The following is a 175,682-nucleotide window of genomic DNA, read 5'->3' on the forward strand; positions in this document are numbered from 1 at the left end:
TTCACCTCGGGGTCGCGATAGACAGCCTCGGTGCGGAAATCACCGCCGAAGGCCGTCTCCGGGTAGAAGGTGAAGATCGGGGTGTAATAATCACCGCGATACTGCACCAGAAGCGGGCGGTCGTTGGCGATCAGTTCGGCAAAAAGCGACAGGCCGAACAGGATTGAAAAGATGACCAGCGACCACAAGGCCCGGCGATTGGCCTTGAAGTTTCTCCAGCGCCGCTGGTTGAGCGGTGAAAGCCGGATGCCGAAACGCCCCGGCGGGGGCGGCGGCGGGGCAAGCGGGCGCGCGGCGGGGGGCTGGCCTTCCTCGATCTCGGCTGGGCGGCGGTCGTCCATCGCTCAGGTCTCCCGCGTCTCGAAATCGATGCGCGGATCGATCCAGACATACATCAGGTCCGACAGCAGCCCCACGATCAGCCCCAGCAGACCGAAAGCGAAAAGCGTGCCGAAGATCACCGGATAATCGCGCGCCACCGCCGCCTCGAACCCAAGCCGCCCAAGACCATCGAGCGAGAAGATCGTCTCGATGATCAGGCTACCGCCGAAAAAGACGCTCACGAACACCGCCGGGAACCCGGCGATGATGATCAGCATGGCATTGCGGAACACATGGCCATAGAGCACGCGGCGTTCGGACTGGCCCTTGGCGCGGGCGGTGATGACATACTGCTTCTTGATCTCTTCGAGAAAACTGTTCTTGGTCAGCAGCGTCAGCGTGGCGAAGGCCGATATCGTCGAGGCCAGCACCGGCAGCGTGATGTGCCAGAAATAGTCCAGCACCTTGCCGATCAGAGACAGTTCGTGCCAGTTGTCCGATGTCAGCCCCCTGAGCGGGAATATCTGCCAGTATGACCCCCCGGCAAAGAGCACCAACAGCAAGATCGCGAACAGAAACCCGGGGATGGCATAGCCCACGATGATCAGCCCGCTTGTCCAGGTGTCGAACCGCGTGCCATCATTCACCGCCTTTCGTATCCCCAGCGGGATCGACACCAGATAGGCAATCAGCGTCGACCAGAGCCCCAGGCTGATCGAGACCGGCATCTTCTCAAGCACCAGGTCCAACACCGAAATCGAGCGGAAATAGCTTTCGCCAAAATCGAAGCGCATGTAATTCCACATCATTTCAAAGAAACGCTCAAGCGGCGGCTTGTCGAAGCCGAACTGGCGCTCAAGCTCTTCGATGAACTCGGGCGGCAGGCCCCGCCCGCCCGTATAGCCGCTTTCATCAGTGGCGCGCATTCCCGCGTCGGCGCCACCGGCAAAGCCCTCGAACACGTCGCCGCCGCCTTCCATGCGGGCGATGATCTGTTCGATCGGGCCGCCAGGAACAAACTGAACCAGCGTGAAATTGATCACCATGATCCCGATCAGTGTCGGGATGATCAGCAGCAGGCGACGCAGAATATAGGCTGTCATGCGCTTGTCTCCGCTTCAGCGGATCGCACCGGCGGCCCGCAGGGCCTCGGCCTTTGCGGCATTGTACCACCAGAAATCCAGATGCCCCAGCGCGTAGGGGGGCAATTCCTCGGGGTGTTCGAACATGTCGAAATAGGCAACGGTATGGGTATCCTTGAACCATTGCGGCACCCAGAAGCGCTCGGCCCGCAGCAAACGATCGAGCGCGCGCACCGCGTGCGTCACTTCTTCGCGGGTTTCGGCCGCCAGCACCACCTCGATCACGCGATCCACCGCCTCGCTTTGCAGGCCCATCTTGTTGAAAACCGATATATCGGAGGTTTCCGAGCCGAAATACTGCCGCAGCCCCGATCCGGGGATCTGCGACATTGGAAACTGCGCGGTGATGATGTCGAAATCATAGCTGCGCTCGCGGTTGGTCATTTGTGAGCTGTCCACCCGGGTCAGCCGCGCATCCACGCCCAGCGCGCGCAGGTTTTCGACATAGGGGTTGATCACCCGGTCGAAGGTCTGGCTGTCGTTGAGGAACTCGATGCGCAGCGCCTCGCCGGCCGCATTGCGGCGCAGCCCGTCGCTGCCCACTTCCCAGCCAGCGTCGTCCAGCAGGGCCGAGGCCTGGCGCAGGTTGCCGCGGTCAAGCTGCCGCCCGCCCGATGGCTGCCCCATCACGGCGGCTTCGTCCAGAACCCCCGGTGGCAGAATGTCGGCAAGCGGCTCAAGGATTGCCAGTTCCTCGGGGGTGGGCAGGCCTTCGGCGGCCATGTCGCTGTTTTCCCAGAAGGAATGGATGCGCTCATACAATCCGTAGAACAGAGTCTCGTTCGACCATTCGAAGTTGAACATCAGCCCGATGGCCTCGCGCACGCGAGGGTCAGAGAACTTGTCGCGCCGAAGGTTGAAGATAAAGCTCTGGCCGGTGGCCATGTTGCCGTCGGGCAGCGTTGCTTGCACGACATGGCCGCGCTCGACCGCCGGAAAGTCATAACTCGTGGCCCAGATCAGCGATGACGCCTCGTTGCGGAAGGTATAGCTGCCGCCCTTGAACCCCTCGAAGGCCGCGTTGTAATCGGCGTAATACTCGATACGGATGCGATCGAAGTTGGAGCGCCCCGCCATCAGCGGATGATCCCAGCCCCAGTAATCCGGGTTACGCTCGTAGACGAGGGTCTGCCCGGGGTCGAGCCGGCCCAGCACATAAGGCCCCGACCCCATGAGCGGCTGCATCGAGCTTTGTTCGAAATCGCGATCATTCGCCTCGTAAAAGGCGCGCGAAAAGATCGGCAGCCCCCCGACCAGCGCAGGCAGGTCGCGCTTGGGCCAGTCCTCGGCAAAATCGAAACGGATAGTGTGGGGGTCGATCACCTCGGCGCTGTCGACCTGGCGGGCCAGGTTGGCGCGGAAATCCGGCAACCCCTTGTCACGCAGGATTTCAAACGAGAACAGTACATCATCGGCGGTCAGCGGCGTGCCATCCGAGAATGTCACATCGTCGCGCATGTTGAAGATCACCCAAGCGCGATCCTCCGGATATTCAATCGTCTCGCAGATCAGGCAATAGCCGGTGCCCACCTCATCGGCGGTGCCCTCCAGCAGCGATTCGAAGAAGATCGTGGAAAGCCCCCCCGCGCGCCCCCGCGTGGTGTAGGGGTGCATGGAATCGAACCCACCAAAGCCCCAGATCGAAATCTCGCCCCCCTTGGGCGCGTCCGGGTTCACATAGTCCAGATGCGAAAAATCGGCCGGGTATTTCAGATCGCCCAGGATCGAGAACCCGTGCGCGACGATCACGGTCTCGTCCTGCGCCTGCACCGCCTGCGCTGCCCCCAGAAGCAGCGCAATCCCTGCCGCCGCCCCCGTCATAAGCCGTCTGGCTTGCAAAGCCCCTTCGGAGTCACGCGCGACAGCCCCGCTGCGAACATGACGATCCCTTGGGTGGCTCTGCATCGCGGTATCCTCCGGGTTATGTCGCCGCCCTGCTGGGCCGCCTGTTTTCCTTGAAAGGGCAGGCTAATGCGCCGGACGGCACGCGCGCAAGTTGCGATTGCGTGAATTTGTCCACGCAGCCCCCGACATGCAAAGCAAAACGAAAAAGGACCGCCCCGGCTGGAGCGGTCCTTGCCCATCAAGTACGGCCCTGATTCAGTTGCCGACAGAATCGATATAGGCGATCAGGTTGGCGCGGTCCTGAAGGTCGCGCATACCGGGATAGACCATGGTGGTGCCCGGCGCGAACTCGCGCGGGTTTTCGATCATGGCGCTGAGGTTCTCAAGCGTCCAGGTGCCCTCGGGCAGGTTGCCCGAATAGCGGAACCCTTCGACAGCGCCGATTTCGCGCCCCAGAACGCCCACCAGATGCGGGCCGACACGGTTGCTTTCGGAATCCGCCACGTGGCAGGCCTGACAGTTACGCCACAGCGCGCGGCCGGCTTCTGGGTCGGCGTCGGCATAGGCCTGTGCGATCGGCGAGGCGTTGACCTCCTCCGGCTCGACCGCCGCTTCTTCCTCCTCGACGGGGGCTTCTTCAGCAGGGGCTTCCTCGGCAGGCGCTTCTTCAGCAGGCGTTTCTTCTGCCGGCGCCTCGCCCGAGAGCACGGCTTCGGCCACATCCTCGGGTCCGACCGAGATCAGGTAGGCGATCAGATCAGCGCGGTCTTGCAGGTCGCGCATCCCCGGGTAGACCATGGACGTGCCCGGCGCGAACTCACGCGGATTCTCGATCAGGGCGCTGATATTCTCAAGCGTCCAGGTGCCCTCGGGCAGGTTGCCCGAATAGCGGAAGCCTTCGACAGCGCCGATCTCGCGCTGATAGACACCATAGAGATGCGGGCCAACGCGGTTGCTTTCTGAATCCGCCACGTGGCAGGCTTGGCAATTGCGCCACAGCGCGCGGCCTGAATCCGGATCGGCCTGCGCAAAGGCCTGCCGGATCGGCGATTCATCGGCGGCGACTGCGGGCGCTTCTTCCTCGACCGCGGCTTCGTCAACCGGGGCCTCTTCCACCGGGGCCTCTTCCTCGGCGGCGGCTTCCTCGATAACGGGTGGGATGAACTCGTAATCGGGCGACTGGTCGATCAGATAGGCGATCAGGTTGGCGCGGTCCTGAACAGCGCGCATCCCGGCATAGGCCATCGAGGTGCCGGGCGCATACTCGCGCGGGTTTTCCAGAAACGCGTTCAGGTTCTCCGGCTCCCAGGTTTCGCCAGCCGGCAGGGCACCGGAATAGTTGAAGCCCTGGGCCGTGCCGATCTCGCGACCCACGACATTGTAAAGATAGGGCCCAACCCCGTTACGCCCCTCATCCAGCGAATGGCAGGCGCGGCATTGCGCATAAAGGCCCTGCCCCGCACTGGCCTCGGCCGAGACAAGCGCCTGCTCGAAGGTCAGTTCTGCAACTTCCTCGACATCGCCGTCATCATCGGCCAGGGCGATGGAAAAGGCAGGTTCCAGATCCTGGCTGCCGGCAACGTATAGCTCGTCGGCGATCCATTTACCCACAAGAAAGATCAGCAACGCCCCGCAGAATGCGCCGATGATCTTGGTGAAAACCATTGTGTCGAACATGTTCCGTCCCATGCTGCCAGCCGCGTTCCGCGCGTATCTACCCGCTTCCCCTCGGCGATTTCAAGCGATAGTTACCGCGACCAGACGCCCCAGGCGGGCCATGCCGAGGGAAGGAAAGCCGCATGAACGGAAAAATCGCATTCCAGGGAGAGCCGGGAGCCTACTCGCACCAGGCCTGCCGCGAGGCACGGCCAGACATGGAGGCCGTGCCCTGTGGCACCTTCGAAGATGCCATCGACGCCACGATCCGCGGCGATGTCGAACTGGCCATGCTTCCGGTCGAAAACTCGACCTATGGCCGGGTGGCCGACATCCACCACCTGCTGCCGGAATCCGGGTTGCATATCGTAGGCGAGGCTTTCGTCCGGGTGCACATCAACCTGCTCGCCCTGCCCGGCACGCGGCTTGAACAGGTGAGAACCGCAAAAAGCCACACCGTGCTGCTCGGCCAGTGCCGCGGCTTTCTGCGCAGCCACGGAATCAGCCCGGTCACAGGCGCCGACACCGCCGGGTCAGCCCAACAGATCGCCGCACAGAAGGATCCTTCGGCGGCGGCGCTGGCATCGGAACTGGCCGCCGAGATCTACGGCCTGGACGTTTTGGCGCGGCATATCGAGGATCACTCGAACAACACCACCCGCTTTCTGCTGATGTCGCGCGAGCCGCAGCTGGAACGCAACGGCGAAGCGATGATGACATCGTTCGTATTCCGCGTGCGCAACATCCCCGCCGCGCTTTACAAGGCGATGGGGGGGTTCGCCACCAACGGTGTGAACATGACCAAGCTGGAAAGCTACATGGTGGACGGATCGTTCACGGCCACCCAGTTCTTCGCCGATATCGAGGGGCACCCGGATGATCCCAATGTCGCGCTCGCGCTCGACGAGTTGCGGTATTTCACCTCGTATCTGCACATCCTCGGCACCTACCCCGCCGACCCCAAGCGCCGCTGACAGCCTGAGTTCGGGGGGCGATCAGTCCTGGCGCTGCCCCTCGGCATAGGCCGTCTCGGCCCGTTCAACGGCTGCAGCCAGCCGGCGCTGCAGCCCGCGCAACATTCGCCCTTGCGAAAGGCGCAGCCCCTGCATCACCAGCCGCGCGCGCAAGGTGCGGGGCCGCAGCGCCAAGGCCACATCGACGCGGCACCGCCCGGGGCCAAGCGCCGTGAAGTCCACGCGAAACTCGCCCTCGACCGAGGGCGACTCTATGCCAAAGCGCAGCAGATCGGGCGGGCGGCGTTCCAGCAGTTCAAGCGTGAATTCGCGCTGCAAGCCCTGGAAACTGATGGCCACCTCCCAGCGCAACCCGCGTCCTGATTCCGGATCGGGTTCGCGCCGGCGCACCCGCGCCCCATTCTGTCGGGCCTGATTCGCGAAATTGCGGAAACGACGCGCCTGATCGAAAATGAACTCGGTCGGCGCGGCAGCTTCCTGGCTTGCGGTAAGTTCGATCAAGGCAGGCTCTCCTTGCGTCAGGCGGGTCAGGCCAGCCGGTCGGCCAGCCAGTGTCGGATCAGGAAATGCGCAATCGCACCGCGACGCGCGCCCTTGATCCGCGGGTGGGCGCCCGCGATCACCTCGACCAGTTCCTCGCGCGTGAGCCAGAGCGCGTCATCCAGCTCGGTCTCGTCGCGGGTGATGGTGCCGGTTTCGGCTTGTGCCACACACCCCAGCATGAGCGAGGCCGGAAACGGCCAGGGCTGCGAGGCCAGGTAATCCACCCGCCCGACTCGCACGCCGGTTTCCTCGGCCACTTCGCGGCGCACGGCGGCCTCGATAGTCTCGCCCGGTTCCACGAACCCGGCCAGCAGCGAATACATCCCCTCGGGCCAGCCCGGCGCGCGGCCCAGCAGCAACCGGTTGCCGCGCACCACCAGCATGATCACCACCGGGTCACTGCGCGGAAAGTGATGGGTGCCGCAGGCGGGGCAGGTGCGGCGCCAGCCCGCCTCGACCATCTCGCTGGCGGCCCCGCAGGCCGAACAGAAGCGGTGGCTCAGATGCCAGCCGAACAGCGCGCGGGCGGTGGCGGCAAGCTCGGCCTCTTCGGGCGGCAGCCGCGTCATGACCTGCCGCAACTCTGTAAAACGGTGATCGGACGGCAGACCGGGGTGGTGCTGTTCGGTCGGGTCGGAAAAAGCCGCCAGCGCCGCGGCGTCCAGATCGGGCGGCTGCCAGGAGGATATGTCGATTGCGAAGCAAGGCGCACCATCCGTGCAAAACCCCAGAAACACCTGCGGCGCCCCGGCCAGCCCCGCCAGCGCATGGCCCGGCGCCAGCCAGCCGATCCTGTCACGCCCCGCGCCCGCGATCAGCGGCTTGCCGCGCCACAACACCAGCAGCCGCGCCCCGGCCGCAGCCTGCAGCCGGGCCATCGCCGATGGATCGCTGCGCAGATGGCCCGCGCGGTCGCGCCCTGCCCCTGCGAAGGTTACTTTCCCGGCCTCGCGCATCTTGCTGCCCCTGCCCTGCCATGCCTGCCTGCGTAAGTGCCGCTTTGCCACGCTCCGTGCCGCCTGGCAATCGGCGGGGTGCGCCCGCGGCCGCCGCGCTGTTGTCACCACGCAACGCGCTGTTGTCATCATGCAACCTTCACACGAATTTATTTTTAAATTTCACAACCCATGGTGGCGCAAGCGCCGCCCCGTCGTGACATTACCCAAAACTCGATAAAACAGTCGCCGGCCGGGATTTGCCCCGCCAGACAGGCGAGAACCGGGAAGTGATCTTGGAAGACGCGACAGCGCAAGCTTCCGAAGGCCGGCCGAATCAGGTGCATCTGCGCCTGATGGCTACGGCCGATCTGCACATGCACCTGCTGCCATTCGATTACTGTCGGGACAGCACCGCCAATCAACCCGCCCTGGCGCATGTTCAGCACCTGATTTGCCAATTGCGCAAGGAAGCACAAAACTCGCTTCTTTTCGATGTGGGCGACTTCCTGCAAGGCACGCCGATGGCCGATTTCCTGGCCGGCAGCAGGCCCGCATGCGATACCCCGCACCCGATTATCGCAGCGATGAACGGGCTGGGGTATGACGCCGTGACCCTCGGCAATCACGAATTCAACTTCGGGCTGGATTTCCTGCTGCATACGCTGGAAGCGGCACGGTTTCCCGTGGTGGCCAGCAACCTCGGGCTTGTCCATCCGCCGCGGCAGCAAGCAACAGGTGCTAGCGCTCGGCTGGGCCGGGAGACCCTGCTGATCGAACGCGAGTTGCACATATCCGACCATCAGTGCGGCACGCTGCGTATCGGGGTCATCGGGCTGGCCCCGCCGCAAACCGTCGAATGGGATCATCCGCAGCTTGGCGGGCGCGTCGCGGCGCGCGACATGGTCGAGGCCGCCCGCGAGGCATCCGAGAAGCTGCGCGCGGCAGGTACCGACCTGGTCATCGCACTGGCGCATACCGGGATCGGCCCGGCACAACACAGCCCCGGCATGGAGAATGCCGCACTGCCGCTGGCCCGGCTGGGCGGCGCCGACCTGCTGATGCTGGGACACAGCCACATGGTCTTTCCCGGCCCGGCATTCGAGGGGTTGCCAGATGTCGATGCCGTGGCCGGCACGCTGCACGGGTGCCCGGCGGTTTCGCCGGGGCATCGAGCCTCGCACCTCGGGGTGATCGACCTGGCCCTGAAAACCGGGGAAAGCGGCCAGGGCTGGGAAATCGCCAGCGCCACGGCGCGGGCAATTCCCGTTCAAAGGCCGCCCGGTTCCACCCCGCCGGCCACACCATCGCGGCAAGGCAAGGTGCAAGTCGCGGTCGCGGCCGCCCATCTGGCGACACGCGCGCATCTCGGCCGCCAGATCGGCCGGATAGCCACCCCGATGCACAGCTATTTCGCACAAATCGCCGACAGCCCCGCGCTGCGCGCCGTCACCGAAGCCAAGCGTCACTGGCTGCGCGGGCGACTGCACGGCAGCCCATTGGCGCAGCTCCCCGTTCTGGCCGCAACACCGGCCTATCGCTGCGGCGGGCATGGCGGGCCGGAAAATTACACCGATCTGCCAGCCGGGCCGCTGCTGGAGCGGCACCTTTACGATCTTTACTATTATCCGAACACGATTGCCGTGCTCAAGCTGACCGGCCGGCAGGTGCGCGACTGGCTGGAGCGCGCGGCGGGTTGCTACGCCCAGGTGCCCCCCGGCGCGCGCGACATCCCACTGCTTGCCCCCAACGCACCCGGCTATCTGTGCGATCATATCGACGGGCTGAGCTATGAAATCGACCTGACCCTTCCGGCACGTTTTACCCCCGACGGCACCGCCATTTCCGACACGCGTGGCCGCGTGCGGGGCGTGCGGCTGCGGGGCCGGCCACTCGACCCCGGTCAGGAGGTTCTGCTTGTCACCAACAATTTCCGGGTGGGCGGCGGCGGGAACTATCCCGCGGCCCGGCGCGAAAACCTCGTGTTGGAGGACAACCCGCCGGTAAGGCGGATTCTAGGCGAATTTCTCACCGCCCTAGATTCTGCCGTGCCAGCACTGGCAACCCCCGCGCAGTGCCACGAGAGCGGCCTTTCCGACAACACGCTTCAACGCTGGCGGCTGCGCCTTCCGGCAGGCGCCAGCGCCTTGTTCGATACCGGCCCCGGTGCGCAGAATCATCTGGCGTCGGTCCCCCATCTGAACCCCGAACCGATCGGCCGCACTGCGACGGGCTTCCTGCGGTTGCGCCTCCGCGGTTGAAAAATTTAGCTTCCAGCACGCCAAGGGCGCCTATTTTTATCGCATGATCAAAAGAATCGCCTAGTATGCCGGCAATGTTCCGAGCCGGCACGCGGAACGCGCCGATGGCGTTTGTCCGCGCCATGTTCCGCGCCGTTAGGCTGGGGCACAATTTTGACAGGAGGTAACTTAATGCTCACCCGTTCCATCGCAACGCTGGCTGCCGGCATCGCGCTGGCCACGCCCGCCCTGGGGCAGACCGCGATGCCCTTCGCGCTCGACTGGCAGTTCGAAGGGCCCTCGGCCCCCTATTTCCTGGCCATCGACAACGGCCATTTCGAGGCCGAGGGCCTGAGCGTCGAGGTGACGGCCGGCCAGGGTTCGCTCGATGCGATCCCGAAGGTCGCGACCGGCGCCTTTCCGGTTGGTTTTGCCGACATGGCCAGCCTGATCAAGTTTCTCGATCAGAACCCCGGTGCGCCGGTTACCGCGGTGATGATGCTTTACGACAAGCCCGCCTTCGCCGTGGTCGGCCGCAAAAGCCAGGGTGTCGAGGTGCCTTCGGACCTGCACGGCAAGGTTCTGGGCGCCCCGCCTCCTGATGGCGCTTGGGCACAGTTTCCCGCCTTCGCCTCGGCCAATGACCTGGACATGAGCCAGATCACCATCGAGCCTGTGGGCTTCCCCACGCGCGAGCCGATGCTGGCCCAGGGCGAGGTCGATGCCGTGACGGGCTTTTCCTTCACCTCGTTTCTCAACACCGCGCGGCTGGGCGTGGACGAGGATGACATCTCGGTCATCCTGATGGCCGACTGGGGGCTTGAGCTTTACGGCAACGCGATCATCGTCAACACGGATTTCGCCGCCGAGAACGCCGATCATGTCACCGGCTTCCTGCGCGCTGTCGCCCACGGGTTGCAAGACACCGTCAATGATCCGGCCTCCGGTGTCGCGGCGATTGCCTTGCGCAACCCCGCGCTTGACGAGGGGCTGGAACTGCGGCGGCTTGAGCTGGCGCTGCGCGACAACATCATCACCGACTGGGTGCTGGAAAACGGTGTAGGCGGGATCGACGAGGCACGCTTCGCCCGCTCGATCGACCAGATCGCCGAAACCTACGAGTTCGTCAACGAACCCGACATCAGCCTCTACTTCGACGACTCCTTCCTGCCCGACGATGGCAGCCGGATGATCGAATAAGCGTCGCGTCGCCGCCGCAGACAACAAGAGAACTGCGCCGCTCTAGCCATGTGCGGCGCAGTTCCATGACCGCAAACCGGATGCCACATGCCGGGGACCGGTCGCGAGGGACAAAAAGCAGGAACGCGACGGAATCGCATGACAGATCTTATTGCCATCAAAGGCGTGACCCACGCCTATCAGACAGACGCGGGGCCGCTGCCCGTGCTCGACAATCTCAACCTTTCGGTGCCCGAGGGCCGCTTTTGCGCCGTGGTCGGTCCATCGGGCTGCGGCAAGTCGACCCTGACCCGCCTGATCGCCGGGCTGATGTTTCCCGACAAGGGCGAGGTCTGGCTGCATGGCGAACTGGTGAAAAGCCCGCGCAAGACCGTGGGCATGGCGTTTCAGAACCCGGTGCTGCTGGAATGGCGCACCATCCTGCAAAACGTCATCCTGCCACTCGAAATCGTCGCCCCCTCCATGCCGAAGGCAAAGAAGGAGGCCCGCGCGCGCGAACTACTCTCGCTGGTCGGGCTTGAAGGCTTCGAGGACAAGCGCCCCTCCGAGCTGTCGGGCGGGATGCGGCAGCGCGCTTCGCTGTGCCGGTCGATCGTGCACAAGCCCGATGTGCTGATTCTCGATGAGCCCTTCGGCGCGCTCGATGCCTTCACCCGCGAAGACCTGTGGCAGCTCATGCACCAGCTGCGCGCCGAAGAACCCTTCACGGCGCTCTTGATCACCCACGACCTGCGCGAAAGCGTCTATCTGGCCGATCAGGTGGTGGTCATGTCGGGCCGCCCCGGAACCACGCAATACGTGCTGAACATCGACCTGCCCAGTCCTCGCCCCATCGACATGCTCTATTCCGCGCAATCGGTGGAATGGCTGGCCACACTGCGCAAGCAGATCGAGGTGGCGCAGGGCCGCACCCCTGAAAAGGAGGCGCAGGCATGACCGGCATCAACTGGCAAAAGATCGTCACTCCCATATTGGCGATCGTGATCTTCCTCGCCATCTGGGAGGCCTGGGTCTGGTACAAGGGCTGGCCCACCTACGTAATGGCCGCACCATCCGATCTGTGGCCGGCCTTCTGGCGTTTTCGCTGGCTGTTTCTGGAAAACAGCTGGCAGACGCTCTGGCGCACGATGGTCGGCCTGGGGCTTTCGGTGATCGTCGGCACGCTTCTGGGCATGATCATGGGGCTCAGCCGGATGATGAACGACGCGCTGTATCCGCTGCTGGTGGGGTTCAACGCGATCCCCAAGGCCACGGTGGTGCCGATCGTGGCGCTGCTGTTCATCGGCCAGCACGATTTCAACACAGTGCTGGTGGCGTTCATGATCTCGTTCTTCCCGATCGCCGTTTCGGTAGCCATCGGGCTTTCCACGCTCGAGCCCGAATACCGCGACATCCTGCGCAGCCTCGGGGCCTCGCGCTTCACCATCTTCTGGAAGATCGCGCTGCCCAAGACCCTGCCAGAGTTCTTCGGCGCGCTGAAGGTGGCGGTGACGCTGGCCTTCATCGGCACCAACCTGGTCGAGATCGTCGCGCCCCATGGCCGGGGCCTGGGCAGCCTGTTCGATTCAGGGCGCATCGCCTCGAACTATCCGCTGATGTTCGCGGTGCTGATCGCGCTCGCGCTGCTGGGGATATTCCTCTACTACATCGTGGTCATTCTGGAGCGGATCTTCGCCGGCTGGGCCGAGCGGCGACCGACCTGAGCACATGCGGCGCCCCCGCGCCGGGGCGCTGATATCGCCGTTCCACGGCACGGAAATCCAGGTCGCATGGGGCCTGCAGAGTGGTCATGCGTGCAAGCGCAAGTGCCGCGGCAGCTTGACGCGGGGGCATTCTTCCGCGAAGCCTCCTGTCATACGCGAAACGAGCGCAGGCACACAGCCGGCCCGCAACCTGGGCGCATGCAGGATGACGCACGACCGAGCCTACCCCACCCTGGCCGAGGCCACCCGCATCTGGGCGCGCATCGGCCTGCTCAGCTTCGGCGGCCCGGCCGGGCAGATCGCCCTGATGCATCGCATCCTCGTCGAGGAACAGAAGTGGCTGGGTGAAAGGCGGTTTCTGCACGCGCTCAACTACTGCATGTTGCTGCCGGGGCCGGAGGCGATGCAACTTGCCGTCTATATCGGCTGGCTGATGCACCGCACCCTGGGCGGGATCATCGCGGGCGTGCTGTTCGTGGCGCCTGGTGTCGTTGCCATCATGGCGCTCAGCTGGGTCTACGCACTTTACGGCAATGTCGGCGCGGTCGAGGCGCTGTTTTTCGGGCTCAAGGCCGCGGTGCTGGCCATCGTGGCGCAGGCGGTGATCCGCATTGGCGCGCGCGCCCTGAGAAACGGCGCGATGATCTCCATTGCCGCGGGCGCCTTCGTGGCGATTTTCGGCTTCGGCGTGCCCTTCCCCTTGATCATTTTCACGGCAGGGCTGATCGGTTTTCTGGGCGCACGCGCGGACCTTCCTGCCTTTCGCGGCGGCGATGGACATGGGAAGGTGGGCCGGGTGCAGGTCGATGATGCCGAGACACTCCTCGGTGCAGAAACCCCCGCGCATACGCGTGTGAACCGGGCCTGGGCCTTTCGCGTTTCCGGCATTTTGCTGGCGCTCTGGCTGGTGCCGGTGGCGGCGCTGTTCGTGTTGCTCGGCCCTGCGAACGTCTTCGCGCAGATCGCGGGCTTTTTCAGCATCATGGCCGTGGTGACTTTCGGCGGCGCCTATGCGGTGCTGGCCTATGTCGCTCAGGAGGCAGTGCAGAATTTCGGCTGGCTTGCCCCGGGCGAGATGCTCGACGGGCTGGGCATGGCGGAAACCACACCCGGGCCGCTGATCATGGTCACGCAATTCGTGGGCTTCATGGGGGCCTTCCGCGATGCGGGTGCGCTGTCGCCACTTATGGCGGCTACCCTGGGCGGGTTGCTGACGACATGGGTGACCTTCACGCCATGCTTCCTGTGGATATTCCTTGGCGCGCCCTTCATAGAACGGCTGCGCGACAACAGGTTGCTGAGCGCGGCGCTGACCGCAATCACCGGCGCGGTGGTCGGCGTGATTCTGAATCTTGCAGTCTGGTTCGGCCTGCATGTCGTTTTCGGGCAGGTGCGCAATGTGACGGCTTTCGGCCTCGATCTCGACCTGCCGGTCTGGTCATCGCTCGACCTGGCCGCCGCCGCCCTGGTGGGGGCGGCGCTGGTCGCGGTGTTCCGCTTCCGCCTCGGGCCTGTCACGGTGCTCGGGGGATGCGCCGGGGCGGGGATCCTGCTGGGCCTTGCGGGTCTCACCGGGGCCTGACGGGCCTGGCCTTGCCGGCCGCGCCCGCGCCGCAAGTCACCGTTCGCGCAGATGGCTGCAGCGGCTTGCATTTGTACGGGTCAGCGCCTATATCGCGACGCGAGAGGCTGGCGCGGGCAGGTTCCTCGCCAACCCGGTCAGGTCCGGAAGGAAGCAGCCGCAACGAGTTTCACCTGGGTCGCTGTCCAGTCTCTCACCTACCCCCCCCCGACCATAGGCACAGATGGCGCGCGACCGGGTCCGCCGCCCCCCGCCGCACAGATGACGTGGCTCTGAAGGCGCGCCCCATCCCTTCACTGTGAAAAAAAATATCCGCGCCGCAGGCCCCCGCCGGCCAGGGGCGCGGCCCTGCGGCCGGACGGTGCGCAGGGGTGCATTCGCCCGGGCTGGCGCGTGCCGGTCAGTTGATCGCCAGCAGCGCGGCCTCGTCCTTTTTAAGGCTGGTGCGCGCGGCAGGGCCGAAACGGTCGGCGCCATGCTCCAGCTCGGGGAACAGCCTCAGCAGTTCCTGGCGCGCCGATTCCTCCATCACGCCCACGCCCCACTTGCCGGGGTGGAAGCTTTCAGTCGGCATGCCGTCCGAAGTGATGATCTCGTGCTGGTCGAACAGCAGGTGGTAATAGGTCACTTGCCGTTCGGAACGATCGCGCGAGATCGTGCTGTCATTGATCAGGTGCTTGGCGGGCACCAGTGCCTCGTCCAGGCCCATGGTCAGTTCCAGCATCGGGCCGCTGACCAGCAGCCGGTGTTGCGGCGACACGCGCAAATCGCGGCTGGGCAGCCCTTCGCCGAGCGCGCCGGCACGGATGCGCACGGGCGCCATCGTCTCGCTGGCGGGCACGGTGGCACTGCCGACCCAGCGGATCGGCTGCGCGCCATGGTCGCGGGTCATCACCAGGTCGCCGGCCTTGAGGCTTTCCACCGGCACCTCGCCCTCGGGCGTCAGGATCATGGTGCCCGCGACGAAGCACACGAAGATGATGTTGCCGTCATCGTCGATCTTGATCAGGCCGGGCAGCTTGCCCGTCGCATCGGGATACTCGGGAAAGAAGACGAACTGCTCGCCATCCACCTCGATCACGGTGGCGATCACCGGTTCCTCGAATTCGGGGGTGTCTGCCGCGTTGTAGATCGAAGGCGTGAAGGTCACCGGGCCGCTGGCGATGGTCTTGAACTCCACCCAGGCATCGCCGCCGTCGAGGCTGACCAGCGTGTTCGGGTCGATTTCGCCATTGGCTTCGAGCGAAAGATCGCCGCCATCGGGGGCGTCATCGTTCTTCTTGAAGATAAGGCCGGAACTTCCCAGGTCGTTGTTCGTGGTCTGGAACCCGCCGGACTTCCCGGCAAAGAAACCCCAGGCAGAGGTGAAGAAATACTCTTCGGACATCAAGGCACTCCATTACTTGGCGACAATCGGGCCGTTGCTCTCGCCCTATAATTCCAGCGCGAAAATTTTACGGCAGCAATCAGGCAGCTTCCAATCAAATCGCCCCAAATCGCCATTTTTTAATGATTCAGGACAACAAATCCATCCCGGTGAACCGGATTGTTTAGCGAAGGGAACCTTTTTGCCGAAGGCCGCACCGCCATACGCGCCGGGCGATTCGCTCGCGCCCGGTTACGGGCATGCGACCAGCCAGCAACAGGTGTTCCGCGCCACGCGCCGGATTCAACTGGATTGGGCAAGTTTAGCAGGTTCTTGCCCGCAAGTCCCGCCCCGATACCTTCGCCAACCGGATCAGGTCCGGAAGGAAGCAGCCGCAACGCGTTTCACCTGGGGCGCTGTCAGATCTCCTGCCCGGTTTGCCCGATATCGCGACAGACCTTATTGCACTGTTGACGCCCGCCGGTTTCGGTTCTCCGCCAAGACCGATATGTTTGAGGGAACATTTTGCGCCCGCCTGGGTTCTTGCTATGCCTTCCCCACGGACGAGTGGGAGGAAGACCCGGTGTCTGCCGAAGCAAGGCACGATCTGCTGAACAATTCTCGTGGAAAACTGTTCGGTTACGCCTTCGCGCTGACCGGCGACGCCGAGCAGGCCGCCGACTTGCTGCAGGATTGCCTGCTGCGCGCGATGTCCAGCCGCAATGCGCCAGGCGATGAACGCGCCGGGCGCGCCTGGCTCTTCACCATGTTGCGCAACCTCTGGATCGACAAGCTACGTGCCCAGCGCCGGCGCAACGAGGTTTATGCCGAGCTTTCGGTCACACAGAACGATACCTTCGCGCCGGCCCCTGAAGAGGTGGTGCTCAACCGTCTTGCCGTGCGGCAGGCCTTCGTCAGACTCAGCAAGGAACACCGCGACGTCCTTGCACTGGTGGATATCGGCGGTTTCAGCTATGCGGAAGCGGCAGAAATCTTGGAAGTTCCCCGGGGCACCGTCATGAGCCGGACAAGTCGTGCGAGACTCGCGCTTTCTCAAATGCTGGCGCACGAGCAAGTGGCGGTGTTTCCCCGCGAAAGGACGCGCAGGGCATGAACGGCGACGAGATACCCCATGAGAAGCTCAGCGCCTATGTCGATGGCGAACTGGCGCCGGAAGATGCCGCGCAGATCGCCCGGCGTGCCGCAAGCGACCCTGCGGTCGCGCGCCAACTGGCCATGCTGCAATCGCTGCGCGCCGAGATCGCCGTCATAGCTCCGGACGTGGTCGTGCCGGAACTCGGAAGGATCGGCCCCAGCATCGGCCGCCGTACTGAGCACGAGATGCCCCGCCTGCCGCAACTGGCTGCCGCTGCTGTGTTCTTTGCCCTGCTGATTGGCGCGGGATGGCTGGTTGGCTCGCAACCGCAGGCGAACGCTTCCGACCCCGAGCGAAATCTGGCGCATCTGATCGAAAGCCACGACACCTGGCGTGACAACCCGGTGCCTATGCACAATGTTAGCGCCCCGGTCGCACCGAGAATCACCAATCTGATGGCCGAGACCGGCCTGCAACTGGTGCACGAAGAGTTGCTCGCGCTACCCGGCAACACCACCGTACGACATTCCGGCTATCTCGGCTCCAACGGCTGCCGGCTCAGCCTGTTCGAGATCGCGGCCCCTATCCGGCAGGCAGCCGCCGCCGACACCATGCTCGCCTTTTCGCAAAACGAGGGACTTCTTCAGGCAACATGGGCCTCCGGCGCAACCCGCTACATCATGCTGGCACGCGACATGGACAGCGTCCGCTTCACCACGATCGCCAGTTCAATCCGCGAAGCTCTTGAAACCACCCCCGACAATGACGGCGACCTGATTACCGCTCTTGCTGGCGCCCGGCAGCGCTGCCTGGCCTGATTTCGGGCCACGCTCGGCGTTCCTATCAAGGGCCTGGAGGCGGAACGGCCTCCTGATTTGCTGCGGCGCAGCGAGAAAAAATTCCGGTCTTCAGGAATAAAATACATCTCCCGTTCGTCTTATCTTGTGTCGGCGCGATTACGCGCCGGTCCGGAACATGCTGCACCAGGGGCAAGGGAATCCCGATGCAACGCGCGCAAGGCCCCACCGACACTGCGTCGGAGCAAAACGGGCAGCAAACGCCGGGAGTTTCGAAACGGGAGGACACGCATCATGCGCAAGATTGAACGCGGGCTCGTAGAGCTCTATAATGAAGACCCGGAACGCGCCGATGAACTGGTTTTCGGCCGCAAGGCCGGCCCTGGACGCCGGGGCTTTCTCAAGGGCGCGGGCCTTGCCTCGATGGGCGCGGTGCTGGGCACGACAATCCCCTTCAGCTCCAACATGCCGGCCGGGCTGATCCCGGCGGCGCTGGCCGAAACTGTCGATGCCTTCCGCTTCGAGGCAAAGCACCCGGACATGATCGTCCATAACGACCGCCCGGTGAACGTCGAAGCCGCCGCGCATCTGCTCGATGACGACGTGACCCCGGCCGACAAGCATTTCATCCGCAATAACGGCACCATGCCCGACCCGATCGACAAGGCTGCCTGGCGCCTGAAGATCGACGGCGAGGTCGAGAACGAGATGGAGCTGAGCTACGACCAGCTCATGAACGATTTCGAGCATGTCACCCTGCGCCTGCAGATCGAGTGCGGCGGCAACGGGCGCGCAGGCTTCAACCCGCTGCCGCGCGGCAACCCCTGGTCGGTCGGCGCCATCGGCAACGCGGAATGGACGGGCGTGCGCCTTAGCGACCTCCTGCGCGCGGCCGGGCTGAAGCAAAGCGCTGTCTACACCGGGCACTTCAGCTATGACGAGCACCTGTCGGGCGACCCCGACCGCCCGTCGATCTCGCGCGGGGGGCCGATCGACAAGATGATGGACCCGCACACCATTGTCGCGCTGAAGATGAACGGCGAGGACATCCCGATCGAGCATGGCTTCCCGGTACGGATGATCACGCCCGGCTGGGCCGGGTCGGCCAGCCAGAAATGGCTCACCCGTGTCTGGGTGCGCGACCGCGAACATGACGGCCCCGGCATGACGGGCCTCAGCTACCGTGTACCGCGCTATCCGGTCGAGGCCGGCGCCGAAGTGCCGCACGAAGACATGATGGTGATGGGGTCGATGATCGTGAAATCGGTCATCACCTTCCCCGAAGCGGGGGCGCAGGTCGCCGCTGGCCGCGCTTTCGAGGTACGCGGACAAGCCTGGGCCGGCGACAACCATGTCACCAAGATGGAAACCTCCATCGACTTCGGGGCGACCTGGCAGCAGGCGGAACTGCACGCCGCACCGAACCGCTACAGCTGGCAGCGCTGGCGCGCGCAGATCACGCCGCCGCAGGCCGGCTACTACGAGGTATGGGCCCGTGCGACCGACGATCAGGGCCGCGGCCAGCCGGTCGTGGTGCCGGGTTGGAACCCGCGCGGCTATCTCAACAACTCCTGCCACCGCATCCACTTCACCGCGGTGTGAGAAGAGGGAAAGGAATGACAACAAACATGCCTTTGTTGAGAGTGTTTGGCGGGGCGGCTTCGGCCGCCCTGCTTCTCGGCGCAAGTTCGGTCTTTGCCCAGGAAGTGGACGAAGACTACGAGTTCTATCCCCTGCCGCCCGGCGAGGGCGTGGAGGAGGTGTATTACAACTGCATCGCCTGCCATTCGCTGCGCACCGTCACCAATGGCGCATACTCGCGCGAAGTGTGGGACGAGTTGCTCGACTGGATGGTGGAAAGCCAGGGCATGTGGGAATTGGACCCCGACACGCGCGAAACCGTGCTCACTTATCTGGCCGAACATATCGGGCCCGATACGCGCTGAAACCGGGCTTGCAAGGCGCGCCGAAACGGCGCGACAATGATACTGGAAGGGGGCGCCGCGCTGCGCCCCTTTTTTCATGCCCCGCGGACAACCGGAGAACTCCCGCGCGCTGCGGCCTCGCATGCTTGCGCCCCATCGGATGGCTGGACGCTCACCCGCTCTGCCCCTACCTTGGCGGAGAACGCGAATCCTCGGGGGAATGGCTCGCCGCATGACCGAAACCGCAACGCCCTATCAGGTGCTGGCCCGCAAGTACCGCCCCGAAACCTTCGCCGACCTGATCGGGCAGGAGGCCATGGTGCGCACCCTGCGCAATGCCTTCGCCGCCGACCGGATCGCGCATGCCTTCGTGCTGACGGGCATTCGCGGCACCGGCAAGACGACCACGGCGCGGATCGTCGCCAAGGGGCTCAACTGCATCGGCCCCGACGGCACCGGCAGCCCCACCACCGACCCCTGCGGCACGTGCGAGCATTGCCTCGCCATCGCCGAAGGCCGGCATGTCGACGTGCTGGAAATGGACGCGGCCAGCCGCACCGGCGTCGGCGATATTCGCGAGATCATCGACTCGGTCGCCTATCGGGCGGCCAGCGCGCGCTTCAAGATCTACATCATCGACGAAGTGCACATGCTCTCGACCAACGCCTTCAACGCGCTGCTCAAGACGCTGGAGGAACCCCCGGCGCATGTGAAATTCATCTTCGCCACCACCGAGATCCGCAAGGTGCCGGTCACGGTGCTGTCGCGTTGCCAGCGTTTTGATCTGCGCCGGGTCGAGCCCGAAGTGATGATTGCCCATCTGGACCGCATCGCCAAGGCCGAAGGTGCCGCCATCGCCCAGGACGCGCTGGCGCTTATCACCCGCGCCGCCGAAGGGTCGGTGCGCGATGCGCTCAGCCTGCTCGATCAGGCGATCAGCCACGGCGCGGGCGAAACCGGCGTTGACCAGGTGCGCGCGATGCTGGGGCTCGCCGACCGTGGCCGCGTGCTGGACCTTTTTGACATGGTGATGTCGGGGGATGCCGCCGGCGCGCTGGCCGAACTGTCCGCGCAATACGCCGAAGGCGCCGACCCGATGGCAGTGCTGCGCGACCTCGCCGAGATCACCCACTGGATCAGTGTCGCCAAGATCACCCCCGAAGCCGCCGAAGACCCCACCATCGGTCCCGATGAGCGTGCCCGCGGCAGCGACATGGCGGCGCGGCTGCCGATGCGGGCGCTGACACGGATGTGGCAGATGCTGCTGGCCGCGCTGGAAGAGGTCGCTCAGGCCCCCAATGCGATGATGGCGGCAGAAATGGCGATCATCCGCCTGACCCATGTGGCCGAACTGCCCAGCCCCGAGGAACTGCTGCGCAAGCTGCAAACCACCCCGCCCGTCCCCGCAGGGACGCCCGTTTCGGGCGGCGCTGCGCGTGGCCCCGGGGGTAGTGCGCAGTCAACGGCACAGACTGCGGCACAATCAACAGCAGGTGACGCGCCGGGCAGCAGCGGCGGCGCGCCCCGAGCCAGCCGCGGCGGCGGCCCGGCCACGGCGCTGGCCCAAGCGCCCGCGCAGGCGCTTGCCGGATTTCCCGATTTCAGCCATGTGGTCGAGCTGATCCGCACCCGGCGCGACGTGACGCTGCTGATCGAGGTGGAAACCTGCCTGCGGCTGGCGCGCTATACACCGGGGCGGATCGAGTTCGAACCGACAAGCGACGCGCCGCCGGACCTTGCCGCGCGGCTTGCACAGCGGCTTCAGGGCTGGACCGGCGCGCGCTGGGCGGTCTCGGTGGTGGGCAGCGGCGGTCAGCCGACCATATCCGAGGCCCACGAGGCCGAAGAGGCCCGCGCCCGCGCGGAAGCCCACAGGAACCCGCTGGTGCGCGCCGTGTTCGAGGCCTTTCCCAAGGCCGAGATTACTGCCATACGCAGCCCCGAAGCGCTCGAAGCGGAGGCCGCGACAGAGGCCCTGCCCGAAGTCGAAGATGAATGGGATCCGTTCGAAGACGGCTGAACGAAAGGATTGAAGCAATGATCAAGGGACTCGGTGGCCTTGGCGACATGGGCAAGATGATGAAGGCTGCCCAGCAGATGCAGGAAAAGATGACCACCCTGCAGGAAGAACTGAAAACAATAACCGTGGTGGGCGAAAGTGGTGCGGGGCTGGTCAAGGCCACCTGCACCGCCAAGGGCGAGCTGACCGCGCTCGACATCGACCCGACCATCTTCAACCCCGAGGAAAAGGAAGTGGTCGAGGATCTGATCCTCGCCGCGATCAAGGATGCGCAGGCCAAGGCCGAAACCCGCAGCCAGGAGGAAATGCGGCGGTTGACCGAAAGCCTCGGCCTGCCGGCCGATATGAAGCTGCCCTTCTGAGCGCGCGGAGCACGAAGCCCTCATGCGCCACGGCAACGCCCCGATCGAAGAACTGATCGAACTGATGGCCCGCCTGCCGGGGCTGGGGCCGCGCTCGGCCCGGCGGGCAGTGCTGCACCTGATCCGCAAGCGTGCGGCGGTGATGGTGCCGCTGGCGCAGATGATGGAGGCCGTGGCGCGCAACGCGTGCGAATGCACCGTTTGCGGAAATATCAGCACCAGTGAGACCTGCGCGATCTGCACCGATCCAGCCCGCGCCACCGGCGAGATCTGCGTGGTCGAGGATGTCGCCGATCTCTGGGCGATGGAGCGCGGCGGCGCCTTCACGGGGCGGTATCATGTGCTGGGCGGCACGCTTTCCGCACTCGATGCCGTTGGTCCCGACGATCTGCGCATCCCCCGGCTTGTGGCGCGGATGGGTGAGGAAGGCATTGCCGAAGTGATCCTTGCGCTGAACGCCACGGTGGACGGCCAGACCACAGCCCATTACATCGCCGAGGCGCTGGAGGGCACGGGCGTGCGCATCACCTCGCTGGCGCAGGGTGTCCCCATCGGGGGCGAGCTGGACTATCTGGACGACGGCACGATCTCGGCCGCACTGCGGGCGCGCAAGACGTTCTGAGGCGGCAGCCGGCACGGCGACCGCCCTCCGGCCGCCGGCGGCGATGCCCAAGCCGGGGGCATCAAGCCCCCTGCCCTTTTACCGGTTGTCTTCTTCGTCGTCCTCGTCATCGCCGTCATCATCGGGCAGGTTGAAGAAACTTTCGGCGTCGCTGTAATCCGCCGGATCCTTGGTTTCCTCTTCCGCGGCCCCGTCGCTGCTGCCGCTGAGCGAGAAATTCTCGAGTCCGGCAATCGCGGCGGGCATTTTCGGCTCGGGGGCCATGCCCAGCGATGTCTCAGTCGAGACCAGCTTGCGGCGCTCATCGTCCGACATCACCTCGCCCTCGGCCGCGCGCTTCTTGGCAGCCTGCTGCACGGCACGGTCAAGCTCGGACTGTTTGCACAGCCCCAACGCGACCGGGTCGATCGGCTGGATATTCGAGATGTTCCAGTGTGTGCGCTCGCGGATCGATTGGATCGTCGGCTTGGTGGTGCCCACCAGCTTGCCGATCTGGCCATCAGTCAGCTCGGGGTGGAACTTGACCAGCCAGAGGATCGCCGCCGGGCGCTCCTGCCGCTTGGACAGCGGCGTATAGCGCGGGCCGCGGCGCTTTTCCTCGCCCACGGCAGCCGGGTTGAACTTGAGCTTCATGCGATAGTCCGGATCGGCCTGCGCCTTGTCGATCTCGATGGGGTCAAGCTGGTTGTTGGCAATCGGGTCGAAACCCTTGACGCCCGCCGCGACATCACCATCGGCGATGCCTTGCACCTCAAGCTCGTGCAGACCGCAGAAATCGGCAATCTGTCGAAAGCTCAGCGTCGTGTTGTCCACCAGCCAGACGGCGGTTGCCTTGGCCATCAACGGCTTGTTCATCGGATGCCTCCTTCGCATATCTCTCCCGCGCCGGGAAAACGGCCGCGGCGCTTGGCCGCTGATCCTCGCTTTCGGGGGAGTCCGGGGCTATATACGCCGCTGTCACGCCGGTGAAAAGAGAAAATACGCAGGCCTCGCCGCGCTGTGAAAGGCCAAGCCCGCCCCTGGCTTGTCACGCGCACCCGCCGCGCACCCCCCGGGCGGCACTGGCAAGGCTTCATCAATGTTCCTGGCGGGCGTTAACCCTTCCTAAACCTGCTTGACCTAGCCGTTAACCATTCAGGCGGCGGTGGAGGGCGACGTGGTCGCACGCAGCTACACGGTGGCATTCGAAGGCGTCGAGCCGCGCCTGATCGAGGTGCAATGCGCCCTCGCGCCCGGGCTGCCCGCATTTCACATCGTCGGCCTGCCCGACAAGGCCGTGTCAGAGGCGCGTGAGCGGGTCCGCGCCGCCCTGTCCGCCATGGCGATCGCACTGCCGTCGAAGCGCATAACAATCAACATGGCGCCTGCCGACATGCCCAAGGAGGGGTCGCATTTCGATCTGCCGATTGCCCTGTCGCTGCTGGCCGCGCTCGAGGTTCTGCCGCGCGACGCCATCGAGGGAACGCTTTCGCTGGGCGAGCTTTCGCTTGACGGGCGCGTGATGCCCGTGCCCGGCGCATTGCCTGCGGCAATGGCCGCAGCCGAAAACGGGCAGACCCTGCTTTGCCCCAAGGCCTGCGGGGCCGAAGCCGCCTGGGTAGGGGCAGTGCAGGTGCTGGCCACCGGTTCGCTGGACGAAGCGCTGCGCCATTTCACCGGGCAGGCACCGCTGGCTCCGGCGGCGCCGGGCAGCATTGTCGCCCCGGGCCCGGGCCGCGACCTGCGCGACGTGAAAGGTCAGGAACGCGCCAAGCGCGCGCTGGAGATCGCGGCAGCGGGGCGGCATCACATGCTGATGGTCGGCGCGCCCGGATCGGGCAAGTCGATGCTGGCCGCGCGGCTGCCCGGCATCCTGTCGGAACTCAGCCCGGAAGAGGCGCTTGAAACCTCGATGATCCATTCGCTTGCGGGGCTTCTGGGCGAAGGCGGCATCCACCGGGCGCGGCCCTTTCGCAGCCCGCACCACACGGCCAGCGTGGCCGCCATCGTCGGCGGCGGGCGAGGCGCCAAACCCGGCGAGATCAGCCTGGCGCATAACGGGGTGCTGTTTCTCGACGAGTTGCCGGAGTTTCCGCGCACGGTGCTGGAAACCCTGCGCCAGCCGATCGAGACCGGTGAGGTCGTGGTCGCGCGCGCCAATGCGCATGTGCGCTATCCCTGCCGGTTTCTGCTGATCGCGGCAGCCAATCCCTGCCGCTGCGGGCACCTGGCCGATGCCGCGCGGGCCTGCGGGCGCGCGCCGGGCTGCGGGGCGGATTACCTGGGGCGCATCTCGGGGCCGCTGATGGACCGCTTTGACCTGCGGGTGGAGGTGCCGCCGGTGGCCTTTCGCGACCTGGACCTGCCGGCAGCGGGCGAAGGCAGCGCCGAGGTGGCCCAGCGCGTGGCGCGTGCCCGTGAAACCCAGACACGGCGTTTTGCCGGTCGGGACGGGATGCGCGTGAACGCCGACGCCGAAGGCGAAGCACTGGAAGAGATTGCCACGCTCTGCCCCGAAGGCCGGGGGCTGCTGACCCGGGTGGCCGAGCGCTTTGCACTTTCGGCGCGGGGGTATCACCGGGTGTTGCGCGTGGCGCGCACCATCGCCGATCTCGACGAGGCCGAGACAATCCGCCCGCCCCATGTGGCCGAGGCCGCCAGTTTCCGGTTGGTCGGAGGCGATGCGCCGGTTCCCGCGTAAGTGTCTCGGGGCGCCATAGGCGAAAGGGGCAACTGGATCGATTCTGTTCCGGAACTCGCCCGACCTTCGTGCGCTCATCCACCGAGAACGGCGGCGCGATACTGTCGCCGCATCACGCGCGCTCCCGAAAGGGGTTGCGCAACAGGGATGCCGTCACGCAGCGATCGCGCGTGCGCATGGCGACGCCTGTGCCTTTCGAGATCCGTGGCAGCGGTCCGCCGGGCGCTTTCGCAACTCCCGCAAGGCAGTCAGGCGCCGGCTTCCTTGCGCTCTGCCGCGTGGATCAGCCGGGCGGCCAGTTTGCGGTATGTCTCTGCGATGGCATCCTCGCCCAGGGCAATGGGTTTGCCCGCATCGCCGGACACGCGCACATCGAGCCTGAGCGGGATTTCCGCCAGAAGGGGCAGACCGAGCTTTTCAGCCTCTGCACGCACACCGCCATGGCCGAAGATATGCGCCTCATGCCCGCAGTCGGGGCAGATATAGGTGGACATGTTCTCGATCAGGCCGATCACCTCGGTGCCAAGCTTGGTAAAGGCCACGAGCGCTTTCTGCGCATCCAGAAGCGCCACATCCTGCGGGGTGGAGACGACCAGCGCGCCGGTGACATCGAAATAGGAACATAGCGTCAGCTGGATGTCGCCCGTGCCCGGCGGCATGTCCACGATCAGCACGTCAAGCTCGCCCCAGCGCACATCGTTCAGAAGCTGCTGCAATGCGCCCATCAGCATCGGCCCGCGCCAGATCACCGCCTCGCCCCTGGGCAGAAGCAGGCCGATCGACATGAATTTCACCCCGTGCGACTCCAGCGGGATGATGGCCTTGCCGTCGGGCGACATGGGCGGCTGGTCCATCCCCATCATGCGCGGCTGGCTGGGTCCGTAGATATCGGCATCGAGCAGCCCCACGCGCCAGCCCTGCCGCGCCATGGCCACCGCCAGGTTGGAGGAAACGGTGGATTTGCCCACGCCCCCCTTGCCCGAACCGATGGCGAGGATGCGCTTGACGCCGGGGATTGGCTTCAGCGCAGGCTTGCCGGTGGGGTGGCGGCCGATTTCCATTTGCGGCGGCTCGCCCTGCCCGGCGCCCCCGGTCGGCTGCTGCGGCGGCGGCGATTTCGCCTTGTGCGCGGTCAGCACGATCTGCACGTCACCCACGCCATCCATGGCCCGCAGCGCCTGCTCGGCGGCCTTTTGCACCGGAGGCAGTCTGCGTGCGGTGGCGGCATCGGGGGCCTCGATCACAAAGCGCACCTTGCCGCCATCAACCTGCAGGGCGCGCACCATGTCGGCGCCGGTCAAGGTTCTGCCATCGGGCAGGGGTACGGCGTTCAACTGCGCCAGGATCGCTTCCTTGGTAACGGGCATTCAGGCTATCCTGTCCTTATGTGTCGTCATTGCGAATGCAGGCGCCCACACCGGGCCCCTCACGCCGCGCGGGTTCGCCGCAGGGAACGCGCCCAGGCGACGATCACGGCAGGATCGGCGGGCAAATCGTGCACCATGCCAGCAGCGAAGCGGTGAAAAGCAGCGTGGTTGAGCGGGTTCACCCCCACCAGCACCGGCAGACCGCGATCCAGTGCGTCGGCAATCGCCGGCACGAAGCCGCGCCCCTCGGCCTCCTGCTTGCCGAATTTGTTGACGATCAGAAGCTCCGCAGCGTCGAGCCGGTTCAGCGTGGCCGCCACTGCCGCCTCCAGCGCGCCGGCATCAAGCCGGCAGCCGCGCGCCTGCGCGCCGCGATCCTCGCTTATGCGCAGCACCGGGCCATCGGGTAACACATGCACATCCATGTCGCACTTCGCCCGATCGGCGCGCACGGGGTTGTCTTGCACCGTGCCGGCCAGACGCAGCCCCTCGCGCCGCATCAGCGCCACTGTCTGCATCAGGCAGGCATCGGTGCGCCCCTTTCCAGCCAGGCTTACGCAGGCCAGTTTCATGCCGTCGCCGCCCGGCCCACGCCCGCACCCTCATCGGCATCACCGCGCGCGCGCCGGGCGGCAAATACGGCATCACTCCAACCCTCATTGGCCGCGACATGGTTCCAGGCCAGCCCGGCCTGTTCCAGCCGGTAGGCGATTTCTGCCAGATCCTCGGCCGAGGGCTTACCGATGCCGCGGGCCGAGCCCGGCGGCAGGCCGGCGCCGGCGGGCAATTCCTGAACTTTCGCACCCCCGCGCACCTGCTCGACCCCCAGCCACAGGATGCGGCCGAGGTGTTCATAGGCGCGATTGAGGTCATGTTCGCTGCAGGCTTTCTCCAGATCGCGCAGGAAGGGCGTGATCCAGCGCGCCGGGTAGCGGGCGATGAAGGCTTCGGCCTCGGACACGAAGGCGCGTGCCTCGATGTCCTTGCCGGCAGCCGCGTGATCGCCCGCGCGGGCATGGAGAAAGGCCAGCATTTCCAGCTGCAGCGGCACAGTGTCATGGAAATCGCGCAGGGATTCGCTTTTCTGCAGCCCATGGCGGGCGATAAAGGCGCGCAGTTCCTGCTCGATCTGGCCGGTCTTGCCGCCCTCCATGTAGAAGCCGGTGTTCAGCATGACAGGCGTCGGCGGCGCCAGGAACAGCTTGGAATAGAGCCGCAGCAGATCGACCGGTTCGCCGATGGCTGCGGCGTCGCGGCGCAGCGCGACGATGTCCTCGCCCGCCATGAGGCCGATCTCATCGCAGATCGCTTCCAGATCGTCGGCGAGGCTGGCGGTAAAGGCGTGGTGAAATTCGTCGCCTTGCGGCTGACCAAAGGCGCGCGCCAGGCACAGCCAGAAATCGCGCCGGGAATGGCTTGTCACGGCGATGTTGTCGGTCATGGGTCTGTCGCTCCTGCTTATGTGACCGGGGGAAAGCGCCCGGGATGCAACAGGGCGGCATGGCACCGCCCTGTGCGTCGGTCTGTCAGCGCACCGCTCAGGCGGTGGCTTCGCTGCCGTTGGCCGCCAGAAAATCGTCGGGCATGGCCGAGAGGTTGAGGAACCGCTCGCCCGCGGCATAGAGCGCGAACAGCATCGCCGAGCCCATGATCGTCAGCGCCCATTCGGTGAGCGAGGGCGTGTATTCGATCAACCCCCATTCCCAGGTGCCACGAAAGAGCGGCACCACCTGCCCGCCGACGACGAAGAAGTAGCGCTCGGCGAACAGCCCGGCGAAGACCGCCATCGACACCAGCACCTGAACCGCCGGGTTGCCGCGCAGCCCGGCCATGAGCATGATCGCGAAGGGCAGCACGATCCCCAGCCAGAGCGACGCCTGATAGACCGGCGAGGCGAACAGGAAGTCACGCCAGACCAGATGGATCTCGGGGTTGTTGGTATAGAGCCCGGTGATCGCGCGCACCGCGATGAACAGCACCGTGCCGCCCAGCACCGCCGCAAAGAGCTTCGGCAGCGGGCCTTCGAACATGGCGCGCATCGCTGCGGGCATGGCCGCGCGGCGAAAGCCGTAGGCGAGGTAGGTGAAGAACACCACCGCAGCCAGGCCGCTGGCCACCGCCGTGAGGTAGAAGTAGATCGGCATCAGGCCATCGAACCAGAAGGGTCGCATGCTCATCATGCCGAAGATCAGCGCCAGATTGCCGCTGGCCAACAGCACCGCGAGGAACGAGGCGATGCCGATCTGGCGGCTGGTCCTGCTGTCCCATTCGCGGCCTTCCATCTTCTGGAACTTCCACAGAAGGAACAGCAGGTCAGCCACATAGAACACGCCCATCCAGAACATCGCCGACTGGATCTGCAGGTTGAACGGAATCACCCAGAGCATGCGGAATACATGGCCGAGTTCCATCGCCAGCACCGCCATGCCCGAGATCAGGATGATGAAGGCCAGATAGATCGAGCGTTTGGCCAGCGGGTAGAACTGCTTGAAGCCGAACACCAGCGGCAGCGCGGCAATCATGCCCAGCCCCGAGGAGGCCAGCGCGAAATAGAGATAGGTCGCGATCGGCTGGCCCCAGGGCATCTGCGACGAGGTGTTGAAGCTGCGATGCCCCACCGCCATCAGGTCGAGCATCGCGTAGCCGAAGGCGGCAATGGCGGCAGCCGCCGAAACAATCAGGAGCCCAGTGCCGAGCGGCCCCTTGAGGATGTTACCGTTGTTCATCTCTCAGCCCTCCTTCAGCTGTCCGACGGGGGATCATAGGCGGGCACATCGGCACCCGAGCCCAGGTAATAGACCTGCGGGCGGTTGCCTGTATGGTCCTTCAGGCGTACGCCGCGTTTGTCCGCGATGAGGCGGTTGACCTCGGAATCCGGGTTGTCCAGGTCGCCGAAATAACGCGCCTTGGGCGGGCAGGTGCGCACGCAGGCGGGCACGTATTCCTTGGTTTCCGGGTTGTCCTCATCCAGGTCGGCCACACCCTCGGGCGCCTGGCTGACCTTGTGGTAGCAGAAGGTGCATTTCGACACGACGCCCTTTGGCTGGATGCCGATACCCCGCCTCGCGTCGCTTTCGGGGTTCTGATAGGGCGGCGCCCAGAGCTGCCCCTCGCCCGGGAACACGTCGCGCACATCGGGCTCCACCACCGGCTGCTCGTCGGCATAGAAGCGCACGCCATAGGGGCAGGCGATCATGCAGTACTTGCAGCCGATGCATTTGTTCCAGTCAACAAAGACGATGCCGCCTGCCTCATCGTCCTTGTAGGTGGCGCGTGTCGGGCAGACCGTCACGCAAGACGGGTTCTCGCACTGCATGCAGGGCCTTGGCAGCCATGTCAGCTTGGCGGTCGGATAGGTGCCTTCGTGATAGAACAGCACGTCCTGCCAGTTTTCCCCCGGCAGGGTGTTGTTTTCCATCGCGCAGGCGGTCGTGCAGGCCTGACAGCCGGTGCACTTGTCCAGGTCGATGACCATTCCCCATTTCGTCATTGTCTCAATATCCTCTCATGCGCCGGGGATCAGGCCCGTTCCAGGGTGACCTTGCCGGTGTAATAGCTGGCCAGCCCCGAGATCGGGTCGGATACGTTTGCGGTGACATCGCCGGAATGGCCCGGCAGGCGCCCCTTGGCCCAGCGGCCCTGCGCCCAGTGGCCATGCTCCATCGGCAGCACGATCGTGTCGCGCCGGTGGGCGGGCACAAGGCGGGCATAGGCCTCGATCGCGCCGATATCGGAGCGGATGCGCACGCGGTCGCCGTCGCGGATGCCGCGGGCGCGGGCGGTGGCGGGGTGGACTTCCAGATAGACGGTGTTCTTGCCGCCCACCATCGGCTGGTGAATGGCGATGCCGTGCGGGATGTTGCCCGAACGGCCCTCGGCATGCATCGGCGTCTTGGGCGAGACGAAATAGAGATCGCCGTCACCGCCTGTATGCACCGGCTCCACCCACTGGATCAGCCCAGCGCGGCCTGCGGGCACGCCCAGTTCGCGCTCGATATAGTCGGCGTGCTGCTCCAGGAAGCCCGAGCGGAACTCGAACTTGCCCGAGGGGGTGCGCAGGAGCTTCTGCTTCACCTCCTCCTCGGTCATCTCGATATTGTAGCCCTCGCCGTCCCACTCGTAGAATTTGCCGCGGCGGTGATGCCAGTGATAGGGCTTGCGGTACCAGACGCCCTTCTCGGCCCAGGACTCGAAGCTGTTCACACCATTGTCGCCGGGGTTGTCCTCGAAGCCGCGCGCGCGGTGGCGCAGGATGTTCTCGACGTTGTCGATCTCGCGGTAGTAGTCGCCCATCGGCCCGTCGATGCGTTTGCCGATCTCGATCAGCGTGTCGCCGAAATGCTTGGTGTCATGGATCGGATCAACGGCAGGCACGCGCAGCGCGGTCATCGGCCAGCCCTCGAACGGGTAGGTCGGGCTGTCCTGCCAGCGCTCCAGATAAGTGTGATCGGGCAGGACGATATCGGCATACATCGCTGTCTCGCCGGGGAAGGGCGAGGTGTCGATGATGAACACGTCCTTGAGCGCCTCTTCCCAGACCTGCGGGTTGGGGGCCGACCAGATCGGGTTGGTATAGTAGAACATCGCAGTGTCGAGCTTGTAGGGGTCGCCCGCCAGATGGTTCGGCCCGGCCTCCTGCATCATGTGCGAGGTCATCGGCCAGCGCTCGGTGCGCGCCATGTCGATGCGCGGCTGGTCCTTCCAGGCGCCATCGCGGGCCCAGTCGTCCAGGTAGTCGTCGGCATTCACGGGCAGGTCGCCATAGGGCACGCCCATCTGGTAGAACAGCCCGCCCTTCTCGGCGAACAGGCTGCCCACCAGCGCGTTGAGTGCATGAATGGCCATGCCCGCATAGGTGCCGTTGGTGTGCGAGGTGGGCCCGCGCTCCATGATCGCCATGGCCGGGCGGGTGGTGCCGAATTCGCGCGCCACGGCGCGGATGGTGGAGGCCGGCACGTCGGTGATCTCTTCGGCCCATTCCGGGGTGCGGTCCTTCAGCTCCTCGTTCCACCAGTCCACCAGCCCGTGGGTCCAAAGTTCGACAAAGCCGCGGCCCTCGGCCGGCTGCGTCGTGACTTCGCCGGTTTCCGGATCGGTCACGGCCACCCGTGCGGCGGCGCTGATGCTTTCGCCGGTCACGAAATGATTCCGCCCATCGGCGAAATCGCCGACAAATTCGCGGTCCCACAACCCTTCGGTCAGAATGACATGGGCCACGGCCAGCGCCATCGCGCCGTCAGTCGCGGGTTTGATGTAAACTGCACGGTCAGACGCCGCCATGGTGGGGCTCATCCGCACATCGATCGAGGTGATGCGCGTCTGCGGGCTTTTGGAGCGCATCTTGCCCCACATCTGCATCAGGTAGTTGTAGGGGCGGAAGGCCTCGAGGAAGCTCGCGCCGAAGTTCAGGATGTAGTTGGTGTTCGCGTAATCGTAGGCATTGTAGGAGTCGTTGCCGTCGGTCGCGCGCTTGGCGCGTTTCGACCCTTCCGCGCACATCGAGGCGTGCCCGATGGCCGAATTCGGCGTGCCATAAAGCCTGCCCCAGTCGCCATAAAGGCCCGCATCGGTCGGCCCCCAGCCGCGACCGTAGAAATGCGCGAAACGGTGGCTTTCGCCGCGCGCGCGCAGATCATTCAGGCGCTCGGCAACGATATCCAGCGCCTCGTCCCAGCTGATCGGAACGAAGCCAGGGTCCTCGTCGCGGCCCTTGTTGGGGTTGGTGCGCCGCATCGGGCCGCGAAAGCGGTCCGGGTCATACAGGAAATAGGTGCCCAGATGGCCCTTCGGGCACAGCTTGCCGTTCGCGATGGGGTTGCCGGTATCGCCGTAAATGGCATGCACCCGCCCGTCAGTGGTATAGACATCGATGCCGCAGCGCGCCGGGCACTGGGCGCAGATATTCTTGGTGATCCGGGTGTTGGGTTGGCGCGCCTGCGCCTGTGCCGGGGCGGGCTTGCCCTGCGGGCCGGTCAGGCCCACGGTTACTGCGGTGGCGGTCAGCACGCCAGTGGTTCCTGTCGTCGCCAGGAACCGTCTGCGGCTGATGCCGGTATTTGCCTTGTCCATCGTGCTCCTCCCTTCGTGAGGTGGTCGGTCAGGCGCCGCGCCGGGCGCGAAATCACGCCCCGTAGGGCACTTGCCTCCGCTGCATCAGCCCAAGGGCTGCGGCGGCGAGATCGTTGTCCTTGTGGCAGCCATCGCAGATGCGCTGGTCCGCGCGCGGTGCGAAGCGGTGCAGGCAATGGGGGCAACTGGCCATGGCCTGGCTGTAGATCGTTGCCACCCCGGAATACGTACCCCGCCCGCGCGGATGCAGGGCCAGCCCGTCTGCCGCTTCGCAAGCCCCGCAGGCCAGACAGAGCGCGGCATCGAAGACCAGCCGGTCGGAATCGGGCTCCTTGTGCAGGGTCAGCGCCTCTGTCGGACAGAGGCTGGCGGCCAGGCGCAGATCGGGCGCGTCGCCTGTCACCTCCAGCGCAGGGAAGAGTACTGCCGGCATCGACTCAGCCCCGCAAAGGGCACGCAGATGATCGCGCCGCGCTTGCAGCGCCGGCACATCGACCTTTCCGGCGAAGGGCTGCGCGGCAGTGACACGGCGGCGATCAGGCGCCGGTGGCGGCGTGGTCAGGCGCCGGAAGAGCTGGCGACGCGAATAGCCTTGCTTTCGGGGATGGCGTTGCTGCGGGGCTGGCTGCGCACGCTCCTGCGGCAGCGGAGCATGAATAACTGCGGGGCGGTCTGCGCGCCGGTTCAGCTGTGCCAGATCGTCCGAGGCCGCCTGCACGGCATCCGCCCAGGGCTGCGGGCACCCGCCAGCAGCACAATCCGCACACCAGCCGCGATCCATTAAAGTGATGGCCGCACCGGCGCCGAGTATCTCGAGAAGCTGCACCGCGCTGACCCCGCCCAGACATGGCACGGTCACCGCCCCCTCGGTCCGGTCGGTGGCAGTGACGCGGCCGCATTCGAGCGTTGTGGAAAAACGGCCATGGCCCGGCCGCATGGCGGGAAGCTCCAGCGCGCCGGTCGGGCAGGCCGCGACGCAACGTGCGCAGCCGGTGCAGGTGTCGTAGTCCAGTTCGACCACGCGCGTATCGATGCGGATGGCCTGCACGGGGCAACGCACCGCGCAGGCGTTGCAGCTTGCATCGGGACGTCGGGTTGTCAGGCAGGCATCTGCATCCACCAACAGCCTTGCCGGCAGGTCTTGAGGGTCATGTTTGCGCACGTCTCCTCCTTCGCTGGAACCCGGCGCTGCCCGCTTTTGCGGGTTCCCCCGGCCGGAATCTGGCTCTCCATGACAGGATAGGGCAGGTGACATGCCAAAGCATGCCGCCGAAACATCAGCGCGATCATCTCAAGATACTGATTAAAAGAAACTTTTTGTGGAGTTCGGATTGCCGGACAGGCTAGTCCGGGCCTTGTTCGGATTTCCGGACAACCTCGTCGGGGCGTTGCAAGCCCAGCTTCTGCATCTTTTCCCAAAGCGTGGTGCGGCCAACACCGAGAAGCCTTGCCGCGGCGCTCATGCTGCCGGCGCAGCGGTTGAGCGCGCGCTGAATCTGCAGGCGCTCGGCCGCTTCGCGCGCCTCGGCCAGGGTGGGGAAGGCGGCTGCCGCGGCAGCTTGCGCCTCGGGGAAGATATCGGCGGGCATGATCATCTCGCCCTGCGCCAGCGCCATGGCCTGCGCCAGCCGGGCACGGATTTCACGCCCGTTGCCGCGCCAGTCGTGGCGCAGGACCAACGCCTCGGCCTGCGCGGAAATTCCCTTGAGCGGTGTCGCCCTGCGACGGTTCATGCCGTCGAACATTCGCGCCATCATCCACAGCGCGTCCTCGGGCCGGTTGCGCAGCGGCGGGATGGACAGGGTCAACGGGCTCAAGTGAAAATAGAGGTCCGGCCGAAGCTTTTCGCGCGCGTCATCGCCGTCGGTGGCCACCACGCGCGGCCCATCGCCGCCCGCTTCCCAGATCGCGGCAAGCAGTTTTGCCTGCACCGCCTCGCGCGCCTCGCCGATGCGTTCGATCAGCACGATACCGTCGCCGGCCTGCTGCCAGGCCGCGCCAAGGCCAAAGAGCCGCGCCTCGTGCTCGCCGGCCTCGATTCGCGACAGGTCGAGCGTGACAAGCGGTGCGGCTGAGCGATCCGAGCGCGCATGCAGCCGCTCGGCGGCCGCCCGTTTGCCAGTGCCGCTTTCGCCCAGGATCAGCACCGGACCTTCCTGCGCGGCAAGGCGGGCGATCATCTCCTCGATCTGGCGCGCCTGCTTCGAGGGGCCAAACAGCGGCCCGTCGCTTTCGAACCCCGGCGCGATCAGCAGCGAAAGCCGCTCGAGCATCTGGCCCATGTCGAAGGGTTTTGTCAGGTAATCTGCGCCCCCCGAGCGCAGCAGCCGCACCGCCTGGTCGGCGCTGGCCTGCCCGGTCATGAACATGAAGGGCGGCGGCACCGTGGTCTCGGAGAGTTTCAGGAAAAGATCCTCGCCCGATCCGTCGCCCAGCCGGATATCACAGATCACCGCATCGAAAGGGCGATGCGGGGTGCGCAGCCCGCCCAGCGCGCGGTGAAAGCTCTTGAACCAGACCACGCGCGCCCCTTCGAGCCGCAGCCGCTGTTCCAGCGAGCCGCCCATGATCTCGTCATCTTCGACGAGCGCGATGTGACGCCCCTCAAGCATCGCGCCCCCCTTCATGTGCCAACGGCAACTGCACGCGGATTTCGTTCAACCCCTCGGGCGACGACCCGAGGCTGATTTGCCCGCCCATACCCTGCACCAGCTCGCGCACAAGCCGCAGGCCGACGCCGCCGCCGGGCTCGACCGGGGCATCCGACAGTAGCCTTGCGCGCAGGGGGCCGGGCAGACCCGGCCCGCTGTCCTGAATGCCCAGCATGATCGTATCGGCCTCATGCGCGACACGGAGACCGATCTTGCCGCCGTATCCGGCCGCCGCGCTGGCGTTAAGCAGCAGGTTGAGCGCGATCTGGCGCACCGGGCCTGCGGGCACCCCGTCCATGCCGCCCCCGGGCAGGGAAACCTGCCAGTGCAGTTCCTGCCCCCGCCGCTCGGCCTCGGGGCGGATCAGCAGGTTCAGATCCTCGAAATCCGAGCGTGAAAGCGCCCGGACCTCGGGGGCCGCGCGATGCGTATCAAGGGTTGCGCGCACCACATCGCGCATGTGCCGCAAACCGCGATCCAGAAGATCGGCCGAGCTTTTGACCACATCGGTTCGGTCCGGATAGGTGCGCAGGGTATCCACGGTGTTCAGCAGCCCGCCCAGCGGATTGTTGACCTCGTGCGCCAACGTGCCCGCCAAACGTCCGAGGCTGACGAAGCGCTCTCGATCAGCCATCCGCTTTGCCGTCAGGTTGCGTTCCTCAACGGCGTGGACCAGTCGGTTGTAGTTATCGTAAAGCCGGGCGATTTCCGGGTTGCCCCGGGGTATGGTTTCTTCCGATATGGGCTGCAGTGCGTCTGTGCCGTGACCCATCGCGTCAGTCAGGCGCGCAACCGGACGCAGGACGTGACGGATCGCGAGGAACCCGACCAGCGCGGCGATGATCGTGGCCAGCGCATTGCCGATCACCAGGAACGCAACCGTTCGCTCGCGTTCGGCGACAAAGCCTGTGGTGTCGAAGTCTATGATCAGTCTGCCAAGCGTGCGCCCCTGATGATGCAGAACTTTCGACAGCGAAACCGTGCCATCGGACAGGTCGTAATGTGGCGCCGTGACCGGGGTTGCCTCCGCGATCATCTCGACCCGCTGCGCGCCGAGCGGATGAATCTCGGGCTCTGACGAGACGATGCTCCGTCCCAGCGGATCGACCAATGTCGCGCGCACAGGGCGCAGGGAACCTTCGCGATGCGTTACACGGTCCAGGAGGTCGAACATCTCCCAGATGTCATCGCGCACAACGAAGGGGCCGATCGTCGCCTCGACTCCGGCGAATTCCAGCGCTGCCATCTCGCGCAGGTGGCGTTCCTGCGTGGCCACGAGTGTTCGCAGCACCAGTTGCGAAGCCAATGCGCCGAAGAGCACCAGCAGCCCTGCCGCCAGAAGCGGGCCCTTGACCATGACCGGCAGATGAGGGGCGCGCACCGGCTCAGCCCCGTTCCGCGACGATCTTCATGCGCGCCGCAATCCGGTCGAAACTCTGCGCCTCGGGCGGGACGAACCCGTCGAGTTGCAGCATCTCCAGCGCCCGCCGCCCGGCATCGGTTCGGAGCATGGCTTCGAGCGCGACCCAAAGCCTGCGGCTCTGCGCTGTCTCGAAGGCTTCGCGCGTCACGGCAATCGGTGGAAAGCCAAAATCCTCGGATTCCCACACGATGCGGGTCTGTTCGACAAGTTCGGGTTCGGTGCGACGCATGGCGTCCCAGACATAGCCATCGACGCTACCCGATTGCGCCAGCCCCCGCGCAACGGCCCGCACCACGTTGCGATGGCCATAGGTAAAGAAGCTTCGCGCGAAAAAATCCTCGGGGCGCTGCTGGCGCAACAGCAGCTCAGACAGGGTGACCAGATGGCCCGAATTCGAGTCGGGGTCGGAATAGGCGTGAATATCGCCGCGCAGATCGGCCAGGTCGTGCACTGTGCGCCGCGCTGCGGTGATGATCCTGGCCTGATAGTGCGGCGCGCCCTGCCAGAGTGGCAGGGCAAGTGCCGCCAGGCGATCGAGGTTTTGCAACAGGGGATAGCCGCACAGCCAGGCTGCATCGATCTTGCCCATGAGCAGGAGGGCCGTGACTTCCTGATAGGTGCGCCGTTGAACGAAAACGATTGGCTGGCGCATCTCGGCGCTCAGATGACTGCGCAGATACTCAAGGAGCTGCCAGTCATTATCGAGAAAGACCGGGGTCAGGCCGAAGCGGAACGCCGCGGGCTGAGCGCGCAAGAGCGAGGGCGCGGCCAGCACCGTTGCCGCAGCACCCGCCAGAAGCGTTCGTCTCTGCAGCTGCATCACGTCCTTTCGGGGGCTCATCCGGCAAGTCCTTCCTTTGCAACATGGGCGGGCATCACCGCATCAGGCATGGCACGACGTTGCGGCGACAGCGCCGGATCGAGCCGGTAGCGCAGCCTGCGCGCATCGCGCCGGTCGTTCACAAACCCCGCGGCCTTGCGTGCCTGCATGTGACGTGACCTTTGGCATTGCAAGGCCTCCAGCCGCACCATCAGTTCGCACAGGCAGTGCGCGCCGCCGTCCCACAGCAGGCGCGTGGCAGCAAGACGCATCGGCTCAGCCATGGCGGAAAGGATTTCGCGCAGCATCGCATGACTTCCATCGCATATGCTTTGCACCGCATATATCGGCAGCCCGCGCCTTGCACATTGACCTGCGTCAAGCCGCGCGGGCCAGCCCCTTGGCCATCTGGCTGCGCGCAGAGTTGGCGACACAGGCAAACAGGATACGCATGGGCTCAACCCTTGTCATCGCGCAGGGGCACCACGAGCACAGGGCGGCGCGCGATTTCGCAGAGATTGGCGGCGGTGGAACCGGTCGCGATACTTTGCACCCAGCCCTGCCCGTGCTTGCCCACCACGATCAGATCGGCGTGGCGCCGGGCGGCGGCGTGCGCGATTTCTGCCGATGGCTTGCCCTCGGCCAGATGCACCTCGGCCTTGCCCCCGGCAGCGGCGATCTCATGCGCGATGTTGTCGAGCGCGGCGCGCGCCATCACACGCCAGCGCGTGTAACGTTCAGCCTCGTCCGGGCTGATGACATGCACCAGATCGACGACGCCCGCATGGGGGGCCAGCCTGGCCGCTGCCATCTCCGCGGCCTGCGCCTGCGGCGAGAAATCGGTAGCCAGCAAGAGCCGCCGCAACCCGGCGTGACAGGTTCGCTCGCAGGCCGCGTCGTCGTCCTTGCCGGTGGCCTCGATCCATTCCAGCCGCACCGGCAGGCGGCTCAGCCGGATCACCTCGCGCGCGACCGATCCGAGGAAGAGCCCGCGGATCATGTTCTGCCCGCGCGAGCCGATCACGATCAGATCGGCACCATGTTCACTGGCGGCTTTCAGGATGTCTTTCGCCGCGTCGCCAGCGGCGCGGATGTCGATCTCGACATCCAGCCCAGCTTCGCGCAGCGGTGCGGCCCGGTCTGACAGCCAGCCTTCCAGTGCATCCCGATTGCCGTATTCCGCCCCCTGACCATAGCCCAGTTGGACAACATGGGTCAGGATCAGGCGGGCGACACCCATCTCGCGCAGATCGGCCAGACAGTCGAGCAGCGGCCCCTGAGCAGCGGAATGGTCAAGGGCGATGAGAGCTGTGCGAAACATCAGTTCTGTTCCTTCCTGCGGGGGGCGCGGATCGGGGTTTCCTCGGCCGGGAACCAGTGGCGCGTGCGATTGGCGAACCACACGAGGCTCAGCATCACCGGCACCTCGACCAGCACACCGACCACGGTGACCAGCGCGGCGATCGAGTTCAGCCCGAACAGACCGATGGCCACAGCCACGGCCAGTTCGAAGAAGTTCGAGGTGCCGATCATCGCGCAGGGGGCGGCAACATTATGCGGTACGCGCCAGGCTTTCGCGGCCCAATAGGCCACGGCGAACATGCCGTAGGACTGGATCAAGAGCGGAATTGCGATGAGCAGGATGATCAGCGGACGGTCTAGGATCACCTCGCCCTGAAAGCCGAACAGCAGCACGACCGTCGCCAGCAACCCGATGATGGAGAAGGGTTTGACCCGAGCGGTAAAGGCGCCGACCGCCGCCTCACCCTGGGCCACATTGCGTACGCTGCGGGTCAGATAGAGCCGCGTGATAACGCCGGCCGTCAGCGGCACCACGATATAGAGCACGACTGACAGCACCAGCGTCTCCCATGGCACGGTGATGTCGGTCACGCCCAGCAGGAAGGCCACGATCGGCGCAAAAGCGAAGATCATGATCACATCATTGAGCGAGACCTGCACCAGAGTGTAGTTGGGGTCGCCCCGGGTGAGTTGTGACCAGACAAATACCATCGCCGTGCAGGGGGCCGCCCCCAGCAGGATCATGCCGGCGATATACTGCCCCGCCGTGCCCGGCTCGATGAAGGGCGCAAAGACGAACTCAAAAAACAGAACGCCGAGCGCGGCCATGGTGAAGGGCTTGATCAGCCAATTCACCGTCAGCGTGATGATCAGCCCCTTGGGGCGCTCATGCACCCGCTTGAGCGAAGTGAAATCCACCCCCACCATCATCGGATAGACCATGAACCAGATCAGCACCGCGACCACGAAATTGATCGAGCCGTATTCAAGACTGGCAAGGAAATTCACCAGCGCGGGCGCGATCTGGCCCAATGCGAGGCCGGCGGCGATGGCCAAGGCTACCCAGATGGAAAGGTAACGTTCGAAAATGGGCATGGGGCTATTTCCTTTCAGGGGGTGCCAGGCCATGGGTGCGGGCCGATCCGATGCAAACGGCGCAGGCGCAGGAAACCGGCTCCCGGGGTCAATCCACTGCCGTCGCGGACTGGGCGCGTTGCGGAATGTAGCAAGCCTGGGGCTCGCCCCCGGACGTTCCTCGTGCCTCGATCCGCCCCAGGAGGGCATGGAGCGCCGCCAGCGCCGCCGGGTCGAGCGAATAGCAGATCCTCGGCCGCTCGATCCTGCCGACGACCAGCCCCGACGCCTTGAGAATGCGCAGATGCTCCGAAACCGTCGATTGTGCCAGCCCCACCTCGTCCACGATATCGCCGCCGATACACTCCTGCCGCGACAGCAGAAACAAGATGATCCGCACACGCGCCGGATGCGCGAGCGCCTTGGCGAGCGAGGCGATTCTCTCCGCGTCCACTGGCACCGAAGACCCGGCCATGACCTGACCTGACATGAGGCTTCCTTCCAGTCTTGTCGATCCGACGACATATATATCGCCGATCGACGATACAAGGGCGAACTGATGAACCGGGTTTCGCAGCACTCGCCAGCGCCATACCTTGGTTAGCTTGAATGATGTCGCTTGCCAAAGCTGCGCGCCGAAAAGCACGGCGGAGAGCGCGTCAAAAAATCGAAGCGCGCGCTACAGCGCCGCACCAATCCACACGCCGGCAGCCGTCAGTGCCGCGCCCAGCATCACCCAGCCCAGCGGCCGCAGCGCCCTGGCCGGCGCGGGCGCGGGCGGGGTGTCGTCAAACTGCTGTTGAAGCCGCCGCTCAAGCAGATCGGGCAGGCGCGGGCCGAAACGCGCCAGAACATGCGCCGTGCGCGACAGGTCGCGCAGCATCGCCCGCGGGCCCAGATTTTCGCGGATATAGGCCTCGACCACCGGCCCGGCGACCTGCCATATGTTGATCGACGGGTTGAGCGAGCGCGCGACCCCTTCGACCACCACCATGGTGCGTTGCAGCAGGATAAGCTCGGTCCGGGTCTCCATCCCGAAACGTTCCGTTACCTCGAAAAGGTAACTCAGCAGCCGTGCCATCGAGATGCGCGTGGCATCCATGTCGAAGATCGGCTCGCCGACCGAACGCAAGGCACGGGCAAATTCGTCGATATCGCGGTCTGCGGGCACATAGCCCGCCTCGAAATGCACCTCGGCCACGCGGCGATAATCCTTGCGGATGAAACCATAGAGGATCTCGGCATAGACGCGGCGGGTATATTCGTCGATCCGGCCCATGATGCCGAAATCGACCGCGAGGATGTCGCCATTCGCCGCGACCTTCAGGTTGCCCTGGTGCATGTCGGCGTGGAAATAACCGTCACGCAAGGCGTGACGCAGAAAAAGCTGCAAGACACGCTCGCCCAGCACACGCCGGTCATGCCCCGCGGCATCGAGCGCGGCATTGTCGCCCAGCGGCACGCCCTCGGCCCATCCCAACGTCATCACGTTGCGCCCCGAAAGAAACCAGTGCGGCGCGGGCACCTGGAACCCTTCGTCCTCGCGCGTGTTGGCGGCGAATTCGGCCGCGGCGGCGGATTCGAGGCGCATGTCCAGCTCACCCATAACCACGCTTTCGAAATGCGCGATCACATCGGTGGGGCGCAGCCGGCGCGTGGCGGGCAACAAAAATTCGATCATTCCGGCGGCGAAATAGAAGGCATCAATATCCTTGCGGAAGGCCTGCATGATCCGTGGCCTCAACACCTTGACCGCCACCTCTTCGCCGGTGTCGGCCAAGCGTGCCTTGTGAACCTGCGCGATCGAGGCCGCCGCGATGGCATCGCTGAACTCGGAAAACAGCCGGTCGACGGGGATTTCGAACTCTTCCTCGATCATGCGGCGGGCGACATCGGTCGGGAAAGGCGGCAGCTGATCCTGCAATACGCGCAGCTGAACGGCGAGTTCGTCGCCCACCACGTCGGGGCGGGTGGAAAGGATCTGTCCGAACTTGATATAAGCCGGCCCCAGTGCGGTCAGCGCGCGCGTCGCCGGCGGCAGCGCCGGGTCGCCCTTGAGGCCGAGCCACTTGAACGGCCAGCCCAGCACCCTTGCGGCCAGGCGCAGATGCGGCGGGGCGCGCATGGCCTCGAGCACGACACGCATGGCGCCGGTGCGCTCGAACGTGGCACCCGTGCGGATAAGGCGCCAGATATTATGCGGCCCGCGCACCTAGAGCTTCCAGCCCGAATGCAGCGCCGCGATTCCCATCGAGAGGTTGCGGTAGCGCACCTGTTCGAAACCTGCCTCACGGATCATGGTGGCAAAGCTTTCCTGATCGGGGAAGCGGCGGATCGATTCGACCAGGTACTGATAACTTTCCCGGTCGTTCGCCACCATCTGCCCCAACGCCGGGATCACGTTGAAGCTGTAGCGGTCATAGGCCCATTGCAGCGCCGGGTTGGGCAACTGGCTGAATTCCAGCACCATCAGCCGCCCGCCGTGGCGCAGCACACGGAAGGCCTCGCCCAATGCCTTTTCGATGCGGGTGACGTTCCTGATCCCGAACGAGATCGTGTAGACATCGAAAACCCCGTCGGGAAAGGGCAGCGCCATGGCATCGCCCACCACCCATTCCAGTCGGTCGGCCATATCCTCGGCCTCGGCCCGTTTGCGGCCCTCGACCAGCATCGACTCGGTCATGTCGAGCACCACGGCCTCGGCGCCCGGCGCGCGTTTGAGAAAGCGAAAGGCAATATCCCCCGTGCCCCCGGCGACATCCAGCAGCCGCTGCCCCGGCCGCGGCGCCAGCCAGTCCATCATCGCCTCTTTCCAGACGCGATGAACGCCGCCCGACATCAGGTCGTTCATCAGGTCATAACGCGACGCCACACGGGTGAAGACCCCGTGCACCATGCCGGCCTTTTCATCCTCGCCCACGGTCTGAAAACCGAAATGGGTGGTTCTGGCGCGATCGTCGGTCATCAGCCCTTGCCGTTTTCTTTCGCTCACCCTCCTTATAGGACGCGCGCGGGGCGACACAATGCGCCTTGCCGCAAAGAGGAACCGCAAGATGCCCGAATTGCCTGAGGTCGAAACCGTGCGTCGCGGGCTTGAGCCGGTGATGCGGGGCCGGGTGATTGAACGTGCCGATATCCGCCGCCCCGATCTGCGCTGGCCCTTCCCGCCCGACATGCGCGCGCGGCTGGAGGGGCACCGGGTCGAGGCGCTGCGAAGGCGGTCGAAATACCTGCTGCTCGACATGTCCTCGGGCGAGACGCTGCTCATCCACCTTGGCATGTCGGGGCGGATGCTGGTCAGCGGCCCGGCGGCAGCGCGCGCCATGCCCGGTGTCTTTGCCCATGACCACCCGGCTCCGGCCCGGCACGATCATGTGGTGTTCGATATGGCGGGCGGCGCCCGCGTGACTTTCAACGATGCCCGCCGCTTCGGCGCCATGGATCTGGCCGCGACCCCCACGATCGAGGCCCACTCCCTGCTGCGCAACCTCGGCCCCGAGCCGCTGGGCAACAGTTTCGACGAGGCCTGGCTGGCCGCGCGCCTCAAGGGCCGCAACACCCCGATCAAGGCCGCTCTGCTGGACCAGCGTCTGGTGGCCGGTCTGGGCAATATCTATGTCTGCGAGGTGCTGCACCGGGCGGGCATCTCGCCGCAACGCAAGGCCGGGCGCATCGCGCAGGCGCGGGTGGCGGCACTGGTGGCGATTATCCGGCAGGTGCTGGCCGAGGCGATCGAGGCCGGCGGGTCATCCTTGCGCGATCACCGCCAGACCAGCGGCGAACTGGGCTATTTCCAGCATGTTTTCCGCGCCTACGGGCGCGAAGGGCAGCCCTGCCCGACCCCCGATTGCGAAGGCGTGATCCGGCGTCTGACACAGGCCGGGCGCTCGACCTTCCACTGCCCGCAGTGTCAAAGATGACTTGATCCGTCACCTGAGGCTGCTATGGACTCCCGCCACTGCTGACCAGAGAGGTGCCTGCAAATGGCCTATGAAACGCTGATCGTCGAAGTCTCCGACCATGTCGCGCTGATCAAGTTGAACAGGCCCGATGCCCTGAACGCGTTGAACAGCCAGCTTCTGGGAGAGCTTGCCGCCGCCCTGCGCGCGGCCGATTCCAACGACAAGGTGCGCTGCATCGTTCTGACCGGCTCGGACAAGGCCTTTGCCGCCGGGGCCGATGTGAAGGAAATGTCCGAGAAGTCCTTCGTCGATGTCTTTTCAGAAGACCTCTACGCGCGCGAGGCCGAGGCCATCGACGGCGTGCGCAAGCCGATCATCGCCGCCGTATCGGGCTATGCGCTGGGCGGCGGCTGCGAATTGGCGATGATGTGCGATTTCATCATTGCCGCAGATACTGCGAAATTCGGCCAGCCCGAGATCAATCTTGGCGTGATGGCAGGGCTGGGCGGCACCCAGCGCCTGACACGCTTTGTTGGCAAGTCCAAGGCAATGGACATGCATCTGACCGGCCGCTTCATGGACGCCGAAGAGGCCGAGCGCGCGGGCCTGGTCAGCCGCGTGGTCCCTGCCAAGAAACTGATGGAAACGGCAATGGAAGCGGCGCACAAGATCGCCGAGAAATCCGCGGTGACCGTGACGGCCATCAAGGAGACGGTGAACCGCTCGTACGAAACCACGCTGCGCGAAGGGATTTTCTACGAGCGCCGAATCTTCAACGCACTGTTCGCCACCGAGGACCAGAAAGAGGGCATGGCCGCCTTCATCGAAAAGCGCGAGGCGCAGTTTCGCGACAAGTGAGCAGGGGCCTTCCCTTTTGCGTTCGGCTGGTATAAACGGCGCCACACATGCGCGTGGGCCCGCTTAAGGCATGAGATCGAATCGGCATTCCTGCCGTGCCGTGGGTCCGTTTGCGCAACAGGAACGCAACAGACCCGAAAGAGACACGACAGATGGCCAACACGCCCCAGTCCAAGAAACGCGCCCGCCAGAACGAGCGACGCTATGCCGTGAACAAGGCCCGCCGTTCGCGGATCCGCACCTACCTGCGCAAGGTTGAAGAAGCGATTTCGTCGGGCGACAAGGACGCCGCCGCCCAGGCGCTGCGCGCGGCGCAGCCCGAACTGATGCGTGGCGTGACCAAAGGCGTCGTCCACAAGAACACCGCCGCGCGCAAGATGTCGCGCCTGTCGGCCCGGGTAAAGGCGCTGGGCGCCTGATCCTGCCTGCGGTCGCCCGCACAATAGCCGGCCGCACCCCTGAAAAGACCACGCGAGAGCGGGCCCGTTGCGGCCCGCTTTTTCGTTTCCGACGCTTGCCCGCAGGATCGAGGCCGTGGCCCGAATCCGACGCCGTTCTCTAAAATCCGCCATAACCCGGCGCGCGCCCTTAAGCCCTCGTTAGAGATTGCCGGACAGTCTTTCCCGGCATCCCGGAAAACCGGGCGCGCGGCCCATGCAGACCTGCGCCGCACCCGTGCAGAACGCCGCTTCTCGCACCCCACAGGGTGAAAACCGTCAATCCCGGCGCAAAAGCGCCGCATATTGCAAGGAATCCGGCAATGGCAAGCATTCTCACGAACACGGGCGCAATGGTCGCCCTGCAAACGCTGAAAGGCGTCAACAAGAATCTCGAAACCACGCAGAACGAAATCGCGACCGGCAAAAAGGTCGCCACCGCCAAGGATAACGCGGCGGTCTGGGCGATCTCCAAGGTGATGGAATCCGATGTGAAAGGCTTCAACGGCATCAAGGAAAGCCTCTCGCTGGGCGAATCCACCGTCGCAGTGGCGCGGCAGGCCTCGGAAACGGTGACCGACCTGCTGACCGAGATGAAGGGCAAGATCGTCGCGGCGCAGGAAGAGAACGTGGATCGCGGCAAGATCCAGACCGATATCGAACAGCTGCGCGAACAGATCTCTTCGGTGGTGGCCTCGGCACAGTTCAACGGGCTGAACCTGATCGACGGCAATGCCACCGACCCGGTGAGCATCCTGGCCTCGCTCGACCGCGCGGCCGATGGCACGCTTGAAAGCAGCGCGATCGATGTCCGCACACAGGATTTCACCACGGACGCCGGACAGTTCGGCACCGGCGACACACTGGATGCCAATCTCGATGTCAACGGGCTCGACGGCGGCAACTTGGTCGGCACCACTACGACCAACGATGTCACCTTCACCACCGATCTGGGCGCGGCCGAAGGCGGCAGCTATGACGTTGCGATCAGCATTGGCGGCGGCACGGCGATCAACATCTCGGTTGCACTGGCCAACGATCAGACGGCCAACACGATCGCCGGCTCGATTGCCAATGCGATCAATGCCGCCGTCGACCCGGGCGATCCGAGCTATAACGCCGACCTTGCGGCCATCGGCCTGACTGCCACCGACACTGCCGGCGCCCTCACCTTCTCGACCTCCGGGACGTTCGACGAGGTCGAGATCGACATGTCCGCGATCAATGCGCTTGCGACCACCGTCGGTGGCGACGGCCCCGTGGCCACCCTCGACCCCACTGCCGCAACTATAACCTTCGACGGCGAGATCAGTGCAGGTGACAGCTACCGCGTGACCATCGATAACGTGGACTATGATTACATCGCAGCGGGAGGCGACACTTTCGAAGATGTGGCCAACGGGCTCGCAGCGTTAATCAACGAATCCGACCTGACTGGTGTCGCAACTCAGGTTACCGAGGACGGCGGCAACTACACGCTGTCGGTGGCGCAGTCCGGTGCGGATGTTTCGTTCAATGCCACAGGTGCCGAAGACGGCACTCCGGCTGGCGGCCTCCTGGCCCTTGCGGGAATCAATGTCTCCACCCAGGAAGGCGCCGTACAAGCGCTCAACGATATCGAGACGCTGATCCAGTTCGGGATCGACGCCTCGGCCTCGTTCGGTTCCGCCCAGGCGCGGATCGAGATTCAGAGCGAGTTTGTCAGCAAGCTGACCGATTCGCTGATTACCGGCATCGGCACACTGGTAGATGCCGACATGGAGGAAACCTCGGCGCGGCTGCAGGCGCTTCAGGTGCAGCAGCAGCTGGCAGTGCAATCGCTGACGATCGCCAACCAGGCGCCGCAGAACATCCTGTCGCTGTTCCGGTAAGCTGACCGGCCGGTGGCGGCCACCACCGCCCCGGCCCACCAGCCTGAAATCCGCGCGCCCCCATATCTTCCAGGGAAGGAAATGCCGTGACCATGACCGCCATGGCCAGCACCGCCTACGCCAGCCCCGGTGCGCCCACACGCACCCCCCGCGCCAGCGAATATGACGCAATCGCACGCATCACCGCCCGCCTGAAATCGGCGGCCGAACGCGGCGACCAGGGCTTTGCGCAACTCGCCGCCGCGCTGCATGAAAACCGCCGGCTCTGGCTGATACTGGCCAGTGATGTCGCCGGAAAGGAAAATGCCCTGCCCCCCAACCTGCGGGCGCAGATCCTCTACCTGGCCGCCTTTACCGAACAGCACAGCCGCAAGGTGCTTGCAAACCAGGCGGCGGCCGATGCGCTGATCGACGTCAACACCGCCGTGATGCGCGGTTTGCGTGGCGATGCAGGAGAAGGGGCATGAGCGGCCTGGTACTGAAGCTTTCTCCCAAGGAGCGCGTGCTCATCAACGGCGCGGTGATCGAGAATGGTGACCGCCGCTCGCGGTTGTCGATCGTCACGCCCAACGCCAACATCCTGCGGCTGCGCGACGCCATCCACCCCGAACAGGCGAATACTCCGGTGCGACGGGTCTGTTACATCGCGCAGCTTGTGCTCTCGGGCGATGTGGCCCCCGAAGAGGCGCGTCAGCAGCTCCTGCGCGGAATCGAGCAACTCAGCCAGGTGCTGACCGATCACGACAGCCGGCGCCTGCTCGCCCAAGCGACCGAGGCCGTTCTGGACGAGGCGCACTATCAGGCGCTCAAGGCCCTGCGCGTTCTGCTTCCGCGCGAAGACCGGCTCCTTGCCGCGGCAAGGCAATGAGCTTTCAGCCGGTTGTGCCGGTGTCGGGGTTCGGCGGCTGGACCTTCCTCAACCGCACCCTTGACACCCAGGTCGAAAGCTTCCGCAAGGCGCCCGCGATGCAGCGCGATACCGCCTATTTCCGCGAGAACATCGCGCGCGTGGAAAGCGCAGCCGACCTGGTCGCCGACCGCCGCCTGCTGCGGGTGGCACTGGGCGCCTTCGGGCTGGAGGATGACATCAACAGCCGCGCCTTCATCCGCCGGATTCTGGAGGATGGCACCGAAGCCCGCGACGCCCTGGCAAACCGGCTGGCCGACAAACGCTATCTGCAGTTGGCGCAAACCTTCACCTTCGGCACCTCCGATGGCCCGGCGACGCAGTCGGAAGGCTTCGCAGACCGGATCACCGCCGCTTATCAAGGCCGTCAGTTCGAGATTGCGGTTGGCAAGCGTGACGACAACCTGCGCCTGGCGCTGAACATGCGGCGCGAGCTGGCCGCAATTGCCGCCGAAGATCGGGGCGAGCGCGCCAAATGGTTCTCCATCCTCGGATCGCCACCGCTGCGGCAGGTGTTCGAAACCGCCTTCGGTCTGCCCGGCAGCTTTGCCGGGATCGACCTGGACCAGCAGCTTTCGGTCGTCCAGCGGCGCACGCAGCGGATGTTCGGCGAAAGCTCCGTCAATCAATTCGCCGAACCGGAAAAGATCGAGGAGCTTGCCCAGCGCTTCCTGCTCCGGGCGGATACGCAATCCATGCTGAACGGTCTTTCAATCTCGGGCGGGGCGGTCGCATTGCAGCTTCTGCAAGCGGGTCAGGGCGGCGCGCCCCTGCGCTAGAGTGACTACATGGAAGCGCCGCACCCACCCTGCCGGGGCCGCCACATTTTCTGTAGATAGTGCCACAGCACAGGGCCACGCGGACCCGGGCGCCCCACCGGTCGCACAGTTTGCCTGGCATTGATCCGGCGCGCAGCCCCCACGGCCCGGCGAACTCACGGGCAGGGCAGCCTTTCCCGCAAGCGGGCAATCCCGGCAGCGAAACAGGGCCGCGCACCCTGCTCAGCCGGCGTTCGCGGACATCTGTTGCCTGGTTTCCGCCTCGTCCGGCGCCACCAGGGAGGCCGCGAGGCGCGCAAAGCTTGCGGCAATATCCTCGGGCGCTTCTTCCGCCAGGAAGGCATCGAGCGCGGGCCAACAGGCAATCGCGCGATCGACCAGCGGATCGGAGCCCGGCGCATAAAGCCCTGCCTGGATCATCATTTCGCTGCGCGCGTAGGCGCCCAGCAGGCGCCGCGCCTCGGAAATGAGGGCATTTTCCCCGGCGCTGGCAGCCTCGGGCAAGCTGCGCGAGACCGACCGAAGCAGATCAATCGCCGGAAAGCGCCCCCGCTCGGCGATTTCCCGGTCAAGCACCACATGACCGTCCAGCACCCCGCGCAGGATATCGGCGACAGGCTCATCCATGTCGGCGCCGGCCACCAGCACGCTGAACAACGCCGTGATGTCGCCCTGCCCCTCGCCCCCCGGCCCGGCGCGTTCAGCCAGCGCGGTGATCATCGGTGCGACCGAGGGCGGATAGCCGCGCAGGCTGCCTGCCTCGCCGGCGGCAAGCGCGATCTCGCGATGCGCCTCGGCAAAGCGCGTCACCGAATCGGTCAGCAGGAGCACATGCGCGCCGGTATCGCGGAAATGCTCGGCCACGGCCATCGCCGTCCAGGCCGCACGGCGGCGCATCAGCGCAGGCTGGTCGGATGTGGATGCCACGACAACCGCGCGCGCCATGCCCGCAGCCCCCAGCACCGCGCGGGTGAATTCGCGCAATTCGCGCCCGCGCTCTCCGATCAGCGCGACCACCACGACATCGGCCTCCAGCCCGCGCGCCAGGTTGCCCAGCAAGGTCGATTTGCCCACGCCCGCGCCGGCAAACAGGCCGATACGCTGGCCACGCACGATGGGCAGCAGCGTGTTGAAGGCGGCAATGCCGGTTTCCAGCCGCGCGCCAAGCGGCTTTCGCCGGGCCGCGGGCGGCGCCGCGGCACGCACCGGTCGCGTGACAGGGCCGGGCGCAAGCGGGCGGTCATCGAGCGGCTGACCAAAGGCGTCGACAATCCGGCCGATCCAACCCGCATGAGGGCTGACCCCGCAGGTGCCCAGCAACTCGACCTCGTCGCCGATGGCGACACCCTCGGCCGGGTCGTCGGGCAGCACGGTCAACCCGGCGACGGACAGGTGCAGCACCTCGCCCCCCATCGCCGCGCGACCGACACCGCGAATCGCAACCCGGTCACCCAGGCGCGCCAGCCGCGACAGCCCCGTCACCATCATGACACCGCGCCCGACCTCGGCCACACGGCCCAGGTGACGGATGCGCCGAATGCCGGAAATCTGCCTTTGAAGGCTGTCGAACATCTCCATCGCGGGTTCTCCCGTTCAGCGCCTTACCTTTTCTAAAGGAATCACCCTTAACCCTCGGTGTATGCCTTCGAGGGAGAAGCCCCGATGTTCGACACACCAGACCTGCTGAAACTGGCCCACGCCAGCGCCGCCCATGCCGCGCAGCGCCAGACTGTGATCGCCGGCAACGTCGCCAATGCCGACACGCCCGGCTACAAGGCCCGCGACACCGAGGGTTTCGCCGCATTCCTGGAACGTACCCGCACGCGGGATCGCGCCACCGGGCCGCGCGACCCTGCCGCCACCCGCTCGCAACCGCCGGGGGCGGGGGCGCAGGTATTCGAGCTGGCCGCACCCGCCGCGCCAAACGGCAATACCGTCTCGCTCGAGGCGGAAATGGTGCGCGCGGTCGAAACCCGGCACCAGCACGAGATGGCGCTCAGCATCTACCGCAGCACCAGCGGCATCCTGCGCGCCGCGCTCGGGCGCTGAGAGGGGCGGCAGCGATGGGCGATCTTGTTTCAACCCTTGCGCTTTCCTCTTCGGGGATGGAGGCCCAGGCACGCCGGTTGCGCCATGTGACCGAGAACATCGCCAATGCCGACACGCCCGGCTACCGGCGCAAGACCGCCAGCTTCGAAATGGCACTACATGATGCAGGCGCCCCGGCCGGCCAGGTCACCCCGGGGCAGGTGCGGCTGGACCCGCGGGCGCTGGCGCGGGTTTACGACCCTGGCCATCCGCTGGCCGATGACACCGGCCATTACGACGGCTCCAACGTCGATCTGGTGATCGAGATCGCAGACGCCCGCGAGGCCCAGCGCAGTTATGAGGCCAATCTCAGAATGTTCGACCAGGCGCGGCAGATGTCGCAATCGCTGCTCGAACTGCTGCGCCGATAGGGAGGGTCCAGAATGGATATCCGCACCGCCATCGCGGCCCAGAGCTATGCCACCGCAAAGCCCGCCACCGCGCCCGCCGCACCCGAAGGCAGCGCCCGCAACCCCGCCGCCCAGGCGGCCGGCAGCTTTGCCGAGACCCTGTCGCGGGGCGAGGAAACCGCCCAGGCGGCCCTTGCCGGCAAGGCCGATGCCCATGCCCTGGTGCAGGCCCTGGCCGAAACCGAGCTTGCCGTCGAAACCGCCGTGACGCTGCGCGACAAGGTTGTCGAGGCGTATCAGGAAATCCTGCGGATGCCGGTGTGACCATGAACGAGGCCATCTTTTTCGACACGCTGCGCCAGGGGCTGTGGATCGCGGTCAGGATTGCAGCGCCGATGCTGACCGTGGCGCTTATTGCGGGGGTTGCCGTGGGGCTCTTTCAGGCGCTGACCTCGGTGCAGGAAATGACGCTGACCTTTGTACCCAAGCTACTGGCCATCGTCATCGTCTTCTGGGTTTCCATGAGCATGATGACCCGCACGCTGGTCGATTTCTTCACGGGCCGCATCGTGCCCCTGATCGCGGGGTTATAGCGATGGACAGCACCGGCTATATCGCCCTTTCGCGGCAATCGGGCTTGATGCGCGAAATGCAGGCCGTCGCGCACAACATCGCCAACCACGCGACCACGGGTTTCCGCCGCGAGGGGGTGATCTTCGCCGAGTTCGTGCGCGGCACCGGCGCAGGCGACTCGCTGTCGATGGCGCATCTGCACGGGCGCCTGGTATCGCCCGTGCAGGGGGCGCTGATCATGACCGGCGGGGAATTCGACTTCGCCATCGAGGGGGACGGGTATTTTCTGGTCGCAACCCCCCAGGGCGAACGGCTGACACGCTCCGGCAGCTTCATCCCCAATGAAGCGGGCGAACTGGTCTCGGCCGATGGTGCCTTGCTGCTTGATGCGGGGGCCGCGCCACTGATCGTGCCGCCGGGAGCCACCGATATCCACCTTTCCGCCGATGGAACGCTTTCGGCAGGCGGGATGCCACTGGGGCAGATCGGCTTGGTGACACCGCCAGACCCGGGCGGCCTTCACCGCGAGCGCGGCACGCTCTTTCGCGCCGATGACGGGGTGGAAGCGGTCGAGGGCGCGCGCCTCCTTCAGGGGCATCTGGAAGAGTCGAACGTGGACCCGGTGCGCGAGGTTGCCCGCATGATCGAGGTCCAGCGCGCCTATGAGCTGGGCCAACAGTTTCTCGACCGCGAGGATGAGCGCATCCGCGGGGTCATCCAGACGCTCGGCCGCTGACGATGGTGGACGGGCATCTGCACATACCCGAGAAAAGGCCACCGAAATACGCGTGCCGTGCCGCCCGACCGGGGCGCGACGCGAAATGAACACGGCAGACCACCACATATCCGAGAAAGGGGCTGAACATGCGCGCCTTGCAGATCGCCGCAACCGGGATGCTCGCACAGCAGACACGGGTCGATGTGATTTCCAACAACCTCGCCAACATGAACACCACCGGCTTCAACGCCCGCCGTGCCGAATTCGCGGATCTGCATTACCAGCAGCACACCCGTGCGGGCACGATCAACGCCGCCGATGGCACCCTGGTGCCTGTGGGGGTGCAGCTGGGCCTCGGGGTGCGGCCGGCGGCGGTATCGGTCATGCTCGCACAGGGCGCGCCGGTCCAGACGAATGGCGATCTCGACATCGCGATCGAGGGGCGCGGCTATCTCGAGGTGGCGCACCCTTCAGGAATGCCCGCCTATACACGTGACGGCGGTCTGCACCGCTCGGCTGACGGACTGGTTGTCACCGCCGACGGGTTCGAACTGGTGCCCGGCATCGTCATCCCCGACGACGCGCGCAGCCTGTCGATCAACGCCGCCGGCGAGGTTTACGCCTATTTCGGCGACCGGCCGGAGCCGGAAATCCTGGGCCAGATCACGCTGGCCGCCTTCACCAACGAAAAGGGGCTTGAGGCAATCGGCTCCAACCTTTTCGCCGAAACCGGCGCCTCCGGCCCGGCAATGATCGGCGCCCCCGGCGAAAACGGCCTGGGCACCCTGCGCCAGGGTTATCTCGAGGAAAGCTCGGTCGATGCCATCCGCGAAGTGAGCGAGTTGATCAAAGCCCAGCGCGGCTATGAGCTCAATGCCAAAGTCATCACCGCCGCCGATCAGATGCTTGGCGCGACGGCGCAGGTGCGCTGATGGCTGCGCGGCAAGCACCCCGCCTGCCCTGCGCTGCGCTCGCCGCCGTGCTGCTGGGCGCCGCGCCGGCCCTGGCCGAAACCCTCGTCGTCACCCGGACGGTTCGTGCCGGCGAGGTGCTCGCGCCGCAGGATCTCGCCATCATCCCCGAAACCACCCCCGGAAGCTTCAACAACCCCGCAGGCGTCATCGGCATGGAGGCCCGCGTCGCGCTCTATGCCGGTCGGCCGTTGCGACAGGGCGATGTCGGGCCGCCGGCGCTGGTCGAACGCAACCAGATCGTCACCCTGGTCTACCGGCAGGGCGGTCTGCGGATCACCACCGATGCCCGCGCGCTGGGGCGCGCCGGCGCGGGCGAGGCGGTTCGGGCCATGAACCTTGCGTCACGCAGCACGATCTCGGCCGTGGTCGGACAGGATGGCACGCTGCATGTCTCCGGCAGCGCCACGCCAGATCACTGAAACACATCCAATCCGGAGGCTGCTCATGCACCGTTTCGCAATACTTGTCCTGTGTCTTTTCACCCTGGGCTGCGAACGGCTGGACCGTATCGGCCAGGCGCCCGGGTTCAACCCGGTCGAGGCAACCGCCCAGCACCACGCCATGCACAGCATCCCCCTGCCTGAACGCGCCGGGGACCGGCGCCCGACCGACACGGCCTCGATCTGGTCGGCGGGGCAGAAATCACTCCTGGGCGATCGGCGCGCCAGCCGCCGCGGCGACATCCTGACCGTGGTGATCGAGATCGACGACCGCGCCGAGATGTCGAACAACTCGGCGCGCGCGCGCACCGGGTCGGAGAGCATGTCGGTCTCGTCGCTGTTCGGTCTGCCACAAAGGGTCGATCGCCACCTGCCCGACGGCGCAAGCATGGGCGATGCGGTCGCCACGAGCGGCGCGGGCAGCTTCAGCGGCGATGGCGCAATCCGGCGCAATGAGCGGCTGACGCTCAGGGTCGCAACCACCATTGTCGAACAGCTCCCCAACGGTGTTCTCCGTATCGAAGGCACGCAGGAAGTGCGCGTCAATCAAGAATTGCGCGAACTCGTCGTGACAGGCTATGTCCGCCCCGAAGACATCAGCCGACGCAACGAGATCACCTATGACAAGATCGCCGGCGCGCGGATCGCCTATGGCGGACGCGGGCTGATCTCTGATGTGCAGCGACCGCGCTGGGGGCAGGATATGGCCGATATCGTGCTGCCTTTCTGAAGGGACGCGCGAATGCACCGGATGCTTCCCATTCTTCTTGCGCTGCTCGGGCTTGCCGGGGGCATCGGTGCCGGTCTGGTGCTTTCGCCGGGCCCCGCGCCCGCGCCCGGCACGGCGGACGCCCCGCCTACGGCCCCTGCCCCGGGCACAGCCGCCGAAGGACGCGATTACGTGCGGCTGAACAACCAGTTCATCGTTCCGGTGCTCACGGATGGCAAGATCAGCGCGATGGTGATCCTCGCGGTTGGCATCGAAACCGCCGCAGGTGAAACCGCCCTTGTCCGAAATCACGAGCCCCGGCTGCGCGACATCTTTCTGCAAACACTTTTCGAACATTCCAATGCCGGGGGGTTCAGCGGGCATTTCACCGCATCGGCCCCGATGCACAGGCTGCGCAGTGCCCTGCGCGAGGCCGCGCAGAGTGTGCTCGGCCCCGCGGCGACCGATGTCCTTATCATCGACCTGATGCGCCAGGACAACTGAGCGACGCCGCTCCAGCCCCCAGGGGCAGGTCGCGCGATCACGCCGGATGCACAGCCCGGCCCGCCACCGTATCGCGACCCTCCCGCTGCAGCCTTTCGGCCTTTCGCTGAAACAGTCGAAACCCTGTGAATCCATGACCTTGCGCGACTGCGACCCGCAAAGGTCCATCAACTTTCTCTGAAGTTGCCGTAAAATACAAAACGCTTTGCCTTTGCGCCCCCTCGCGCAATCTGGCAATCTTCCTCAACGGGCCAGGACGGCCGGAACCAATTTCCAAGACGTGCATGTGCTGTGTGAAGGGCATGTGGGGGGCTGGAGGGTTTCGGGCAACCGGGCCCTCCGGCAACCTTCGCAAGCGCCACGCCATGGGCGGCTCAAGGCCGGCGGCAGTGGCGCGCAGCTTCGCCCACCAGCGGCTTGGCCCCCAGCCAATGCTGGCTTCCCGTCACGCACCCACCCCTTTCTTCTTGGGGCAAATATCCTCGCCGAAGGCAACCGGAACAGGTGCCGCAGGCACCAGCATCCGCATATGCGCGCAACACCCGCACGCAGCGCCCGTATTCAGGGCGCGCAGGCGGCCAGTTCGCAGATGATGCGCCATTCCTCTTCGCGCACCGGCTGCACGGAAAGGCGCGAGTTGCGCACCAGCACCATCTCGGCCAGGCGCGGGTCGGCCTTGATCTCCTGCAGGCTCACCTGGCGGGGCAGCGGCTGTCGCGCCCGGATATCCACGCATTCCCAGCGTGGGTCATCGCTGGTGCTGTCGGGATGCGCCAGCGCGCAGACCTCGGCGATGCCGACAATCGCGGTGTCGCTGCGGGAGTGATAGAAGAAAACCTTATCACCCAGTTTCATCTGCCGCATGTTGTTGCGCGCCTGATAGTTGCGCACACCGTCCCATTCCTCGCCCGCATCGCCCTTTGCAACCAGGTCACCCCACGAGAACACATCGGGTTCGGATTTCATGAGCCAGAAAGCCATCAGCCAAGCACCTTTTTCCACGCGGCGATACTGACCGTTTCGAAAAGCCCGGCCTGTGCGTAAGGGTCCTGGGCGGCCCAGGCCTCGGCCGCGGCGCGGCCGGCCACGTCGAGGATCACCAAAGAGCCGGTCATCCCGCCGGCCTCGTCCAGAAAAGGGCCGGCCATGTGAACCGCACCGCTGGCTTCGGCATAGGCCAGATGCGCGGCGCGGTTCTCCTGTCGCAGGTTGGCATGGCCCGGCTTGTCGTGGCAGATCAGGGCGAACAGAGGCATTGTTCCTACTCCTCCTTCAGGGGGCGGGCCAGAAGGGCCTCGACGGCCTGCGCGATGCTCAGGCGGTCTTCCAGAATCGCGGCGATCATGGCGCAGATGGGCAGTTCGACCGCGTGCCGCTCGGCCAGCCGCAGCACCGCCCGCGCCGTGGCCGCACCTTCGACGGTGGTGCCTTCGGGCAACTGCTCGCCTGCGGCCAGCGCCTTGCCGAAGCGGAAGTTGCGCGATTTTTCCGATGTGCAGGTCAGCACCAGATCGCCAATACCCGAAAGACCCGCCAAGGTCTCTGACCGCGCGCCCAGCGCCTCGGCCAGGCGCAGCATCTCGGCATAGCCGCGGGTGGTCAGCGCCGCGCGGGCACTGTCGCCCAGCCCTGCGCCGATGACGATGCCCGCGGCGATGGCAATGACATTCTTGAGCGCGCCGCCCAGTTCGGCGCCCGCCACATCGGTGCTGCGATATAGCCGCAGCGCCGGGGTCGAAAGCCGCGCCTGCAACTGCCCGGCGGTGGCTTCGTCGGCGCAGGCCAATGTCAGGGCGGTAGGTAGCCCGCGCGCGATATCAGCCGCGAAGCTGGGCCCCGTCAGGATCGCGGCGCGGCTGCCGGGCAGAACGGCGGCAATGGTGCCCACCGGCCCCAGCCCGGTTTCCAGGTCGATCCCCTTGGAGCAGGCCACCAGCGCCCCGACCCTGCCCAGCACCCTGACATGGGCGCGCAGGAACCCCGAAAGCCGCTGCATCGGCACAGCCAGCAGAACGGCCTCCGCCCCGACCATAAGCGCCGGGTCGCTTTCCAGTTCGACCACATCAGGCAGGGTCACGCCGGGCAGGCGGCGGGTGTTTTCGCGCAGGCGCCGCATCTCGGCCACATGATCGGCATCGCGCGCCCAAAGCGTCACCCGCGCGCCACCATGCGCCAGCACAACCGCCAGCGCCGTGCCGAAGGCCCCGGCCCCGGCCACCGCCACGCGCAACCCGCCCTGCGAGGTGCTGCTCATGCCTTTGCCCCTTTCCTGCCGCCGCCATAGCTGGCCGGGTTCGCCGTATCGAGCGGCCAGCGGGGCCGTGCGGCCAATGCCATGCCGTCGCGCGCGCCCAGACGAAAGCGTTCAAGACCCGCCCAGGCGATCATTGCGGCATTGTCGGTGCAAAGAGCAAGCGGCGGCGCGACAAAGGGCAAGCCTGCCTCATTCGCCACAGCCTCGAGCCGGGCGCGGATGGCGCGGTTTGCCGCGACCCCGCCGGCCACGGCAAAGCCCGTGCCCGCCAGCCCTTCGGCGCGAAAGACTGCAATCGCGCGGCGCGATTTTTCGGCCAGCACATCCACCACCGCCGCCTGGAAGCAGGCGCACAGATCGGCCCGGTCGGCCTGCGTCAGCCCCCCCTTTTCGGCTACCAGCGCATCGCGCGCGCGCAACAGCGCTGTCTTGAGCCCCGAAAAGGAGAGGTCACAGCCGGGGCGGTCCAGCAGCGGGCGCGGAAAGCGAAAGCGCGCCGGATCGCCGGCCTGCGCCTCGACCTCGACCGAGGGGCCGCCGGGCTGCGGCAGGCCCAGCAGCTTGGCGGTCTTGTCGAAGGCCTCGCCCGGAGCATCGTCGATGGTGGTGCCCAGGCGGGTGAAATCCTCGGCCCCGCGTACGATGACGAACTGGCAATGCCCGCCCGAGACCAGCAGCATGAGGTAGGGAAATTCCAGCCCGTCGGTCAGGCGTGGTGTCAGCGCGTGCCCGGCCAGGTGGTTGACCCCGACCAACGGCAACCCCGCCCCGGCGGCCAGCCCCTTGGCGCACATCACCCCCGCCAGCACGCCCCCGATCAGCCCCGGCCCGGCGGTCACGGCAATGGCATCCATGTCGCGCAGCCCCAGCCCGGCGCCTTCCAGCGCGGCCTCGACACACAGGTCGAGCTTTTCGGCATGGGCGCGGGCGGCGATCTCGGGAACCACCCCACCGAAGGCCGCGTGCAGATCGGTTTGCGCCGCGACGATATTTGACAGGATCTCGGGTGCCGCGCCCGTGCAATGGCGCACCACGGCCGCAGCGGTGTCGTCGCAGCTGCTTTCCAGTCCGAGTATGGTGAGGCACCGGCCCATGCGCGCGCAATTCGCCTTTTGTTGCGTCACAGTTGCAAGCGGGGTAGCACCCGGAACACGGCCAGACAATATGGAGCGCGCCGCGGCGCGAAAGCCCTTGCCCGAAATGTCACCCGCCCTGTTGCTGACCCGACCGCGCACGCAGGCCGGGCGTTTCGCCCGCGCATTGGCTGAAAGGATGGGCGCACAGGCGCCCGAGGCGGTGATCGCACCGCTTCTGGAAATTGTGCCGCGCCCCCTGCCCGATCCGGAAGAAGCCGCCCGCGCGGCAGGGCTGATCTTCACTTCGGAGAATGGCGTGGCGGGCTTCGCCGCCCAGGCGGCACGGCGCGATTGGCCAGTCTGGTGCGTGGGCACGCGCACGGCTGCCGCGGCACGCGCGGCGGGCTTTGCGCCGGTGCGCTCGGCGCACCGGCAGGGGGGCAACGCCGAGGCCCTGCTGCGCCTGCTGTGCGAGACCCGCCCCGAAACGCCGCTTCTTCACCTGCGCGGCGCCCATGCCCGTGGCGATCTGGCCGAAAGGCTGACTGCCGCCGGTCTGCCCTGCACGGCGCAGGTGGTCTACGACCAGCAGCCCTGCCCGCTCAGCCCCGAGGCCCGCGCCCTGCTGAGCCGACACGGCGATGTGATCGTGCCCCTTTTCTCGCCCCGGTCGGCGCGGCTGCTGGTGGCATCCTTGCCTTCTGCCACGCGCGCCCAGCTCTGGCCCGTTGCCATAAGCGCGGCGGCTGCCGAGGCCTGGCAGGCGGCACGGGCCGACCCTGTCTGCCTTGCCGCGCGGCCCGATGCAAAAGCCATGCTCGGGGCAGTGCAGCGGATTGCCGCGCGGCTGCGCCTTGAGAGAGCACAGCGCAAGGACTAAGGTCATAAGGTAGGGGCGCGCGCCATTGGCGCCAGAATGCGAATCGGAAGGAAGGTTTTCTTGGCACGATCCGGAAAGACGACCCCCAAATCCCCGACGGGGCGCAGGAGCAAAGCGAAGGCGTCCCCATCGCCAGACGAAAAGGAACAGGCCCAGCCCGAAGCGGCCGCGCCCGAAACCTCTGAAACATTGCAAGAACCCGGGGGCGCGCAGTCATCGCCCGCCCCGACCGATCCGCAGGCACCGGAAACCGGCGTGCCTGGCGTGCCGCCGGGGATCGACCCTGCCATCCGGCCCGATGCGGTGGTGCCCGCCTCCCGGCCCGACGATGCAGATGAGGCCGCTGCCACAGAACCGTCGCAAGAGCCCGCGCAAGGGTCATCGCAGGAGCCCGCGCCGGAGACGGCTGCTCCGCCAGCCCCGCCTGCGCCCCCGCGCCGCACCTTCGCGCCGCTGATCCTTGGCGGGGCGCTGGCCGCCGCGCTGGGTTTCGGCCTGGCCGTTTACATGGATCGAACGGGCCTTTGGCCTTTCGGCGCAAGCGGCGAGATGGCCGCCGTGGAGGAGGCTCTTGGCAACCAGCAGGAACGGCTTGACGCCACCGAAAGCGCGCTTGCGGCGCTGCGTGACGAACTCACCACCCGCCTGGACGAGTCCACAACCACTGCCACCGGCCATGCCGATGCAGTCGCGGCAGCCACCGCCGAGACCCTGCGCGCGGAGTTGGCACAGTTCGAGACGCGGCTGGCCACGCTGGAAGCCCGCCCGCCCGTGCCCGATGACTTGGGTGCCGACATCCCCGAAGAATTCCTGCAGCAGCTTACGACCCTGCGAGGCGAGCTTGCCGAACTGCGCGACATCGCCGAGGCGGCGCAGGATCAGGCGCGCGCCGCGCAGACCGCGATTGAGGCCCGCGCTGAGGAGGAAGCCGCCAGGCAGGCCGCCGCCGCCCTGCGCGAGGCGCTGCGCCAGATCGAAACGGCGCTGGCCGATGGCGCGCCCTATCGCACCCCGCTCAACCGGCTCGCCGAGGCAGGGTTTGCCGCACCGCAGGCGCTGGATGCGCGCGCAAACGACGGCGTGCCCACGCTGGCCGCCCTGCAAGCCGGCTTTCCGCCTGCGGCCCGCGCGGCTCTGGATGCAACGCGGCGCGACCTCGACGAAGACCTTGGCCTTGGCGCGCGGATACTGACCTTCTTGCAGGTGCAGACCGGGGCGCGCTCGCTCGCCCCGCGCGAGGGGGCGGACCCGGATGCAGTGCTTTCACGCGCCGAGGCCGCGCTGCGCGAAGGAGCGCTGCAAACCGCCCTTGACGAACTGGGCGCGCTGCCCGACAGCGCTCGCCCGTACCTGACCGACTGGGAGGAGCAGGCTCGCACAAGGGTGCGGGCAATTGAGGCATTCACCGCGCTTGCTGCGCAAATTGACACGCTCTGAGGGGGCAGCATATGCTCTGGTCGCTGCTGAAGATCATCCTTTTCATCGCTGCGGTGGCGGCGCTGGCGCTGGGGGCCGAGAGGCTGCTCGACAGCGGCGACGGGCTGCGCATCGCCGTGGCAGGGTTAGAGTTCACCCTTGGGCCCTTGCAGACACTTGTCGCGGTGTTCCTGCTGCTGCTGACGCTCTGGCTGATCCTCAAGCTCGCGGGGCTGACGGTGGCCGTGCTGCGCTTTCTCAATGGCGATGAGACGGCCATATCGCGATTTTTCGCGCGCAACCGCGAAAGACGCGGGTTTCAGGCGCTCGTCGACGGGATGATGGCGCTGGCCTCGGGCGAACCAACACAGGCCATGACCAAGGTCGCCAAGGCCGAGAAACTTCTGGGCCGACCCGAGTTGACCAATCTGATCAGCGCCCAGGCCGCCGAAATGCAGGGCGACACCCGCCGCGCCATCAGCTATTACAAGAAACTGCTCGACGACAAATCGACAAAGTTTGTCGGCGTGCGCGGGCTGTTGCGCCAGAAACTGGCCGAGGGCGATACCGACAAGGCGCTGAAACTGGCGCAGAAGGCCTTCACGCTCAAGCCCGGCCATGACGAAACTCAGCAGGTGCTGCTCGACCTTCAGGCGCAAAAGCGTGACTGGACGGGCGCACGCGAAACCCTGCTTGCGCGCAAGCACAGCGGGGCGCTGCCCAAGGATATCTACCGCCGTCGTGACGCGGTGCTGGCGCTGCAGGCCGCTGATGATTTCCGCAACGAAGGCAAACCGCGCCATGCCGGCGACGCCGCGATCGAGGCCAACCGCCTATCGCCCGACCTGGTGCCTGCTGCCATTGCCGCCGCCCGCACCTGGATCGAACGCGAGACCCCGCGCAAGGCCGCAAAGATCCTCAAGAACGCCTGGGCCGCCGCGCCCCACCCGGAGCTTGCCGCGGCCTTTGCCGAAATTGCCCCCGACGAGCCCCCTGCCGAACGCCTCAAGCGTTTCCGCCCGCTGCTGACCGCCCTGCCCGACCATCCAGAAACCCGGATGCTGCAGGCCGAACTGCTGATTGCGGCCGAGGATTTCCCCGCTGCCCGCCGCGCCATGGGCACCCTGACCGAAAGCCACCCGGTGGCGCGGGTTTTCACCATCATGGCGGCGATCGAGCGCGGCGAAGGATCAGAAGACGCGGTGGTGCGCGGCTGGCTGACGCGGGCACTGACCGCCCCGCGCGGGCCGCGCTGGGTATGCGAGAAATGCCACAGCATCCATGGCCGCTGGAGCGCGATCTGCAGCAATTGCGAGGGCTTCGATACGCTCAGCTGGCGCGAACCGCCCGAAGATACCGGCCCATCGCCCACCCAGACAGAGATGCTGCCGCTCATCGTGGGCCAGCCCGCACCCCCACCCGCAGCCGATGACACTGACGCCGCCGATACCGGCGAGACAGAAGTGGAGGAAGACGCCCCAGGCAAGGCAGAGCCGGAAACCCACGACAAGGCCGCCGCCACGCCCGACCCGGATTACGCGCGAGATGCCGAATTCATCGACGATGCGGACCGGCCCACCAAAGCCCGAAAAGCACAAGATTAGGGCTACACACCCGCAAAGGCCGGTGTTAAACAGCCGCTCGGTGCCATCAGGGCGCATCGATACCGGGCATTGCCGCAAAGCCGTTGACGCCACGGAGCGATGCGCTAAAAGCGCCCGATCCAGCCCCCGGGCAGGGTCATCATCGATAAGTATGCCGGTGTAGCTCAGCTGGTAGAGCACGTCATTCGTAATGATGGGGTCGGGGGTTCGAGTCCCTTCACCGGCACCAGAATCAGCAAGCCCCGGGGCGCGATGGCCGCTCCGGGGCTTCGCATTTTTCACGCCCTTGCAATACCCTGCCGGAAACAGTCATTTGGGCGCAGGAGATATGCTCGCCCCCTTCGCGGCTGGCGTGAATTCGTCCAGCGGCCACAGGCCAATGCGGAATAAGGCTAACCGACGGCGCTGTCGAAGGGCGAAAAGCATCCGTCCTGTTTGGCTTCTTCGCTGTATCATGGTGGGTGATGACGGATTCGAACCGCCGACATTCTCGGTGTAAACGAGACGCTCTACCAACTGAGCTAATCACCCGAACCGCGCGCTTCTTACGCCGGACAAGGCCGGGTTGGCAAGCGCTTCGCGACAGCTTTCAGCCCCCGGCAGCTTTATGTACGGCTCAGCCTTTCGGCGCGCCCCCGGCACGGCCATCGAAGCGGCGCGCGAGGTCGTCAAACGCACGCAGTTCGGCCACAAGGCGGGCCAACTCGTCGACCGGGATCATGTTCGGCCCGTCGCTCGGCGCGCGATCCGGGTCTTCGTGGGTTTCGATGAAGAGCCCCGCCACCCCGACGGCACAGGCCGCGCGCGCCAGCACCGGAGCGAATTCGCGCTGGCCGCCGCTTGCGCCGCCGAGGCCGCCGGGCTGCTGCACCGAATGGGTCGCGTCAAAGATCACCGGCCAGCCGGTGGCGGCCATTACCGGCAAGGCGCGAAAATCGCTGACCAGCGTGTTGTAGCCAAAGGATGTGCCGCGCTCGCATAGCATGATGCGCTCGTTGCCGGTGCTGGCGATCTTGTCGGCCACATTGCCCATGTCCCAGGGCGCCAGAAACTGCCCCTTCTTGACATTGATCGCACGCCCCGTCGCCCCGGCGGCAAGCAGCAGATCGGTCTGCCGGCACAGGAATGCCGGGATCTGCAATACATCCACGGCTTCGGCCACCTCGGCGCATTGGCCGGGCTCATGCACATCGGTCAGAACGGGGCAGCCGAATTCCTCGCGGATGCGCGCCAGGATCTCCAGCCCCTTGGCCATGCCCAGCCCGCGCGGCGTGCCGATAGACGAGCGGTTGGCCTTGTCATAGCTGGCCTTGAAGATGAACTGCGTGTGGCTCGGCGCGCAGGCCTCGGCAATGCGTTCGGCCATCATCCGCGCATGATCGAGCGATTCAAGCTGGCACGGGCCGGTGATCAGCGCAAAAGGCGCATCGCCGCCAAGTGTCACATCGCCGATGGTGAGGGTCTTGGGGATCATTGCGCGGCCTCCAGAACCTTTTCGATACGGGCGACATCCTCGGGGTTATTGAGTTCCCAGAACACCCGCCCGCGCGCCTCGACAGTCACACAGCGCACCGGCGCACCGTTTTCGAGAAAACGCAGCTGCTCAAGCCCCTCAAGCTGCTCCAGCCGCCCCGGCGCCCAGCCACCATAGGCCGCCAGCGCCGTCGGGCGATAGGCATAGACGCCGACATGGTGAAACACCGGCACCTCGCCGTCGCCCGCGCGCACCGAGGCATCGGTGTAAGGCAGCACCTCCTTGGAAAAATAGAGTGCGTTGCCTGCGCGGTCGAACACGGCGGTGGTGCCCCCCACCCGGCCCGCGCGGCGGTCTTCGAGAAAATGCGCATGGGTTTCGCGGTCGCAGCGCAGCACCGGGGTTGTCACCTGAACGGCGGGATCGCGCGCCATCGTGTCGATCAGCGCCTCAATGAACCAGGGCGGGGTGAGCGGCGCATCGCCCTGCAGGTTGACCACCACATCCGCCGACAGACCGGCCCGCGCCAGGGCATCGGCGCAGCGTTCGGTGCCGTTGGCACAGGCGTCCGAGGTCATGATCACCTGCGCGCCGAAATCCTGCGCGGCCCGTGCGATGCGTTCGTCGTCGGTGGCCACATGCACCCCGTCCACGCCGCGCACGGCTTGCGCGGCCTCCCAGGTCAGCTGGATCAGGGGCTTGCGGGTGCCGTTGGGCAAGCGCAACTCGGCCAGCGGCTTGCCCGGATAGCGCGTCGAGCCATAGCGCGCAGGGATCAGGATGATCGTCTTCACGGCTGCGCCCCTTTCGACCGTCACGCCACGCCCGCGCGCAGGCAATCATGGATGTGCAGAATGCCCAGCGGCGCCCCCTCGTCCGAGACCACGAACAGCGCGCCGATCTTGCGGCGGTTCATGATCGCCACCGCCTCGGCCGCCAGGGTGCCCGGCCCCACCGTCTGCGGGTTTGGCGTCGCCACATCGGTGGCGCTGCACCCCATCAGCCGCGCCATGTTGCGCCGCAAGTCGCCGTCTGAAATGGCGCCCACAAGCCGCCCGCCGCGCGTAACGCCGGCGATCCCGAAGCCCTTGGATGTCATCTCGATCAGCACATCGGGCATGGGCGTATCACCCTGCACCAGCGGCACCTGATCGCCCACATGCATCAACTGCCCGACCTTCACAAGCTGCGCCCCCAGCCGCCCGCCCGGATGATTGGTGCGGAATTGCTCGGCCTGGAAATCGCGCTGCTCCATCAGCGCCACCGCCAGCGCATCGCCCAGCGCCAGCGTCAGCGTGGTCGAGGTGGTGGGGGCCATGCCGATGGCACAGGCCTCGGGCACCTGCGGCAGCAGAAGGCGCAGATCGGCCGCCTCCATCAACGCGCTGCCGGCGCGGCTGGATATCGCGATCAGCGGGATCGAAAAACGCCGCGTATGGGCCACGATGTCGCGCAGCTCGGGCGTCTCGCCCGAATTCGAGATCAGCAGGCAGATATCGGCGGGCGTTATCATGCCCAGATCGCCATGGCTGGCCTCGGTCGCGTGGACGAAATGCGCGGGCGTGCCGGTGCTGGCCAGGGTCGCCGCGATCTTGTGCCCGACATGGCCCGATTTCCCGATGCCAGAGACGATCACACGCCCGCCGATTTCCAGGATCGCCTGCACGGCGGCGGGAAAATCGGCAGGCATCTGCTGCGCAAGCGTCATCAGCGCGGCACCTTCGGCCTCGAGCACACGGCGGCCGCTTGCGGTGATCTGGTCCGGCAGGTTCATCGCTTTCGCCTCTTTTCGCCCTCGGCGATGGGGTAGCGCAAGCGCGGGCCACAATCCAGCGCAACCTGCCGCCACCCCCGGCACAAAGCCATGGCAGCGGACCACCGGACTGGCATAAGGTCAGGCAGCAACCGCGAGACGAGGCAGGAGCGGCAGCCCATGCGCGCCGAGCAGATCACCCCCGAGCTATTGCTGCGTGCCTATGCGGCAGGCATCTTTCCCATGGCCGAACGGCGCGACGACCCGCGCGTGCACTGGATCGACCCGGAATGGCGCGGGGTCATGCCGCTCGACGGTTTTCACATCTCGCGGTCACTGGCACGGCGCCTGCGGGGCGCCGACTACCGGATCACGGTGAATGCCGATTTCGCGGGTGTGATGCGCGGCTGCGCAGAGCGGCCGGAAACCTGGATCAATGACACGATTTTCGCGCTCTGCCTGCGGCTACACGAAGCCGGATATGCCCATTCTCTCGAGGTGCACGCAGGCAGCGCGTTGGTGGGCGGGGTTTACGGCATCGCGCTTGGCGGCGCGTTCTTTGGCGAAAGCATGTTTTCACGCAGGCGCGATGCATCAAAGATTGCACTGGCCTATCTGGTTGACCGGCTGCGTACGGGAGGGTTCACGCTGTTTGATACACAGTTTCTCACCCCGCACCTGGAATCGCTGGGAGGTATCGAGATCAGCCGTGACGAGTATCGCGAAAGATTGCGCCAGGCGCTTGCGCTGCAAGCGGATTTCCACCGCCAGGGAGGCGCGCCGGGCGCTCAGGAATTGTTGCAGCGCAACAGCCAGACATCAAAACGCGCGTGATCCAGCGCACTCAGCGCCGGGCTTGACGCGATCATCCAGCCGCGGAAAGCCGGTTCCTCAAGATGCGGATCGGCGATCTGGAGATGGGCATAGGCTTCGGCGGCGGCCTCGCTTTCAGGGTAGCGGCAATCGTCAAGCGTGATGTCCAGGCGCCCGAATTGCACTGTCTCGCCCACGGCGATGGATATGTCGCGCGCCTCGCCCGCCACCTTGTCGAGGCCGCGCAACACCGCCCCCGTGGCGGAAACCACGCGCCGGTCCGCAGCACCGCCGGTGATCGATTCGATCGGCTCGAATGTCTCCGGGGCCTCCTCGGCGCTCTCGCCTGCGCGGTCTTCCTCGCGCAGCAATTCCTCAAGGTCCAGATCGAGCTGAATGCCGCCTTCTTCTGCCTGTGCGCGGGCAACATCCGGCACCGCAAGAGCCAGGGCCAGGGCCAGGGCCAGCACGCCCGCAAGGCAGGCCGCAGGTGCCGAACGGCTGTTCATGGTGCCTCCGTACCGCCTGCGGCACTGGCGTCGCTGCCAGTGACAAAACGCATCAGCAAGGTGGGCAAGCTGATCGCACTCTGGGTATTGAAGATCATCGCACCGGGTTCGAGGTCATACGGCGCGCCGCCGGGCACGATCTCGATATAGGTGCCGCCCAGCAATCCTTCGGAGGCGACCAGGGCCATGCTGTCTTCGGGCAGCCGCAACGCAGCATCGCGCAGCCCCAGTTGCAGATCGGCGCGGAAGCTTTCAGGGTTGAGCGACATGCCCGTCACCGAACCGATCTTGACCCCGGCCATGCGTACATCCGTGCCCACGCGCACCCCTTCCGCCGAACGGAACGAAGCGACGAGTTCATATCCGCCTCGCCCGGTCTGCGCGACCCCGGTCGCCTGAACGAGATAGACCAGAAACCCCGCCGCGACGGCCAGAACGACCCCGCCCAGCACTGCATCCGCACGATCAGCCGACATGTCGCGCCACCTCACCGGTCATTCCGGCTGCCATGCCTCGTAGTCGCGGCGCTCGACAGGGTTCTTGCGGCGCAGCGACCCTTCAGGCGCATAAGCCAGCGGCGTGCCGGTCAGGTTCTCGATATGGGGTTTTTCCCAGTCCTTGTGGCGCAGCGGCTTGTCGGTGGGCGCTTCGTCCCAGGTATGGTGCAGCCAGCCATGCCAGTCGGGCGAGATGCGGCTGGCTTCGGATTCGCCATTGAAGATTACCCAGCGACGCTTGCCGTCGCGGGTCTGGTAATAGGCGTTGCCCTGATCATCCTCGCCGACCCGGACGCCCTTGCGCCAGGTGAAGAACTGGGTGCCCAGTGTCTGGCCATTCCACCAGGTAAGCAGCCGAGCCAGGATTTGCGTGATCCGCGCCATGGAACCCTCCGCATAGCTTTTCCCCCCTATGCCGCATGTGCGCGCGGAGGTCCAGTCACATCCGCCGGCGGGCGGGAGCAGCGGCGGATGTGGCGGGCGAGCCCCCCCGAAGCTGTTGGAGTCGCAGGTGGCCACCGGGGGATTGGATATTTTTCTCACAGTGAAGGGCAAGGGGTGAACTGCAATGGCAATGGAGCGCACAAGATGGCGACGGACAACGGACAGGCGGAGGGCGCGCAATGGGAAAGGGCGCGGCCATGACGGCCACGCCCCTGGGAATAGCTTGCGAGACAGGCGCGGCGCGCGCCGGGGTCAGCCGGCCGAAACCGGCTCTTCGCGGCGGTCGGAGTAGATCAGGAGAGGCTTGGCCTCCGAGGTCACGGCCTCTTCGTTGACCACCACCTCCTCGACGCCATCGAGGCCAGGCAGTTCGAACATGGTGTCGAGCAGGATGTCTTCCATGATCGAGCGCAAGCCCCGCGCGCCGGTCTTGCGCGCAATGGCCCGCTTGGCGATGGCGCGCAATGCCTCGTCGGTGAAGGTGAGCTGCGCGTTCTCGATCTCGAACAGGCGTTGATACTGTTTGACCAGCGCGTTCTTGGGCTGGGTGAGGATGGTGACAAGCGCGTCCTCATCCAGATCGGTCAGCGTGGCCACCACTGGCAGCCGCCCGACGAATTCGGGGATCAGGCCGAATTTCAGCAGATCTTCGGGCTCAAGCAGCTTGAGCGTCTCGCCAATGCCTGTCTGGTTTTGCTCCTTGACGTCGGCGCCAAAGCCGATGGCCGACCCCTTGCCACGCTGGGCGATGATCCGGTCAAGGCCGGCGAAGGCGCCGCCGCAGATGAACAGGATGTTGGTGGTGTCGACCTGCAGGAACTCCTGCTGGGGATGCTTGCGCCCGCCCTGTGGCGGCACGGAGGCCACAGTGCCCTCCATCAGCTTGAGAAGTGCCTGCTGCACCCCCTCGCCCGAGACGTCGCGGGTGATCGAGGGATTGTCGGACTTGCGGGTGATCTTGTCGACCTCGTCGATATAGACGATGCCGCGCTGGGCGCGTTCGACATTGTATTCGCTCGATTGCAGCAGCTTGAGGATGATGTTTTCCACATCCTCGCCGACATAGCCGGCTTCGGTCAGCGTGGTGGCATCGGCCATGGTGAATGGCACATCCAGGATGCGCGCCAGCGTCTGTGCCAGCAGCGTCTTGCCGCAGCCGGTGGGGCCGATCAGCAGGATGTTGGATTTCGACAGCTCGATCTCATTGGCCTTGGAGGAATGATTGAGCCGCTTGTAGTGGTTGTGCACCGCAACCGAGAGCACCCGCTTGGCGTGCTCCTGCCCGATCACGTAATCATCGAGAACCTGGCAGATCTCGCGCGGGGTGGGAACGCCATCGGTGGCCTTCAGCCCGGAGGATTTGGTTTCCTCGCGGATGATGTCCATGCACAGCTCGACACATTCGTCGCAGATGAACACGGTCGGGCCCGCGATCAGCTTGCGCACCTCGTGCTGGCTCTTGCCACAGAACGAGCAATAGAGCGTATTCTTGCTGTCGCTGCCGGAATTGTTCTTCATAAGCTACCTCTGCGGCCTCGGTCGGTTTCGGCGGGTATTCTGCCGCCGGGGAAGGCTAACCCCACGGGCCAAGACTAGGCCAGCCCCCCGCTGTTCACAATGTGAAATCGTGACGGAAAGGGCAGCCTCAGGCCTTGGCCTCTTCAGCGGCGGCCCGGCTGGACACGATTTCATCGACAATGCCCCAGTCGCGCGCCATTTCTGCGGTCATGAAATTGTCGCGTTCAAGGGCCTCTTCCACAACCTTGATGTCCTGTCCGGTGTGGTGGACGTAGATCCGGTTGAGCCGGTCGCGCAACTCGAGAATCTCCTTGGCATGGATCGATATGTCGGTTGCCTGCCCCTGGAACCCGCCCGATGGCTGGTGCACCATGATCCGGCTGTTGGGCAGCGAGAAGCGCATCCCCTTCTCGCCCGCGGCCAGCAAAAGCGAACCCATCGAGGCCGCCTGCCCCACCACCAGGGTCGAGACCTTGGGCTTGATGTATTGCATGGTGTCGTAGATCGACAGGCCCGATGACACCACACCACCGGGACTGTTGATATACATCGAGATTTCCTTGGCCGGATTTTCGGCCTCGAGGTGCAGAAGCTGCGCCACGATCAGCGAAGACATCCCGTCATGCACCGGCCCCGTGAGGAAGATGATCCGTTCCTTCAGCAGGCGCGAGAAGATGTCATAGGCGCGCTCACCCCGGCTCGTCTGCTCAACGACCATGGGGACGAGTGTGTTCATGTAGGTGTCGATAGGGTCTTTCATCCGCTGCCTGTCTGTTATCTGCGCCTTATGGCACATATCCTGAGAAACCTTATGGAGTCTTAGTGCCGCGGGCAGCCCCCCGCAAGGGCCAGCCGGATATTCTATGCCGCTGCGGCAGGCGGAAAGCCGCAGCAAGAGGAGCGACCGCGCCGCTTGCCGCGCCGCAAAGCGCAAGCTACCAAGAGGCGGCATTGCGCGCGGCGGCAGGAGGCAAGCCATGAAGATAGCCACGTTCAACATCAACGGCATTCGCGCGCGGGTCGAGGCGCTGTGCGCCTGGCTGGATGCCGCGCAGCCTGATGTGGCGGTACTGCAGGAGATCAAGTGCCTCGATGCGGCCTTTCCGCGCGAGTTGTTAGAGGAACGCGGCTATAACATCGAGACCCACGGCCAGAAAAGTTTCAATGGCGTGGCGATCCTTTCAAAACTGCCCCTTGAGGATGTACGTCGCGGCTTGGCTGGCGACGATTCGGACGAGCAGGCCCGCTGGATCGAGGCCACCGTGACGGGCGACCATTCGGCGCTGCGCATCTGCGGACTCTATCTGCCCAATGGCAACCCGGCGCCGGGGCCGAAATACGATTACAAGCTTGCGTGGATGGCCCGGCTGGAGACACGCGCCAGGGAATTGCTGGCCGCCGAGGAACCTGCCGTGATGGCGGGCGATTACAACGTGATCCCCCTGCCCGAGGATGCCGCCCGCCCCGAAGCCTGGGAGCGAGACGCGCTCGCCTTGCCGGAAACCCGCGCGGCCTTCCGGCGGATCGTCAATCTTGGCTTTACCGATGCCTTTCGTGCGCGCCACGCAGGGCCAGGGCATTACACGTTCTGGGATTACCAGGGCGGCGCCTGGCGCAAGAACGACGGCATCCGCATCGATCACGCGCTACTCACACCGCAGGCCGCCGATCTGCTGACCGACTGCGGCATCGACACCGAGCCGCGCGCGGGCGACAAACCTTCCGATCACACGCCGCTCTGGATCGAGCTGGACGCCTGAAAGCCCGCTTTCCACACGAGCCCCGCGAAGCCGGCAGCCGCGCTTGCAAAAAAGCGCGGCCCGGGCCGGGGCGTTACTTCTTGAGCTTGGAAAGCTGCGCCTCAAGCGCCGCAAGCTGGGCCTTGATCTGTTCGAGATCTTCCTTTCCGGCCCCGCCGCCATCGCCCGCGGGCGGCTCCGCCCGGTCAGCCGCCTGGCCGGCATCCGCATCAGGCTGCGCCCCTCCCCATCCGGCCATCATCGATTTCATGAACGCCTGCTGCTGGCGCTGCATCGCTTCGAACCCCGGCATGTTGCGTATCGGCGGCGGCAAGGTGTTCAGGTTTTCCATCATCTTGCTCTGACCCTCGCGCAGCATGTCGAAGGACATGCTGAGAAACTGCGGCACCACGCTTTGCGCCTGGGTGGTGTAGCTGCGCACCAGATCGGTCAGGACATCGAGCGGCAGCACGTTCTCGCCACGGCTTTCGTGTTCAGCAATGATCTGCAAGAGATACTGACGCGTCAGATCATCGCCCGATTTCAGATCGACGATCTTGACCTCGCGACCCGCCCGGATGAACCCGGCGATATCCTCGAGCGTCACGTAATCACTGGTTTCGGTGTTATACAGACGTCGGCTGGCATAGCGCTTGATAAGAAGCGGCTCTTTGGCGTCGGCCATGGGCATCCTCTCCCGGGTTTGTACCGCCATGACGCGGCGCAGCACAGCCTAGGACAGCCGATTGAAAAAAGAAAGGGCAGGCACGAAGCCCGCCCTTTCCACCGCGCCGGCCGGGAGGGAGGGGGCCAGTCGCGGTGTCTGTCTCGCTCATGTATCCGCGGCATTCGCCCGGATCGCCACGCCCTTACTTGGCGGTGGCGGATGCGGTAGCCTTTTTCGCCGCCTGGGTCGCCTGCGCGGTGGCTTTCTTCATCGCGGCGCTGGCGTCTTGCGAAAAGTCCTTGCCGGTGGCCAGCATGACCTCGATGGTGTCCATCTGAACGCGCTTGGCGATCTCGCCGAAGGCGGCAATGTTCTCGGCCGCGGTTTCAGCCGAAGCCGAAGCGAAATCGGTCACAGCCTTGCTGTAATCGGTCGGCTCTTCGCGCAGTTTCGAGGCCTCGCCAAGCTGGGTCAGGGTTTCCTTGGTCCACTTGTTCGAAATCTCGGCCGATTTCTCGGCGGCTTCCAGCACCATGCGGCTCATCTTTTCGCCGAGCGCGGCCTGGGTCTTGAAGGCATCCTGCATGGACTTCGTGTCCACCGGGAAAGAAGCCATCATGTCCTGCATCATCTTGCTGTAGTCTTGCGTATTCGTCATGGTCCAAACTCCTTGCTACGGGACTTTCCCGCCTGCGACTGATACCTAGATAGATGCTGCAGTGCAGCAATGCAAGGGTTTTATGCTGCACTGCAGCAAGATTTTCCGCGGCGGCGCCTGCAGCTTGCCCGATCACTCCTCGGGCCGGGATAATACATACTGCCCCGGCGCCGGACAAAGCGGCGGGTGGTCCGGCCCGCCAGGCTCACGCGCGGGCACCATCGCACCCGACCGGCGCGCCAACCAGGCCTCCCAGCGGGGCCACCATGACCCATCGTGCCGCTCGGCCCCCGCGCGCCAGCTTTCCGGCTCTTCCAGCGGCGCATCACTGACGTAATGGCCGTATTTCTTTTTTTCGGGGGGGTTCACGATCCCGGCGATATGACCCGATTCCGAGAGGATGAAACTGCGGTCACGGCTGCCCATCTGCGCGATGCCGGCGAAACTGCCGCGCCAATGGGCAATATGGTCGGTTTCGCAAGCGATCGCACAAAGCGGCAGGCGCACGTCCTTCAGCGAGAGCTTCTGGCCGAACATCTCGATCTCGCCCGTGGCAAATCGGTTTTGCTGGCAAAGCCAGCGCAGATACTCGACCGCCATGCGCCCCGGCAGATTGGTGCTGTCGCCATTCCAGTAGAGCAGATCGAAAGCGGGTGGCGCCTCGCCCAGCATGTAGCTGCGAATCGCCGGGCCGTAGACCAGGTCGTTCGAGCGCAGAAAGGAAAACGTGCGCGACATGAAGAAAGCGTGCAAAAAGCCCTTTTCCTGCGTTTCCGCCTCGATCCCATCGACGAAATCATCTTCGAGAAAGACGCTGAATTCACCCTGATCCGCAAAATCGGTCAGGGTGGTGAAAAAGGTGGCAGAACGCACCGAGCGATCCTTGCGCTTGTGCAAGAGTGCGAGCGTCAGCGCCAACGTCGTCCCGGCAATGCAATAGCCCACGGCGTTGACCTTGTCCTCGCCAGTAATCGCCTTCACCTGCGCGATCGCTTCCAGATAGCCCTCTTCGATATAGGTATCGAGCCCGACATCGGCGTAAGAGGCATCGGGGTTCACCCAACTGACGACGAACAGGGTGTAACCCTGATCGACGATCCATTTCACCAGGCTGTTTTGCGGCTTCAAGTCCATGATGTAGAACTTGTTGATCCAGGGCGGAAAGATGATCAGCGGCGTGCGATGCACCTTTTCTGTAGTGGGTGTGTACTGGATCAGCTCGAACATGCGGTTGCGATAGACCACCTGCCCCGGCGTGGTGGCCAGGTTTTCGCCCACGCGAAAAGCGCCGCGGTCGGCCAGTGTGACCAGCAACTCGCCATCGTTGGCCTCGATGTCGCGCACCAGGTTTTCCAATCCCTTGACCAGGCTTTCGCCATCGGTTTCCACCGCACGGGCCAGGGCCTCGGGGTTGGTGCTGAGGAAATTGGCGGGCGAGAACATGTCGATGATCTGGCGGCTGAAATACTGCAGCCGCTTGCGATCGCGCGGCGACAGATGATCAAGTTCCGCGACTGCCCGCTCCATCGCCTCGGAAGTCATCAGATACTGCTGCTTGAGATAGTTGAAATAGGGGTGCGTGTTCCACAGCGGGTTGGAAAATCGCCTGTCGTGGGGCGTATTGTCGGTCGGCGGGGTCAGTGTGCCATCGCGCAAGGCCTCCTGCGCCTCGACGTAATGCTTCAGCGCGTTGCCCCAGTAGCTTACCTGCTGCTCGATGATCCTCGAGGGGTTTTTCATCATTTCCGTCATGTAAGCCGCGCCGGCCTTCATGAAGAGTTCCTGATCAGGCCCCTGGAGCGAAGGCCGCACGCCGCGCCTGCGGCCCATTGCTGCCATGAGCCGTTGCGACAGTTCCTCTATGCGCTTCAGGTTGGCGTTCAGCCGATCAAGCTTTTCTGCGGACTCTTCATGATCGGTTGTCATGGAGTACGAACCCTCCTATCTTGCCGCTGTGCAGCATAACGTCGCGGGGCCTTGGGGGGAAGCGACGATTTTAATCGACGGGGCACCCCCGGGGAAAGGACCGCAATGCGCTACATGTTCACCTACGACCTGATGGAAACGATGCGCAATACCAATGAATGGATGGGCGCATCGGCCCGGGCCATGGCCTCCTACCCTGTATGGGGGATGGTACCACACCCCGCTTTCAAGGTCATGTCGGCCTGGGGGCGCGTCACCGAGCGCACCTTCGCCCGCATGGTCATCAAGCCCGATTGGGGCATCCGCACGGTGGTCGGCGAGGACGGGCGCGACCATCTGGTCGAACGCAGCGTCGAGATTGAACGCCCCTTCGGCGATCTGGTGCGTTTCAACGTGCGCGGGCGGCCCGAAAAACCCCGGCGCATCCTGCTGGTGGCGCCGATGTCGGGCCATTACGCGACGCTCTTGCGGTCAACCCTGGCCAGCCTGCTGCCCGATTCCGAACTTTGGGTGACCGATTGGCACAATGCCCGCGACATCCCTGTGTCGGAGGGCAAGTTCGATATCGAGGATTACACCCTCTACCTGATGGAATTCATGCGCCATCTCGGCCCCGACACTCATGTGATCGCGGTCTGCCAGCCGGTGCCGCTGGCCCTGGCCGCCGCCGCCTATCTGGCCGAGCTGGAGCCCGAGGCACAGCCGCGCACCCTCACCCTGATCGGCGGGCCGGTGGACCCTGATGCCAATCCCACCGATGTCACCGATTTTGGCCGCCGCGTCACCATGGGGCAGCTTGAGCATCTGGCGTTGCAGCGGGTGGGCGCCAAATATCCCGGCGTGGGGCGGATGGTCTACCCGGGGCTTGCACAGCTTGCCTCGTTCATCTCGATGAACGCCGAGCGGCACATGAACGCATTTGCGGAAAAGATCACCGCAGCAGCGCGCGGCCAGGATGCCGAGCGTGACAAACACAACCGATTCTACGACGAATACCTGGCGGTGATGGACATGACGGCCGAATTCTACATGTCGACCGTCTATCGGATCTTCAAGGAACGCGAGATTGCGCAAAATCGTTTCGTCGTGGCCGGACACCAGGTGGATATCGGCAAGATCACCAATGTGGCGGTGATGACGGTCGAGGGCGCCAATGACGACATCTCGGCCCCGGGCCAGTGCCGCGCCGCGCTCGATCTGCTGACCAGCCTGCCCGATGAGATGAAATCCGAGCACCTGGAACCCGAAGCCGGGCATTACGGCATCTTTGCCGGACGATCGTGGCGCGACAACATTCGCCCGCTGGTTCTGAGCTTCATCGACAAACACAGCCTTGATCAGGCGCGGACGCAGCGCGAGGCCGGGCCCGGCAACCAGCACATCAAGCTTGCTTCAAGCCAGGGCTGAAGGCCGCGCGAGCCAGCGCACCAGCGCGCGGGAAAACGCCTCGGGTTGTTCCAGCGGCACGAGGTGTCCCGCTCCCTCGATCCGCTCCCACTCGGCATTGCGCATCAGTTCGGCGGCAAAGCCTTGCCGCCTTTCGGGCACCAGGCCATCATGTGCCCCGCTCAGAACCAGCGCGGGGTGTGGCATCCGGCGCAGGGTTTTCTGCTGATCGGGGCGCCGCTGCATGGCGCGGGCCTGGCGCGTGAACACCGCGGCGCCCAGCGCCGTCGCCATCTGTCGCACCAGGTGCGCCACCTGCATCCGGCCCGGCCCCGGTGCAAGCGCGGTGGCCGGCAGGTCTTCGGCTGCGGCCTCATCCAACCGCCCGGCGCGCGCGGCAAGAATGCGCAACTCGCGCGCGGCGGCGGCAGGCGGGGTTTCAGCCAGCGGGTCGGTCGAGACCAGCGCGATGCGATGGATGCGTTCAGGCGCGCGCTGCAACATCTCCAGCGCCACCGCCCCGCCCAGACCCAGCCCCACCAGCGCAAACCGCGCCGGGGCCGCAGCCAGCGCGTGTTCGGCCATCTCGGTCACGGTCTCGCCCTGTGTCAGGCTTGCCACCTGCACGGGCCGGCTTTGCGAAAAGCGCACGATCGCCGGAAGGTAAAGCCGGGCGTCGCACATCGCGCCGGGAAGCAGGAGCAAGGGCTCGTTCATCGGCCGATCGGAGACTTCGAAATGTGAAATAATGTCAAATATTTACCCTTCAGGTCAGCGCGAATCACCGGAATCATCCATTTTCGCAATGGCCGGCTTGCCGAATATCAGCCCTTGTCCGGCAGTTCCTCAACGCTTGTCGTGATCAGGTAAAGGCACTCGGGCGACGAGAACCGGTGATCCGCGCCCTTCACCAAGACAGCGCGCACATCCGCTGCATCGATATGCTCAAGCAGCCGCAGCGCCACGGAAACCGGCACATCCACATCGGCCGTCCCCTGCAACAGCCGCACCGGACAGGGCAGCGGCAACGGGCTGCGCAGCACCAGGTTGTCGCGCCCGTCCTCGATCAGGCGGCGGGTGATGACATAGGGGTCGTCGGAATAATCCGATGGCAGTTCGACCCGCCCGTCACGCACCAGCGCGGCGCGCTGTTCGGCGTCGAAATCCGCCCACATGGAGTCTTCGGTGAAATCCGGCGCGGCGGCAATGCCCACCAGCCCGGCCACGCGCTCGGGCATGGCGCGCGCCAGCAGCAACGCGATCCAGCCACCCATGCTTGAGCCCACCAGCACCTGCGGCCCCTCGGTCAGCGTGCTTACCGCGGCGCGCGCGTCGGCGGCCCAGTCACCGATACAACCATCCTCGAACGCGCCCGAGGATTGCCCATGCCCGGAATAATCGAACCGCAGGAACGCCCGGCCCCGCGCCCGTGCCCAGGCTTCGAGATGCAGCGCCTTGGTGCCCTCCATGTCCGAGCGAAAACCGCCCAGGAACACCACACCGGGCCCTGCGCCCTGTTGCCGGTGATAGGCAATCCTGCGCCCCTGCGGCGTTTCCAGATATGCGGGTTCGGTCATGTCTTGCCTCCCAATTCCTTCAACCCGTTTGCCACGATTGCCCCCCCCAGCGCCATGGTCGCGAACAGGATCAGCACCGCCTGCGGCCCCAGCAGCGAGGCCAGCGCACCAAAGATACCGCTGGCCAGCAGGATCAACCCGATGACAGTGTTCGCCACCGCCGTGTATACGGCGCGCAGATCGGCGGGCGCCATATCGACCAGATAGGTCGAGCGTCCGATCCGCACACCCTGATGCGCGACCATCAAGACAAACAGCGCCAGCGGCATGGTCCAGAACGCCCCGGCCAACCCGAGCGCAGCAAAGCCCAGCGCCAGACCCATCGCCGCCGCGCCCGAAAGCCCGGTCAGCATCAGCACCCGGCGCGCCGAGCGATCGGCCATGCGGCCCCAGACATAGCCGCTGATCAGCGCCGCCAGCGCCGAGGCCAGCACCAGCGCGCCCAGGCCCGACAGCGCCTCCTCGCCCGCCCCGGCGGCCAGCACCACCAGCCAGGGCGGTGCCAGCGCCGTGGATGTCAGTAGCCCCCGCGCCAGGATGAAGCGCGCAAGCTGGCCGTCCTCGCGCAGGTAGCGCAGGTTTGCCAACGCCGCGCTGATCCCGTTGGCGCCGCCCTCGCTGGCGCCCGGCGCTTCGGCGAGGCCCGCGAATATGGCCGCCGCCACCAGCCACAGCAGGCCCGCCAGTGCCAGCGCCCCCAGCACCAGCCCCATGCGCCCCGTTGCCTCGAACATCAGCAGGACCGCAAAAGCGATCACCACCACCGGTGCGGCCGAGGCCGCAAGCCCCGTGGCCGTGCCCCGGTTGCCCTTGTCGATGGTCTTGCCCAGCACGTCCTTGTAGGCGACCGAGCAGACCGAGCGTGCAACCGCCAGCACCGCAAGGGCCGCACAGATCGCCCAGCCGGCAGCGGCACCCTCAAGCCGCAGCGCAGCCAGCGCGATGGCCAGCGCCGCCAGCCCCTGCACCGCACTGCCCGCCGACCAGGCCCATTTACGCAGCGCCATCGCCCGGATACGTGCCGCCGTGAACAACTGCGGCAACAGCGCGCCGGCCTCTCGAATGGGCACCAGCGCGGCGATGAACACCCCCGGCGCACCCAGCGCGGCAAGCAGCCAGCTCAGCACCAGCTTCGGGTCGACCAGCCCGTCAGCAGCCTTGAACAACCCCAGCGCGCCGACATGGCGCATGAAATTTCCCGGCTGTTCATCGCAGGCGCGTTCGGGAATGTCGCGGCAGGTGCGGCCGTCATCCTCGGCGGTGAGCGCCTCGAAGGCGATCTCGACCGGGCGTCTGGCTGGGTCGGGCATGGCAGGGGATCTCGGGCTTCGGTGATATGGCGGTCGGGTGCCGATACTGGCCGCACGCCGCCCCAAGGTCAAACCGATTGCCGGGCGCAGGTTTCCCGTGCACCACGCACGCAGGTATTTGCGCGCCAGAACCTGCAGCCTGGCGCGCCCCACCCGAGGCTTGACACTGCCCGCGCCCGCGATTACCGGCAGGCATCACATACCCGCAACCGGGCGTTCCGTGGGCGCCAAACCGACGAGGAGCAAGGCCGATGGCCCAGATTTCCCTGACATTTCCCGATGGCAATGCACGCGAGTTTCCCGCCGGCGTGACAGCGGCCGATGTGGCCGCGTCGATCTCGACCTCGCTGGGCAAGAAGGCAATATCGGCCAGTGTGAACGGGCGCCATTACGATCTGCAATGGCCGATAGAGGAAGACGCCAGCATCAGCATTCACACGATGAATGACGACGCGCAGGCGCTGGAGCTGATCCGTCACGACCTGGCCCATATCATGGCCCGCGCCGTGCAGGAGCTTTGGCCCGATGTGAAGGTCACCATCGGCCCGGTCATCAAGGATGGCTGGTATTACGACTTCGACCGCAACGAGCCCTTCACCCCTGAAGACCTGGCCGTGATCGAAAAGCGCATGCGAGAGATCATCAACGCGCGCGACCCGGTGCACACCGAACTCTGGAGCCGCGAGCGGGCGCTGGCACACTACGAAACGACCGACGAGCCCTTCAAGGTCGAACTGGTCGAGGCGATCCCCGAAGACCAGCCGATCCGCATGTACTGGCACGGGCACTGGCAGGATCTGTGCCGCGGCCCGCACCTGCAGCATACCGGCCAGGTGCCCGCCGATGCCTTCAAGCTGATGAACGTGGCCGGCGCCTATTGGCGCGGCGATAGCGCCCGGCAGATGCTGCAGCGTATCTATGGCGTCGCCTTCAAGACCCGCGCGGATCTCAAGGCGCACCTGACCATGCTGGAGGAGGCCGCCAAGCGCGACCACCGCCGCCTGGGCCGCGAGATGGACCTCTTTCACATGCAGGAAGAGGCCCCCGGCCAGGTGTTCTGGCACCCCAATGGCTGGTCGATCTACACCACGCTGCAAGATTACATGCGCCGCCGTCAGACAGCAGGCGGCTATGTGGAGGTCAACACCCCGCAGGTGGTCGACCGCAAACTCTGGGAGGCCTCGGGCCACTGGGAGAAGTACCAGGAGCATATGTTCATCGTCGAGGTCGACGAGGAACACGCCCGCGAGAAGGCCGTGAACGCGCTCAAACCGATGAATTGCCCCTGCCATGTGCAGATCTACAATCACGGGCTGAAAAGCTACCGTGACCTGCCGCTGCGCATGGCCGAGTTCGGATCGTGCAACCGCTACGAGCCTTCGGGCGCGCTGCACGGGATCATGCGGGTGCGCGGCTTTACGCAAGACGACGCGCATATCTTCTGCCGCGAGGACCAGATCGAGAGCGAAACCCGCCGATTCATCGAATTCCTCAGCGCAATCTACCGCGACCTGGGGTTCGAGAAATTCGCGGTGAAGTTCTCGGACCGGCCAGAGACGCGTGCTGGCGAGGACGCCGTCTGGGACAAGGCCGAGGAGGCGCTGAAATCCGCGACCGAAGCGGCCGGCTATGCCTATGACCTGAACCCCGGCGAAGGCGCCTTCTATGGCCCCAAGCTGGAATTCGTGCTGACCGACGCGATCGGCCGCGACTGGCAGTGCGGCACGCTTCAGGTGGATTTCGTGCTGCCCGAGCGGCTGGATGCCACCTATATCGGCGCCGATGGCGCCAAACATCGCCCGGTGATGCTGCACCGCGCGGTGCTGGGCTCGTTCGAGCGTTTCATCGGCATCCTGATCGAAAGCTTTGCCGGCAAGCTGCCCTTCTGGCTGGCGCCGCGGCAGGTCGTGGTAGCCACCATCGTGTCGGATGCCGACGACTATGCCCGCGAGGTGGTGCAAACCCTGCGCGCCCACGGCATCCGCGCCGAAGCCGATCTGCGCAACGAAAAGATCAACTACAAGGTGCGCGAACACTCGGTCGGCAAGGTGCCGGTGATCCTGGCCATCGGCGCGCGCGAGGTCGGTGAACGCACGGTATCGCTGCGCCGGCTGGGTGAGCAGCGCACCTCGACCGTGGGCCTGGACGAGATTGCAGGCACATTGGCAGCCGAAGCCACCCCGCCCGACCTGCGCTGACCCCGCGCGCGCGGGGCCGCCTTTGGCCGGCGCCTGCGCGCCACCTCACCCCGGCTGCGCCCCTGGCCGGTGCCGGATGCCTTCGGCGAGGATATTGGGACCAAGAAGAAAAGCCGCGCGATCAGCCTGCCCGCGTGACATTGCTGCCATGAAGAGTGCGGGCTTCAGCCGTCATCCTGGAATTGCAAGCGGCAAAGCTGGGTATAGAGCCCGCCATTTCCGAGCAGTTCGTCATGGGTGCCGACCTCGACCACCCGGCCGCCATCCATGACAACGATTCGGTCGACCGAGCGCACGGTGGCGAGTCGGTGGGCGATCACCAGCGTGGTGCGCCCCTGCGAGAGTCTCTCAAGCGCCTCCTGCACCAGCAATTCGGATTGCGCATCGAGCGCCGAGGTCGCCTCGTCAAGCAAGAGCACGGGCGCGTCGCGCAAGAGGGCGCGCGCAATGGCGACACGCTGACGCTGCCCGCCCGACAGCCCCGAGCCGCGCGGCCCCGCCGGGGTTTCCAGCCCCCTTGGCAGGAGGCGTGCGAAAGGCATCACATGCGCGGCCTCCAGCACGTCATGCAGGCGCGCCTCGTCGATGTCGGTGCGCCCAAGCAGGACATTCTCGCGGATGGTCTCGTCGAACAGGGCGGCATCCTGCGTGACCACCGAAATCTGCTCGCGCAGCATGTCGGTTTCAATGTCGCTCACTTCGGCGCCGCCGATGGTGACACGCCCCGACTGCGGCTCGACCAGCCGGGTGAGCAGGTTGAACACGGTGCTCTTGCCCGCCCCCGAAGGCCCGACGAGCGCCGTGGTGCGCCCGGCCTCGGCGGTGAAGCTGACGCCGCGCAGCACCGGCAGATCGCCATAGGCGAGGTGGACATCCTCGAGCCGGATCTCGGGTGGCTGGTTGGCGGGCCGGATATTGCGGCGTGGGGGCTGGATGGCCGGTTCGGTGTCCAGCAGCCGGTAAATACGCTCGAGGCTGGCGGCGGCGGTTTGCCAGTAGCCGGCGATATTGCCCAGCCGGCGCAGCGGCTGGAAAGCCAGCGCCATGGCCGTGAAGAACGACATGAACTCGCCCACGGTGCGCTGACCCGAGGTTATTTCATTGGCCCCGATCAGCAACACTGCGAGAAAACCAATCCCCGAAACGATGTCGATCATGGCAGGGATGGCGCTGTTGCCCAGCGCCTTCTTGATCTGCATGGTGACGATGCGGCCGACGATATGTTCGAACCGCGAGAGCTGGTAGTCTTCCATCCGGTTCAGCTTGATCGGCATGATCCCGTGGAAGACCTCGTCCAGCCGGGTCGAGCGCAACCCGGATTCGACGCGCATCTGCAGGGTCTTGCGGCGGATATAGCGCTGCGCCAGCAGCACCGGCAGGAACAGCAGCGGCACACCGATCAGCGCCGCCGCCGTCCAGACCGGGCTGATCAGCAGCGCCACCACCAGAAGCCCCACCAGCGAGACCGCATCACGCCCGGCGCCGGTGATGATCGCCTGCCACACGCCCTGCACCGCGACCGTGTCGCCCTGCACCCGCTCCATCAGCGCGCCGGGTGGGTTTTTCTGGTAGAACGCCAGGTCGAGCATCAGCAGATGACGCAGCATATCGACCTGCATCGCTGTCGATGTGAGTTGCGCAACCCGTGTGAGCAGCGTCTTGGAGATCACCAGCGTGATCGCGCGCAGCACGAAGATGCCGAAGATCGCGCCACCGACCCACCAGATCGCCTCGCGCTCGCCCCCCACGAAAACCCGGTCGAAGAGCGGCGCCAGCATGTAGCTGAGCAGCCCCAGCGTGCTGCCTTCGACCACCATGAAGAAGGCCGCCACCGATACCGTTCCCGTATGGCGCTTGAGATAGCCATGCCAGAGCCGGACGATCAGGTTGCGTGAACTGTAAGGGTCGTCGACGGGGCGGGCGTCACGTGCGAGGGCGCGCCTCAAAAGGCTTTTCCTGCCGTTCGGGTCTTTCTTGGCGGGGTCTGTCACGGCGGTCGCTTCGGTTGGGCGCGGATCGGGGCGGGTGAATGGGCTTCCGGCGTGGGCGGGTGGCGTGGCTCTAGCGCGAAAAGCGGGCCGGTGGCAAGCCGGCCTGCCCGATCAAGGCCGCCCCATTATCGGGCGCGCGCGGCGGCAAGCGCCTCGGGCAGGGCCTCGGCCAGCGCATCAAGCTCTTCTGCACGGCCCGCGCTGATTCGGATCGTGCGATCGAGCGGCGCGACCCCGGGCATCCGAACGAAGATGTCGCGTGCCATGAGTTCGCGCAGCACCGCGCGGGCGAAATCGCCGTTTCCACCACAATCGAGCGCAATGAAATTGGCGGCCGACGGCACGGTCTCCAGCCCGTTGGCGCGGCCGATCGTGGCGATACGGTCCAGCGCGGCGCGGACCTGTGCACGCACCTCGCCCAGCCAGGCCTGATCCGACAATGCAGCCAGCGCGCCCGCCTGGGAAATCCGGGTCATGCCGAAATGGTTGCGCACCTTGTCGAAGGCCGCCACCAGTTCGGGTGCCGCGATCGCGTAGCCCACCCGCGCGCCGGCCAACCCATAGGCCTTTGAGAAGGTGCGCAGCCGTATCACGCGCGGATCGTCGGCTGCGATCATCGGCGCGGTGCCGGTCGGGGCAAGGTCCATATAGGCCTCGTCGAGCACCAGCAGCGTGCCTTCGGGCAGGGCCGCGATCATGTCGGCGATCACAGGCGCCGGGTGAACCGTGCCCATCGGGTTGTCGGGGTTGGCGATATAGACGAGCCTCGCGCCTGCTTCGGCGGCGCGCGCCACCAGCGCCTCGGAGTCTTCGTAATCGCCGCGATAGGGCACCTTGTGCAGCACCCCGCCAAAGCCTGCCACATGGTAGTTGAAGGTCGGGTAGGCCCCGTCCGAGGTCACAACCGGATCGCCCGGCGCCACGGTCAGGCGCACCAGGTTGCCCAGCAGCCCATCGACCCCTTCGCCCACAGTGATGTTCGCCATATCCACGCCGTGATGCGCGGCCAGTGCGGCGCGCAACTCATGGCTTTCCGAATCGCCATACATCCAGGCATCGGCAGCAGCGGCGCGCATCGCCTCGATGGCTTTCGGCGAGGGGCCGAAGACGTTTTCGTTGGCCCCAAGCCGCGCGCGGAATGGCCGCCCGGAGGCGCGCATATGCGCCTCTGGTCCGACAAAGGGCACCGTTGAAGGCAGGCTGGCAGCAAGCGGGGTCAAGCGGGGTGCTGTCGTCATGCGGGCGGCTTCCTCTCCTGTTGCAAGCCGCGCGGCCGGGGCTGCGGCGCCTGCCGGTCGCGCAGGGCGCGCTCAGCCCAGCGCGGCCAGCCGGTCGAGCGCGGCGCGCAGTTTGGCGGCCTCGTCTTCCTTCACGCGGGCGGCTTCACGGGTTTCCTCCACCACGTCTTCGGGGGCGCTCTCGATGAACTTGGCGTTTGAAAGCCGCCCGCGCAAGCCGCCGAGTTCCTTGTCGAGCTTGCCAAGCGCCTTTTCCAGCCGCGCGCTTTCGGCAGCCACGTCGATCACCCCGGCCAGCGGCAGCGCGAAGGTGCCACCCTCGACCGGGATCGTGACCGCGCCGCGGGGCACCTCGGGGGCCTCGCTCAGGCTCTCGATCCGGGCGAGGCGCTTGATCAGCGCCGCGTTGCGCGCCCAGGCCCCCTGCCCGGCCTCGTCCAGGTCCACCTGAAGCATTTCCAACCGCAACCCCACCGGCACGCCCATCTGCGCCCTTGCCGAGCGCACGCCCTCGATCAGCGCGATCACCCAGCGCATTTCGCGCATGGCCTCGGCATCGGCCAAATCAGCGGCGGCATAGCCGGGCCAGTCGGCATGCACCAGCAGCTTGTCGCGCCGACCGGTCAGGCCCCAGAGTTCCTCGGTCACAAAAGGCATGATCGGGTGCAGCAGGATCATGCACTGATCGAGCACCCAGGCCATGGTTTCGCGTGTCTCGGCGGCCTGGTCGCCGTCGAACAGCGGCTTGGCGAACTCGACATACCAGTCGCAGACCTTGCCCCAGACGAAGGCGTAAAGCGCGCTGGCGGCATCGTTGAAGCGATAGGCATCAAGGGCGGCGTCCACCTTTTCGCGCACGCGGGCGGTTTCGGCGATGATCCAGCGGTTGACGGTGGCCTGAGCTGCGGGCGGCGCGGCGCGGGTGGCGTGGCCCTCCCAGACGCCGTTCATCTCGGCAAAGCGGGTGGCGTTCCACAGCTTGGTGCCGAAGTTGCGGTAGCCGGCGATGCGGCTGGTATCGAGCTTGAGCACCCCGCCAAGGCTGGCCATCGCGGCATTGGCAAAGCGCAGCGCATCGGCGCCGTATTCGTCGATGATCTCCAGCGGGTCGATGACATTGCCGAGCGATTTCGACATCTTCTTGCCCTTGGCGTCGCGCACGAGGCCGTGCAGGTAGACCTCGCGGAAGGGGATGTCGTTCACCACCGCAAGCTGCATCATCATCATCCGGGCGACCCAGAAAAACAGGATATCCTGCCCGGTGACGAGGACGGAGGTGGGGAAATACTTGCGCAGCTCCTCGGTATCCTCGGGCCAGCCCAGCGTGCCGATGGGCCAGAGGCCGGAGGAGAACCAGGTGTCGAGGACGTCAGACTCTCTACCTAAGAACAATGTCCCAGAGTTGAGCTTCCAAGCAACTTTAACAGGCTTCCAGTCCGGAACGGAAATTTCAGGTTTGCCGAGCAATTCAGCCAACGACTTCCGATCCTCATATGAAAGGATCGGCGCTGCATCTGCTTCTAACTCCTGAACGTCTTTGAGATTAGGCCGAAGCGATCGGTAATGTTCGAGTGCTTGCGCTCTAGCAGCCTCAAATGTGGGAGCGCAGAACTTCTCTGATTCGCGCTCAACATACCTTCCGTTTTTATCAATCTTCGGCCCATACCAAACCGGAATCTGGTGCCCCCACCACAGCTGGCGGCTGATGCACCAGGGCTCGATATTCTCAAGCCAGTGGTAATAGGTCTTCTCGCCGCTCTCGGGCATGATCTTCACGCGGCCCGAACGCACCGCATCCAGCGCCGGGCCGACAACCTTTTCGGCATCCACGAACCACTGGTCGGTCAGGTAAGGCTCGATCGCGACCTTGGAGCGGTCGCCATGGGGCACCATGTGGCGGTCGGGGTCGATGCCGTCCAGCCAGCCTTCCTCGGTCGCCGTCTGCACGATCCAGTCGCGCGCTTCGTAGCGGTCCGCGCCGTCGAGCGCCTCGATCAGCCGCGCCACGCCTTCGGCCTCGCAGCCCTCGGCGAAATCGGGGTTGTCTTTCAGCCACATGCCCGCACGGGTGTTCATGACGTTGATCGCGAGCAGCCCCTGCCGCTGGCCCACCGCCCAGTCGTTGAAATCATGCGCGGGCGTCATCTTGACCGCGCCGGTGCCCTTCTCGGGGTCGGCGTAGTCATCGGCCACAATGCGCAGGCGACGCCCGACAAGCGGCAGGATCGCGTCCTTGCCGATCAGGTGCTTGTAGCGGGCATCGTCGGGGTGCACGGCGATGCCGGTATCGCCCAGCATGGTCTCGGGCCGGGTGGTGGCGACCACCAGGTAATCGCGCGTCTCGGTGGCGGTGACATTGCCGTCTTCGTCCCACTCCGTGGGGTGCTCGTAGGTCTCGCCATCGGCCAGCTTGTAGCGCAGCCGCCACATGTGGCCATCGACCTCGATCTGCTCGACCTCCAGGTCGGAAATCGCGGTCTCGAAATGCGGGTCCCAGTTGACCAGCCGCTTGCCGCGATAGATCAGGTCCTTGTTGTACATATCGACAAAGACCTTGATCACCGCGTCGTGGAAGTTGCCTTCCTCGCCCTCGGGGCAGTTTGGCGCGCCCGACATGGTGAAGGCATTGCGCGACCAGTCGCACGAGGCGCCCAGCCGCTTGAGCTGGTTGATGATCGTGCCGCCGGAGTGCTGCTTCCACTCCCAGACCTTGGCAAGAAACGCATCGCGGGTGAAATCGGTGCGCTGCTTGCCTTCGCGCGCCAGTTCGCGCTCTACCACCATCTGGGTGGCGATGCCGGCATGGTCCTGCCCCGGCTGCCACAGCGTGTCGAACCCGCGCATCCGGTGCCAGCGCACCAGAATATCCTGCAACGTGTTGTTGAAGGCATGCCCCATGTGCAGCGAGCCCGTGACATTCGGGGGCGGAATCATGATGCAGAAGCTCTCGTCGCGCGAGGCATTGGCGCCGGCAGCGAAGGCGTTTTCCTTCTCCCAGCGCGCGGCGATGCGAGCTTCGGCCTCTTTCGCGTCGAAGGTCTTTTCCATGGCCATTTCGGGCAGTCCTTTGCGGGCATCGGTCGCGGGGTGTTTAGCGCGGGCGCGGGCCAAGGAAAAGGGGCGCGTCCCCTGCGCCGCCGCTGCACGAGCGGGCGTTGCCGGGCGCCCGCACGCGCCGCGCCGCTTGCCCCGCCGCCCCCCTTGGGCTAATTGGGCCGCGCAACCCGGAAGGGACCAGGTGACATGGCAAAGAACAAGGGGCCCCGGCGGCCCAGGGCGGCAACGCCCAAGGGCTTTCGCGACTATTTCGGCGCAGAGGTGACCGAGCGCAAGGCGATGCTGGATGCGATTGCCGCCGTCTATCATCGCTACGGGTTCGATCCGCTGGAAACCAGCGCGGTCGAGACGGTCGAGGCGCTGGGAAAATACCTGCCTGATGTGGACCGCCCGAACGAGGGCGTCTTTGCCTGGCAGGAAGAAGACGACGGCGACTGGCTGGCACTGCGCTATGACCTGACCGCGCCGCTGGCGCGCGTGGCGGCGCAATACCGCAACGACCTGCCCAGCCCTTACCGCCGCTATGCCATGGGGCCGGTCTGGCGCAATGAGAAGCCCGGGCCGGGGCGCTACCGCCAGTTTTATCAATGCGACGCCGATACGGTGGGCGCGGCCAGCGTGGCGGCGGATGCCGAAATCTGCGCGATGCTGGCGGATGTGCTGGAAGAGGTCGGCATCCCGCGCGGCGACTACATCGTGCGGGTGAACAACCGCAAGGTGCTGAACGGGGTGATGGAGGTGGCCGGCATCCTCGACCCCGCCGACCCCGAGAAATTCGCCCATGAGCGCGGCATCGTCCTGCGCGCCATCGACAAGCTCGACCGGCTGGGCGAGGACGGCGTGCGCGCGCTGCTGGGCGAGGGGCGCAAGGACGAAAGCGGTGATTTCACCAAGGGCGCGGGGTTGGGCGCGGAGCAGGCCGAAGTGGTGATGGGCTTCATGGCCGCGCGGCGTGACAGCAGTGCCGAGACAGTGGCGCGCCTGCGTGAACTGGTGCGCGGATCGACGCTGGGCACCGAAGGCGTGGCCGAGCTTGAGGACATCGCGTCCCTGCTCGCCGCCCAGGGCTACGGCCCCGACCGCATCGTCATCGACCCTTCGGTCGTGCGCGGCCTCGGCTACTACACCGGCCCGGTCTATGAGGCCGAACTCACCTTCGAGATCTACGACGAAAAGGGCCGCCCGCGGCAGTTCGGCTCGGTCGCGGGCGGTGGGCGCTATGACGATCTGGTCAAGCGTTTCACCGGGCAGGCGGTGCCGGCCACGGGGGCTTCTGTGGGTGTTGACCGGCTGCTGGCGGCGCTGCGCGAAAAGGGCCGCATCGGCGGGGCCGAGGCCGGGCCGGTCGTGGTGACGGTGATGGACCGCGCCCGCATGGCCGAGTATCAGGCCATGGTGGGCGAGCTGCGCCAGGCAGGCATCCGCGCCGAGGTCTATCTGGGCAACCCCAAGAATTTCGGCAACCAGCTCAAATACGCCGACAAGCGCAACGCGCCGGTCGCCATCATCCAGGGCGAGGACGAGGCCGCGCGCGGTGTCGTGCAGATCAAGGATCTGGTGCTGGGCGCGAAAATCGCTGCCGAGGCCACCCATGAGGAATGGAAGGCCCAACCCGCCCAGACCGAGGTGCCGCGCGCCGAGATGGTCGCCGCCGTGCAGCGCATTCTGGCCGGGGGTTGAGGCGATGCTCGCCGCCGCGCCCGACAAGGCCACCATCCGCCTTAAGGCCGCGCGCCTGCTGGCCCATTTCCAGAGCCGCGGTGCGCAGGTGGTCGAGGCCGACATCCTGCAACCGGCGGAAACGCTGCTGGACCTATACGGCGAGGATATCCGCGCGCGCGCCTATGTCACCGCCGACCCCCTGCGCGGCGAGATGATGCTGCGCCCTGATTTCACCGTGCCCGTGGTGCAAATGCACATGGCCCACGGGGCCGAGCCCGCGCGCTATGCCTATATGGGCGAGGTGTTTCGCCGGCAGGAGCATCTGGGCCCTCGCGCCAGCGAATACATGCAGGTGGGCTACGAGTTGTTCGACCGGGGCGATGCCGCTGCTGCCGATGCCGAGGTCTTCGCCGCCATTGCCGAGGTGTTGGCACCGCTGGGCCTGCGCGCAGTGATCGGCGATATCGGGCTTTTGCGCGCGGCCGTGGCGGGGCTGAGCACCACCGCACCGCGTCGCGCGGCGCTGATGCGTCACATCTGGCGGCCCGGGCGGTTTCGTGCGCTGCTGGAGCGTTTTTCGGGCCAGAGCCCGGCCTGCGAGGCCCGCGCGGCGATGCTGCGCCGATTCGAGGCGGCCCGGCCCGAGGCGCTGATAGCCGAAGCCGGGCCGCTGATCGGCAAGCGTTCGGCAGAGGAAATCACCGCGCGCGTCGCGGCGCTCAGGGCGGATGCACAAGAGCCGCCCATCCCCGCCGATGAGGTCGCGCTGCTTGCGCGGCTGCTTGACCTGAAAGGCCCGGTTGCTGTCGTTCTGCCCGACCTGCGCGATCTGGCGGGCCAGATACCGGCGATCGCACCCGCCGTTGCGGGGCTTGAGGCGCGGCTTGACGCGCTCGCGGCGCTTGGCCACCCGGCTGAGGCGTTGGAGTTCGAAGCCTCCTACGGGCGCACGCAGATGGAATATTACGACGGGTTCGTCTTTGGGTTTCTCGCCGGGCAGGGCGATCTGCCCCCTGTCGCCACCGGCGGGCGCTATGACGCGCTGACGGCGGTGCTGGGCGCGGGCGCGGCCATTCCGGCGGTGGGCGGCGTGATCCGCCCCGGCGTGGTGGCACGGCTCAAGGCGGAAGGGGGCGCGGCATGACGATCCGGCTGGGTGTGCCTTCCAAGGGCCGATTGATGGAAAAGACCTTCGACTGGTTTACCGAGCGTGGCGTGACGCTGCGCCGCACCGGGTCCGAACGTGAATATGCCGGCGCGGTCGAGGGGATCGAGGGTGTCGCGCTCAGGCTGCTATCAGCGGGCGAAATCCCGCGTGAGCTGGGCGCGGGGCGCATCCATCTGGGGGTGACGGGCTCGGACCTTGTGCGCGAGGGGCTTGCCGACTGGGATGCGCAGGTCGAGGAACTGGCGGCCATGGGCTTTGGCCATGCCGATCTGGTGATCGCGGTGCCAGCCTGCTGGGTCGACGTTGAAACGCTCGATGACCTGGACGCAGTGGCGGCGCAGTTTCGCGCGGCCCACGGCCACAGGCTGCGCATCGCCACCAAGTATCACCGGCTGGTGCGCGAACATCTGCGTGCGCATGGCGTCGCCGATTACCAGCTTGTCGACAGCCAGGGCGCGACCGAAGGCACGGTGGCCAACCTGACCGCCGAGGCGATTGCCGATATCACCTCGACGGGCGCGACGCTGGCGGCCAACCACCTGAAGGTGTTGCAGGGTGAGCCGGTGCATCGCAGTCAGGCCACGCTGTTTCGCGCACGCAATGCCGGTTGGGGCGCGAGCGATCAAACGGCCTTTGCCGGGCTGATGGCGCGGCTGGGGCTGGCGGCGGGCGTCTGAGGCCTCGCAGCAACTGTCAGGCCAGCGCCACCTGCTGTTCCGACAGCGCAACGGTCAGCCTCAGCCCGCCTTCGTTCAGAAGCCAGCGCCGGATCGTGTAACTGCGCGCGCCGCTGCTGTGCATCGGGTCGGCCTCGGCCAGCACACGGGCGGCCTGCATGGACTCGGCACGCAACACGATCATGCCCTCGCCTGTCATCATTTCCCCGCGCTCATCCGACATCGGGCCTGCCATGAAAAGCGCGCCATCGGCCTCCAGCTGCTTTTGATAGGCCAGGTGCTCGGGCAGGACCTCGCGCAGCGCCTCGGGCGGCTGTGCAGGCACCGAACGCACGACAAAAAGTTCAAACGCCAGAGCGCCGCGCGCGCGGGACGTGGCGACATATTCCGGCCATGATGGCATAACTGTCCCCTCCTGTCGTGACAGTGGCAGGAAGATCATGTCGCACCCATCCGAACCGGGCAACAAAAAAATCGATTTTAGTTGACAGTATGGTCGTTCCATAGATTAGATCAGTGCCGATACAGGCGTATCGCGATTTGGATATCAAGCGTGGGGCCGACAGGACGGATGCAACTTCCAGGCAAGATCACCGGCGAAGACCCCGATGCGCCGATGCCGCAATCGCCACAAGGCGCCGAGCTTGCCGCCCTGCGCGCCGAGGCACAGCAGGCGGTGCGCACGGTTCGGGCACGCAAGCCGGCGCTCGACCAGGATTCGATCGATGTCATCCTGACCGGTGCGCGCACCCATTACGCCTGGAGTGACCGCCCCGTGACCGATGCGCAGTTGCGCCGCATCTACGACATCGTCGCAATGGGCCCGACCAGCATGAACAGCAGCCCGGCGCGATTCGTCTTCGTGCGCTCGCGGGAGGGCAAGGAAAAGATCGCCAAGTCACTGAAACCCGCGAACGTGCCCAAGATGATGGCCGCGCCGGTGACGGCAATCATCGCGTATGATATTGATTTCTGGCACAAACTGCCCCGCCTTTTCCCGCATGAGGACCGCCGCCACTTCTTTCGTGGCAAGGCGGCGCACAGCGAGACGACAGCCTTTCGCAACGGCACCTTGCAGGGCGGGTATCTGATGATCGCCGCGCGGGCCATCGGGCTGGATGTGGGCGCGATGTCAGGATTTGATAACAAGATCGTGGATCAGGAGTTCTTCGCAGGCACAAGCCTCAGGTCGAATTTTCTGTGCAACATCGGCTACGCGGACGAGTCAGCCCTGTTCCAGCGGTTGCCGCGCCTGCCGTTCGAAGAAGTCTGCGGCTTCGCCTGAGGAGGAGGCGAAGCCCGGATGTCGCTAAGCCCGCTTTCTGGCGGGCGCATTGGCACAGGCGCAGACCTGGCCAGCATCAGGGAGGAGAAAGCGAAATGAATATGAGATTTGCCAAGGGTTCAATGGTTGCCGCCGTATCGGCGCTTGCGCTGATGGCACCGGGGATCAACGCCCCCGCGCAGGCACAGGAAACCATCCGCATGGTGGTCCTGGATGGCTACCCCAGCCGATCGATGTGGTTGCAGGAAATGTCCAGCTTCTTCGTCCCGCGTGTGGATGAGCTGCTGGCCGAAACCGGCAACTACCAGATTCAGTGGCAGGAATCCTATGACGGCACGATCGTGCGGCCGCGCGGCGTGCTGGAGGGGATCAAGCTGGGCCTGGGCGACCTGGGCGTTGTCACGACACCCTTCAAACCGTCGGCCCTGCCCAGCCAGGGGCTTGCGGCGGTCACGCCGTTCATTACCTCGGATGCTCGCGTTGTCGCCCGTGTCATTGACGAGATCGCCGACGAGATCCCGCAGATGCGCGCCGAGTTCGAAGCCGAAAACCAGGTATATCTGGCCACCGGCGTGGTGCTTGACACTTATCAGCTGTTCACCCGCGATCCGGTGACATCGCTGGAAGACGTGGAAGGGCTGCGCATTGCCGCTTCGGGTTTCAACCTGCGTTACATCGAAGGCATCGAAGGCACTGCCGGGGTCGTCGGCGGGCTGCCAGATTTCTACAATCACGTGCAGACCAACCTCACCGAAGGCGCCATCCTGTGGCCCGAAGCCGCGATCACCTACAGCATGTACGAGGTCGCGCCCTACATGCTGAATGTCGATTTCGGGTCGGTCAGCACCAAGGCGATCACCATCAATGCCGATTACTGGAACAACCTGCCCGAAGAGGTGCAGGAGGTAATCCAGCAGGCCGCCATCGAATACCGTGACCGGCTGGCCGATGTCGCGATGGATCTTGCCGCGGAATCGATCGCGACCTTCATCGAGAACGGCGGCACCGTGACCGACCTGTCGCATGACGACCGCGTGGCCTGGGCCAACTCGATGCCCAACATCGCCATGGAATGGGCGACCGAGCTGGACGACGAAGGCGCGCCCGGATCGGAAATGCTGCGCGCCTACATCCAGAAGTTGCGCGACGCCGGTTTCGAGCCGCTGCGCGACTGGGCGGCCGAACTGCCAAGCTGATAGAGCGAAAACGGAGCCGCGATACCGATGATCGTCAGTCTGCTCTACAGGATCCGCAATCTGTTCATTGGTGTCGCGGTTGTCGCCAACGTGGCCGGGGCGTTGTTCATCCTCGCCCTGGTCTTGATGCTGAGTGTTGATGTGATCGCGCGGGGTGTGTTCAACGCACCCTTCCGCGGGATCATCGAGTTGGTGATCTTCTCGCTGGTCCTGATCGTTTTCCTGCAATTGCCCGACGTGGTGCGCAGCGGCAGGCTGACGCGCTCGGACGGGCTGATGCTGATGCTGCCGGCGCGCTACAGCGACTTTCTGTCGCGCGCGATCGACCTGCTTGCCGCGATCTTCATGGCCGTGGCGGCCTACACTGTCTGGCCTGAGGTGGTACGCGCCTTCGAAAGCTGCCGCTTCTTCACAGCACCGCTGCGCGGCAGCGGCGGCTTCTGGGCTGATCTTCAGGCTTCGTTCCGGCGCTGCGATTACTTCGGCACACCGGGCATCCTGCGCGCGCCCTGGTGGCCAGCCAAGCTTGCCATCTTCTTCGGCCTTTCGCTCAGCGCGATCCTGTTCCTTTTCCGGGTGATCTTGCCCGAACGCAAGCTCTCCGAAGAAACACTCGTGAGTTCCAAATGACCCATTACAGCGAGGGAAAGCCTGAATGACTCCGGTTGAGATCGGCGCACTTTCGGTTCTTGCGATCGTCATCCTTGTCTATATCGGGGTCTATATACCCATCGCGCTGGGAGTCGTCTCCTTCGCGTCGGTCTGGATGATCAGTGGCAACCCGATCCTGGCGCTGAACTTCCTGCGCGTCGGCGTGACCGATGGTGTGCTGAAATACGAGTTCGCCACCATCCCGCTTTTCACCATCATGGGGTTGCTGGTGTCACGCGCGGGCCTGGGGCAGGACATATACGAGGTGATGAACCACGCCTTCCGAAAGGTCAGCGGTGGCGTGGGCGTGGCCACTGTGGGGGCAAACGCCGTGTTCGCGGCCGTGACCGGATCATCGATCGCCTCGGCCTCGGTGTTTTCCAAGATCGCGGTACCCGAGATGCTGCGTTTTGGCTACAACAAGCGTTTCGCGGTGGGGGTTGTCGCGGGCTCGTCTGTGCTGGGCATGATCATCCCGCCAAGTGCGATGCTGATCATCTACGCCTTCGTGGCCGAGCAATCGATCGGGCAGATGTTCATGGCCGGGATCGTGCCGGGGCTGATCCTGACAGCGGCCTATATCGTGGCCATCATCGGCATGGCGATCTTCTGGCCCGGCTATTTCGGACGCGGCGCAGGGCCGGGAGAATCGATCATCATGCCGCGGCTGGAGATGTTACAAAAGACCCTGCCGATCTGCGGGCTGATCCTGGTGGTGCTGGGGGGCATCTATACCGGCTGGCTCACCGCGGTAGAGGCCGGCGCGGCGGGGGCGCTTCTGGCGCTGATCCTCGCAGTGCTGCGGCGGCGGATGACCTGGGCCATGCTGTGGCAGACGCTGATCGAGACCGGCTATATCACGGCCTCGATCCTGTTCCTGATCGCCATGGCCTCGTTCTACAGCCGGATGCTGGGCTTTGCCGCCCTGCCCAACGAGTTGAACGCGCTGCTGCAGCGAATGGATTTCTCGTTCGTGCAGATCATGGTGATCTATGTCGCGCTGATGATCTTTCTGGGCACGTTGCTCGATACCACCTCGATCATCCTTATCGTGGTGCCGCTGTTCATCGCGCTGGTCGAAACGATGGAGATGAGCCTGATCTGGTTCGGCATCGTCACCGTGATCGGCGCCGAAATCGGCCTTCTGACACCACCGCTGGGCATATCGTGCTTTGTCATCAAGGCCACGCTCAATGACCCGAACATCACCCTCAAGGATGTCTTCCTGGGCGCCTTCCCCTTTGCAGTGATCATGCTGCTCGTGCTGATCCTGCTGATCGCCTATCCGGGGTTGTCCACAGTCTTTATCCGTTGATTCAAGTAAAAAGAGGCCTGCCATGCGCACCGTCACCCAAGATACCATCACCGAGGCGTTTCTCGCCACATGCAGCAAGGAGGTCGACCCGCGGCTGCGTTTCATCCTGGAACAGTTGGCCAACCACCTGCACCAGTTCGCGATCAAGACCGGCCTCACGCATGAAGAATGGCGCAAGGGGATTTCGCTGCTTCGCAAGGCGGGCGAGATCTCGGATGACGAGCGTGACGAATTCGTGCTGCTGTCAGATGTGCTGGGCCTTTCGTCGCTGATCGACATGATCAACTCGGCGCCGGATGGCACATCGTCTTCGGTGCTTGGCCCGTTCCATATTCTCGGCGCGCCCGCGCTGCCGGTGGGCGGCGATCTCAAGCGCGACAATGAGGGGGCCACGGTTGTGATTGCCGGGCAGGTTCGCGATGCCGACGGAAACCCGGTGCGCGGTGCCGCGATGGAGATCTGGCAAACGGCAGACAACGGTCTTTACTCCAACCAGGACCCCACGCAGCCCGATTACAACCTGCGCGCACGCATGACCCTGGGCGATGATGGCCGCTATGCCCTTACCACCGTGCGGCCTGCGCCCTATACGGTGCCGACAGATGGCCCGGTGGGAGAGTTGCTGCACGGGATGGGGCGTCACCCCTGGCGGCCATCGCATCTGCATTTCATCATCACCGCGCCGGGCTATCGCAGCCTGGTGACCGAGCTGTTCCCCGACGATGATCCTTATCTGGACGAGGATGCAGTGTTCGGCGTGCGCGAGGATCTGATCATGGAGTATCGGGAGCAGAAGCCCGGCGACCCGCTGCCCGAGGGGCTTGAGGCCGCGGACCGGCTGACCGACCCCTACTACCGCGTCGATTTCGATTTCGTTCTGGTGCCCGAGGGTTGAGACCGGCCACAGCGCCAAGGCTCATTCACCGGCGTACAGCACGCCTTTCAGGTATGTGCTGGTGCGCTGGTAATGCGCCGTCAGCAGATCGACCGCCTTGTCGGCATCGCGTGCAAGCACGGCGTCGCAGATGGCGCTGTGCTCTTCCGTGATATCGCGTTTCGGATAGGCAGAGGGCACCGCCAGATTCCGATATCTTGTATTCTGATCGTAAAGCTGGCCGCAAAACCGCAGCAGGATCGAGGAGCCGCAGGCCGCCAGCAGCGTCATGTGAAAACGCCGGTGGCGGTGCTCCCATTCCTCGCTCGCGACGATGCCGTCGCCGGATTCGGATCGCGGCACCCGTGACAAGCGGTAGGTGGCCAGCACGACCTGCTCTTCCCATTCGGTGCCGCCATTGGCGATGGATTCCCGCAAGGCCCGCTCTTCCAGCCAGATGCGGGTGCGCAGAAGCTCTTCGAACTCGGCCGCGCTGACCCGGGCCACACGAAACCCGCGCTGGTCGATCCGCTCGACCAGGTGGTCGGATGTCAGCAGGCTCAGCGCCTCGCGGATCGGGCTTGCACCTATACCATAGCGTTGGCGCAGCTCTTCGATCTTGAGCTTTAGCCCCGGCACGAGCGCGCCGGTTATGATATCTTCGCGCATGAGCGCATGAGCCTGAGACGTGAGCGAAAGATGCCCCGGTGCATTCTCTGCAGGGCTGCTTGCCTGCCCTTCTTCACTATCGCCGGTAACAGGCTGTCCGGTCGTCGCTGCTGACAGCTTCGGGCTCGTCATTTCAGGCTCTCCTGCCGATATGTTCCTGCCTGATCCTGTGGCGGTGCGGGGCTTCTGGACCGGGCAGGAAAATATTTGGTTCTCGCCGTATATCTAAAATATCTGCAACCCACCATAGTATGCCCATCTTCGCAGGGAAGAGGCGCGCGGCCCCAGGCGCGGCCCGGCGCTGTTTGAAAAGCGCCAGGTCGAATATCGATAATGTTTCGCCAAACCACTGGACAAGCCCGAAGGCATGCCGCCCCCGCGACAGCACAACATATTGACCCCAACACCCGCCAGAGCACTATATAAACAAATTTATTATGAGCATTCTCGACTGCCATATACAGCATAGGCACGTTATCTCCGAAAACAAATATATTTTTTGCATTGCATGGTGGGATTCCAGCGGTAGGATCGCAGCCGATCCGCCAGTGGGCGGCTGAAATCTGAATGACCGGGAGGCGTGACATGGCTGCGGAATACAAGAGGGATAACCAGTGGTGGGTCAGCCCCTACAACTATGTGCCTGAAGTGCGCAGCAGCCTGGACTTGCCGGCGCAGGTGCGCATCCATGACGCGACCCTGCGCGATGGTGAACAGACGCCCGGTGTGGTGTTCACCGTCGACGACAAGGTCGAGATCGCGCAGATGCTCAACGATGTCGGCGTCGAGCGGATCGAGGCCGGAATGCCCGCCGTCTCACCCGACGATGCTGAAGCCATCCGGCGCATCTCCAAACTGGGCCTCAAGTCGCAGATCTTCACCTTCGCGCGTGCTATGAAGGCCGATATCGACATGGCGCTCGATTGCGGCGCCGATGGCGTGATCATTGAGGTGCCGATCGGCTACCCCAAGCTGACCACCCAATTCGGCTGGACGGTCGATGACGTGCTCAAGAAAAGCGTGCCGATCATAAACTACGCCCGCGAGAAGGGGCTTTATGCCGTCTTCTTTCCCTATGACACCACGCGTGCCCGGCCCGAAGACCTGCAAACCCTGTGCGAAACCGTCATGCGCGACGCGCCGCCCGATTCCATCGGCATCGTCGATACGATGGGCTGCGCCACGCCCGAGGCGATCCGCTACATGGTGCGCTGGGTCAAGGGTATGACCGGCCTGCCCATCGAAATCCACACCCACAATGATTTTGGAATGGGCGTCGCCACCGAACTGGCCGCCGTGACCGCCGGCGCCGAGGTGGTACACTCCTGCGCCAACGGGCTGGGCGAACGCACCGGCAACGCCGCGATGGAAGAGCTGATGCTCGCGCTCAATCTGCTTTATGGCTACGAGAACGATTACCGCTTCGACAAGCTCACCGACGTCGGCGCGCGTATCTCCGAGATTGCGAACATTCCTATCGCGCGCAACAAGCCGGTGCTCGGCTCGGGCAATTTCATCCGCGAATCCGGCATCGGTATCCAGTATGTCACCAATGATCCGCTGGTGATGTTCGGCACCCACCCTGCCCTGACCGGTCGCAAGGGCGAGGTCGTGCTGGGCAAGAAAAGCGGCAAGGCCTCGATCGAATACAAACTCAAGGAGCTTGGCCTGAGCGAGTTCCCCGACGATGACCTTGTTGCCATGCTGGCCCAGGTCAAACAGGCCGGCATCCGCAAACGCGACATCCTGAACGACGATGAATTCCGCGACATTGTCGCGCAGCACACGATCGGCGCCGCCGCCAAATAGCCCGGCCTGCCCGCCCCTTTGACGGGGCGGGCAGCAGGTATCAAGCGCGTTCCAGCGCGATGGCGATCCCCTGGCCCACGCCGATGCACATTGTGGACAGCGCCCGCTTGCCGCCATTGAGCGACAGCTCAAGTGCCGCAGTGCCGGTGATGCGCGCGCCCGACATGCCCAGCGGATGGCCCAGCGCGATCGCGCCGCCATTGGGGTTCACGCGCGGGTCGTCATCCGCGATACCAAGTTGCCGCAGTGTGGCCACCCCTTGCGCGGCGAAGGCCTCATTGAGTTCGATCACGTCGAAATCATCCGCCCCCAGGCCCAGCCGGTCCAGCAACTTCTGGCTGGCGGGTGCGGGGCCGATGCCCATGACGCGCGGCGGCACGCCCGCCGTCGCCCCGCCCAGCACCCGCGCAATGGGTGTGAGCCCGTGTTTCGCGGCAGCCTCGGCGGTCGCCAGGATAAGTGCCGCTGCCCCGTCATTGACGCCGCTTGCGTTGCCGGCCGTGACCGAACCTTCGGGGAAGATCGGGCGCAGTTTCGCCAGCGCCTCGGCCGAGGTACTGCGGGGGTGTTCGTCGCGCTCGACCACCAGCGGATCGCCCTTGCGCTGCGGCACGCTGACAGGGGTGATTTCACGCGCGAGCCGCCCGTTTGCCTGCGCGCTGGCGGCCTTTTGTTGCGACGCGAGCGCCATGGCGTCCTGTGCCTCGCGCGAGATGCCATAGTCATCGGCCACGTTCTGCCCCGTCTGCGGCATGGAATCGGTGCCATGGGCCTTGTCCATCGCCGGGTTGACGAAACGCCAGCCGATGGTGGTGTCGAAAATCTCGGCCCGGCGGCTAAATGCGCTGTCGGCCTTGGGCATGACGAAGGGCGCGCGGCTCATGCTTTCCACGCCGCCGGCAATCATCAGATCGGCCTCGCCGGCCTTGATGGTGCGCGCAGCTGTCAGCACCGCATCCATGCCCGAGCCACACAGCCGGTTGATCGTCGTGCCAGTCACGCCTACCGGCAGCCCGGCCAACAGCAAGGACATGCGCGCGACGTTGCGGTTATCCTCGCCCGCCTGATTAGCGCAGCCAAAGACGACATCGCCGACCGCCTCCCAGTCGACGCCGGCGTTGCGCGCCATCAGCGCACGCAGCGCCACCGCGCCCAGATCGTCGGGCCGGACCGAGGAAAGCCCGCCGCCGTAGCGGCCAATGGGCGTGCGGATATAGTCGCAAATGAAAACATCAGTCATGGCTTACAACTCCGGTGCGGTCAGGTCGCCCACAGGGCCGGGCGTGTGCAGCCTGGCCCCGGTCAGCGATTGCAGATCATCAAGCGAGATCGATGGCAGCTTCTCGCGCAGCACGAAATGGCCGTCCTCGATATCCACCACCGCAAGGCTGGTATAGACGCGGGTAACGCAGCCCACCCCGGTAAGCGGCAGGGTGCAGCTTTCAACCAGCTTGGGCTCGCCCTTCTTGGTCACATGGTCGGTGATGATGGCCACGCGCCGCGCGCCATGCACCAGATCCATCGCGCCACCCACGGCGGGCACGCCCTTGGGCCCGGTGGACCAGTTCGCCAGATCGCCGTTTTCGGCGACCTGATAAGCCCCCAGGATGGCCACATCCAGATGACCGCCGCGCACCATGGCGAAACTGTCGGCATGGTGAAAGAAGGCGGTGCCGGGCTTGAGCGTCACGGCCTTCTTGCCGGCGTTGATCAGGTCCCAGTCTTCTTGCCCCGGCTCTGGCGCCTGGCCGAAACCGAGGATCCCGTTCTCGGTGTGAAAGATCGCCTGCCGACCCGGTGGCTGGAATCTGGCGACCATTTCGGGCAGGCCGATGCCAAGGTTGACGTACGCGCCGTCGGTGATGTCTTGCGCCGCGCGCCACGCGATCTGGGTGGGGGTGAGTTTCTCGGTCATTCTGCCACCTCCGGATAGACCGCCTTGGCGCGGTTGAGTTCTTCTTCCTGGACGGGTTTGGGCACCTCGACCACGCCCTGAACGAAGATGCCCGGGGTGATCACGGCCTCGGGGTCGATCCCGCCCGGCTCCACGATCCTTGACACCTGCACGATGGCACTGGCTGCAGCCGAGCACATCAGCGGGCCGAAGTTGCGCGCCGCCATGCGATAAGTCAGATTGCCCAGCCTGTCGCCGACATGCGCCTTGACCAGTGCGTAATCGGCCTTGAGCCAACGCTCCTGCACATAGGGGCGGCCGTCGAATTCCTCGACCTTCTTGCCCTTGGCGAGGTCGGTGCCATAGCTCGATGGCGTATAGAAGGCCGGTATGCCCGCGCCGCCGGCGCGGATGCGTTCGGCCAGCGTGCCCTGGGGCACCAGCTCCAGCTCGATCTCGCCGGCCAGGTAGCGTTCGGTGAACACCACCGGATCGGCCGAGCGCGGGAACGAGCAGATCAGCTTGGTCACCATCCCCTGTTCGATCATCGCGGCCAGCCCCACATGACCGTTGCCGGCGTTGTTGTTCACCACTGTCAGGTTGCGCGGGTGGCCAGTGGCAAGGAAACGGTCGATCAGTGCATGGATCAGCTCGATCGGGTTGCCCGAGCCGCCAAACCCGCCGATCATCACGGTCATGCCATCCTCGATCCCCGCCACGGCGCTGGCAAGGTCAGGTATTGTCTTGTCCATACTGTCATCCTCCTCTCGGCAAGGTCACTGCCGGGACGGGAGTCGAATAGAAGGGCGGCGCAATTGCGTCCAGTCACTTTGTGCGATAATCTTAATTTGTTCACATAACGCACAAATCAGCAGGGTGGAATGACCAGCGAACGCGACATCATGGGCGGGCTGGCCAAGGGGCTGGCGGTGATCGAATGCTTCACCGCCGAGGCGCCTCGGCAGACAATCAGCGAGGTCGCGCAGACCACCGGGCTTGACCGCGCCACTGCGCGGCGCTGCCTGCTGACGCTGGCGCATCACGGATACGCCGCGTATGACGGCAAGTTCTTCACCCTCACGCCACGTATCCTGCGGCTGGGCACCGCTTGCCTGGCCACCATGCCGCTGCCGCAGGTCGTGCAGCCGCTGCTCGACCGGCTGTCGCAACGGATCGGCGAAAGCACCTCGGTCTCGATCCTCGACGAGGCCGAGATCGTCTATGTCGCGCGGGCGGCGCAACGGCGGGTGATGTCGATCGCACTGATGCCGGGGTCACGGCTGCCGGCGTACTGCACCTCGATGGGGCGCGTACTGCTGGCGGCGCTGCCCGAGGAGGATGTGCGCACCATTCTCGGCCCCAGCCCCCTGCCCGCGCGCACGCCGCGCACGATCACGGACCCCGAGGCGGTGATGGCAGAACTGGACCGCGTGCGCGCACAGGGCCATGCGGTGATCGACCAGGAGGTAGAGATCGGCCTGCGTTCGCTTGCGGTGCCGGTGCTGAACGCGCGCGGGCAGGTGGTTGCCGCGCTCAATGTCGGGCTTGCGGCCGGCGCAGGCCCGGCAGAAGCACTTGCAAGGCGGTTCCTGCCGGCCCTCAAGGAAATCCGGGCTGAGTTGCAGGGGCTACTCAACTGAACACCCGCCACGGTTCACAAGGGCGGGTCTCGGGGACGCGGCACCGCAATGCAGCGCCCCAAAGCCTCACTTGACCGAGACATATTTCTCCGCATCGACAGTCCAGGCCCGCACCGCGACAGGCACACCGGCGGCACCGCCGACAAGATCGCGCAACTGTTCACCAAGTTCGCTGAGCCGCTCGGGCGTGCGGGCGGGGCGCGGCAGCATGCTGATTTCCACGTTGGCACCCGGCTGATCGGGCAGCGCCAGCACCGGAACAACCGCAATCTGGCAGGCGGATGGTTCGACTTCGAGCTTGTCGCACATGGCCTCGCGAACCGCCTTGAGGGATTCGGCAATCGCCTCGCGCCGCTCGGGCATCAGCTTTTCGTCAACGTAGATTTTCAGGTTGGGCATATCTGCACCTTCGCAAAGTGGGTAAGCATGAAGCCGAAAGGCGCAGGCCGGGCGGCGCCTGTGAAGCCACGCCTTTCGAACGGATGAACGGAGGTGTTTGACACCGAAAACCTCACCGCTGTCCAGACGCGCGCGCAAGAAAACGCCAATCCGCACGAAGGCCGCGCCGCGGGTTTCCGGCAACACGGCCAACCGCAATCACATATGGACTGGCTGTGCCGGCACCTGGCACAAGCATTTTTTTCTTTCCCTGCCCCGTAATGTGGGATGCGCCGCAAGGCCGGTTCTGGCAGAATCGCGCCGGTGCCGGAACGCCACCACACCGCTTGCCCGAAGGGCACCATTCGATCCATTGTGAAAAGATGCAGCCAGAATCCCGGTTTCAACCCATGTTCGCCGCAATCGACGCCATCATCTGGGAGGCGGATGCCGACACGCTGGATTTCAGCTTTGTGGGCGGCAGCGTCGAGGAAATTCTCGGCTACACGCCTGAACAGTGGCTTGGCCAACCCGATTTCTGGGAGTCAAAGCTGCACCCGGAAGATGCCGGCTGGGTCATCGAAACCTGTGTCAGCGCCAGCCGAAAGCGCGAACCGCACCGGATGACCTATCGCATGGTGGCGGCCGACGGGCGCGCTGTCTGGCTTCAGGACAATGTGAAGCTTACGATCCGCGAGGGCCGGGCGATCCTGTCAGGCATCATGATTGATGTCACCGAACTGATCCAGCAGCGCCAACATACGGAAGCACTGAGCGAACGGAACGCGCATTTTCACAGGCTCTACGATCTTGTCCCCATCGCCATCTGGGAAGAGGACTGGTCATCCGTGACGCAGGCCCTGCGCGACCTGAAGGCGAAGGGGGTCGCAGATCTGCGTGCGCATATCGCAAGAACACCAGGCTTCATCGACTCGCTGATTGCCGGCATCGAGATACTTTCGATCAACCCGACGGCGGTGGACATCTTCAAGGCGCGCGATGCGGCCGAGTTGATCCGCCGTGCGCCCGAAGTGTTCGAGGCGAACAAGCCCGGTTCTGTCTTCCTGACCACACTGGAAGCGATCCTTGAGGGCCGCGCGGGGATCGAAGGCGTGAACCGGATGCGCAGGCTCGATGGCACACCGGTCCATATCATGTATCGTGCCCTGCTGCCCCGGCTTTATGAACGTGACGCGCGCGTTATCCTTTGCGAAATGGATATCAGCGAGGCCCATACCGCAAACGAGCGCTTCGAACTGGTAACGCGGGCGACCTCGGATGTGATCTGGGATTTCGACATCGTCAACGACAGGCTCTGGGCCAGCAAGGAGCTGAAGCAGACCTTCGGCCTGGAACCGGAGGAAATGTATACCTCGCTGGAGCATTGGACCGCACGCATCCATCTCGATGACCTGGACCGCGTCATGCGCCATTACGACAGCATCCTGCATGAAGGCGTTGACGACTGGGAGCAGGAATACCGTTTCAGAAAGGGCGACGGGGCCTATGCAATTGTCCGTGACCAGGGTTTCATCCTGCGCGACGAAAAAGGGGCCGCCACGCGCATGATCGGCAGCCTTGTCGATATCACCGAACAGCGGCAGCTCAAGGAAAGGCTCATTCAGGCGCAGCGGCTCGAATCGCTGGGCAAGTTCACCGGCGGCATCGCCCATGATTTCAACAATCTGCTGACGGTTGTCCTGGGCGGCCTCGACATGCTGGAAGACAGCCTGGGCGACGACCCCGAAAGGCAACGCCATGTCGCATCTGCCATGCGCGCGGCCGAGCGGGGCATTCAGTTGATCGACAGGCTTCTGGCCTTCGCCCGCCAGCAACCGCTTGAGCCGCAGACGCTGGACCTGCTGACACAGGCTCACGAGATCCGGCAGCTTATCGAACATGCCCTTGGCGCACGCTTCGGCATCCAGGTCGAGGTATCCGCCGACCTCTGGCTGTGCCGCGCCGACCCCGCACAACTTGAAAACGCGCTGCTCAACCTTTGCATAAACTCGCGCGATGCCATGCCCCGGGGCGGCATGCTGACAATCGGCATGAGAAACGCGCGCATCGCAGAGGGTGAGGCCCTCGCAGAACAAGGGCTAGCACCGGGCAATTATGTAGCGGTATCGGTTGCCGACACCGGCCACGGCATGGATGAGGCCACCTTGCAGAAAGCGTTTGAGCCTTTCTTCACCACCAAGGATTTCGGGTTGGGCAGCGGTCTTGGGCTGGCGATGGTGCATGGCTTCGCACAGCAGTCGCACGGGCTGGCCATGATTGAATCAGCGCCCGGCCAGGGCACCACAGTCGAGCTTTTTCTGCCCGCCATCGCGCAGGCGCAGCGCAGCTGACAAACAAGCGCTGCGCACAAGCCGTGCTCCCTTGTCTGCCGTCATCCATCATAACAGGGTGCCGTCTCCGCATCCGCTGCATGATACCCCAGATCGGCACCCCATTTTGGTGGGTATTGGGCGGGGCATCATGTTCAGCTATGGGTATAATACCTACCCGAAAACGGACGAAAAGTCCATGTTTTCGAGCATTTATGAGCATCTATGTTCGCGGGAAATGGTGCCCAGGAGAGGACTCGAACCTCCACGCCCATAAGGGCACTAGCACCTGAAGCTAGCGCGTCTACCAGTTCCGCCACCTGGGCAGGTGTCGTGAGGCGGCAATTACCTGCGGGTTTCGGGCGTGTCAACGGCCCTTGTGAAGTTTTCCGGCAGAAGTTTCCGCGCTGGCGCGCCGCGGCACGGAATTGCCCGCTCACGCCGCGATGCGGCGGATTGCGCCTTGTTTGGCTGTGGCTGCAGGGATAATACCAAGGCGATATCAGGCGAAGGGGGCCACCCATGTCGAAACTGGTGACAATCTATGGCGGCTCGGGCTTTGTCGGGCGCCATATCGCCCGGCGCATGGCACGCAATGGCTGGCGCGTGCGTGTCGCCGTGCGCCGCCCGAACGAGGCAATTTTCGTGCGCCCCTATGGGGCGGTCGGCCAGGTGGAGCCGGTGTTCTGCAATATCCGCGACGATGCCTCGGTCAGGGCCGTGATGGAAGGGGCCGATGCAGTGGTCAATTGCGTGGGCACTTTTGACGCGACCGGCAGGAACAACTTCGAGGCCGTGCAGACCGAGGGCGCCGGGCGCATCGCCCGCATCGCCGCCGAGATGGGGGTTGCGCGGATGGTGCATATCTCGGCCATCGGCGCGAGCCATGACTCACGCAGCCGCTATGCCCGTTCCAAGGCCGCGGGCGAGGACGCCGTGCGCACCGCCTTCTCCAATGCGGTGATCCTGCGCCCCTCGGTCGTGTTCGGGGTCGAGGACAAGTTCTTCAACCGCTTCGCCGGAATGACCCGGATGGGCCCGTTTCTGCCGCTGGTTGGCGCCCGGTCACGGTTTCAGCCCGTCTATGTCGATGACGTGGCACACGCGGCCGAGCTGGCCCTGCTGGGGCAAGCCGCGCCGGGCATATACGAATTGGGCGGCCCCGAGGCAAAGACCTTCCGCGAGTTGATGGAGCAGATGCTGCAGGTCATCCGGCGGCGCCGCGTGATCATCGGCCTGCCGTTCTGGTTCGGGGCGCTGATGGGCCTGGTTCTGGATTTCGCGCAACGGATCACGCTGGGGCTGTTCACCAACTCCATCCTCACGGCCGACCAGGTAATCACCTTGCGCAGCGACAATGTGGTTACTGAAGGCGCGCGCGGATTTGCCGATCTCGGCATCACACCGACGCCGCTCGAAGCCGTGCTGCCCGAATATCTCTGGCGTTACCGTCCCACCGGCGAGTTCGAGGCGATGCGCGAATCGGCCGGGCACCTTCCCCACGGCTGAATCGACCCGCCAACGCCACCCGGGCCGCGCTCAGACATAGGCCACCCACAGCAGCGCCCCGCCCAGCGCCAGGCGATAGATCACGTAAGGCGTGAAGCTGACGGTCTGCAGCAGCTTCATCATGAAGGCCAGCGCGGCCAACGCGGCGAAGAAAGCCATCACCGCCACAATTGCACCGTCGCGCGCGGCCTGGGCATCCATGCGCAGCAGCACATCGCCCCCCATCAACACCCCCGAGGCGATGATCGTCGGGATCGACATCAGCATCGAGATCCGCGCCGCATCGTGGCGGGCGTAGCCGAGAAAGCGCGCGCCTGAAATACAGATGCCCGAGCGCGACGTGCCCGGGACCAGCGCCACCGCCTGCCAGAGCCCGAGAATCCAGGCGTCGCGCAGGCTCCAGTCGGCGGTAACCTTGTGAAAGCGTCCGACCCGGTCGGTCACATAGAGCACAATGCCGAAAATGATCATCGTCCAGCCGATCAACGCGATCGAGCGCATGGCTTCCATCAACCCGGTCAGCTTGAAGATCAGCCCGGCGATCATAACCGGCACGGTCGCGATCACGAGGCACAGCGCCAGTCTCGCGCCTGGGCGTTCAAGCCGCCCGCGCAGCATGTCCGGCAGCCCTGTGAAGGCCGCCGCCACGTCCCGACGGAAATAGAGCGTCACGGCAAACAGCGTGCCGATATGCACTGCCACGTCGATCACCAGCCCCTGATCCTCGAGCGTGGTAAGCGCCGGCAGAAGAATCAGGTGCCCGGACGAAGAAATCGGCAGAAATTCGGTAATGCCCTGAATGATCGCGATCAGAACAAGGTTGAACAATGTCATGGCAGCCTCGTGCTCGATTTTTCAGCACATTAGCAGTCGGGCGGCGAATGTGAACCGTCACATTGTGTCCGGTTTGCGACCTACTTTTCGGATATCCGGCCAGAATTTCGCACGGAGAGGTCAAAAAACCTGAATATAGGGAAACCTTATTGACTTTTATTTTTCTGAAGGCAGGTTTATGACCTCTCGGCCAGACCGGAGGGAACAAACTATGGCTCAACAGCGCATGCTCAAGTTCGTCACCGTGAATCGGGAAATGCCCGACAAGCGGCCGCCCAGCCTGCGCACCGAGGATTTCGGTGAAATCTATGCCGAATATGCCGCCGAGAAGGCCGCCGAACAGGCCGGGCGCTGCAGCCAGTGTGGCGTGCCCTATTGCCAGACCCATTGCCCACTGCACAACAACATCCCCGACTGGCTGATGCTGACCGCCGAGGGCCGCCTTCAGGAAGCCTATGAGGTGAGCCAGTCCACAAACACGTTCCCCGAGATCTGCGGGCGCATCTGCCCGCAAGACCGGCTGTGCGAAGGCAACTGTGTGATCGAAAAGGCCGGGCATGGCACGGTGACGATCGGCGCTGTCGAGAAATACATAACTGACACGGCCTGGGAAGAAGGCTGGGTCAAGCCGATCACGCCGGCGACAGAGCGCCCCGAAAGCGTGGGCATCATCGGCGCAGGCCCCGGCGGGCTGGCCGCGGCCGATGTGCTGCGCCGCGCCGGGGTCCAGGTCACCGTCTATGATCGCCATGACCGTGCCGGTGGACTGATGACCTATGGCATCCCTGGCTTCAAGCTGGAAAAGCCGGTGGTCATGAAGCGGATTGCGCAGCTCGAAGAGGGTGGCGTGGAATTCGTGCAGAATTGCGATGTGGGCGAAGACATCAGTTTCGATGCGATTCGCGGCAAGCATGATGCGGTGCTGATCGCCACCGGGGTCTACAAATCGCGCGATCTGGAGGCGCCTGGCGTCGGCGCCGAGGGCGTGGTGCGCGCGATCGACTATCTTACGGCCTCCAACCGCCATGGCTTTGGCGACGAAGTGCCCGAGTTCGACTCGGGCGAGTTGAACGCCAAGGGCCGCCGGGTGGTCGTCATCGGCGGCGGCGACACCGCGATGGACTGCGTGCGCACAGCGATCCGGCAAGGCGCGAAAAGCGTCAAGTGCCTCTATCGCCGTGACCGCGCCAATATGCCCGGTAGCCAGCGCGAGGTTCAGAATGCCGAAGAGGAAGGTGTCGAATTCGTCTGGCTTACCGCCCCGCGCGGCTTTGCCGGCGACCCTGTCGAGGGCGTCATGGTGCAGAAAATGCGCCTCGGCGCACCCGATGCCACCGGCCGCCGCAGCCCCGAAGTGATCGAGGGCGCCGATTATGTCGAAGAGGCCGACCTGGTCATCAAGGCGCTGGGGTTCGAACCGGAAGAGCTGCCCTCCCTCTGGGGGGTGCCCGAACTGACGGTGACGCGCTGGGGCACCGTCCGCGCCGATTTCGCCACCCATCAGACCAGCCTGCCCGGCGTATATGCTGTGGGCGACATCGTGCGTGGCGCCAGCCTTGTTGTCTGGGCGATCCGCGACGGCCGCGAGGCGGGCGAAGCCATTTTGAACTATCTTTCGGCTCCGGCCCAGGTGGCGGCGGAATAGACACCTGCCTCACCCCGCGGTCGAAGCCATGAAACAATCGGCGCCCGGTGCGCCAGACGGATTTCGGATCAGCCGGACTGATCCCTTTGCGAAAGGACGCTGCAATGACCAAGTTTGATGCAGACTGGGCAGCCGCCGAGGAAAGTCGCCGCCAGTGGATGGCCGGGAACAGCCTTTACCGGGCCGAGGACGAGCACGCCTCCTGCGGGGTTGGGCTTGTGGTGTCGGTCGATGGCAAGCCCTCGCGGCAGGTGGTCGAGAACGGGATCGACGCGCTCAAGGCGGTCTGGCACCGCGGCGCAGTCGATGCCGATGGCAAGACCGGCGACGGCGCGGGCATCCATGTGCAGATTCCGGTGCCCTTCTTCTACGACCAGATCCGCCGCACCGGGCACGAGCCCGACATGGACAAGCTGATCGCCGTTGGTCAGGTGTTCCTCCCGCGCACCGATTTCGGCGCGCAGGAGCGCTGCCGCACCATCGTCGAAACCGAGGTGCTGCGCATGGGTCACGCGATCTATGGTTGGCGGCATGTGCCGGTGGATACCTCGGTTCTGGGCGAGAAGGCCAATGCCACCCGCCCCGAGATCGAGCAGATTCTTATCATGAACGGCAAGGGGCTGGACCAGGAAGCCTTCGAGCGCGAGCTTTACGTCATCCGCCGCCGCATCGAGAAGGCCGCCGCCGCCGCCCTGATCCCGGGGCTTTACATCGCCTCGCTGTCGTGCCGGTCGATCATCTACAAGGGCATGATGCTGGCCGAGCAGGTGGCCGAGTTCTACCCCGACCTCAAGGATGAACGGTTCGAGTCCGCCTTTGCCATCTATCACCAGCGGTATTCCACCAACACCTTCCCGCAATGGTGGCTGGCGCAGCCCTTCCGGATGCTTGCCCATAATGGCGAGATCAACACCCTCAAGGGCAACCTGAACTGGATGAAAAGCCACGAGATCCGGATGGCCAGCGCCGCCTTTGGCGAAATGGCCGAGGATATCAAGCCGATCGTGGCCGAGGGGGCGTCGGATTCCGCCGCGCTGGATGCGGTGTTCGAGGTGGTCGTGCGCGCCGGGCGCAACGCGCCGATGGCCAAGACCATGCTGGTGCCCGAAGCCTGGTCCAAGCAGGCCATCGAGATGCCGCAGGCTTGGCAGGACATGTATGCCTATTGCAACGCCGTGATGGAGCCCTGGGACGGCCCCGCCGCACTGGCCATGACCGATGGCCGCTGGGTTTGCGCCGGGCTTGACCGCAACGGCCTGCGCCCGATGCGCTATGTCGTCACCGGCGACGGGCTGCTGATAGCCGGGTCCGAGGCGGGCATGGTTCCGGTCGATGAACACAGCGTGCGCGAAAAGGGCGCGCTTGGGCCCGGGCAGATGATCGCCGTGGACATGGCCGACGGCAAGATCTATCGCGATACCGATCTCAAGAACAAGCTCTCTGCTGCCCAGCCGTTCGGCGAGTGGATCGAGAAGGTTGTGGAGCTGAGCCCCGACCTGGACAAGCTGCCCGAAACGCCGCTGCATGAGGGCACCGAGTTGCGCAAGCGCCAGGTCGCCGCCGGCTACAGCATGGAAGAGCTTGAGCAGGTGCTCGCCCCGATGGCCGAGGACGGCAAGGAGATGATCGCGTCGATGGGCGATGACACGCCGCCTGCGGTGCTGTCGTCGATGTATCGCCCGCTCAGCCATTACTTCCGGCAGAACTTCAGCCAGGTGACCAACCCCGCGATCGACAGCCTCCGCGAACACCGGGTGATGAGCCTGAAGACACGCTTCGGCAACCTCAAGAACGTTCTGGACGAGAACAGCAGCCAGACTGAAATCCTTGTGCTGGAAAGCCCTTTTGTGGCCAATGCCGAATTCGACGCGATGGTCGAACAGTTCGGCGATCAGGTCGCCTTCATCGACTGCACCTTCCCTGCAGGCGGCGCGCAGGACGCGCTGCGCAACGGTCTGGCGCGCATCCGCGCCGAGGCCGAGGACGCCGTGCGTTCCGGCGCCGGACACCTCGTGCTGACCGACCAGCACCAGAGCGCCGACAAGGTCGCCATGCCGATGATCCTGGCGACCAGCGCCGTGCATTCCTGGCTCACCCGCAAGGGGCTGCGCACCTTCTGTTCGCTGAACGTGCGGTCGGCCGAATGCATCGATCCGCATTATTTCGCGGTGCTGATCGGCTGCGGCGCAACCACCGTGAACGCCTATCTCGCGCAGGACAGCATCGCCGACCGGCTGCGCCGCGGGCTGCTCGAGGGCACGCTGGTCGAGGCCGTGCGCCGCTACCGCGCGGCCATCGACGCCGGCCTGCTCAAGATCATGTCGAAGATGGGCATCTCGGTCATCTCGTCCTATCGCGGCGGGCTCAACTTCGAGGCTGTGGGCCTGAGCCGGGCAATGGTGGCCGAATACTTCCCCGGAATGCAGAGCCGTATCTCGGGTATCGGCATCTCGGGCATCCAGAAGAAGCTTGAAGAGGTCCACACCCGTGGCTGGCGCGGCAATTCCGATGTGCTGCCCATCGGCGGTTTCTACAAGTTCCGCCGCTCGGGCGAAAAGCACGCCTGGGACGCGACGATCATGCACCTGATGCAATCGGCCTGCGATACGGCGAATTATGACCTGTGGAAGCGCTATTCGGCGGCGCTGCGCTCCAAGCCGCCGATCCATATCCGCGACCTGCTCGACATCAAGCCGCTCGGCCCCGCGCTGCCGATCGAGGAAGTCGAAAGCATCACCGCGATCCGCAAGCGGTTCGTGACACCGGGCATGAGCCTCGGTGCGCTGTCGCCCGAGGCACACAAGACCCTCAACATCGCGATGAACCGCATCGGCGCGAAATCCGACTCGGGCGAGGGTGGCGAGGATCCGGCGCATTTCACGCCGGATGCCAATGGCGACAACCCCTCGGCCAAGATCAAGCAGGTGGCCTCGGGCCGCTTCGGCGTGACTGCCGAATACCTGAACGCCTGCGAAGAGCTGGAAATCAAGGTGGCCCAGGGCGCCAAGCCCGGCGAGGGCGGCCAGTTGCCCGGCATGAAGGTCACCAAGCTGATCGCGCGGCTGCGCCATTCGACGCCGGGCGTGACGCTGATCTCGCCGCCGCCGCACCATGACATCTACTCGATCGAGGATCTGGCGCAACTGATCTACGACCTCAAGCAGATCAACCCGCGCGCCAAGGTTACGGTCAAGCTAGTGGCGCAATCGGGTGTGGGCACCATCGCCGCAGGCGTAGCCAAGGCCAAGGCCGACGTGATCCTGATCTCGGGCCATAACGGCGGCACCGGCGCCAGCCCGGCGACCAGCATCAAGTATGCCGGCCTGCCCTGGGAAATGGGCCTGACCGAGGCGCATCAGGTGCTGGCCATGAACAAGCTGCGCGAGCGCGTGACGCTGCGCACCGATGGCGGGCTGCGCACCGGGCGCGACATCGTCATGGCGGCGATGATGGGGGCCGAGGAATACGGCATCGGCACCGCCGCGCTGATCGCCATGGGCTGCATCATGGTGCGGCAATGCCAGTCCAACACCTGCCCGGTGGGCGTGTGCACCCAGAAGGAAGAGCTGCGCGCCAAGTTCACCGGCAATGCCGACAAGGTGGTCAACCTGATCACCTTCTACGCGCAGGAAGTGCGCGAGATCCTAGCTTCGATCGGGGCGCGCAGCCTCGATGACGTCATGGGCCGCGCCGATCTGCTGACGCAGGTCAGCCGGGGGGCGGCGCATCTTGATGATCTCGACCTCAACCCGTTGCTGATCACCGTGGATGGCGCCGACCAGATCAAGTATGATCGCACCCGCCCGCGCACCCCGGTGCCCGACACGCTGGATGCCGAGATCATCCGCGACGCCGCGCGCTTTTTCGAGGACGGCGAGAAGATGCAGCTCAGCTACGCCGTGCGCAACACCCACCGCACCATCGGCACGCGCGCCTCGAGCCACCTCGTCAAACGCTTCGGGATGCGCAACAACCTGCAACCCGACCACCTGACGATCAAGCTGACCGGCAGCGCGGGGCAGAGCCTGGGCGCCTTCGCCGCGCCGGGCCTCAAGATCGAGGTGCTGGGCGACGCCAACGACTATGTCGGCAAAGGGCTGTCGGGGGGCACCATCGTGGTGCGCCCACGAATGAACTCGCCGCTGGTGGCGCACGAGAACACCATCATCGGCAATACCGTGCTTTACGGTGCGACCGCGGGCTATCTGTTCGCCGCCGGCCGCGCGGGCGAGCGCTTCGCGGTGCGCAACTCCGGCGCGCGGGTGGTGATCGAGGGCTGCGGCTCGTCGGGGTGCGAATACATGACCGGCGGTGTCGCGGTGATCCTTGGCCGGATCGGGCCGAACTTCGGGGCGGGCATGACAGGCGGCATGGCCTATGTCTACGACCCGGAAGGCGAGGCAGAAAAGCTGATGAACATGGACACGCTGGTGACCTGCCCGGTCGCGGTGGAACACTGGGAAGCCGAGCTGAAAGGCCTGATCGAGCGCCACCTGAACGAAACCGGCAGCGCCCGCGCCACCGAGATCCTGCGCCGCTGGGACATCGAGCGCGCCAACTTCTTGCAAATCTGCCCGAAAGAGATGCTGCCGCATCTGTCGCACCCGCTGAGCCACGACGCGGCGGCGATGCCGGCGGAGTAAGCCGAAGAGCCGCCATTGCAGCCTGACATTGCCACCCCCGGGCACATCCCCGGGGGTGGCGCCGTTTTGCCGGCCCCGGATGCCTTCGGCGAGGATATTTTCATCACAGTGAAGGGCAGGCCGCGCACCCGAGCCCGACCCTGCGCCGGATTGGCGCGTGACGCCGGTCAAGGGCACTGGACCTTTGCCGCCGGGGCAGTGTAACCACAGGGCGCTTACATTCTTGACACGAGGGCCGCACATGTCGCGATACGATCCCGCAAGCATCGAACCCCGCTGGCAGGAAGCGTGGGACGCGCAGGCGGTTTTCCGGGCCGACCGGGCCGAGGACCGGCCCAAGTATTACGTGCTCGAAATGTTCCCCTACCCGTCGGGGCGCATCCATATGGGGCATGTGCGCAACTATGCGATGGGTGATGTCGTTGCGCGCTACAAGGCGGCACAGGGGTTCAGCGTGCTGCATCCGATGGGTTGGGATGCCTTCGGGATGCCCGCCGAGAACGCCGCCATGGATCAGGGCGGCCATCCCCGGGACTGGACCTATGGCAATATCGACGACATGCGCGCGCAGATGAAGCCGCTGGGCCTGTCGATCGACTGGAGCCGCGAGTTCGCCACCTGCGACCCGGAATACTATGGCCAGCAGCAGGCGATGTTCCTCGATTTCCTGGAGGCCGGGTTGGTCTATCGAAAGAACGCGGTGGTGAACTGGGACCCGGTCGACATGACCGTGCTGGCCAACGAACAAGTGATCGACGGCAAGGGCTGGCGCTCGGGCGTCGAGGTCGAGCGGCGCGAATTGACGCAATGGTTCTTCCGCATCTCGGACTATGCCGAGGAACTGCTCGAGGCGCTCGACGGTTTGCACGACTGGCCCGAAAAGGTGCGCCTGATGCAGCGCAACTGGATCGGCAAGTCGCGCGGGCTGCAATTTGCCTTCACCACCTCGGGCGCGCCCGAAGGGTTCGACCGGCTGGAGGTTTATTCCACTCGGCCCGACACGCTCTTGGGGGCCACTTTTGCAGCGATCAGCCCCGATCACCCGCTGGCCAGGCATCTGGAACGCCATGATCCCGCTGTGGCCGAGTTCGTGGCCGAGTGCCGCCGCACCGGCACCAGCGAGGAAGCCCTTGAAAAGGCCGAAAAGCGCGGTCTGGACACTGGCATCACCGTGCTGCACCCGTTCGACAATTCGGTCGAGCTGCCGGTTTATATCGCCAATTTCATCCTGATGGATTACGGCACCGGCGCGATCTTCGGCTGCCCCGCGCATGACCAGCGCGATTTCGAGTTCGCCACGAAATACGGGCTTCCGATCCCGCCCGTGTTCGTGGCCGAGGGCGCCGACGAAGCAGAGTTGAGCGAAGCCTATGTGCCGCCCAAGACCGAGAAAGTGCGCTATATCCGCGGCTTTGCGGGCCAGGAAGTGCAGACCGGCGAGGCCGCTGTAGATGCCGCCATCGAGTTCTGCGAAGCGCAAGGCGTCGGCCATGGCGTGACCCGCTTTCGCCTGCGCGACTGGGGGCTGAGCCGCCAGCGTTACTGGGGCTGCCCGATTCCGGTGGTGCATTGCGCGACCTGCGGCGTGGTGCCCGAGAAAAAGAAAAACCTGCCCGTCGCGCTGCCCTATGACGAGGATGGCAAGCCGATCGATTTCTCGATCCCTGGCAACCCGCTGGACCGGCACCCAAGCTGGAAGCATTGCGCCTGCCCGAAATGCGGCGGCGAGGCCAGGCGCGAGACCGACACGATGGATACCTTCGTCGACAGCTCATGGTATTACGCGCGCTTCACCGCGCCGCGCGCCACCACCCCCACCGACCGGGCCGAGGCCGAATACTGGATGAACGTGGACCAGTATATCGGCGGGGTGGAGCACGCGATCCTGCACCTGCTCTATTCGCGCTTTTTCGCGCGCGCGATGGTCAAGACCGGGCATCTCCCGGAAAAGGCGAAAGAGCCGTTCAGCGCGCTCTTCACCCAGGGGATGGTGACGCACGAGATTTACATGACCCGCGACGCCAAAGGCCGCCCGGTCTATCACCTGCCCGAAGCGGTCGGCGAGGGGCGGCTCAAGGATAGTGGCGAGGCGGTGACGGTCATCCCCTCGCAAAAGATGTCCAAATCCAAGAAGAACGTCGTCGATCCGGTCAACATCATCGGCGATTTCGGCGCCGATACCGCGCGGTGGTTCATCCTGTCCGACAGCCCGCCCGAGCGCGACGTGGAATGGACGGCCGCCGGCGCCGAGGCCGCGCACAAGCACCTTTCGCGCGTGTGGCGGCTGGCCGATGAGTTGCGCGGCACAACCGGCACCCCCGGCAACGACGACGCCGATCTGGCGCTGGAAAAGGCTGTGCACCGCGCCATCGAAGAGGTGACAAAGGGCGTCGATGGCTTTGCCTTCAACAAATCCATCGCCGCGCTTTACGCGCTGACCAACACGGTGATGAAATCCGATGCCTCGGCTCCCGCGCGGGCCCGTGCCATGCGGGTGATGGCGCAACTGATGGCCCCGATGGTGCCGCATCTTGCCGAAGAGGTCTGGTCGATGCTGGGCGGCGAGGGGCTGGTCGCGCGCGCGCCCTGGCCCAAGGCCGACCCCGCGCTGCTGGTGGATGACACCGTGACCCTACCGATCCAGATCAACGGCAAGCGGCGCTCGGAAATCGCGGTGGCGCGCGACGCGGCAAAGGAAGAGGTTGAAAAGCTGGTGCTCGCGGATGATGCTGTTCGTCGGGTACTCGACGGACGGGCACCCAGGAAACTGATCGTCGTGCCGGGGCGCATCGTGAATGTCGTCATTTGATCGCCGCAAGCTGCTGATCGCCCTGCCCGGCCTCCTGGTGCTGGGGGCGGCCGGTTGCGGCATGCGGCCTGCCTACGGCCCTGGCGGCACGGGTGGCGCCCTGCGCGGACGGGTGCGCGCCGACGATCCGCAAACGCGCGAGCAACAGCAATTCGTCGCCCGGCTGGAAGAACGCCTTGGCCCGCCGCAGCAGGCCGAGTTCCGGCTTTCCTATGAGATTACAACCGGCAGCGATGTGCGGCTGGGCAGTGGCGCGCTGCGCGATTCCCGCAGCCAGATTTTCGGCCGCGCCCGTTATACGCTGCGCCGCATGGGCGAAGACGACGCGGAGATCGAGCGCGGCGAGGTCACGCAGTTCGTAGGGTATTCCAGCACGTCCACGCCCCTGGCTAACCGCGCCGCGCGCGAGGATGCGCGGGCGCGCCTCATGGTATTGCTGGCCGACGGGGTGGTGACGCGCCTTCTGGCCGGGGCGCCGGGATGAAGCTGGCCCCGCGCGACGCGCCCGGCTATTTCCGCCGCCCCGACCCCAAGCGCACGGGCCTGCTGATCTATGGCGCAGACCCCATGCGCGTGGCGATGCGGCGCCAGGAGGTGATCGCCGCCCTGATCGGCCCCGAAGGCGAGGACGAGATGCGCCTGACGCGGATGAGCGGCGGTGAGTTGCGGCGCGACCCGGCGATGCTGCTTGATGCGGTCAAGGCGCAAGGTTTCTTTCCGGGGCCACGCGTCGCCTTCGTGGATGAGGCCAATGACGGGCTCGCCACGGCCATCGGCGCCGCGCTCGAGGAATGGCGCGAGGGCGATGCCCAGATCATCGTCACCGCCGGGGCGCTCAACGCGCGTTCTGCCCTGCGCAAGATGTTCGAGGGACACAAGAACGCTTATGCCGCCGCCATATATGACGATCCGCCGGGCCGAGACGAGATCGACGCCATGCTGAAAGAGGCCGGGCTGCATCAGATCGACACCGAAGCAATGTCGGCCCTGGGCGCGCTGGCCGCGACGCTCGATCCGGGTGATTTCCGCCAGACCATCGAGAAGATCTCGCTTTACAAGCACGGTGATACCACGCCGCTGGGCAGCGACGATGTCAGCGCCTGCGCCCCGGCCAGTGTCGAGTCGGCGCTGGACGATGTGCTGCATATTGCCGCCGAGGGCCGCGCCGGCGAGATCGGCCCGGTGATCCGCCGACTGCAGGGGCAGGGTGTTCTGCCGGTCACGCTGTGTATTGGGACTCTGCGGCATTTTCGCCAGTTGCACGCGGCCTGCTGCGATCCGGGAGGGCCGGCGGCGGGGCTGGCACGGCTGCGCCCGCCGGTTTTCGGCCCACGCCGCGACCGGATGCAGCGGCAGGCCCGCGACTGGGGCGCGCGCAAGCTGGAACAGGCGCTGGCGATGCTGATCGAGACCGATCTGACGCTGCGCTCGGCCTCGCGCGCGCCGACCATGGCGGTGATGGAGCGCACGCTGATCCGGGTGGCGATGCTCGGACGCAAACGCTGAGACACCCGCCGAGATCCGGACGCCCAGGCACTCGCGCAGTTTCATCCGCCGTCATTGTCGCATGTCGCGACAGAATTGGGTATTTTCGTCACAGACAACGGGACGGACGCGCCCGAGGCCGGCGGTCATGGAAGATGGTGGAGAATGAGAGATGGCTGCATCGCAAGACAGGCTGCAACCCCTTCGCAACGCGCTCCCCTTCTGGCTGTCGCTGGGGCTGATTCCGCTGGCGGTGGTCGGTGCGGTGGTGGGCGGCTGGACGGTGGTGCTGATGCCGCTTTACGCATGGGCGCTGGTGACGCTGCTCGATGTGCTGACGGGGCTGAACCAGGAAAACCCCGACACGGAAACCGCCGAGGAGGATCTGTTCTGGTACCGGCTGATCACCATGATCTGGTTTCCGATCCAGTTTTGCGTGATCTACGGGATGATCTGGTGGGTGACGACAACCGGCCACCTTTCCCTTCTGGAAAAGCTGGTGCTGTTTTTCGGGGTCGGGGTGATCTCGGGCACGATCGGCATCGTCTATGCGCATGAGTTGCTGCACCAGAAGAACCGGCTGGAGCGCTGGCTGGGCGATCTGCTTCTGGCGCTTGTACTCTACAGCCATTTCCGGTCGGAGCACCTGCAGGTGCATCACCGCTGGGTCGGCACCCCGCGCGATCCGGTGACGGCGCGCTATAACGAGGGGTTCCACCGCTACTATTTCCGGGTGCTGCGCGATTGCCCACCTTCGGCCTGGCGGGCGGAAAAGGCGATGCTGGCCCGGCGCGGACTGCCAGCCTGGCACTGGTCGAACCCGTTCTGGCGCTACGGGGTGCTGCAACTGGCGGCGCTGGCGCTGGCTTTCGCCATCGGCGGCTGGGCCGGGCTGGGGCTGTTTCTGGTGCAGGCGGGCTCGGCCATCTGGCAGTTGGAGTTGACCAACTACATCGAGCATTACGGGCTGACGCGGAAGCATCTGGGCGATGGCAAATACGAGCCCGTCAGGCCGCGCCATTCATGGAACGCGGCGCACAAGGCGTCGAACTGGCTGCTGATCAACCTGCAGCGCCATTCCGACCATCACTACAAGCCCGCGCGGCGCTTTCCGTTGTTGCAGACCTATTCCGAGGAAGAGGCGCCGCAACTGCCGCTCGGTTATCCGGCGATGACGGCGCTGGCGATGATCCCGCCCCTGTGGCGGCGGGTGATGAACCCGCAGGTGCGCGCCTGGCGCAAGCAGTTCTACCCGGAGATAGAGGACTGGAAGCCCTATAACCGGGGCGCGACGCCAATGCCCGCGGGGGCGAGTTGAATCACGTCAGTCCGCCTCGATCGACAGGCCGCTGCCGTTGATCTCGATCTCAAGGCCTTCGGTCTGGCTTTCCTGGTAGTACTGATAGCCCAGAAACAGGACGGCCACGGCAAGCGCCCCGACCAGAAGATACAATATATTGCGGCTCATGGATGTGGCCCCTTCCGCCAGTTGTATCTGCATCACATAGGAAGGGGCGCTGGCGGGGCAAGGGGTGCCTGCAGGCGGGGTTCTGAAGAAAGCAAGCTGTCGGCATCCCCCGCAAAAAAGGCCCCGCCACTTTCGTGACGGGGCAAGGTCGTGCGCGGGGGCTCCGAAGCCCCGCGCACCGGCGGTAACTGGGTAAGGGTTCAGGCCGCGCCCGGCCCCATCTCGGCCCGGATCTGCTGGCGCAGCAGGTCGATGGGGATCAGCTTGCCATCGCGCTTGAAGTGCCAGTAGGTCCAGCCATTGCAACTGGGCGCACCTTCGAGCGCGGCGCCCACCTGGTGGATGGAGCCGCGATGCTCGGCCGAGATCAGCGAGCCATCGGCGCGCACCTTGGCGGCCAGCCCGCGCGGGTTGGTCAGCACCTCGCCGGGGCGCAGCAGGCCCCGCTCGACCAGGGTGCCGAAGGGCACGCGCGGCTCGGCCCGTTTCGAGGTGGTGACTTCGAGCGCCGCATTGTCGTAGGGGCGCACCGCTTTCAGCCGCTTGAGCGCCAGCTCGATATACCCCCGGTCGCGCTCGATGCCGATAAAGTCGCGGCCCAGCATCCTGGCCACGGCACCGGTCGTGCCGGTGCCGAAGAACGGGTCGAGCACCACATCACCGGGCTTGGTGCAGCCCACCAGCACGCGGTGCAGCAGGCTCTCGGGCTTTTGCGTGGGGTGGGCCTTTTCGCCGGCCTCGTCCTTGAGCCGCTCATGCCCGGTGCACAGCGGAAGCGTCCAGTCCGAGCGCATCTGCGTACCCTCGTTCAGCGCCTTGAGTGCCTCGTAATTGAAGGTGTATTTTGCGCCCTCCCCGCGCGAGGCCCAGATCAGGGTTTCATGGGCGTTGGTCAGTCGCTTGCCACGAAAATTCGGCATCGGGTTCGACTTGCGCCAGATCACATCGTTGAGGATCCAGTAGCCCTGGTTCTGCAACTCGGCGCCGACGCGGAAGATGTTGTGGTAGCTGCCGATCACCCAGATCGCGCCATTGGGCTTGAGCAGCCGCCGCGCGGCCTTGAGCCAGGCACGGGTGAACTGGTCATAGACCTTGAAGCTGTCAAACTGGTCCCAGGCGTCATCGACGGCATCGACGCGGCTGTTGTCGGGGCGGTGCAGCTCGCCCCTGAGTTGCAGGTTGTAGGGAGGATCGGCAAAGATCAGATCCACCGAGCCTGCCGGCAGGCCGTTCATCACCTCAATGCAATCGCCGGCAAGGATACGATTGCGCGGCAAATCGCGCTGCGCCGCCTTGGGCGCGGTTTGTTTCACTGTCATCTCTGCCTCGTCCCGCGCGTATCGCGCTGTTGTCTTTGGCCCTAAGATGAGTCAAAGCCGATTCGGCGTCAATTTCTTTTTGAATCAGCAGCTTATTTAATTTTCTTCACACAAGATATTGCGTATCGGGGCAAAGCTTCGCCTATGGTATGGGGTGACACCAAGGCGGTGCAGCGCCTCGAGATGGACCTTGGTCGGGTAGCCTGCGTTCTTTTCCCAGCCGTAGCCGGGGAAGCGTTCGGCCAGTTCGGCCATGATCGCGTCGCGTGCAACCTTGGCGACGATGGAGGCCGCAGCAATCGACAGGCAGCGCGCGTCACCCTTGACGATGGCCTCGGCCGGGCAGGGCAATTCCGTGGGCAGCCGGTTGCCGTCGATCAGCGCGAAACCGGGGGTGGGGTGCAACCCGTCGAGCGCCCGCCTCATGGCCAGATGGCTTGCCCTCAGGATGTTCAACGTATCGATCTCGGCGATACTGGCATGCGCGATGCAGACATGGGCGCGGGTCGTGATCTGCTGCGCCAGGGCCGCGCGCTGGCGGGCGCTCAGCGCTTTCGAGTCGCCCAGCCCCTCGGGAATGTCATCAGGGTTCAGGCAGACGGCCGCCGCCGTGACCGGCCCGGCCAGCGGGCCGCGCCCCACCTCGTCAACCCCGGCGAGATGGACAAACCCGCGCGCAAGGGCAGCGGTTTCATGGGTAAAATCGGGGGGCGTGCGTGGTGCCATGACGCGGTTGAAGCGCACCGGGGCACGAGGAGCAAGCGAAAAGCGGCTCGTGCCAGGGGCCTCGGGGCCTCAAGGCTGTGTCTGGGCACCTGGCCAAGGCCAAAGGCCCCGCATGGGGGCCTTTGGGCGGTTCGCGGGTGAGCCCATTTCTGACCCCAGGGCCTTCAGCGCCTACCGCGCTCGGGCCGGAAGCCTTCGGAAATCAGGCACTGTTCGCCATAGATGCTGAGCTGGCCGCCGCCGCGCCCGACGATCCGGGCATCCAGCCGGCAGCGCTCCGGCAGGTTGCGCAGCCTGTAGCGCTCGAGGCAGTCGCTGTAGTAGCCGGTCAGCCGCTGGTTAGCGCGCGTGTAGGTCATGCTGCACGCGGCGGGCAGGGTCGCCTGCGAGTGACGGCCGGGTCTGTCCCAACCCCGGCGCGGGGAGGTGCTGCGTTCAGCGCGGTAGCCGGCTTCGATCAGGCACTGGCGGCTGAACACCCGGCGCGAGCCGCGGTCAGTGCGCACGGTTTGCTCGCAGCGGTTGGGAAGATTGCGCAGCCCGGCCTCGCGCAGACACTGTGCGTTATAGACATCGAGATCGTTGCGCCCGCGGCGCAGTGTCTCGCGGCAATGCTCGGGCAGGACGTTGCTGGTGTAGCGCGGGCTGCTGGAGCTACTGCTACTGCTACTGCTGCGGTTCCGGTCCCAGGCGTGGACAATCACGGCCACCGCGGCCGCCCCGGCCAGAAAGCGCAGCAGGTCATCGGAACTCTGCGCGCGGGCCGGCACCGCCGATGCGGCGAATCCCCCGGCGGCAACCGAAAGCGCTGTAAGCCCCACCAACAGGGGGCGACGAAGCGCGGAAAGGGAGAAGGTCATCATGGCAAGGGCCTTTCTTCGACTCTGTGAAAAGGGTTTCAGGAACGCGGCGCAGCCAGGGCGCGGTGACCCGTCTTGCGCGGCACTGACCCAAGCCTGCGCCGAGGGCTGTCTGACAAACAATAACGGCCCATGGTTATCGGATAACCGGCGGGTGGATTGGCAGCGGTTATTGCATAGCGGCAGTGGCTCGGGGCATTGTTGCTCCGACTTCAGCCTTCCAGGTGTGCCATGAACCGCATGACAATACTTTCCACTGCCGCGCTCGTGCTGGTTGGCCTCATGGCCGTTGCCAGCCCCGCTGCTGCGCAATGCTTTGCCGACTACAAGGCCAAGCGCGACAATCCCCTGCAACTGCATTACGGTGTGGCCGAGGTTTCCCCGGCAGCCTGCGGATCGGTCACGCAGGCCGCGCAGGAACTGCGCCCGCGTCTGGCTGCCGAAGGCTGGGAACTCTTGAACGTCGTATCGGTTTTCGACGAGGGCGGTCTTGCAGAGAGGCAGGAGAATGCGGGGCAGTACTACCTTCGTTTCTGATCTTGCCCGATCGGGCAACCGCACGGTCGCTATCGGGCTTGCGGTCATTGTCGGGCTGCTGGTGCTGACCGGCGTGTTCCTCTTTGCCAGCCTGCCCGATGCCGGCGCCTTCAACCAGCGGGTCGAGCGCATCTTCATGGAGAATGACGACCTGACCAGTCAGGCCGAGATCAAGCTGCTCGAGATCCTCGCGCTGTCCGGCACCGCCTTTTCAGATACGCTGCGGTCTTATCGTGTCGTGATCTTCGTGCTGCTGGTCTTTGCCACCGCGCTTCTGGTTGCGGCGCTGGCGCTGCTGGTGGCGCTGGCCACGCTCAACCGCCGCATGACCGAGATCGAGCGCGCGGGCATTCAGGTTTCTTCACTGGTGATCGCGCGGGGCGAGCGCAAGGTCTACCTCAACGACATGGAATTCGCCCTGTCCGAGGCAGTGGCCGAAACGCTTGCCGTGCTGGCCGAGGCACGGATGGATGGCGACATCCTTTCGGGCGCGCAGATCGAGGCGATGATCTCCGGCCGCAGCGCCGAGGATTGCGACGAGGCCGCCGGCGCCACCCGCATCAAGCGCCTGCGCGACAGCCTGGGCAACCAGATTGTCAGCGAGCTTCTGGTGCGCAACATCGCGCGCCAGGGCTACATGCTGGCCATCGACCGCAAGGCCATCCGCATGGTCTGAACGCAGGCTACCGCTTGCGCCGCCTGCCCGGCACGCGCGAGGCGAACCCCGGCGGCCGCCGCGCCACCCATGCGGCAAAGCGCGCAAGTCGCGGATGCGCGCGCAGCGCCTCAGGGGTGTTGTAGTCGCGCGCCAGCTCGGCCTCGCTGAGTGCCGCGTGAATTTCCTTGTGACAGATGTGGTGCAACAGCACCGTCGGGCCGCGTTTACCCCCGCGCAGCCGGGGCACCAGATGGTGCAGGCTTTGCGGTACATCCGGCGGGATGGAGCGCAGGCAGAGCGGGCAGATCGGATCGTCGTCTTCTGCGGTCATGTTCCGGGCATCCTTGCCGAATGGGCGGGGTGCTGTCAGATGATGGCACGCGAGCAGCCGCAGGCAAGGGGACGGAATGGAACAGCTTGACGCGCTGGTGATCGGCAGCGGCCCCGCCGGGTTGATGGCGGCGCAGGAACTGGCCGCCGCGGGCCGCGCCGTGGTCCTGACCGAGGCCAAGCCAAGCCTCGGGCGCAAATTCCTGATGGCCGGCAAATCCGGCCTTAACCTGACCAAAGACGAGCCGCTGCCACGCTTCACCGAAGCCTTCACCGAGGCCGCCGGATGGCTCGCGCCGATGCTGGCGGATTTCGGCCCTGACGAAGTGCAGGAATGGGCGCAAGGCCTCGGTCAGGAGGTTTTCACCGGCAGCTCGGGCCGGGTGTTTCCCCGCAGCATGAAAGCCTCGCCGCTCCTGCGGGCCTGGGCCGCACGGTTGGCCGGGCAGGGCGTGGAGTTTCGCACAAGGTGGCGCTGGGTCGGCTGGGACGCACAGGAGAAAGGCTGGCACTTCGCCACGCCTGAAGGGCCGCGCCTGCTGGCGCCCCGGGTGGTTGTGCTCGCGCTGGGCGGGGCAAGCTGGGCGCGCCTCGGGTCCGACGGTGCCTGGGCTCCCCTGCTGGAAAGCCGGGGCGTGGCGCTCGCCCCCTTTCAGCCCGCCAACATGGGCTTCTCTGTCAACTGGTCGCCACACATGACCCGCCATTTCGGCAGCCCGATCAAGGGTGTCGCGCTCAGTGCCGGGGCCGCGCGCAGCCGGGGCGAGTTCGTGATCTCGGCCCGCGGGCTGGAAGGCGGCGGCATCTACGCGATCAGCCGCGCGCTGCGCGAGGGCGCGCCCCTGATGCTTGACCTCGCTCCCGACCTGAGCGCCGAGGGCGTCGCAGCCCGCCTAGCCGCCCGCCCGGCGCGTGAAAGCCTCGCCAACCGGCTGCGCAAGGCACTCGGCCTGCCGCCGGCCCAGATCGCGCTGCTGCACGAGTTCGCCCGCCCTCTGCCGCCCGAACCCGGCGCGCTGGCGGCCCGCGTCAAGGCGCTCGAGATCCGCCATTCCGGCCCGCGCCCCCTCGACGAGGCCATCTCGACCGCCGGCGGCATCCGCCAGTCCGCATTTGATGACACCCTCATGCTGCGCGCCCTGCCAGGTGTCTTCGCCGCGGGCGAGATGCTCGACTGGGAGGCCCCGACCGGCGGCTACCTGCTGACCGCCTGCCTGGCGACAGGCCGCCACGCGGGCCGCGCCGCCGCCCGATGGCAGGGCTGAACGGCGCACTCCGAAGCGTTCCGCCCTGCCCTTCACTGTGGCAAAAATATCCTCGCCGAAGGCATCCGCCAGACGGGTCCGGCGCCACGGCAGCAATTCTCTTCGAACGGCCGATAGATGCACCGGGGGGGCACCGATTTCAGCGCCTGTTCCTGCCCACAAGCCCCTGCATCAGATCTGGCTGGACAACCTCGATCCAGTAGCCATCCGGATCCTTGATGAAAGCGATTTCCTTCATCCCGCCCTCGCCCAGACGCTTCTGGAATGTCACGCCCATCTCGTCAAACCGCGCGCAGGCCGCGGCGATGTCTGGCACCGCGATGCAGATATGGCCAAAGCCCTTGGGCGCGGAATTGCCCGAGTGCATTTCACTGCCGTCGCCCTCGCTGCCCCAGTTATGGGTCAACTCCAGCAACCCTGCGCGGCTGAAGGTCTGCGCAAGCGAGCCATCCGCCTGGTCGCCATGCCCGCGCGCCTGCAGGAAATAGAGGGTGAAGCGCGCCTCGTCGAAGTCTAGCTGCGTGACCAGCCGCATCCCCAGGACACCGCGGTAGAACGGCAGCGAACGCGCCGGGTCCTTGATGCGCAGCATCGTGTGGGTCAGCACGTAGTCTTCAGTCGGGTTGGGGGCCTCGGTCGGGTCGGGCGTGTCGGTCATTCTCGCGTCTCCTGTCTTGTTGCAATCGTCCCGGTCCCGGCAATCTCGCCGCACGCCAGATCATAGGCCTTGCGCATCACCGTGGGCAACGCGGCCGGGCGGAACTCGGCCGCGGCCAGGAAATGCCCGCGCACGGGCGCGGCGTCGGGGCCGACATCGGCCACATGCACGGCAAGGCGCAGGTGAAAATGGGTGAAGGTATGACGCACCTCTGCCGGCAGTTGCCACCAATTCGCCGCCAGCGGTGGCAAAGGGTCGGGCGCGTCCGACCAGTCTGACCCCGGCCAACCCAGCATTCCACCCAGAAGGCCATGCGCAGGGCGGCGCTCAACCAGCCAGGCTCCATCGCTGCGCCGCGCCAGATAAACATGCCCCAGGCGCACGGGCTTGGCCGATCTGGGCAGCTTTCGCGGCAATTCGGCCTGCCGCCCCTGCCCCCTTGCAACGCAATGCTGCGCCAGCGGGCAGATGCCGCAGGCCGGGTTGCGCGGGGTGCAGATGGTGGCACCAAGGTCCATGACCGCCTGGGCATGATCGCCGGGCCTGGCCCGCGGTGTGTGCCCGGCGGCCAGGCGCGTCAGTTCCGGCTTGGCCGTGGGCAGCGGGGTTTCCACCCCGTGCAGCCGCGCCATGACGCGCTCGACATTGCCGTCAACCACCGTTGCGGGCCGGTCGAACGCGATCGCCGCGATGGCTGCCGCGGTATAGGGGCCAATGCCCGGCAACGCGCGCAGTTCGGGCTCGGTATCGGGAAAGCGCCCGCCGTGATCGGCCACCACCACGCGTGCGCATTTCAGCAGGTTGCGCGCCCGTGCGTAATATCCCAGCCCCGCCCATTCACCCATCACCGCCGCATCCGGCGCGGCCGCCAGTGCCTCCACATGCGGCCAGAGCGTGGTGAACCTGTGGAAATAGCCCTTCACCGCGGCGACGGTGGTCTGCTGCAGCATCACCTCCGACAGCCAGACACGATAAGGATCGGGCATATCTCCCCGCGCGCGTTGCGCCGGGCCGACCCGCCAGGGCAGCACGCGCGCGTGGCGATCGTACCATGCCAGAAGTGGCCTCGCGAGCCGCAGTTCCTGCCCCTCGTCACACAAGTTTGAGCCTCCTGCCCGCAGGCTTTTGTATCTCGGCGCTGGTCATGGCCGCCATGACGTCTAGAATAGCCCAAGCGCCGCACATGAACAGGGGAAGCAGAGGTGAGTTCAAGGCCCGGATCGCAATTGCCCGGCAAACGCCGGACGCGCGGCTTTCAGCCCGCCGCCCGCCTTGTGCAGGAACGCATCCGCACCGCAGGAGAAGCGCGCGGCTTCGCGCTCTCACGCCTACTGACCCACTGGGATGAAATCGTCGGCAGTGAAATCGCCCGTATGGCCCGCCCGGTCAAGATGGGCTACGGGCGCGACGGGTTCGGCGCCACGCTGGTGCTGCTGACAACGGGCGCGGCCGCGCCGCTGGTGCAGATGCAGATCCCCGCGATCCGCGACAAGGTCAACGCCTGTTATGGCTATAACGCGGTCTCGCGCGTGGCCCTGACGCAGACGGCCGCCACGGGTTTTGCCGAGGCACAGGCAGCCTTTGCCCCGGCGGCAAGACCCGGCCCCGAGAACGCGGATCAGCCCGACAACACTGTGCTGGCGGCTGAGGTCGCAGAAGCCGCCGAGGGGGTGCAGGACGCCGCGCTTCGGGCAGCCCTTGAAGCGCTGGCACGAAACATCCTATCACGAGACCGCAGAAAGAAGGATTTTGCCGATGGATAGACGTGTGTTTCTGGCACTTGGCGCCGCGGGCGTTCTGGGCGCGGGCGGCTGGTGGCTGATGGCCCCGCGCGGCCCGCAGACCGTCCTGCCCGGTGTCGCCGATGCCCAGACCCCGGCCAATGGTGCCGCGCCCGATTTCGAGCGCGTGCCCGACATGGTGCGCGGCGATCCCGACGCCCCGGTCGAGGTGATCGAATACGCCTCGCTGACCTGTCCGCATTGCGCGAACTTCCACCGCAACGTCTATCCGCAGCTTGTCGAGAACTATATCGAGCCGGGGCTTGTGCGCTTTATCCACCGCGAGGTGTATTTTGACCGTTATGGCCTCTGGGCCGCGATGCTGGCGCGCTGCGGCTCCGAAAGCCGCTATTTCCCCATGCTCGACATGATCTACTCCACGCAGTCCGACTGGGCCGGATCCAGCGATCCGGCGCAGGTGGCCGAAAACCTGCGCGCCATGGGGCGCCGTTCGGGGCTGTCGAACGACCAGGTCGATGCCTGCCTTCAGGACGCTGAACAGGCGCAGGCGATGGTGGCGGTCTACCAGCACTACGCTTCGGAACACCAGATCAACTCGACGCCCTCTTTCGTGATCGACGGCGAACGTCACGGCAATATGAGCTATGACGATTTCGCCGCGCTGCTCGATGGCAAGCTTGGAGGCTGAGCGCTTGCCCGGCCCGCTGCACGGCCTTCGGGTGATCGAACTGGCGCGCATCCTGGCCGGCCCCTGGGCCGGGCAGACACTGGGCGACCTGGGCGCCGACGTGATCAAGGTCGAGGCGCCCGCCGGCGATGACACCCGCCGCTGGGGCCCGCCCTTCATCACCCACGAGGATGGCAGCCAAGAGGCTGCCTATTTCCATTCCTGCAACCGGGGCAAACGATCGGTCACCGCCGATTTCCGCACCCCGGAAGGACAGGCGCGCGTGCGCGATCTGGTGCAGGACGCCGATATCCTGATCGAGAACTTCAAGTTGGGCGGGCTGGCCAAATACGGGCTGGATTACGACAGCCTGCACGCGCTGAACCCGCGCCTGATCTACTGTTCAATCACCGGTTTCGGCCATACCGGCCCCTATGCGCATCGCGCGGGGTATGACTACATCATTCAGGGCATGTCGGGGCTGATGTCGGTCACCGGCCCAGCCGATGGCCAGCCCACCAAGGTGGGCGTCGCCGTGACCGACATCTTCACCGGCATCTACGCGGTGAACGCGATCCTGGCCGCGCTGCATCAGCGCCATGCCACCGGCCGGGGCCAGCATATCGACATGGCGCTGATGGATTCAGCCGTGGCAATCATGGCCAACCAGGCGATGAACTATCTTGCCACCGGCACCGCACCGGAGCGGCTGGGCAATTTCCACCCGAACCTTGCGCCCTATCAGGTGTTTCCCTGCGCCGACGGGCATATCATCATCGCCACCGGAAATGACGGGCAATATCAGCGGCTGTGCGCCATCTTGGGGCGCAACGACCTTGCCACTGCGCCGGAGTACCTGACCAACGCCGACCGGGTTGCCCGGCGCGAGGCGCTGTCAGATACCCTGTCGCAATGCACTTCGCGCTGGACTGCGGCAGAGTTGCTGGCCGCCTGCGAAGTCCAAGGCGTGCCCGCCGGGCCGATCAACGACATGGCGCAGGTTTTTGCCGATCCGCAGGTCAAGGCGCGCGGGCTGGAACTGGACATGGACGGGCTGAAAGGCGTGCGCTCGCCGTTCAATTTTTCCGAAGCCGGGGCCGTGGCCAGCCGCCCTGCCCCGCGCCTGGGCCAACATGATGCAGAAGTCGCCGCCGACCTGAGAGGCCGACCAGACGCACCGGCGGACGGCCCCGCAAAAGCCCATGGTTGAAGGTCAATAGCTAAACTAAAGGCCACAAACGCAAGGCGCGCGCCTTCTGCGGCAGCCCGGCGGCCAGAGGCCCCGCTCAATCTTGCGAACCCAGCCCCAGCCGCGCGAAGGCGGCATCAAGTGGCTGCCAATCCTTGATCTCCAGCCGCACCGGAAGCGTCAGCACCTTTGCGCGAAAGCGTGGCGGCAGGCGCACGGCATCCTTTTCGGTGGTGACAAGCTGTGCGCCCAGCGCCTTGGCTTCAAGCTCGAGCCGGGTCATCAGCGCCTCGGTCAGGGGCTGGTGATCTTCCAGCGCCTCGGCGCGGGCCATGATCACACCCTGCGCCTGCAAGGTCTGAAAGAATTTCTCGGGGTGGCCGATCCCGGCAAAGGCCAGCACGCGCAACCCCTCCCACGGCATACCGGTGGGCAAGGGCACCAACACCCCGCGCAGATGCGGCAGCGTGCCCAATGCCGCCCCCCAACGCTGCGCGAAACCAGCCTGCGCGGCCTCGGCACCGATCGACAGCACCATATCCGCCCGCGCCAGCCCCCTGGCCACCGGCTCGCGCAGCGGGCCTGCGGGGATCACCCGGCCATTGCCGAAGCCCCGCGCCGCATCCACCACGACAAGCGAGAGATCCTTGTGCACCGAAGGGTTCTGGAACCCGTCATCAAGAATGATGGCCCCGGCGCCCGCGGTCACTGCCGCGCGCACCCCAGCCGCGCGGTCACGGGCCACCCATGTGGGAGCGAAAGCGGCCAGCAGCAGCGGCTCATCCCCCACCTTCCCGGCCTCATCCCGGCGTGGGTCGACACGCACCGGCCCTTCGAGGCTGCCCCCATGCCCGCGGCTGACCACATGCACATCATCGCGCCCGAATTCGGCGGCGAGGTGCTGAAGCAGCGCAATCGCGGTGGGCGTCTTTCCCGCACCTCCGGCATTGAGATTTCCCACGCAGATCACCGGCACGCCGGCCCGCAACGCCCCCGCACCCCCGTGCGCCAGCCGCCGCGCAGTGCCCGCCGCGTAAAGCGCGCCCAACGGGGCCAGCAGGCGGGGCATCAAGCCCGGTGCTTCGGGCGGCGTGAACCAGAAACGGGGCGCGCGCATCAGGTTTCTCCGCCGGATGAATCGATAAGTTCGAAAATAACTTCGGCGGCACGGTCGGTCGCCTCGGTCCCGGTGGTTACGACCTCCCAGGCGGCACTGGCCAGTTGCGCCGCCCGGTCGGGGGCCAGAAGCTCGGTCACTGCCTCGGCAAGCGCGTCGGGGCCGGACACGCGGCGCGCACCCCCTGCGCGGCCCAGCCGCCCGAAGGCCAGCGCATGTGCCCCCGTAGCCGGACCGTGCAGCACCGCCGATCCCAGCGCAGCTGCCTCGCACGGGTCGCGCCCGGCAACCGCCTGCGCCGCCCCCGCATTGGATGTCAGCCCAAGCGTGCCGCCGACATAACAAAGTGGCGCAAGCCGATACCACAGGCCCAGCTCACCCTCGGTATCGGCAATGTAGACCTGATCTTCGTCGGCGGGTTCCTCATCGGCGCCCCGGCGGGCGGCGCGCAGCCCGGCCTCGCGCGCGGCCACGGTCAGGGCCGGCCCGCGCGCGGGATCGACCGGCACCAGGATCAACAGCAACCGATGCGCGATGCGCTGTGCTGCACGATGCGCCCGCAGGATTGCCACCTCTTCCGCCTGGGGCACCCCCACTGCAAGCCAGACGGGCCGCACCCCGAGTTGCCGGACCAGCACCTCGCGTTCGGCCGGGTTGCAATGCAGCACGCGGCACCCTTCGGCCAGCGGGCCGGTCACTTCCAGTGTCACGGGCCGCGCTCCGGCACGTCGAAAGGCCCTGAGCGCCGCCTCGTCCCGCAGCAGCGCGTGCCGCACCACGCGCAGCAGAGTCCGCTGCAGCCCCATCCAGGGCATCAGCCGCAAGCCGTCCAGTTGTGACGCACCCGCATTGACCAGAACCACCGGCACGCCGGCAGTGTCGGCCTCGTTGATCAGGACCGGGGGAAGCCCCCCCCCTCCAAGCACCAGCGCCGCCGGCTGCATCTGTGCGAGGACCTCGCGCAGTTGCACCGGATCGTCAGGCAGGGCTGGCCATACGGCAACCTCTGGCGGTAATGCGCCGGGGCCAGGGACGATATCACGCGGGTGGGTCAGCAGCAGGCGCAGTGGCGTTCGCCGTTGCTCGTCCAGCCGCCAGGCCAGCCCGGCCAGCACCCGAAACGCGCGTGCATCCTGCGCATGGAGCCACACCAGCGGCCCCGCCCCACCGGGCGAAGGCAACGCCAACGGCGCGCCGCCCTCGGCAGGGCGCCGCACGGCGGCCAGCAGCGAAAGCATGATCCCGAGTGGCTTAGACATGATCGCGACAGGCCCTTGAGGCAATTCCGAGAACAGGCATGCAAGCCCTTCGATCCGCAACCGCGCGCGAACGCAAGTTTACAGCTTTGCCGTATTTCAACAAAGCGCGGCAAAGCGCAGGCGGCGCGACAACCGGACAGGGCATTTCGCCAAGTCGCCGGGTAAGGGATACCAAGGGTGCAACATGGGGGCGATCTCCTGAGCGCGGGGTTTGCGGCACCCTAATCCACTGGCGATGCGGGTCAAGGCACCGGCGGGCAAGCGCGTTCCCGCCGCCCGGCGGCAGCGGGCTGGCACATCACTTGCGGCCAAGCCCCCTGAGAAAATCGGCATGAACCCCCGAAGACCCGGCCAGGAGGCCCTTGCTTGCCGGGTGCGGGCGATTGAAGACCAGCGCCTCGCCCAGCCGATCGGTCACACGCGCCCCCGCCTCGGTCGCTATAAGGGTTGCGGCGGCAATATCCCAGTCCCAGGTCTCGCGCAGGGTCGCCATGCCATCGAACCGGCCCTCTGCCACCAGGCAAAGCCGCCAGGCCAGCGAGGTGCGGAAATGCCGCTCGAAGGCAGGCAGGCCGCCGGGCCAGAGTTCGGGCGCAAGCTGCACGCGGCTGGCCAGAACCCGCGCGCCAAGCAACCCCTTGCGCGGCGGCGTGACGATCGGCCTGTCATTGAGCAGCGCACCACCCCCCTGCCGCGCCGAATAAGTCAGCCCCAGCAACGGCAGGTGCACCACCGCGGCCGTAACCTGCCCGCCGCGCACCAGGGCAAGCGCATGGGCAAAACCCTTGTCGCCTTCAAGAAACGCCCGCGTGCCGTCGATGGGATCGACGATGAAAAGCGCCTGCGCCCCGAGGCGCGCGGGGTCGTCTTCGATCTCTTCCGAAAGCCAGCCGAAGCCTGGGCGCGCCGCCAGCAGGCGGGCGCGCAGCATCCGGTCGATCTCAAGGTCGGCTTCCGATACCAGCCCCTGATTGCCGGGCTTGTGCCATTGCGCAACACCGGTGCCGAAATGCGCGGCCGCTATCGCTCCGGCCTCGTGCGCCGCCGCTTTCAGCAGCGCAAGGTCATCTTCGTCGCGCGCGCTATTCCCCGGCAATGGTCATGCCCTCGACCAACAGGCTGGGCACCTGCATCGGAATGTGCAGGCGCGCATCATTGGCCGGCACGAGGCTGCGCAACATGTCGCGCAGATTGCCCGCGATTGTGCATTCGTTGACCGGATAGGCGATCTCGCCCCGTTCCACCCAGAACCCCGAGGCCCCGCGCGAATAATCGCCTGTGGTCGGGTTCACCGTGGAACCGATGAGCGATGTCACCAGCAGCCCGCTCCCCATTTCGCGCAGCAGCCCGGCGCGGTTCGTGTCGCCCTGGGTCAGGAGCACATTGGAAATTCCCGGTGCGGGCGGCGCGCCGACGCCGCGTTGCGCATTGGCGGTGCTTTCCATCCCCAGCTTGCGCGCCGTCGCCAGATCGAGCACCCAGCCCTGCAACACCCCGCCCGATACCAGCGCGCGGCGGGCGGTGGGCAACCCCTCGGCATCAAAGGCCCTTGAGCCGGAAACACGCGGGCGGTACGGGTCTTCGATCAGGTCCATATGTGCGGGCAGCAGCGCCTCGCCCAGCGCGTCACGCGCCCAGGAGGCCCCGCGCACGATGGCACTGCCGTTGATCGCGCCGAGCAGGTGCGCAATCAGCGAACCCGCCACACGCTCGTCATAGACCACCGGATAGGCGCCGGTCTTGGGGCGGCGCGCACCGGCGCGTGCAATCGCCCGCTCACCCGCGATACGGCCGATTTCGGACGGATCGGGCAGATCGGCCTGATAGACGCGGCCCTCGGCGTGCCAGTCACGTTCCATCCCGGTGCCTTCACCGGTAATCGCCACGCAGGAGGTCATGCGCGAACTGCGCGCATACCCGCCAGAAAAACCGTTGGTCGCCGCAAGATGCAGCCGGTTGCGCCCATACCCGGCCGAGGCCGATTGAACCTGCGAGACCCCGGCAACGGCCAGTGCGGCAACCTCGGCGCGGCGGGCGTCTTCTTCCAGTGCGGCCGGGTCTGGCTCGGGCGCGGGATCATCGAGTTGCAGCGCGGCCATATCCCAGGCGCGAGCCAGTTGCGACGGGGCGGCAAGGCCGACAGTCGCATCCTCAGGGGCCTCGCCGGCCATCGCAACAGCGCGGCGGGCCATCTCGGCCAGGGTTTCGGGGCGGGTATCCGATGCCGAAACACAGGCCTGGCGCTGCCCGATCAGCACCCGCAGGCCGATTTCCAGCCCCTCGGCGCGCTCTGCCTGCTCGAGGACTCCGCCACGCACATCGATTGAAAGCGATGTTCCCTCGACCGCCAGCGCATCGGCGGCGTCCGCGCCGGCACGGCGGGCCTCTGTCAGCAGGGCCTGGGCGAGGGTTTCAAGCTGGTCGGTCATCGGCGGCTCCCGTGGGGTTGCAGGCGCATGCCACCGAGGTAGAGCGCATCGCCCCGAGGTGCAAGGAGCACCCCCTGAATACAGTGGGCCGCCCGGTCAAATGAACGGGCGGCCCGGATACAGAGGATGCGCGGCCTTACTGAAGGCGCTGTCCGTTGGCCAGCACCGCGCCATCTTCGCGCACCTCGATCGTGCTGAGCAACTCATCCGGCGCATCACCGGGGCGGGTAAATAGCGCCAGCATCATCCGCGCGCCCATCGCCTCGTCATCGGCAACGGCGCCGATGGAGACCAGCGAATCGAGCAGCGTATTGCCCCCGCGCAAGGCAAGTTCCAGCACACCTTGCGGGCGCGGCACACCCGGGATGGTATCGAAATCGTCAAAGTCAAAGGTGAACGCACCTTCGCCCGTCAGTTCCGCCCCGGCAAAACGCACGAGAAGCTGGTTCAGGGTGAGCGATTGCAATTCCCCCAGCGCTTCGGGCCCTGCCATCATGGCCATCATCGCCGCCTCTTCCGAGAAGAGGTCGTTCTCAAGCAGGGCCGCACCGACAAGATCCAGAATGATGGTCGCGGGGCCGCGGGTCAGTGCGCCGCCCGGATCGGCAAAGTCCCAGACATCATCGCTGACCGTGGCATCGACGACACGGAGCGATAGCGACACGTCCTGCGGCTCGGGCCGGGCCGAAAGCGGAAGCGCCACGCCGAAGCCGGTTTCGCGGGTGGTCAGGCTGACGGACGGAAAGGGAATCTCATCGCCCGAGGCGTTCAGTTCGCCATTGCGGCTGGAAAACGAGAACGCGATTTCATCGCTGTTGAGCACGAAACGCATTGCCCCGTCTGACGAACTGCCCGACACCTCCGAGCGGCTGCCCCATTCCTCCATATCGAAACTGTAGCGCGCGGTATCGAAGCCGAAGCTGGATTCCAGCGCAAAGCCCGCCCGCAACGCGGCGGCAGGATCATCCTCCATCTGCGCAAGTGCCTGGCCGGTCAGCGCCATCCGCGCACCCGAGACGCTGTAGAAAGCGTCCAGGTCGGTCCATTCGTCGAGCACGCGCATCACCAGGTCGGCCGCGCGCGCCTCAAGTGTCACCGATGTCTCGCCGTCAGGGTCATGCGGGATCGCGTAGGAGCCCGTGACACCGGAAAGCCGCACCGCCACATCCAGTTCTTCGGGCGCATCCTCGCCGGTGAACTCAAGCACCTCCATCTCGAATTCAGGGGCGCGAAGGTTGTATGAAATACCGTCGGCGATCTCGGATGCGATCAGACGCATTGACGGATGGCTGACTCCGATCAGCACGGTTTCATCGGTGGCACCGACCAGGCGCATCGTATAGCTGTCGCTCATGGTCACCAGAACCGTGCCGTCGGACTGCTCATCGAAGGTGATGCGGTCGATCATGAGCGACAGGCTCGCCTCTTCGATCATGCCGGAGATCGCGACATCCTCGACAACCAGCGCGCTTGCGTCACGAGTCTCGCCCGCCGCCTCCATCTGCTGCCCCGAGGTCGCAACATATTCCTGCCAGGACTGCCAGACGGCCTCCGCACTCAAATCGGCCTGGGCCGCTCCGCCCCATGCGATGACCGAGGCCGCCACGGCCGAGGGGATCATTCTTATATACGACATGCTGTGTCCTTTCCGGCAAAAACTTTCGGGTGATGATCCTTGCGGCCAATGGGCTGGTCAAGTGAATTTCTGGCACTTGACGCGCAACAGTAAAACGCCCGACCGCTTTCTTCGGCCGGCAGCCCCGCACGGATCAGGACAGGAATGGCCGATTATTGCTGGCCAGCCCGCCCTGAACATCTATATCCGGACAACGCCACACTGCAACCATACAAGGACAAGCCATATGCCGATATCCGAAGGGGCGCGCCTGCCCGATGCCACGCTACTTCAGATCGGGGCAGAGGGGCCCGAGTCAATCGAACTGGCCAGCTTGTTGAAAGGCCGAAAGGTCATCATCTTCGGCCTGCCGGGGGCCTTCACCCGCACATGCAGCTCGGCACATATGCCCAGCATCGTCGCAAGCGCCGATGCGCTCCGCGCGCGCGGCGCCGATGAGGTGATCTGCCTGGCCGTCAACGACCCGTTCGTGATGGATGCCTGGGGCGAGGCCACTGGCGCAAAGGCCGCCGGCATCACAATGCTGGCCGATCCGGCCGGAGAGCTGGCGCAGGCGCTGGGCATCACTTTCAGCGCGCCGCCCGTGGGCCTGCTCAACCGGCTTCAGCGCTTCGCCATGATTGCCGAGGATGGCGTGGTCAGTGCGCTCATGCTGGAAGAGGAGCGCGGCTCCTGCGCCATATCGGGCGGTGCGGCGGTGCTTGAACGGCTGTAAGGCGTATATCCCCGCGTGCCCGCGGATCTTCCCGGCGGGCACGGGGCGCGACAGAAATTCGGTTTTTCACTGAAATACCGAATCTCTGCTGACTGCTGTTCTGCCGCAATTCCCGAGTCGCCAGTTGATCCCACCGGACTGGAAATCGCCTTACTCCTCAAGCAGCAACACAAGCGCCCCGCCAAGCGACAGATCCCTGTCGAAGGCCCCGTTCTCGATAAAGCCGACCACATGCGCCAGCACCAGCATGTTGAGCATCATGAAGGTGTGCGAAACCGGCAACACGATGTGATCGGTCATCCCTTCCAACCTTGTGCTCTCGACCGAGACCTTGCCGTCATCCGGCCCGTCGATGAACGCCGAATAGACCGGATTCAACGAAAAATCGCCGGCAATGATTCCCAGGTCGTAGTCAGGCTGCGGCAGGACATTGGGCATGCTGTCGGGATCGGTGCCCAGTTCCATTCCTGCCGGGCCGTTGATCCATTGGAAAGGCTCGAACTCGCCAAACACATCGACCAGTTCGGACCCCTGGTTGGGCGGGGCCATCATCACCACCCGGCCCATATGTTCCGGTCGCTCGTCAATCAGCCAGGCCCGCAGCAGGACGCCGCCCATCGAATGGGTCACGAAATGCACCCTGCGACCCGGTTCGCACTGCGCCACCGCGTCGCTGACATTGCTCACAAGCTCAAGAATCGATGCATCGCGCGAAGGATAACCACGATTCACCACCTGGTAGCCACGCAGCGCCAGCAACTCCTCGATGGCGATCATCGAAACCTCACTGCGCGCCAGGCCATGCAACAGCACCACGCAACTCTCCTGCGCCGCTGCCGCAGGCGAAGCCATGGGGGCGCAAGACATCAAGGCAAAGCCCAGCGTGGCAAACGGTGCGAAGAATCCCCTCATATGCTCAAGTTAAGCCGCTTTGTCCCATGAATCGAGAGGCCCCCACGCCGCTATGGACAGGCGGCGGGCAAAAAGGCGAGTGTATCGGCATGATCCAGCCGACGAGTATCCGCCTGGCCGTGCGCGCCGTGATCCTTCATGAGGGCCGGCTGCTGATCGTCAACGCCTTTCCAGGGATGGAAAGCGATCTGTGGTGTGCCCCCGGCGGCGGGGTCGAGCGCGGCACGTCCCTGCCCGAAAACCTGGCGCGCGAGGTGCACGAGGAAACCGGCCTGCGCATCGCCGTGGGTGTTCCCTGCCTCGTGAACGAGTTTCACGACCCTGAAAGCGGCTTTCACCAGTGCGACATCTACTTCCGCGCCGAGATCACGGGTGGCACCTTGCGCGACGACTGGCGCGACCCGGCCGAGGTCGTCAACCGGCGGCGTTTCGTCGATCGCGCAACCCTGGCCGGCCTGCGCTTCAAGCCTGACAGCCTGCCGCGCGTGGCCTGGGACCACGGCACGGCGGATGCGCCGCTTTACGACCCGCTTGAACCCATCCTGCGCTAGGCGGGCGGGCTGCCCTGCTGTGCCTCTTTTCAGCGACGCAACCTCATCGCCATGGTCAGGCCGAACAGGAAGGCCTCGATCAATGGCGGTGACTCGCCCTTGGGCGGCACATGCAGGCCGGCTTCGGCCATCGCGGCGCGCAGGGTCGCATCGCGCCGCGCGGCACGCTCGGCCAGTTCTTCGGGGCCGGGCTGCGGCGGCGCGGGCGGCCTGCGCCCGGCCAGAGCCATAAAGATCAGCCCGAGGCCCATGTAGGCCAAGCCGATGACAAGCGCCGCGAACAGCGGATCACGCAGCGCGGCCAGCGCGATGAACCCCGCCGCCGTCAGAAAGGCCAATCCGACGGTCAGCAGCAACACGGCCCCAAAGCCCAGCGCGGCGCGGCGCCCGGCATCTGCTATCGCCCTTTGAAAAGGAACCACGGCCGTTACTTCCGCGACATCAGCAGGCCGACCAGAAAGCCCAAGCCTGCAGCGATACCCATCGCCATCGCGGGTTTCTCGCGCACCAGTCGGTCGGCATCCTCGGCCAGCCCCTCGGCACGGGCGTGCAAGTGCTCATATTGTGCCTCGCCCTTGCGGCGCAATTCCTCGGCACGGGCGCGCAGGTCTTCGGCCACCGCCTCGCCTTGCGACAGGCCAAGCGCCTTGAGGGTTTCGGCGATATTGCTCAGATCGGCGCGCAGCGCGTCGACCTGCTTTGCGAGATCCTCGGTGCTCGGCTCTTCCGGCCCGGACTGCTTCTGACGTGCCATTTTCCGTCTCCTTGTGCAAAAACCCCGGCAAAGCGCCGTATCCCTGACAGATCAGCTAATCATCCAGGGCGTGTCAGACAACAGATAACCGGAAACATCACACCGCCGGACAGAAAAGCGCCCTGCTCCCGGACGGGAAGCAGGGCGGCATGAGACTACGGCCCGACTGGCTGGTTCATGGCACCGTTCAGGCGGCAATCAGGCCCATGCTCTCCAGCTTGAGCAGAACCTGCTGGGCGCAGTAATCGACATCGACATTCTCGGTATCGACGCGCAGTTCCGGATCTTGCGGCTCCTCATAAGGGTCCGAAATCCCGGTGAACTCCTTGATCTTCCCCTCGCGCGCCAGCTTGTAGAGCCCCTTGCGGTCGCGGCGTTCGCATTCGTCAAGACTTGTGGCCACATGCACCTCGACGAAGGCACCAAAGCCCTCGATCATCTCGCGCACCGCACGGCGGGTGGCCGTATAGGGGGCAATCGGCGCACAGAGGGCAATGCCCCCATTCTTGGTAATCTCTGAGGCTACATAGCCGATGCGGCGGATGTTGATGTCGCGGTGTTCCTTGGAAAAGCCCAGCTCCGACGACAGATGCTTGCGCACGACGTCGCCATCGAGCAGCGTGACAGGGCGGCCGCCCATTTCCATCAGTTTGACCATGAGCGCATTTGCGATGGTCGATTTGCCCGACCCCGACAGCCCTGTGAAGAACACCGTGAACCCCTGGCGGTGGCGCGGGGGAAAGCGATAGCGCAATTCGGCCACCACCTCGGGAAACGAAAACCATTCGGGGATATCGATCCCCTCGCGCAGGCGGCGGCGAAGCTCCGTGCCCGAGATGTTGAGCACGGTCAGGCCTTCCTCGATCTCGTCCGCGGGTTCGTACTGGGCGCGTTCCTGCACATAGACCATGTGCTTGAAATCGACCATCTCGATGCCGATTTCCTCGGCGTGGTCGCGAAACAGCTCCTGCGCGTCATAGGGGCCGTAGAAATCCTCACCCGCCGAGTTCTTGCCGGGGCCTGCATGGTCGCGCCCGACGATCATGTGGGTGCAGCCATGGTTGCGCCGGATGATCCCGTGCCAGACGGCCTCGCGCGGGCCGGCCATGCGCATGGCAAGGTTGAGCAGGCTCATATGCGTGGTCGAGGCCGGATACTTGTCGAGCACTGCCTCATAGCAGCGCACGCGGGTGAAGTGATCGACATCGCCGGGCTTGGTCATGCCCACCACCGGGTGGATCAACAGGTTTGCCTGGGCCTCCTTGGCGGCGCGAAAGGTCAGTTCCTGATGCGCGCGGTGCAGCGGATTGCGGGTCTGGAACGCCACCACCCTGCGCCAGCCCATCTTGCGAAAGAAGGCGCGCAACTCATTGGGCGTGTCGCGCCGGGCGCGGAAATCGTAATGGATCGGCGGCTGGATTCCGGTGATCGGCCCGCCCAGGTAAACCGCCCCGGCCGTGTTGTGCAGATAGTTCACCGCCGGATGTGCCAGATCATCGGCACCGAACACCTTTTCGGCCTCGCGCGTCTTTTCGGGCACCCATTTGTCGGTGACCGACATGATAGCAAGGATCACCCCCTCGGCATCGCGCAGGGCGATATCCTGCCCCGGCTCAACCGTTCCGGCAAACTTCTCGGACACATCCAGCGTGACGGGCATCGGCCAGAGCGCGCCATCGGCCAGGCGCATGTCGTCGACGACGCTGTTGTAATCGGCCTCGCTCAGGTAGCCCTTGAGCGGATTGAACCCGCCGTTCATCAACAGCTCCAGGTCGCAGACCTGCCGCGGCGTCAGATCCCAGGAGGGCAGATCGCCCGCCTCGGCCTTCAGCTTCTGCGCGCTCTCGTACGAGACATAAAGTTCCGGAATCGGGATCGAATTGCTGTGGGTCATCGCGCTTACTCTCAGTCGGACATCGGCTTTCGCGGGGGGCCTGTGGCCTGTTCGGTGGCGGGGCTTAGGCCGCTTATCAGGACAATTTCAAGCAAAGGTGGAACAGTCGCGGCGATTTAAGGACAAAATCTTATCAAACCTGCGAAGATCGCGCGATCGGACCAGATTTGCCGTAATCGCGCGCTTCGTGTTCAGCTCGGGCGCACAACTGCGGCTGGCGGCTGCCTTCGGCGAGGATATTTTTGCCAAGAAGACGGACAGGCGCGGCCCCCGATACCGCGTGGCCCGGGGAATCAGCCCTCCTGCGCGGCCAGGAAACGTTCGGCGTCCAACGCGGCCATGCAGCCCATGCCCGCACTTGTCACGGCCTGGCGGTACACATGATCGGTGATGTCGCCCGCGGCAAAAACGCCGGGGGTCGAGGTTTCGGTGCTGCCGGGTTTGACCTTGACGTAGCCGCCATGGTGCAGCTCAAGCTGGTCCTTGACCAGTTCGCTGGCCGGGGCATGGCCGATGGCCACGAAAAAGCCCGCGCAGGGTATATCGGTGGTTTCCCCCGTAGTGACATGGCGTGCCCGCACCCCGGTCACGCCGAGCGGATCGTCATCGCCCAGCACTTCCTCCACAGTATGGTTCCACAGCACTTCGATCTTGGGATTGCGGAAAAGCCGGTCCTGCATGATCTTTTCGGCGCGCAGCTCGTCGCGGCGGTGGACCAGCGTCACCTTGCTGGCGAAGTTGGTCAGGAAAAGCGCTTCTTCCACGGCGGTATTGCCGCCGCCGATCACCACGATCTCCTTGCCGCGATAGAAGAACCCGTCGCAGGTGGCGCAGGCCGACACGCCAAAGCCCTTGAAACGTTCTTCCGATGGCAGGCCCAGCCATTTCGCGCGCGCCCCGGTGGCAAGGACCAATGCGTCGGCCGTATAGCGCGTGCCGCTGTCACCGGTCGCGGTGAAAGGCCGTTGCGAAAGGTCGAGCGAGACGATCAGGTCCGACGCGATCTCGGTGCCCACGGCCCGGGCATGGGCTTCCATGCGCTGCATCAGTTCGGGCCCCTGCACTTCGGTGTCGCCCGGCCAGTTTTCCACATCCGTGGTGGTGGTCAGCTGGCCGCCCGGCTCCATCCCCTGCACCAGCACGGGCTCTAGCATGGCGCGGGCGGCGTAGACGGCGGCAGTGTAGCCCGCAGGCCCCGACCCGATGATGAGAAGCCTCGTGTGGCGCGTGTCGCTCATGGAACCTGTCCTTTATCTTCTATCTTCGGTTGTTCTGTGCTTTGCTGCATCTGTTGTGCCTCATGGCAAAACGCAATAGGGCCGGAAAGGCAAGATTGTCGCGGCACCGGGGTCCGCGGCACAACCGCAAATCGGCGAAAAATATTGCGCATGCGCGAAACAATATTGCGCCAGGCAGCAACTGCGCATACATTCCCGAAAAATCATCGCCGCATGAACAAAGGATGCCGCTTGATGCCGGGTTCTAAACTCGATCCGATCGACCGCAAGATTCTTGCTGAACTGCAGGCTGACGGGCGCATGACCAATGTGGAACTGGCCCGCCGTGTCGGGATCTCGGCACCGCCCTGCCTGCGGCGGGTGCGCACATTGGAAGAAGCGGGCTATCTGCGTGGCTATCACGCCGCGGTCAACAGCCGCGCCCTGGGGTTCGAGGTGCAGGTCTTTGCCATGGTCGGGCTGCACAGCCAGGCCGAGGCGGACCTGTCGGCCTTCGAGCAGCGCTGCCGCAACTGGCCGCTTGTGCGCGAGTGCCACATGCTCAACGGCGAGATCGATTTCATCCTCAAATGCGTGGCGCCCGATCTTTCCAGCTTCCAGAGCTTCCTGACCGAGGAACTGACCGCCGCCGAGAATGTCGCCAGCGTGAAGACCAGCCTGGTGATTCGATGCGCAAAGGAAGCGCCCGGCGTTCCCTTCGAGGTGCTCGAGGCGAGGCTGGCCCAGGAGGCCTGACGCCCGCGCAGCACACAGAGCACCGCGCGGGCCGAAAACCACCATGGCAGAAAAGGAAAAGGCGGCCCCTGGCGTTGCGGACAGAGGCTCCGCACCAGTTGGCCGCCCTGACCGAGCGAAAATCCGAACTCTCCGTGAATCCTGCCCCGTCAATTCGGCTGCGCCGTCTCTTCACCGGGCAGGAACAAGAGACCTCGCGCAAATATGTTCAAACCGGCACGATGAAGTCAAAGTTTCTTCATGATTCGCGCCGCTGCAAAAACAGCGCCGGCAATGGCAGGCGCATTGTTTCCAGCACCACCCCAATCAGCAGGGAATGTTGGCGAATCGGGTGTGAAAAGGCCTCATGCACGCGCCGAGGCGGGCTGCCTTGCCTTGCGGGCGCGCCGTTTCCACGGCAGCGAAGGCGCGTTGCGGGCGCTTTCTTCGAGAACCCAGGCAAGCCAGCGGCGTTTCGGTTTCATGGCCAATTCTCCTGATCCTTGATGGCAGCGGCCCCGCTGCAATGGGGCGCCGTCTTTCATTCCGATGGTGCCGAGTGTCGCCCCGATCCCGGGCGCGGGCGAGGCGCCGATGTGGCGTTTGCAGGGAATTTCAGGTTCGGGGCCTTGCCTCTCGGCCCCGGCGAATTCACAGCCGGATCGCCGAGATCAGCCTGCCATAATCGGCCTGACCCTCGTGCAGGGAGCGACGGTAGGAATAGAAGAGCCGCGGGTCGGAATAGGTGCAGTGGCGGGTCCACTCAGCCTCGCCCACGCCGGCGGCGCGCAGCCGGTGCAACCCGAAAGAGGGCAGGTCGAACAACATCCGGTCGCCGTTTCCTTGCGCAAAGAAACGCACATTCTCAGCGTCGTCGGCCATGAAATCGTCAAAGAATTCAGGACCGACCTCATAGGCGCGCTGGCTGATGGTCGGGCCGATAACAGCGGTTATCGCCTCGCGCCGCCCGCCCTGCGCCACCATCGCCTCGACGGTTGCCTCGAGGATGCCATCCAGCGCACCGCGCCAGCCCGCGTGAACGGCGCCGATCACCCCGGCCTCGGCATCGGCCAGAAGAACCGGTTGGCAATCGGCTGTCAGCACGGTCAGTGCCAGGCCCGGCGTGGTTGTCACCATCGCATCGGCGCGCGGCGGATCTTCAAGCGGGGCATCCACGACCACCACCTCGGCCGAATGTACCTGATGCACCGCCACGAGATGCTCGGGCGGCAGGCCCATGGCCGCGGCCACGCGGTCGCGGTTGATCCGCACCGCCTGCGACTGGTCGGACGAGCCCGGCGCGCAGTTCAGCCCCGCAAACACCCCCGAAGACGCCCCGCCGCGCCGCGTGAAAAACCCGTGACGCAGGGGGGCAAGCAGATCGGACGTGAGGATTTCCAGTGTCATGATACCTCGGGCCAGGGGTCGAAACCGGGAGGTGGCGCCATGCCGCGCGGATGAATCGCCAGTGCCTTGAACAGGGTTCCCATTTCATCGGCATGGGTCAAGCGGCGAAATGCGGCCAGGTGGGATTGCCGCGCATCGCCCGTCAGGTCGCGTGCCAGCGCCTCGGCCCGCGCGGCGATTCCCAGCAGGCCCAGCAACACACCCTGCGGCACCATCGCGCCATGCGCCGCACCGGCATCGGCGGCAGCCTCGGCCAGCGCCTCGAAATCCACATGCGCGGTCAGGTCAGCTTCGCCGGGGTGGGCAAGCGGCGGGTCGGGCCGGTGGGCGCGCAACGCCTGCAACGTGTCGCCCAGGCTGCGCCAGTCTCCGTAATCAACGATCAGCGCCGCCCCCTGGCCATGGCGGGCAATACGCGCGCCCAGTTCGTGCATGATCGGCTGCGCGGCGGGGCAGAGTTCGACCAGATCGCCCTCGGCGGTGTCGGCAAGCCTGTGGTCGAGCATCTCCAGCGGCGCGACCGGGCCGAGACCGAAAACCAGATCTTCGCCCTCGACCCCCACCATGCGCTCGCGCCAACCCTGCCCGGCGCGCAAGAACTGCCGGACTGGCAGAGCATCGAAGAACTCGTTGGCCAGTAGGAATAGCGGCAAATCGGGCAGGTCGGCCAGATGATCGTGCCACTGTGGCGCATGGGCTGCCAGTGTTTCCGCCTGCCGGGCGCGCAGGGCGGGCGAGGCTTCGATCAGGTGCAGGCGCAGCGCCGCGTGAAAGCCCGGCACCTTGCGCGTGGCGCGCAGCATGTCGGCCATCAGCGTGCCGCGCCCAGGCCCCAATTCAGCCAGAACGAAAGGTGCGGGGGCGCCCTGCTCCAGCCAGCATTGCGCAAGGCAAAGGCCCAGCAACTCACCGAACATCTGGCTGATCTCCGGGGCGGTGGTGAAATCGCCCGCCGCGCCCAGCGGGTCGCGGGTGCTGTAATAGCCATGCTGCGGATGGAGCAGGCATTCGCCCATATAGTCGGCCACGGTGATGGGGCCGGTGGCGCGGATGCGCCGCAGAAGGATATCCCTGAGCGCAGTCATCGCCCGGTCAGCCCGCGCGCGGCGGCCCAGCCGGGGCCCCGCGCCGCGCCCAGAGGATCAGCCCCAGCCCCAGCAGGATCATCGGCAGCGACAGAAGCTGCCCCATGCTCAGCCCAAGATCGCCCAGCCGGATCACATGGCCCAGCGGGTTGTCGGGGGTGATGAACTGCGCATCGGCCTCGCGCCAGAACTCGACGACAAATCGCGAAAGCCCATAACCGGCAAGGAACACGCCCAGCGTCAGCCCGGGCAGCTTGAGCGCGCCGCGCCGCCAGACCAGCCAGGCCAGAACCAGGCCCAGCACCAGCCCCTCCAGCCCGGCCTCGTAAAGCTGGGTGGGATGGCGCGCACAAGGTCCTTCCCAACCCCAGGGGCAGGATTGCGCGGCCGGGCCGGGAAAGATCACCCCCCAGGGCATGGTCGTAGGCCGGCCCCAGAGCTCGGCGTTGATGAAATTGGCAATCCGGCCCAGAAACAGGCCCACCGGTACCGACACTGCCATGGCGTCGGCCAGACGCATCGGCGCGACACTGTGGCGCCGGGCAAACAGCCAGCCCGCCAGCGCCGCGCCCGCCAGCCCGCCGTGAAAGGCCATGCCGCCCTGCCAGATGAACAGGATCTCGACCGGATTTCGCAGGTAGTACCCCGGCTGATAGAACAGCACAAAGCCCAGCCGACCGCCAAGGATCACGCCGATGATCACCCAGGTGAGCAACCCCTCGACCATGCCCGGTGCCATTGGCGCCGCTTCGCGCCCCCATAGGACCGGGCGCTTCATCAGCGCGACCACGATCGCCCATGCGGCAAGAAACCCGGCAATATAGGCCAGCGCATACCAGCGCAGGGCAAATGTGAAGTTGCCGATCTCGATCGAGAATATCTCGGGCGAGATGTCGGGAAACGGGATCATGGCAAGCATCAAGGTCTCCTTCGGCCTCTCCTTCTCGCGCGGGTGGTGCGAAGTCAACCTTGTGATTCTCCGGGCGCGGGGGCATATCTGGAACAGGCATGACGGAGGATGCGATGCAGGGCCGCAACCGGTTTCTCGACGATATGGCACAATTGATGACCAATGCGATGGGCGTCGCCCAGGGCGCGCGCGAAGAGGCTGAAACCGCCCTGCGCTCGATGCTCGACCGATGGCTGGCTGATCGCGACTTCGTCACCCGCGAGGAGTTCGACGCCGTGCGCGCGATGGCCCAGAAAGCGCGCGAGGAGAATGAGGCGCTCAAAGCGCGGATCGAGGCGCTGGAAGCCTCGGCGAAACCCTCCGGCGCAGGCAGGAAATCCGGGAAAACGGACTGAGGCCTGGCGGGCCAGAGAACCGCGCCACATCACCATCGCCCGTGCGCCCGCCAGCCACCGCCGGATGCCTCCGGCGGGGATATTTTTGCCAAGAAGAAAGCAGGGCGGCCTTGCCCGGGCGGGCGGGCGGTGCGCGGGCGCGGGGCGCCCGGCATACGAAGGCATACGATGCCTCTGGCCCTTCCGGAAAGTTAGGCGTATCAATGACCTGAAGGAGCACGATACGCATGAAAATCGGCATTCCCGGATGGCGCTGGCTGGCGCATGTTGCCCTGATCTACGCAGGCGCGCTGATCTTCGGCGTGATTGCAGACTGGCTGAACCTTCCGCTGCCGTGGATGATCGGCGCGCTGGTTTTTTCCACCATCGTGCGGATGTCGGAGTTGCCGGTCGATGTGCCACGGTTTTCGCGCCCGCTCGGTCAGATGGTGATCGCATCATCGGTGGGGCTTTCTTTCACCCCCGACACCATCGCAGCGATGAGCGGGCTGGTGGTGCCGATGATCGCGGCGGCCCTCCTGACCGTGATTGGCGGCTTCCTCGTGGCCATGCTGCTCATGCGGCTTGCGCATATCGACGTGGTTTCGGCAAGCCTGGCGTCGGTTCCGGTGGGGCCAGTCGAGACAGCCATACTGGCGCAAAAGCACGGGGCCGCACCGGGGCCGGTGGTCTTTGCGCAGGTGTTGCGCATCATGATCCTGGTGCTTTTCATCCCGCCGATCATCGTTGCCGTGCAGGGTGGCGTCGAAGATACCAGTGCTGCGCTCCGCGCCATTCCCTGGAGCATTTCGGGCGCACTGAGCATGTTCGTGCTGGCCGCGCTGGGCGCAGCCGGAGCGCGGTTGCTGCGCATTGCCAATCCCTATTTCCTAGGGCCGCTCGCCGGGGCGGCGCTGGGCGCGGCGCTGAGCCTGCCGATCACCGCCTATCCCTATCCGATGCTGGCCGGGGCGCAGGTGTTTCTCGGCGTCTGGCTGGGTGCGGTGTTCGACCGCGATCTGCTGCGGCGGGCCGGAAAGTTCATTCCCGCCGCATTTCTGAGCACGGTACTGATGATCCTCTACTGCGCCGGGCTGGGGCTGGCGCTGAGCTGGATCACCGGCATCACCTGGCCGGTGATGATCCTGGCGACCGCGCCGGGCAGCATCACCGAGATGGCCCTGACCGCAAAGATCCTGCAGGAGGGCGTGGCGGTCGTCACGGCCTTTCACATCGTGCGTGTCTTCATCATCATGCCATCGGCGCCGCTGATCTTCGGGGTGACAGCGCGCGTTGCCAGGCGTTACGGCCTGGGCCCGCCGGACAACGGCACGGGCGAGGTGCCGGACAGCAAAAGGTAAGTTCGCCCGGTCAGCCCATGCCGCGCAGATCGGCGATCAGCCGGTCGATATCGCCGCGCCGCTGGTCGAGCATGGCGCCGATTTCCTCGCGCTCGACGGCAAGCATGCTCACGCCCTCGATGACCATGTTGAAAAACAGGTTGCTTCCGCTGCGGTCCGAGACATGCCAGCGCACTTCGTAAGGCGGCTGACCGACCAGCGCGGCGGTGCTGACCACCTCGATGAAATTGCCCAGGTCGCGCGCGCCCGAGATCGAGAACCGCGCGCCGATCAACTCGCGGAAGCGGCGGCCGTATTTGCGGGCCATGTAGCCGCGAAACGCCGCTGTGAAAGCCGAAATCTGCGCCGTGCTCGCGGTCCGCGCCGAAGGCCCCAGCACCGAACGCGCGATCACGTTCACATCGGCATAGCGGGTAAAGACCTGCTCGAACTCGGCCAGCATGGCGGCTTCGGACCGGCCCGAATTGATGATCCCCATGATCTCGGACAAGACCTGCTGGACCAGCGCCTGTGCCGCGGCGGGGTTTGCCGCGCGAGCGGGCCGCAAGGCCGATGCCCCGGCACCGAAGGCCGCAAAGCCCGCCAGGCGGGTCAAGAACTGGCGGCGCGGTGTGCGAGGCAGATCGTCAATCGCCATAAAGTTCCTCATACGGGTCGAAGTAGGTGGTGAAGGACTCGTCTCCAAGCTGGAAGCGACGGCTCTGCAGATAGATCAGCCGCGCCTGGGCGTAGCTGTCAGCACTTTCATATAGGGTCGAGTCTATCAGACCGGAATACTCGTAACGATCTCCGATCAGTGCCCCGAACCGGCTGCCGAAGGCAAGGCCGCGCGCATCCCGTGGCAGCAGGATCCGCACCGGATCAAGCGCGATATCGGCGACGAAACCGACTGCGTCACGCTCGGTCGAGGGGCCGATGAACGGCAGTTCCAGATAGGCGCCTTCGGGCGCACCCCATACATGCAGGGTTTCCCCGAAATCGGTCGGGCGTCCGTGCAGGCCGAATTCGGTCGCCGGATCAAAAAGCCCGGCCAGGCCGAGGGTCGAATTGATAAGGAAGCGGAAGGTGTTCTCGACCACGGCATCGGGCCGGCCCTGTAGCAGGCTGTTCACCGCCGCGCCGGGCAGCGACAGGTTGCCGGCGAAATTGCCCACCGCGCGGCGCACGGGTTCGGGCACGGTTTCGCCATAGGCATGGGCGCTGCGCCTGAGCAGGGCGGTATCAACGGCCCGATTCTCTGCGTGGCGCGCGCGGTTTTCGGCTTCATAGGGGTCCCACACCTCAACCCCCAGTGGTGCGGGCGAACAGGCTGCGACCAAACCCAGTAAAAACATGGCAAAAAAGCCCGGCACCAAGCTCCTGACATCAACGAAATGATTTCTCAACGCACCAGGTTTCATATAATCCTGTTCAGGTAACAAAGGTGATTGCCATTGCATTCAGGGCATTGCTGGGCTGGGCCGGGGTCTTTCCGGCATCGTGACAACCTAGGGCGCACATCAGGGTGGTGCAAGTTTCCCGGTGGCGGATTGTCGCGCGCCATCTGCCGAAGGGATGGGCTGGAGCATGAAGAGGGCTGAAAACACAGCAGGCCGCAGGGAACTGCGCGAGACCAGAAATCAGCATCGCGCCCTGTTTCTGGGTGTGTTGCTGTTCAGTATCTTCGTGAACCTGCTGATGCTCACCGGTCCGATCTTCATGCTGCAGGTCTATGACAGGGTGCTGAGCAGCAGGTCGGAGGCGACGCTGGCGGCGCTGATGATGCTTGTGGTGTTCCTTTATCTGGCAATGGGGTTTCTGGATTACGCCCGTGGGCGCGTCACTGCCCGGATCGGCGCCCGCTTTCAGGATCGGCTGGACCGGCGCGTGTTTTCCGCCGCACTCTCGCGCAACGCCGCGCGGCCAAACGACCCGCTCGCGCTGGCCGCGCAGCGAGATCTGGAAGCGATCCAGCGGCTGCTGTCATCGCCGACGCTGCTGGCGTTCTTCGATCTGCCATGGACGCCGATCTTCATCTTCGCGATCTTCATCTTTCATCCCTGGCTGGGCTGGCTTGCGGTGGCGGGGGGCGGGCTACTGGTGATCGCCGCCTTGCTCCATCAGCGCCTCACGCGCGAACCGATGGCGCAGGCCAATGCCGCATCCGCCCGTGCCGAGCGCCTTGCCGAACAGATCAAGGACGAGGCCGACCTGGTGCGCGGGCTGGGGATGCGGGGGCACGGATTCGCCCGTTGGCAGGCAGCACGGCGCCGCGCCCTGGGTGACACCATTGCCCTGAGCGACCGCAGCGGCGGCTTCACCGCGTTTTCCAAGGCGTTCCGGCTGTTCCTGCAATCGGCGATGCTGGGCCTCGGGGCCTATCTGGTCTTGCAAAATCAGCTTACGCCCGGCGCGATGATTGCGGGCTCCATTCTGCTGGGGCGGGCGCTGGCGCCGGTCGATCAGTCGATTTCACAATGGGGTGTCATGCAACGTGCGCAGGAAGGCTGGGCGCGGCTGGGCGAACTGCTGACGGCCGAGCCTCCGCAAAGGCACCCCACGCCGCTGCCCCGCCCGCGCGCCCTGCTCGAGGCGCAGGGGCTGACCGTGGTGCCCCCCGGCGAGCGGCAGGCATCACTACGCATGTTGTCCTTCCGGCTTGAGCCGGGGCAGGCACTGGGCGTGATCGGGTCAAGCGGTGCGGGAAAATCGACACTGGCGCGCGCCCTGATCGGCGTCTGGCCTGCGGCCAGCGGCAAGGTGCGGCTCGATGGCGCGGCCCTTGATCAATACGACCCCGATGTGCTGGGCGCATTGATCGGATACCTGCCGCAGCAGGTCACACTGTTTGATGGCACCATTGCCGAGAATATCGCCCGGCTCTCCCCACGGCCCGACCCCGAGGCAGTGGTGCGCGCCGCCAAACGCGCCGGGGCGCATGACCTGATCGTGACACTGCCTCAAGGATATGACACGCCGGTCAGCCAGCACGGAAGCAAGCTTTCGGGCGGGCAGACCCAGCGGATCGGGCTGGCCCGCGCGATGTATGGCGACCCGGTCATCCTGGTCCTCGATGAGCCTAATGCGAACCTGGACAATACCGGCTCGGCCGCGCTGAACGCAGCAATCCGCGAAACCAAGGCCGCGGGAAACTCGGTTCTGATCATGGCCCACCGGCCCGCCGCCATCCAGGAATGCGACATGTTGCTGGTGCTGGAAGGCGGGATGCGCAAGGCCTTCGGCCCGCGCGACGAGGTGCTGCGCGAAACCGTGCGCAACCACACCGACATCTTGCGCAATGCCGGCCCCGGAGGAGTGTCATGAAAGAGTATTCCAAAGGTCCGGCCCTGTCTGGCAAACTGCCCGGCGATGCTTTGCCCGGGCCTGTCCGCCTCGATCCTGCGGCGCCTGCGGATGTGATCCTGAAGCACATGGCGTTTCACCATCCGGGACGCGGCGGCCACGCCCGGCGCGCCGAAAAGGGCGGGCAGCAGCCTGCACGGCCCACCGCCCCGCCATCCATGCCACCAGCCGCACCGGCATCGCGCCCCGAACCAGGGCAGGACACGCCAAGACCCGCTTGGCCGGTGCGCAAGCCTCTGATCCTGGGCCTGGTAACCTTGCTGCTGCTGATCGGCGGCTTTGGAAGCTGGGCGGTGCTGACCGACATCTCCGGCGCCGTCATCGCGCCGGGGCAGCTTGAGGTCGAACAGAACCGCCAGGTCGTGCAGCACCCCGATGGCGGCGTGGTCGAACAGATTCTCGTCAGCGAAGGGCAAAGCGTGGCAGCCGGCGCGCCGCTGCTGCAACTTGACGGGTCGTTGCTACGATCGGAGCTTGCCATCGTCGAAAGCCAGTTTTTCGAGACCCTGGCGCGCCGCGGCCGGCTCGAGGCTGAACGCGACGGCGCAGAACACCCCACGTTTCCGGCCGAGCTCGTGGCAGCCGCCGACAACCTGGAGATCGCCGCGCTGATCGCGGGGCAGGAACGCCTCTTTGCCGCCCGCGGCGAAAGCCTCGAACAGCTGGTCGCACAGCTTGACCGGCGGCAGGAGCAGATTGAAAACCAGATACTCGGCATCGACGCGCAGACACTCGCGCTCGAGCAGCAGATGGCGCTGGTCGAAGAGGAGCTGAGCGCCCAGCGCACCCTGCTTGCCCAGGGGCTGGCCCAGGCAGCGCGGGTTCTGGCGCTGCAGCGCGAAGAAGCGCGGTTGCGCGGCGCACTGGGCGAGTTGACCGCCGATCGGGCACGCGCCGGCGGCGCAATCACCGAAATCACTGTCGAGCGGCTGCGCCTCGTCAGCACCCGCCGCGAAGAGGCTGAAACCGAATTGCGCGATCTTGGCGTGCGCGCGCTCGAACTGGCCGAACGCCGCCGTGCCCTGGCCGAGCGGATCGACAGGCTCGAGCTGCGCGCGCCGGTTTCGGGCATCGTCTATGGCCTACAGGTCACGACCCCGCGCGCCGTGCTGCGCGCCGCCGACCCGGTGCTTTACCTCGTGCCGCAGGATCGGCCGCTTGTCATCGCCGCCCGCGTCGATCCCACCGATATCGACCAGGTCGAGATCGGGCAGGAGGCACGGCTGATGTTCCCGGCCTTCAGCATGCGCACCACGCCCGAACTGCTGGGCCGCGTGACCGGGCTGTCAGCCGATGCCTTCACCGACGGCGCCAGCGGGCTGAGCTATTACCGTGCCGAAATCATGCTGGAGCCGGACGAAACCGACAAGCTGGAGGGCCGCGCCCTCATTCCCGGAATGCCCGTCGATGTGTTCTTGCAAACCGAGGCGCGCAGCCCGCTCGCCTATCTGGTGAAACCGCTGAGCGACTATTTCACCCGCGCTTTCCGCGAACGCTGACGCCATGGCCTGATGGCCGGCATGGGTCTCGACGCTGGTTCGGTGCAATCCGGCATGCTAGAGCCAAGGTCAAACGGTGATATGCGGAGGATCCGATGAACGACACAATCGATGCGCGGCTTGCCGAACGCGGCCTGTCGCTGCCCGATGCGCCCGCTCCGGCGGCCAACTACGTGCCATATGTTCACGCCGGAAACCTGTTGTTCGTCTCGGGGCAGATCAGCCAGGGGCCGAACGGGCTCATAACCGGGCGGCTGGGCGCAGATCTCGACACTGCCGCAGGGGCCGAGGCCGCAAGGCGTTGCGCGCTCAGCCTTCTGGCGCAGGTGCGCGCGGCCTGTGGCGGCGATCTGGGGCGGCTGAAGCGCGTGGTCAAGCTGACCGGCTTTGTAAATTCCACCCCTGACTTCACTGAACAGCCCAAGGTGATAAACGGTGCGTCCGACCTGCTGGTCGAGCTGCTTGGCGATGCCGGGCGGCATTCGCGTTCAGCGGTGAGCGCGGCCTCGCTGCCGCTGGGTGTGGCGGTCGAGATCGAAGGTATTTTCGAACTGGCATGATGACCGGCCCGGCCCTGCCCGCCGAATTTCTGCGAAAGCCGCTGGCGCATCGTGGCCTGCACGACGCCAAGGCAGCGGGGCGGCCGGAAAATTCGCGCGCGGCTGTCAGGGCTGCGGTGGCGCAGGGCTATGGCGTCGAGATCGACGTGCAGCTTTCGCGCGATGGCGTCGCGATGGTGTTCCACGACGACAGGCTTGCGCGCATGACCGGGCATCGCGGCAAGCTGTGCGAACATGACGCCGCCACGCTGGCGGGTCTGGCCCTGAAAGACGGCGATGGCGAGGGCATCCCGCGCTTGGGCGACCTTATGGCCGAGATCGCGGGGCGGGCGCCGGTTCTGATCGAACTCAAGGATCAGTCGGGCGGGCGCCACCTCAGCGATGGCCGGCTGGAAGCCGCCGTGGCCGACGCGGTGCATGGCTGCGGCGGGCCGGTGGCCGCGATGTCCTTTGTGCCCGCCGCCGTCATGGCGTTGGCCCACGCGGCCCCGGACCTGCCGCGCGGGCTGACAACCGGACGCTGGACCTTGCGCGACGCTCCCCGCCTGGGCGCGGTCGCACGTGCGCATCTGCGAGCCATCCGCGATTTCGACAGCACCGGGGCAAGCTTTGTCTCGCATGACTGGCGCGACCTGGCCCGCGCAGAACTGGCCACACTGAAGGCGCAGGGCGTGCCGATCCTGTGCTGGACGCTGCGCAGCCCCCGCGAAGAGGCCATCGCCCGCAAAACCGCCGATGGCATCACCTTCGAAGGCTATCTGCCCACCCTGCCCCCAAAGGCACCCGTAGGGCACGGCCCTGCTTGACGCGCCGGGCGGCGGCACCATTTGTCGCAAAGACAACATCGCGCCGAGGACCCCGAATGCCCGACACCGACGCCAGTATCGAAGTCACGGTCGTGCCCGGCATCGGTGCCATTCCTGCGGCGGAATGGGATGCCTGCGCCTGCCCAGAAACTGCTGACGGCGGCCTTCCGCACGATCCCTTCACGGCACACCGCTTCCTGCTGGCGCTGGAAGAGTCAGGGTCCGTCGGCCCAGGCACCGGCTGGTCTCCGCGCCATCTGGTGGCGCGGCAGGGGGGCGAGGCCATTGCCGTGGCGCCGGTTTACCTCAAGGGGCACAGCCAGGGCGAATACATCTTCGACCATAATTTCGCCCATGTCTGGCAGCGTGCCGGTGGGCAATACTATCCCAAGCTGCAATGTGCGGTGCCATTCACCCCTGCCACGGGGCGGCGGCTGCTGTGCCGCCCGGGATGCGAGGGAACCGGCCGCGCGGCATTGGTGCAGGGTATGGTGCAGCTTGCAGCGGAAAACCGGCTCTCGTCGGCCCATATCACCTTTTGCACTGCTGACGAAGCGGCCGCCGGAGCCGAGATAGGCCTCCTGCACCGAATCACCGAGCAGTTTCATTGGGAGAATCAGGACTATGCCGATTTTGAAGAGTTCCTGGCCGATCTGAGTTCGCGCAAGCGAAAGGCCATCCGCAAGGAGCGGCGGCAGGCTCAGGAATTCGGCGGCCATATCCGCATCCTGATCGGCGACGATCTGCACCCCGAGCACTGGCGCGCCTTCTGGGCCTTCTATCAGGACACCGGCGCGCGCAAATGGGGCACGCCTTATCTGACGCGGCGTTTCTTCGACCTGGTGCAGGAGCGACTGCGCGATCTGGTCGCGCTCGTGCTGGCCGAACGGGGCGGCAGGCCGGTGGCCGGCGCGCTCAACTTCATCGGGCGCGACACGCTTTACGGCCGCTACTGGGGCTGTATCGAGGATCACCCCTGCCTGCATTTCGAACTGTGTTACTATCAGGCGATCGACTTTGCGCTGGAACGCGGGCTGGCGCGGGTCGAGGCCGGAGCGCAAGGGGCGCACAAGCTAGCACGCGGCTATCTGCCCGCGCAGGTGCATTCGCTGCACTGGTTCATCGATGAAGGCTTCCGCGATGCCGTGGCCAACTATCTGGAAGCCGAGCGCCAGGCCGTGGAACAAGAGATGGAGACCCTGGCCGAACACGGCCCCTTTCGGCGCGGCAGTCCCCGCCCGCTACTGAAACTCGAATAAACGGAGGCAGACCCATGACCGAACGCCTGACCGCCACCGACCGTAACGCCGCGCTCAAGCCGCTGTTGGAAAGCGGCTGGGAAATGGCCGAGAATCGCGACGCCATCACCCGCAGCTTTGTCTTTGACGATTTCGTCAGCGCGTTCGGCTTCATGGCGCGCGTGGCCTTGATCGCCGAAAAGCTAGATCATCACCCGGAATGGACGAACGTCTATCGCAAGGTCGATGTGACGCTGACCACCCATGACGCGGGCGGGCTGTCGGCGCTGGATGTGCGGCTGGCCCAGGCGATGGATGCGCTGGCCGGCGAGGCGGCGGCGGGCTGAGCACTCAGTCCGGCAGCGTCCTGACCCAGAATTGCAGCCGCTTTGCGGTCTCATCAGACTGGTCGATATCCTTCCAGCCGAAGCGCGCCACCGCCCCCGCAAGCGGCGTATAACCACGCTTGCGCCAGAACGGATCCAGCGGGGCGTAATCCGCGGGCCGCAGCGGATGATCAGCAGGGCGCTGCACCGCGCAAAAGGCGACATGCCGCCGACCGAGGCCGCGGGCGTGCCCCTCGCGCAGGTCGAAGAAGCGATGCCCGGCGCCTTGCCCCCGATAGGCGGGCAGCAGGACGGATTCGGCACAGTAGAATATATCCCCGAGCGCCAGCCCCGTGCCACTAAAGGCGGCGGCGAAATCATCGGCGTGGTCTTCCATCGGGGTGCCGGTGGCCGCGCCCACCAGCCGCGCGCCGTCGAACGCCCCTACAAGAATCGCGGCGGGGCTGGTGCGATAGACCTCAAGGTAGCGCCGCTCGTAGTCCGCATCGCCGTCATAAAGGTAAGGCCAGTCGCGAAACACCGCGATGCGCAGCCGCGCCACATCATCAAGCGCAGCATCCAGGGCCGCCCCCCGCAGCGTCTCGATCCGCAGGCTCATGTCTCTTGCTGGTCTGCCATGACGGGCGGTCCGAAACGCGCGATCATGCGCTGGCGGATCTGGTCGCGGGTCTGGCGATAGGCGGCAAGCTTCGCTTCGCGGTCTTCGCCCAGGCCGGTCGGATCCATGATCGGCCAGTACTCCACATCGATATGCGCATAGCGCGTCAGTTCCAGCGCGCGGCGCTGGCTGGCGGGCGAAAGCGCCACGATCAGGTCGAAACCCGAAAGGTCATCGCCCCATTCCTCCATCTCGTCGAAGCTGCGCGAGCGGTGGCGGATCAGTTCGACACCCAATTCCTTGCTGACAGCGATGGCAAAGCCGTCGATCTCGAAATCGCTGCGCACCCCGACCGACTGCACATAGGCACGCTGGCCGTAGAATTTCTTCATCAGCCCCTCCGCGATGGGTGAGCGCACGGAATTATGGTCGCAGCAGAACAGCAACGAAGATGGAAAACGCCCCGGCACCCGATCACCCCCCGAAATGCAGCACACAGATAAGGGTGAACAACCGCCGCGCCGTGTCGATATCAAGCTCGGCCTTGCCTTTCAGTCGCTCCTGCAGGATCCGCGCGCCCTCATTGTGGATACCGCGACGGGCCATGTCGATGGCCTCGATCTGGGCGGGGGGCAGCTTCTTGACGGCGTCGAAATAGCTGCCGCAGATCTGGTAGTAATCCTTCACGACCTGGCGGAAGGGGCCAAGCGACAGATGAACGGCCGCGACCAGCGTCTCGCCCGCATCGGCAACCTCGATCACCAGCCGCCGCTCCCGGATCGCCAGCCGCAGCCGGAACGGCCCCCGCGGCGCGGCGCGCCCCTCGCGCGCGGGCAGGGTGAAGCTGTTGTCTTCCAGCAGATCGAATATGGCAACCCGCCGCTCCTGCTCGATCTCGGGCGTCGGTGTGGGCAGGCCGGTATCGTCAATGGTGATGTGGCTGATGCGGTTCATGGGTGTCCAGTATTATGATCCGGCTGAAGACCCAAACGAAAACCTTCAATCAATCGCCTCAAACGCGGCTTTGGTTTCAGCATGATCGCAAGGTGCGTAACGGGCATCGGCTCGAGAGGGGATGATCGGAACATGGGTATCGCCGCGCCCGCTCAGGCGCATTTGGAATGCCCGCAGGCGCGGCAGGTCATGCAGCCTTCGATCATCACCATTTCAAAGGCACCGCAGGCCGGGCAGGCTGCCCCGCGCGGCGGCTCCCCCACCGCCATGGCCTGCGCGCGGGGGTCGGATTTCAGGCCCATCCCCTCGCCATCGATGAAGCCGATGGCGATCAGATGATGTTCGATCACCCCGCCGATCGCCGCGAGGATCGAGGGCACATAACGCCCCTCCATCCAGGCCCCGCCGCGCGGGTCGAACACGGCCTTCAGCTCCTCGACCACGAAACTCACGTCGCCCCCACGCCGGAACACCGCCGAGATCATCCGGGTCAGCGCCACCGTCCAGGCGTAATGCTCCATGTTCTTGGAGTTGATGAACACCTCGAAGGGGCGGCGATGCCCGGCGATGATGATATCGTTGATGGTGATGTAGATCGCGTGCTCGCTGACCGGCCATTTCAGTTTGTAGGTCGCGCCCTCCAGCGCCTGCGGGCGATCCAGCGGCTCGGAGATATACACCACATCGGCGCCGCTGTCGGCCTCGGGCGTGGCCTCGCGCGTCTCCGAGACCGACAGAACCGAGCCCGTCACCGCATTGGGCCGGTAGGTCGTGCAGCCCTTGCAGCCCTGCTCGAAGGCAGCCAGATAGACATCCTTGAAGGCCTCGAACCCGATATCCTCGGGGCAGTTGATGGTTTTCGAGATCGAGCTGTCCACCCATTTCTGCGCCGCCGCCTGCATGCGCACATGCTCAAGCGGCGGTAAGGTCTGGGCGTTGACGAAATGATCGGGCAAGGGCGCGTCGCCGAATTTCTCGCGCCACATCTGCACCGCGTAATCCACGACTTCTTCCTCGCTGCGCGACCCGTCCTTTTGCAGCACCTTGCGCTTGTAGCTGTAGGCAAAGACCGGCTCGATGCCTGAACTCACATTGCCCGCATAGAGGCTGATCGTGCCGGTGGGCGCGACCGAGGTGAGCAGCGCATTGCGGATGCCATGGGCCTGCACCGCGTCGCGCACATCTTCATCCATCATCCGCATGGTGCCCGAGGCAAGGAACGCGTCCGTGTCGAACAGCGGGAAAGGCCCCTTCTCACGCGCGAGGTCGGCACTGGCCAGATAAGCGCTCCGCGCGATCGCGTGCATCCAGGCTTCGACCTGGGCGGCGGCCTCGGGCGTGCCATAGCGCAGCCCCAGCATCAGCAGCGCATCGGCCAGCCCGGTCACGCCCAGCCCGATCCGGCGCTTCGCCTGCGCCTCCTGTGCCTGTTGCTCCAGCGGAAAGCGGCTGACATCGACCACATTGTCCATCATCCGCACCGCGACGCGCACAAGATCGTCCAGCGCCGCGGGGTCAAGCCGGGCGCCCGTCTCGAAGGGGTCGCTCACCAGCCGCGCCAGGTTGACCGACCCCAGCAGACAGGCGCCATAGGGCGGCAGCGGTTGCTCGCCGCAAGGGTTGGTCGCCGCGATGGTCTCGCAATAGGCGAGGTTGTTCATCGCGTTGATCCGGTCGATGAAGATCACGCCCGGCTCGGCATAGTCATAGGTCGCGCGCATGATCCGGTTCCACAGATCTAGCGCCTCCACCGTGCGATAAACCTTGCCGCCGAACACCAGATCCCAGGAGGCTCCCGCCTTGACCGCCTCCATGAAATCATCGGTGACAAGCACACTCAGGTTGAACATGCGCAACCGCGCCGGGTCGCGCTTGGCCTCGATGAAATCCTCGATATCGGGATGATCGCAGCGCATGGTGGCCATCATCGCGCCGCGGCGCGAGCCCGCCGACATGATCGTGCGGCACATCGCATCCCACACATCCATGAAGCTCAGCGGCCCCGAGGCATCGGCCGCCACGCCCTTCACCTCCGCCCCGCGCGGGCGGATGGTGGAAAAATCATAGCCGATGCCGCCACCCTGCTGCATGGTCAGCGCGGCCTCTTTCAGCATCTCGAAAATGCCGCCCATGTTGTCGGGAATCGTGCCCATGACGAAACAGTTGAACAGCGTCACGCTGCGCTCGGTTCCGGCCCCCGCCAGAATGCGCCCGGCGGGCAGAAAGCGAAAATCGGCCAGCGCGCCGTAAAACCGCTCTTCCCAATGGGTGGGGTCGCTCTCGGGCGCCGCAAGCGCGCGGGCGACCCGGCGCCAGCTATCTTCCACCGTCTTGTCGGTGACGGTTCCGTCAGCCGCCTTGAGACGGTATTTCATGTCCCAGATCTGTTCTGCGATGGGGGCTGCGAAACGGGTCAATGCCATGAGTCCTTGAATGTGCAAAGGAGGGAGGCCAAACATAAGCCGCACGCGCGGCGGGATCAACGCCACCTTGAAAGCCCGGCCACAGGGCTATATCGCCCAGGCATGACAGGGGCGCAACACGAAGATCGGCAGCATGTCCGAACATGTCCATCTGCTTAAACTCTGCGTCGGGGCCGAACGGGTCGAGGATCTCGAAACCTGGCAGGCCACCGCACGCGCCCGCGGCGCCGATGGGCTGCCCGTGCATGTCACCCGCATGTGGCCCCGCCGCGAGGCGGAGCTGCTCGATGGCGGCTCGCTCTACTGGGTGTTCAAGGGCGTGATCCTGGCCCGTCAGCGCATGCTGCGGCTCGAGGAACGCCGCGGCAAGGATGGCATCCTGCGCTGCGCCATCGTGCTCGACCCGGCAATCATCCGCACCGAAGCCGCCCCCCGCCGCCCGTTTCAGGGCTGGCGCTACCTCGCCCCCGCCGACGCCCCGCGCGACCTCCTCACCGCGCGCCGCGATGACGATGCCCTGCCCCCTGACCTGGCCGCGGCTCTGGCCAAGCTGGGCGTGCGCTGACCGCTCCGACGCGCTCCGCCTTGCTCCTTCACTGTGGAAAAAATATCCTCGCCGAAGGCATCCGGCATCAGCCGACAGCGGCCCCGCCGATATCCATGAGCCACCATCGCAACCGCGCGCCGAAACGGCCGCGCCATGCCCTCAATAGCGGAACTGAACGCTGCGCCGGCGACCGTCGCGCAGATACTCGACCTGCCAGAAACGTTCCCGCCCCGCCAGCGCGCGCGCCACATCCTCGGTGCGCTCGATCGTCACGCCGTTGATCGCCAGCAGGATATCACCTCGCCGCAGCCCCACGCGGGCCGCAAGTTCGCTCGCGGCCACCACGACAACACCTTCCGCGGCAAGCGGCAACCCCATCTCGGCGATTAGGGCAGGGCTGACATTCTCCACCACCAGCCCGCGCAAGGCCTGGCCGGCCGGCACGGCAAATGTCCCGCGCGGCGGGGTTTCAGGTGCGACCATCAGCGCAACCCGGGTGCTTTGCATCCGCCCCTCGCGCAGGTAGTCGACTTCCACTTCCCGGCCCAGGCGGGCGACCGACAGACGGTAGAGCAATTCCGGGGGCGTGTTCACCTCGTCGCCGTCGACTTCGGTGACGATGTCACCCGGCCGCAGCCCGGCGGCGCGAAAGGGGCTTTGGCGGTGCAGTTCCGCAACCACGACACCAAGCGGGCGCTCCATGCCGAAACTCTCGGCCAGCGCGGCATCCACCGCCTGCCCTGTCATCCCCGCCCAGGGGCGCAAGAAACTGTCCTGCCCCGCCTCGGCTTGCTCGACGACGCGCGCTACAAGGTCGGACGGCACGGCGAACCCCACCCCCTGCGAGCCGCCCGAGCGAGTCAGGATCGCAGTGTTGACCCCGACCAGCCGGCCCTGCATGTCCACCAGCGCGCCACCGGAATTGCCCGGATTGATCGCCGCGTCGGTCTGGATGAAATAGCCGCGCCCGCTGCCCAGTGACAGGCCCGAGCGCGCCAGCCCGGAAACGATGCCGCCCGACACTGTCTGCCCCACGCCGAACGGATTGCCAATGGCCAGCACCAGATCGCCCACTTCCAGCGGCGGGCCGTCGCGCAATGGCAGGGCGGGCAGTTCATCGGCCCCTTCCAGGCGCAGCACCGCAAGATCGCTGGCCTCATCGGCCAGGATCACCTCGGCGCCGAACTCGCGCCGGTCGTTGAGCACTACCCGGATATCCGAGGCATCGCCCACCACATGGTAATTGGAGACAACCAGCCCGTCAGGCCTCAGGATCACGCCCGAGCCAAGCGCATTCTGCACCCGCGGCACAAGCTGCCCGTGATCGCGAAACAGCGGGCCGAAGAACGGATCGCCCGCAAAAGGGCTGCGCCGCTCCGCCACGATCCGGCGGGCATAGATATTGACAACCGCAGGCGCTGCCGCGCGCACCACCGGCGCATAGCTCAGCGTCACTTCGGATTGCGACCGCGGCACGCGGGTTTCTGGCATGGCTGGCCAGGCCAGCACCATGGCGATCAAGGCTGCAATCATCAGGCGCATCCCCGCCCCTCCCGTTATCCGTTGCAGCGCAGGATATGCAAAGCGCGCGCCTTGCTTTCAAGCCTGTTGGCCTGCCCCCGGATACGCGAAAGCCCGCCGCGATGCGGCGGGCTCTTCAAATCCTGGCGTGGCGAGTATCGCCGCGCAACATCTATCAGGCTTCGGTACTTTCGGCGGCTCCTTCGGCCTCTTCGCGGGCCAGATCGGCGGCACCCTTGGCCGACGGATCCCGCTCAACCAGCTCGATGATCGCCATCGGCGCCATGTCGCCATAACGGAAGCCAGCCTTCAGAACGCGGGTATAACCGCCCTGGCGTTCGCCATACCGGGGGCCGAGCACATCGAACAGCTTGGCCACATGGGCATCCTGCTTGAGCCGCGAAGCGGCCAGACGGCGGGCGTGCAGATCACCGCGCTTGGCCAGGGTGATCAGTTTTTCCACGATCGCGCGCAGTTCCTTGGCCTTGGGCAGGGTCGTCTTGATCTGCTCATGCTCGATCAGCGAGCCGGCCATGTTGGCGAACATCGCCTTGCGGTGTTCGTGGGTGCGGTTCAGGCGGCGGTAGCCCTTTGCGTGACGCATGTCAGTCTCCTATCGTCGTGTTTTGCTTTGTCCGGCGGCGCCTGCGTGAACGCCGCTCTCCTTGGGGCGGGTTTGCCCGGATCGTGATGGGGCGGGCGGCCGAAAGACCGCCCGGCCCCGCTTAAAACTGGTCTTCGAAACGCTTGGCCAGGTCTTCGATATTCTCCGGCGGCCAGTCCTCGACATCCATGCCCAGATGCAGCCCCATGCCCGAGAGCACTTCCTTGATCTCGTTGAGCGACTTGCGGCCGAAATTCGGGGTGCGCAGCATCTCTGCCTCGGTCTTCTGGATCAGGTCGCCGATATAGACGATGTTGTCGTTCTTCAGGCAGTTGGCCGAACGCACGCTGAGTTCCAGCTCGTCCACCTTCTTGAGCAGGAGCGGGTTGAATTCCAGCCCGTCGTCATCGTCCTGGCGGCCGGCAGCTTCCGGCTCGTCGAAGTTGACGAAGATCTGAAGCTGGTCTTGCAGGATCCGCGCGGCAAAGGCCACGGCATCCTCGGGGCTGACCGAGCCGTCAGTCTCGACGTTCAGCGTCAGCTTGTCATAGTCCAGCACCTGCCCTTCGCGCGTGGGCTGCACGTCGTACGAGACTTTCCTGACCGGCGAATAGATCGCATCGATCGGGATCAGCCCGATGGGCGCATCCTCAGGGCGGTTCTTGTCGGCCGAGACATACCCGGTGCCGGTGTTGACGGTCAGTTCGATATAGAGTTCGGCCCCCTCGTCGAGGTGGCAGATCACGTGATCCTTGTTAAGGATCTCGATGCCCGCGCTTTCCGAAATGTCGCCCGCCGTCACCACGCCCGGCCCCTTGGCCGAGATGGATAGCCGCTTGGGCCCTTCGACCTCCATGCGGATGGCCACGCCCTTGAGGTTGAGCACGATGTCGGTCACATCTTCGCGCACCCCGGCGACCGAGGAAAACTCGTGCACAACATTGTCGATCTGGAGGCTGGTGATCGCTGCCCCCTGGAGCGATGCCATGAGCACGCGGCGCAGCGCGTTGCCCAGGGTCAGGCCGAAACCCCGCTCAAGCGGCTCGGCAATGATCGTCGCCTTGCGCGACGGATCTGCACCGGGCTTGATGTCAAGCTGGGTGGGCTTGATCAATTCCTGCCAATTCTTGTGGATCATGTGAACTGCCTCCATTCCTGCCGGCCATCCATGTCCAAGATGGCAGACGCCCGAGGTCCATCAAATAGTGGAACGGCCACGGCCGCGCCTTGTTCTCAAGGCACGGGCCGCGCCCGCTCCGGTCATCTGTCTTACACCCGGCGACGCTTCGGCGGGCGGCAGCCATTGTGCGCAATCGGCGTAACATCGCGGATCGACGTGATGTTGAAACCGACCGCGGCCAGCGCGCGCAGCGCCGATTCCCGGCCAGAGCCAGGGCCCTGAACTTCGACTTCCAGGGTCCGCACACCATGCTCCTGGGCTTTCTTGCCCGCATCCTCGGCGGCAAGCTGGGCGGCATAGGGCGTCGATTTGCGCGACCCCTTGAACCCCATGGTCCCGGCCGAAGACCAGGCAATGGCGTTACCCTGCACATCCGAGATCAGGATCTTGGTGTTGTTGAAGGACGAATTCACATGCGCCACACCGGCTGCGATATTCTTGCGCTCTTTGCGCTTGAGGCGGGTCTTGTCACGAGCCATCTTTCCTGCCTTCCCTTACTTCTTCTTGCCGGCAATGGCCTTTGCGGGGCCTTTGCGCGTACGAGCATTGGTGTGAGTGCGCTGACCGCGCACAGGCAGGTTGCGACGATGGCGCAGGCCGCGATACGAACCCAAGTCCATCATCCGCTTGATGTTCATCTGGACGTCGCGCCGCAGGTCGCCCTCGACGGTGTAGTTGGCATCGATATGTTCGCGAATGGAGAGCACTTCGGCATCCGAAAGCTCGTTCACGCGGCGCGCCGTGTCGACGTTGACGGCCTCGCAGATTGCGGCGGCCGCAGCCGGACCGATGCCATGAATATAGGTCAGCGCGACGGGAACGCGCTTACCCGTGGGGATGTTTACGCCAGCAATACGTGCCACGCGGGAGTCCTCATGTTGCGGTTCCGTACTTCCGGAACCTTTTTTCACAACTCAGGCCCGAACGCGGGGTCCGGGCCAACTGATCCGCCGGCGCACCGGCGATTCGCAAATTCCGCCTCTGTCAAGACGATTCTATCGCGAGTTCGCGTCACTATGGGCTTTTGCCCGACGCGTCAAGAGCCACCCGGCCCTTCCGACAGGACGCTTGCGATTTCCGCCTCGACGGTATCCGGCGCGGCCAGTCCGTCGATCTCGGCCAGAAGGCCCTTGGCGTGGTAATACCCCAGCAGCGGTGAGGTCTTCTTGTAATATTCCATCAAGCGCTGGCGCAGGCTTTCCTCGTTATCGTCGGCGCGGCGTTTCATGTCGGTTCCGCCACAGACATCGCAGACACCGGGCTTTGCCGTCGGGCGGGTCTTGTCGTGATAGACCTCGCCGCAATCGCCGCAGGTAAAGCGGCCCGTGATCCGTTCTACCAGCGCGTCATCATCGACCTTCATCTCGATGGCGGCTCCAAGCCGCTTGCCCTTGCTGGCAAGCAATGCCTCAAGCGCATCCGCCTGGGCAAGCGTGCGGGGAAACCCGTCGAAAATGAACCCACCGGGCGCGCCGCTTTCCAGCTTTTCCTCGATCAGGCCAATGACGATCTCGTCCGTCACCAGCTCGCCACGATCCATCACCTCGGCCACTCGGCGGCCCATCGGCGAGCCGGAGGCACGTGCGTTGCGCAGCATGTCGCCGGTGGAAAGCTGAACCATGGCGCGTTTCTCGACAAGGCGCCGCGCCTGCGTGCCCTTGCCGGCCCCCGGAGGGCCAAGAAGAATGATATTCATTTGCGGGACGGCCCCTTCTTGGCGCCGCGGCGCTTGCCGCGAAGCTGAGATTTTTCAAGCAGGCCTTCGTACTGATGGGCCAGCAGATGCGACTGAACCTGATTGATCGTGTCCATCGTCACGGCAACCACAATCAGAACCGAAGTGCCCCCGAAGAAAAAGGGAATCCCCAGCTCGGCGCGGATGATCTCGGGCAACAACACCACGGCGGCAAGATAGAGCGCGCCGACAGTGAGGATCCGGTTCACCACATAATCGAGATATTCCTCGGTACGCTTGCCAGGCCTTATGCCAGGGATGAACCCGTTCTGGTTCTTGAGGTTCTCGGCCACGTCTTCCGTCTTGAACGACACATTGGCGGTGTAGAAAAAGGTGAAGAAGATCACCATCCCGCCGAGGAATGCCAGATAAAGCGGCTGACCTGGCCCGAAATAAGCCAGGATCGTCGACATCACCGGCCCGGTTTGAGCGCCCGAGAAGGTCGAAACCGTCACCGGCAAGAGCAGCAGAGAAGAGGCGAAGATCGCCGGGATCACGCCCGCCGGGTTGATCTTGACCGGCAGGTGCGAACTGCCGCCATCGTAGACTTTCATACCCACCTGGCGGCGCGGATACTGGATGTGAATCTTGCGCAGGGCGCGCTCCATGAACACCACGAAGGTGAGCACCGCGACCACCATGAGGATCACGCCAAGGATCACCACCGGCGAGATGGCGCCAGTGCGCCCCTGGGTAAAGAATTGCGCAAGCGCGGCGGGAACCTCGGCGATGATGCCGACGAAGATGATTAGCGAAATGCCGTTACCGACGCCGCGCTGGGTGATCTGTTCACCCAGCCACATCAGGAACATCGTGCCACCCACCAGGGTGATCACCGTGGAGGCGCGGAAGAACAGGCCCGGCTCGGTCACCAGATCACCGGCCTCAAGGCTGACGGCGAGGCCGTAAGCCTGGAAGGTCGCCAGGAACACCGTGCCATAGCGCGTGTACTGATTGATCTTCTTGCGGCCCTGCTCGCCCTCTTTTTTCAGCTGTTGCAGGCTGGGCACCATCGCCGTGAGAAGCTGCACGATAATGGCGGCCGAAATATAGGGCATGATGCCAAGCGCGAAGATGCCCATCCGGCTGATCGCACCGCCGGTGAACATGTTGAGCATCCCGCCGATGCCCGCGGCGGCCTCATCCATGAACTCGCGCAGCGCGATCCCGTCAATGCCCGGCACCGGGATATAGGTGCCGACGCGGTAGACAATGAGCATACCCAGAACAAACAGGATCCGCCTGCGCAGATCGGTCGCTTTGACGAGGGCACCCCAACTTGTGTTGGCTGCCATTTGCTCCGCTGCTGATGCCATGCGCTGTCTCTCTTGTCACAGCGCCGCCGAACCGGTTCCCGGTCGGCGGCGCAGGAAAACCATGAGCGCAGATGTAAGCGGCTTGAACGCCGCCGACAACCGCTTATTCGGCGGATGCGCTCTCGGATGCCGCCGGATTGACCGCCAGCTTGCCGCCAGCGGCCTCGACCGCCGAAACAGCCGAACGAGACGCGCCGGAAACCGAGATTTCCACCTTGGCCTTGAACTCACCCTTGGCCAACACGCGCACACCGTCACGCTTGCGGCGCAGCAGGCCGGATTCGACCAGCACGTCCTCGGTGATCGGCGCCTTGGTGTCGATCTTTCCGGCGTCGATGAACTTCTGGATCAGGCCCAGGTTGACCACGGCCCAGGCCTTGCGGTTGGGCTTGGTGAAGCCCCGCTTCGGCAGGCGCTGGTAAAGCGGCATCTGGCCGCCCTCATAGGCGTTGATCGCAACACCCGAGCGCGATTTCTGGCCCTTGATGCCGCGGCCTGCGGTCTTACCCTTGCCCGAACCGGGGCCACGGCCGACACGCATACGCTTCTTGGTGGCGCCGGCGTTATCGCGCAGATCGTTGAGTCTCATGTCGCTTGCTCCTTCTCCGGATGGACCCCGGAAAGCGACGTCCGGGGTCAACGCGGTTTCAAATGTCCATGGCGCGCAAATCGCGCGCCATGTGTTTGCTGGTCGGTCTGATACGGCGTGCGGCGCCGTCAGCCGCGCTCTTCGACGATCTGCACCAGATGCCGGATCTTGGCGACCATGCCGCGGACCGCGGGCGTGTCTTCCAGCTCGCGGGTGCGGTGCATCTTGTTCAGGCCCAGCCCGATCAGGGTGCGGCGCTGCACGTCAGGCCGCCGGATCGGCGAACCGATCTGTTTGACGACGATGGTTTTTGCCATGTCTTCAGCTCCTTACGCTTCAGCCGCTTCGGTTTCCGGCTTGCGCAGGATCTCGGCCACCTTCTTGCCGCGACGCTGCGCGACCATCCGGGGGCTGTATTCCTTTTTCAGGCCGTCCATCGTGGCGCGGATCATGTTATAGGGGTTCTGGCTGCCGAGCGACTTGGCAACCACGTCCTGCAGGCCCAGCATCTCGAACACAGCGCGCATCGGACCACCGGCAATGATCCCGGTCCCCGGCACCGCCGAGCGCATCACCACCTTGCCGGCACCGTGACGGCCCTCGATGTCGTGATGCAGCGTGCGACCATCGCGCAGCGGCACACGGATCATCTGGCGCTTGGCCTGCTCGGTCGCCTTGCGGATGGCCTCGGGCACTTCCTTGGCCTTGCCCTTGCCGAAACCAACGCGCCCGCGCTGATCGCCAACCACCACGAGCGCGGCAAAGCCGAAGCGTTTGCCGCCCTTCACGGTTTTCGACACGCGGTTGATCGCCACGAGACGATCGGCGAACTCCGGGGTTTCCTCGCGATCGCGACGGTCCCTGCGGTTGTCTTCTCTTGCCATTATCGTCTCCTCAGAACTTCAGGCCGTTTTCACGGGCGGCATCGGCAAGCGCCTTGACCTTTCCGTGAAACAGGAAGCCGCCACGATCGAAATAGCATTCCTCGACCCCGGCCGCCTTGGCACGCTCGGCGATGGCCGAGCCGACCTTGGCCGCGGCTTCGGCGTTGTTCTTGCCGACGACCCCAAGGCCCGCTTCGAGGCTGGAGGCGGCGGCAAGGGTCACACCCTGCACATCGTCTATCAGCTGCACGCTGATGTTGCGGTTCGAGCGGTGCACCGAAAGACGCGGGCGCCCGTTCGCCGTTTTCTTCAACTTGTTCCGAACGCGCAGGCGGCGTTTCTGGAACAGATTTCGCTTCGTGTTCGCCATCTTTCGCGCCCTTACTTCTTCTTGCCTTCCTTGCGGAAGATATACTCATCCTTGTAGCGGATGCCCTTGCCCTTGTAGGGTTCGGGCGCGCGCCACTCGCGGATATTCGCCGCAACCTGGCCGACAAGCTGCTGGTCTGACCCTTCGATGAGCACTTCGGTCTGCTTCGGGGTCGTGACGGTCACGCCCTGCGGCACCTCGAAGCTGACCTCGTGGCTGTAGCCCAGCGACAGTTTGAGCGTGTTGCCCTGCATCGCGGCGCGATAGCCGACACCGTTGAGTTCCAGCTCACGCTTGAAGCCGTCGGTCACACCCTGCACCAGGTTGGCAACCATCGTCCGGCTCATGCCCCACTGTTCGCGCGCGCGCTTGTCATTGCCGCGCGGCTTGACGGTGATGACATTGCCATCCAGCGTGATCTGCACATCGTCGGTCGCCGTGAAGCTTCGGGTGCCTTTCGGCCCCTTCACCTCGACGGTCTGGCCGGACACCGTGGCGCTGACCCCTGAGGGCAGCTCAACCGGCTTTTTCCCAATACGAGACATTCCAGCCCTCCTCAGAATACCTGGCAGAGCACTTCGCCGCCAACATTGGCGGCTCGCGCTGCTGCGTCCGACATCACGCCCTTGGGCGTCGAGACGACCGAAACACCAAGACCGTTGCGCACTTCGGGGATTTCCTTGACCCCGGCATAGACGCGGCGGCCCGGCTTGGAAATCCGCTTGAGTTCGCGGATCACCGGCACGCCATCATGGTATTTCAGGCTGATCTCCAGCTCGGGGTGACCGCGCTCGTCCGTGGCATGCTCATAGCCACGAATGTAGCCTTCCTCGAGCAGCACATCGAGCACCCAGGCCCGAAGTTTCGAAGCCGGCGTACGGACAGTGGATTTGCCACGCATCTGCGCATTACGAATGCGCGTCAGCATATCGGCGAGAGGATCGTTCATGTGACCTGTCCTCCTTACCAGCTCGACTTGACCATGCCGGGAACCTGGCCATAGGAGGCCATATCCCGCAGCGCGATCCGCGAAATCTTGAGTTTGCGATAATACGCCTTCGGACGCCCCGAAACCTGACAGCGGTTGTGCAGGCGAGTGCGTGAAGAATTGCGCGGCAGTTGCGCAAGCTTCAGATGCGCCTTGAAGCGCTCTTCCATCGGGCGATTCTCGTCGGCGGCGATTGCCTTGAGCTCGGCACGTTTGGCGGCGTATTTCGCCACCATGCGCTGACGCTTCTTCTCGCGCTCGACCATTGCTTTCTTAGCCATGTTCAGTCTCCCTCCCGCGTCAGCCGTTGATGGGCATGTTGAAATGCTTCAACAGCGCCTTCGCTTCCGCGTCGGTGTTCGCGGTGGTGCAAATGATCACGTCCATCCCCCAGATCTCGTCGACCTGGTCATAGTTGATCTCGGGGAAAACGATGTGTTCCTTGATGCCGAGTGCGTAATTCCCGCGCCCGTCGAACGACGTGGCCTTCAGGCCGCGGAAGTCGCGCACACGCGGCAGCGCCACGGTGACCAGGCGATCAAGGAATTCGTACATCCGATCACCGCGCAGGGTGACTTTCACGCCAACGGGCATACCCTCGCGCAGGCGGAAGCCGGCGATCGAGTTGCGCGCCTTGGTGATGATCGGCTTCTGCCCGGCGATGGCAGCCAGATCGGCCTCGGCCGACTTGATCTTCTTCGAGTCCTTGACGGCCTCGCCGATGCCCATGTTCAGAACGATCTTCTCAAGCTTGGGCAGCTCCATGACGTTCTTGTAGCCGAATTCCTCGCGCATCGCGTCGCGGATGGTGTCGCGATACAGCGCGCGCAGGCGCGGGGTGTATGTTGCAGTATCAAGCATCAGATCACCTCCCCGGTCGATTTGGCGAAGCGAACCTTCTTGCCGTCTTCCTCACGGAAGCCAACGCGAGTGGCCTTGCCGTCCTTGTCCATCAGCGCAAGATTCGACAGGTCAATCGGCATGGCCTGCGGGATGCGCCCGCCCTGGCTGGTCTGGCTTTGCTTCGTGTGCCGGATCGAAACATTGATCCCGTCCACGACGGCTTTGTTTTCCTTGGGCATCACCTGAGTGATCGCGCCTTGCTTGCCCTTGTCCTTGCCGGCAAGCACGATCACCTTGTCGCCCTTTTTCAGCTTCGCAGCCATCAGAGCACCTCCGGCGCCAGCGAAATGATCTTCATGAAGTTCTTCGCACGCAGCTCACGCACAACCGGCCCGAAGATACGGGTGCCCAGAGGCTCGCCGGCGTTGTTGAGAATGACGGCTGCGTTGCGGTCGAAACGGATTGCGGTGCCGTCTTCGCGGCGCACTTCCTTGGCGGTACGCACGACGACGGCCTTGCGCACGTCGCCTTTCTTCACGCGACCGCGCGGGATGGCTTCCTTGACCGACACCACGATGATGTCACCCACCGAAGCGTAGCGTCGCTTGGACCCACCCAGGACCTTGATGCACTGAACCCGGCGAGCACCGGAGTTGTCAGCGACATCCAGATTGGTCTGCATCTGGATCATTTGGTTTCTCCCGACCTTTGGGAACGCGTCCCAGGGTTTCGATCAAACCGGAATGTGGTTGCCTTAGTTGGCGACCACCTCCCAGCGTTTGTGCTTTGAGACCGGCGCGCATTCCTGAATGCGGACAGTATCGCCGATCTTGAACTGGTTCTGTGCGTCATGAGCACGATATTTCTTCGTGCTGCGCACCGTCTTCTTCATCGCGGGGTGCGTGAAGCGGCGCTCGACCAGGACAGTGACGGTCTGGTCGTTCTTGTCGCTCGTCACCTTGCCTTGCAGTATGCGCTTGGGCATGTGCGTGCTCCTCAGTTCGCCGCCGCTTCAGCGGCTTTTTGGTTCAGGATCGTCTTGACGCGCGCAACATCGCGGCGCACCGTGCGCATCCGCGCGGTGTTTTCAAGCTGGTTCGTCGCCTTCTGGAAGCGCAGGTTGAACGCTTCCTTTTTCAGAGACAGCAGCTGATCACGCAGCTCGTCAGGCGTCTTGTTTCTCAGTTCATCGGCGTTCATCGCCATTTCCTCTCATCAGAAGTCGCCGGACCTGCACGCAGCCTGCCGACGCTTTTCCAACAAATACATCAGAGCCCCGGCACAGGCGGGGCCCTGACGAAATCCTTACCAGTCCTCGCGGACGATGACCCGTGTCTTGACGGGCAGCTTCATCGCGGCCAGACGGAGCGCTTCTCTTGCCACAGTTTCACCCACCCCGTCAATCTCGAACATGACGCGGCCGGGCTTGACCTTGGCGGCCCAGAAATCGACTGACCCCTTGCCCTTCCCCATCCGCACTTCGGTCGGCTTCGACGTGACCGGCGTGTCGGGGAAGATACGGATCCAGACACGGCCCTGACGCTTCATGTGGCGGGTCATGGCGCGGCGCGCGGCCTCAATCTGGCGGGCAGTGATGCGCTCGGGCTCCACCGCCTTGAGGCCGTATGTGCCAAAGTTCAGGTCGAACCCGCCCTTGGCTTCGCCCTTGATCCGGCCCTTGTGCAGCTTGCGGAACTTTGTCCGTTTCGGTTGCAGCATCTTTTCTCTCCTGCCGTCGGATCAGCGACGCGGGCGCTGGGCGCCGCCGCTGTCCTGGAGTTCCTGATGGCGGCGGTCACGAGCCTGCGGGTCATGCTCCATGATCTCGCCCTTGAAGATCCAGACCTTGATCCCGATGATCCCGTAAGGCGTCTTCGCCTCGGCCAGCGCGTAATCGATATCGGCGCGCAGGGTGTGCAGCGGCACGCGCCCTTCGCGATACCATTCGGTCCGCGCAATCTCGGCGCCGCCCAGACGGCCCGCCACGTTCACCCGGATGCCCAGGGCCCCCATGCGCATGGCGTTCTGCACGGAACGCTTCATCGCACGACGGAACGAAACCCGCCGCTCAAGCTGCTGCGCAATCGAGTCTGCCACAAGTGCGGCATCCAGCTCAGGCTTGCGCACCTCGACGATATTCAGGTGCAGCTCGCTGTCGGTGATGTTGGCAAGCTTCTTGCGCAGCGTCTCGATATCGGCGCCCTTCTTGCCGATGATCACGCCGGGGCGCGCGGTGTGGATCGTCACGCGGCACTTCTTGTGCGGGCGTTCGATGATCACGCGGCTGACGCCGGCCTGCTTGCATTCCTTCTGGATGAACTCACGAATCTTCAAGTCTTCCAGAAGAAGGTCGCCGAAATCCTTGGAGTCGGCGAACCAGCGGCTGTCCCAGGTGCGGTTGACCTGCAGGCGCATACCGATCGGATTGACCTTATGACCCATTACGCTTGCTCCTCGACTTGCCGCACCGTGATGGTGAGTTCCGAAAACGGCTTCATGATCTTGCCGAACCGGCCACGGGCACGCGGGCGCCCGCGCTTCATCACCATGTTCTTGCCCACCCAGGCTTCGGCGACGACCAGGTCATCAACATCGAGCCCGTGGTTGTTCTCGGCATTGGCAATTGCCGACTGAAGGCATTTCTTGACGTCGCCAGCAATGCGACGCTTTGAAAAGGTCAGGTCGCTGAGCGCCTTTTCGACCTTCTTGCCGCGGATCATGGCAGCGACGAGGTTGAGCTTCTGCGGCGAGGTGCGCAACATGCGCGTCTTCGCCATTGCCTCGTTCTCGGCCACGCGGCGCGGGTTCTTTTCCTTGCCCATGACGCTTACTTCCTCTTCGCTTTCTTGTCGGCGGCGTGGCCGTAATAGGTCCGCGTCGGCGAGTATTCACCGAACTTCTGGCCGATCATGTCCTCGGACACGTTGACCGGGATATGCTTCTTGCCGTTGTAGACGCCAAAGGTGAGGCCGACGAATTGCGGCAGGATGGTCGACCGGCGCGACCAGATCTTGATGACTTCGTTGCGCCCCGACTCGCGCGACTTCTCCGCCTTTTTCAAGACATAGGCGTCGACGAAAGGGCCTTTCCAAACTGAACGTGCCATGTCTTAGCGACCCTTCTTGCGTGCGTGGCGCGAGCGGACGATGTACTTGTCCGTCGCCTTGTTCGAGCGGGTCTTGCGGCCCTTGGTGTCCTTGCCCCAGGGCGTGACCGGCGTGCGGCCGCCCGAGGTCCGGCCCTCACCGCCACCATGGGGGTGATCGATCGGGTTCATGGCGACACCGCGCACGGCGGGACGCTTGCCCTGAAGGCGGGTGCGGCCGGCCTTGCCGAAATTCTGGTTCGAGTTGTCGGGGTTCGACACCGCGCCCACGGTCGCCATGCACTCCTGACGAACCATGCGCAACTCGCCCGAGGACAGGCGGATCTGGGCATAGCCGCCGTCGCGGCCGACGAACTGGGCATACGTGCCGGCGGCACGCGCGATCTGGCCGCCCTTGCCCGGCTTGAGTTCGATGTTGTGAACGATCGTGCCCAGCGGCATCCCCGAGAACGCCATGGCGTTGCCCGGCTTGACGTCGGTCTTGGCGCCCGAAATCACGTTATCGCCAACGGCCAGACGCTGCGGGGCCAGGATATAGGCCTGCTCACCGTCTTCGTAACGGATCAGCGCAATGAAGGCCGAACGGTTGGGATCGTATTCGATCCGCTCCACCGTGGCCGGGATGTCATGCTTGCGACGCTTGAAATCGACAATGCGATAAAGGCGCTTCGCGCCCCCGCCGATACGGCGTGCAGTGATCCGTCCGGTGTTGTTCCGGCCGCCCTTCTTGGTGAGACCCTCGGTCAGGGCCTTCACCGGACGACCTTTCCAAAGCTCCGAACGGTCGATCAGAACCAGCCCACGCTGGCCCGGCGTCGTCGGTTTGTACGACTTGAGTGCCATGCTTTCTGTCTTCCGTCAGCTTCAGACCATAAGGTCCGGTTGATATTGCGGCGGCGAAACCGCCAAAATGCCGGCGGCCCTGAATGACCAGGGCCGCCGAGTCGCGCTTGCTTATCAGAGGCCGGTGGTGACGTCGATAGCGTTGCCTTCCTCGAGCGTCACATAGGCCTTCTTGACATCCTTGCGGCGGCCGGGGCGGCCGCGGAACCGCTTGACCTTGCCCTTGGTGATGGTTGTGTTAACCGCCTTCACCTTGACCCCGAAGAGGCCCTCGACAGCCTCCTTGATCTGGGGCTTGTTGGCATCGATCGCAACCTCGAAGACAACGGCATTGCCTTCCGAGGCCATGGTCGCCTTCTCGGTGATGACCGGCTTGCGGATCACGTCGTAATGTTCGGGCTTCGCGCTCATTTCAGTCGAGCCTCCAGAGCTTCGACACCCGCGCGCGTGATCACCAGCGTGTCACGCTTGAGGATGTCATAGACATTCGCCCCGATCGACGGCAGCACATCGATACCTTCGATGTTGCGGGCGGCGCGGGCGAAGTTCTCGTTCACCTCGGCCCCGTCGATCACCAGCACCTTGCGCCAGCCGAGTTCCTTGGCGGCCTTGGCCAGCTGCGCGGTCTTCGCCTCGGCCATATCGGCCGTATCGAGCACCACCAGCTTGCCGCTGCCCGCCTTGGACGACAGCGCGTGGCGCAGGCCGAGGGCCCGCACCTTCTTGGGCAGGTCATGCGCGTGGCTGCGCGGGGTCGGCCCCTTGTAGACACCACCCTTGCGGAAGATCGGCGCGTTGCGGTCACCGTGGCGTGCGCCGCCGGTGCCCTTCTGGCGATAGATCTTCTTGGTCGAGTAGCTCGTTTCCGACCGGGTCTTCACCTTGTGCGTGCCCGCCTGGGCGCGCGCACGCTGCCAACGCACCACGCGGTGCAGGATGTCGGCGCGCGGCTCCAGCCCGAAGATGGCGTCGTCGAGCTCGATCTCGCCCGCCTTCCCGGCGTCAAGCTTGATCACTTCAGCTTTCATTCTCGCCTCCTTCAGGCGCGGATTTCGCCTCGTCGGCCTCGGCCGCCTCGATCGCGGCCTGCTCTTCGGCCAGGGCAGCCTGGCGCGCGGCCTCTTCCTCGGCGGCGGCCTCGGAGGCGGCCTCCTCGGCAGCCTTGCGCGCGGCTTCGGCGGCCGATTTCAGGGCAGCGGGCAGAATCGCATTCTCGGGGAACGGCTTCTTGACCGCGTCCTTGATGGTCACCCAGCCGCCCTTGGAGCCGGGAACAGCGCCCTTGACCATAATCAGGCCGCGCTCGCTGTCGGTCCTGACCACCTGCAGGTTCTGCGTGGTCACCCGCGCGGCCCCCATGTGACCGGCCATCTTCTTGCCCTTGAACACCTTGCCAGGGTCCTGGCACTGGCCGGTCGAGCCGTGGCTGCGGTGGCTGATCGACACACCGTGGCTGGCCCGCAGGCCGCCGAAGTTGTGCCGCTTCATCGCGCCAGCAAACCCCTTGCCGATCGAGGTGCCCGCCACATCGACGAACTGGCCCTCGAAATAGTGGTCGGCGGTGATTTCCTCACCCACGCCGATCAAGTTCTCGGGGCTGACACGGAATTCGGCGAGCTTGCGCTTGGGCGCGACATTCGCCTTGGCGAAATGCCCCCGCATACCGGCCGGCGTCCGCTTGGCCTTGGCAGAGCCCGAGCCGAGTTGAACGGCCGAATAGCCATCCCTGTCGGCGGTGCGCTGCGCGACAACCTCGCAGGTGTCTAGCTGAAGAACGGTGACAGGCACCTGCCGTCCGTCCTCCATGAACAGCCGGGTCATGCCCAGCTTCTTGGCGATAACTCCAGAGCGCATCTTGCGTGCTCCCTCAAACCTTGATCTCGACATCCACGCCGGCGGCGAGGTCGAGCTTCATCAGCGCGTCCACCGTTTGCGGGGTGGGATCGACGATATCGAGCAGCCGCTTGTGCGTGCGGATTTCCCACTGGTCGCGCGACTTCTTGTCGACATGCGGACCGCGCAGCACGGTGAACTTCTCGATCTTGTTCGGCAGCGGGATCGGCCCGCGAACCTGCGCTCCGGTCCGTTTGGCCGTGTTCACGATTTCCTGGGTGCTGGCATCCAGCACGCGGTAATCGAAGGCCTTCAGCCGGATGCGAATATTCTGGCTCTGCATTTTCTTGCCCTCGGGCTGACAGGTGGCGGGGGCCAGGCCCCCGCCATGGCCTTGGTTACGCGATGATCTTCGAGACGACGCCCGCGCCGACGGTGCGGCCGCCTTCGCGGATTGCGAAGCGGAGCTTTTCCTCCATGGCGATCGGGGCGATCAGC

General features: G+C 65.3%; 180 protein-coding genes, 3 tRNA genes, 1 other RNA gene and 1 pseudogene. 75 read left to right on the plus strand and 110 right to left on the minus strand.

What is annotated here, in order from left to right:
* From DQ229_RS02585 to DQ229_RS16950, 4 genes and pseudogenes are all read right to left on the minus strand, one after another.
* Nucleotides 1-248, minus strand: a pseudogene (locus DQ229_RS02585) (ABC transporter permease); the annotation flags it as partial.
* A gap of 96 nt (nt 249-344) precedes the next feature.
* The gene (locus DQ229_RS02590) at nt 345-1,424 is read right to left on the minus strand and encodes a microcin C ABC transporter permease YejB (protein WP_114964718.1); all 1,080 of its coding nucleotides are present in this window, start codon (nt 1,422-1,424) and stop codon (nt 345-347) included.
* Between the two features lie 15 nt (nt 1,425-1,439).
* A complete protein-coding gene (locus DQ229_RS02595) occupies nt 1,440-3,284 on the minus strand; it encodes an extracellular solute-binding protein (protein WP_114964719.1) in 1,845 nt (614 codons plus the stop codon).
* A gap of 279 nt (nt 3,285-3,563) precedes the next feature.
* Complete coding sequence (locus tag DQ229_RS16950; protein ID WP_114964720.1) at nt 3,564-4,985, minus strand: c-type cytochrome; 1,422 nt, start codon at nt 4,983-4,985, stop codon at nt 3,564-3,566.
* 122 nt (nt 4,986-5,107) lie between these two features.
* On the opposite strand from DQ229_RS16950, the gene DQ229_RS02605 reads away from it, so the two are divergent.
* Entirely contained in the window at nt 5,108-5,938 is an 831-nt protein-coding gene (locus DQ229_RS02605) for a prephenate dehydratase (RefSeq protein ID WP_114964721.1), read from the plus strand.
* A 21-nt stretch (nt 5,939-5,959) separates the two neighbouring features.
* Here the strand turns inward: DQ229_RS02605 and DQ229_RS02610 are convergent, their stop codons facing one another.
* Nucleotides 5,960-6,439: an SRPBCC family protein gene (locus DQ229_RS02610; RefSeq protein ID WP_162300729.1), complete on the minus strand. Its 480-nt coding sequence runs from the start codon at nt 6,437-6,439 to the stop codon at nt 5,960-5,962.
* Nucleotides 6,440-6,465: 26 nt separating this feature from the next.
* A complete protein-coding gene (gene nudC / locus DQ229_RS02615) occupies nt 6,466-7,437 on the minus strand; it encodes an NAD(+) diphosphatase (RefSeq protein WP_114964723.1) in 972 nt (323 codons plus the stop codon).
* Between the two features lie 275 nt (nt 7,438-7,712).
* Between nudC and DQ229_RS02620 the strand changes: the two genes are divergently transcribed.
* The 6 genes from DQ229_RS02620 (at nt 7,713) to ffs (ending at nt 14,340) form a co-directional block, all read left to right on the plus strand.
* Nucleotides 7,713-9,677, plus strand: coding sequence for a bifunctional 2',3'-cyclic-nucleotide 2'-phosphodiesterase/3'-nucleotidase (locus DQ229_RS02620; protein ID WP_155326425.1), 1,965 nt, complete (start codon nt 7,713-7,715; stop codon nt 9,675-9,677).
* A gap of 171 nt (nt 9,678-9,848) precedes the next feature.
* A complete protein-coding gene (locus tag DQ229_RS02625; protein ID WP_114964725.1) occupies nt 9,849-10,856 on the plus strand; it encodes an ABC transporter substrate-binding protein in 1,008 nt (335 codons plus the stop codon).
* Nucleotides 10,857-10,994: 138 nt separating this feature from the next.
* Nucleotides 10,995-11,792, plus strand: a complete 798-nt coding sequence (locus DQ229_RS02630) for an ABC transporter ATP-binding protein (RefSeq protein ID WP_114964726.1) — start codon at nt 10,995-10,997, stop codon at nt 11,790-11,792.
* Entirely contained in the window at nt 11,789-12,559 is a 771-nt protein-coding gene (locus DQ229_RS02635) for an ABC transporter permease (protein ID WP_114964727.1), read from the plus strand. The genes DQ229_RS02630 and DQ229_RS02635 overlap by 4 nt, the downstream gene beginning before the upstream one ends.
* 205 nt (nt 12,560-12,764) lie before the next feature.
* Complete coding sequence (gene chrA / locus DQ229_RS02640) at nt 12,765-14,141, plus strand: chromate efflux transporter (RefSeq protein ID WP_114964728.1); 1,377 nt, start codon at nt 12,765-12,767, stop codon at nt 14,139-14,141.
* Nucleotides 14,142-14,241: 100 nt separating this feature from the next.
* Nucleotides 14,242-14,340: signal recognition particle sRNA small type (gene ffs, locus DQ229_RS02645), an RNA gene on the plus strand.
* Nucleotides 14,341-14,541: 201 nt separating this feature from the next.
* On the opposite strand, the gene DQ229_RS02650 is transcribed toward ffs, so the two are convergent.
* Nucleotides 14,542-15,528, minus strand: coding sequence for a Hint domain-containing protein (locus tag DQ229_RS02650; RefSeq protein WP_114964729.1), 987 nt, complete (start codon nt 15,526-15,528; stop codon nt 14,542-14,544).
* On the opposite strand from DQ229_RS02650, the gene DQ229_RS16580 reads away from it, so the two are divergent.
* The 7 genes from DQ229_RS16580 to recR all read left to right on the plus strand — a co-directional run bounded on the left by DQ229_RS16580 (nt 15,506) and on the right by recR (nt 22,329).
* Entirely contained in the window at nt 15,506-16,621 is a 1,116-nt protein-coding gene (locus DQ229_RS16580; protein WP_202909496.1) for an RNA polymerase sigma factor, read from the plus strand. The genes DQ229_RS02650 and DQ229_RS16580 overlap by 23 nt on opposite strands.
* Nucleotides 16,618-17,421, plus strand: coding sequence for an anti-sigma factor family protein (locus tag DQ229_RS02660; RefSeq protein WP_114964731.1), 804 nt, complete (start codon nt 16,618-16,620; stop codon nt 17,419-17,421). Before DQ229_RS16580 ends, DQ229_RS02660 begins: the two co-directional genes overlap by 4 nt.
* A 273-nt stretch (nt 17,422-17,694) precedes the next feature.
* The gene (locus DQ229_RS02665) at nt 17,695-19,002 is read left to right on the plus strand and encodes a sulfite oxidase (protein ID WP_114964732.1); all 1,308 of its coding nucleotides are present in this window, start codon (nt 17,695-17,697) and stop codon (nt 19,000-19,002) included.
* Nucleotides 19,003-19,028: 26 nt separating this feature from the next.
* The gene (locus tag DQ229_RS02670) at nt 19,029-19,346 is read left to right on the plus strand and encodes a hypothetical protein (protein WP_155326426.1); all 318 of its coding nucleotides are present in this window, start codon (nt 19,029-19,031) and stop codon (nt 19,344-19,346) included.
* Between the two features lie 211 nt (nt 19,347-19,557).
* Nucleotides 19,558-21,345 carry a DNA polymerase III subunit gamma/tau gene (locus DQ229_RS02675; RefSeq protein WP_114964734.1) on the plus strand — a complete coding sequence of 596 codons (1,788 nt, stop codon included), beginning with the start codon at nt 19,558-19,560 and terminating at the stop codon, nt 21,343-21,345.
* A gap of 17 nt (nt 21,346-21,362) precedes the next feature.
* Entirely contained in the window at nt 21,363-21,707 is a 345-nt protein-coding gene (locus tag DQ229_RS02680; protein WP_114964735.1) for a YbaB/EbfC family nucleoid-associated protein, read from the plus strand.
* A 22-nt stretch (nt 21,708-21,729) separates the two neighbouring features.
* Nucleotides 21,730-22,329: a recombination mediator RecR gene (gene recR, locus DQ229_RS02685; protein WP_114964736.1), complete on the plus strand. Its 600-nt coding sequence runs from the start codon at nt 21,730-21,732 to the stop codon at nt 22,327-22,329.
* A gap of 78 nt (nt 22,330-22,407) precedes the next feature.
* Here the strand turns inward: recR and DQ229_RS02690 are convergent, their stop codons facing one another.
* A complete protein-coding gene (locus DQ229_RS02690; protein ID WP_114964737.1) occupies nt 22,408-23,184 on the minus strand; it encodes a DUF1013 domain-containing protein in 777 nt (258 codons plus the stop codon).
* Nucleotides 23,185-23,485: 301 nt separating this feature from the next.
* Here DQ229_RS02690 and DQ229_RS02695 point away from each other — a divergent pair, with 301 nt between their 5' ends.
* Nucleotides 23,486-25,009 (plus strand): YifB family Mg chelatase-like AAA ATPase, encoded by a 1,524-nt coding sequence (locus DQ229_RS02695; RefSeq protein ID WP_114964875.1) that lies wholly within the window; start codon nt 23,486-23,488, stop codon nt 25,007-25,009.
* A gap of 248 nt (nt 25,010-25,257) precedes the next feature.
* Here DQ229_RS02695 and DQ229_RS02700 read toward each other — a convergent pair whose 3' ends face one another.
* From DQ229_RS02700 to ubiE, 16 genes are all read right to left on the minus strand, one after another.
* A complete protein-coding gene (locus DQ229_RS02700) occupies nt 25,258-26,376 on the minus strand; it encodes an Mrp/NBP35 family ATP-binding protein (RefSeq protein WP_114964738.1) in 1,119 nt (372 codons plus the stop codon).
* 59 nt (nt 26,377-26,435) lie between these two features.
* Nucleotides 26,436-26,948 (minus strand): DUF2478 domain-containing protein, encoded by a 513-nt coding sequence (locus DQ229_RS02705; protein WP_114964739.1) that lies wholly within the window; start codon nt 26,946-26,948, stop codon nt 26,436-26,438.
* Nucleotides 26,945-27,817: a TorD/DmsD family molecular chaperone gene (locus DQ229_RS02710; RefSeq protein ID WP_162300730.1), complete on the minus strand. Its 873-nt coding sequence runs from the start codon at nt 27,815-27,817 to the stop codon at nt 26,945-26,947. The genes DQ229_RS02705 and DQ229_RS02710 overlap by 4 nt, the downstream gene beginning before the upstream one ends.
* A 97-nt stretch (nt 27,818-27,914) precedes the next feature.
* Nucleotides 27,915-29,102: an NrfD/PsrC family molybdoenzyme membrane anchor subunit gene (gene nrfD / locus DQ229_RS02715; protein WP_114964741.1), complete on the minus strand. Its 1,188-nt coding sequence runs from the start codon at nt 29,100-29,102 to the stop codon at nt 27,915-27,917.
* 14 nt (nt 29,103-29,116) lie between these two features.
* Complete coding sequence (locus DQ229_RS02720; RefSeq protein ID WP_202909497.1) at nt 29,117-29,866, minus strand: 4Fe-4S dicluster domain-containing protein; 750 nt, start codon at nt 29,864-29,866, stop codon at nt 29,117-29,119.
* Between the two features lie 29 nt (nt 29,867-29,895).
* Nucleotides 29,896-32,445: a molybdopterin-dependent oxidoreductase gene (locus DQ229_RS02725; RefSeq protein ID WP_114964743.1), complete on the minus strand. Its 2,550-nt coding sequence runs from the start codon at nt 32,443-32,445 to the stop codon at nt 29,896-29,898.
* 52 nt (nt 32,446-32,497) lie between these two features.
* Complete coding sequence (locus DQ229_RS02730; protein ID WP_162300731.1) at nt 32,498-33,607, minus strand: 4Fe-4S binding protein; 1,110 nt, start codon at nt 33,605-33,607, stop codon at nt 32,498-32,500.
* A gap of 181 nt (nt 33,608-33,788) precedes the next feature.
* The gene (locus DQ229_RS02735; protein WP_114964876.1) at nt 33,789-35,057 is read right to left on the minus strand and encodes a sigma-54-dependent transcriptional regulator; all 1,269 of its coding nucleotides are present in this window, start codon (nt 35,055-35,057) and stop codon (nt 33,789-33,791) included.
* Nucleotides 35,050-36,453 carry a sensor histidine kinase gene (locus tag DQ229_RS02740; RefSeq protein WP_114964745.1) on the minus strand — a complete coding sequence of 468 codons (1,404 nt, stop codon included), beginning with the start codon at nt 36,451-36,453 and terminating at the stop codon, nt 35,050-35,052. Before DQ229_RS02740 ends, DQ229_RS02735 begins: the two co-directional genes overlap by 8 nt.
* Before the next feature lie 28 nt (nt 36,454-36,481).
* Nucleotides 36,482-37,360, minus strand: coding sequence for a PhnD/SsuA/transferrin family substrate-binding protein (locus DQ229_RS02745; RefSeq protein WP_238380936.1), 879 nt, complete (start codon nt 37,358-37,360; stop codon nt 36,482-36,484).
* Entirely contained in the window at nt 37,357-37,647 is a 291-nt protein-coding gene (locus DQ229_RS02750) for a helix-turn-helix transcriptional regulator (protein ID WP_114964747.1), read from the minus strand. Before DQ229_RS02750 ends, DQ229_RS02745 begins: the two co-directional genes overlap by 4 nt.
* Nucleotides 37,648-37,796: 149 nt before the next feature.
* Nucleotides 37,797-38,660, minus strand: coding sequence for a universal stress protein (locus DQ229_RS02755; protein ID WP_114964748.1), 864 nt, complete (start codon nt 38,658-38,660; stop codon nt 37,797-37,799).
* Nucleotides 38,660-39,736 carry an ACR3 family arsenite efflux transporter gene (gene arsB / locus DQ229_RS02760; RefSeq protein ID WP_114964877.1) on the minus strand — a complete coding sequence of 359 codons (1,077 nt, stop codon included), beginning with the start codon at nt 39,734-39,736 and terminating at the stop codon, nt 38,660-38,662. Before arsB ends, DQ229_RS02755 begins: the two co-directional genes overlap by 1 nt.
* Nucleotides 39,737-39,824: 88 nt before the next feature.
* The gene (locus tag DQ229_RS02765) at nt 39,825-40,205 is read right to left on the minus strand and encodes an ArsR/SmtB family transcription factor (RefSeq protein ID WP_238380937.1); all 381 of its coding nucleotides are present in this window, start codon (nt 40,203-40,205) and stop codon (nt 39,825-39,827) included.
* Nucleotides 40,206-40,394: 189 nt separating this feature from the next.
* Entirely contained in the window at nt 40,395-41,927 is a 1,533-nt protein-coding gene (gene ubiB / locus DQ229_RS02770; RefSeq protein ID WP_114964749.1) for a 2-polyprenylphenol 6-hydroxylase, read from the minus strand.
* Entirely contained in the window at nt 41,928-42,680 is a 753-nt protein-coding gene (ubiE, locus tag DQ229_RS02775; protein ID WP_114964750.1) for a bifunctional demethylmenaquinone methyltransferase/2-methoxy-6-polyprenyl-1,4-benzoquinol methylase UbiE, read from the minus strand.
* 88 nt (nt 42,681-42,768) lie between these two features.
* On the opposite strand from ubiE, the gene mutM reads away from it, so the two are divergent.
* The 7 genes from mutM to DQ229_RS02810 all read left to right on the plus strand — a co-directional run bounded on the left by mutM (nt 42,769) and on the right by DQ229_RS02810 (nt 48,469).
* A complete protein-coding gene (gene mutM / locus DQ229_RS02780; protein ID WP_114964751.1) occupies nt 42,769-43,635 on the plus strand; it encodes a bifunctional DNA-formamidopyrimidine glycosylase/DNA-(apurinic or apyrimidinic site) lyase in 867 nt (288 codons plus the stop codon).
* Between the two features lie 63 nt (nt 43,636-43,698).
* Entirely contained in the window at nt 43,699-44,475 is a 777-nt protein-coding gene (locus DQ229_RS02785; RefSeq protein WP_114964752.1) for an enoyl-CoA hydratase, read from the plus strand.
* 152 nt (nt 44,476-44,627) lie between these two features.
* Complete coding sequence (gene rpsT, locus DQ229_RS02790) at nt 44,628-44,894, plus strand: 30S ribosomal protein S20 (RefSeq protein WP_114964753.1); 267 nt, start codon at nt 44,628-44,630, stop codon at nt 44,892-44,894.
* Nucleotides 44,895-45,235: 341 nt separating this feature from the next.
* Nucleotides 45,236-46,783 carry a flagellin gene (locus DQ229_RS02795; protein ID WP_114964754.1) on the plus strand — a complete coding sequence of 516 codons (1,548 nt, stop codon included), beginning with the start codon at nt 45,236-45,238 and terminating at the stop codon, nt 46,781-46,783.
* Nucleotides 46,784-46,875: 92 nt separating this feature from the next.
* Nucleotides 46,876-47,250, plus strand: a complete 375-nt coding sequence (gene flaF / locus DQ229_RS02800; protein ID WP_114964755.1) for a flagellar biosynthesis regulator FlaF — start codon at nt 46,876-46,878, stop codon at nt 47,248-47,250.
* A complete protein-coding gene (gene flbT / locus DQ229_RS02805) occupies nt 47,247-47,651 on the plus strand; it encodes a flagellar biosynthesis repressor FlbT (protein WP_114964756.1) in 405 nt (134 codons plus the stop codon). The genes flaF and flbT overlap by 4 nt, the downstream gene beginning before the upstream one ends.
* Nucleotides 47,648-48,469 (plus strand): DUF1217 domain-containing protein, encoded by an 822-nt coding sequence (locus DQ229_RS02810; protein ID WP_114964757.1) that lies wholly within the window; start codon nt 47,648-47,650, stop codon nt 48,467-48,469. Before flbT ends, DQ229_RS02810 begins: the two co-directional genes overlap by 4 nt.
* A 222-nt stretch (nt 48,470-48,691) precedes the next feature.
* Here the strand turns inward: DQ229_RS02810 and DQ229_RS02815 are convergent, their stop codons facing one another.
* Nucleotides 48,692-50,047 carry a FliI/YscN family ATPase gene (locus DQ229_RS02815; protein WP_114964758.1) on the minus strand — a complete coding sequence of 452 codons (1,356 nt, stop codon included), beginning with the start codon at nt 50,045-50,047 and terminating at the stop codon, nt 48,692-48,694.
* Nucleotides 50,048-50,131: 84 nt separating this feature from the next.
* Here DQ229_RS02815 and DQ229_RS02820 point away from each other — a divergent pair, with 84 nt between their 5' ends.
* From DQ229_RS02820 to DQ229_RS02860, 9 genes are all read left to right on the plus strand, one after another.
* Nucleotides 50,132-50,518: a FlgB family protein gene (locus DQ229_RS02820; RefSeq protein ID WP_114964759.1), complete on the plus strand. Its 387-nt coding sequence runs from the start codon at nt 50,132-50,134 to the stop codon at nt 50,516-50,518.
* 14 nt (nt 50,519-50,532) lie between these two features.
* A complete protein-coding gene (flgC, locus tag DQ229_RS02825; RefSeq protein WP_114964760.1) occupies nt 50,533-50,928 on the plus strand; it encodes a flagellar basal body rod protein FlgC in 396 nt (131 codons plus the stop codon).
* A gap of 12 nt (nt 50,929-50,940) precedes the next feature.
* A complete protein-coding gene (gene fliE, locus DQ229_RS02830; protein WP_114964761.1) occupies nt 50,941-51,231 on the plus strand; it encodes a flagellar hook-basal body complex protein FliE in 291 nt (96 codons plus the stop codon).
* Between the two features lie 2 nt (nt 51,232-51,233).
* Nucleotides 51,234-51,500 (plus strand): flagellar biosynthetic protein FliQ, encoded by a 267-nt coding sequence (locus DQ229_RS02835; protein WP_114964762.1) that lies wholly within the window; start codon nt 51,234-51,236, stop codon nt 51,498-51,500.
* A gap of 2 nt (nt 51,501-51,502) precedes the next feature.
* The gene (locus DQ229_RS02840) at nt 51,503-52,216 is read left to right on the plus strand and encodes a flagellar hook-basal body complex protein (protein ID WP_114964763.1); all 714 of its coding nucleotides are present in this window, start codon (nt 51,503-51,505) and stop codon (nt 52,214-52,216) included.
* Nucleotides 52,217-52,344: 128 nt separating this feature from the next.
* Complete coding sequence (flgG, locus tag DQ229_RS02845; RefSeq protein WP_114964764.1) at nt 52,345-53,130, plus strand: flagellar basal-body rod protein FlgG; 786 nt, start codon at nt 52,345-52,347, stop codon at nt 53,128-53,130.
* Complete coding sequence (gene flgA / locus DQ229_RS02850) at nt 53,130-53,591, plus strand: flagellar basal body P-ring formation chaperone FlgA (RefSeq protein ID WP_114964765.1); 462 nt, start codon at nt 53,130-53,132, stop codon at nt 53,589-53,591. The genes flgG and flgA overlap by 1 nt, the downstream gene beginning before the upstream one ends.
* A gap of 25 nt (nt 53,592-53,616) precedes the next feature.
* Nucleotides 53,617-54,342 (plus strand): flagellar basal body L-ring protein FlgH, encoded by a 726-nt coding sequence (gene flgH, locus DQ229_RS02855; RefSeq protein WP_114964766.1) that lies wholly within the window; start codon nt 53,617-53,619, stop codon nt 54,340-54,342.
* Between the two features lie 21 nt (nt 54,343-54,363).
* Nucleotides 54,364-54,825: a flagellar basal body-associated FliL family protein gene (locus DQ229_RS02860; protein WP_238380938.1), complete on the plus strand. Its 462-nt coding sequence runs from the start codon at nt 54,364-54,366 to the stop codon at nt 54,823-54,825.
* Between the two features lie 561 nt (nt 54,826-55,386).
* Here the strand turns inward: DQ229_RS02860 and DQ229_RS02865 are convergent.
* The 4 genes from DQ229_RS02865 to tsaD are packed head-to-tail and all read right to left on the minus strand — an operon-like array spanning nt 55,387 to nt 58,173.
* Complete coding sequence (locus tag DQ229_RS02865; RefSeq protein WP_114964768.1) at nt 55,387-55,806, minus strand: EVE domain-containing protein; 420 nt, start codon at nt 55,804-55,806, stop codon at nt 55,387-55,389.
* Entirely contained in the window at nt 55,806-56,081 is a 276-nt protein-coding gene (locus tag DQ229_RS02870) for a YciI family protein (protein WP_114964769.1), read from the minus strand. The genes DQ229_RS02865 and DQ229_RS02870 overlap by 1 nt, the downstream gene beginning before the upstream one ends.
* 5 nt (nt 56,082-56,086) lie before the next feature.
* On the minus strand, nt 56,087-57,079 hold the full coding sequence (locus tag DQ229_RS02875; protein ID WP_114964770.1) for an NAD(P)H-dependent glycerol-3-phosphate dehydrogenase: 993 nt from the start codon (nt 57,077-57,079) through the stop codon (nt 56,087-56,089).
* Complete coding sequence (gene tsaD, locus DQ229_RS02880) at nt 57,076-58,173, minus strand: tRNA (adenosine(37)-N6)-threonylcarbamoyltransferase complex transferase subunit TsaD (RefSeq protein ID WP_114964771.1); 1,098 nt, start codon at nt 58,171-58,173, stop codon at nt 57,076-57,078. The genes DQ229_RS02875 and tsaD overlap by 4 nt, the downstream gene beginning before the upstream one ends.
* Nucleotides 58,174-58,279: 106 nt before the next feature.
* Between tsaD and DQ229_RS02885 the strand changes: the two genes are divergently transcribed.
* The 4 genes from DQ229_RS02885 (at nt 58,280) to DQ229_RS02900 (ending at nt 62,284) form a co-directional block, all read left to right on the plus strand.
* Nucleotides 58,280-59,035 (plus strand): uroporphyrinogen-III synthase, encoded by a 756-nt coding sequence (locus DQ229_RS02885; protein WP_238380939.1) that lies wholly within the window; start codon nt 58,280-58,282, stop codon nt 59,033-59,035.
* A 189-nt stretch (nt 59,036-59,224) separates the two neighbouring features.
* Complete coding sequence (locus DQ229_RS02890; protein ID WP_114964773.1) at nt 59,225-60,472, plus strand: COG4223 family protein; 1,248 nt, start codon at nt 59,225-59,227, stop codon at nt 60,470-60,472.
* 11 nt (nt 60,473-60,483) lie between these two features.
* On the plus strand, nt 60,484-62,055 hold the full coding sequence (locus DQ229_RS02895; RefSeq protein WP_114964774.1) for a heme biosynthesis protein HemY: 1,572 nt from the start codon (nt 60,484-60,486) through the stop codon (nt 62,053-62,055).
* Between the two features lie 153 nt (nt 62,056-62,208).
* Nucleotides 62,209-62,284: transfer RNA gene (locus DQ229_RS02900), tRNA-Thr, on the plus strand.
* A 226-nt stretch (nt 62,285-62,510) separates the two neighbouring features.
* Here the strand turns inward: DQ229_RS02900 and DQ229_RS02905 are convergent.
* The 4 genes from DQ229_RS02905 to DQ229_RS02920 form a co-directional block, all read right to left on the minus strand.
* Nucleotides 62,511-62,586, minus strand: a tRNA-Val gene (locus tag DQ229_RS02905).
* 85 nt (nt 62,587-62,671) lie between these two features.
* Nucleotides 62,672-63,529, minus strand: a complete 858-nt coding sequence (gene kdsA, locus DQ229_RS02910; RefSeq protein WP_114964775.1) for a 3-deoxy-8-phosphooctulonate synthase — start codon at nt 63,527-63,529, stop codon at nt 62,672-62,674.
* Nucleotides 63,526-64,323 (minus strand): 3-deoxy-manno-octulosonate cytidylyltransferase, encoded by a 798-nt coding sequence (locus DQ229_RS02915; protein ID WP_114964879.1) that lies wholly within the window; start codon nt 64,321-64,323, stop codon nt 63,526-63,528. Before DQ229_RS02915 ends, kdsA begins: the two co-directional genes overlap by 4 nt.
* Before the next feature lie 20 nt (nt 64,324-64,343).
* Nucleotides 64,344-65,303: a KpsF/GutQ family sugar-phosphate isomerase gene (locus tag DQ229_RS02920; protein WP_114964776.1), complete on the minus strand. Its 960-nt coding sequence runs from the start codon at nt 65,301-65,303 to the stop codon at nt 64,344-64,346.
* A 159-nt stretch (nt 65,304-65,462) separates the two neighbouring features.
* Here DQ229_RS02920 and aat point away from each other — a divergent pair, with 159 nt between their 5' ends.
* Nucleotides 65,463-66,116: a leucyl/phenylalanyl-tRNA--protein transferase gene (gene aat / locus DQ229_RS02925; RefSeq protein WP_114964777.1), complete on the plus strand. Its 654-nt coding sequence runs from the start codon at nt 65,463-65,465 to the stop codon at nt 66,114-66,116.
* On the opposite strand, the gene DQ229_RS02930 is transcribed toward aat, so the two are convergent.
* The 5 genes from DQ229_RS02930 to DQ229_RS02950 form a co-directional block, all read right to left on the minus strand.
* Nucleotides 66,071-66,604, minus strand: a complete 534-nt coding sequence (locus tag DQ229_RS02930; RefSeq protein WP_114964778.1) for a DUF2155 domain-containing protein — start codon at nt 66,602-66,604, stop codon at nt 66,071-66,073. The genes aat and DQ229_RS02930 overlap by 46 nt on opposite strands.
* Nucleotides 66,601-67,080, minus strand: coding sequence for an outer membrane lipid asymmetry maintenance protein MlaD (gene mlaD / locus DQ229_RS02935; protein ID WP_114964779.1), 480 nt, complete (start codon nt 67,078-67,080; stop codon nt 66,601-66,603). The genes DQ229_RS02930 and mlaD overlap by 4 nt, the downstream gene beginning before the upstream one ends.
* Nucleotides 67,081-67,098: 18 nt before the next feature.
* Nucleotides 67,099-67,485, minus strand: coding sequence for an NADH:ubiquinone oxidoreductase subunit NDUFA12 (locus tag DQ229_RS02940; RefSeq protein ID WP_114964780.1), 387 nt, complete (start codon nt 67,483-67,485; stop codon nt 67,099-67,101).
* A gap of 312 nt (nt 67,486-67,797) precedes the next feature.
* Entirely contained in the window at nt 67,798-69,063 is a 1,266-nt protein-coding gene (gene clpX / locus DQ229_RS02945) for an ATP-dependent Clp protease ATP-binding subunit ClpX (RefSeq protein ID WP_114964781.1), read from the minus strand.
* A 127-nt stretch (nt 69,064-69,190) separates the two neighbouring features.
* Complete coding sequence (locus DQ229_RS02950; protein WP_114964782.1) at nt 69,191-69,823, minus strand: ATP-dependent Clp protease proteolytic subunit; 633 nt, start codon at nt 69,821-69,823, stop codon at nt 69,191-69,193.
* A gap of 217 nt (nt 69,824-70,040) precedes the next feature.
* On the opposite strand from DQ229_RS02950, the gene xth reads away from it, so the two are divergent.
* Nucleotides 70,041-70,823 carry an exodeoxyribonuclease III gene (xth, locus tag DQ229_RS02955; RefSeq protein WP_114964783.1) on the plus strand — a complete coding sequence of 261 codons (783 nt, stop codon included), beginning with the start codon at nt 70,041-70,043 and terminating at the stop codon, nt 70,821-70,823.
* 73 nt (nt 70,824-70,896) lie between these two features.
* On the opposite strand, the gene phaR is transcribed toward xth, so the two are convergent.
* The 3 genes from phaR to phaC form a co-directional block, all read right to left on the minus strand.
* Complete coding sequence (gene phaR, locus DQ229_RS02960) at nt 70,897-71,487, minus strand: polyhydroxyalkanoate synthesis repressor PhaR (RefSeq protein WP_114964784.1); 591 nt, start codon at nt 71,485-71,487, stop codon at nt 70,897-70,899.
* A 184-nt stretch (nt 71,488-71,671) separates the two neighbouring features.
* Nucleotides 71,672-72,127, minus strand: a complete 456-nt coding sequence (locus tag DQ229_RS02965; protein ID WP_114964785.1) for a phasin family protein — start codon at nt 72,125-72,127, stop codon at nt 71,672-71,674.
* A 132-nt stretch (nt 72,128-72,259) separates the two neighbouring features.
* Nucleotides 72,260-74,053 (minus strand): class I poly(R)-hydroxyalkanoic acid synthase, encoded by a 1,794-nt coding sequence (gene phaC / locus DQ229_RS02970; RefSeq protein ID WP_114964786.1) that lies wholly within the window; start codon nt 74,051-74,053, stop codon nt 72,260-72,262.
* A 105-nt stretch (nt 74,054-74,158) separates the two neighbouring features.
* Here phaC and phaZ point away from each other — a divergent pair, with 105 nt between their 5' ends.
* Nucleotides 74,159-75,460 (plus strand): polyhydroxyalkanoate depolymerase, encoded by a 1,302-nt coding sequence (gene phaZ, locus DQ229_RS02975; protein ID WP_114964787.1) that lies wholly within the window; start codon nt 74,159-74,161, stop codon nt 75,458-75,460.
* Here the strand turns inward: phaZ and DQ229_RS02980 are convergent.
* The 3 genes from DQ229_RS02980 to DQ229_RS02990 all read right to left on the minus strand — a co-directional run bounded on the left by DQ229_RS02980 (nt 75,446) and on the right by DQ229_RS02990 (nt 78,326).
* The gene (locus tag DQ229_RS02980) at nt 75,446-76,156 is read right to left on the minus strand and encodes an alpha/beta fold hydrolase (protein WP_114964788.1); all 711 of its coding nucleotides are present in this window, start codon (nt 76,154-76,156) and stop codon (nt 75,446-75,448) included. The two genes, phaZ and DQ229_RS02980, sit on opposite strands and share 15 nt — an antisense overlap.
* A gap of 107 nt (nt 76,157-76,263) precedes the next feature.
* Nucleotides 76,264-77,016: an alpha/beta fold hydrolase gene (locus DQ229_RS02985; RefSeq protein ID WP_114964789.1), complete on the minus strand. Its 753-nt coding sequence runs from the start codon at nt 77,014-77,016 to the stop codon at nt 76,264-76,266.
* A complete protein-coding gene (locus DQ229_RS02990; protein WP_114964790.1) occupies nt 77,013-78,326 on the minus strand; it encodes an MFS transporter in 1,314 nt (437 codons plus the stop codon). The genes DQ229_RS02985 and DQ229_RS02990 overlap by 4 nt, the downstream gene beginning before the upstream one ends.
* Before the next feature lie 251 nt (nt 78,327-78,577).
* On the opposite strand from DQ229_RS02990, the gene thrS reads away from it, so the two are divergent.
* Entirely contained in the window at nt 78,578-80,524 is a 1,947-nt protein-coding gene (thrS, locus tag DQ229_RS02995; RefSeq protein ID WP_114964791.1) for a threonine--tRNA ligase, read from the plus strand.
* A 164-nt stretch (nt 80,525-80,688) separates the two neighbouring features.
* Here thrS and DQ229_RS03000 read toward each other — a convergent pair whose 3' ends face one another.
* The 3 genes from DQ229_RS03000 to DQ229_RS03010 form a co-directional block, all read right to left on the minus strand.
* Nucleotides 80,689-82,470, minus strand: coding sequence for an ABC transporter ATP-binding protein (locus DQ229_RS03000; protein WP_274378819.1), 1,782 nt, complete (start codon nt 82,468-82,470; stop codon nt 80,689-80,691).
* Nucleotides 82,471-82,640: 170 nt separating this feature from the next.
* Nucleotides 82,641-83,753, minus strand: coding sequence for a pyridoxal phosphate-dependent aminotransferase (locus DQ229_RS03005; protein WP_114964792.1), 1,113 nt, complete (start codon nt 83,751-83,753; stop codon nt 82,641-82,643).
* Between the two features lie 72 nt (nt 83,754-83,825).
* Complete coding sequence (locus DQ229_RS03010) at nt 83,826-86,807, minus strand: valine--tRNA ligase (RefSeq protein WP_114964793.1); 2,982 nt, start codon at nt 86,805-86,807, stop codon at nt 83,826-83,828.
* Nucleotides 86,808-86,996: 189 nt separating this feature from the next.
* On the opposite strand from DQ229_RS03010, the gene hisS reads away from it, so the two are divergent.
* From hisS to hisG, 3 genes are read left to right on the plus strand one after another with little or no spacing between them, the layout of a single operon-like run.
* Entirely contained in the window at nt 86,997-88,490 is a 1,494-nt protein-coding gene (hisS, locus tag DQ229_RS03020; protein ID WP_114964795.1) for a histidine--tRNA ligase, read from the plus strand.
* A gap of 4 nt (nt 88,491-88,494) precedes the next feature.
* Nucleotides 88,495-89,616, plus strand: a complete 1,122-nt coding sequence (locus DQ229_RS03025) for an ATP phosphoribosyltransferase regulatory subunit (protein WP_114964796.1) — start codon at nt 88,495-88,497, stop codon at nt 89,614-89,616.
* Nucleotides 89,613-90,317, plus strand: coding sequence for an ATP phosphoribosyltransferase (gene hisG / locus DQ229_RS03030; RefSeq protein ID WP_114964797.1), 705 nt, complete (start codon nt 89,613-89,615; stop codon nt 90,315-90,317). Before DQ229_RS03025 ends, hisG begins: the two co-directional genes overlap by 4 nt.
* 16 nt (nt 90,318-90,333) lie before the next feature.
* On the opposite strand, the gene DQ229_RS03035 is transcribed toward hisG, so the two are convergent.
* A complete protein-coding gene (locus DQ229_RS03035) occupies nt 90,334-90,720 on the minus strand; it encodes a YciI family protein (protein WP_114964798.1) in 387 nt (128 codons plus the stop codon).
* A 168-nt stretch (nt 90,721-90,888) separates the two neighbouring features.
* Between DQ229_RS03035 and DQ229_RS03040 the strand changes: the two genes are divergently transcribed.
* From DQ229_RS03040 to DQ229_RS03060, 5 genes are all read left to right on the plus strand, one after another.
* Complete coding sequence (locus tag DQ229_RS03040; RefSeq protein WP_238380940.1) at nt 90,889-91,602, plus strand: malonic semialdehyde reductase; 714 nt, start codon at nt 90,889-90,891, stop codon at nt 91,600-91,602.
* A gap of 95 nt (nt 91,603-91,697) precedes the next feature.
* Complete coding sequence (locus tag DQ229_RS03045; RefSeq protein WP_238380941.1) at nt 91,698-92,798, plus strand: C4-dicarboxylate TRAP transporter substrate-binding protein; 1,101 nt, start codon at nt 91,698-91,700, stop codon at nt 92,796-92,798.
* Between the two features lie 27 nt (nt 92,799-92,825).
* Nucleotides 92,826-93,428, plus strand: a complete 603-nt coding sequence (locus tag DQ229_RS03050; protein WP_114964800.1) for a TRAP transporter small permease — start codon at nt 92,826-92,828, stop codon at nt 93,426-93,428.
* A gap of 25 nt (nt 93,429-93,453) precedes the next feature.
* Nucleotides 93,454-94,764 (plus strand): TRAP transporter large permease, encoded by a 1,311-nt coding sequence (locus tag DQ229_RS03055; RefSeq protein WP_114964801.1) that lies wholly within the window; start codon nt 93,454-93,456, stop codon nt 94,762-94,764.
* A gap of 22 nt (nt 94,765-94,786) precedes the next feature.
* A complete protein-coding gene (locus DQ229_RS03060) occupies nt 94,787-95,659 on the plus strand; it encodes a dioxygenase family protein (protein WP_114964802.1) in 873 nt (290 codons plus the stop codon).
* 21 nt (nt 95,660-95,680) lie between these two features.
* Here the strand turns inward: DQ229_RS03060 and DQ229_RS03065 are convergent, their stop codons facing one another.
* Nucleotides 95,681-96,424, minus strand: coding sequence for a GntR family transcriptional regulator (locus DQ229_RS03065; protein WP_274378820.1), 744 nt, complete (start codon nt 96,422-96,424; stop codon nt 95,681-95,683).
* A 468-nt stretch (nt 96,425-96,892) separates the two neighbouring features.
* Between DQ229_RS03065 and DQ229_RS03070 the strand changes: the two genes are divergently transcribed.
* On the plus strand, nt 96,893-98,116 hold the full coding sequence (locus tag DQ229_RS03070; protein ID WP_114964804.1) for a LeuA family protein: 1,224 nt from the start codon (nt 96,893-96,895) through the stop codon (nt 98,114-98,116).
* Nucleotides 98,117-98,156: 40 nt separating this feature from the next.
* Here DQ229_RS03070 and pcaF read toward each other — a convergent pair whose 3' ends face one another.
* Genes pcaF through DQ229_RS03085 form a run of 3 tightly spaced genes read right to left on the minus strand, consistent with a single transcriptional unit; the run spans nt 98,157 to nt 100,762 of the window.
* A complete protein-coding gene (gene pcaF / locus DQ229_RS03075; protein WP_114964805.1) occupies nt 98,157-99,356 on the minus strand; it encodes a 3-oxoadipyl-CoA thiolase in 1,200 nt (399 codons plus the stop codon).
* 3 nt (nt 99,357-99,359) lie between these two features.
* Nucleotides 99,360-100,031, minus strand: coding sequence for a 3-oxoacid CoA-transferase subunit B (locus tag DQ229_RS03080; RefSeq protein WP_114964806.1), 672 nt, complete (start codon nt 100,029-100,031; stop codon nt 99,360-99,362).
* A complete protein-coding gene (locus DQ229_RS03085; protein WP_114964807.1) occupies nt 100,028-100,762 on the minus strand; it encodes a 3-oxoacid CoA-transferase subunit A in 735 nt (244 codons plus the stop codon). Before DQ229_RS03085 ends, DQ229_RS03080 begins: the two co-directional genes overlap by 4 nt.
* Before the next feature lie 129 nt (nt 100,763-100,891).
* Here DQ229_RS03085 and DQ229_RS03090 point away from each other — a divergent pair, with 129 nt between their 5' ends.
* Nucleotides 100,892-101,650 (plus strand): IclR family transcriptional regulator, encoded by a 759-nt coding sequence (locus tag DQ229_RS03090; protein WP_114964808.1) that lies wholly within the window; start codon nt 100,892-100,894, stop codon nt 101,648-101,650.
* 66 nt (nt 101,651-101,716) lie between these two features.
* On the opposite strand, the gene DQ229_RS03095 is transcribed toward DQ229_RS03090, so the two are convergent.
* On the minus strand, nt 101,717-102,049 hold the full coding sequence (locus DQ229_RS03095; RefSeq protein WP_114964809.1) for a hypothetical protein: 333 nt from the start codon (nt 102,047-102,049) through the stop codon (nt 101,717-101,719).
* A gap of 362 nt (nt 102,050-102,411) precedes the next feature.
* Between DQ229_RS03095 and DQ229_RS03100 the strand changes: the two genes are divergently transcribed.
* Nucleotides 102,412-104,379 (plus strand): PAS domain-containing protein, encoded by a 1,968-nt coding sequence (locus DQ229_RS03100; protein ID WP_162300732.1) that lies wholly within the window; start codon nt 102,412-102,414, stop codon nt 104,377-104,379.
* Nucleotides 104,380-104,597: 218 nt separating this feature from the next.
* Here the strand turns inward: DQ229_RS03100 and DQ229_RS03105 are convergent.
* A tRNA-Leu gene (locus DQ229_RS03105) sits at nt 104,598-104,684 on the minus strand.
* A gap of 196 nt (nt 104,685-104,880) precedes the next feature.
* Here DQ229_RS03105 and DQ229_RS03110 point away from each other — a divergent pair.
* Nucleotides 104,881-105,867 carry a complex I NDUFA9 subunit family protein gene (locus DQ229_RS03110; protein WP_114964811.1) on the plus strand — a complete coding sequence of 329 codons (987 nt, stop codon included), beginning with the start codon at nt 104,881-104,883 and terminating at the stop codon, nt 105,865-105,867.
* Between the two features lie 30 nt (nt 105,868-105,897).
* Here the strand turns inward: DQ229_RS03110 and DQ229_RS03115 are convergent, their stop codons facing one another.
* Nucleotides 105,898-106,701, minus strand: a complete 804-nt coding sequence (locus DQ229_RS03115) for an undecaprenyl-diphosphate phosphatase (protein ID WP_114964812.1) — start codon at nt 106,699-106,701, stop codon at nt 105,898-105,900.
* Nucleotides 106,702-106,912: 211 nt separating this feature from the next.
* On the opposite strand from DQ229_RS03115, the gene DQ229_RS03120 reads away from it, so the two are divergent.
* The 6 genes from DQ229_RS03120 (at nt 106,913) to DQ229_RS03145 (ending at nt 118,601) form a co-directional block, all read left to right on the plus strand.
* Nucleotides 106,913-108,346, plus strand: coding sequence for an NAD(P)-dependent oxidoreductase (locus DQ229_RS03120; protein ID WP_114964813.1), 1,434 nt, complete (start codon nt 106,913-106,915; stop codon nt 108,344-108,346).
* A 104-nt stretch (nt 108,347-108,450) separates the two neighbouring features.
* Nucleotides 108,451-112,989, plus strand: a complete 4,539-nt coding sequence (gene gltB / locus DQ229_RS03125; RefSeq protein WP_114964814.1) for a glutamate synthase large subunit — start codon at nt 108,451-108,453, stop codon at nt 112,987-112,989.
* A gap of 241 nt (nt 112,990-113,230) precedes the next feature.
* The gene (gene leuS / locus DQ229_RS03130) at nt 113,231-115,798 is read left to right on the plus strand and encodes a leucine--tRNA ligase (RefSeq protein ID WP_114964815.1); all 2,568 of its coding nucleotides are present in this window, start codon (nt 113,231-113,233) and stop codon (nt 115,796-115,798) included.
* Nucleotides 115,785-116,282 carry a hypothetical protein gene (locus DQ229_RS03135; RefSeq protein ID WP_114964816.1) on the plus strand — a complete coding sequence of 166 codons (498 nt, stop codon included), beginning with the start codon at nt 115,785-115,787 and terminating at the stop codon, nt 116,280-116,282. Before leuS ends, DQ229_RS03135 begins: the two co-directional genes overlap by 14 nt.
* The gene (holA, locus tag DQ229_RS03140; protein ID WP_114964817.1) at nt 116,279-117,304 is read left to right on the plus strand and encodes a DNA polymerase III subunit delta; all 1,026 of its coding nucleotides are present in this window, start codon (nt 116,279-116,281) and stop codon (nt 117,302-117,304) included. The genes DQ229_RS03135 and holA overlap by 4 nt, the downstream gene beginning before the upstream one ends.
* A 151-nt stretch (nt 117,305-117,455) precedes the next feature.
* The gene (locus DQ229_RS03145) at nt 117,456-118,601 is read left to right on the plus strand and encodes an alkane 1-monooxygenase (protein ID WP_114964818.1); all 1,146 of its coding nucleotides are present in this window, start codon (nt 117,456-117,458) and stop codon (nt 118,599-118,601) included.
* A gap of 6 nt (nt 118,602-118,607) precedes the next feature.
* Here the strand turns inward: DQ229_RS03145 and DQ229_RS16585 are convergent, their stop codons facing one another.
* The 4 genes from DQ229_RS16585 to DQ229_RS03160 form a co-directional block, all read right to left on the minus strand.
* Nucleotides 118,608-118,751, minus strand: coding sequence for a hypothetical protein (locus DQ229_RS16585; protein WP_202909498.1), 144 nt, complete (start codon nt 118,749-118,751; stop codon nt 118,608-118,610).
* A 200-nt stretch (nt 118,752-118,951) separates the two neighbouring features.
* The gene (locus DQ229_RS03150) at nt 118,952-120,070 is read right to left on the minus strand and encodes a site-specific DNA-methyltransferase (protein WP_114964819.1); all 1,119 of its coding nucleotides are present in this window, start codon (nt 120,068-120,070) and stop codon (nt 118,952-118,954) included.
* A 96-nt stretch (nt 120,071-120,166) separates the two neighbouring features.
* The gene (locus DQ229_RS03155) at nt 120,167-120,796 is read right to left on the minus strand and encodes a ribonuclease HII (RefSeq protein ID WP_114964882.1); all 630 of its coding nucleotides are present in this window, start codon (nt 120,794-120,796) and stop codon (nt 120,167-120,169) included.
* Between the two features lie 164 nt (nt 120,797-120,960).
* Complete coding sequence (locus DQ229_RS03160; protein ID WP_114964820.1) at nt 120,961-121,659, minus strand: hypothetical protein; 699 nt, start codon at nt 121,657-121,659, stop codon at nt 120,961-120,963.
* A 228-nt stretch (nt 121,660-121,887) separates the two neighbouring features.
* Here DQ229_RS03160 and DQ229_RS03165 point away from each other — a divergent pair, with 228 nt between their 5' ends.
* Nucleotides 121,888-122,193: a hypothetical protein gene (locus DQ229_RS03165; RefSeq protein WP_238380943.1), complete on the plus strand. Its 306-nt coding sequence runs from the start codon at nt 121,888-121,890 to the stop codon at nt 122,191-122,193.
* The gene (locus DQ229_RS03170; RefSeq protein WP_114964821.1) at nt 122,165-122,869 is read left to right on the plus strand and encodes a winged helix-turn-helix domain-containing protein; all 705 of its coding nucleotides are present in this window, start codon (nt 122,165-122,167) and stop codon (nt 122,867-122,869) included. The genes DQ229_RS03165 and DQ229_RS03170 overlap by 29 nt, the downstream gene beginning before the upstream one ends.
* Nucleotides 122,870-122,876: 7 nt before the next feature.
* Here DQ229_RS03170 and DQ229_RS03175 read toward each other — a convergent pair whose 3' ends face one another.
* Nucleotides 122,877-123,182 (minus strand): HNH endonuclease, encoded by a 306-nt coding sequence (locus DQ229_RS03175; RefSeq protein WP_114964822.1) that lies wholly within the window; start codon nt 123,180-123,182, stop codon nt 122,877-122,879.
* A gap of 76 nt (nt 123,183-123,258) precedes the next feature.
* Between DQ229_RS03175 and DQ229_RS03180 the strand changes: the two genes are divergently transcribed.
* Nucleotides 123,259-124,446 (plus strand): TIGR03862 family flavoprotein, encoded by a 1,188-nt coding sequence (locus tag DQ229_RS03180; RefSeq protein ID WP_114964823.1) that lies wholly within the window; start codon nt 123,259-123,261, stop codon nt 124,444-124,446.
* A 139-nt stretch (nt 124,447-124,585) separates the two neighbouring features.
* On the opposite strand, the gene gloA is transcribed toward DQ229_RS03180, so the two are convergent.
* Nucleotides 124,586-125,104, minus strand: coding sequence for a lactoylglutathione lyase (gene gloA, locus DQ229_RS03185; protein WP_114964824.1), 519 nt, complete (start codon nt 125,102-125,104; stop codon nt 124,586-124,588).
* Nucleotides 125,101-126,183 carry an A/G-specific adenine glycosylase gene (mutY, locus tag DQ229_RS03190; RefSeq protein WP_114964884.1) on the minus strand — a complete coding sequence of 361 codons (1,083 nt, stop codon included), beginning with the start codon at nt 126,181-126,183 and terminating at the stop codon, nt 125,101-125,103. Before mutY ends, gloA begins: the two co-directional genes overlap by 4 nt.
* Before the next feature lie 123 nt (nt 126,184-126,306).
* On the opposite strand from mutY, the gene DQ229_RS03195 reads away from it, so the two are divergent.
* Genes DQ229_RS03195 through DQ229_RS03205 form a run of 3 tightly spaced genes read left to right on the plus strand, consistent with a single transcriptional unit; the run spans nt 126,307 to nt 128,723 of the window.
* Nucleotides 126,307-126,867: a DUF721 domain-containing protein gene (locus DQ229_RS03195; protein ID WP_238380944.1), complete on the plus strand. Its 561-nt coding sequence runs from the start codon at nt 126,307-126,309 to the stop codon at nt 126,865-126,867.
* Nucleotides 126,860-127,534, plus strand: coding sequence for a DsbA family protein (locus tag DQ229_RS03200; RefSeq protein ID WP_114964825.1), 675 nt, complete (start codon nt 126,860-126,862; stop codon nt 127,532-127,534). Before DQ229_RS03195 ends, DQ229_RS03200 begins: the two co-directional genes overlap by 8 nt.
* 4 nt (nt 127,535-127,538) lie before the next feature.
* Nucleotides 127,539-128,723: a CaiB/BaiF CoA transferase family protein gene (locus DQ229_RS03205; RefSeq protein ID WP_114964886.1), complete on the plus strand. Its 1,185-nt coding sequence runs from the start codon at nt 127,539-127,541 to the stop codon at nt 128,721-128,723.
* A gap of 76 nt (nt 128,724-128,799) precedes the next feature.
* Here the strand turns inward: DQ229_RS03205 and lpxK are convergent, their stop codons facing one another.
* The 5 genes from lpxK to DQ229_RS03230 form a co-directional block, all read right to left on the minus strand.
* Nucleotides 128,800-129,819 carry a tetraacyldisaccharide 4'-kinase gene (lpxK, locus tag DQ229_RS03210; RefSeq protein WP_114964826.1) on the minus strand — a complete coding sequence of 340 codons (1,020 nt, stop codon included), beginning with the start codon at nt 129,817-129,819 and terminating at the stop codon, nt 128,800-128,802.
* On the minus strand, nt 129,819-131,078 hold the full coding sequence (locus DQ229_RS03215; protein ID WP_114964827.1) for a 3-deoxy-D-manno-octulosonic acid transferase: 1,260 nt from the start codon (nt 131,076-131,078) through the stop codon (nt 129,819-129,821). The genes lpxK and DQ229_RS03215 overlap by 1 nt, the downstream gene beginning before the upstream one ends.
* Nucleotides 131,079-131,376: 298 nt before the next feature.
* Nucleotides 131,377-132,174 carry a 3'(2'),5'-bisphosphate nucleotidase CysQ gene (locus DQ229_RS03220; RefSeq protein ID WP_114964828.1) on the minus strand — a complete coding sequence of 266 codons (798 nt, stop codon included), beginning with the start codon at nt 132,172-132,174 and terminating at the stop codon, nt 131,377-131,379.
* The gene (locus tag DQ229_RS03225) at nt 132,161-133,507 is read right to left on the minus strand and encodes a TldD/PmbA family protein (protein ID WP_114964829.1); all 1,347 of its coding nucleotides are present in this window, start codon (nt 133,505-133,507) and stop codon (nt 132,161-132,163) included. The genes DQ229_RS03220 and DQ229_RS03225 overlap by 14 nt, the downstream gene beginning before the upstream one ends.
* A gap of 136 nt (nt 133,508-133,643) precedes the next feature.
* Entirely contained in the window at nt 133,644-135,143 is a 1,500-nt protein-coding gene (locus tag DQ229_RS03230; RefSeq protein WP_155326429.1) for a hypothetical protein, read from the minus strand.
* A 226-nt stretch (nt 135,144-135,369) separates the two neighbouring features.
* Here DQ229_RS03230 and DQ229_RS03235 point away from each other — a divergent pair, with 226 nt between their 5' ends.
* Nucleotides 135,370-135,858 (plus strand): peroxiredoxin, encoded by a 489-nt coding sequence (locus tag DQ229_RS03235; RefSeq protein WP_114964831.1) that lies wholly within the window; start codon nt 135,370-135,372, stop codon nt 135,856-135,858.
* A gap of 150 nt (nt 135,859-136,008) precedes the next feature.
* Here DQ229_RS03235 and DQ229_RS03240 read toward each other — a convergent pair whose 3' ends face one another.
* Nucleotides 136,009-136,770: an alpha/beta hydrolase gene (locus tag DQ229_RS03240; RefSeq protein ID WP_238380945.1), complete on the minus strand. Its 762-nt coding sequence runs from the start codon at nt 136,768-136,770 to the stop codon at nt 136,009-136,011.
* Nucleotides 136,771-136,859: 89 nt separating this feature from the next.
* On the opposite strand from DQ229_RS03240, the gene DQ229_RS03245 reads away from it, so the two are divergent.
* Nucleotides 136,860-137,321 carry an NUDIX domain-containing protein gene (locus tag DQ229_RS03245; RefSeq protein WP_114964832.1) on the plus strand — a complete coding sequence of 154 codons (462 nt, stop codon included), beginning with the start codon at nt 136,860-136,862 and terminating at the stop codon, nt 137,319-137,321.
* A gap of 29 nt (nt 137,322-137,350) precedes the next feature.
* On the opposite strand, the gene DQ229_RS03250 is transcribed toward DQ229_RS03245, so the two are convergent.
* From DQ229_RS03250 to trxB, 4 genes are all read right to left on the minus strand, one after another.
* Entirely contained in the window at nt 137,351-137,743 is a 393-nt protein-coding gene (locus DQ229_RS03250) for a phage holin family protein (RefSeq protein WP_114964833.1), read from the minus strand.
* Nucleotides 137,744-137,748: 5 nt separating this feature from the next.
* Nucleotides 137,749-138,075 carry an ElaB/YgaM/YqjD family protein gene (locus DQ229_RS03255; RefSeq protein WP_114964834.1) on the minus strand — a complete coding sequence of 109 codons (327 nt, stop codon included), beginning with the start codon at nt 138,073-138,075 and terminating at the stop codon, nt 137,749-137,751.
* Between the two features lie 187 nt (nt 138,076-138,262).
* Nucleotides 138,263-139,969 (minus strand): bifunctional sulfate adenylyltransferase/adenylylsulfate kinase, encoded by a 1,707-nt coding sequence (locus DQ229_RS03260; RefSeq protein ID WP_114964835.1) that lies wholly within the window; start codon nt 139,967-139,969, stop codon nt 138,263-138,265.
* Between the two features lie 293 nt (nt 139,970-140,262).
* The gene (trxB, locus tag DQ229_RS03265) at nt 140,263-141,207 is read right to left on the minus strand and encodes a thioredoxin-disulfide reductase (protein WP_114964836.1); all 945 of its coding nucleotides are present in this window, start codon (nt 141,205-141,207) and stop codon (nt 140,263-140,265) included.
* Nucleotides 141,208-141,441: 234 nt separating this feature from the next.
* Here trxB and DQ229_RS03270 point away from each other — a divergent pair, with 234 nt between their 5' ends.
* Nucleotides 141,442-141,942 (plus strand): Lrp/AsnC family transcriptional regulator, encoded by a 501-nt coding sequence (locus DQ229_RS03270; protein ID WP_114964888.1) that lies wholly within the window; start codon nt 141,442-141,444, stop codon nt 141,940-141,942.
* A gap of 630 nt (nt 141,943-142,572) precedes the next feature.
* On the opposite strand, the gene pgeF is transcribed toward DQ229_RS03270, so the two are convergent.
* From pgeF to lgt, 3 genes are read right to left on the minus strand one after another with little or no spacing between them, the layout of a single operon-like run.
* Nucleotides 142,573-143,328, minus strand: a complete 756-nt coding sequence (pgeF, locus tag DQ229_RS03275) for a peptidoglycan editing factor PgeF (protein ID WP_114964837.1) — start codon at nt 143,326-143,328, stop codon at nt 142,573-142,575.
* On the minus strand, nt 143,325-144,413 hold the full coding sequence (locus tag DQ229_RS03280; RefSeq protein WP_114964838.1) for a class I SAM-dependent methyltransferase: 1,089 nt from the start codon (nt 144,411-144,413) through the stop codon (nt 143,325-143,327). The genes pgeF and DQ229_RS03280 overlap by 4 nt, the downstream gene beginning before the upstream one ends.
* Before the next feature lie 7 nt (nt 144,414-144,420).
* Nucleotides 144,421-145,332, minus strand: a complete 912-nt coding sequence (lgt, locus tag DQ229_RS03285; protein WP_114964889.1) for a prolipoprotein diacylglyceryl transferase — start codon at nt 145,330-145,332, stop codon at nt 144,421-144,423.
* A gap of 104 nt (nt 145,333-145,436) precedes the next feature.
* On the opposite strand from lgt, the gene DQ229_RS03290 reads away from it, so the two are divergent.
* Both DQ229_RS03290 and DQ229_RS03295 read left to right on the plus strand, forming a co-directional pair.
* Nucleotides 145,437-145,718, plus strand: a complete 282-nt coding sequence (locus tag DQ229_RS03290) for an accessory factor UbiK family protein (protein ID WP_114964890.1) — start codon at nt 145,437-145,439, stop codon at nt 145,716-145,718.
* A 227-nt stretch (nt 145,719-145,945) separates the two neighbouring features.
* On the plus strand, nt 145,946-147,058 hold the full coding sequence (locus DQ229_RS03295) for an AbrB family transcriptional regulator (protein WP_114964839.1): 1,113 nt from the start codon (nt 145,946-145,948) through the stop codon (nt 147,056-147,058).
* Between the two features lie 10 nt (nt 147,059-147,068).
* On the opposite strand, the gene DQ229_RS03300 is transcribed toward DQ229_RS03295, so the two are convergent.
* Both DQ229_RS03300 and DQ229_RS03305 read right to left on the minus strand, forming a co-directional pair.
* On the minus strand, nt 147,069-147,695 hold the full coding sequence (locus tag DQ229_RS03300) for an MlaC/ttg2D family ABC transporter substrate-binding protein (protein WP_114964840.1): 627 nt from the start codon (nt 147,693-147,695) through the stop codon (nt 147,069-147,071).
* Nucleotides 147,685-148,338 (minus strand): MlaA family lipoprotein, encoded by a 654-nt coding sequence (locus DQ229_RS03305; protein ID WP_238380946.1) that lies wholly within the window; start codon nt 148,336-148,338, stop codon nt 147,685-147,687. Before DQ229_RS03305 ends, DQ229_RS03300 begins: the two co-directional genes overlap by 11 nt.
* Nucleotides 148,339-148,624: 286 nt before the next feature.
* On the opposite strand from DQ229_RS03305, the gene DQ229_RS03310 reads away from it, so the two are divergent.
* From DQ229_RS03310 to DQ229_RS03335, 6 genes are all read left to right on the plus strand, one after another.
* Complete coding sequence (locus tag DQ229_RS03310) at nt 148,625-150,361, plus strand: type I secretion system permease/ATPase (RefSeq protein ID WP_114964891.1); 1,737 nt, start codon at nt 148,625-148,627, stop codon at nt 150,359-150,361.
* A gap of 197 nt (nt 150,362-150,558) precedes the next feature.
* A complete protein-coding gene (locus DQ229_RS03315) occupies nt 150,559-151,899 on the plus strand; it encodes an HlyD family type I secretion periplasmic adaptor subunit (protein WP_114964892.1) in 1,341 nt (446 codons plus the stop codon).
* A 95-nt stretch (nt 151,900-151,994) separates the two neighbouring features.
* Nucleotides 151,995-152,459: a RidA family protein gene (locus DQ229_RS03320; protein WP_114964842.1), complete on the plus strand. Its 465-nt coding sequence runs from the start codon at nt 151,995-151,997 to the stop codon at nt 152,457-152,459.
* Nucleotides 152,459-153,265, plus strand: coding sequence for a glycerophosphodiester phosphodiesterase family protein (locus DQ229_RS03325; protein ID WP_114964893.1), 807 nt, complete (start codon nt 152,459-152,461; stop codon nt 153,263-153,265). Before DQ229_RS03320 ends, DQ229_RS03325 begins: the two co-directional genes overlap by 1 nt.
* A 56-nt stretch (nt 153,266-153,321) precedes the next feature.
* Nucleotides 153,322-154,524, plus strand: coding sequence for a GNAT family N-acetyltransferase (locus DQ229_RS03330; RefSeq protein WP_114964843.1), 1,203 nt, complete (start codon nt 153,322-153,324; stop codon nt 154,522-154,524).
* A 14-nt stretch (nt 154,525-154,538) separates the two neighbouring features.
* On the plus strand, nt 154,539-154,850 hold the full coding sequence (locus DQ229_RS03335; RefSeq protein WP_114964844.1) for a 4a-hydroxytetrahydrobiopterin dehydratase: 312 nt from the start codon (nt 154,539-154,541) through the stop codon (nt 154,848-154,850).
* Between the two features lie 4 nt (nt 154,851-154,854).
* Here DQ229_RS03335 and DQ229_RS03340 read toward each other — a convergent pair whose 3' ends face one another.
* The 4 genes from DQ229_RS03340 to DQ229_RS03355 form a co-directional block, all read right to left on the minus strand.
* Nucleotides 154,855-155,448 (minus strand): GNAT family N-acetyltransferase, encoded by a 594-nt coding sequence (locus DQ229_RS03340; RefSeq protein WP_114964845.1) that lies wholly within the window; start codon nt 155,446-155,448, stop codon nt 154,855-154,857.
* Complete coding sequence (locus DQ229_RS03345; protein WP_114964846.1) at nt 155,445-155,918, minus strand: arsenate-mycothiol transferase ArsC; 474 nt, start codon at nt 155,916-155,918, stop codon at nt 155,445-155,447. Before DQ229_RS03345 ends, DQ229_RS03340 begins: the two co-directional genes overlap by 4 nt.
* A gap of 4 nt (nt 155,919-155,922) precedes the next feature.
* Entirely contained in the window at nt 155,923-156,402 is a 480-nt protein-coding gene (locus DQ229_RS03350) for a UPF0262 family protein (RefSeq protein WP_114964847.1), read from the minus strand.
* A 152-nt stretch (nt 156,403-156,554) separates the two neighbouring features.
* A complete protein-coding gene (locus DQ229_RS03355; RefSeq protein WP_114964894.1) occupies nt 156,555-158,819 on the minus strand; it encodes an adenosylcobalamin-dependent ribonucleoside-diphosphate reductase in 2,265 nt (754 codons plus the stop codon).
* A gap of 139 nt (nt 158,820-158,958) precedes the next feature.
* On the opposite strand from DQ229_RS03355, the gene DQ229_RS03360 reads away from it, so the two are divergent.
* Complete coding sequence (locus DQ229_RS03360) at nt 158,959-159,390, plus strand: DUF1489 family protein (protein ID WP_114964848.1); 432 nt, start codon at nt 158,959-158,961, stop codon at nt 159,388-159,390.
* A 141-nt stretch (nt 159,391-159,531) separates the two neighbouring features.
* Here the strand turns inward: DQ229_RS03360 and DQ229_RS03365 are convergent, their stop codons facing one another.
* The 29 genes from DQ229_RS03365 to DQ229_RS03505 form a co-directional block, all read right to left on the minus strand.
* The gene (locus tag DQ229_RS03365) at nt 159,532-160,914 is read right to left on the minus strand and encodes a trypsin-like peptidase domain-containing protein (RefSeq protein ID WP_114964849.1); all 1,383 of its coding nucleotides are present in this window, start codon (nt 160,912-160,914) and stop codon (nt 159,532-159,534) included.
* Nucleotides 160,915-161,068: 154 nt separating this feature from the next.
* On the minus strand, nt 161,069-161,497 hold the full coding sequence (gene rplQ / locus DQ229_RS03370) for a 50S ribosomal protein L17 (protein ID WP_114964850.1): 429 nt from the start codon (nt 161,495-161,497) through the stop codon (nt 161,069-161,071).
* A 121-nt stretch (nt 161,498-161,618) separates the two neighbouring features.
* A complete protein-coding gene (locus tag DQ229_RS03375) occupies nt 161,619-162,635 on the minus strand; it encodes a DNA-directed RNA polymerase subunit alpha (protein ID WP_114964895.1) in 1,017 nt (338 codons plus the stop codon).
* 131 nt (nt 162,636-162,766) lie between these two features.
* On the minus strand, nt 162,767-163,156 hold the full coding sequence (gene rpsK / locus DQ229_RS03380; protein ID WP_114964851.1) for a 30S ribosomal protein S11: 390 nt from the start codon (nt 163,154-163,156) through the stop codon (nt 162,767-162,769).
* 15 nt (nt 163,157-163,171) lie between these two features.
* A complete protein-coding gene (gene rpsM / locus DQ229_RS03385; protein ID WP_114964852.1) occupies nt 163,172-163,540 on the minus strand; it encodes a 30S ribosomal protein S13 in 369 nt (122 codons plus the stop codon).
* 173 nt (nt 163,541-163,713) lie between these two features.
* Entirely contained in the window at nt 163,714-164,373 is a 660-nt protein-coding gene (locus DQ229_RS03390) for an adenylate kinase (protein ID WP_114964853.1), read from the minus strand.
* Nucleotides 164,370-165,728 (minus strand): preprotein translocase subunit SecY, encoded by a 1,359-nt coding sequence (gene secY / locus DQ229_RS03395; protein WP_114964854.1) that lies wholly within the window; start codon nt 165,726-165,728, stop codon nt 164,370-164,372. The genes DQ229_RS03390 and secY overlap by 4 nt, the downstream gene beginning before the upstream one ends.
* 103 nt (nt 165,729-165,831) lie before the next feature.
* Entirely contained in the window at nt 165,832-166,317 is a 486-nt protein-coding gene (rplO, locus tag DQ229_RS03400; RefSeq protein WP_114964855.1) for a 50S ribosomal protein L15, read from the minus strand.
* Between the two features lie 128 nt (nt 166,318-166,445).
* Nucleotides 166,446-166,634: a 50S ribosomal protein L30 gene (gene rpmD, locus DQ229_RS03405; RefSeq protein WP_114964856.1), complete on the minus strand. Its 189-nt coding sequence runs from the start codon at nt 166,632-166,634 to the stop codon at nt 166,446-166,448.
* Nucleotides 166,635-166,646: 12 nt separating this feature from the next.
* The gene (gene rpsE, locus DQ229_RS03410) at nt 166,647-167,201 is read right to left on the minus strand and encodes a 30S ribosomal protein S5 (RefSeq protein WP_114964857.1); all 555 of its coding nucleotides are present in this window, start codon (nt 167,199-167,201) and stop codon (nt 166,647-166,649) included.
* A 10-nt stretch (nt 167,202-167,211) separates the two neighbouring features.
* Complete coding sequence (gene rplR, locus DQ229_RS03415) at nt 167,212-167,571, minus strand: 50S ribosomal protein L18 (protein WP_114964858.1); 360 nt, start codon at nt 167,569-167,571, stop codon at nt 167,212-167,214.
* Nucleotides 167,572-167,582: 11 nt separating this feature from the next.
* On the minus strand, nt 167,583-168,116 hold the full coding sequence (rplF, locus tag DQ229_RS03420) for a 50S ribosomal protein L6 (protein ID WP_114964859.1): 534 nt from the start codon (nt 168,114-168,116) through the stop codon (nt 167,583-167,585).
* 11 nt (nt 168,117-168,127) lie between these two features.
* Nucleotides 168,128-168,520: a 30S ribosomal protein S8 gene (gene rpsH, locus DQ229_RS03425; RefSeq protein ID WP_114964860.1), complete on the minus strand. Its 393-nt coding sequence runs from the start codon at nt 168,518-168,520 to the stop codon at nt 168,128-168,130.
* 14 nt (nt 168,521-168,534) lie between these two features.
* A complete protein-coding gene (gene rpsN / locus DQ229_RS03430) occupies nt 168,535-168,840 on the minus strand; it encodes a 30S ribosomal protein S14 (protein ID WP_114964861.1) in 306 nt (101 codons plus the stop codon).
* A 19-nt stretch (nt 168,841-168,859) separates the two neighbouring features.
* A complete protein-coding gene (gene rplE / locus DQ229_RS03435; protein ID WP_114964862.1) occupies nt 168,860-169,420 on the minus strand; it encodes a 50S ribosomal protein L5 in 561 nt (186 codons plus the stop codon).
* The gene (gene rplX, locus DQ229_RS03440) at nt 169,420-169,725 is read right to left on the minus strand and encodes a 50S ribosomal protein L24 (RefSeq protein WP_114964863.1); all 306 of its coding nucleotides are present in this window, start codon (nt 169,723-169,725) and stop codon (nt 169,420-169,422) included. The genes rplE and rplX overlap by 1 nt, the downstream gene beginning before the upstream one ends.
* On the minus strand, nt 169,725-170,093 hold the full coding sequence (gene rplN, locus DQ229_RS03445; RefSeq protein WP_114964864.1) for a 50S ribosomal protein L14: 369 nt from the start codon (nt 170,091-170,093) through the stop codon (nt 169,725-169,727). The genes rplX and rplN overlap by 1 nt, the downstream gene beginning before the upstream one ends.
* A 63-nt stretch (nt 170,094-170,156) precedes the next feature.
* Nucleotides 170,157-170,387: a 30S ribosomal protein S17 gene (rpsQ, locus tag DQ229_RS03450; protein WP_114964865.1), complete on the minus strand. Its 231-nt coding sequence runs from the start codon at nt 170,385-170,387 to the stop codon at nt 170,157-170,159.
* 11 nt (nt 170,388-170,398) lie between these two features.
* The gene (rpmC, locus tag DQ229_RS03455; protein ID WP_114964896.1) at nt 170,399-170,602 is read right to left on the minus strand and encodes a 50S ribosomal protein L29; all 204 of its coding nucleotides are present in this window, start codon (nt 170,600-170,602) and stop codon (nt 170,399-170,401) included.
* A 105-nt stretch (nt 170,603-170,707) separates the two neighbouring features.
* The gene (gene rplP, locus DQ229_RS03460; RefSeq protein ID WP_114964866.1) at nt 170,708-171,121 is read right to left on the minus strand and encodes a 50S ribosomal protein L16; all 414 of its coding nucleotides are present in this window, start codon (nt 171,119-171,121) and stop codon (nt 170,708-170,710) included.
* Between the two features lie 21 nt (nt 171,122-171,142).
* Complete coding sequence (rpsC, locus tag DQ229_RS03465; protein ID WP_114964867.1) at nt 171,143-171,844, minus strand: 30S ribosomal protein S3; 702 nt, start codon at nt 171,842-171,844, stop codon at nt 171,143-171,145.
* Entirely contained in the window at nt 171,844-172,224 is a 381-nt protein-coding gene (gene rplV / locus DQ229_RS03470; RefSeq protein ID WP_114964868.1) for a 50S ribosomal protein L22, read from the minus strand. Before rplV ends, rpsC begins: the two co-directional genes overlap by 1 nt.
* Nucleotides 172,225-172,229: 5 nt before the next feature.
* On the minus strand, nt 172,230-172,508 hold the full coding sequence (gene rpsS, locus DQ229_RS03475; RefSeq protein ID WP_114964869.1) for a 30S ribosomal protein S19: 279 nt from the start codon (nt 172,506-172,508) through the stop codon (nt 172,230-172,232).
* A 3-nt stretch (nt 172,509-172,511) separates the two neighbouring features.
* Nucleotides 172,512-173,351, minus strand: a complete 840-nt coding sequence (gene rplB, locus DQ229_RS03480) for a 50S ribosomal protein L2 (protein ID WP_114964870.1) — start codon at nt 173,349-173,351, stop codon at nt 172,512-172,514.
* Between the two features lie 114 nt (nt 173,352-173,465).
* On the minus strand, nt 173,466-173,762 hold the full coding sequence (locus tag DQ229_RS03485) for a 50S ribosomal protein L23 (RefSeq protein ID WP_114964871.1): 297 nt from the start codon (nt 173,760-173,762) through the stop codon (nt 173,466-173,468).
* The gene (rplD, locus tag DQ229_RS03490; protein WP_114964872.1) at nt 173,759-174,379 is read right to left on the minus strand and encodes a 50S ribosomal protein L4; all 621 of its coding nucleotides are present in this window, start codon (nt 174,377-174,379) and stop codon (nt 173,759-173,761) included. The genes DQ229_RS03485 and rplD overlap by 4 nt, the downstream gene beginning before the upstream one ends.
* Entirely contained in the window at nt 174,369-175,205 is an 837-nt protein-coding gene (rplC, locus tag DQ229_RS03495) for a 50S ribosomal protein L3 (protein ID WP_114964873.1), read from the minus strand. The genes rplD and rplC overlap by 11 nt, the downstream gene beginning before the upstream one ends.
* 13 nt (nt 175,206-175,218) lie before the next feature.
* Nucleotides 175,219-175,527, minus strand: a complete 309-nt coding sequence (rpsJ, locus tag DQ229_RS03500; protein WP_114964874.1) for a 30S ribosomal protein S10 — start codon at nt 175,525-175,527, stop codon at nt 175,219-175,221.
* A 55-nt stretch (nt 175,528-175,582) separates the two neighbouring features.
* The coding region (locus DQ229_RS03505; RefSeq protein WP_155326419.1) for an EF-Tu C-terminal domain-related protein at nt 175,583-175,682 on the minus strand (100 nt) is incomplete at its 5' end.

Origin of the sequence: Alkalilacustris brevis (assembly GCF_003350345.1) — a bacterium.
GTDB classification, from domain to species: domain Bacteria; phylum Pseudomonadota; class Alphaproteobacteria; order Rhodobacterales; family Rhodobacteraceae; genus Alkalilacustris; species Alkalilacustris brevis.

Bases quoted from the DNA above. Each gene is read 5' to 3' on its own strand.
- DQ229_RS02985 (WP_114964789.1), bottom strand. From the start codon at position 77,016: ATGACCGAACCCGCATATCTGGAAACGCCGCAGGGGCGCAGGATTGCC.
- DQ229_RS02720 (WP_202909497.1), bottom strand. From the start codon at position 29,866: ATGACGAAATGGGGAATGGTCATCGACCTGGACAAGTGCACCGGCTGT.
- DQ229_RS03050 (WP_114964800.1), top strand. From the start codon at position 92,826: ATGATCGTCAGTCTGCTCTACAGGATCCGCAATCTGTTCATTGGTGTC.
- DQ229_RS03135 (WP_114964816.1), top strand. From the start codon at position 115,785: ATGTCGTCATTTGATCGCCGCAAGCTGCTGATCGCCCTGCCCGGCCTC.
- DQ229_RS03225 (WP_114964829.1), bottom strand. From the start codon at position 133,507: ATGACCGACCAGCTTGAAACCCTCGCCCAGGCCCTGCTGACAGAGGCC.
- DQ229_RS03270 (WP_114964888.1), top strand. From the start codon at position 141,442: ATGCCGGGTTCTAAACTCGATCCGATCGACCGCAAGATTCTTGCTGAA.
- rplN (WP_114964864.1), bottom strand. From the start codon at position 170,093: ATGATCCAGATGCAGACCAATCTGGATGTCGCTGACAACTCCGGTGCT.
- DQ229_RS03245 (WP_114964832.1), top strand. From the start codon at position 136,860: ATGATCCAGCCGACGAGTATCCGCCTGGCCGTGCGCGCCGTGATCCTT.
- DQ229_RS02590 (WP_114964718.1), bottom strand. From the start codon at position 1,424: ATGACAGCCTATATTCTGCGTCGCCTGCTGCTGATCATCCCGACACTG.
- DQ229_RS03160 (WP_114964820.1), bottom strand. From the start codon at position 121,659: ATGATGACCTTCTCCCTTTCCGCGCTTCGTCGCCCCCTGTTGGTGGGG.
- DQ229_RS02690 (WP_114964737.1), bottom strand. From the start codon at position 23,184: ATGAACAAGCCGTTGATGGCCAAGGCAACCGCCGTCTGGCTGGTGGAC.
- DQ229_RS03035 (WP_114964798.1), bottom strand. From the start codon at position 90,720: ATGCCATCATGGCCGGAATATGTCGCCACGTCCCGCGCGCGCGGCGCT.
- DQ229_RS02735 (WP_114964876.1), bottom strand. From the start codon at position 35,057: ATGCTTGAGGGGCGTCACATCGCGCTCGTCGAAGATGACGAGATCATG.
- DQ229_RS02700 (WP_114964738.1), bottom strand. From the start codon at position 26,376: ATGCCCGTTACCAAGGAAGCGATCCTGGCGCAGTTGAACGCCGTACCC.
- flbT (WP_114964756.1), top strand. From the start codon at position 47,247: ATGAGCGGCCTGGTACTGAAGCTTTCTCCCAAGGAGCGCGTGCTCATC.
- DQ229_RS03150 (WP_114964819.1), bottom strand. From the start codon at position 120,070: ATGACAGTGAAACAAACCGCGCCCAAGGCGGCGCAGCGCGATTTGCCG.
- DQ229_RS03255 (WP_114964834.1), bottom strand. From the start codon at position 138,075: ATGGCACGTCAGAAGCAGTCCGGGCCGGAAGAGCCGAGCACCGAGGAT.
- rplQ (WP_114964850.1), bottom strand. From the start codon at position 161,497: ATGCGTCACGCAAAGGGCTACCGCCGCCTGAACCGCACCCACGAACAC.
- DQ229_RS02810 (WP_114964757.1), top strand. From the start codon at position 47,648: ATGAGCTTTCAGCCGGTTGTGCCGGTGTCGGGGTTCGGCGGCTGGACC.
- DQ229_RS03360 (WP_114964848.1), top strand. From the start codon at position 158,959: ATGTCCGAACATGTCCATCTGCTTAAACTCTGCGTCGGGGCCGAACGG.
- DQ229_RS02665 (WP_114964732.1), top strand. From the start codon at position 17,695: ATGCGCAAGATTGAACGCGGGCTCGTAGAGCTCTATAATGAAGACCCG.
- DQ229_RS02675 (WP_114964734.1), top strand. From the start codon at position 19,558: ATGACCGAAACCGCAACGCCCTATCAGGTGCTGGCCCGCAAGTACCGC.
- flgA (WP_114964765.1), top strand. From the start codon at position 53,130: ATGGCTGCGCGGCAAGCACCCCGCCTGCCCTGCGCTGCGCTCGCCGCC.
- rplP (WP_114964866.1), bottom strand. From the start codon at position 171,121: ATGCTGCAACCGAAACGGACAAAGTTCCGCAAGCTGCACAAGGGCCGG.
- DQ229_RS03060 (WP_114964802.1), top strand. From the start codon at position 94,787: ATGCGCACCGTCACCCAAGATACCATCACCGAGGCGTTTCTCGCCACA.
- DQ229_RS03110 (WP_114964811.1), top strand. From the start codon at position 104,881: ATGTCGAAACTGGTGACAATCTATGGCGGCTCGGGCTTTGTCGGGCGC.
- DQ229_RS03215 (WP_114964827.1), bottom strand. From the start codon at position 131,078: ATGTCTAAGCCACTCGGGATCATGCTTTCGCTGCTGGCCGCCGTGCGG.
- DQ229_RS02710 (WP_162300730.1), bottom strand. From the start codon at position 27,817: ATGACCGACAACATCGCCGTGACAAGCCATTCCCGGCGCGATTTCTGG.
- DQ229_RS03375 (WP_114964895.1), bottom strand. From the start codon at position 162,635: ATGATCCACAAGAATTGGCAGGAATTGATCAAGCCCACCCAGCTTGAC.
- nrfD (WP_114964741.1), bottom strand. From the start codon at position 29,102: ATGAACAACGGTAACATCCTCAAGGGGCCGCTCGGCACTGGGCTCCTG.
- gltB (WP_114964814.1), top strand. From the start codon at position 108,451: ATGACCAAGTTTGATGCAGACTGGGCAGCCGCCGAGGAAAGTCGCCGC.
- leuS (WP_114964815.1), top strand. From the start codon at position 113,231: ATGTCGCGATACGATCCCGCAAGCATCGAACCCCGCTGGCAGGAAGCG.
- DQ229_RS02835 (WP_114964762.1), top strand. From the start codon at position 51,234: ATGAACGAGGCCATCTTTTTCGACACGCTGCGCCAGGGGCTGTGGATC.
- DQ229_RS03100 (WP_162300732.1), top strand. From the start codon at position 102,412: ATGCAGCCAGAATCCCGGTTTCAACCCATGTTCGCCGCAATCGACGCC.
- DQ229_RS02635 (WP_114964727.1), top strand. From the start codon at position 11,789: ATGACCGGCATCAACTGGCAAAAGATCGTCACTCCCATATTGGCGATC.
- arsB (WP_114964877.1), bottom strand. From the start codon at position 39,736: ATGCCCATTTTCGAACGTTACCTTTCCATCTGGGTAGCCTTGGCCATC.
- DQ229_RS03350 (WP_114964847.1), bottom strand. From the start codon at position 156,402: ATGAACCGCATCAGCCACATCACCATTGACGATACCGGCCTGCCCACA.
- DQ229_RS02795 (WP_114964754.1), top strand. From the start codon at position 45,236: ATGGCAAGCATTCTCACGAACACGGGCGCAATGGTCGCCCTGCAAACG.
- DQ229_RS03010 (WP_114964793.1), bottom strand. From the start codon at position 86,807: ATGGCCATGGAAAAGACCTTCGACGCGAAAGAGGCCGAAGCTCGCATC.
- DQ229_RS03240 (WP_238380945.1), bottom strand. From the start codon at position 136,770: ATGAGGGGATTCTTCGCACCGTTTGCCACGCTGGGCTTTGCCTTGATG.
- rplB (WP_114964870.1), bottom strand. From the start codon at position 173,351: ATGGCACTCAAGTCGTACAAACCGACGACGCCGGGCCAGCGTGGGCTG.
- DQ229_RS02840 (WP_114964763.1), top strand. From the start codon at position 51,503: ATGGACAGCACCGGCTATATCGCCCTTTCGCGGCAATCGGGCTTGATG.
- tsaD (WP_114964771.1), bottom strand. From the start codon at position 58,173: ATGGGCCGGTGCCTCACCATACTCGGACTGGAAAGCAGCTGCGACGAC.
- rplC (WP_114964873.1), bottom strand. From the start codon at position 175,205: ATGCGCTCTGGAGTTATCGCCAAGAAGCTGGGCATGACCCGGCTGTTC.
- DQ229_RS03230 (WP_155326429.1), bottom strand. From the start codon at position 135,143: ATGTCGTATATAAGAATGATCCCCTCGGCCGTGGCGGCCTCGGTCATC.
- DQ229_RS03340 (WP_114964845.1), bottom strand. From the start codon at position 155,448: ATGAGCCTGCGGATCGAGACGCTGCGGGGGGCGGCCCTGGATGCTGCG.
- DQ229_RS02740 (WP_114964745.1), bottom strand. From the start codon at position 36,453: ATGGTCAAGGGCCCGCTTCTGGCGGCAGGGCTGCTGGTGCTCTTCGGC.
- kdsA (WP_114964775.1), bottom strand. From the start codon at position 63,529: ATGATCCCCAAGACCCTCACCATCGGCGATGTGACACTTGGCGGCGAT.
- hisG (WP_114964797.1), top strand. From the start codon at position 89,613: ATGACGATCCGGCTGGGTGTGCCTTCCAAGGGCCGATTGATGGAAAAG.
- rplO (WP_114964855.1), bottom strand. From the start codon at position 166,317: ATGAGACTCAACGATCTGCGCGATAACGCCGGCGCCACCAAGAAGCGT.
- phaZ (WP_114964787.1), top strand. From the start codon at position 74,159: ATGCGCTACATGTTCACCTACGACCTGATGGAAACGATGCGCAATACC.
- rplR (WP_114964858.1), bottom strand. From the start codon at position 167,571: ATGGCGAACACGAAGCGAAATCTGTTCCAGAAACGCCGCCTGCGCGTT.
- DQ229_RS03070 (WP_114964804.1), top strand. From the start codon at position 96,893: ATGGCTGCGGAATACAAGAGGGATAACCAGTGGTGGGTCAGCCCCTAC.
- DQ229_RS03390 (WP_114964853.1), bottom strand. From the start codon at position 164,373: ATGAATATCATTCTTCTTGGCCCTCCGGGGGCCGGCAAGGGCACGCAG.
- DQ229_RS03320 (WP_114964842.1), top strand. From the start codon at position 151,995: ATGAACGACACAATCGATGCGCGGCTTGCCGAACGCGGCCTGTCGCTG.
- DQ229_RS02815 (WP_114964758.1), bottom strand. From the start codon at position 50,047: ATGGAGATGTTCGACAGCCTTCAAAGGCAGATTTCCGGCATTCGGCGC.
- DQ229_RS03280 (WP_114964838.1), bottom strand. From the start codon at position 144,413: ATGACTGCGCTCAGGGATATCCTTCTGCGGCGCATCCGCGCCACCGGC.
- flgC (WP_114964760.1), top strand. From the start codon at position 50,533: ATGGGCGATCTTGTTTCAACCCTTGCGCTTTCCTCTTCGGGGATGGAG.
- pgeF (WP_114964837.1), bottom strand. From the start codon at position 143,328: ATGACACTGGAAATCCTCACGTCCGATCTGCTTGCCCCCCTGCGTCAC.
- DQ229_RS02865 (WP_114964768.1), bottom strand. From the start codon at position 55,806: ATGGCTTTCTGGCTCATGAAATCCGAACCCGATGTGTTCTCGTGGGGT.
- DQ229_RS03155 (WP_114964882.1), bottom strand. From the start codon at position 120,796: ATGGCACCACGCACGCCCCCCGATTTTACCCATGAAACCGCTGCCCTT.
- rplX (WP_114964863.1), bottom strand. From the start codon at position 169,725: ATGGCTGCGAAGCTGAAAAAGGGCGACAAGGTGATCGTGCTTGCCGGC.
- DQ229_RS02785 (WP_114964752.1), top strand. From the start codon at position 43,699: ATGGCCTATGAAACGCTGATCGTCGAAGTCTCCGACCATGTCGCGCTG.
- lgt (WP_114964889.1), bottom strand. From the start codon at position 145,332: ATGCTTGCCATGATCCCGTTTCCCGACATCTCGCCCGAGATATTCTCG.
- rpsE (WP_114964857.1), bottom strand. From the start codon at position 167,201: ATGGCAAGAGAAGACAACCGCAGGGACCGTCGCGATCGCGAGGAAACC.
- DQ229_RS16950 (WP_114964720.1), bottom strand. From the start codon at position 4,985: ATGTTCGACACAATGGTTTTCACCAAGATCATCGGCGCATTCTGCGGG.
- flgH (WP_114964766.1), top strand. From the start codon at position 53,617: ATGCACCGTTTCGCAATACTTGTCCTGTGTCTTTTCACCCTGGGCTGC.
- DQ229_RS03120 (WP_114964813.1), top strand. From the start codon at position 106,913: ATGGCTCAACAGCGCATGCTCAAGTTCGTCACCGTGAATCGGGAAATG.
- rpsK (WP_114964851.1), bottom strand. From the start codon at position 163,156: ATGGCTCGTGACAAGACCCGCCTCAAGCGCAAAGAGCGCAAGAATATC.
- DQ229_RS02930 (WP_114964778.1), bottom strand. From the start codon at position 66,604: ATGAACAGCCGTTCGGCACCTGCGGCCTGCCTTGCGGGCGTGCTGGCC.
- DQ229_RS03085 (WP_114964807.1), bottom strand. From the start codon at position 100,762: ATGGACAAGACAATACCTGACCTTGCCAGCGCCGTGGCGGGGATCGAG.
- pcaF (WP_114964805.1), bottom strand. From the start codon at position 99,356: ATGACTGATGTTTTCATTTGCGACTATATCCGCACGCCCATTGGCCGC.
- rpmC (WP_114964896.1), bottom strand. From the start codon at position 170,602: ATGAACGCCGATGAACTGAGAAACAAGACGCCTGACGAGCTGCGTGAT.
- xth (WP_114964783.1), top strand. From the start codon at position 70,041: ATGAAGATAGCCACGTTCAACATCAACGGCATTCGCGCGCGGGTCGAG.
- DQ229_RS02885 (WP_238380939.1), top strand. From the start codon at position 58,280: ATGTCACCCGCCCTGTTGCTGACCCGACCGCGCACGCAGGCCGGGCGT.
- phaR (WP_114964784.1), bottom strand. From the start codon at position 71,487: ATGGCCGACGCCAAAGAGCCGCTTCTTATCAAGCGCTATGCCAGCCGA.
- DQ229_RS03325 (WP_114964893.1), top strand. From the start codon at position 152,459: ATGACCGGCCCGGCCCTGCCCGCCGAATTTCTGCGAAAGCCGCTGGCG.
- DQ229_RS02980 (WP_114964788.1), bottom strand. From the start codon at position 76,156: ATGAACGAGCCCTTGCTCCTGCTTCCCGGCGCGATGTGCGACGCCCGG.
- rpsS (WP_114964869.1), bottom strand. From the start codon at position 172,508: ATGGCACGTTCAGTTTGGAAAGGCCCTTTCGTCGACGCCTATGTCTTG.
- DQ229_RS03025 (WP_114964796.1), top strand. From the start codon at position 88,495: ATGCTCGCCGCCGCGCCCGACAAGGCCACCATCCGCCTTAAGGCCGCG.
- DQ229_RS03180 (WP_114964823.1), top strand. From the start codon at position 123,259: ATGGAACAGCTTGACGCGCTGGTGATCGGCAGCGGCCCCGCCGGGTTG.
- DQ229_RS02940 (WP_114964780.1), bottom strand. From the start codon at position 67,485: ATGGCGCGGATCACGCAAATCCTGGCTCGGCTGCTTACCTGGTGGAAT.
- fliE (WP_114964761.1), top strand. From the start codon at position 50,941: ATGGATATCCGCACCGCCATCGCGGCCCAGAGCTATGCCACCGCAAAG.
- DQ229_RS02990 (WP_114964790.1), bottom strand. From the start codon at position 78,326: ATGCCCGACCCAGCCAGACGCCCGGTCGAGATCGCCTTCGAGGCGCTC.
- gloA (WP_114964824.1), bottom strand. From the start codon at position 125,104: ATGACCGACACGCCCGACCCGACCGAGGCCCCCAACCCGACTGAAGAC.
- trxB (WP_114964836.1), bottom strand. From the start codon at position 141,207: ATGAGCGACACGCGCCACACGAGGCTTCTCATCATCGGGTCGGGGCCT.
- DQ229_RS03080 (WP_114964806.1), bottom strand. From the start codon at position 100,031: ATGACCGAGAAACTCACCCCCACCCAGATCGCGTGGCGCGCGGCGCAA.
- DQ229_RS16585 (WP_202909498.1), bottom strand. From the start codon at position 118,751: ATGAGCCGCAATATATTGTATCTTCTGGTCGGGGCGCTTGCCGTGGCC.
- DQ229_RS02650 (WP_114964729.1), bottom strand. From the start codon at position 15,528: ATGTCCGAAGAGTATTTCTTCACCTCTGCCTGGGGTTTCTTTGCCGGG.
- rplE (WP_114964862.1), bottom strand. From the start codon at position 169,420: ATGCTTGATACTGCAACATACACCCCGCGCCTGCGCGCGCTGTATCGC.
- DQ229_RS02950 (WP_114964782.1), bottom strand. From the start codon at position 69,823: ATGAAAGACCCTATCGACACCTACATGAACACACTCGTCCCCATGGTC.
- DQ229_RS02630 (WP_114964726.1), top strand. From the start codon at position 10,995: ATGACAGATCTTATTGCCATCAAAGGCGTGACCCACGCCTATCAGACA.
- chrA (WP_114964728.1), top strand. From the start codon at position 12,765: ATGACGCACGACCGAGCCTACCCCACCCTGGCCGAGGCCACCCGCATC.
- recR (WP_114964736.1), top strand. From the start codon at position 21,730: ATGCGCCACGGCAACGCCCCGATCGAAGAACTGATCGAACTGATGGCC.
- DQ229_RS03045 (WP_238380941.1), top strand. From the start codon at position 91,698: ATGAATATGAGATTTGCCAAGGGTTCAATGGTTGCCGCCGTATCGGCG.
- DQ229_RS03300 (WP_114964840.1), bottom strand. From the start codon at position 147,695: ATGGCGATTGACGATCTGCCTCGCACACCGCGCCGCCAGTTCTTGACC.
- DQ229_RS03090 (WP_114964808.1), top strand. From the start codon at position 100,892: ATGACCAGCGAACGCGACATCATGGGCGGGCTGGCCAAGGGGCTGGCG.
- DQ229_RS03200 (WP_114964825.1), top strand. From the start codon at position 126,860: ATGGATAGACGTGTGTTTCTGGCACTTGGCGCCGCGGGCGTTCTGGGC.
- aat (WP_114964777.1), top strand. From the start codon at position 65,463: ATGCGCGCCGAGCAGATCACCCCCGAGCTATTGCTGCGTGCCTATGCG.
- hisS (WP_114964795.1), top strand. From the start codon at position 86,997: ATGGCAAAGAACAAGGGGCCCCGGCGGCCCAGGGCGGCAACGCCCAAG.
- DQ229_RS03115 (WP_114964812.1), bottom strand. From the start codon at position 106,701: ATGACATTGTTCAACCTTGTTCTGATCGCGATCATTCAGGGCATTACC.
- ubiE (WP_114964750.1), bottom strand. From the start codon at position 42,680: ATGACCGACGATCGCGCCAGAACCACCCATTTCGGTTTTCAGACCGTG.
- DQ229_RS03175 (WP_114964822.1), bottom strand. From the start codon at position 123,182: ATGACCGCAGAAGACGACGATCCGATCTGCCCGCTCTGCCTGCGCTCC.
- DQ229_RS02680 (WP_114964735.1), top strand. From the start codon at position 21,363: ATGATCAAGGGACTCGGTGGCCTTGGCGACATGGGCAAGATGATGAAG.
- DQ229_RS03310 (WP_114964891.1), top strand. From the start codon at position 148,625: ATGAAGAGGGCTGAAAACACAGCAGGCCGCAGGGAACTGCGCGAGACC.
- DQ229_RS02920 (WP_114964776.1), bottom strand. From the start codon at position 65,303: ATGAACCTGCCGGACCAGATCACCGCAAGCGGCCGCCGTGTGCTCGAG.
- DQ229_RS02605 (WP_114964721.1), top strand. From the start codon at position 5,108: ATGAACGGAAAAATCGCATTCCAGGGAGAGCCGGGAGCCTACTCGCAC.
- DQ229_RS03145 (WP_114964818.1), top strand. From the start codon at position 117,456: ATGGCTGCATCGCAAGACAGGCTGCAACCCCTTCGCAACGCGCTCCCC.
- DQ229_RS02765 (WP_238380937.1), bottom strand. From the start codon at position 40,205: ATGTCAGGTCAGGTCATGGCCGGGTCTTCGGTGCCAGTGGACGCGGAG.
- rplV (WP_114964868.1), bottom strand. From the start codon at position 172,224: ATGGGCAAGGAAAAGAACCCGCGCCGCGTGGCCGAGAACGAGGCAATG.
- DQ229_RS03235 (WP_114964831.1), top strand. From the start codon at position 135,370: ATGCCGATATCCGAAGGGGCGCGCCTGCCCGATGCCACGCTACTTCAG.
- rplD (WP_114964872.1), bottom strand. From the start codon at position 174,379: ATGAAAGCTGAAGTGATCAAGCTTGACGCCGGGAAGGCGGGCGAGATC.
- DQ229_RS02875 (WP_114964770.1), bottom strand. From the start codon at position 57,079: ATGAGCAGCACCTCGCAGGGCGGGTTGCGCGTGGCGGTGGCCGGGGCC.
- clpX (WP_114964781.1), bottom strand. From the start codon at position 69,063: ATGAAGAACAATTCCGGCAGCGACAGCAAGAATACGCTCTATTGCTCG.
- DQ229_RS02705 (WP_114964739.1), bottom strand. From the start codon at position 26,948: ATGAAACTGGCCTGCGTAAGCCTGGCTGGAAAGGGGCGCACCGATGCC.
- DQ229_RS03335 (WP_114964844.1), top strand. From the start codon at position 154,539: ATGACCGAACGCCTGACCGCCACCGACCGTAACGCCGCGCTCAAGCCG.
- mutM (WP_114964751.1), top strand. From the start codon at position 42,769: ATGCCCGAATTGCCTGAGGTCGAAACCGTGCGTCGCGGGCTTGAGCCG.
- mlaD (WP_114964779.1), bottom strand. From the start codon at position 67,080: ATGTCGGCTGATCGTGCGGATGCAGTGCTGGGCGGGGTCGTTCTGGCC.
- rpsH (WP_114964860.1), bottom strand. From the start codon at position 168,520: ATGAACGATCCTCTCGCCGATATGCTGACGCGCATTCGTAATGCGCAG.
- lpxK (WP_114964826.1), bottom strand. From the start codon at position 129,819: ATGCGCGCGCCCCGTTTCTGGTTCACGCCGCCCGAAGCACCGGGCTTG.
- DQ229_RS02725 (WP_114964743.1), bottom strand. From the start codon at position 32,445: ATGGACAAGGCAAATACCGGCATCAGCCGCAGACGGTTCCTGGCGACG.
- DQ229_RS03165 (WP_238380943.1), top strand. From the start codon at position 121,888: ATGAACCGCATGACAATACTTTCCACTGCCGCGCTCGTGCTGGTTGGC.
- DQ229_RS03485 (WP_114964871.1), bottom strand. From the start codon at position 173,762: ATGAGCGCGAAGCCCGAACATTACGACGTGATCCGCAAGCCGGTCATC.
- DQ229_RS02860 (WP_238380938.1), top strand. From the start codon at position 54,364: ATGCTTCCCATTCTTCTTGCGCTGCTCGGGCTTGCCGGGGGCATCGGT.
- DQ229_RS02745 (WP_238380936.1), bottom strand. From the start codon at position 37,360: ATGAGCCCCCGAAAGGACGTGATGCAGCTGCAGAGACGAACGCTTCTG.
- rpsT (WP_114964753.1), top strand. From the start codon at position 44,628: ATGGCCAACACGCCCCAGTCCAAGAAACGCGCCCGCCAGAACGAGCGA.
- holA (WP_114964817.1), top strand. From the start codon at position 116,279: ATGAAGCTGGCCCCGCGCGACGCGCCCGGCTATTTCCGCCGCCCCGAC.
- DQ229_RS03260 (WP_114964835.1), bottom strand. From the start codon at position 139,969: ATGACCCACAGCAATTCGATCCCGATTCCGGAACTTTATGTCTCGTAC.
- secY (WP_114964854.1), bottom strand. From the start codon at position 165,728: ATGGCATCAGCAGCGGAGCAAATGGCAGCCAACACAAGTTGGGGTGCC.
- DQ229_RS03295 (WP_114964839.1), top strand. From the start codon at position 145,946: ATGAAAATCGGCATTCCCGGATGGCGCTGGCTGGCGCATGTTGCCCTG.
- DQ229_RS03315 (WP_114964892.1), top strand. From the start codon at position 150,559: ATGCCACCAGCCGCACCGGCATCGCGCCCCGAACCAGGGCAGGACACG.
- rplF (WP_114964859.1), bottom strand. From the start codon at position 168,116: ATGTCTCGTATTGGGAAAAAGCCGGTTGAGCTGCCCTCAGGGGTCAGC.
- flaF (WP_114964755.1), top strand. From the start codon at position 46,876: ATGACCGCCATGGCCAGCACCGCCTACGCCAGCCCCGGTGCGCCCACA.
- DQ229_RS03330 (WP_114964843.1), top strand. From the start codon at position 153,322: ATGCCCGACACCGACGCCAGTATCGAAGTCACGGTCGTGCCCGGCATC.
- rpmD (WP_114964856.1), bottom strand. From the start codon at position 166,634: ATGGCAAAAACCATCGTCGTCAAACAGATCGGTTCGCCGATCCGGCGG.
- rpsC (WP_114964867.1), bottom strand. From the start codon at position 171,844: ATGGGTCATAAGGTCAATCCGATCGGTATGCGCCTGCAGGTCAACCGC.
- phaC (WP_114964786.1), bottom strand. From the start codon at position 74,053: ATGACAACCGATCATGAAGAGTCCGCAGAAAAGCTTGATCGGCTGAAC.
- DQ229_RS03170 (WP_114964821.1), top strand. From the start codon at position 122,165: ATGCGGGGCAGTACTACCTTCGTTTCTGATCTTGCCCGATCGGGCAAC.
- nudC (WP_114964723.1), bottom strand. From the start codon at position 7,437: ATGCGCGAGGCCGGGAAAGTAACCTTCGCAGGGGCAGGGCGCGACCGC.
- DQ229_RS02820 (WP_114964759.1), top strand. From the start codon at position 50,132: ATGTTCGACACACCAGACCTGCTGAAACTGGCCCACGCCAGCGCCGCC.
- DQ229_RS02660 (WP_114964731.1), top strand. From the start codon at position 16,618: ATGAACGGCGACGAGATACCCCATGAGAAGCTCAGCGCCTATGTCGAT.
- DQ229_RS03040 (WP_238380940.1), top strand. From the start codon at position 90,889: ATGCAACTTCCAGGCAAGATCACCGGCGAAGACCCCGATGCGCCGATG.
- DQ229_RS03290 (WP_114964890.1), top strand. From the start codon at position 145,437: ATGCAGGGCCGCAACCGGTTTCTCGACGATATGGCACAATTGATGACC.
- DQ229_RS02595 (WP_114964719.1), bottom strand. From the start codon at position 3,284: ATGACGGGGGCGGCGGCAGGGATTGCGCTGCTTCTGGGGGCAGCGCAG.
- DQ229_RS02755 (WP_114964748.1), bottom strand. From the start codon at position 38,660: ATGTTTCGCACAGCTCTCATCGCCCTTGACCATTCCGCTGCTCAGGGG.
- thrS (WP_114964791.1), top strand. From the start codon at position 78,578: ATGGCCCAGATTTCCCTGACATTTCCCGATGGCAATGCACGCGAGTTT.
- DQ229_RS02670 (WP_155326426.1), top strand. From the start codon at position 19,029: ATGCCTTTGTTGAGAGTGTTTGGCGGGGCGGCTTCGGCCGCCCTGCTT.
- flgG (WP_114964764.1), top strand. From the start codon at position 52,345: ATGCGCGCCTTGCAGATCGCCGCAACCGGGATGCTCGCACAGCAGACA.
- DQ229_RS03095 (WP_114964809.1), bottom strand. From the start codon at position 102,049: ATGCCCAACCTGAAAATCTACGTTGACGAAAAGCTGATGCCCGAGCGG.
- DQ229_RS03365 (WP_114964849.1), bottom strand. From the start codon at position 160,914: ATGCGCCTGATGATTGCAGCCTTGATCGCCATGGTGCTGGCCTGGCCA.
- DQ229_RS03055 (WP_114964801.1), top strand. From the start codon at position 93,454: ATGACTCCGGTTGAGATCGGCGCACTTTCGGTTCTTGCGATCGTCATC.
- DQ229_RS02750 (WP_114964747.1), bottom strand. From the start codon at position 37,647: ATGCTGCGCGAAATCCTTTCCGCCATGGCTGAGCCGATGCGTCTTGCT.
- DQ229_RS02965 (WP_114964785.1), bottom strand. From the start codon at position 72,127: ATGACGAATACGCAAGACTACAGCAAGATGATGCAGGACATGATGGCT.
- DQ229_RS03005 (WP_114964792.1), bottom strand. From the start codon at position 83,753: ATGACGACAGCACCCCGCTTGACCCCGCTTGCTGCCAGCCTGCCTTCA.
- DQ229_RS02870 (WP_114964769.1), bottom strand. From the start codon at position 56,081: ATGCCTCTGTTCGCCCTGATCTGCCACGACAAGCCGGGCCATGCCAAC.
- rpsJ (WP_114964874.1), bottom strand. From the start codon at position 175,527: ATGCAGAGCCAGAATATTCGCATCCGGCTGAAGGCCTTCGATTACCGC.
- rpsN (WP_114964861.1), bottom strand. From the start codon at position 168,840: ATGGCTAAGAAAGCAATGGTCGAGCGCGAGAAGAAGCGTCAGCGCATG.
- DQ229_RS02895 (WP_114964774.1), top strand. From the start codon at position 60,484: ATGCTCTGGTCGCTGCTGAAGATCATCCTTTTCATCGCTGCGGTGGCG.
- rpsQ (WP_114964865.1), bottom strand. From the start codon at position 170,387: ATGCCCAAGCGCATACTGCAAGGCAAGGTGACGAGCGACAAGAACGAC.
- DQ229_RS02625 (WP_114964725.1), top strand. From the start codon at position 9,849: ATGCTCACCCGTTCCATCGCAACGCTGGCTGCCGGCATCGCGCTGGCC.